General features: G+C 41.5%; 159 protein-coding genes and 7 tRNA genes (1 of these 166 cut by a window edge). 84 read left to right on the forward strand and 82 right to left on the reverse strand.

Annotation, left to right across the window (positions count from 1 at the left end; translation table 11 throughout):
• The 3 genes from FTU35_RS00855 to FTU35_RS00865 all read left to right on the forward strand — a co-directional run.
• Window positions 1–509 carry the 3' portion of a DUF808 domain-containing protein gene (locus FTU35_RS00855; RefSeq protein ID WP_004972181.1) on the forward strand. Its footprint begins 418 nt before the window's first position, so the window shows 509 of its 927 coding nt (coding positions 419–927); its start codon lies beyond the left edge, outside the window; its stop codon occupies window positions 507–509.
• Window positions 510–543: 34 nt separating this feature from the next.
• Window positions 544–1,449, forward strand: a complete 906-nt coding sequence (locus FTU35_RS00860) for a neutral zinc metallopeptidase (RefSeq protein WP_180050627.1) — start codon at window positions 544–546, stop codon at window positions 1,447–1,449.
• A gap of 84 nt (window positions 1,450–1,533) precedes the next feature.
• Window positions 1,534–1,869, forward strand: a complete 336-nt coding sequence (locus FTU35_RS00865; RefSeq protein ID WP_004972177.1) for an MGMT family protein — start codon at window positions 1,534–1,536, stop codon at window positions 1,867–1,869.
• 155 nt (window positions 1,870–2,024) lie between these two features.
• Here the strand turns inward: FTU35_RS00865 and FTU35_RS00870 are convergent, their stop codons facing one another.
• The 6 genes from FTU35_RS00870 to carA form a co-directional block, all read right to left on the reverse strand.
• Window positions 2,025–2,465 (reverse strand): universal stress protein, encoded by a 441-nt coding sequence (locus FTU35_RS00870; RefSeq protein WP_004972175.1) that lies wholly within the window; start codon window positions 2,463–2,465, stop codon window positions 2,025–2,027.
• Between the two features lie 189 nt (window positions 2,466–2,654).
• The gene (locus tag FTU35_RS00875) at window positions 2,655–3,293 is read right to left on the reverse strand and encodes a CatB-related O-acetyltransferase (protein WP_180050630.1); all 639 of its coding nucleotides are present in this window, start codon (window positions 3,291–3,293) and stop codon (window positions 2,655–2,657) included.
• 135 nt (window positions 3,294–3,428) lie between these two features.
• Window positions 3,429–3,641: a hypothetical protein gene (locus tag FTU35_RS00880; RefSeq protein WP_004972171.1), complete on the reverse strand. Its 213-nt coding sequence runs from the start codon at window positions 3,639–3,641 to the stop codon at window positions 3,429–3,431.
• A 113-nt stretch (window positions 3,642–3,754) separates the two neighbouring features.
• The gene (greA, locus tag FTU35_RS00885) at window positions 3,755–4,231 is read right to left on the reverse strand and encodes a transcription elongation factor GreA (RefSeq protein WP_004972169.1); all 477 of its coding nucleotides are present in this window, start codon (window positions 4,229–4,231) and stop codon (window positions 3,755–3,757) included.
• Window positions 4,232–4,313: 82 nt separating this feature from the next.
• Complete coding sequence (gene carB / locus FTU35_RS00890; protein WP_004972166.1) at window positions 4,314–7,544, reverse strand: carbamoyl-phosphate synthase large subunit; 3,231 nt, start codon at window positions 7,542–7,544, stop codon at window positions 4,314–4,316.
• 15 nt (window positions 7,545–7,559) lie between these two features.
• Window positions 7,560–8,699, reverse strand: coding sequence for a glutamine-hydrolyzing carbamoyl-phosphate synthase small subunit (gene carA, locus FTU35_RS00895; protein WP_180050634.1), 1,140 nt, complete (start codon window positions 8,697–8,699; stop codon window positions 7,560–7,562).
• A 323-nt stretch (window positions 8,700–9,022) separates the two neighbouring features.
• On the opposite strand from carA, the gene FTU35_RS00900 reads away from it, so the two are divergent.
• Window positions 9,023–9,505 carry a hypothetical protein gene (locus FTU35_RS00900; RefSeq protein WP_004972162.1) on the forward strand — a complete coding sequence of 161 codons (483 nt, stop codon included), beginning with the start codon at window positions 9,023–9,025 and terminating at the stop codon, window positions 9,503–9,505.
• Between the two features lie 125 nt (window positions 9,506–9,630).
• Here the strand turns inward: FTU35_RS00900 and FTU35_RS00905 are convergent, their stop codons facing one another.
• Window positions 9,631–10,170: a DOMON-like domain-containing protein gene (locus FTU35_RS00905; protein ID WP_154320967.1), complete on the reverse strand. Its 540-nt coding sequence runs from the start codon at window positions 10,168–10,170 to the stop codon at window positions 9,631–9,633.
• Between the two features lie 6 nt (window positions 10,171–10,176).
• Window positions 10,177–10,500 (reverse strand): ribosome assembly RNA-binding protein YhbY, encoded by a 324-nt coding sequence (gene yhbY / locus FTU35_RS00910; RefSeq protein WP_004972158.1) that lies wholly within the window; start codon window positions 10,498–10,500, stop codon window positions 10,177–10,179.
• A gap of 297 nt (window positions 10,501–10,797) precedes the next feature.
• On the opposite strand from yhbY, the gene rlmE reads away from it, so the two are divergent.
• The 4 genes from rlmE to FTU35_RS00930 all read left to right on the forward strand — a co-directional run bounded on the left by rlmE (window position 10,798) and on the right by FTU35_RS00930 (window position 14,911).
• Entirely contained in the window at window positions 10,798–11,448 is a 651-nt protein-coding gene (rlmE, locus tag FTU35_RS00915) for a 23S rRNA (uridine(2552)-2'-O)-methyltransferase RlmE (RefSeq protein WP_004972157.1), read from the forward strand.
• Between the two features lie 136 nt (window positions 11,449–11,584).
• Entirely contained in the window at window positions 11,585–13,474 is a 1,890-nt protein-coding gene (gene ftsH / locus FTU35_RS00920) for an ATP-dependent zinc metalloprotease FtsH (protein WP_004972155.1), read from the forward strand.
• 177 nt (window positions 13,475–13,651) lie between these two features.
• Window positions 13,652–14,506 (forward strand): dihydropteroate synthase, encoded by an 855-nt coding sequence (gene folP / locus FTU35_RS00925; RefSeq protein WP_096900999.1) that lies wholly within the window; start codon window positions 13,652–13,654, stop codon window positions 14,504–14,506.
• Window positions 14,507–14,596: 90 nt separating this feature from the next.
• On the forward strand, window positions 14,597–14,911 hold the full coding sequence (locus FTU35_RS00930; RefSeq protein ID WP_131260668.1) for a DUF5713 family protein: 315 nt from the start codon (window positions 14,597–14,599) through the stop codon (window positions 14,909–14,911).
• Window positions 14,912–14,936: 25 nt separating this feature from the next.
• Here FTU35_RS00930 and FTU35_RS00935 read toward each other — a convergent pair whose 3' ends face one another.
• Both FTU35_RS00935 and FTU35_RS00940 read right to left on the reverse strand, forming a co-directional pair.
• Window positions 14,937–15,362 carry a hypothetical protein gene (locus tag FTU35_RS00935; protein ID WP_167845853.1) on the reverse strand — a complete coding sequence of 142 codons (426 nt, stop codon included), beginning with the start codon at window positions 15,360–15,362 and terminating at the stop codon, window positions 14,937–14,939.
• Window positions 15,363–15,481: 119 nt separating this feature from the next.
• Window positions 15,482–15,567: transfer RNA gene (locus tag FTU35_RS00940), tRNA-Leu, on the reverse strand.
• A gap of 209 nt (window positions 15,568–15,776) precedes the next feature.
• On the opposite strand from FTU35_RS00940, the gene FTU35_RS00945 reads away from it, so the two are divergent.
• Window positions 15,777–17,549, forward strand: a complete 1,773-nt coding sequence (locus FTU35_RS00945) for an alkaline phosphatase (RefSeq protein ID WP_180064426.1) — start codon at window positions 15,777–15,779, stop codon at window positions 17,547–17,549.
• Between the two features lie 79 nt (window positions 17,550–17,628).
• Here FTU35_RS00945 and FTU35_RS00950 read toward each other — a convergent pair whose 3' ends face one another.
• The 3 genes from FTU35_RS00950 to FTU35_RS00960 all read right to left on the reverse strand — a co-directional run bounded on the left by FTU35_RS00950 (window position 17,629) and on the right by FTU35_RS00960 (window position 18,644).
• Window positions 17,629–18,360 (reverse strand): hypothetical protein, encoded by a 732-nt coding sequence (locus FTU35_RS00950; RefSeq protein WP_096900995.1) that lies wholly within the window; start codon window positions 18,358–18,360, stop codon window positions 17,629–17,631.
• A 109-nt stretch (window positions 18,361–18,469) separates the two neighbouring features.
• Window positions 18,470–18,555 (reverse strand) — tRNA-Leu (locus FTU35_RS00955).
• A gap of 15 nt (window positions 18,556–18,570) precedes the next feature.
• Window positions 18,571–18,644: transfer RNA gene (locus tag FTU35_RS00960), tRNA-Cys, on the reverse strand.
• A gap of 152 nt (window positions 18,645–18,796) precedes the next feature.
• Between FTU35_RS00960 and folD the strand changes: the two genes are divergently transcribed.
• The 3 genes from folD to FTU35_RS00975 all read left to right on the forward strand — a co-directional run bounded on the left by folD (window position 18,797) and on the right by FTU35_RS00975 (window position 20,584).
• The gene (gene folD, locus FTU35_RS00965) at window positions 18,797–19,645 is read left to right on the forward strand and encodes a bifunctional methylenetetrahydrofolate dehydrogenase/methenyltetrahydrofolate cyclohydrolase FolD (protein ID WP_004972142.1); all 849 of its coding nucleotides are present in this window, start codon (window positions 18,797–18,799) and stop codon (window positions 19,643–19,645) included.
• A 91-nt stretch (window positions 19,646–19,736) separates the two neighbouring features.
• Complete coding sequence (locus tag FTU35_RS00970; protein WP_096900994.1) at window positions 19,737–19,919, forward strand: hypothetical protein; 183 nt, start codon at window positions 19,737–19,739, stop codon at window positions 19,917–19,919.
• Complete coding sequence (locus tag FTU35_RS00975) at window positions 19,916–20,584, forward strand: methyltransferase (protein ID WP_004972140.1); 669 nt, start codon at window positions 19,916–19,918, stop codon at window positions 20,582–20,584. Before FTU35_RS00970 ends, FTU35_RS00975 begins: the two co-directional genes overlap by 4 nt.
• A 39-nt stretch (window positions 20,585–20,623) precedes the next feature.
• On the opposite strand, the gene FTU35_RS00980 is transcribed toward FTU35_RS00975, so the two are convergent.
• Window positions 20,624–21,058, reverse strand: coding sequence for a hypothetical protein (locus tag FTU35_RS00980; protein ID WP_131260784.1), 435 nt, complete (start codon window positions 21,056–21,058; stop codon window positions 20,624–20,626).
• Between the two features lie 293 nt (window positions 21,059–21,351).
• On the reverse strand, window positions 21,352–23,181 hold the full coding sequence (locus FTU35_RS00985; RefSeq protein WP_179991142.1) for a phosphoenolpyruvate carboxykinase (GTP): 1,830 nt from the start codon (window positions 23,179–23,181) through the stop codon (window positions 21,352–21,354).
• A gap of 421 nt (window positions 23,182–23,602) precedes the next feature.
• On the opposite strand from FTU35_RS00985, the gene FTU35_RS00990 reads away from it, so the two are divergent.
• The 5 genes from FTU35_RS00990 to FTU35_RS01010 all read left to right on the forward strand — a co-directional run bounded on the left by FTU35_RS00990 (window position 23,603) and on the right by FTU35_RS01010 (window position 28,871).
• The gene (locus FTU35_RS00990) at window positions 23,603–24,535 is read left to right on the forward strand and encodes a diacylglycerol kinase family protein (RefSeq protein ID WP_257224272.1); all 933 of its coding nucleotides are present in this window, start codon (window positions 23,603–23,605) and stop codon (window positions 24,533–24,535) included.
• Entirely contained in the window at window positions 24,516–25,289 is a 774-nt protein-coding gene (locus FTU35_RS00995; protein WP_179991140.1) for a metallophosphoesterase, read from the forward strand. The genes FTU35_RS00990 and FTU35_RS00995 overlap by 20 nt, the downstream gene beginning before the upstream one ends.
• 185 nt (window positions 25,290–25,474) lie before the next feature.
• Window positions 25,475–25,765: a co-chaperone GroES gene (groES, locus tag FTU35_RS01000; RefSeq protein WP_004972131.1), complete on the forward strand. Its 291-nt coding sequence runs from the start codon at window positions 25,475–25,477 to the stop codon at window positions 25,763–25,765.
• Window positions 25,766–25,825: 60 nt separating this feature from the next.
• Window positions 25,826–27,460, forward strand: a complete 1,635-nt coding sequence (groL, locus tag FTU35_RS01005; RefSeq protein ID WP_168418833.1) for a chaperonin GroEL — start codon at window positions 25,826–25,828, stop codon at window positions 27,458–27,460.
• Window positions 27,461–27,719: 259 nt separating this feature from the next.
• Window positions 27,720–28,871: a LuxR C-terminal-related transcriptional regulator gene (locus FTU35_RS01010; protein ID WP_179991139.1), complete on the forward strand. Its 1,152-nt coding sequence runs from the start codon at window positions 27,720–27,722 to the stop codon at window positions 28,869–28,871.
• A gap of 35 nt (window positions 28,872–28,906) precedes the next feature.
• Here the strand turns inward: FTU35_RS01010 and FTU35_RS01015 are convergent, their stop codons facing one another.
• Window positions 28,907–30,100, reverse strand: coding sequence for a hypothetical protein (locus tag FTU35_RS01015; protein WP_179991138.1), 1,194 nt, complete (start codon window positions 30,098–30,100; stop codon window positions 28,907–28,909).
• Between the two features lie 282 nt (window positions 30,101–30,382).
• Here FTU35_RS01015 and FTU35_RS01020 point away from each other — a divergent pair, with 282 nt between their 5' ends.
• The 3 genes from FTU35_RS01020 (at window position 30,383) to FTU35_RS01030 (ending at window position 35,723) form a co-directional block, all read left to right on the forward strand.
• The gene (locus FTU35_RS01020) at window positions 30,383–33,487 is read left to right on the forward strand and encodes a multidrug efflux RND transporter permease subunit (RefSeq protein ID WP_180064428.1); all 3,105 of its coding nucleotides are present in this window, start codon (window positions 30,383–30,385) and stop codon (window positions 33,485–33,487) included.
• Window positions 33,488–33,652: 165 nt separating this feature from the next.
• A complete protein-coding gene (gene mgtE / locus FTU35_RS01025) occupies window positions 33,653–34,987 on the forward strand; it encodes a magnesium transporter (RefSeq protein ID WP_179993578.1) in 1,335 nt (444 codons plus the stop codon).
• Between the two features lie 145 nt (window positions 34,988–35,132).
• Window positions 35,133–35,723, forward strand: a complete 591-nt coding sequence (locus tag FTU35_RS01030; protein WP_004972119.1) for a DUF4112 domain-containing protein — start codon at window positions 35,133–35,135, stop codon at window positions 35,721–35,723.
• 111 nt (window positions 35,724–35,834) lie between these two features.
• Here the strand turns inward: FTU35_RS01030 and htpX are convergent, their stop codons facing one another.
• Window positions 35,835–36,740 (reverse strand): protease HtpX, encoded by a 906-nt coding sequence (gene htpX, locus FTU35_RS01035; RefSeq protein WP_004972117.1) that lies wholly within the window; start codon window positions 36,738–36,740, stop codon window positions 35,835–35,837.
• 188 nt (window positions 36,741–36,928) lie between these two features.
• A complete protein-coding gene (locus tag FTU35_RS01040) occupies window positions 36,929–37,816 on the reverse strand; it encodes a lytic transglycosylase domain-containing protein (protein WP_218947091.1) in 888 nt (295 codons plus the stop codon).
• A 500-nt stretch (window positions 37,817–38,316) separates the two neighbouring features.
• Between FTU35_RS01040 and ttcA the strand changes: the two genes are divergently transcribed.
• Both ttcA and FTU35_RS01050 read left to right on the forward strand, forming a co-directional pair.
• A complete protein-coding gene (gene ttcA / locus FTU35_RS01045; protein WP_104853169.1) occupies window positions 38,317–39,237 on the forward strand; it encodes a tRNA 2-thiocytidine(32) synthetase TtcA in 921 nt (306 codons plus the stop codon).
• A 248-nt stretch (window positions 39,238–39,485) separates the two neighbouring features.
• On the forward strand, window positions 39,486–39,869 hold the full coding sequence (locus FTU35_RS01050) for an SCP2 sterol-binding domain-containing protein (RefSeq protein ID WP_004972111.1): 384 nt from the start codon (window positions 39,486–39,488) through the stop codon (window positions 39,867–39,869).
• A gap of 163 nt (window positions 39,870–40,032) precedes the next feature.
• On the opposite strand, the gene FTU35_RS01055 is transcribed toward FTU35_RS01050, so the two are convergent.
• Window positions 40,033–41,148, reverse strand: a complete 1,116-nt coding sequence (locus FTU35_RS01055; protein WP_004972108.1) for a transglycosylase SLT domain-containing protein — start codon at window positions 41,146–41,148, stop codon at window positions 40,033–40,035.
• A gap of 363 nt (window positions 41,149–41,511) precedes the next feature.
• Between FTU35_RS01055 and greB the strand changes: the two genes are divergently transcribed.
• The 3 genes from greB (at window position 41,512) to FTU35_RS01070 (ending at window position 43,587) form a co-directional block, all read left to right on the forward strand.
• Complete coding sequence (greB, locus tag FTU35_RS01060; protein ID WP_004972106.1) at window positions 41,512–42,009, forward strand: transcription elongation factor GreB; 498 nt, start codon at window positions 41,512–41,514, stop codon at window positions 42,007–42,009.
• 86 nt (window positions 42,010–42,095) lie between these two features.
• Window positions 42,096–42,185 (forward strand) — tRNA-Ser (locus FTU35_RS01065).
• A gap of 268 nt (window positions 42,186–42,453) precedes the next feature.
• Window positions 42,454–43,587, forward strand: coding sequence for a hypothetical protein (locus tag FTU35_RS01070; protein ID WP_180064429.1), 1,134 nt, complete (start codon window positions 42,454–42,456; stop codon window positions 43,585–43,587).
• Window positions 43,588–43,906: 319 nt separating this feature from the next.
• Here the strand turns inward: FTU35_RS01070 and metH are convergent, their stop codons facing one another.
• Window positions 43,907–47,596 (reverse strand): methionine synthase, encoded by a 3,690-nt coding sequence (gene metH / locus FTU35_RS01075; RefSeq protein ID WP_180064430.1) that lies wholly within the window; start codon window positions 47,594–47,596, stop codon window positions 43,907–43,909.
• Between the two features lie 497 nt (window positions 47,597–48,093).
• Here metH and FTU35_RS01080 point away from each other — a divergent pair, with 497 nt between their 5' ends.
• Window positions 48,094–49,710, forward strand: coding sequence for an inorganic phosphate transporter (locus FTU35_RS01080; RefSeq protein ID WP_179991133.1), 1,617 nt, complete (start codon window positions 48,094–48,096; stop codon window positions 49,708–49,710).
• A gap of 128 nt (window positions 49,711–49,838) precedes the next feature.
• On the opposite strand, the gene FTU35_RS01085 is transcribed toward FTU35_RS01080, so the two are convergent.
• The 3 genes from FTU35_RS01085 to FTU35_RS01095 form a co-directional block, all read right to left on the reverse strand.
• Window positions 49,839–51,386 carry a hypothetical protein gene (locus FTU35_RS01085; protein WP_179991132.1) on the reverse strand — a complete coding sequence of 516 codons (1,548 nt, stop codon included), beginning with the start codon at window positions 51,384–51,386 and terminating at the stop codon, window positions 49,839–49,841.
• 252 nt (window positions 51,387–51,638) lie between these two features.
• Window positions 51,639–51,833, reverse strand: a complete 195-nt coding sequence (locus FTU35_RS01090; protein WP_004972042.1) for a hypothetical protein — start codon at window positions 51,831–51,833, stop codon at window positions 51,639–51,641.
• A gap of 317 nt (window positions 51,834–52,150) precedes the next feature.
• Complete coding sequence (locus tag FTU35_RS01095; protein ID WP_004972041.1) at window positions 52,151–52,768, reverse strand: rhomboid family intramembrane serine protease; 618 nt, start codon at window positions 52,766–52,768, stop codon at window positions 52,151–52,153.
• A gap of 157 nt (window positions 52,769–52,925) precedes the next feature.
• On the opposite strand from FTU35_RS01095, the gene nfuA reads away from it, so the two are divergent.
• Complete coding sequence (nfuA, locus tag FTU35_RS01100) at window positions 52,926–53,564, forward strand: Fe-S biogenesis protein NfuA (protein WP_096900978.1); 639 nt, start codon at window positions 52,926–52,928, stop codon at window positions 53,562–53,564.
• Window positions 53,565–53,636: 72 nt separating this feature from the next.
• Here nfuA and FTU35_RS01105 read toward each other — a convergent pair whose 3' ends face one another.
• The gene (locus tag FTU35_RS01105; RefSeq protein WP_180064431.1) at window positions 53,637–54,650 is read right to left on the reverse strand and encodes a hypothetical protein; all 1,014 of its coding nucleotides are present in this window, start codon (window positions 54,648–54,650) and stop codon (window positions 53,637–53,639) included.
• A gap of 18 nt (window positions 54,651–54,668) precedes the next feature.
• On the reverse strand, window positions 54,669–55,730 hold the full coding sequence (locus FTU35_RS01110) for an alpha/beta fold hydrolase (protein WP_180064432.1): 1,062 nt from the start codon (window positions 55,728–55,730) through the stop codon (window positions 54,669–54,671).
• A gap of 299 nt (window positions 55,731–56,029) precedes the next feature.
• Between FTU35_RS01110 and FTU35_RS01115 the strand changes: the two genes are divergently transcribed.
• Window positions 56,030–56,644 (forward strand): carbonic anhydrase, encoded by a 615-nt coding sequence (locus FTU35_RS01115; protein ID WP_004972031.1) that lies wholly within the window; start codon window positions 56,030–56,032, stop codon window positions 56,642–56,644.
• 39 nt (window positions 56,645–56,683) lie between these two features.
• Here the strand turns inward: FTU35_RS01115 and FTU35_RS01120 are convergent, their stop codons facing one another.
• A complete protein-coding gene (locus FTU35_RS01120; RefSeq protein ID WP_004972029.1) occupies window positions 56,684–57,313 on the reverse strand; it encodes an arylesterase in 630 nt (209 codons plus the stop codon).
• A 12-nt stretch (window positions 57,314–57,325) separates the two neighbouring features.
• Here FTU35_RS01120 and FTU35_RS01125 point away from each other — a divergent pair, with 12 nt between their 5' ends.
• Together FTU35_RS01125 and FTU35_RS01130 are read left to right on the forward strand one after the other, a co-directional pair.
• Window positions 57,326–58,075 carry an ABC transporter ATP-binding protein gene (locus FTU35_RS01125; RefSeq protein ID WP_004972026.1) on the forward strand — a complete coding sequence of 250 codons (750 nt, stop codon included), beginning with the start codon at window positions 57,326–57,328 and terminating at the stop codon, window positions 58,073–58,075.
• Window position 58,076: 1 nt separating this feature from the next.
• A complete protein-coding gene (locus tag FTU35_RS01130) occupies window positions 58,077–60,566 on the forward strand; it encodes an ABC transporter permease (RefSeq protein WP_004972024.1) in 2,490 nt (829 codons plus the stop codon).
• A gap of 46 nt (window positions 60,567–60,612) precedes the next feature.
• Here the strand turns inward: FTU35_RS01130 and FTU35_RS01135 are convergent, their stop codons facing one another.
• Window positions 60,613–61,428 (reverse strand): rhomboid family intramembrane serine protease, encoded by an 816-nt coding sequence (locus FTU35_RS01135; protein WP_179991130.1) that lies wholly within the window; start codon window positions 61,426–61,428, stop codon window positions 60,613–60,615.
• Window positions 61,429–61,504: 76 nt separating this feature from the next.
• Between FTU35_RS01135 and mtgA the strand changes: the two genes are divergently transcribed.
• Together mtgA and ppk1 are read left to right on the forward strand one after the other, a co-directional pair.
• A complete protein-coding gene (gene mtgA / locus FTU35_RS01140) occupies window positions 61,505–62,179 on the forward strand; it encodes a monofunctional biosynthetic peptidoglycan transglycosylase (RefSeq protein WP_004972019.1) in 675 nt (224 codons plus the stop codon).
• Window positions 62,180–62,312: 133 nt separating this feature from the next.
• Entirely contained in the window at window positions 62,313–64,394 is a 2,082-nt protein-coding gene (ppk1, locus tag FTU35_RS01145; RefSeq protein WP_179988962.1) for a polyphosphate kinase 1, read from the forward strand.
• 121 nt (window positions 64,395–64,515) lie between these two features.
• Here the strand turns inward: ppk1 and FTU35_RS01150 are convergent, their stop codons facing one another.
• The 5 genes from FTU35_RS01150 to rubA form a co-directional block, all read right to left on the reverse strand.
• Window positions 64,516–65,151, reverse strand: coding sequence for a LuxR C-terminal-related transcriptional regulator (locus FTU35_RS01150; RefSeq protein ID WP_179991129.1), 636 nt, complete (start codon window positions 65,149–65,151; stop codon window positions 64,516–64,518).
• 365 nt (window positions 65,152–65,516) lie between these two features.
• Window positions 65,517–66,422: a LysR family transcriptional regulator OxyR gene (gene oxyR / locus FTU35_RS01155; RefSeq protein ID WP_154320943.1), complete on the reverse strand. Its 906-nt coding sequence runs from the start codon at window positions 66,420–66,422 to the stop codon at window positions 65,517–65,519.
• A 13-nt stretch (window positions 66,423–66,435) separates the two neighbouring features.
• The gene (locus FTU35_RS01160) at window positions 66,436–67,374 is read right to left on the reverse strand and encodes an alpha/beta fold hydrolase (RefSeq protein ID WP_154320942.1); all 939 of its coding nucleotides are present in this window, start codon (window positions 67,372–67,374) and stop codon (window positions 66,436–66,438) included.
• Between the two features lie 56 nt (window positions 67,375–67,430).
• A complete protein-coding gene (locus FTU35_RS01165) occupies window positions 67,431–68,609 on the reverse strand; it encodes an FAD-dependent oxidoreductase (RefSeq protein ID WP_154320941.1) in 1,179 nt (392 codons plus the stop codon).
• A gap of 72 nt (window positions 68,610–68,681) precedes the next feature.
• Window positions 68,682–68,846, reverse strand: a complete 165-nt coding sequence (gene rubA / locus FTU35_RS01170) for a rubredoxin RubA (protein WP_004972007.1) — start codon at window positions 68,844–68,846, stop codon at window positions 68,682–68,684.
• Window positions 68,847–69,330: 484 nt separating this feature from the next.
• Between rubA and FTU35_RS01175 the strand changes: the two genes are divergently transcribed.
• A complete protein-coding gene (locus FTU35_RS01175; RefSeq protein ID WP_004972003.1) occupies window positions 69,331–69,873 on the forward strand; it encodes an adenine phosphoribosyltransferase in 543 nt (180 codons plus the stop codon).
• Window positions 69,874–69,983: 110 nt separating this feature from the next.
• Here the strand turns inward: FTU35_RS01175 and FTU35_RS01180 are convergent, their stop codons facing one another.
• Window positions 69,984–70,490 carry a YqiA/YcfP family alpha/beta fold hydrolase gene (locus FTU35_RS01180; protein ID WP_026438299.1) on the reverse strand — a complete coding sequence of 169 codons (507 nt, stop codon included), beginning with the start codon at window positions 70,488–70,490 and terminating at the stop codon, window positions 69,984–69,986.
• Window positions 70,491–70,806: 316 nt separating this feature from the next.
• Between FTU35_RS01180 and lysS the strand changes: the two genes are divergently transcribed.
• The gene (gene lysS, locus FTU35_RS01185; protein WP_096900968.1) at window positions 70,807–72,333 is read left to right on the forward strand and encodes a lysine--tRNA ligase; all 1,527 of its coding nucleotides are present in this window, start codon (window positions 70,807–70,809) and stop codon (window positions 72,331–72,333) included.
• Between the two features lie 73 nt (window positions 72,334–72,406).
• On the opposite strand, the gene FTU35_RS01190 is transcribed toward lysS, so the two are convergent.
• From FTU35_RS01190 to FTU35_RS01200, 3 genes are all read right to left on the reverse strand, one after another.
• Window positions 72,407–72,688, reverse strand: coding sequence for a HigA family addiction module antitoxin (locus FTU35_RS01190; RefSeq protein ID WP_004971994.1), 282 nt, complete (start codon window positions 72,686–72,688; stop codon window positions 72,407–72,409).
• Complete coding sequence (locus tag FTU35_RS01195; RefSeq protein WP_104853185.1) at window positions 72,685–72,993, reverse strand: type II toxin-antitoxin system RelE/ParE family toxin; 309 nt, start codon at window positions 72,991–72,993, stop codon at window positions 72,685–72,687. The genes FTU35_RS01190 and FTU35_RS01195 overlap by 4 nt, the downstream gene beginning before the upstream one ends.
• A gap of 125 nt (window positions 72,994–73,118) precedes the next feature.
• Window positions 73,119–73,649 carry a hypothetical protein gene (locus FTU35_RS01200; protein ID WP_154320940.1) on the reverse strand — a complete coding sequence of 177 codons (531 nt, stop codon included), beginning with the start codon at window positions 73,647–73,649 and terminating at the stop codon, window positions 73,119–73,121.
• 352 nt (window positions 73,650–74,001) lie between these two features.
• On the opposite strand from FTU35_RS01200, the gene cysD reads away from it, so the two are divergent.
• Both cysD and cysN read left to right on the forward strand, forming a co-directional pair.
• A complete protein-coding gene (cysD, locus tag FTU35_RS01205; protein ID WP_171501131.1) occupies window positions 74,002–74,910 on the forward strand; it encodes a sulfate adenylyltransferase subunit CysD in 909 nt (302 codons plus the stop codon).
• Between the two features lie 144 nt (window positions 74,911–75,054).
• Window positions 75,055–76,671, forward strand: a complete 1,617-nt coding sequence (gene cysN / locus FTU35_RS01210; RefSeq protein WP_154320938.1) for a sulfate adenylyltransferase subunit CysN — start codon at window positions 75,055–75,057, stop codon at window positions 76,669–76,671.
• Window positions 76,672–76,772: 101 nt separating this feature from the next.
• On the opposite strand, the gene FTU35_RS01215 is transcribed toward cysN, so the two are convergent.
• Window positions 76,773–77,240, reverse strand: a complete 468-nt coding sequence (locus FTU35_RS01215) for a GNAT family N-acetyltransferase (protein ID WP_131261606.1) — start codon at window positions 77,238–77,240, stop codon at window positions 76,773–76,775.
• 281 nt (window positions 77,241–77,521) lie between these two features.
• Between FTU35_RS01215 and FTU35_RS01220 the strand changes: the two genes are divergently transcribed.
• From FTU35_RS01220 to FTU35_RS01240, 5 genes are all read left to right on the forward strand, one after another.
• Window positions 77,522–78,016 (forward strand): hypothetical protein, encoded by a 495-nt coding sequence (locus FTU35_RS01220; protein ID WP_180064433.1) that lies wholly within the window; start codon window positions 77,522–77,524, stop codon window positions 78,014–78,016.
• A 157-nt stretch (window positions 78,017–78,173) separates the two neighbouring features.
• Window positions 78,174–78,752 (forward strand): nicotinamide riboside transporter PnuC, encoded by a 579-nt coding sequence (gene pnuC, locus FTU35_RS01225; RefSeq protein WP_154320936.1) that lies wholly within the window; start codon window positions 78,174–78,176, stop codon window positions 78,750–78,752.
• A gap of 12 nt (window positions 78,753–78,764) precedes the next feature.
• The gene (locus FTU35_RS01230) at window positions 78,765–79,049 is read left to right on the forward strand and encodes a hypothetical protein (protein ID WP_096900962.1); all 285 of its coding nucleotides are present in this window, start codon (window positions 78,765–78,767) and stop codon (window positions 79,047–79,049) included.
• Between the two features lie 165 nt (window positions 79,050–79,214).
• Window positions 79,215–79,712 (forward strand): DUF2505 family protein, encoded by a 498-nt coding sequence (locus FTU35_RS01235; protein WP_004971978.1) that lies wholly within the window; start codon window positions 79,215–79,217, stop codon window positions 79,710–79,712.
• 258 nt (window positions 79,713–79,970) lie between these two features.
• Complete coding sequence (locus FTU35_RS01240) at window positions 79,971–80,390, forward strand: DsrE family protein (RefSeq protein ID WP_004971976.1); 420 nt, start codon at window positions 79,971–79,973, stop codon at window positions 80,388–80,390.
• Between the two features lie 46 nt (window positions 80,391–80,436).
• On the opposite strand, the gene mobR is transcribed toward FTU35_RS01240, so the two are convergent.
• Window positions 80,437–82,125, reverse strand: coding sequence for a phenol degradation transcriptional regulator MobR (gene mobR / locus FTU35_RS01245; protein WP_179991127.1), 1,689 nt, complete (start codon window positions 82,123–82,125; stop codon window positions 80,437–80,439).
• A gap of 417 nt (window positions 82,126–82,542) precedes the next feature.
• On the opposite strand from mobR, the gene FTU35_RS01250 reads away from it, so the two are divergent.
• The 9 genes from FTU35_RS01250 (at window position 82,543) to FTU35_RS01290 (ending at window position 90,812) form a co-directional block, all read left to right on the forward strand.
• Window positions 82,543–82,836: a phenol hydroxylase subunit gene (locus FTU35_RS01250; protein ID WP_004971972.1), complete on the forward strand. Its 294-nt coding sequence runs from the start codon at window positions 82,543–82,545 to the stop codon at window positions 82,834–82,836.
• Window positions 82,837–82,855: 19 nt separating this feature from the next.
• The gene (locus FTU35_RS01255; protein WP_004971970.1) at window positions 82,856–83,860 is read left to right on the forward strand and encodes an aromatic/alkene monooxygenase hydroxylase subunit beta; all 1,005 of its coding nucleotides are present in this window, start codon (window positions 82,856–82,858) and stop codon (window positions 83,858–83,860) included.
• A gap of 11 nt (window positions 83,861–83,871) precedes the next feature.
• Window positions 83,872–84,138 (forward strand): MmoB/DmpM family protein, encoded by a 267-nt coding sequence (locus FTU35_RS01260; RefSeq protein ID WP_004971969.1) that lies wholly within the window; start codon window positions 83,872–83,874, stop codon window positions 84,136–84,138.
• Window positions 84,139–84,230: 92 nt separating this feature from the next.
• Window positions 84,231–85,757 carry an aromatic/alkene/methane monooxygenase hydroxylase/oxygenase subunit alpha gene (locus FTU35_RS01265; protein ID WP_004971966.1) on the forward strand — a complete coding sequence of 509 codons (1,527 nt, stop codon included), beginning with the start codon at window positions 84,231–84,233 and terminating at the stop codon, window positions 85,755–85,757.
• Window positions 85,758–85,874: 117 nt separating this feature from the next.
• Window positions 85,875–86,237 (forward strand): phenol hydroxylase subunit P4, encoded by a 363-nt coding sequence (locus FTU35_RS01270; RefSeq protein WP_179991126.1) that lies wholly within the window; start codon window positions 85,875–85,877, stop codon window positions 86,235–86,237.
• A 68-nt stretch (window positions 86,238–86,305) separates the two neighbouring features.
• Window positions 86,306–87,367, forward strand: a complete 1,062-nt coding sequence (locus tag FTU35_RS01275) for an NADH:ubiquinone reductase (Na(+)-transporting) subunit F (protein ID WP_004971960.1) — start codon at window positions 86,306–86,308, stop codon at window positions 87,365–87,367.
• Between the two features lie 200 nt (window positions 87,368–87,567).
• Window positions 87,568–88,488: a catechol 1,2-dioxygenase gene (gene catA, locus FTU35_RS01280; protein ID WP_004971957.1), complete on the forward strand. Its 921-nt coding sequence runs from the start codon at window positions 87,568–87,570 to the stop codon at window positions 88,486–88,488.
• Between the two features lie 155 nt (window positions 88,489–88,643).
• Window positions 88,644–89,516 carry a transporter gene (locus FTU35_RS01285; RefSeq protein ID WP_180064434.1) on the forward strand — a complete coding sequence of 291 codons (873 nt, stop codon included), beginning with the start codon at window positions 88,644–88,646 and terminating at the stop codon, window positions 89,514–89,516.
• A gap of 240 nt (window positions 89,517–89,756) precedes the next feature.
• Window positions 89,757–90,812, forward strand: a complete 1,056-nt coding sequence (locus FTU35_RS01290; RefSeq protein ID WP_373424807.1) for an ArsO family NAD(P)H-dependent flavin-containing monooxygenase — start codon at window positions 89,757–89,759, stop codon at window positions 90,810–90,812.
• Window positions 90,813–90,950: 138 nt separating this feature from the next.
• Here FTU35_RS01290 and FTU35_RS01295 read toward each other — a convergent pair whose 3' ends face one another.
• Window positions 90,951–91,643 (reverse strand): pirin family protein, encoded by a 693-nt coding sequence (locus FTU35_RS01295; RefSeq protein ID WP_004971950.1) that lies wholly within the window; start codon window positions 91,641–91,643, stop codon window positions 90,951–90,953.
• 202 nt (window positions 91,644–91,845) lie between these two features.
• Window positions 91,846–93,090 carry a L,D-transpeptidase family protein gene (locus FTU35_RS01300; RefSeq protein WP_004971948.1) on the reverse strand — a complete coding sequence of 415 codons (1,245 nt, stop codon included), beginning with the start codon at window positions 93,088–93,090 and terminating at the stop codon, window positions 91,846–91,848.
• A gap of 271 nt (window positions 93,091–93,361) precedes the next feature.
• Between FTU35_RS01300 and hemE the strand changes: the two genes are divergently transcribed.
• The 5 genes from hemE (at window position 93,362) to FTU35_RS01325 (ending at window position 99,538) form a co-directional block, all read left to right on the forward strand.
• The gene (hemE, locus tag FTU35_RS01305) at window positions 93,362–94,432 is read left to right on the forward strand and encodes a uroporphyrinogen decarboxylase (RefSeq protein WP_004971944.1); all 1,071 of its coding nucleotides are present in this window, start codon (window positions 93,362–93,364) and stop codon (window positions 94,430–94,432) included.
• Between the two features lie 72 nt (window positions 94,433–94,504).
• Window positions 94,505–95,326, forward strand: coding sequence for a DUF817 family protein (locus FTU35_RS01310; protein ID WP_179991124.1), 822 nt, complete (start codon window positions 94,505–94,507; stop codon window positions 95,324–95,326).
• A 237-nt stretch (window positions 95,327–95,563) separates the two neighbouring features.
• Entirely contained in the window at window positions 95,564–96,034 is a 471-nt protein-coding gene (locus FTU35_RS01315; RefSeq protein WP_104853198.1) for a DUF3015 family protein, read from the forward strand.
• A gap of 93 nt (window positions 96,035–96,127) precedes the next feature.
• Window positions 96,128–98,077 carry a DUF4105 domain-containing protein gene (locus tag FTU35_RS01320; RefSeq protein ID WP_179990135.1) on the forward strand — a complete coding sequence of 650 codons (1,950 nt, stop codon included), beginning with the start codon at window positions 96,128–96,130 and terminating at the stop codon, window positions 98,075–98,077.
• 105 nt (window positions 98,078–98,182) lie between these two features.
• Complete coding sequence (locus FTU35_RS01325; protein ID WP_104853199.1) at window positions 98,183–99,538, forward strand: diguanylate cyclase; 1,356 nt, start codon at window positions 98,183–98,185, stop codon at window positions 99,536–99,538.
• A gap of 98 nt (window positions 99,539–99,636) precedes the next feature.
• Here the strand turns inward: FTU35_RS01325 and folE are convergent, their stop codons facing one another.
• The 5 genes from folE to FTU35_RS01350 form a co-directional block, all read right to left on the reverse strand.
• Window positions 99,637–100,185, reverse strand: coding sequence for a GTP cyclohydrolase I FolE (gene folE, locus FTU35_RS01330; protein ID WP_171062567.1), 549 nt, complete (start codon window positions 100,183–100,185; stop codon window positions 99,637–99,639).
• A 93-nt stretch (window positions 100,186–100,278) separates the two neighbouring features.
• Window positions 100,279–100,968, reverse strand: a complete 690-nt coding sequence (locus FTU35_RS01335) for a Smr/MutS family protein (protein WP_104853200.1) — start codon at window positions 100,966–100,968, stop codon at window positions 100,279–100,281.
• Window positions 100,969–100,984: 16 nt separating this feature from the next.
• Window positions 100,985–101,791: an indole-3-glycerol phosphate synthase TrpC gene (gene trpC / locus FTU35_RS01340; RefSeq protein WP_104853201.1), complete on the reverse strand. Its 807-nt coding sequence runs from the start codon at window positions 101,789–101,791 to the stop codon at window positions 100,985–100,987.
• 21 nt (window positions 101,792–101,812) lie between these two features.
• Complete coding sequence (gene trpD, locus FTU35_RS01345) at window positions 101,813–102,859, reverse strand: anthranilate phosphoribosyltransferase (protein WP_004971918.1); 1,047 nt, start codon at window positions 102,857–102,859, stop codon at window positions 101,813–101,815.
• 17 nt (window positions 102,860–102,876) lie between these two features.
• On the reverse strand, window positions 102,877–103,461 hold the full coding sequence (locus FTU35_RS01350; protein WP_004971915.1) for an aminodeoxychorismate/anthranilate synthase component II: 585 nt from the start codon (window positions 103,459–103,461) through the stop codon (window positions 102,877–102,879).
• An 874-nt stretch (window positions 103,462–104,335) separates the two neighbouring features.
• Between FTU35_RS01350 and glnA the strand changes: the two genes are divergently transcribed.
• The 4 genes from glnA to FTU35_RS01370 all read left to right on the forward strand — a co-directional run bounded on the left by glnA (window position 104,336) and on the right by FTU35_RS01370 (window position 107,796).
• On the forward strand, window positions 104,336–105,751 hold the full coding sequence (gene glnA, locus FTU35_RS01355; protein ID WP_171287402.1) for a type I glutamate--ammonia ligase: 1,416 nt from the start codon (window positions 104,336–104,338) through the stop codon (window positions 105,749–105,751).
• Window positions 105,752–105,958: 207 nt separating this feature from the next.
• Window positions 105,959–106,447: a chorismate lyase gene (locus tag FTU35_RS01360; RefSeq protein WP_004971911.1), complete on the forward strand. Its 489-nt coding sequence runs from the start codon at window positions 105,959–105,961 to the stop codon at window positions 106,445–106,447.
• 14 nt (window positions 106,448–106,461) lie between these two features.
• On the forward strand, window positions 106,462–107,340 hold the full coding sequence (ubiA, locus tag FTU35_RS01365; RefSeq protein ID WP_131261595.1) for a 4-hydroxybenzoate octaprenyltransferase: 879 nt from the start codon (window positions 106,462–106,464) through the stop codon (window positions 107,338–107,340).
• Window positions 107,341–107,538: 198 nt separating this feature from the next.
• Window positions 107,539–107,796: a hypothetical protein gene (locus tag FTU35_RS01370; protein ID WP_096900950.1), complete on the forward strand. Its 258-nt coding sequence runs from the start codon at window positions 107,539–107,541 to the stop codon at window positions 107,794–107,796.
• Between the two features lie 16 nt (window positions 107,797–107,812).
• Here the strand turns inward: FTU35_RS01370 and FTU35_RS01375 are convergent, their stop codons facing one another.
• From FTU35_RS01375 to FTU35_RS01405, 7 genes are all read right to left on the reverse strand, one after another.
• Window positions 107,813–108,256 (reverse strand): DUF2726 domain-containing protein, encoded by a 444-nt coding sequence (locus FTU35_RS01375; protein ID WP_004971902.1) that lies wholly within the window; start codon window positions 108,254–108,256, stop codon window positions 107,813–107,815.
• A gap of 78 nt (window positions 108,257–108,334) precedes the next feature.
• Window positions 108,335–108,410 (reverse strand) — tRNA-Asn (locus tag FTU35_RS01380).
• 117 nt (window positions 108,411–108,527) lie between these two features.
• Window positions 108,528–108,830 (reverse strand): hypothetical protein, encoded by a 303-nt coding sequence (locus tag FTU35_RS01385; RefSeq protein ID WP_004971899.1) that lies wholly within the window; start codon window positions 108,828–108,830, stop codon window positions 108,528–108,530.
• A 217-nt stretch (window positions 108,831–109,047) separates the two neighbouring features.
• A tRNA-Asn gene (locus FTU35_RS01390) sits at window positions 109,048–109,123 on the reverse strand.
• Between the two features lie 6 nt (window positions 109,124–109,129).
• A tRNA-Asn gene (locus FTU35_RS01395) sits at window positions 109,130–109,205 on the reverse strand.
• Between the two features lie 146 nt (window positions 109,206–109,351).
• Window positions 109,352–109,978: a superoxide dismutase gene (locus tag FTU35_RS01400; protein ID WP_026438302.1), complete on the reverse strand. Its 627-nt coding sequence runs from the start codon at window positions 109,976–109,978 to the stop codon at window positions 109,352–109,354.
• Window positions 109,979–110,159: 181 nt separating this feature from the next.
• Window positions 110,160–110,918 (reverse strand): Nif3-like dinuclear metal center hexameric protein, encoded by a 759-nt coding sequence (locus FTU35_RS01405; protein ID WP_180064435.1) that lies wholly within the window; start codon window positions 110,916–110,918, stop codon window positions 110,160–110,162.
• Between the two features lie 167 nt (window positions 110,919–111,085).
• Between FTU35_RS01405 and FTU35_RS01410 the strand changes: the two genes are divergently transcribed.
• Window positions 111,086–112,264, forward strand: a complete 1,179-nt coding sequence (locus tag FTU35_RS01410; RefSeq protein WP_179991123.1) for a trypsin-like peptidase domain-containing protein — start codon at window positions 111,086–111,088, stop codon at window positions 112,262–112,264.
• Window positions 112,265–112,614: 350 nt separating this feature from the next.
• On the opposite strand, the gene FTU35_RS01415 is transcribed toward FTU35_RS01410, so the two are convergent.
• The 3 genes from FTU35_RS01415 to FTU35_RS01425 form a co-directional block, all read right to left on the reverse strand.
• Window positions 112,615–113,601: a Tim44 domain-containing protein gene (locus FTU35_RS01415; RefSeq protein WP_179988952.1), complete on the reverse strand. Its 987-nt coding sequence runs from the start codon at window positions 113,599–113,601 to the stop codon at window positions 112,615–112,617.
• 115 nt (window positions 113,602–113,716) lie between these two features.
• Entirely contained in the window at window positions 113,717–115,108 is a 1,392-nt protein-coding gene (gene radA / locus FTU35_RS01420; RefSeq protein ID WP_104853204.1) for a DNA repair protein RadA, read from the reverse strand.
• 156 nt (window positions 115,109–115,264) lie between these two features.
• Entirely contained in the window at window positions 115,265–116,620 is a 1,356-nt protein-coding gene (locus FTU35_RS01425; protein WP_179993870.1) for a sodium:alanine symporter family protein, read from the reverse strand.
• A gap of 359 nt (window positions 116,621–116,979) precedes the next feature.
• Here FTU35_RS01425 and FTU35_RS01430 point away from each other — a divergent pair, with 359 nt between their 5' ends.
• The 10 genes from FTU35_RS01430 (at window position 116,980) to FTU35_RS01475 (ending at window position 127,805) form a co-directional block, all read left to right on the forward strand.
• Window positions 116,980–117,219, forward strand: a complete 240-nt coding sequence (locus tag FTU35_RS01430; RefSeq protein ID WP_004971884.1) for a lipoprotein — start codon at window positions 116,980–116,982, stop codon at window positions 117,217–117,219.
• A gap of 25 nt (window positions 117,220–117,244) precedes the next feature.
• Entirely contained in the window at window positions 117,245–118,489 is a 1,245-nt protein-coding gene (lysA, locus tag FTU35_RS01435) for a diaminopimelate decarboxylase (protein ID WP_004971882.1), read from the forward strand.
• A 12-nt stretch (window positions 118,490–118,501) separates the two neighbouring features.
• Window positions 118,502–119,347 carry a diaminopimelate epimerase gene (dapF, locus tag FTU35_RS01440; RefSeq protein WP_004971880.1) on the forward strand — a complete coding sequence of 282 codons (846 nt, stop codon included), beginning with the start codon at window positions 118,502–118,504 and terminating at the stop codon, window positions 119,345–119,347.
• 131 nt (window positions 119,348–119,478) lie between these two features.
• Complete coding sequence (locus FTU35_RS01445; protein WP_096900946.1) at window positions 119,479–120,117, forward strand: alpha/beta fold hydrolase; 639 nt, start codon at window positions 119,479–119,481, stop codon at window positions 120,115–120,117.
• Complete coding sequence (gene xerA / locus FTU35_RS01450) at window positions 120,117–121,031, forward strand: site-specific tyrosine recombinase/integron integrase (RefSeq protein ID WP_004971874.1); 915 nt, start codon at window positions 120,117–120,119, stop codon at window positions 121,029–121,031. Before FTU35_RS01445 ends, xerA begins: the two co-directional genes overlap by 1 nt.
• 282 nt (window positions 121,032–121,313) lie before the next feature.
• The gene (locus FTU35_RS01455) at window positions 121,314–121,685 is read left to right on the forward strand and encodes a hypothetical protein (protein WP_168460177.1); all 372 of its coding nucleotides are present in this window, start codon (window positions 121,314–121,316) and stop codon (window positions 121,683–121,685) included.
• A 546-nt stretch (window positions 121,686–122,231) separates the two neighbouring features.
• Window positions 122,232–122,981, forward strand: coding sequence for an electron transfer flavoprotein subunit beta/FixA family protein (locus tag FTU35_RS01460; protein ID WP_004971869.1), 750 nt, complete (start codon window positions 122,232–122,234; stop codon window positions 122,979–122,981).
• A gap of 18 nt (window positions 122,982–122,999) precedes the next feature.
• Window positions 123,000–123,932, forward strand: coding sequence for an electron transfer flavoprotein subunit alpha/FixB family protein (locus tag FTU35_RS01465; RefSeq protein ID WP_004971866.1), 933 nt, complete (start codon window positions 123,000–123,002; stop codon window positions 123,930–123,932).
• A gap of 403 nt (window positions 123,933–124,335) precedes the next feature.
• Entirely contained in the window at window positions 124,336–127,311 is a 2,976-nt protein-coding gene (gene gyrA / locus FTU35_RS01470; RefSeq protein ID WP_154320915.1) for a DNA gyrase subunit A, read from the forward strand.
• Window positions 127,312–127,379: 68 nt separating this feature from the next.
• Window positions 127,380–127,805 (forward strand): DUF3887 domain-containing protein, encoded by a 426-nt coding sequence (locus tag FTU35_RS01475; protein WP_096901142.1) that lies wholly within the window; start codon window positions 127,380–127,382, stop codon window positions 127,803–127,805.
• A gap of 27 nt (window positions 127,806–127,832) precedes the next feature.
• Here FTU35_RS01475 and FTU35_RS01480 read toward each other — a convergent pair whose 3' ends face one another.
• From FTU35_RS01480 to FTU35_RS01510, 7 genes are all read right to left on the reverse strand, one after another.
• Window positions 127,833–128,933, reverse strand: a complete 1,101-nt coding sequence (locus FTU35_RS01480; RefSeq protein ID WP_180064436.1) for an ABC transporter permease — start codon at window positions 128,931–128,933, stop codon at window positions 127,833–127,835.
• The gene (locus tag FTU35_RS01485) at window positions 128,930–130,060 is read right to left on the reverse strand and encodes an ABC transporter permease (RefSeq protein WP_004971855.1); all 1,131 of its coding nucleotides are present in this window, start codon (window positions 130,058–130,060) and stop codon (window positions 128,930–128,932) included. The genes FTU35_RS01480 and FTU35_RS01485 overlap by 4 nt, the downstream gene beginning before the upstream one ends.
• Window positions 130,060–131,190 carry an HlyD family secretion protein gene (locus FTU35_RS01490; RefSeq protein WP_180064437.1) on the reverse strand — a complete coding sequence of 377 codons (1,131 nt, stop codon included), beginning with the start codon at window positions 131,188–131,190 and terminating at the stop codon, window positions 130,060–130,062. Before FTU35_RS01490 ends, FTU35_RS01485 begins: the two co-directional genes overlap by 1 nt.
• A gap of 11 nt (window positions 131,191–131,201) precedes the next feature.
• Window positions 131,202–132,683: a TolC family protein gene (locus FTU35_RS01495; protein WP_168370507.1), complete on the reverse strand. Its 1,482-nt coding sequence runs from the start codon at window positions 132,681–132,683 to the stop codon at window positions 131,202–131,204.
• Between the two features lie 398 nt (window positions 132,684–133,081).
• Window positions 133,082–133,895, reverse strand: a protein-coding gene (locus FTU35_RS01500) for an IS5 family transposase (RefSeq protein WP_180064438.1) whose coding sequence is annotated in 2 segments (ribosomal slippage) — window positions 133,082–133,507 and window positions 133,509–133,895 — 813 coding nt in all. Because the reading frame shifts where the segments join, the coding sequence is not laid out codon by codon here.
• The gene (locus FTU35_RS01505; protein ID WP_035310653.1) at window positions 133,885–134,199 is read right to left on the reverse strand and encodes a hypothetical protein; all 315 of its coding nucleotides are present in this window, start codon (window positions 134,197–134,199) and stop codon (window positions 133,885–133,887) included. Before FTU35_RS01505 ends, FTU35_RS01500 begins: the two co-directional genes overlap by 11 nt.
• Window positions 134,200–134,442: 243 nt before the next feature.
• Window positions 134,443–134,886 (reverse strand): hypothetical protein, encoded by a 444-nt coding sequence (locus FTU35_RS01510; RefSeq protein ID WP_180008359.1) that lies wholly within the window; start codon window positions 134,884–134,886, stop codon window positions 134,443–134,445.
• A 255-nt stretch (window positions 134,887–135,141) separates the two neighbouring features.
• Between FTU35_RS01510 and serC the strand changes: the two genes are divergently transcribed.
• Window positions 135,142–136,221, forward strand: a complete 1,080-nt coding sequence (gene serC, locus FTU35_RS01515) for a 3-phosphoserine/phosphohydroxythreonine transaminase (RefSeq protein ID WP_004971842.1) — start codon at window positions 135,142–135,144, stop codon at window positions 136,219–136,221.
• 95 nt (window positions 136,222–136,316) lie between these two features.
• Here the strand turns inward: serC and FTU35_RS01520 are convergent, their stop codons facing one another.
• A complete protein-coding gene (locus tag FTU35_RS01520) occupies window positions 136,317–136,457 on the reverse strand; it encodes a hypothetical protein (RefSeq protein WP_004971840.1) in 141 nt (46 codons plus the stop codon).
• 489 nt (window positions 136,458–136,946) lie between these two features.
• Window positions 136,947–137,879 (reverse strand): hypothetical protein, encoded by a 933-nt coding sequence (locus tag FTU35_RS01525; RefSeq protein ID WP_019837949.1) that lies wholly within the window; start codon window positions 137,877–137,879, stop codon window positions 136,947–136,949.
• A 239-nt stretch (window positions 137,880–138,118) separates the two neighbouring features.
• Between FTU35_RS01525 and FTU35_RS01530 the strand changes: the two genes are divergently transcribed.
• Complete coding sequence (locus FTU35_RS01530; RefSeq protein ID WP_004971836.1) at window positions 138,119–138,586, forward strand: YaiI/YqxD family protein; 468 nt, start codon at window positions 138,119–138,121, stop codon at window positions 138,584–138,586.
• A 12-nt stretch (window positions 138,587–138,598) separates the two neighbouring features.
• Window positions 138,599–139,510 carry a DMT family transporter gene (locus FTU35_RS01535; RefSeq protein WP_178865716.1) on the forward strand — a complete coding sequence of 304 codons (912 nt, stop codon included), beginning with the start codon at window positions 138,599–138,601 and terminating at the stop codon, window positions 139,508–139,510.
• 76 nt (window positions 139,511–139,586) lie between these two features.
• Here the strand turns inward: FTU35_RS01535 and FTU35_RS01540 are convergent, their stop codons facing one another.
• Complete coding sequence (locus FTU35_RS01540; RefSeq protein WP_004971830.1) at window positions 139,587–140,150, reverse strand: PilZ domain-containing protein; 564 nt, start codon at window positions 140,148–140,150, stop codon at window positions 139,587–139,589.
• A 25-nt stretch (window positions 140,151–140,175) separates the two neighbouring features.
• Between FTU35_RS01540 and FTU35_RS01545 the strand changes: the two genes are divergently transcribed.
• The 3 genes from FTU35_RS01545 (at window position 140,176) to FTU35_RS01555 (ending at window position 144,656) form a co-directional block, all read left to right on the forward strand.
• Complete coding sequence (locus FTU35_RS01545) at window positions 140,176–141,411, forward strand: lipoprotein-releasing ABC transporter permease subunit (protein ID WP_104853304.1); 1,236 nt, start codon at window positions 140,176–140,178, stop codon at window positions 141,409–141,411.
• Window positions 141,404–142,087, forward strand: coding sequence for a lipoprotein-releasing ABC transporter ATP-binding protein LolD (gene lolD, locus FTU35_RS01550; protein ID WP_179991114.1), 684 nt, complete (start codon window positions 141,404–141,406; stop codon window positions 142,085–142,087). Before FTU35_RS01545 ends, lolD begins: the two co-directional genes overlap by 8 nt.
• 133 nt (window positions 142,088–142,220) lie before the next feature.
• Window positions 142,221–144,656, forward strand: a complete 2,436-nt coding sequence (locus FTU35_RS01555) for a DNA internalization-related competence protein ComEC/Rec2 (protein WP_179991113.1) — start codon at window positions 142,221–142,223, stop codon at window positions 144,654–144,656.
• Here FTU35_RS01555 and FTU35_RS01560 read toward each other — a convergent pair.
• Window positions 144,613–145,602 (reverse strand): lysophospholipid acyltransferase family protein, encoded by a 990-nt coding sequence (locus FTU35_RS01560; RefSeq protein WP_004971822.1) that lies wholly within the window; start codon window positions 145,600–145,602, stop codon window positions 144,613–144,615. The genes FTU35_RS01555 and FTU35_RS01560 overlap by 44 nt on opposite strands.
• A gap of 127 nt (window positions 145,603–145,729) precedes the next feature.
• Here FTU35_RS01560 and sppA point away from each other — a divergent pair, with 127 nt between their 5' ends.
• Both sppA and FTU35_RS01570 read left to right on the forward strand, forming a co-directional pair.
• Complete coding sequence (gene sppA, locus FTU35_RS01565) at window positions 145,730–146,752, forward strand: signal peptide peptidase SppA (protein WP_179991111.1); 1,023 nt, start codon at window positions 145,730–145,732, stop codon at window positions 146,750–146,752.
• On the forward strand, window positions 146,749–147,567 hold the full coding sequence (locus FTU35_RS01570) for an alpha/beta fold hydrolase (RefSeq protein ID WP_004971819.1): 819 nt from the start codon (window positions 146,749–146,751) through the stop codon (window positions 147,565–147,567). The genes sppA and FTU35_RS01570 overlap by 4 nt, the downstream gene beginning before the upstream one ends.
• An 89-nt stretch (window positions 147,568–147,656) precedes the next feature.
• Here FTU35_RS01570 and purN read toward each other — a convergent pair whose 3' ends face one another.
• Entirely contained in the window at window positions 147,657–148,286 is a 630-nt protein-coding gene (gene purN, locus FTU35_RS01575) for a phosphoribosylglycinamide formyltransferase (protein ID WP_104853305.1), read from the reverse strand.
• Between the two features lie 10 nt (window positions 148,287–148,296).
• Complete coding sequence (gene purM / locus FTU35_RS01580; RefSeq protein ID WP_004971815.1) at window positions 148,297–149,367, reverse strand: phosphoribosylformylglycinamidine cyclo-ligase; 1,071 nt, start codon at window positions 149,365–149,367, stop codon at window positions 148,297–148,299.
• Window positions 149,368–149,501: 134 nt separating this feature from the next.
• Here purM and cxpE point away from each other — a divergent pair, with 134 nt between their 5' ends.
• From cxpE to FTU35_RS01600, 4 genes are all read left to right on the forward strand, one after another.
• On the forward strand, window positions 149,502–150,722 hold the full coding sequence (gene cxpE / locus FTU35_RS01585; RefSeq protein WP_167845886.1) for a chloramphenicol efflux transporter CxpE: 1,221 nt from the start codon (window positions 149,502–149,504) through the stop codon (window positions 150,720–150,722).
• A gap of 14 nt (window positions 150,723–150,736) precedes the next feature.
• A complete protein-coding gene (hda, locus tag FTU35_RS01590) occupies window positions 150,737–151,441 on the forward strand; it encodes a DnaA regulatory inactivator Hda (RefSeq protein WP_004971812.1) in 705 nt (234 codons plus the stop codon).
• 122 nt (window positions 151,442–151,563) lie between these two features.
• A complete protein-coding gene (gene rbtA / locus FTU35_RS01595) occupies window positions 151,564–153,381 on the forward strand; it encodes a rhombotarget A (RefSeq protein ID WP_179991110.1) in 1,818 nt (605 codons plus the stop codon).
• A 57-nt stretch (window positions 153,382–153,438) separates the two neighbouring features.
• A complete protein-coding gene (locus FTU35_RS01600) occupies window positions 153,439–155,853 on the forward strand; it encodes a CSLREA domain-containing protein (RefSeq protein ID WP_257220005.1) in 2,415 nt (804 codons plus the stop codon).
• A gap of 100 nt (window positions 155,854–155,953) precedes the next feature.
• Here FTU35_RS01600 and FTU35_RS01605 read toward each other — a convergent pair whose 3' ends face one another.
• The 5 genes from FTU35_RS01605 to FTU35_RS01625 all read right to left on the reverse strand — a co-directional run bounded on the left by FTU35_RS01605 (window position 155,954) and on the right by FTU35_RS01625 (window position 159,234).
• On the reverse strand, window positions 155,954–156,355 hold the full coding sequence (locus tag FTU35_RS01605; protein ID WP_004971806.1) for a DUF3106 domain-containing protein: 402 nt from the start codon (window positions 156,353–156,355) through the stop codon (window positions 155,954–155,956).
• Window positions 156,345–156,665, reverse strand: coding sequence for a hypothetical protein (locus FTU35_RS01610; protein ID WP_004971804.1), 321 nt, complete (start codon window positions 156,663–156,665; stop codon window positions 156,345–156,347). The genes FTU35_RS01605 and FTU35_RS01610 overlap by 11 nt, the downstream gene beginning before the upstream one ends.
• Complete coding sequence (locus tag FTU35_RS01615; RefSeq protein ID WP_004971803.1) at window positions 156,662–157,276, reverse strand: RNA polymerase sigma factor; 615 nt, start codon at window positions 157,274–157,276, stop codon at window positions 156,662–156,664. The genes FTU35_RS01610 and FTU35_RS01615 overlap by 4 nt, the downstream gene beginning before the upstream one ends.
• Before the next feature lie 156 nt (window positions 157,277–157,432).
• The gene (locus tag FTU35_RS01620; protein WP_004971802.1) at window positions 157,433–158,209 is read right to left on the reverse strand and encodes an RNA methyltransferase; all 777 of its coding nucleotides are present in this window, start codon (window positions 158,207–158,209) and stop codon (window positions 157,433–157,435) included.
• Window positions 158,210–158,259: 50 nt separating this feature from the next.
• A complete protein-coding gene (locus FTU35_RS01625) occupies window positions 158,260–159,234 on the reverse strand; it encodes a class 1 fructose-bisphosphatase (RefSeq protein ID WP_179991108.1) in 975 nt (324 codons plus the stop codon).
• 177 nt (window positions 159,235–159,411) lie between these two features.
• Between FTU35_RS01625 and FTU35_RS01630 the strand changes: the two genes are divergently transcribed.
• Window positions 159,412–159,597 carry an NF038105 family protein gene (locus FTU35_RS01630; protein ID WP_004971800.1) on the forward strand — a complete coding sequence of 62 codons (186 nt, stop codon included), beginning with the start codon at window positions 159,412–159,414 and terminating at the stop codon, window positions 159,595–159,597.
• Between the two features lie 156 nt (window positions 159,598–159,753).
• On the opposite strand, the gene pal is transcribed toward FTU35_RS01630, so the two are convergent.
• The 6 genes from pal to ybgC form a co-directional block, all read right to left on the reverse strand.
• Window positions 159,754–160,323, reverse strand: a complete 570-nt coding sequence (gene pal, locus FTU35_RS01635) for a peptidoglycan-associated lipoprotein Pal (RefSeq protein ID WP_131261174.1) — start codon at window positions 160,321–160,323, stop codon at window positions 159,754–159,756.
• Between the two features lie 71 nt (window positions 160,324–160,394).
• Window positions 160,395–161,678 (reverse strand): Tol-Pal system beta propeller repeat protein TolB, encoded by a 1,284-nt coding sequence (gene tolB, locus FTU35_RS01640; RefSeq protein ID WP_026438303.1) that lies wholly within the window; start codon window positions 161,676–161,678, stop codon window positions 160,395–160,397.
• Between the two features lie 193 nt (window positions 161,679–161,871).
• The gene (tolA, locus tag FTU35_RS01645; RefSeq protein WP_179991107.1) at window positions 161,872–163,059 is read right to left on the reverse strand and encodes a cell envelope integrity protein TolA; all 1,188 of its coding nucleotides are present in this window, start codon (window positions 163,057–163,059) and stop codon (window positions 161,872–161,874) included.
• 3 nt (window positions 163,060–163,062) lie between these two features.
• Window positions 163,063–163,512: a protein TolR gene (gene tolR / locus FTU35_RS01650; RefSeq protein WP_180064439.1), complete on the reverse strand. Its 450-nt coding sequence runs from the start codon at window positions 163,510–163,512 to the stop codon at window positions 163,063–163,065.
• On the reverse strand, window positions 163,512–164,210 hold the full coding sequence (gene tolQ, locus FTU35_RS01655) for a protein TolQ (protein WP_096901122.1): 699 nt from the start codon (window positions 164,208–164,210) through the stop codon (window positions 163,512–163,514). Before tolQ ends, tolR begins: the two co-directional genes overlap by 1 nt.
• Window positions 164,211–164,237: 27 nt before the next feature.
• Window positions 164,238–164,645: a tol-pal system-associated acyl-CoA thioesterase gene (gene ybgC / locus FTU35_RS01660; RefSeq protein WP_179991106.1), complete on the reverse strand. Its 408-nt coding sequence runs from the start codon at window positions 164,643–164,645 to the stop codon at window positions 164,238–164,240.
• Between the two features lie 228 nt (window positions 164,646–164,873).
• Here ybgC and FTU35_RS01665 point away from each other — a divergent pair, with 228 nt between their 5' ends.
• Window positions 164,874–165,452, forward strand: coding sequence for a hypothetical protein (locus FTU35_RS01665; protein ID WP_179991105.1), 579 nt, complete (start codon window positions 164,874–164,876; stop codon window positions 165,450–165,452).
• Between the two features lie 82 nt (window positions 165,453–165,534).
• Here the strand turns inward: FTU35_RS01665 and ruvB are convergent, their stop codons facing one another.
• The 3 genes from ruvB to FTU35_RS01680 all read right to left on the reverse strand — a co-directional run bounded on the left by ruvB (window position 165,535) and on the right by FTU35_RS01680 (window position 168,857).
• Window positions 165,535–166,542, reverse strand: coding sequence for a Holliday junction branch migration DNA helicase RuvB (gene ruvB / locus FTU35_RS01670; protein ID WP_004971787.1), 1,008 nt, complete (start codon window positions 166,540–166,542; stop codon window positions 165,535–165,537).
• A 242-nt stretch (window positions 166,543–166,784) separates the two neighbouring features.
• Window positions 166,785–167,387 carry a Holliday junction branch migration protein RuvA gene (gene ruvA / locus FTU35_RS01675; RefSeq protein WP_154320901.1) on the reverse strand — a complete coding sequence of 201 codons (603 nt, stop codon included), beginning with the start codon at window positions 167,385–167,387 and terminating at the stop codon, window positions 166,785–166,787.
• 129 nt (window positions 167,388–167,516) lie between these two features.
• Complete coding sequence (locus FTU35_RS01680; RefSeq protein ID WP_104851741.1) at window positions 167,517–168,857, reverse strand: deoxyguanosinetriphosphate triphosphohydrolase; 1,341 nt, start codon at window positions 168,855–168,857, stop codon at window positions 167,517–167,519.
• Window positions 168,858–169,246: the final 389 nt, after the last annotated feature.

Here is a 169,246-nt window from a genome sequence, read left to right on the forward strand (position 1 = left end):
AAGGTGCTGTGCGTACTGACTTTATTTTATCGGCGGAAATTGTGGTGATTTCTTTGGGGACTGTAGCTGCGGCAGGCTTTCTAACCAAAGTGACAGTATTAAGTTTAATTGCGATTGCCATGACGGTGGGTGTCTATGGGTTCGTTGCGTTAATTGTCAAAATTGATGACATTGGTTTATACCTCACAGAACAAGCTGCCAATTTTAAACAACGTATTGGGAGTGGTTTACTGGCATTTGCTCCAATTTTAATGAAGACTTTATCTGTGGTGGGTACTGCAGCGATGTTCTTGGTTGGTGGAGGAATTATCAATCATGCTATTCCTTTTGTGCACCATTTCACAGAAGATACGGTAGAGTATGTACAAGACATCCCAACGATGGGCAGTATTGTAGGTTCAGTCACGCCAATGTTGATGAACCTTGTCGTGGGTATTTTGGCAGGCATCTTGGTGGTGATTGTGGTCGCACTTGTTCAAAAAGTGTGGTCAAAGTCTAAATCGGCTTAATCTATTATCAGAGTTTAAGAGAAGGATAAGAATAATGCGTTGGAAAGGTCGTCGAGTTAGCACGAATGTAGAAGACCGCCGTGGTGGCGGTGGAGCAAAAGCGGGCGGTATCAGTATTTTGGGCTTAGTGGTGGCCTTTGTTGCATGGAAGTTCTTTGGCATCGATCCGCAATCGGCTTATCAAGCGACCAAGCAAGTCACCTCACATGCGCAAAGTGCTGAAACTAAAGGTTTAGATAATCCAACTCCTGAACAACAAGAGGCGATGGAGTTTGTGGGCACTGTTTTGGCCGATACAGAAGATACGTGGTCACAAGTGTTTCAGCAGCAGTTAAATAGCCAATATATACCACCTAAACTGGTGTTATTTACAGGTGTGGTCAATTCTGGCTGTGGTACGGCACAATCGGCAATGGGGCCATTTTATTGTCCTGCCGATCAAAAAGTATATATTGATACTTCATTCTTCCAAGCCATGCGTCAGCAAATGGGCATTGGTGGTGAACAAAATCAGACTGAATTAAGCCGAAATGATCAGGCGGGCGATTTTGCTCAAGCCTACGTGGTGGCACATGAAGTTGGGCATCATATTCAGACCGTTTTAGGAATTTCAGAGCAAGTTCATAAAGCACGTCAGCAAGTCAGTGAAGTACAGGGCAACCAGCTTTCGGTGCGTCAGGAATTGCAAGCGGACTGTTTATCGGGAGTGTGGGCGCATCATAACCATCAACGTACTCAATTCCTCGAACAAGGTGATATTGAAGAAGCAATGGATGCGGCACATAAAATTGGCGATGACTATTTACAAAAACGTGCACGTGGGCAAGTCGTGCCTGATAGCTTTACGCATGGTACCAGTGCACAGCGCGTACAATGGTTCCAGACTGGCTTAAAATCAGGCTTGATCAGTGATTGTGATACATTCAATGCCGCAATTTAACTGACTTAAAAATCAAGTTTTATAAACAAAAGGAGTGCTGCCAGTCGCTCCTTTTTTATAGGCTAAATGAATGCGAGTGGATAGATGCAAACAACGTTAAGCCGTAAACCGAGTGATGAATTAGCACACATGATTTTGAACGTGGTGTGTTTGATTCCAGCAGGTCAGGTTGCGACCTATGGGCAAGTGGCACGCCTAGCGGGTCTGCCCAAACATGCACGTTTGGTCGGTTATGTCCTCAGGCATTTATCGGCAGAACATACTGTGCCGTGGCATCGGGTGATTAATGCGCAAGGAAAAATTAGCCTAAGCAAACTAAACGCCCAAGGAGAAAATATACAAACTTTAAAATTACAGGAAGAAGGGATTGTGGTAATTGCAGAGAAGGTGAATTTAAAACAATACCAATGGCAGAATTAAACTGAGCTGCTAAATCGAGCGTTTAATATTGAGATATGGTGATACTGAGAAAATTTGCTGAATAGAGTGCTGCAAATAAAAATTTTAGAACAAACAAAGAAATTTAAATGAGAGGGGAAGTTCCTCACTTCCGTAGAAATGAGGAACACGCAATCTTATTGACGTACAACCAATACAGGTGTTGTACCTTCACTTAGGATGCTTTGCGCAACGCTACCTAAGAATAATTTTTTCAAGCCAGTGCGGCCATGTGAACCAATCACGATAAGGTCAGCATTTAAGTCTTTTGCAGCATTGGTAATTTCGCGTGCAATTACTTGACCTTCAAGTAGTTTAGTTTCAGCTTCAACACCTTGTTCAGTGAATTTTTGCTTTGCTTCTTCTAAAGTTTTTACGATAGAAGCGCGAGCGCGTTCAATCAAGTCATTGGTTTGGTTTGCAGTGATGTATTCTGCAGCAATATAAGGGTCAAGTGTAAGTACTTGTACCACAGTGATTTTACTACCAAATGCTTTTGCAAGTTCAGCAGCTTTTGCAACAGCGGCAAAAGAAGTTTCAGAACCGTCCACTGGTACGAGGATGTTTTGGTAAGCCATGAGTGTTTCTCCTTATTGTAATTTCAATACTTTAATAAAATATTCGCTCTGAGTCCTGTCTTATCTTACGCTGAATTCATATAGAATAAAACCCAGTAATTTCATAAAGATAATTGAGTGCTGTAAGTCCTTATTTCACCTTAATTTAGCATGAAATTATGAAGCTGTGCTTTCAATTCAACTAAAGTTTTAGTCATTTTTTGTTTGCGTGTTTGTCAAAAAATCGATCAGTTGATTGACATCATTACTCTGCAATTGTTCGCGGATTTTCAGTAAATATTTTTCATCAAAATCATACAGTTTTAGCGTCAAAAGTTGAGCAATCTCTGTTTCACTAAAGCGGTATTTAATTACTTTGGCAGGCACACCTGCCACAATAGCGTAAGGCGGTACATCTTGCGTAACCACTGCACCTGTCGCCACAATTGCACCTTCGCCTAGTTCAACACCTTGCATAATCATGGCGCGACTGCCAATCCAGCAGCCATCGCCAATTGTGGTATCACCTGCCGCAACAAAACTGCGAGTATCAAACGGAAAAGCCGAAACCCAGTCACTGCGATGCAATTGATTGCCACCCATCATAATCACGCATTCCGCACCAAAACAGACAAAATTGCCAATATGTAATTGATCAATTGGCTTGTCTGCTGTTGCAGGTTTGTCATGTAAATAACGCACCACACAACGTTCAAAACCCTGATCCCAATAGGCTGAATAATAAGAGTAATTGCCTTTGATGTGGATGTTGGGGTTTTTCACAGTTTTGGAGATGAACTCAAATTCGCACCAGTGTTTAACAGGGGAATTAATCAGCGTTTCGGACATGGTTTTTTCGTGTGGAGAGATGAGGGGATTATATCTGAAATTTTGAACCTCTCCCTAGCCCTTTCCTAGAAGGAGAGGGAATGTTCAAAATATTAGTTGACCACTACACTTTAGTGATTTGAAAGCTTAAAGTATCTATCTTAAAAAATTCCACAAATACATAAAAACATTTTTAACACTGTTTGGAAATAAGAATCCCCAAATAGCAAAAAAGAGTGATGATGCCAATACGATACTGACAGGACTGGTTTGTGTATTGATAAAGAGTCCCCAGACTGGAATTAAAATCAGTCCTAACACAGCCCCAGAAAGCGCATAAACAAATGCATGAATGATGCGATTTTCCATCTTATTTTCCTCTATTTTTATCGCAGTATAATCTATAAGCTCGGCTGTATGATTTATAGGCAATAAAAAACCCCTCAAAGAGGGGCATCGCGTGTAGTCATCTTTATTAAAACTTAAAGATATTCTACATTCACAATTTCATATTCCACTTCGCCTTGCGGAGTGACAATTTTGGCTTCATCGCCTTCATTTTTGCCCAACAAACCGCGTGCAATAGGCGAATTCACTGAAATTTTATTGATTTTAAAATCAGCTTCATCATCACCTACAATTTTGTAGGTTTTTTGCTCTTCGGTGTCTAGGTTTTCAATGGTCACAGTCACACCAAAAACCACACGTCCGTTTTGTTCCAATTCTTTAACATCAATTACTTGGCAAGCGCCTAATTTACCTTCGATGTCTTGGATACGACCTTCGCAGAAACCTTGCTGTTCACGTGCGGCATGGTATTCAGCATTTTCTTTTAAATCGCCATGTTCACGCGCTTCTGCAATCGCTGCAGTAATACGTGGACGTTCAACCGATTTAAGTTGTTGTAATTCTTGCTCTAAAGCGTGTTTACCTTCAGGCGTCATAGGATAACGTTGCATGTTGTCCCTCTTTAAAAATATTGAAGTCTATAAATGAAAAAAGCCCGCCACCCGAAAGGTGACGGGACTTTATTGAAATGTATTAACCTACAGTAAGATCTTGCAGGCGATATACATCCATTGGTAATTTAATCGCTAAGGCTTGGCATACAGCATCTGCGCCATTCAAGGTCGTGGTGTAATACACTTTACCTTGCAATGCAGAACGACGGATTGAGAATGAATCCTGCTGAGCTTGTTTGCCTTCAGAAGTATTGATGATGAGGTGAATCTCACCATTTTTCAAGCGGTCTACAATGTGTGGGCGACCTTCAGTCACTTTATTCACACGTTCACACTCAATACCTGCATCGGTGATGACTTTATGCGTACCACCCGTTGCAACAAGTTTGAAGCCAAAATCAGCCAATTGTTTTGCAATACGCGCCACATGCGGTTTATCTGACTCACGTACAGATAAGAATGCATGTTTTACTTCGCCTTCAGTTGGGATTCCTGGTAAGCGATCATTCGAGCCTAACACAGCTTTATAGAATGCTTCACCAAAAGTTTTGCCCACACCCATCACTTCACCTGTAGATTTCATCTCAGGCCCAAGCACAGGGTCTACACCAGGGAACTTGTTGAATGGGAACACAGCTTCTTTCACAGAGAAGTGTTGCGGAATAATTTCTTTAGTAAAGCCTTGTGCTTCTAAAGATTGACCTGCCATACAACGTGCTGCAACTTTAGCCAATGATTCGCCAATACACTTAGAAACGAACGGAACAGTACGTGATGCACGTGGGTTCACTTCCAAGATATAAACGTCATTGCCTTTCACTGCAAACTGTACGTTCATTAGACCAATAACGCCCAACTCTTTTGCCATTGCAACAGTTTGACGACGCATTTCGTCCTGTACTTCATCTGACAATGAATAAGGTGGAATTGAACATGCTGAGTCGCCAGAGTGAATACCTGCTTGTTCGATGTGCTGCATAATACCGCCAATCACCACATCTTTACCGTCAGATACGCAGTCTACGTCAACTTCAATCGCATCATCCAAGAAACGGTCTAACAGTACAGGTGCATCGTTAGATGCTTGAACTGCATCACGCAAGTAGCGTTTCAATTCTTCTTCGTTATACACGATTTCCATTGCACGACCACCCAATACATAAGATGGACGAACAACGAGCGGGTAACCCACTTTCGCTGCTTCTGCGATACCTTCTTCAGCAGATTTTACAATGCTGTTGTTAGGCTGACGCAATTGCAGACGTTGAATCATTTGCTGGAAACGCTCACGGTCTTCTGCACGGTCAATTGCATCTGGTGATGTACCAATAATTGGCGCACCTGCCTCTTCTAAAGCGCGTGCCAATTTCAATGGAGTTTGACCACCGTACTGTACGATAATGCCTTTTGGCTTTTCAGTACGTACGATTTCAAGTACATCTTCCAAAGTAATTGGTTCAAAGTACAAACGGTCTGAAGTGTCGTAATCGGTAGATACTGTTTCAGGGTTACAGTTCACCATGATGGTCTCAAAACCATCTTCACGCATTGCAAGCGCAGCGTGTACACAGCAGTAATCGAATTCGATACCTTGACCAATACGGTTTGGACCACCGCCAATCACCATGATCTTGTCTTTCGCTGAAGGATTTGATTCACACTCTTCATCGTAAGTTGAATACATATATGCTGTGTCAGATTCAAACTCTGCAGCACAGGTATCCACACGTTTGTAAACTGGGGTTACGCCCAAGTTCCAACGGTGTTTACGGAATTGCTTTTGTGAAATTCCCATCAAGTTCGCAATACGCAAGTCAGATAAACCTTTACGTTTGAACGAACGGATGTTGTCAGCGTTTAGATCGCCAAAACCTAAAGTTTTGATTTCATTTTCAGTGTTAACGATGTCTTGAATTTGAATTAAAAACCAACGGTCAATTTTGGTCGCTTCAAAAACTTCGTCCAAGCTAAAGCCGTGACGGAATGCGTCTGCCACGTACCAAATACGCTCAGGACCTGGAACTTTCAATTCAACTAAAATCTTGTCGCGTGCGCCTTCAGCACCCACTTCAATTTGTTCGTCAAAACCACAAGCGCCAGTTTCTAAACCACGAAGGGCTTTGTTTACAGATTCTTGGAAATTACGGCCAATTGCCATGACTTCACCTACAGATTTCATCTGCGTGGTTAAAGTCGCGTCTGCTTGAGGGAACTTTTCAAAGTTGAAACGTGGAACTTTAGTGACAACGTAGTCAATTGATGGTTCAAATGCCGCAGGAGTGGTACCGCCTGTGATGTCATTTTTCAGTTCATCAAGGGTATAACCCACAGCCAATTTCGCTGCAACTTTTGCAATTGGGAAACCAGTGGCTTTAGATGCAAGTGCAGATGAACGAGATACACGTGGGTTCATCTCAATCACAACCATACGACCAGTATTCGGGCAAATACCGAACTGAACGTTAGAACCACCTGTTTCTACACCAATTTCACGAAGTACCGCTAAAGATGCATTACGCATCAATTGGTATTCTTTGTCCGTCAAAGTTTGCGCAGGAGCAACGGTGATTGAGTCACCAGTGTGCACGCCCATTGGGTCAAAGTTTTCGATTGAACATACGATGATACAGTTGTCGTTTTTATCACGTACAACTTCCATCTCATATTCTTTCCAACCAATAAGTGATTCATCAATCAATAATTGTTTGGTTGGAGAAAGATCGAAACCGCGTTCACAGATTTCAAGGAATTCTTCTTTGTTATATGCGATACCGCCACCAGAACCACCCATGGTGAATGATGGACGAATAATCACAGGGAAGCCAAAGCGAGATTGAATCTCAAGTGCTTCTTCCATAGATTCAGCAATTGCTGCTTTTGGACACTCAAGACCAATTTTGCGCATTGCTTCATCAAACAATTTACGGTCTTCGGCTTTTTCAATCGCGTCTTTGGTTGCACCAATTAATTCAACATTGTATTTGGCTAAAATACCGTTGGCATCTAATGCAAGCGCACAGTTCAATGCAGTTTGACCACCCATGGTCGGAAGTACTGCATCTGGACGTTCTTTTTCAATGATTGCTGCAACAGTCTGCCAAGTGATTGGCTCGATATAAGTTGCATCTGCCATTGCAGGGTCAGTCATGATGGTCGCAGGGTTCGAGTTTACCAAAATAACGCGGTAACCTTCTTCACGCAGCGCTTTACATGCTTGAGCACCAGAATAGTCAAACTCACAAGCCTGACCAATAACAATAGGACCAGCACCAATAATTAAGATGCTTTTAATATCCGTACGTTTAGGCATTATTTCGCTCCTTAATTACTTCTTAGCGGCTTCAATAAGTTCGATGAAATGATCGAACAAGAGTGCGCAGTCATGTGGACCTGAACTTGCTTCTGGGTGACCTTGGAAGCTAAATGCAGGCTTGTCTGTACGATGAATACCTTGGTTTGTGCCATCGAACAATGAACGATGCGTTGAACATACATTGCTTGGTAAGGTGCTTTCATCTACCGCGAAGCCGTGGTTCTGAGAAGTAATCATCACTGTACCAGTTTCTAAGTTCTGTACAGGATGGTTTGCGCCGTGGTGACCGTGCGGCATTTTCATTGTTTTTGCACCTGATGCAAGTGCAAGAATTTGGTGACCTAAACAGATACCAAATACAGGAATATTCGTGGTTTCTACAATTGTTTTTACAGCTTCAATTGCGTAGTCACATGCAGCAGGATCGCCAGGGCCATTTGACAAGAAAATGCCATCTGGGTTTAACGCAAGGACTTTTTCAGCAGGGGTTTGTGCAGGAACAACGGTTAATTTGCAACCGCGGTCTGCGAGCATACGCAGGATGTTGGTTTTGACACCGTAATCGTATGCAACCACATGATATTTAAGTTCAGGTTGAGTAAAGCCTTTGCCAAGTTCCCATGAACCTTCAGTCCATTCAAAACCTTCAGGGTCGCAGCATACTTTTGCAAGATCCAAGCCGTTTAAGCCGCCAAATGCACGTGCTTTTGCAATTGCTTCTTCTTCAGTGATATTTTCACCAGCAAGAATACAACCGTTTTGCGCACCTTTGGAACGTAAAATACGGGTCAATTTACGGGTATCAATATCGGCAATTGCAACAACATTGTGTTGTTGTAAGTATTCGCCTAAAGATTGAGTAGAACGGAAGTTACTGTGTAATAAAGGCAAATCACGGATAATTAAACCGTTTGCCCATACTTTATGAATTCGACCTGACTCAACATCTTCATCATTGCAACCAGTGTTCCCAATATGTGGGTAAGTTAAAGTCACAAGTTGTTGTGCATAACTCGGGTCGGTCAAAATTTCTTGATAGCCAGTCATGGCAGTGTTAAAAACGACTTCACCAGTCGTGCTTCCCATTGCACCGATAGACGTACCTTTAAAGATTGTACCGTCGGCGAGGGCTAAAATGGCGGGGGTGCTCAAACCAAAGCTCCTGAACTAAAACCACAAAAATAGGGCTGTAAAAAAGCGAGTAGACGAAAAAAAAGGAAGGTCAATATTTAAACCTACCCTCCTATGTCTGCTCGCTTGAACTTAACATTGCATTATACGCATGAGCTCGCCAAAAGTCCATTGTGAATCTAACGAATATGTAAGATAAAAGACTTGCTTTTTTTGCTAGGTTTATGTTTTAGCGTGTAGTCCAAATGTAAGCAATCTACGATTGTTAGACAATCCAAAACCCATTTGAGTCTAAATTGCCTTATGCTTAATTTATAAACAACAACGACCTTGGGTAAAAGCGAATGACTGAACAAGATAAATCAGCCACTGAACCACAAAACAGTGCAATCAAAGCAGTAAGTGAAGGCGCTGAAAAGCTTGAAAAAGTAACGCATGATGCCAAAGAGCAGGTGCTTGATGTGGTTGCAGAAACGCAAGAAAAACTTCAAGCCGAAGCAAAACAACTCAATGCCAGCGTGCAAGAGCAATTGGGTCAGTTAAAGCAAGATGTGTTGCAAAAAATTGAAGCTTTAAAAGCACAATTTGGCAGTTCACCTAAAGATTTGGGTGAATTAAAAGACTTTGTAAAAACTGAATTTAGCGCAATTATTGAAGATCTTTCTAAACTTGGTAAAGAGTTGAAAGAAGATGTCAGCAGCATTTCAGTAAAACACAAAGATCAATTGGCTGAAACTTTTAAGCGTTCTAAAGAGCACACACTAGAAGCGTGGAAAAAAGTAAATCCATCAAAAACTGAAACTAATGATGAAACTGATCAAGCATAATCCAGTTTAATCTGTTGCTGATTCAGCCATAAAAAAAAGTGAGGTCATGCGCCTCACTTTTTTATTTAAATTTCTTGCTCAAACCAAAAACTAGTTGTTTCAATCTAAACTACTATTAATCACAGTTAGAACTGATGTAGCCAATCGCGCTTATTGTGAAAATCGGCGGCAGGGCTGCTGTGTTGCATGGCATAAAACTGCTCGCCCTGACTGGTTTTTAATACAGCTGTGAGCCCAATAAACAAATCTGTCCATTTCAGTTTATGTTTCAGTATAAATTCGGTTAAATCCAAACTGACATTTAAACCGTAATGCGTACGTTTTAGCTGATTCAACTCAATATCATAAGCGGCCACAGGTGGCATTTGCTCAGGATAACGATATTCTTCAAAGGCATAGGCTTGCCAAGCTTGAGAAGGGGAGAGATTGATTTCACGATAAAAATCTTCGCCCTGAACGCCAATGAAAATTTCAAAGCAGGTCTGTTTCCACAAAAAGTCCTGACGTGGATGTGAAGCTACCAATGCAGGCCATTCGACCCATTGATTCGGATCACGCAGCCAATAACCTACATTTAAGCTAAACGGACTTTGTTGTTCAATTGCACCGACCAAAGAAATCGCTTGAAACTGACGATCAAAGGCGCTGAGTTCGTAACTTGCCATATAAGCTTAGTTAGACAAATGAGCGTGACGAACTAAATTTGACAACTTGGCATTTTGTTTTGCTGCTTTTTTATAAAGTAAAGCAATTTTACCAATTGTTTGTACCACTTCAGAACCTGTTGCTGCAGCAATTTCAGTAATTACAGCTGCACGTACTTCACGGTCTTCACCACCAATTTTAACTTTAATCAATTCGTGATCGTTTAAAGCACGGTTGGTTTCTTCAATTACATTTTCAGTCAAACCTTGACCGCCAACCATCACTACAGGGTTAAGTGCATGACCAATTTGACGTAAACGCTTGCGTTCCTGAATAGAGAGAGCCGCCATAAAGATAACCTAATTTTAAAAACGGCTTAGTATAACAAAAGCCAATTTGAAACGCTGTAAATTCTATGCAAATAATCCGCGATCTTGCAGCAGTACAAAAATATCAAAATTGAACATTTGCTTAGGTTTATCCATTAGTGATGAGTGTGGTTTTTTATGCCACAGTACAGAAATAAGCGATGGATTTAATAGAAAAAACTTGTCAGTTATTGGCATTTAGATACAGATGTCTACTGCAAGCTTGCTAATTTTCACGTACAATCGCAATTTAGATGGCTATTCGTTACTAAGAGAGTTATGGCAACACGCATTACCAACCAAAAGTTATCCAAAAGTAGTCGTGCGTGGATGAGAGAGCACCTAGATGATCCCTTTGTGAAAAGAGCGCAAAAAGAAGGGTATCGTGCACGTGCTGCATACAAACTACTTGAGATTCAAGAAAAATATAAACTGATCAAACCTGGCATGACGGTGGTGGACTTGGGAGCAGCACCAGGCAGTTGGTCGCAAATCGCAGGGAAACTTGTCGGCGACAAAGGTTTGGTGATCGCTTCCGATATTTTGGAAATGGACGCATTACCAGATGTGACCTTTTTACAAGGTGACTTCCGCGAAGAAGAAGTGTTCGAAAAATTGTTAAATATTTTAAACGGACGCACGGTAGACGTTGTAATTTCCGATATGGCCCCCAATACATCAGGTAATAAAGCTGTAGATCAACCGCGTCAAATTTACTTATGCGAGTTGGCGCTCGATTTTGCCAACCGTGTATTGGGACCCAATGGCCAGTTTGTGGTCAAAGTGTTCCAAGGTTCGGGGTTTGACGAATTTCGTAAACAGGTCGTGGACAGTTTTGATGTTCTAAAGACAGCAAAACCCGCTGCTTCACGGGCGCGTTCCAAAGAAGTATTCCTTATTGGACAAGGACGTAAAAAAGCGTCTAAATAAAGTTTACTTGCCAAGCCGTTAAAAATTGTGCATTTTGTACGTTTTTAATGAATTGTCTAGCTGATCTTCAGCTTTTTGAATGAAAGGTCACCCAGTAACGGGCATGATCAAATTAGATTGATATGGGAATAAAGCTTTGAGCGATCTCTTCAAGAATGCCGTATTGTGGCTGATTATACTTGGTGTGCTGATTCTAATTTTCAGCAACATCAATAACAGTGAAAAGCCAACTGCAATGAACTATTCAGAGTTCGTTACAGCGGTGAATGCTGGTCAAATTAAGCAAGTCACAATTGATGGCGAAAGAATTAGTGGCGAAAAAGTCAACGGCTCGTCCTTTGAAAGCATTCGTCCAGCAGTTCAAGATCCTGAACTGATGCCGAATCTGATTAAAAACAACGTTGTTGTTGAAGGTACTGCACCTCAACGTCAAGGTTTGTTAATGCAACTATTGATCGCAAGTTTCCCTGTACTTTTAATCATTTTGTTATTCATGTTCTTTATGCGCAACATGGGTGGCGGTGCAGGTGGTAAAAACGGCCCGATGAGCTTTGGTAAATCTAAAGCCAAAATGTTGTCTGAAGACCAAATTAAAGTCACATTTGCCGATGTAGCAGGTTGTGACGAAGCAAAACAAGAAGTGGTTGAAATTGTAGATTTCTTAAAAGACCCTGCTAAATTCAAGCGTTTAGGTGCAACTATTCCTAAAGGTGTGTTGATGGTAGGTCCACCGGGTACAGGTAAAACCTTATTGGCCAAAGCCATTGCAGGCGAAGCCAAAGTTCCATTCTTCAGCATTTCTGGTTCTGACTTCGTTGAAATGTTCGTGGGTGTAGGTGCTTCTCGTGTTCGTGATATGTTTGAGCAAGCTAAACGCCATGCACCATGTATCATCTTTATTGATGAGATTGATGCGGTAGGTCGTCACCGTGGTTCAGGTACAGGTGGTGGTCACGATGAACGTGAGCAAACACTTAACCAAATGCTTGTTGAAATGGATGGTTTTGAAGGCAATGAAGGCATTATTGTTATCGCTGCGACAAACCGTGCCGATGTACTGGATAAAGCTTTATTGCGTCCAGGTCGTTTTGACCGTCAAGTAATGGTTGGCTTGCCAGACATTAAAGGTCGTGAGCAAATTCTGAATGTTCACTTGAAAAAACTGCCTTCAGTTACAGGTGTAGATGTCAAAGTCTTGGCACGTGGTACACCAGGCTTCTCTGGTGCGCAATTGGCGAACCTTGTGAATGAAGCTGCATTGTTTGCTGCCCGTCGTAATAAAAATACGGTGGATATGCACGACTTTGAAGATGCTAAAGATAAGTTGTATATGGGCCCTGAACGTAAGTCGATGGTGCTGCGTGAAGAAGAACGTCGTGCAACGGCTTATCATGAAGCAGGTCATGCGATTGTTGCTGAAATGCTGCCGGGTACAGACCCTGTGCATAAAGTAACGATTATGCCGCGTGGCTGGGCATTGGGTGTGACATGGCAATTGCCTGAACATGACCAAACTAGCCATTATAAAGACAAAATGCTGAACGACTTGTCTATCTTGTTTGGTGGTCGTATTGCAGAAGAAGTCTTTATTAATCAAATGTCGACAGGTGCATCGAATGACTTTGAGCGTGCGACTAAATTAGCACGTGCGATGGTGACCAAATACGGTATGTCTGACAAGTTAGGCGTAATGGTCTATGAAGACGATACACAACAATCATTCATGGGTAGTTTAGGCAGCCGTACGATTTCTGAAGCCACCCAGCAACAAGTGGATGCTGAAGTTCGTCGTATTATTGATGAGCAATATAAAGTTGCCCGCGATATTTTGGAAAATAACCAAGACATTGCCCACGCAATGGTAAAAGCATTGTTGGAATGGGAAACCATTGATCGTGACCAAATCCGTGACATTATGGAAGGTCGTGAGCCACAGCCACCGAAGGTGTATATTGCAGACAATCCTGTGATTGATGTAACACCAACCGATGGTCCAAGCACACCGCCACCATTACCAGCGAGCTAATCAGCTCACATGATGTTAAAAAAGAGTCTTTGTATAAAGGCTCTTTTTTTTATTCGTGTGGTTTATGTGCAGTTGTGACCGGAATATTGAGGTCTGTTGACGCTCATCGAAAAGAATTCCACATCTTTAAAATTAGCCTTGTTAAAATAAGCTTTTCAAATTGAAAGGAAGACCAGCATGCAGCTAATGCCATTACCCAAACGTGTATTGCAATGTGGACGTTTGCGTTTAGATTTATCTCAGCCGCATGTGATGGGAATTCTAAATGTGACACCAGACTCGTTTAGTGATGGTGGGCGACATAATGAAAAAGATGCTGCTGTGGCGCGTGCTTTGGAAATGATAGCCGAAGGTGCAACCGTGATTGATATTGGCGGTGAGTCTACACGTCCGGGGGCAAGTCCTGTGAGTGTAGAAGAAGAAATTCGTCGTGTGGTTCCTGTGGCGGAAGCCTTATCTACTTATGATGTAGTGCTTTCGATTGATACGTCACAGCCTGAAGTGATTCGTGCTGCCGTAGCTGCGGGGGCGCATATCTGGAATGATGTACGTGCGCTGACCCGTCCAAATGCGTTGCAAACAGCTGCTGAGTTAAATATCCCCGTGATTATTATGCACATGCGTGGTGAACCGACCACCATGAACAATTTAGATCAATATGATGATGTCACTGCAGATGTGATTGCAGAATTGCAGCAACGTGTCGCTGATGCTTTGGCGGTAGGGGTCAAGCCTGAAAATATCATGATTGATCCAGGTTTTGGTTTTGCGAAAAATGCACAACAGAATCTGAAATTGTTAAATGAGTTGCATCAACTTAATGGTATGGGGTATCCAATTTTATCGGCATTGTCCCGTAAACGCTTTATTGGTGAAGCTTTGGGTGGGGCAGAGCCAACACAGCGTGCAGTTGGTTCTGTAGCGGCACATTTACTCAGTATTCAGCAAGGTGCTTGTATGGTGCGTGCGCATGATGTGAAAGCCATGTCTGACGCCATTAAAGTCTGGCAAGCAATGCAGTTGGCAAATTAATCGCAGTATGCAAATTGGGGCGAAGCTAGAATTAAAGCCTTGCTTATGCTATATAGGCACGCTTGAATCTCTGTATTTTTGAGTGCCTGTATGTTTGCAGATTTACTTCTCCCGATGTTTGATGATGAATTTTATCCTGATATTTTAGTTGCTGAGTTAAAACAACTGATTCAACAGTTTGCAAAACACGTGTCTAAATCCAATTTATCTGAAACGGATATTTATCATTTTGCTGATCAGACCGTGCAAGCCATCAATAAAATGAAACCACAATTTGAAGATCTGGATTCAGATTTGGACGATACCGCAGCAGATTATATTGCTGAGGCGATGATGATGGTGCTGCAAGATCAAGGCTATTTCGAGATTGAAATGGAAGAGTTGATTGCAACGAGAGAGTGGTGATAGGTCACTCTCTTTCAGCTTTAATTTATGGGTGATTCAATAAATCATCTAAAACATCATCCAAATGGCAACTTTGCTGTGTATGTAGTTCTGCAATTTCCCGAACATTCAACGTATATAGCCCATTATGTTCATTCGGCTGTGCAATTAAATTGACCCAAAACTTTGTATTTTGTTGCAGCAAAGTTTTGAGTTGCTTTTCTTCTTCAGGATTTTGGAAATTTAATAAATATAAATTGTTGCCTAAGCTGCAACGACGTAATTGTAATTCTTGATTTTTATATTGCAATGTTCCTGCAAAAACATCATAAAATTCTGCATCAGTTTCAATTGGGTTTACGGATTCGGTTGCTGACTCAAGGCTGGGATTTTGTGCATGGCTTGCAAAACTGAGCAAGCAGCATAAACAGATCACCCATTTGAAAGAGAAGATAAAGCGTTGTAGAGACATTTCAAATCATCGGCACATAAGTGTTATCGTTTTCAATATTATATTTTTTAGGCATAAAAAAACCAGCTTAATGCTGGAGTTCTTTATTTGCACCATTTGAATGATTTGATTCATTAAAATGGTGCCCGAGGCCAGACTCGAACTGGCACGCTTTGAGGGCGGGGGATTTTAAATCCCCTGTGTCTACCGATTTCACCACTCGGGCATGTGCGCAATAATAGAGGACGAAATAAATCTTGGCAAGTAAATTTATTTACAATTGCTTTCTTTTCAATCAATTCAACTTATTAGCTTGAAAAAAGTTCGGTTTGCAGTATATTTCTGCTGTTTGTCATCAATATTTCATGAATTTGAGATCAAAGCGAAATCATAAATTTCTATGTTGAGCGCTCAAGAAAAATAAAAGGAATATTCATGAACATTCGCTTAACTCGCCGAGAGTTGATTCAAAAAAGTTTGGCTGGTTTTGGGGCGTTGTCATTGCCAGTCGCATTAACTGCATGTGGTGATGACAATGAAAATACAGCAGAAAATGCATTAAAGGTGCAGTTTTTGCATGGTGTCGCCAGTGGTGATCCGCTGCATGACCGTATCATTTTATGGACACGTGTAACGCCAAGTGATACAGCAGCGCGCATTGAAGTGGTTTGGGAAATTGCTAGCGATGAGGTGTTTAAGCAATTAGTAAACACAGGCAAAGTACAAACCAGTGCAGCGCAAGATTTTACTGTAAAGGTCGATGCAGATCGTTTGCAGACAGGGACTAAATATTATTACCGTTTCCGCTTTGGTAATACGGTTTCTGCTATAGGACAGACCAAAACCTTGCCACAACGCAGCGATCAAGTGAAATTTGCGGTCTGTTCTTGCTCGAACTATCCCGCAGGTTATTTTCATGTGTATAAAGAAATTGCACAGGAAAACAATCTGGATGTGATTATTCACTTGGGTGATTATATTTATGAATATGGACAAGGTGGCTACGCGACTGACGATGCAAAACAGTTAGGACGTACCTTTGCTGCAGACAATGATAAAGAAATTATCAAGTTAGATGATTATCGTAAACGTTATGCTTTATATCGTACCGATGCTGATTTGCAGACTGCTCACCAACGCCATCCATTTATTGTCATTTGGGATGACCATGAACTCAGTAATGATACTTGGGAAGCGGGTGCAGATAATCATCAAGAAGGTGAAGGCAGCTTTATAGAACGTAAAATTGCCGCATTACAGGCTTATTTCGAGTGGATGCCAATTCGTCCAGTTGCAGAAAATGATCATTTGAATATTTATCGCCAGTTTGATTTTGGTGGTTTGGTGAATTTGATGATGCTGGATACGCGTATTTTGGCGCGTCATAAGCAATTAGATTATGCTAACTATATGACGGCAGAAGGTATTGATGCTGCTAAATTTCAGGCAGATTTATTTAGTGATCAACGCACATTGATGGGTGGAGTTCAACGAGAGTGGTTGCAAAAGCAGTTGGGGCAGTCTAAGGCTACTTGGAATGTTTTGGCTCAACAAGTGTTGACGGCGAAAATGCTGATTCCACAAGAACTGTTATTGCCTTTAGCGAAAATCACCAATGGTGATCAGCAACCTGAAACACTTGCACAAATGAAGCAGAAAATTACAGAATTGGTCACGCTGAAATTGCGTTTAAAAGCGAATGATCCAACTTTGACAGCAGTAGATAAGGCACGTTTGTATGCGGTTGCACCTTATAACCTCGATGCTTGGGATGGTTATGCCTACGAGCGAGAAGTTGTGTATGGGACATTGCAGCAACTTGGGAAAAAAGCAGTGGTGTTGGCAGGTGATACTCACAATGCTTGGGCTGCAACCTTGCATACACATGAAACAAATCATGAGGTTGGGTTGGAATTCGCGACCAGCTCGGTATCATCGCCCGGAATTGAGTATTACTTAAACGTGCCTGCAGACGAAATGGCAGCGTTGGAATATGCCTTTCAAGAACTGATTGATGAACTGGATTATTGCAACTTAAATCAACGTGGTTATTTAACGGTGACTTTTGATCGTGCGCAAGTGGTTGCAGATTGGAAGTTTATAGATACGGTTAAGGCACGTGAATACAAACTCGATGATACGCGTGGTCATCAACAGAAGTATGGTGTAGACTTAAAACCAATCAGTGATGTCGCTAAAACTGCTTAAAATCAGTCTGATATTTACAGAAAACCGAGCCTAAGTTGCTCGGTTTTTTGATAATCTTTCTGATGTTTGGCGTGATGTTTTAATCGAGTTTATCTTGAATATAACTGTCTAAATCTATGTATTTAATGCTTTTACATAAATTGTGTTCAACCTGCATCAGTTGTTGATGTAACTGAATTGCATGTTGATATTGCTGATTCAATTGGGCAAAACGAGGGCTATTTTTATTGGAAAAATACATCCGATATTGAATTTTAGCAGCTTGACGATATGACCAATACGCAGCACGGCGAAATTGCGTTAAGCAATATTTTTGTTCAAGGCTTATGTGGTCACGGAACATATTCTCTTTATAGAAACGTACAAAACCAAAACTGATGCAGAAAAAGAATAAAATCCCTTGCAGAATTGCACTCTGAAAATAGGCGAAATTTACCGCTTGTAGCAGAATCAATACTGCTATTTTTATGGTGGCATGTTGCTGTAGTTGATACCACGATGCCGAACTGTGTTTAATTTGATACAACACATAAGGTAGAAGCAGCATAAAACCTAACATGATGGCTAAAATCGCCAATGCCTTGGCTTGAAAGGCATCGTACTGCGGTGCAAAGTTTTGAATCCCGTGCGCCAGACTGATTGAAATAGGAATAAAAATCAGGCAGGCCAAGACCCATGGAATCATTTCTTTCCAATCATCCAGCATGCCTTTGCTTTGAATAAAACCATAAAACAAAATATTTCTTTTAAATGCAGCAGGGTATTGTTGTTGCAATTGCTGCAAATCAAGAAGCGCTTGTTTAGGGTTCATAGAGGCATCATTGAATATTGAATAAAGAGGGGAAAACCTAAAATTTAGGCATAAAAAAACCAGCTTAATGCTGGGTTCTTTATTTGCACCATTTTAATCTATTTTAAAATGGTGCCCGAGGCCAGACTCGAACTGGCACGCTTTGAGGGCGGGGGATTTTAAATCCCCTGTGTCTACCGATTTCACCACTCGGGCATAGTTTTACAAGATTGGAGGCGGAGGTCGGAATCGAACCGGCGTCCACGGAGTTGCAGTCCGCTGCATGACCACTCTGCCACCCCGCCGCGTCTTGTGATGCGTATATTAGCAAGCTCTGAAAAAAAAACAATACTATTAAATGAGCAGATGCACATTAATTCGACATATAGAATAAAATAGTCTAAATAATCATGTATTATTTGCAAAATTGATTCATATCAACATTTGGAGATGTGCCGTGGCATTAATTTTAGACGGTCGTGCATTGGCAAAACAAATTGAAGCTGATCTGTTAACACGTGTAGAAGCGTTAAAAGCAAAATCAGGTCGTACCCCAATTCTAGCGACTATTTTGGTCGGTGATGACGGTGCATCTGCAACTTATGTACGCATGAAGGGCAATGCTTGCCGTCGTGTGGGCATGGATTCTTTAAAAGTAGAATTGCCAACAGAAACCACCACAGAACAATTATTGGCAGAAATTGAAAAATTGAATGCCAATCCTGATGTGCATGGTATTTTGTTGCAACACCCAGTTCCTGCGCAAATTGATGAGCGTGCTTGTTTTGATGCGATTTCACTTGCAAAAGACGTAGATGGTGTGACCTGTTTAGGTTATGGTCGTATGGCAATGGGCGAAGCTGCATATGGTTCTGCAACACCTGCAGGCATTATGACCATTCTTAAAGAAAAAAACATTGAAATTGCAGGCAAACATGCCGTTGTTGTGGGGCGTTCGGCAATTTTAGGTAAACCAATGGCTGCGATGCTTCTTGAAGCCAATGCAACAGTAACCATTTGCCATTCACGTACCCAAGATCTTGCAAGTTTTGTGAAACAAGCGGACATTATTGTTGGTGCGGTTGGTAAAGCTGAATTGATTCAAAAAGACTGGATCAAACCAGGCGCTGTGGTTGTTGATGCAGGCTTCCATCCACGTGATGGCGGTGGTGTTGGTGATATCCAATTGCAAGGCATTGAAGAGATTGCTTCTGCATATACGCCTGTACCAGGTGGCGTTGGCCCAATGACGATTACAACTTTGATTCGTCAAACGGTTGAAGCGGCTGAGAAAGCGTTAGGTTGATGAAGACCTCTCCCTAACCCTCTCTTGCGCTTCAATTTAAAAGCAGTGCTTTAAATTTTGCTCAGGAGAGGGGAAATTCATTGTGAAAATAATGGATGCTCCTTCTCTTGCGCCGTATACGGCTCAGGGAGAAGGCTGGGATGAGGGCTTAAAAATTCTCTCCCTAACTCTCCTAAAAAAGAGTGGGGAATTCATTGTAAAAATAATGAATGCCCCCTCTCCTTTAAAAAAGCAGAGGGAACTTTTTAAATTAGAACGAATAAAAATCCAATGAGCTGTACCTTTCAATTTCCTAAAGCCCCTGAACATCTTTTAGATGCTTTACATGATGTAATTCCAAATTGTGAATTACTGGCACAGCAATTGCCTGAAACGCCTATTTCACTTTGGCTTATTCCACCAGTATTTCCTACCGACAAGCTAGATGATGAAGTGATTCGTCGTATTTGGAATGATACGCCGTACTGGATTTTCTGTTGGGCTTCAGGACTTGCAATGGCGCAATGGTTATTGGCAGAACCGCAGCAAGTAAAAAATAAAGTCGTTTTAGACTTTGGTGCAGGTTCGGGCGTGGTGGCGATTGCTGCAAAAATGGCAGGTGCCAAACGGGTAATTTGTTGTGATATTGACCCCATTAGCCTTGCAGCCTGTCGAGCCAATGCTGAATTGAATGATGTGGTGCTTGAATATTTAGATGATCTATACAAAGCAGAACAAGTGGATGTATTGTTGGCTGCCGATGTACTTTATGATCAATGCAATCGCTTTTTTTTAGATGAGTTCTTAAAGTTCGCCCCAGAAGTTTGGGTGGCAGACAGCCGAGTGAAAAACTTTAGTCATCCACAATATATAAAAATAGATGAACGCAGCGCGACCACATGGCCAGATTTGGATGAAGCCAAAGAGTTCCGTAATGTGAGTTTTTATAAGACGCGATAACTCATCACGTCTTATAGGAAGCCAGTTTTGTGGCGCGAATTAATTGCAGCTATAACGCACAATGCGCAGTGTGCTTGGGCGAGCATCTAAGGCCTGACGTGTAGCATAGTTTTCACTGCTATGTAGCTCAGGTGTGTTCGATAAGCCAATAGAGGTGCGGCTTTGCCCAAGTTGGCGACCATACGGGTCTTGTTGGTTGGCTGCAGGATTCACCACTTCATTAATACTTAAAATCCGCAATTGATAAGTTTTATGCGCACCAAGTTCTTTTTGGCAGGCACGCTGTAATTTACTTTCATCGCGCTGTTGGTTTTGACGTCCTGCAAGAGTGTAGGCTAATACTGCGTTGCGATCAGTTTTGCTTTCGACTTTATAGCCAATAAAACTATTCTCGTTTTGCTCAGGCAAACTTTGACAAGCGGATAAACCTAACCCAAGTCCCGTCATAGCCAAAATAATCATTGTATTCTTCATGGTTTTATTCATGATCATGTCTCATGTTTTGATGTCATTTCATTCTTGTTTTAAGTATGCCATAGCTGAGTGGACAAAGCATGGCTTTGTTGGTGATGTGGTAGGCTGTCTATATTGGGGGTGATAAGTGTGTTTTGATGATGTCATGTTTTTACCTTGAATCTTCGTATTATTTAGTATTTACACATCAGCGGGGGATGTTGAAGCTGGAATGTTGATGTTTTTAGCAACTAAAATATTAGGGCAATAAAAAAGGTCACCGAAGTGACCTTTTCTTAGCAATCAGCGTTGAATTACGCAGATTTAACCGCTTCAAGTAAAGCAGCTTGACGTGCTTTCAATGCAGCAGGTAGGCGCTCACCAAGTTTGTTGAATAACTCAGTGTGGCTTTCTAACTCTTTGATCCACTGTTCTTTGTCTTGCGCTGTAACAGTTTCAAATTGTTCTTTAGTGAAATCTAAACCAGTCCAGTTCAATTGTTCATAAGTCGGAACGCGACCAATTGGTGTTTCAACTGCATCTGCACGACCTTCGCAACGATCAATGATCCACTCAAGAACACGCATGTTTTGACCAAAACCAGGCCATACGAAGTTGCCTTCTGCATCACGACGGAACCAGTTTACGTTGTAAATACCTGGTAATTTGTTGCCTGCAGCTTTTGCTTTTTCGCCAACTTTCTCACCCATTTCTAACCAGTGAGAGAAGTAGTCTGCCATGTTGTAACCAGCAAATGGAAGCATTGCAAATGGGTCGCGGCGTACAATACCTTGTTGACCAACGGCTGCTGCAGTAGTTTCAGAACCCATCGTTGCTGCTTTATATACGCCATCTACCCAGTCAAATGCTTCTGAAATTAGAGGCACTGTGTCTGCACGACGACCACCGAAGATGAACGCTGAAATTGGAACACCTGCTGGATTTTCCCAGTCAGCATCGATAGAAGGGCATTGACCTGCTGCAACAGTGAAGCGCGCATTTGGATGAGCTGCTTTTTCTGCGCCAGTGTGTGGTTGACCTTTCCAGTTGGTTAGGTTTGTAGGAACTTCTTTAGATAGACCTTCCCACCATACTTCGCCGTTGTCAGTCACAGCAACGTTGGTATAAATCACGTCTTTGTGCAGAGTTGCCATACAGTTCGGGTTAGTCTTGGTGTTTGTACCAGGAGCAACACCGAAGAAACCAGCTTCTGGGTTAATTGCATATAAGCGACCATCTTCACCTGGTTTGATCCAAGCAATATCGTCACCTACAGTTTCAATTTTCCAGCCTTCGTAACCTGCAGGTGGAATTAACATCGCAAAGTTGGTTTTACCACATGCAGAAGGGAATGCTGCAGCGATGTAGTGTTTTTCGCCTTGTGGATTGGTCACGCCTAAAATAAGCATGTGTTCTGCTAACCAGCCTTGTTCACGGCCCATTGCAGAAGCAATACGAAGCGCTAAGCATTTTTTACCCAATAATGCGTTACCGCCGTAACCAGAACCATACGACCAGATTTCACGAGTTTCTGGATAATGTACGATGTATTTTTCTTTGTTACATGGCCAAGCAACGTCTTTTTCGCCTTCAGCCAATGGTGCGCCCACAGTGTGTACGCAAGGAACAAATTCGCCATCTGTGCCCAATACGTCATAAACAGCTTTACCCATACGAGCCATTTTAGACATGCTGACAGCAACATAAGGAGAGTCAGTTAATTCAATACCGATGTGCGCAATGTGGCTACCTAATGGGCCCATAGAGAATGGAACCACATACATGGTACGACCAGCCATTGAACCGTCGAATAAACCGTTTAATTTAGCGCGCATTTCAGCTGGCGCTTCCCAGTTGTTCGTCGCACCAGCATCTTCTTTGTTTTCAGAGCAGATGTAAGTACGGTCTTCAACACGAGCAACGTCAGAAGGATCTGAATTTGCAAGGTACGAACCAGGGTGTTTTTCTTGGTTTAATGCTTGCATGGTGCCGTTAGCGATCATCAAGTCGATTAGACGTTGATATTCTTCTGCGCTACCGTCACACCATTCAATTTTTGCTGGTTTCGTTAACTTTGCAATTTCTTCAACCCATGCAATAAGCTTAGGGTGACGAACGAATTCTGGTGCGTTCACTTGGGTCATGGTGAGGCCTATCTTAAATGTGTACAAGTCGTGTACAAAGTACAATCTGAACGATGGGGTACATGGTTCAGATGAAATATGAAAAAAAAGTGGCTGTATTAAAGCACAAAATCATAAAAAAAATAAGACTTAGGCATGATTTGGCTTTCTGATAAAAAAGTTTGGATAAATTAATAATACTGTATATTAAACATATGCTTACATTTTTTGGTTGCTGCATTTTTTATTATTTAAATATTTGATGGACATTATTTATTTAAATTATTTTTATATAATTCAATGTGTTGAGTTGGGATTTTTTGATCGGTTTGTCATTGATTTAATGAATGGTCATCATTTGAATTTTACATAAAGCTGCTTTTCATTCCGTATCAATTGACTGAAATTAGAACAAAAGCTTTAAAAAATGGCACAGAGGTTTATGCAGCTACAGCCCTTATCGATTGTTTATAATCAAAAATCTGGATTTCATGCTAATCATAAAGACGATATTTATGAAGAGTTGTTGCACGTTTTATCGCAGCATGGCTTCGAAATTCAATCTTTTGATATTGGGGCGAGTACGGGCTTTGATGCGTTAATGCAACAGGTGTTAGCACGGCATCAAGCAGCGCAGTTAAGCGGTGTTGTGGTTGCAGCGGGTGGAGATGGTACTTTAAATGCGGTTGCTGCAAAGTTAAAAGGGACATCTATCCCCATGGGTATTTTGCCTTTGGGCACGTTTAATTATGTAGCGCGCTTACTGAATATTCCGCTAGATTTAATTGAAGCAGCGCATGTCATCGCAACTGGCAGTACGCGTGCTGTGCATGTGGCACAAATCAATCAACACATCTATTTAAATAATGCCAGTTTGGGTTTATACCCTTTATTTATTCAAAAACGTGAGCGTTATAACCGTTATTTAGGACGCTTTCCTTTACATGCCTATACCTCGGCTTTAGATGTACTGCTGCGTGACCGTAAAGAATTAAAATTAGAAATAGAGGTCGATACAAAGCGCTATCCGCTGAAAACGCCGCTCATTTTCTTTGGGAATAATCAATTACAACTGTCTGAAATGAATTTACGTATTGCCAAAGCTGCTGCAGCAGGCAAAGTCGCAGGTGTTGCAGTGGCAAAGTCCGATAAATTGACTTTATTTAAAATTCTGTGGCAATTAATTCAGGGGAAGGCTGAGCAAGCCAATGATATGTACAGTTTTGCAGCAGAGCAGGTGGTCATTCATAGTAAACGCCAACAACTGACCGTGGCGCTTGATGGAGAAATTGTCAAAATGCGCCCACCACTGCGTATTTCTGTATTGAAAAATGCATTGAAGATTAAGGTGCCGCATGCTGCTGCATCTGTCTGATTTGCACTTTGGCACTGAAAATGTGGCTTGTATGCAGGCAGTACAACAACTGTGTGCAAGTATGCGACCGGAAGCGGTTGTGGTCAGTGGTGATTTAACCCAACGTGCACGCTATGCACAGTTTTATGCTTGTAAGCATTTTTTAGACAGTTTGAATTTACCGTATTTGGTTGTGCCAGGAAATCACGATATTCCGCTATATCATCTTTGGAATCGTTTTTTTAGTCCGTTTGCGCGGTATCAGTTGTTTTTTGGGCGTATGGAAACAATTTTGGAAACCGCCCATTTTTATGTGATAGGGGTGAACAGTATTCGGCGACGTTTTCATACTCGTGGGCATATTTCTTTGAATCAAATTCAGGAGATCGACGCCTTATTGCAAATTGCGCCCAGCAATAAGTTAAAAATTTTGGTGGCGCATCAGCCGTTCTATACACCGCCCGATAATGTGCACGGTATTAAAGATTGTCCTGTGTTGGGACGTATTGCGTTGGAGCAATGGAGTAAAAACGGCTTGCATGCCTTGCTACATGGTCATTTACACCAGCCTGCTGTATATGACCTCAATCAAATCTATGCACTTGGTGCAGCACATCCTGTACTCGATATTCATGCAGGAACTGCAATTTCACAGCGTTTGCATCAAGGTATGCCGAATAGCTTAAATATAGTCTGCAATAATGGTGATGTGCAGCATTACATCTATGATGTAGAACAAAAACAATTCGTGTTGTGGCTGCAAAACACAGAATAAAAGGTTGATCCACTCAACTTGTCTAAAAAAACAACAAAAACTGAAATATTTTTAGCGTTTCCCCTTGAAGCGAATTTTTCCATCCCCACAACTGTGTCATCTAAAATTTATTTTGATGATGACACATGGAATAAATAAGTCGTCATCAGGAATCTATACATAGACTTAGTCTGATGGAGTTATTTATGAGCAACATTCGTCCATTACATGACCGCGTAGTTATTCGTCGTGTTGAAGAAGAAACAAAAACAGCTGGCGGTATTTTGCTTCCAGGTTCTGCTGCAGAAAAACCAGCTCAAGGTGAAGTGATTGCAGTAGGTAATGGTCAAATCACAGACAATGGCGTGCGCGCTTTAGACGTTAAAGTGGGCGACAAAGTCTTGTTTGGTACGTATGCAGGCACCACAGTTAAAGTAGACGGTGAAGAACTTCTTATTATGAAAGAGTCTGACATTTTAGCGGTACTTGAAGGCTAATTTCAGCGCTCATTATTCAAAGTCAATTTGAACATTATTTAAAAATATTTGGAGTCAAACATGTCAGCAAAAGACGTAAAATTTGGTGATTCAGCCCGCACAAAAATGATTGCAGGCGTAAACATCCTTGCAGATGCAGTGAAAGTAACGTTAGGTCCTAAAGGCCGTAACGTAGTGATTGACCGTTCTTTCGGTGCACCGCACATCACTAAAGATGGTGTATCTGTTGCTAAAGAAATCACCCTAAAAGATAAATTTGAAAACATGGGTGCACAGTTGGTTCGTGAAGTGTCGAGTAAAACCAACGACATCGCAGGTGACGGTACAACAACTGCAACTGTACTTGCACAAGCGATTTTGAATGAAGGCATCAAATCTGTAACTGCGGGCATGAACCCAATGGATTTGAAACGTGGTATCGACATTGCTGTAAAAGCAGTGGTTGAAAACATTAAAGCGACGGCTAAACCTGCATCAGATACTAAAGCAATTGAACAAGTCGGTTCGATTTCTGCAAACTCTGATACGACTGTAGGTAAGTTAATTGCAGAAGCAATGGAGCGTGTGGGCAAAGAAGGCGTGATTACCGTTGAAGAAGGTTCAGGCTTTGAAGACTCACTAGACGTTGTAGAAGGTATGCAGTTTGATCGTGGTTATATCTCACCATACTTTGCCAACAAACAAGATACTTTAACTGCTGAACTTGAAAACCCATTCATTTTGTTGGTAGACAAAAAAGTGGGCAACATTCGTGAATTAATCACAGTGCTAGAAGCGGTTGCGAAAACAGGTAAGCCATTATTGATTATCGCTGAAGATGTAGAAGGCGAAGCGTTGGCAACACTTGTTGTAAACAACATGCGCGGCATTATTAAAGTATGTGCGGTGAAAGCGCCTGGTTTTGGTGATCGTCGTAAAGCAATGCTTCAAGATATCGCAATCTTGACAGGTGCAACTGTGATTTCTGAAGAAATTGGTATGTCTTTGGAGCAAACTTCACTAGAGCATTTGGGAACTGCACACAAAGTCACAGTATCTAAAGAAAACACCGTGATTGTGGATGGTGCAGGCAATGCAGGTCAAATTGCTGAGCGCGTACAACAAATCCGTGCGCAAATTGAAGAATCAACTTCAGAATACGACAAAGAAAAACTTCAGGAACGTGTTGCTAAATTAGCGGGCGGTGTTGCAGTGATCAAAATTGGTGCGGCAACTGAAGTTGAAATGAAAGAGAAAAAAGACCGTGTAGATGACGCACTTCACGCAACTCGTGCTGCGGTTGAAGAAGGTGTTGTTGCAGGTGGTGGTGTTGCGTTAGTACGCGCAGCGAAAGCACTTGACGGTGTAACTGGTGCAAATGACGATCAAAATGTCGGAATTAACATTTTACGTCGTGCAATTGAAGCGCCTCTTCGTCAAATTGTGGCAAACGCAGGCGATGAGCCATCTGTAGTGATCAATGCAGTGAAGAGCGGTGAAGGTAACTACGGTTATAACGCTGCAACTTCTGAATATGGCGATATGCTTGAAATGGGTATTCTTGACCCTGCAAAAGTAACACGTTCTGCGCTTGAGCATGCTGCATCTGTTGCGGGCTTAATGTTGACGACTGAATGTATGATCACTGAAATCCCAGAAGAAAAACCAGCAATGCCTGACATGGGCGGAATGGGTGGTATGGGCGGCATGATGTAATTATCAGCGTACCCAAACTTCAAAAACCTCGTATCGTCAGATACGGGGTTTTTTTATGACGTGGTTTTTATAATTCAGAGTTTGCACGCATGAAAAAGCAAAACTGCCTAGCCATTTTCCATTTATTTATTAAATGCGTGATATGTATTTAAACTGCTTTTTTTTGTGAATAAAACCCACTATGCTACTTGGAATAATAAGAAAAACAAATGATTAAATAAGTGTAATGCAGGCTGGAGTAGGCATAAAGGGGATAAAAATGGATAACCGAGAACACGAAATTATAGGCAGTATTTATGATGCCGCTGTAGATGTGAATTTATGGCCGCAAGTAATTGAAAAAATTGTTCAATATACAGACAGTAAAACCGCCATTTTTACTGCCTTAGATCAATTTAGCCCAAGTTACGATTTTTTATTTAGTCACAATATTCCAGATGAAGCTTTGCATGCCTATCGTGATGAGCGGATTCGCGTGATTGACATGCAGTTACACCGAGTATTGTGGGAAAATTCGGGTGTGGGGCAAGTAGCGAGCTCGGATTTATCGCATTATGGGGAAAACCCTGAAAGTGATGAATATATCTTTTATGAACGCTGTTTGAATCCGACGGGAATTAGTTATATCTCGGCTGTTTTGCTCGATCAGGGTTCACACCGCTGGGCGGTATTAGGTTTACACCGAGCACCTGATGCAGCGCCGTATCAACAAAAAGAATTAGATTTTTTAAAATATTTAGGGGTGCATTTGCGCCGTGCATTGCAGATTCACCGTCAAATCAGTTTAGTGCAACAAGATAATCTCGGCTTATATCATTTATTGGATCATTTAAAAACGGGCATTATTTTGCTTGATCACAACCTCAGATTAAATTATTGCAATCCTTTGGCACAGCGCATGATGGAGCAAGGTTCTTGTCTAGATTTGGACTTGCATAACCGTTTAAAGACCAATATTGGTGATCAAAGCCGTTTAGATCAGTTATTAAGCTCGGCTTTGTTGGGAAGGTCTGTAACCAATACCGATGTGGGTGGTGTTTTGGCATTGTCGGATCAAAAAGGGCGGCAATTGATGCTGACCGTAGTACCATTTTCACACTTAAAAAATGTACAACAGCAGGACGTAGGACAACACCATGTTGCAGTACTAATGACCGATAAAAACCAGCATTACACTTTATCTAAAGCGTATTTACAGCAATCTTATCAGTTATCTAAACGTGAATTTGAGTTGTGTGAGTTGTTGGTCAATGGCTATAAATTGGAAGAAATAGCAGAACATTGTGGAGTTACGCTCAGTTCCGTGCGCACTTATTTTAAAAATATTTATGAAAAAACCCAATGCAACTCGCAAATTGAACTCATGCATTTATTAATGGGCTGTACCATTCATTTTGAGCATATCGGTTAAAGCTGCCTAAATTTGATTAGGCAGCTTTATCGTGTTTAATTGCTACGTTGTAGAGTGACAGGGTCTTCACCTTGAGGATGTAAGGTCAAGCTTGTACCTGAAATACTATAAGTTGCATTCACTTTACTGCCATCCGAAGAGTCTTGTAAGCCACCGCAATCGTTGGTGTCATATAACACTTCTGTTGCGGCAAGTGTATTGGCTGTCATTGAATATTTGCCATATTCAATACCTGGGTTAGCGCAATCATCATCGCCTTCAGTGTCTAACAAGAAATAGAATCCTGTGTCAAAGAAAGCAAATAAATGAGTTTGATTAAATTGCCAAGTGCCGACTAATCCTGATGATTGTTTGACTTTAGTTAAAATATAGGTGCTATTACTTCCTACATCGGTCAGCACTAAATCTGTACCGTTATAACTTAGGCGGTAATGACCATCATTGTCTGGATGTGAAAGCCCGTAGTCTCCATTAGTATCTACTGAGATCACAGGGCTCAGCGCTGAAGTTAAAGCATTCCAATTTAGTCGTCCTGTTTCGATACCAGACTTCCCTGTTTCATCAGCTACATCTGCTTCACCTAGCGCATAACGTCCGTCTGGTAAAATATGTAATATAACAGCAGTGCTTTCAGTACGCCCAATTTCCCAAGTGCCTGCAATATCTTTATAGAAAGTGGCTTGGAAGTTTTCTGCAGCTTTTTCAGGTGTCACGATTCGATCTAGTGGGATATCGGTTTTAGGGATCACTTCATTGACAAACGTAGTTGAAAACTCTGCGGGTGTTTGCTCGAAATTCATATTCACAGCGGTTAAGGCTGTTTGAGTGTCTGCAGTAATTTCAATTCCATTGCTATGGTCGCCATCGCTATCTAAAGATTGTAAAAATACCATTAAGTTGGTACGGGCATTTTCACTTTCAGCCAAATCTAGTGGGGTAATACGTGCTTTAGCTTCAATGGCTTCACCAAGTTGCACATCACCAATAAAGAAGCGAACAGTATCACCCTCAGCATATTCAAACTCACCTTTATCATTGGTGATACCTTCAATACTTTCACCTGAACTCGAAGCTCTGAGATATTTAACCCCAGTTACAGGCCCATCGGTCAGTACGCCAGTTTTTGTGGTGTTTGATGGTGGGGGAGCAGAACTACCAGAATCATTGTCTGAACCACCACATGCACTGAGTAAGCCTGCTAAAGTTAAGCATAATAAGGTTTTTTTCATCATGAATTCCTTGTCATCCAAATTGTTATGTCAGAAGTATAGAAATAAGATGAATCTAGGAGCTATCCCAAAATTGGGAGGTCAAATACAAAATCTGTGAGAAAAAATGAAGACCAATCAATATTTTTGTGACAAAACTAGATTTTTTGATATGCAGTCATCGAAGTTCTATTTTGCTGTGTTAATTTGAAAAACGGTTTCAAGTTTTTTTGATGATCTTCATCCACTTGATTCATTTCATATTTAAATATCAACATTGCCATCTATAAGTGATCCAGTTTTATGTTGTCTAAATTTTTTATTGAACGTCCTATTTTTGCAGGTGTGCTCGCCATTGTGGTGATGGCACTCGGGATTTTTTCAGTATTAAATTTACCTGTAGAACGCTACCCAGACATTGCACCACCTCGTATCACCGTCAGCGCAACGTATACAGGAGCTTCGGCAGAAACTGTTGAAGAAAGCGTCACACAGGTTTTGGAACAGCAAATTAAAGGCTTAGATCACTTATTGTATTTCAGTTCTAGCAGTGATTCTTCAGGACGAAGTCGCATCAGCATTAGCTTTGAAAATGGTACCAACCCCGATACCGCACAAGTCCAGGTACAAAATGCGATTAATGGCGCAATTAACCGCTTACCTGAAGATGTGCAGCGTCAGGGGGTAAATGTCTTTAAATCATTGGGTGATACCCACATGGTCATTGGGCTGTACGATGCCACAGCCAAAAGCAGCAATATTGCCTTGTCTGACTATATGATGAGTCATTTAGAGCAAGAGTTGGCACGCATTGAAGGTGTGGGTGAGGTCGATGTTTTTGGTGCGCAATATGCAATGCGGATTTGGCTGAATCCGATAAAGTTAAAACAATACGCACTCATGCCAAGTGATGTACGTGCTGCAGTATTGGCACAAAATACCCAAGTCGCAGCAGGCGCAATTGGTGAATTACCCATAGCACAAGAACAATATCTCAATGCCAAAGTCACCTCAGGTTCACGCTTAAAAACGGTAGAAGAATTTGAAAATATTATTTTAAAAGCAGATCAGGCAGGTGGCTTTGTTTATTTAAAAGATGTGGCACGTATTGAACTTGGTGCAGAAAATTATCAAAGCTTTAATACCATTAATGGTTTTCCATCGGCAGGGATGGGTATTTCCTTATCGTCTGGTGCCAATGCGTTACAAACTTCAGCCTTAATTCAAAAACAAATTGAGCATTTAAAACAACAATTGCCCGAAGGTTACCAAATTGTCTATCCACGAGATAACACGCCTTTCGTGCAGGAATCAATTAATGAAGTGGTGAAAACTTTAATTGAAGCGGTGATTTTAGTTGTCATCGTGATGTTCTTGTTTTTACAAAACTGGCGCGCGACGCTCATTCCTACCGTAACCGTGCCTGTGGTGATTTTAGGCACTATGGCCGTGTTGCAACTCTTTGGCCTAAGTATTAACACGCTGACCTTATTCGCTTTGGTTTTAGCGATTGGTTTGTTGGTGGATGATGCGATTGTCGTGGTCGAAAACGTCGAGCGTTTAATGCACGAACAGCAGCTCTCGGCTAAACAGGCATCTATCGCATCTATGCAGGAAATTAGCGGTGCTTTGGTCGGCATTACCTTAGTTTTGACCGCAGTATTTATTCCTATGGCATTTTTTGGTGGTTCGACTGGGGTGATTTATCGCCAGTTTTCCATCACCTTAGTCACTGCGATGGTGCTGTCTTTAGGTGTGGCCTTAATTTTAACGCCTGCCTTGTGTGCCTTGATTTTAAAACCCAATCCACAACCAGCCCAATGGGCCATCTGGTTTAATCAAAAACTGGAACGCTTAAAACAACACTATCTCAAATTATCAGGCTGGACGATTCAGCATAAAGCGGTGTGTCTGGTTATTTTTGCAGGTTTACTGACGGTGTTTGCCTTGTTTTACCGTGCCTTACCTACCAGTTTTATCCCGAATGAAGATCAGGGCATGTTGTCGGTGCAATTTAAATTACAGGAAGGTGCGCCGTTGTCTAAAAGTCGTGAAGTGGGCGAAAGCATACGCGAATACTTTATGCAGCATGAAGCCCATAATGTCGATTTGGTGATGATTCGTTATGGACGTAATTTTTCAGGAACAGGGCAGAATTTAGGTCAGGGTTTTATTGCGCTAAAACATTGGGATGAGCGTCAAGGGCAGCAACATACTGCACAAGCCATTCGTGAACGTGCCATGCAGCATTTTCGACAGCATCCCAATGCACAAATTACCATTGGCATGCCCGCAGCAGTTCGTGGTTTGGGGCAAACCGATGGCTTAGAGTTCTGGATGCGCGATGTGAATGGTACAGGACGCGATTTTTTAATTCAGCAATTTCAAAATTTACAGCAGCAAGCCGCTCAATATCAAAGCTTTAAAAATTTAGATCAACGTGCCAATCCTGAAAAAGCGGAGTTAAACGTCACGATTGATCAGAAACAGGCGATGGCAGCAGGTTTAAATCAAACGGCTATTAACAGTACCTTAGCGGCAGCTTGGGGCGGTAGTTATATCAACGACTTTATTGACCGGGGGCGAATTAAACGTGTGATTATGCAGGGTGATGCCGAGTTTCGTAGCAAACCTGAAGATTTGAATCAATGGTCGGTACGCAGTCAGCAAAATCAAATGGTGCCTTTTAGCCAGTTTGCTCAACTCAGTTGGAGCGGTGGGCCAGAAGTTGTTAATCGTTTTATGGGCTATAGCGCATTGCAAATGGAAGCCGATACTGCCGAAGGATATAGCTCAGGGCAGGCGATGCGTGATTTAGAACAGATGGTGGCACAGCAGCAGGGCATTGACTTGGCATGGAGTGGGTTGTCTTTTGAAGAAAATCAGTCTAGCAATCAGGCTTTGTTACTGTATTTGGTTTCCATCGGGTTTATTTTCTTGTGCCTTGCGGCCTTGTATGAAAGTTGGAGTATTCCAACAGCCGTGATGAGCGCCATTCCTTTAGGGATTGGTGGAAATATTATTTTTAGTTATTTGGCAGGTTTCCCGAACGACATTTATTTCCAAATTGCCTTGCTTACCACCATTGGTTTGTCATGTAAAAATGCCATTTTAATTGTGGAGTTTGCTTCGGCTGCGCAGCAACAAGGCAAACAGGTGATTCAAGCCGCTTTAGAAGGTGCAAGCTTACGGCTCAGACCTATTTTAATGACCTCATTGGCATTTGGTGCAGGTATTTTGCCGCTAGTATTTGCCTTTGGTGCAGGTGCAGCAAGCCGTCAGGAAATTGGGGTGAGTGTTTTAGGTGGAGTTATTTTTGGCACAATTTTAGTGCTTGTTTTTATTCCGTTTATGTATGTGCTGGTTCGTTCTATATTTCAAGTGAATCGTTCATCACCCATAAACTAAAGATGTTTTTTATTAGGCACTTAGCAAAATTATAGGCTATGATATGAAACGCTAAAAATCTTGCATAAATCTACAGATTTTCGGTTTTTTAAGGGTTGGTTTGGGCCGAGACACTGCGCCCATTCTTCATTTTACGTTTTTGGAATGATGGAGTGGGTGAGAGCAATGACCAATCTGCACGCTGAACAGTTAGAACAAGCCTTACAATTGCATCAGCCAAGCACAGTACACAGCCTGATCGACAGTATCAATCCTGCCGATTTAGCCGACTTGATGCAGTATTTAAGCCTGAAAGCACAGCTGAGTTTAATTGAACAAATTGACAGTGCTGCCTTGGTGATGGAGTTTTTACCACTGCATTCGCAACATCAAATTGCAGAGGCGATGGCACCGCAGCAATTGGTCAAACTGATTTCAGCCATGCATTCAGATGACCGCACCGACTTATTTAAGTTACTTTCTCCGCATTTACAGCGTTTTGTCAGCTTACACATTACGGAAGAAAAACGCGCACAGATTCAGACTTTAGCGCGCTATCCTGAAGAATCTGCGGGCGCGATTATGAGTTCGGATTTCGTGGTGCTCTCGCCAGAACTGAACATGCAGCAAGCTATAGATGAATTGCGCAGAATGACCACAGACCGGGAAACTTTGTACCTGATTTATATTGTCGATGAACTAATGAAACTATTGGGGGTTATTTCTTTAAGGGAAATTATTCAAAACCCGCCTGAACAAAAAATTAAAAATGTGATGTGCACCGATTTGGTCACAGGTTTGGTGACTGAAGATCAGGAAAGTATCGCGCAAAAACTCAGCCATTATGATTTTTTGGCCTTACCGATTGTAGATGATGCACAGCATTTACTGGGGATTGTCACCTATGATGATGCGATGGACGTGGTACAGGCAGAAACTACAGAAGACTTTTTAAAATCCAGTGCGGTAGCGTCTTCACCTGGCATGAGTATAAAAACTGCGCCAATTTTATTTTTATATCGCAAACGTGTGTTTTGGTTGGTGATTTTGGTATTTGGCAGTTTATTGTCTGGAATTGGCATTGCGCATTATGAAGACATTATTGCAGCACATATTGTACTGGTTTTTTTCTTGCCGCTTTTGGTCGGTAGTGGTGGTAATGCGGGTTCTCAGTCTGCGACTTTAATGGTACGGGCACTGGCTACAGGTGATGTGCAATTTAAAGATTGGCTGCATTTACTCGGACGTGAAAGTTTGGTGGCGCTATGTTTGGGTGGAACTATGGCTTTTGCGGTTTCAATTTTAGGCTATTACCGTGGCGATATGATGGTGTCTGTGGTATTGGCACTGAGTATGCTGGGCATTGTGCTGATGGGCTGTTTAATTGGCATGAGTTTGCCTTTTATTTTGCATCGCCTGAAACTAGACCCTGCCAGTGCCTCTGCGCCTTTGGTAACCTCGATTTGTGATGCAACGGGCGTGGTGGTGTACTTATTTATTGCTTCACAGTTGTTACTTTAAACACTGTCGGTGATGATGACTTATTCAAGACCTCATCTTAAACTTTTTGCATTGATCAAAATTCTGTTTATAAAATCATAACAGACCTGAGTAAAAAACTGCTTTATTCTCAAGTAGATTGCATTTACCCAACGATACGTTTTCTATGCCAGAACCTGCATCTTCAAAAAAACTTAGCCAGCAAGAGGTGATTCGCTTAGAGCGCGATTTAGCCAAGTTTGCCAATATGATGGATTCTGTGGTGCGTATTCCATTTACCAAGCAGGGCGTGGGAGCAGATGCCGCATTAGGCACTGTACCTGTCGCGGGGGATGTCGCAGGTTTTGCACTGACCTGTTATGCGATTTATAAAGCCAAACAAATTGGTGTACCACAAACCAAACTCACTCCCGTGATTAAACTTGCTGTGATGGATGCAGTAGTTGGTTTTGTGCCAATTGTCGGCACAGTATTTGATGTATTTATTCGTCCAAGCCGTAAAGCTTTAGATGTAGTGCATACGCATATCCGTGAAGAATATCAGATTCACAGTGAGCATCATGTGGTACATCCTTTTTTACATGAGCGATTGGAACGTAAACAGCAGCAGTCAGCATTTTGGCGTAATCCTGTAGTGGCATGGCTGTGGCTACATTTGCCTGATTTGCTTGGTGTGATTTTTCTTATTTTCTTTATTTGGGCAGCATGGCTCGGTGCAAGTTGGTTGTGGCACTGGTCACAAAGTTTTGCTGTTTAAATGAACCTGTTTAAAGTACAAAACCATCTGGCAGATCTAATTTACAGACATGAAAAAAGCTTCCCTGAGGAAGCTTTTTGGTGTCGCTGTTACAATATCTTGCTAGCAGTATTAAGGTAAATTTAATTGCTGTAAAGCTGCAACACGTTGTTCAATGCTTGGGTGAGTTTGGAATAACGCTGCCAAGCTAAAACCTTCTTCTTTACCTGCAGAAATCGCAAAAGCTTTCATTTCTTTTGGCATTGCATCAGGCATTTCAGATTCTGCCTGTAAACGTAATAATGCAGAAATCATGGCTTGCTTACCTGCCAAACGTGCACCTGCTTCATCGGCACGGTATTCACGTTGACGCGAGAACCACATCACGATTGAAGAGGCCAAAATACCAAATACGATATCCAGTACAATGGTAATTGCAAAATAAGCCAAGCCTGGTGCTTCGCCATCTTCACGACCAAATACGTTACGGTCAATGAAGTCACCTGCAACACGGGCAAAGAACATGACGAATGCGTTGACCACACCTTGAATCAGTGCCAAGGTCACCATGTCACCATTGGCAACGTGACCAATTTCGTGTGCCAAAACTGCACGTAATTCATCTTTGTTCATACGCTCAAGCAGCCCTGTAGATACAGCCACTAAAGCATCGTTTTTATTCCAACCTGTTGCAAAAGCATTCGATTGGTAAGAAGGGAAAATACCCACTTCTGGCATTTTGATACCAGCACGTTGCGACAATTGCGCAACTTCATTTAATAACCACGCTTCAGCTTGGTTACGAGGGGCATTCGGGTCAATTAATTCAGTCCCAGTTGTTTTTTTCGCCATCCATTTAGACATGAATAGTGAAATTAAAGAGCCAACCATACCAAAGACAAAACAGATGACCAACAGGTTGCCTAGGTTTAAGCCACCCGCGCCATGGTAACTACCGACACCGAAGAGTGACAAAATTATGCCAGCTACAACCAGTACCGCGAGGTTGGTTAGCAAGAACAAACCAATCCGCATCATTGAGTAAATCCTCTTATATTAAAAATGTAATCTGATTTATTAATAAACCATGCCGTAAATATGCGGTGTATGTATTAAAAATTCAAGAAAAATAATAAAACTGTACTAAAAATATTTTGAGCTGATACTGCAATCGGCACTTCATTTGAGCTTGCGGCAACGCAAGCTCAAATGAAGTGCTGTAGCTTTTATTCTGAAATAAAAATACGTGCCGAAGCCGTGGCATTCCCTGTCGCGTAAGAACCTGCAGGTGCATCGGTAAAGCGACCATCGGCAGCCATAATAATTTGACGTTGTGGACGTTTGTTTGCCGCCACTTGATGATTACTGGCAGTGTAACTCTCTGACTGCGCAATCACTTGAGCATTTTGACTCTGAGTATTGCTATTGTTATTTGCCGTAATCGCATTGTTATTAGCACTTGCACTAACACCGTTGGCATACAGGTTGCTATAACGACTGGTCACACGACGTACATAGTCCTGAGTTTCACGAAAAGGTGGTACACCGCCGTATTTTGCAACATTGCCTTCGCCCGCGTTATAACCCGCCAAAGCTAAAGTGGTGTTGCCATTAAAGCGTTTGAGTAACCAAGCCAAGTATTTTGCACCCGCCATAATGTTTTCATGCGGGTCATAAGCGTTGCTGACATTAAAACGTCGTGCTGTCGCAGGCATGAGCTGCATTAGACCTTGTGCACCGACAGGCGAGCGGGCGTTGACATTAAAACCTGATTCGGTATGCATCACTGCTTTAATTAGACCTTCTGAAACACCGTGTTGTTGTGCTGCTTGCTGAATAATATGGTCAAAGGCATTTTTATTGCGGCTATAACTTGGCAATACCGATGCTTCGGAATTGCCCCAGTTGCGATAACTGTGAATATTGCTGTCTGGATAATAGGTGACTTTTACTTTTGTCAGCGAACGATCTGCACTTTTACGGTTGGTCAGCAAGGTACTGCCATTGCTGTCCTTATACATATAAATTTGACCTGCGTGCGTTGTCGTTGCCAAAGGCATGATGCTGGCAGTCCCCAAAATATACAGTAAAAAGGCATTAATTTTATTGTTCATGCTGTGAATACACTAAAAGCTGTCCCCAAACAGTTGTTACGAGTTTAACAAAAATCTCACAGATGAAAAGACTTTGTACAAATTCATTTACAGGAGTAGCGAAAAAAATCAAGCGAAATTGCTGACAGAGTAATCAAAAAAAATATTTATTTTTTTTTAATTGGCTTAGCTTGACACACTTAAGCCATTGATTTTTATTTAAAATAAAAATGATCAAAAAATGATCAATTTAAAGAGAAGCCTTAGAATATCGGCAAGAGGCCTTGTCAAGTTGTTTTAAATCCACAAAGTTATCCACAGGATTTGTGGAAAACTGTGGAAAAGTCCAAAAGATAAGCATCTTGCCGAAAAACTGAACGCGAAGGTTCAAAATAACATGCGGTTCAATACAGCCCGATGACAAAAATTTTGATTCCGATGAATTTGCATTCTTTTGATGCTATGTTGGTCTGAATCGGCTAAAATTGCGCGGTAATTTTTTTCATGGGTTAATCTCGTCTATGTTCTCACCCGTTGAGTCCGATCAAGGATTTAATTTCAAGCCAGAACTCCCAACCAGCTCTGCGTATTATCGTTTGTTGAAAAAGCTGCGTCGCCAAGTCGGGCATGCGATTCGTGACTTCAATATGATTGAAGATGGCGATAAAGTCATGGTGTGTATTTCTGGCGGGAAAGACAGTTATACCTTGCTGGACATTATGTTGCAGTTTAAACGTATTGCGCCAATCAATTTTGATGTGGTGGCAGTCAACCTAGACCAAAAGCAACCAGGCTTCCCTGAAGATGTATTGCCGCGTTATTTAGAAGAAAATAACATCCCATATTACATATTAGAAAAAGACACCTATAGCATCACCAAGCGTTTAACGCCTGAAGGTAAAACTTACTGTGCAGTGTGTTCGCGTTTGCGTCGTGGTTCTTTGTATGGCTTTGCGCAGGAAATAGGGGCAACCAAAGTGGCGCTTGGGCATCACCGTGATGATATTTTGGCGACTTTTTTCTTAAACTTGTTCCATGGCGGTAGCTTAAAAGCCATGCCACCGAAGTTGTTGTCATCAGACAAGAAAAATATGCTGATTCGTCCACTGGCTTATGTGGAAGAAAAAGACATCATTAAATATGCAGAAATGCGTAAATTCCCAATTATTCCGTGTAACTTGTGTGGTTCACAGGAAAACTTACAGCGTGCCATTATTAACGACATGTTACGTGAGTGGGATAAAGCACATCCTAAGCGTTTGCACAGTATTTTTGGCGCATTACAGAATGTATCGCCATCGCAGTTGGCAGACCGTGAATTATTCGACTTTGAAGCGTTAGACAGCCAGCGCGTATTTGATTTTGCCGATCAGGCCGAACAAAACGCAGCAGAGCAAAACAAACGCATCAATATGGTCAATTTAGGCTACGCTGCAGACTAAGCGATAACAGCCTGTCAATCCCTTTAAAATGTAATCAACACCAAGCCAGAGCTTGGTGTTTTTTTATGAATTTGATTTATTTGAGAAAGTCGTCATTTCGACTAAAAATACAAAAACTGAACGTCCCGTACAAAATTTCTTAGCCTTTCACGAAAGGTTCATGCTATAACAATCAGCAAGCAAAACAGCTTAATAATGATGGTGTCTGGATAGACAACACACATGCACAAATATATTGAGGAAAAATCATGCCTGCTTTTTTAACTGATGATTGGTTTGCAACTGTAGAAAATCTAACGGCTCAAGCTGGTGATTTAAACCTACCTCCAGCACTTGCAAATCTGGCAATTAACTTAGTGGTGACTGATGCTGCAGGCAACACAGAATTGTCTTTAGATGGCGGTAAAATCCAAAAAGGTTTGGCGGACAACGCCAAAACAACATTAAATATGGATGCGGAAACTTTACGTAAAGTATTCCTAGAGTTTGACATGGCGGCTGCTATGCAAGCCTTTATGACAGGTAAAATCAAAGTACAGGGCGATATGTCACAATTAATGGCATTACAAACTGCAAAACCAAGCCAAGAACAAAAAGACTTATTTAAGAAGATTCTTGAGCAATCTGCTTAATTCAAGCGATTTACGCTGTAGCAGGCGAATTTCCCGCTATAGTACAAAAAAGCCTAGCTGAAGTATCAACTAGGCTTTTTTATGCACTGCAGCTTTAACAGCGCATTATTCATGTTTGAATTGCAGCTGATATACACTGCAACTCAATCACGCGAGGTAAATTTTAGATATTCACCAATTGCGGTGTGGTCTTAATATGCTCAAGGTAGGCGCGAATACGAGTCACATATTGCACTGCTTGACGATAACGACCGTTGCTCGCTTTGTTACGGTCTAAATACGCATATAGGTTAACCCAATTGTTCGGGTTTTTGCCTTGTGAGCGAATACGCTTCTGAATTTGACTGACTGCACCAGGACCCATGTTATAAGCGACTAGGGCATACCAGTTACGATCAGGAAATGGAATATGCTCATAACGGCTCAGCATTTGGTCATAATACTTAGCACCACCCTGAATACTTTGTGCAGGATCGGTACGGTTGCTTACGCCCATCGCTTTGGCTGTATTATTGGTCAGCATCATAATACCGCGCACACCTGTTGGCGAAACCGAGTTGGGTTTGAGGTAAGATTCCTGATAACCAATTGCCGCCAAAAGATGCCAGTCTAAATCGTACTGCGTGGCAGTCTTTTTAAAGTTGGCCTTATATAAAGGTAAACGATTACGCAAATCCCGCTGGATCACATCCCACGATTCTTGTTTGACCACATTACGATTATAAAATGAAGCCAATTGGGTAATTGAGCCGTTTTGCTTGCCACGACAAACAAAGTTGCTTGCGGTTTGGCTAAGAGGATCATCTGCGTGTTTAAACACCCAGTTCAGCTCACTATTTAAACCATTACGCTTTAAAGTATTTAAATCGCCACAACTGGCAGAAAATGCCGTGAGTTGCTGCTTTTCGATGCTTTGGATACTCGACGTGGTCATGGCAAAGTTCGCTTTACCAGAAGACACCCATTTTAAAGCGGTCGCATTGTCGCTTACCGTTTTAAATTCGAGTTTCACATTCATGCTGTCGGCATAGTTACGCACAAGGTCATAACCAAAGCCATGTAAATGTTGTCCATCTTTAAACACTGTGGTTGGATTTTCCACAGACACAACGGTCAATTTGTTCTGATTGACGACGCTGTCAAATTGATGAACGGCTTTGCCTGCGTTAATACTGTGGAATGGGAGAAGAACAGTACTGAAAGCGAGGACTTTGAATGGGAGGCGATTAAAAAATGAGTGAAGGCTAAGCCTAGACCCAGACGTTGAACTACTGTGCATGTTGGCTCCGCTACAAGTAATTTATGCCCTAAAAAGCAAAGGCAACACACCTTAAACTTTTTCAAGTTTGATAAATTCAATAAGGGTTGGGCAGTCATGACGTCATTCAAAATGACTTGGGATTAAAGGGAAAATGTGTAAAATTTATACACAGGTTAAAAAGTGATCAAAACTAAAAGATGTGCGAATAATAAAGATGAAAATTTTGGATGTCAAATTTTGTACATAAATTTTTTGAAAAATGTAACATAAGATATTCATTTCATTGAGAAATAAATTTTATAAATTTTTATTGTGTATAAAAATGCAATAAAATATAGGATTGATGTTAACCAAATGTAAAAAACCGGCTGCAAAAACACCATGAAATCTAACTTAATTACACGTTCTGGACACGATAAACTCGTGGCAGAGTTACAGCATCTGTGGCATGAAGAACGCCCTGAAATCACCAAAAAAGTAAACTGGGCGGCAAGTCTCGGCGATCGCTCTGAAAACGCAGATTACCAATATAACAAACAGCTTTTGCGTAAAATTGACCGTCGGGTACGTTATTTGGGCAAGCGTTTAGAAGAGCTGCGTATTGTCGATTTTGCACCAGAACAAGAGGGTAAAGTATATTTTGGCGCATGGGTCGAAATTGAAAATGAACAAGGCGAGCAAAAGACCTTGAGAATTGTGGGCGTGGATGAAATTTATGATCATCATCCACAACATATTTCGATTGATTCACCTATGGCTCGGGCTTTGTTGTCTAAACAGGTAGATGATGAGGTGGAAGTGCAGACGCCGTTAGGCAAAAAGAGCTGGTTTATTAATTCGATACGCTATGAAAAGCCTGAAATTGCAGAAAATGACTGATTTTTGATTTTATTTTGAACATTTGGATCATAATTTTTAGAAAATATTTGCCAAGCTGAATTTTTCTTTATATGATAGCCGCCATTGGAAGCGTGGCAGAGCGGTTTAATGCACCGGTCTTGAAAACCGACGAGGGTGTGAGTCCTCCGTGAGTTCGAATCTCACCGCTTCCGCCAAATTTAAAAAGACCCTTGATTTTCAAGGGTCTTTTTTTTGAGCTAAAGTTTTCTAGTTTTAATTACTATAATATGAGCTTGACTTTCCCAATAATTATAATATTTGTGTAGATAATTTTGATTAGGTCTAAAAAAGACTAGGTTTTTGTTAGAATCTCAACTTGGAAAATTAATGATTTTTAGATTGATAATTAATCAATAAGCGAACTTTAAAATGGTATAGATATATGAAATACAATAAAATAATAAAAAACATTTATTTTTACTTATGACCTTCTCAAAAAAAGATGTAACTCGCGCAGGCGAAGCTTTAATTAATGATAGTTTATTAGATGACCACCAATTGCTAGAACGTACTATGCAAATACTAACATATTGGAGAGATAGTCATATTCAGCCTTTGAATGAAGCACACAATTTATTAAATCGCTTTATCTATCGAATTGATAAGAAAGCATTTACTGCTAAAAGATTAAAACGATTTGAGTCAATTAAGAAAAAACTTAAACGTTTTGATGGCATGCAACTCAAAAATATGCAGGATATAGGTGGTATAAGAGTAGTTGTTGAAAATTTAAAACAAGTAAATGCTATTTTTAAAGTTTTAGCAAATGAACATTGTTTTTATAATGATGGAAAATTTATAAAAATGGACAACTACATACTTAACCCCAAAAATGATGGGTATAGATGCATACACATAGTTGGTAAGTTTAACAATAAGTTAAATGAAGAAAGAAAAATTGAATTTCAAATTCGTACTAAACTTCAGCATAGTTGGGCAACAACATTAGAAATTGTTGATATTTTTACAGGGCAAGATCTAAAAAGTAATGATGGTCTTTATGATTATAAAAAATTTTTTAAAGATGTAAGTGATCAATTTCAAATTATTGAAAATTTGAAAGGTTTTCTTGAGAATGATAAAGGTCAGTTAACAAAAGAATATTTAACTAAAGTTGTTCAGACCCAACACCTTATAAATCAATGTATTGATATAAAAAATTTTATGGATCGCTCTGTAGGTGGAATCACTATAGAAAACCATTTAAAAACCTATTGTGTTACTTTAAATGATTTGAATATTGTATTGACTGCAAAAAACAGCAGGGATGGATTTATACTAATTCGACTTAATGTGCAGACAAGAAAGATTGAACATGAATTTTTTGCAAACTCAGAGCAAACATTGGCTTCTCAAAGATATAGTCAATATGAGCAATTATTATCAAAAGATGAAAAATGGATAGTTGCACTTCTTTCAACGAATGCTATTGGGGGATTAAAAGAAGCTTATCCAAACTATTTTGCCGATTCAGAGATTTTTTTATCTTATATCGGTTTGATTAAAATTGCAGCAGTTCTTGGTGGTGCAAAGAAAGTCACTTCAATAGCTGTTTAGGAGTAAGCTATAACCTCTACTGATGATTGTTGATGAATAGTAATTACTCTCCATTCATCACAAGGCAAAATAGGTGGAAAAGCGGCTACTAACTTAATAGTAGTCGCTTTGTTCTCTCTGTGGGGTTCGTTTAGCTGAATGCCTTACCCATTGTGTAAAGGTGAAAAACACCTCTAACAGACTAATCACTCAATAACCTCAGACTAAATAACGAACTGTCCCATTAAACAAAAAACCAGTGAATTTTACAATTCACTGGCTTTTGAAATGACATTATATAGCGCATGGGCAGATGAACCACCCATGCAGCGCAATGCACTTAATTAATCGAATCATCCAAGTTTGGAGCTAACCAACGCTTCGCTTCATCTAAACTCCAGCCTTTACGCTGTGCATAATCTTCAAGCTGATCTAACGAGATTTTACCCGCGTTAAAGTACTCAGAAGCAGGGTTGGCATAGTAGAAGCCGCTCACAGATGAAGGCGGCCACATTGCAAAGCTGCTCGTAAGCTGTGTGCCAATCTTTTCAGTTGAACCTAACCAGTTAAACAGTGTGGCTTTTTCAGAGTGCTCAGGGCACGCAGGATAGCCCGGTGCAGGACGAATCCCTACATATTTCTCTTTAATCAGCTCTTCATTGCTTAGCTGCTCATTCGGCTGATAGCCCCAGAATTCTTTACGAATACGCTCATGCAAATGCTCTGCAAATGCTTCTGCAAAACGGTCACCCAAAGACTGCACCAAAATGGCAGAATAGTCATCGCCTTTGGCTTTAAACTCATTGGCCATTTCTTCCGCACCAAAAATCGACACGGTAAAGCCGCCCAAGTAATCTTGCCCTTGCTCTGTAGTTGCGACAAAGTCTGCCAAAGACAAGTTTGGTTTACCTGTGACTTTGTCTGACTGTTGACGAATATGATGGAAGGTATGCGTTACTTGATTACGTGCTGCATCATATACTTGTACTGAATCTGCCGCAGAACGGTTGGCAGGGTAAATCCCAAAGACTGCACGTGCATCAAAGCGATTATTTGCAATAATATCTTTGAGCATGGCTTGCGCTTGGTTATATAAGTCGGTTGCAGCTTCGCCCACCACTTCATCTTCCAGAATTTTCGGGAATTTGCCCGCCAAACTCCAAGAAATAAAGAATGGTGTCCAGTCAAAGTATGGCAACAAGGTTTCAAGCGGGTAATTGGTCAGCACTTGTGTACCAATTAATTTTGGTACTGCAGGCGTGTAGTTGTCCCAATCAATTTTTAAACCATTGTCGATGGCTTCTGCATACGACAATTTCGCAGCTTTTGGTTGCTTATTGGCAATACGTTCACGAATTTTAGCGTATTCCGCACGATGCTCTGCAACAAAAGCAGGTTTCATTTCAGGGGAGAGTAAGGTTGTCGCAACACCAACGGCACGCGAAGCATCGGCAACATAAATCACTGCATCATTTGAGAACTGTGGATCAATTTTAACTGCAGTATGTGCTTTAGATGTGGTTGCGCCACCAATCAACAATGGAATGTTAAAGCCTTTACGCTGCATTTCTTTGGCAACAAAAACCATTTCATCTAAAGATGGGGTAATCAGACCAGACAAGCCAATGATATCGACTTTTTCGTCAATGGCAGTTTGCAGGATTTTTTCTGCAGGTACCATCACGCCTAAATCGACAATATCGTATCCATTACAGCCCAAGACTACGCCCACAATATTTTTACCAATGTCGTGAACGTCGCCTTTTACCGTTGCCATCAAAACTTTACCTTTAGACTGACCTTCGGTTTTTTCAGCTTCGATGTACGGGTTGAGCCATGCAACGGCTTGTTTCATCACACGGGCAGATTTCACCACTTGTGGCAGGAACATTTTACCTGCACCAAACAAGTCACCCACCACGTTCATGCCGTCCATTAATGGGCCTTCAATTACATCTAAAGGACGTTTGGCTTTTAGGCGTGCTTCTTCGGTATCTTCATTAATAAAGGTAGTGATCCCTTTGACTAAAGCATATTCGAGACGTTTTTCGACAGATTCATTACGCCACTCTAAGTTTTCTTCGGCTTTTTGCGCACCTGCCTGACCACGATATTTTTCGGCCACTTCCAGCAGTTTTTCTGTGGCGTCCTGACCAGTTTCACCTTGGTTTTGGTTCAAAATAACGGCTTCAACTGCTTCTTTCAGTTCTTTCGGGATGTCATCGTAAATGGCCAACTGACCTGCGTTGACAATCCCCATGGTCATGCCTTGCTGAATAGCGTGATATAGGAATACCGCGTGAATGGCTTCACGTACAGGTTCGTTACCACGGAATGAGAAAGATACGTTCGATACACCGCCTGAAATCATGGCATGCGGCAGGTTTTCTTTAATCCAGCCTGTGGCTTCAATAAAATCGACTGCGTAGTTGTTGTGTTCTTCAATACCTGTCGCAACTGCAAACACGTTCGGGTCAAAAATAATGTCTTCGGCAGGGAAGCCAACATCATTGACCAAAACATCATAAGAGCGTTTACAAATTTCGCGTTTACGTGCTGCAGTATCGGCTTGTCCGACTTCGTCAAAGGCCATAACAATGACAGCTGCGCCGTATTGGCGGCAGAGGCGGGCTTTTTCGACAAACTCGTCATAACCTTCTTTTAGGGAAATAGAGTTGACAACGGCTTTACCTTGTACGCATTTTAAGCCTGCTTCAATGATTTCCCATTTAGAGGAGTCAATCATGATAGGTACGCGAGAAATATCAGGCTCAGATGCCACCAAGTTCAGGAAGTGCACCATTGCACCCTCTGAATCGAGCATGCCTTCATCCATGTTGATGTCGATGATTTGTGCACCGCTTTCTACCTGTTGACGTGCAACATCTAAGGCTTCGGCAAAGTTTTCTTCACGAATTAAACGCAGGAATTTTTTAGAACCTGTGACGTTGGTACGTTCGCCCACGTTTACAAATAAAGAGTCATCATAAATGTTAAATGGTTCTAAACCACTTAAACGGCATGCAGGTTTAATCTCTGGAATTTTACGCGGTGGAATGTCTTTTACCACATTGTAAATCGCGCGGATATGATCAGGCGTTGTACCACAGCAACCGCCTGTAATATTGATCAAGCCGCTTTCAGCAAATTCTTTGAGGAAAGCTGCGGTTTCTTCAGGCGTTTCATCATAACCACCAAATGCGTTGGGTAAGCCCGCGTTCGGGTGTGCAGAAACAAACACATCGGCAACGTCTGAAACGGTTTTAACGTGTGGACGCATGGCATCTGCGCCCAAAGCACAGTTAAAACCAATTGAAAGTAAATCGCCATGACGTACCGAGTTCCAGAAAGCTTCTGCAGTTTGACCCGTTAAGGTACGTCCTGAAGCATCGGTAATGGTACCTGAAATCATCAACGGCAATTCACGCCCGAGCTGTTTAAACACTTCTTTGACCGCAAAAATCGCAGCTTTACAGTTTAAGGTGTCAAATACAGTTTCAATGAGCAGGATATCTGCACCACCTTCAATTAAGGCATGCGCAGCTTCAATATAGTTTTCTTTGAGTGCATCAAAGCTAATGTTACGAAATGCAGGGTCGTTTACATTTGGTGAAATTGAACAGGTACGCGATGTTGGCCCAAGTACACCTGCCACAAAACGTGGTTTGTCTGGTGTTGAATATTTTTCACAGGCAGCTTTGGCTAAACGCGCTGCTTCGCGGTTAATTTCTGGAACCAAATCTTCCATGTGATAGTCAGACATAGAAACGCGTGTGCCGTTAAAGCTGTTGGTTTCAATAATGTCTGCACCCGCATCTAAGTAGGCTTCGTGAATACCCTGAATAATGTGCGGTTGGGTCAGTACCAATAAATCATTGTTGCCTTTGAGGTCATGTGCCCAATCTGCAAAACGCTCACCACGATAATCGGCTTCTTCCAATTGATGGCGTTGAATCATAGTACCCATAGCACCATCGATAATTAAAATTCTTTGGGCAAGAAGCGCTTTCAGGGTGGTAAGCGTGGACATAAAAAACCCTTTATGACTGAATTCGAAATGAGCGCTATTTTAGCAGAGTTCGCACGGCTTTCGTGCACTTGAAGCGACCAGAGAGAGTGGAAGTCGTAAAAATAGTGCATAAAGCAGTATTTTTAGGATTTTGCTGTAGCTTTTGAACCTAAATAAAAGTTGTGATGAGGAACATTCTAATTTTGATTTTACTTTGATGCGTCATCGCTTTGTCATATTGCTCAGGCAAAATTGGCTCACGGTGAATTTTGTCTGACACTTTAGGCAAATATGACAAAGGTGTAACAATCTAAATTTGAGAGAATGGCATAAGAAAAGTAGGTTTATTTATTCTAAGTGTTTAAATTTAAAAGTTAATTTTAATTTTATGCACAAAAAATACAGCTTAAAGTGTGAAAATAAAGTATGAAAGTTGCTTTATATAACAGCTCTTTGTCATATAATTGTCACAATTTAATTGAACAATAAGGGGATTTTAAATCCTCTTTTCTGCTTGCATGAATTCTAATCCAACTCCTGTAGATTCAGCACACAAGTCGACCACTAAATCGACCAATGTTCATGTGCCTACACCGAAATTTTTTATGCCGGTGTTTTTAACGATCATCGTTTCTACCCTTATTTATATTGGTTTCCAATTGTCTGCGGACTTATCCCACGTGCCTGCGCTGAGTATGTACTCGGTGATTTTATTGGCGACCGCTTTATTCATTGCCTTAGGCTTTGAATTTGTGAATGGTTTCCACGACACAGCCAACGCAGTGGCAACGGTCATTTATACTAATGCCTTGTCTGCACCTGTGGCAGTAATGTGGGCGGGTTTCTGTAACTTCCTTGGGGTGATGGTCGCCAGTGGTGCAGTTGCCTACGGTATTATTGCCTTACTTCCAGTCGAACTAATTATGAATGTCGGTTCAGGCGCAGGCTTTGCCATGGTTTTTGCCATGTTGATTGCCGCGATTGTCTGGAACTTGGGAACGTGGTACTTCGGTATTCCTGCTTCAAGTTCGCACACTTTAATCGGTTCGATTTTAGGTGTGGGGATTATGAACTACTTGATTAACTCAGGTGCGGGTGCAAGTGGTGTAGATATGGAACAAGTCATGAAAGTGGGCAAGGCTTTATTGTTCTCGCCACTGATTGGTTTTGCTTTTGCTGCGATTTTGTTCTTCTTGGTGAAAAAAATCTTCAAGAAACAAATGGAGTTGTTCCAGCCGCCTGAAGGCAATAAGCCACCACCACCACTGATTCGTGCCATTCTAATTTTTACTTGTACTGGGGTAAGTTTTGCGCATGGTTCAAACGATGGTCAAAAAGGCATGGGTTTAATCATGTTGATTTTGATCGGGATTGTGCCGTTGGCGTACTCATTAAATAAAGAGTTAGGCCAAAACCACATTCAATCGTTCCAGCAGCTTTCAACGCAAACGGCTGATGTGATTTATCCACAACATGCCGATATGCCAGATGAAAAAGCGCGTCAGATTATTACTAGTTATATTCAGACCAAAGAAATTACTCCTGAAGTCGTGCCTGCTTTGGCAAGCTTAACGGATCATTTGGGTGAGCGTGTGGGTCAATATGGCAACTTGAAAGATGTGCCTGAAGCTGAAGTAGCAGAAATGCGTAATGATATGTATTTAAGCACGACTTCATTCAAGCGTTTAGACAAAGCCAATACCTTGCCTGAAATGTCGGAAGAACAGAAAAAAGTGGTTAAAAGCTACCGCAGCCATTTAGATTCATTCTTACAATACATTCCAACTTGGGTCAAAGTTGCCGTTGCCTTAGCACTAGGCTTGGGTACGATGGTCGGCTGGAAACGTATTGTGGTGACTGTTGGTGAACGTATCGGTAAGCAGCACATGACTTATGGTCAAGGTATGTCTGCCGAGCTTGTGGCCATGTCAACTATTGCTGCTGCAGATGGTTTGGGGATGCCAGTTTCAACTACACACGTACTGAACAGTGCGGTGGCAGGTACCATGGTGGCAAATAAATCGGGTCTGAATTTCCAAATGGTGCGTACAATTCTTTCGGCTTGGATTTTCACTTTACCTGCGACAATTTGTTTATCGGGTAGCTTGTTCTGGTTGTTCTTAAAAGTGTTTTAATCCATTCTCAACTTTTTTGAGTGGTTGAAAAAAGCGCTGTAATGATACAGCGCTTTTTTTATACCTGCAGATCAGTCTAGAGAAATATTTGCAGGCAAGTTTTTGAATAGATAGATTAGCGGTTTACATTACTTTTTAAATTTTTGGATGACTTTGTCCAGCGGTAATTTATCTGCAGCAAAGCCATAGAGCGCAGCGAAAGGTAGGGCCGTTCGTGCCAAATACGCCACGCGCCACAATCCACCATGGTTCGCACCTTCCATCATCAATTCGAGCGGATGCTCAAGTTTCACTTCAGGATTGGCTGCCGAGTTTGGATTGCGTAAGTCATGAATCCACAATGCCGCCATAATCGCATTGGTGGTTTCAGGGCTAAATGCTTCAACATCAAACAAACTTGCGCCACTAAATGCTGCTTTGAGTAATGGATTTTTGGTCACAGAGTGTGTGGTGGTCGAAGGTGCAATATTGATGCTGACATGCTGTCCTTGATGACGCGCTAAAATTGCACGCCATTGCTGGATGCGTTTTGCTAAAGCATAGTTTGGCCCTTGTTCAACCACCAAACAGTCGGCAATACCATAATGTTGACCATTGTCTGAAGCAATTAAATTATGCAGATTCTTTTGGAAGAAATGACTGCGTGAAATGGTTTCAATACTTTTGGTGAGTAGCTTTTGCCCTTGTGAACGCTGCTGAAACTTCTCTGCCGATGCGCTAATCACTTCTTCAGGAACGGCATAAACATCGGTTGGGGTACACATAAACATAAGGCTGCTATCAGCTTTGTGTTCGCTGACATATTGCATAATGGCATCCATCGCCATCGCAACACGCACGTGTTTTTCACCATCTAAATAGGCAATGGCTGCTAAATCTAGCGTTTCAGGTTTTTGGGCTAACCAATGTGCAATTTCTGGGGTTTGCGTGAGCAGATTTGCACCCAATTGCTCTGTTAAAACGTCAAATGGAGTATCTGCCGCGAGTTGTGTTGTACTTGGTGCGTATAAGGTAGCATTGCCTTGTTGCACAGTGCTTAAAATTTTATTCCACACACGGCTGTTTGGTAAATCGACTGCAATAATATTGGCTTTCCATTTGGCTAACCATGTGAGTGGCCCTGCTTCTGAAGCTGCACCAAATAGCACCATGTTACGGTCAGACAAATCAAACCATTCAGGATGCGCGATTGCAGCATTTAACGCTTCGGCATGACTTGGTTCAATAATGCCTGCTGCTAGCCAAATTGCAATTTGATCTAGTAGAGCTTGACCTTGTAACTTTTGCCCACGATACGGCACATACCATTCGGGTGCTGCTTGGCTGCTGCCTTGTAATTTAAAGGTATGTAAAGTTTCAGTAGGCAAGAGCATGACATCTTTCAGCACATATTTTTGCTCATGACGATAAAACTCAAAACTTTGATGAGCTTTTCTTAAACCATCTTCTGCAATTTGAATTGCGTTAGCTTGTTCACGAATACCATTGGTCACGAGGGCTTTAAAGTATTTTGGATAGTGTTTACGCCAGTTTTTTTCTGCCAAAGCATCGACTGAGCTTTGATGATCGACTGTGGCTAAGGCTTCGGCAATAATTTGTTTGCCCGTGCTTGAGGTGCTGGGTTTATGATTTTCTGGATGAATTGGAAACTGTAAGCCATCGTAAGAAGTGGACATGCAAAAACTCGCAAACTAAATTGAAATTAATATACAGATGTATACATTATCTATGCCAAGTTGCGATATGGGGTAGCAAAAACTACCAAAATTGAGTGAAATTTGAATAAAAAAACCTTCACGAAGTGTAAAGGTTTTTAATGTGAATGAAATGTTGTTGAGATTTAAAGGTTAGTGTTTAAATGTCTAGGTTCGAATCATAAATGAGTCTGATGCTGTATCAACAATGTTTTATTCACTCAGACCAACAGCTTAACAACGTCCTTTTTTCGCCTGACCTGGAGGACAAAAATCACCATCACCATGCGGATGTTGGTGTGGATAATAGCCTTTCGGGTAGATCGTGCGGTCAGGATCAATCACCACACTGCCTTCAGGGGTATGTACGGCACAGGCGCTTAATCCTAGACTGAGTAACAGGGCGCTTAGAAGTGCAAACTTTTTCATGGCTGACTCCTGATTGCTTGATAGTTTTAGTCTTTATATTCTTAGTATAAGTGCTTGTCGAGTAACTGCATGTTATTTGTTGTGTGCTTTATGCTGTATTGGATCATTCAGATGCTTTCATCAATCAAAAATACTTATCAGCAGTTCATAAAATGACGATTGAAAGTCGTTTTTCCCAATGAGAGAGGCTGAAGATGAGAGGCAATAAATGATGGTGTTAAGCGGATTTATGAAAGCAGTCTATTGACGGATTTGAAAATTCTTTAAAGTAGCAACGACTCAGTGGTAGATGTACCGAGTCGTTATAGTTTCAAAAGTTAAAACGGCAGTTGCGCCAGTTTATTCAGGAAGTGAGGCAAGATGCGTGGTTCAATTAAAATAGTCACAATCACACCATAGGCCGCACCCCATAAATGCGCACTGTGATTAATATTGGAATTGCCGCGTTTACCCGACCAAATGCTATACGCTACATACAGTATTGCAAAAATAATGGCAGGCACTGGAATAAAGAACACGAAAATCAACTTCCACGGCTCAAACAAAATATAGGCAAACAACACCGCAGATACAGCACCAGATGCGCCTAAGCTGGCCCAACGATGGTCATTTTTATGCTTTAAATAACTTGGAATAATCGCGGCGATTAAACCACCCAAATAGAATAAAACAAAGCCTAAATCATAGACGTATTGGCGATAAAAACTTTCAATAATGCTGCCAAAGAAAAACAGGGTAATCATATTGAACAGCAAATGCGCACCATCGGCATGCACAAAACCATGGGTAATGAAGCGGTCATATTGACCACGTTGCATAGCAGGCGGCCAAAAAATCAGACGATTCATTAATTCTTGTTTGGAAAACGCCAACATAGACACAATGACCGTAATAATGATAATGGTCACGGTATGATTAAAAGGTAAATCGAGCATAAACGCCTATTCTTTTACTTGAATTCTGCTGTAATAATGCATCAAAACTGAGTTTGAGTCGAACTTTAGGAATAAATCCGACAATTTTGGTTGATTTTTTTTTATTCCCCCGCATCTTCAGTTAAAATAGCCACTTCAGCTTGAGGAAATTATTGTTATGTCGACTGAGAACAGCAGCACAGCAGTTGTAGATGAAATTCCAAACTTATTGATTACGCCAACTGCTCAAGAGTATTTGAAGGATTTATTGGCAAAGCAAAATACACCGGGTATTGGTGTGCGTGTTTTTGTGGAAAATCCTGGTACACCGCGTGCTGAATGTTGCATGGCTTATAGTGCGCCCGATGAAGTTGTACCTACAGACTACAAACAGGAATATCCAGACTTTCCTGCATTTATTGATACGCCGTCTATTCCGTATTTATTGGATGCCGTAATTGACTACAACAAAGACCGTTTTGGTGGTCAATTGACTTTCCGTGCACCGAACTCAAAAGTGCCACGCGTAGGCCCAGATGCTTCAGTAGAAGAACGCATTACTTATGTTTTACAGTCTGAAATTAACCCAGGTTTAGCAGGGCATGGTGGTAACTGTGCTTTGGTTGAAGTGGTTGAAGATGAAGAACACGGCTTAACTGCAGTATTGAAATTTGGTGGCGGTTGCCAAGGATGTTCAGCGATTGATGTGACTTTAAAGCAAGGTGTTGAAACAACCTTGAAACAACACGTACCTGAATTGATGCGTGTGGTGGATCAGACTGACCACAGTCAATCTGAAGGTGCTTATTTTAAATAAGCTCTAAGCCTCGCTTAAAAATAACCTCCTAAATTTTAGGAGGTTATTTTTATCTGAAATTGTCAACAGACCCTATTCATTCGTTTGTAGATTTAAAATTTGTTGTGTTTTTTCAGAATAATAAAATTTCTCTAAATAATGGCGCGCACGTTGCTTTAAATAGCCTTCAGCGATCATTTTTTGAATGACTGGATTTAACAGTTGTTGTAATTGTTGTTGGACTAGCGCTTCATCAATGTTTAAGTCGTGCAATAACAAGTCAAAAGGGCGAGCCTGATTGCGGACATACCATGCATAAATGCCGTCATGTACTTGTTGTTTTAAGTAATCACTTTGACGTAAATGATCCCAGATTTCATGACCAAGATTCACGGTTTGGGGTAGGTCTTGAATCTCGATATAATTTTTTAAGGTCGAAAGTGGTAAATCTTTAATTTTATGCCATAAATTTGCCTGAAAATGATACAGCTTTTCATCATCAAAATGTTGATTAAGCACCGACTCGCTCATTTGAGTCAGCTTCTGCACATTTTTTTGCAAATAATGCTGAATGGTCTGGTCTAAATTGGTATCGGTAACACTTTCCAAAACCGATTTACCCATTTTCATAACACGCGATACGCCAGGCACGCTTTTGGCGATCACCGAATTATCCATATAATCCTGAATGGAGTGTTGAATGAGTTGGGTAATCATGGCGGCAAAGGCAGGATTATTCACCACGGCTTTAATCAAACGCTGACGATGTCCACTTTTACTTGCAACATATTGTGCAATTTTGTCGATGGTCAGCACAGGTATCACATCGGCAATTTTACTGCTGTCATTAACAGGGTGTACCAGTGCAAAACGAATATGCTCAGCAATTTGTTCCACTAAAAATGAACTGGCAGGTGTATTTAAAATTTGATGTTGAATCAGTTGATGAATGGCTTCAGATGTCCATAAATCTTGTAAGCTTTGTTTGCGAAACCATTGGTAAAACTGCATAAATTCAGTTTGTACCATTTCACTTTGGTTAAATTCTTGATCTAAAAAATCAAGCTGAGCTTCAATTAGTTGCTCAATGATGGGATGTTTCTGCATGAAGGTTTTATATAATAATTAATTTAGAGGAATCAGTTTATCAGCAAGTGGGTTTTTTAGGTTCTGAGTTTTAGCCAGAAACGGCAAATAATATTGTGCGACTTGTTTTTCAGCTTCCAATAACGGCATGTGTCCAACATTATTAAGAATCACAGGTGTTTCGGCGCGTTTGAGTAAAGATTGTAATTCCTTCGCCACTTCAACATTAATAATGCGATCTTGCTTACCCCATAAAATCAGGGTCGGTGCTTCAATTGATCCTGCTAAACGTGCAAATGAGTCTGGAGTATAAATACGGTTGAGTTTGACAATTTGCTCAATTGCTTTACGGGTTTGTTCTGAGCGAGAAATCAGGACTTCTTCTTGCGCATGTTGAATTTGTGAGGTCATGGCAGGCGGGCTTTGCATGATTTGTTTGGCGACGTCGGCTAAATCGCTATGTTTGCTCACAATTAAGTCATTTAAAGATAATGGATTTTTGGTGTAAGGCGTATTAGCAAGTTTATAAATGCCTGCACTATTGAGTAAAAATAAACTTTGCGTATCAAAAGGATATTGCGAGGCATACACGGTTGCAATTGAGCCGCCTAAAGAATGTCCTGCCACGTGTAAGTTTTCTTCACAGTCAATTGCTTCAATAAATTGACGCAGTTGTGAAGTTACATTCGGAACTGAATTATCAAAATTGCTTGGAGTTTTGGTGTCACCGCTATTGGGTAAATCTGGAATAATCACATGATAATGTGGGGTTAAAAATTGCGCGACACGGTTCCAATTATCACGTGTGCCTGCCAAACCATGAATCAATAAAATTGTGGGTTTGCTGTGCGAGCCACCTTCGTTATAGCTCCAGACGACATCTCCAACACGAATGCTTTTAGAGCTTAGTCCTGCTTGTTTGCGCTGTTGCTGAAAATGATTTTGTAATAGTTTAAGTTCAGTTGCGTTGCTGTTACTGGCGTTATTGTTTTTTGTGAAGGTATATGGATTGGGCGCAGCGCTTTGCACAAGGCAAGATGTACTTAGTCCCAAAGCCAATAAAGTCGTATGTAGATAACGTGATCGAATAAATTTCATCATGAAAACGTCTTCCCCTGACGAACCCAAAACAGGCTCCAATAATGATAGGCACTAGCTCTTAGGTCTAATTGCACAAGTGTATTCTGTCTATTGTAGGCGTTTAAAAATGAAAGTCATCCCTTGCTTTTTTGATCAAAGCTTTGAAATTGGTAGAAAATGTGACCTATCTCAATAAAAAGTGAAAAAATTTATAACAAAAATGAATAAAGAAAAGCGCAGCTGCATATTTTTTTGCAAGTGACATTCATAAAAACTGGCTTTAGAATATCGCAACTTCAAAGATCGGTGGTAAATCAAGAATGCTAACAGCTCAAGAAGCTTTAGAACGTCTTAAACAAGGAAACCAACGTTTTGTTTCTGGTGATACCAGACATCCGAAGCAATTGTCGCACCAACAGCGTGCAGAAATGGCAGAAGACCAAAATCCATTTGCCATTATTTTAGGATGTTCAGATTCACGTGTTCCTGCAGAAATGGTATTTGACCAAGGATTGGGTGATCTTTTTGTAATTCGTGTTGCGGGCAACGTGGTTGCGCCATCACAGGTAGGTAGTGTTGAATTTGCGGCAGAGCGTTATGACTGTGCTGTGGTTGTTGTCTTAGGACACAGTCACTGTGGTGCAATTCAAGCGACAATTGATACTTTAATGTGCCCAGACTGTCCACCATCGGCAAATTTAATGTCGATTGTGAACCGTGTTCGCCCTTCAGTTGAAACCTTAATGCAGACTGAACTGAAAAATGATTTGGCGAAATTGTCTAAGCATGCAGTACGTTCCAATGTATTTGCATCGGTAAATCAATTGCGTCATGGTTCAGCAGTTTTAGAAAACCTGATTGAACAAGGTCAGTTGAAAGTAGTCGGTGCAGAATATTCACTGGAAACAGGTGAAGTGGTTTTTTTTGATTTTTAATCCGAACCGCACAGCAATTAGATTTTCCTCAAAGGCGCTTTATAAAGCGCCTTTGATATATGGATAAGCATTATTTAGCAAAATAGGCTGAGCTTTGGCATTTGGATGAATTAAATCTTTTTGCATCAATTGCTTATTGCCCGCAATACCTTCCATAAAAAATGGCAGTAATTTGACTTTATATTGCTGACTCACCACTTTATAGTTATTTTCAAATGCTTTGCTATACGCCGAGCCGTAATTTGGCGGCATTTTCATCCCAAAAATCACCACTTTCGCTTTGGCTTTTTGGCTATGCTGAATTAAGTTCGCTAAATTTTTTTGAATCATTTGTGGCGGTTGTCCACGCAAGCCATCATTCCCGCCTAACTCAATGACTACAACGTCTGGACGATGGGTCTGCAGCAATTTAGGCAGACGCGCCAAAGCACCACTGGTGGTTTCGCCACTGACACTTGCATTGACCACTTTATGCTGTTTCGGATACTGTTGTTCTAAACGTTTTTGCAATAAGTGAACCCAACCTTGTTGTGGTTGTATGCCGTAACCTGCACTTAAGCTGTCACCTACAATCATAATGGTTTTTGCAGATACCACGAATGGGCTGAAACATAGTCCGAGCAGCAACACACGCGGGAAGACACGACTAGTTAGATTGCGATTTTGCATAATGGGAAACGTATGACTCAAAACACTAAAGAATCTAATATCATGCCACAAACGATTATTTCTGCCCAAAATTTGACACAAAAGATACAACTTGCACAAAAACAATTGACCATTTTTGAGAATTTAAACTTCGATATTCAGGAAGGTGAACAAGTGGCCATTACAGGTCGTTCGGGTTCAGGAAAATCGACCTTATTGGGTATTTTGGCAACATTAGATCAGGCCAGCAGTGGAAAATTGGTGGTATGTGGTGAGTCAATTGCAGAATTAAACGAAGAACAACGTGCAGAAGTTCGTTTAAAGCATATTGGTTTTGTGTTCCAGTCATTTCAGTTATTGCCGCATTTGACGGCACTGGAAAATGTGATGTTGCCACTACGTTTGCAGGAAAAATTTAAATATGCAGAGGCAGAACAAAAAGCCCTCAACTTGCTGAAACGTGTGGGTTTAGAACGACAAGCACAGCAAACGCCGAAAGTGCTTTCGGGAGGTGAGCAACAACGTGTCGCCATTGCACGCGCTTTAATTCGTGAACCTAAAATTATTTTTGCCGATGAACCGACAGGAAACTTGGATGGTGAAACTGCAACTGAAATTGAGCAATTGTTATTTGAATTGAACCGTGAGTTGGGCACAACTTTGGTGTTGGTCACGCATGACCCGAAACTGGCGGCACAATGTCAGCGCCATTACGCTTTAATTGATGGGCAATTGGTTGAGCAATTTGCAGCTAAGCCAACCGCTGCCATAACAGGAGGATGAAATGAACGCATTATTTCATCCACTGTTAAAGCAGAGTTTTAAAAGCAGTGGTGTCTATTTACTGATTATTGCGCTGACTTTAGCGATTAGCGCGACCACAGCCTTAAAGTTTAGCAATGAGCAAATTCAAAATGCTGTAGCGTTGCAAGCGGCAGAAATGTTGGCGGGTGATTTAGTCCTGAGCGACAATGAACCCATTGCACAAGACTGGCAGGATCAGGCGACTGCACATCAGTTACAACAGTCGCATGTGACTGTATTTAGTTCGATGGCACATACTCAAGCGCAATTTGTGATGGTGAATGTCAAAGCGATTGAGCACAATTTTCCGTTACGTGGTGAATTGAGGGTGAGTCCTGCAGCGGACAAGATTCAATCTGGTGAAATTTGGCTCAGCCAACGTGCCATGGATTTGCTTCACGTTAAACTTGGTGAAACGGTGAATATTGCCGATGCAGCATTTACCGTGACTGCCAAAATTGAACATGATTCTAATCAGGAACTCGGTTTTTCAGGTTTTTCGCCGACAGTAATTATTTCACAGGCCGATGTGGCACGTACCCACGCGATTCAAGTGGGTAGCCGCATAGATTACCGTTTGTTGTTGGCAGGCAGCGCCAAAGATACACAAAATTTTGAGCAGTATTTTAAAACACATACACAACAGCCTGCACAGGCACAGCAAACGGCCAGCCCTGAACAAAACTTTGAAGAACAAAGTAGTTTAAGACTACGCAATGCCAGTGAAGGCAATACTCGCTTAATGCGCCCAATTGCCAATTTAGATACCTTTTTACAGTTAGCGAATATCCTGACCATTTTATTGTGTGGGATTGCGATTGGTTTGACCAGTCAGCGCTATGTGCAACAAAATCAGGATCATATCGCCTTATTACGTTGTATTGGTGCAAGTAAACGACAAATTTTAGCCGCTTATTTGGCTTTGCTTGCTTTGGTCTTAATTATCGCTATGGGCATTGGCAGTATTTTGGGCGTGACGTTGGGCTATGCTTTGTTGCAAATCATGCTGCAACTGATTCCGCACCTGGAAATTCAATTTTCAGCCATGGCAATGTTGCTTGGGCCATTGCCAATCGCCATGCTCACCAGTGCTGTGGTGTTGTTGGGTTTTGTGCTGCCTAATTTATTGCAATTGCTGAATACCGCACCGATTCGCGTGATTCGCCAACAAGACAAAAGCATGCGCGCTTGGTGGTGGATGTTGCTTACAGGGACGCTAAGTCTAATCGTATTTTGTGTGGTCTTGACCGAAAGTTTAGTGCTTAGTACATGGGTGATTGGTGCGATTATTGCGCTGTGCGTATTGCTGTATGGAGTGGTGTGGAGTTTATTAAAATTATTGCGTCATTCTAAAGGCAGACTCGCAGCGTATATTCGTGCGCCTGCTGTCACGGCATTTCAAATTACTGCATTGGCTTTAGGATTAAGTTTAATTACGGTACTTGCAGTGTTGCGTACCGACCTGCTAGATCGTTGGCAGCAGCAATTGCCCGAAGGAACACCCAATCAGTTTGTTTACGGCTTGCCACCGTTTGATATGCCTGAGTTTCAACAACAATTAACGCAGCAGCAGTGGCACAGCACGCCACTTTATCCAAATATACGCGGGCGTTTGGTCGCCAAAAATGATCAACCTTTTGCCGACGCCTTAATTCAGCAAAGCAATACGTTAAGACGCGAACTCAACCTGACACAGTCTGACCGTTATCCTGCCGATAATATCATTGTAAATGGGCAAGCCAATTTCAGTGCAGTGGGACAAGTGTCAGTAGAAGCAGATACGGCTGCCGAGTTGGGCATTCAAATTGGTGATCGACTCAGTTTTAGTTTGCCTGAAGGCATACTTGAAGCCGAAGTGATTAATCTGCGTACGGTGGAGTGGGAAAGCTTTAGTCCAAATTTTTTCTTTATTTTTTCACCGCACACTATGGATGAAAATGCAGGCAGTTATTTGGGCAGTTTCTATGTGCCTGAAGCAGATAAACCGAAACTAATTCAATTGATTCAGCAATTTGCCAACACAGTGTTTATTGATGTCAGCCTAATTTTGGATGAAATTAAACGCATTGTGAATGTGTTGGTGCAGATCATCACCATTTTAGCCATTTTGGTGAGTGTGTCTGGGCTGTTGGTATTAATCGCGTGTTTAAACTTGCTGATGGATGAGCGCAAACGCGAAGTCGCATTACTGCGTTCTTTTGGTAGTTCTAAACAAAAACTCAAACGTATGTTGAGTCTGGAAATCGGTTTTATGGGCTTTATAGCGGGAATAGTGGCGTGTTTATTTGCCGAAGTCATTAGTGCTGTTGCCAGTTACCGCATGGATTTAATGCTGCAACCACATTGGGAAATCTGGCTGATTTTGCCTGTATTTATGACCGTGCTGTGTGCCTTGATTGGACGTTATCGTTTAAGTTATTTATGCGATATTCCGCCACTGCAAAGTTTAAGGGAGATGAATCAGTCCTGATTCATCTCTAGTTGATGTTGTTTTACTTGTTGTAAAGGTTGATTGTTTAACCCAGACTGCGTTGCATCATGCTAAGCAGTTCTTGCCAAAGGGGTTGAATTGGGGCAAGCAGTTGATGGCAATACCAGTAAAATGCAGCACAGCCCAATGGTGCAAGGAGCATCGCAAAACCGTTCACTAAGTTACTGTGTTTGCTGCGTTGTCCAATATACCAAATGAGTGTCATGGCTGCGCCCATGAGCATGCCGCCAATATGTGCAGCATTATTAATGCCACTGATCATAAAGCCCATACCTAAGTTTAGTGCCATTACCATCACTAAGGTTTTACCATCCAAGAGAAATTTTTGGCGAGGTAATTGGGGCAATAACGCCAATACCGTCAGTGCAGCTCCAAGTCCCATCACCGCACCTGAAGCACCTGCACCCACGCTAGGTAACAGCTTTGGATTAGCGACACCTTGTTCGAGCAGGGTATAGCTGTCCTGAATGCTGACATAGCCACTGAGCAGGCTACCCATCAAACCCGCGCAAACATATAACACTATAAAATAGACACGCCCAAACAATTGTTCATTGACGCTGCCAAAAATATACAAGGCCCACATATTTAACATTAAATGTACTAAACCAAAATGAAAAAACATGCTGCTGAACAGGCGAATGGGTTCCGCCAAAAAGGTTAAAGGTGCATAATCAGCACCCCAGCGTATTGCATCTTGCGGGCTAGGATTGCTAATGTTCATGCCGTTGAGCACTTGCCATGCAAACAAAGCCACATTGATTGCAATCAGGGCTGCGGTAATCCACCACAGGTGAATTTCAACTTTATTGTTGCGCAGGTTTGGGGGATGTTGGGACATATATTTAAATATTGTGTCGTAGTGATCAATCTAAGCTTAACACGAAAAAATAACGCTTCAGGAGCCATGCACCAAGATGAAAGCTTTTTTTATACGAACTTTGTTAATTCTTGTTAGTGTGGTGCTTTTGGTTCAATTATGGATTTTTAGCAGCTTGGTGTGGTGGCGTACGCAGCCTGTGCAATCGACCATGATGATGCGTTTGGATTATTGGGCTGAACCGAGCAAGCCTATTCAACACCAATGGCGCGACTATGACCAACTCAGTGACAACTTAAAACGTGCTGTAGTGACTGCCGAAGATGGCAAATTTATGCAGCATCATGGTTTTGACTGGGAAGGTATTCAAACTGCGCTGGAACGGAACAAAGATGAAGGCAAGGTTGTTGCAGGTGGTTCTACAATTTCTCAGCAGCTCGCCAAGAATTTGTTTTTATACAATAAGCGTTCTTTTTTGCGTAAAGGCCAAGAAGTTGTGGCGACATGGATGATGGAACGCATGTGGTCAAAGCAGCGTATTTTAGAGGTCTATCTCAACTCGGTAGAATTTGGCGATAATATTTATGGTGCCGAAGCTGCGGCACAGCATTATTTTGGCAAAAGTGCAAAAAGTTTAAGCCGTGATCAAGCAATTTTCTTGGCTGCGATTTTAACCAATCCAAAATATTTTCAGGAACATCGTAATGCGGGGGCATTAAAAGCCCGTAAACAGATGGTGCAGCGCTATATGCGTTATGCGGAAATTCCCTAAATTGAGCGAAAACAAACTATAAAATGTGAAAATATCCACAAAGCCTAATTTTTTAGGCTTTTTTTATGAAAATGTCACAAAATTGAAGCATACTTGTAGCAGTGCCAAACATTTTAAAAAAGCATAGGTGGGTATGAATACGGCAACAGGCGCGACTCCTGCGCAAACAGAATATACATATAATGATCGCTACATTAACCGCGAACTGTCTATTTTAGATTTCCATTTGCGCGTGCTTGAGCAAGCTGTCGATCCGTTGCATCCTTTGTTGGAACGCATGAACTTCCTGCTGATTTTTTCACGTAACTTGGATGAGTTTTTTGAAATTCGTGTTGCGGGCATGATGGAACAATTGGACTTGGGCAATGAAAGCCGTAGTCCAGATGGTTTAACCCCTAAGCAGGTGTTAGATCAAATTTCTAAAACAGCACATGCTGCTATTGAACGCCAGTACCGTATTTTAAATCAGGAAATTTTGCCAAAATTACGTGAAGAAGACATTTGTTTCTTACGTCGTGGTGAATTAACCCCTGCACAATCGGCATGGGTGAAAAAATATTTCCAAGAGCAAGTTGCCCCTGTATTAACCCCAATTAGCCTAGACCCTGCACATCCATTTCCACGTTTGGTCAATAAAAGTCTGAATTTTATTGTGACTTTAGAAGGGAAAGATGCTTTTGGTCGTCAAATTGATTTGGCGGTTGTTCCTGCACCACGTTCATTACCACGTGTAGTTCGTTTACCCGATGAACTTACAGGCGGTAAAGAGCACCACGTCATGCTTTCAGCAATTATTCATGAGCATGTGTCTGACTTATTCCCGGGCATGACTGCGACTGGATGCTATCAATTCCGTGTGACCCGTAATGCAGATTTGGCGTTAAATGAAGATGTAGAAGACTTGGCCAAAGCCCTAAAAGGCGAATTAAACTCACGCCGTTTTGGTCGTGCGGTACGTTTAGAAGTAACGCACAACTGCCCGAAAGCCATTTATGATTATTTGCTAGATGAGTTCGATCTTGAAGAAGAACAACTTTATAAAGTAGATGGCCCAGTGAACTTGGCGCGTTTATTGTCTAATTTTAAACGTCCACATTTACGTTATGATTCACATACACCCGCCATTCCAAAGGTGTTAAAAAAGTCTGAAAATATTTTTTCAGCGATGCAAAAGCAAGACATTTTATTACACCATCCGTTTGAATCTTTTGCACCCGTGATTAACTTGCTGCGTGAAGCTGCACGTGATCCACAAGTCTTGGCAATCAAACAAACTTTATATCGTAGTGGCGCAGATTCTGAAATTGTACAAGTGCTTGCAGAGGCTGCACGAAACGGTAAAGAAGTGACTGCGGTGATTGAACTGCGTGCACGTTTTGATGAAGAATCTAACATTGCTGTGGCTAACGTGTTGCAAGAAGCGGGCGCTGTGGTTGTGTACGGTATTGTGGGGTATAAAACCCACGCCAAAATGATTTTGGTGGTGCGCCGTGAAAATAATAAATTGGTGCGTTATGTACATTTAGGCACAGGTAACTACCACGCAGGCAATGCGCGTATTTATACCGACTATGGTTTACTGACCACAGACAAAGAGCTGTGTGAAGATGTGCATCGTATTTTCCAAGAGCTAACAGGCATGGGTAAAATGGCAAAACTGAAAAAGTTGTTGCATGCACCATTTACCCTGCACGTACAGTTGGTGAATTATATTGATGAAGAAATTGCCAATGCTAAAGCAGGTAAGCCCGCACAAATTATTGTGAAAGTGAATGCACTGACTGAAATGCAATTGATCAATAAATTGTACGAGGCGTCTCAGGCGGGTGTGCAAATTGATCTCATCATCCGTTCAATTTGCTGCTTGCGCCCAGGTTTGCCGGGCTTATCGGAAAATATCCGTGTGCGTTCGATTGTCGGACGTTTCCTTGAACATACCCGTGTCTATTATTTCTCTAATAATGGCAATCCACGTATTTATTGTTCAAGTGCTGACTGGATGGATCGTAACTTATTTAACCGTGTTGAAGCGTGTTTCCCAATTGAAGATCCTGCCTTGAAAAAGCGTATTTATGAGCAAGGTTTATTGACCTACATGCAAGACAATCAACAGGCGTGGTTGTTGCAGGGTGATGGAACTTGGGTGCGTGTAAAAGCAGCTGAGGGTGAAGAGCCACACAATGCGCAGCGTATACTGACCGATAGTATTGTTTAGTTTAAAGCATTTATAACAGGTAAAAAGAGCGATGCCAGACATCGCTCTTTTTTGTTTCTAATTAATTGTTTGATGCTTATTTAATACTTATGTTTTTGATTTATCTTTTATATTGATCAGCTTAAGAAAAACAGCACATCGCATCATCCGCATTCATAATTTTCCGATAAATACTTTTCACATAACCATGCACCAGTTGTTCCGAAGCATGCAAGTTGGCTGCGACTTGTTGTGAGGGCAAACCTTGTCCTGAAAGCGCCAATATTTCATGTTCAGTTTTAGAGAGTGCCAAAGAATGGCCATGTGCGACAATGGATTGTTCGCAGGCTAAAATTTCATTGGCCAAGTTGACATCTAGCGGTGAGCCACCACGTAAAATAGTGCGAATCTGGTTTTGCATGCCTGTAGCAGATTGGTCGCTAAAGACATAGGCTGAAATGCCTAAATGGATGGCTTGTAGCAATTGTTTGGGCATACTGGAAGGCAGCACTGCCACAATTAAGGTGTCTTTACGGAAATGTTTGAGATTTTGAATAAAATCAATTTGAGCTTTTGACCAAGACTGTAAATTGATAAATACCAAATTAGGTAAATGTTGCTGCACCATCAACACTGCATTTGCGAGCGATGAGCTACAAAGCAAAACCTCTTTAGGGTAGCCAAAATTTTGTAAAATGTGGCTTAAATTTTGTGATGCTTCTACCTGATCATCAATCAGCAGAACAGGCACAGGTAAAACGAGATCTCTGTGAATCATGACAAATACTCCTGTGCTGTTCTATAAATAATTTTGATAAATAGATTGTGCGTGATATTGCTGTAACTGAATATCCTTAAATATAGTGATTTTTATATAAAAAGGGTAAATATAAGTAATTGTTGCTGAATATGTTTTTTTGAAATGTGTTGAAAATGTGAGTAATGTAACTCGATCCTGTTCTTTCGTTCAGTGGTAAGAGTGAATTGTTGAATTTGTGATGAATCTCACATTTTAAAAACTTGTTCATATTTATAAGTCACTTAAATCATCCTGAACTGCAAAAACAATACACATTTTTGAACGAAAAATAAAAAAGGAGCCAGATTGGCTCCTTAATGAAATGTTGGATCATGTGTCTAAATTTAGACTGCGTTTTGAGTGATTTTCTGTAAAATCTGCAGCAAAACGTCAAATTCACTTTGTAATGGTGTGCTTTTACGCGTCACTAAAGCCAAAGTACGGCTTGGTGCAGCCTCAATACTTTTGATCTGTAAATCTGGATTCGATTTGATCATGGCATTATGAATTGCAATTTCAGGCAATAGGGTAAAGCCTAAATTTGCAAACACCATTTCAACCAAGGTTGGTAAAGAGCTGGCTTTTAAACGATGATCGTTTTTGCGTTCACCAATCGGGCAAGCACTTAAAGTGTGATCACGTAAGCAATGACCTTCTTCAAGCAGCATTAAACGCGATAAATCCAAATCATCTAAAGAATTGGCCTGCGCCGATTTTTGATCGCCCTTGTGATAAACCAAGAACAAATCTTCTTTAGAAATTTCAGCCACTTTCAAACCACGCGTATCGAATGGCAGGGCTAACACCACCATATCTAAATTGCCGTGTTCCAATTTTTCGACAATTTTTTCACTTTGCGCTTCGTGTAAATGCAATTGAATTTTAGGTAGCTGCTTATGTACTTCATCTAACAGTTGCGCCAAAATAAATGGGGCAATGGTTGGAATTACGCCTAAGTGTAAATCACCTGTGAGAGGCTCACTCATTTCACGGCTTAAACGCATTAAGTCCTGTGCATCTGCTAACAGAACACGGGCGCGTGCTACGACTTGTTCACCCAATGGGGTTAAACGTACATTCTGTCGATCACGTTCTACCAGTACGCCGCCAAGCAGGCGCTCCAGTTCCATGATACCGCCAGACAAAGTCGACTGAGTTACAAAAGAACGGCGAGCCGCTTCTGTAAAATGTAACGTTTCAGACAGTGTAACGAGGTATGACAGCTGTCTTAAAGATGGTAATGCAGCCATAGTGTCCTAATGATTATGATTTAAAGTGGTGAGCAAACAGTTCGCTAAGATGAGGAATAAAGTGTGGAGGAATATCATGCCCCATTCCTTTGATTAATTCAAACTTAGCGCCCGGAATCGCTTTCGCAACAGCCTTACCATGCCCTGGTGGGAGCAAACGATCTTGCGAACCATGTACCACAAGGGTAGGTTGCTGAATTTGTTTGTCCAGTTGTAGCAACGAGCCTGTACATAATATTGCTAAAAACTGTTGAAGTACACCCGCAGGGTAATAACTTCGCTGATATAATTTGCGTGCAGTTTGCATCGCTTCGAGTTGATTCACATAGCCTGGTGAGCCTATCACCTTAAAGAGTTTTAAACTATGATCAACAATGCCATTTTCATCTTGCGATTTTGGTCTTTCTAGCAAACTGAACAGTTGTTTCGGAAATGGTGGTGGTAAAAAAGGCTGGTTATTACTGGTAAATAATAAGCCTAAATTATTCACGCGATCTGCATATTTGGCAGCCAAAATTTGGGCAATCATGCCGCCCATAGAAGCACCAATCACTTCGGTCTTTTCAATGCCTAAGCGCTCTAATAGCAATGCAGCATCATCCGCCATATCAAATAAGTTATAAGGCGCACCGTGGTTTTGCAGACCTAAGCTAAAACGCCCCATCATTTTATAGGTGTTCAGACGTGGACCTTTGTGGCGAATTTTGGATGACAAACCAATATCGCGGTTGTCATAGCGAATGACACGATAGCCCTGATCAATCAGTGATTTACAAAAGAAATCGGGCCAGTACAACATTTGTGCGCCTAAACCCATAATCAGCAAAATAGGTGGATCTTCAGTTTTGCCGCCCACTTCGACATGCAGCTGAATTCCGTTGCCTAAATCGACTTTGGTTTCGTGCATAAATGCCGTATAGGGCGATGTGGTGAACTGAAGTGCACTATTCATGTTGTGATCCTCATGTCAGGCAAGGGCGAAATCAATCGCCCTTTATTGTTTTTATTTTATTCCGATACAGGCAATAAGTCTGGCACTAATTTGGTCAAACTCAAGCGTTGTTTGGCCGCTGTTGTGCCTAATAGGACAAAGCCACGTAAGGTATCGGTTTGGTCATAGGCTCTGGCAATCATGCCATCGTCAAATTCTTCGGTATGCCAGTTGACATCTACCCCTAGTGGCGCAGGTAAAACGGTCAGTGGTGCAGCAGGTGTTTTCACTGCAACAGGCATGGCAGGGTAGTGTACCTGAGTAGTTTCACCATTTAAGGTTTTGGCTAAGGCACGTGCTTGCTGCATGATTGGCATCACATACGGCAATAAAATACCATTCACTTCCGCACAGTCACCTACTGCATAGATATCAGCTTGGCTGGTTTCAAGTTGCGCATTGGTTAAGACCCCACGACTGGTTTCGATGCCTGCTGTTTTAGCCAAAGCAATGTTTGGTTGTAAACCAATGGCAGACAGTACCACATCGGCAATTAAAGACTGACCACTGGTAATGGTCACTAAATAGTCGTCATTTTTAATTTTCGAAACTTTTTCAACGGTTGTACCCAATACAAAATGGATACCCGTTTCTTCTAGGTTTTGTTTAAAAGCACTGGCTACATAATCCGGCAATAAACGACCTAGTGGTTGTGGTGCAAGGTCAATCACCGTGACTTGGTGTCCTGTTTGCTGCAAGTCATTGGCAAATTCACAACCAATTAAACCTGCACCTAAAATCACCACACGTTTGTCTTGACGTTGTTCAAGCTGTTGGCGAAATGCGGTGTAATCACTTAAATTATTTACCACATGAATGTCATCACTGCCATCGCCCGCAATGGCTAAACGTACAGGATTCGCACCCACTGCCAAAACCAATTTAGAATAAGGTTGTTGGCTGCTTACACCCTCTTTTTCTAATTCAAGTACATGCGCTTCTGCATCAATTGCTTTAACCCAAGTGTGGGTTTCAATACGCATATTGAGTTGGCTTGCCATTTTAGCTGCATCGCCCAATGCAATTTGAGCAGGGGCTTTATTGCCCGCCAATGCGTTAGATAAAGTTGGTTTGGCATAATTGGCAGCATCATCTGCACAAATCATGACTAACTCTTGTTCTGCATTTAGCTTACGAAACTCGCGTGCAACAGTATAACCTGCCATGCCTGAACCAATAATAACGATAGGATGCATAAGGTGTACTCCAAATGAGGGCATAGAAATTGGCGTTAAAAAAAGACCATCGGACATGGTCTTTTCGTGGTCTTAAACTTCAATCATTTCAAAATCAGCTTTTGAAACGCCGCAGTCTGGGCAAGTCCAGTCATCAGGAATATCTTCCCATAATGTACCTGCCACAATACCATCTTGAGGCCAGCCTTCTGCTTCGTCATAAATCCATCCACAAACGATGCATTGATACTTTTTCATTCAATTCTCCATAAACCGATCTTTAAATTTCCAGATCAGCAAAAAACTTATCTACGACTAGTTGTATGATATATCTATTTGATTAAATTTTTACGCAGTTATACGGCTAAAGTAAAGTAAATAAGCGATTTTAATCTGTGCTTTTATAGAATGAATAGCTGCATGGGACATAACCGCGCAGAAAAGACCTCTTTTGATATAGATACGGCATTGTAATGAGAGAATGGCTGCAGGAAAAATCACGTTTTTATGCGTTTAAATGCCATTTAAGACCTTGGTCGTACAGTAAAAGTCTTATATTTTTGCTATTTTATTATGGAATAAATATATATTAATATTTTTAAGTATATTAAAGTTTATATAAATCAAAACCTTGTAGTGTTTTGATGCGTGATTGATGGCAGTCTTGCCGATTCGATCACTAGCCTTATGTGAAAATAAACGGTAAAATTCAACCATTCTTTAGTCACATTTCTGATCTTCCATGAGCAATTTGTCTACTTTTTTGTGGTCGCATATTCGTACAGTTCCTCATTTTCCAAAACCAGGCGTAGATTTTTATGATTTAACGCCTTTGTTTATGAATAATTTGGATTCATTAACAGATGCTTTAATTGCCAGCATTCCTGCAGAAAAATTAGCTGAAGTTGAAAGCTTTATTGCAGTAGAAGCACGTGGTTTTGTATTGGCGAGCCTTTTGGCACAGCGTACAGGCAAAGGTTTGGTACTTGTGCGTAAAGCAGGTAAATTGCCACCACCAGTTGTGGGTGTGGGTTATAGCTTAGAATACGGTTTAGACCGTTTAGAAATGGCTGCCGATGTGCAAGCGCAAAAAGTCATTATTGTAGATGATGTATTGGCGACAGGTGGCACTTTAAAAGCAGTGAAACAATTGGCTGAAAAATGTAATCATCAAGTTTTAGGTGCAAGCATTTTCCTAGACTTACCAGATTTACACAAAAATTTAGGTTTAGATATTTGGTCCGTATTGGACAATAAATCTAAACCAGAACAAGCAGTGGCTTAATCCTTTTAAGTTATTGTAACTGCTGTAAAAAAGCCTGATCTCCATAGTTGTGATCAGGCTTTTTTAATGGGTGATGTTTAATTGATTATTTTTAATGGATAGCTTTGACTTTATTTGGCAAGATAAGCTTGTTCGATTTGCTGAATACAAGAATTAATATTTTCTGGATGCAATAAGCGATGATGCCCAGACTCAAAAGTAGAGGTCTGCATATAGTTTTCTAAAAATGCTTGCGCGGCATGCATATCCAAAATTTCATCGCCCAATTCTAAATAAGCCAATTGTGGAATATCGTGCTGCAAGTCATCATCTGAAATTGCAGGATAGTCATTGCGAAACGTGGGAGCTAAACTTGGATTTGCCACCACACACGGAATATGGTGCGACAAAGACATTTTGAGTGCCCAATAGCCGCCTAGACTATGTCCCACCAAAATTTCAGGCTTAATTTTTTGAATGATATTGTGATAAAAATCGGCAACAGTTTGATAATTTAAGTTGCGATAATCGACATTGATACAAAATTTTTGTTTTGCATCTATGGCATGGAATTTAGTCGACTCCCGCGAGGAATCTAATCCATGTAAAAACAAGACTTTTAAAGCACATGTATTCATTGTCAGATTCACAAAGTTAAACATCTTGAGTCAAACTGAGCCTAAAGATAAAGTGGATAGAAAATAAAATATTTAGACTGATACATCAGCAGGTTTAAAAACAGCAAAATACGGTCTTTTTCATCTATTTTCTGAACAATATTGTAGTGCGCTTAGCCTGAGAAAGAAGTTAGCTTTTGGTCTAAGTCTACAAAAAATCACAAAAGCAAGTGGCAATTTAAAAAATAAATTGCTCGAGTCAGAGAAGGCATACGAAATCGTGTCTAAATCTGCTATTCTATTGAACTTCTTTTTTTAGTAATTATTCGAGGCAGAGATGACGCAACATAACGCTCAATCGACTTCTGAACCCACTATTTCCGAAAACGATTTAATTGCGCAGCGTCATGCCAAGTTAAAGCAAATTCAAGAACAAGCGCAGGCGAAGGGAACTAGCCCTTGGCCAAATACGTTTAAGCGTGAAAACTACGCAGAAGATTTGCAGGCACAATTCGCAGAAGTTTCTAAAGAAGAAATTGAAGCAGGCGAAAAAGTGTATGTGTCTGTAGCAGGTCGTGTGATGTTGAACCGCGGTTCATTCATCGTAATTCAAGACATGACAGGTCGTATTCAGTTGTATGTGGCGCGTAAAGAACTTAGTGCTGAAACATTAGAGACGATCAAGAGCCTAGATTTGGGCGATATTATCGCAGTGAAAGGCTATATTGGTCGTTCAGGCAAAGGCGATTTATATGTTCATATTCAACATTTTGAATTGTTGACCAAATCTTTACGTCCATTACCAGACAAATATCATGGTTTAAGCGATACCGAAGCGAAATATCGTAAGCGTTATTTAGACTTAATCGTAAATGAAGACACCCGTAAAACCTTTGAAATTCGTGCCAAAGTGGTTTCGGGTATTCGTGCATTTTTAACTGAACAGCGTTTTATGGAAGTTGAAACGCCAATGATGCATGTGATTCCTGGCGGTGCATCGGCACGTCCATTTGAAACGCATCATAATGCTTTAGATATGCCGTTATTCTTGCGTATTGCGCCTGAATTATATTTAAAGCGTTTAGTGGTTGGCGGTTTTGAACGTGTGTTTGAAATTAACCGTAACTTCCGTAATGAAGGGGTGTCTACACGTCATAACCCTGAATTTACCATGATCGAATTCTACCAAGCTTATGCCGACTATAAAGATTTGATGGCATTGACTGAGCAAATGCTAGAAAAACTGGCTTTGGATATTTTGGGTACTACCGATGTGCCGTATGGCGATGAAGTGTATAGCTTCAAAGGCCCATTCAAGAAAATTTCTATGTTTGATGCCATTCTTGAGCATAATCCACAATTCACGCCAGAAAATGTTAATGACCGTGATTTCTTGGCTAAATTTGTGCAGGAAGAATTGAAAGAACAGGTGAAGCCTGGTTTTGGTTTGGGCAAACTACAAACCATCGTGTTTGAAGAAACCGTAGAAACTCAATTACGTCAGCCGACTTTCATTACAGAATATCCTGCAGAAACGTCGCCTTTGGCACGTCGTAATGACGATAACCCACACATTACTGACCGTTTTGAGTTCTTTATTGGTGGTCGTGAATTGGCGAATGGTTTCTCAGAATTAAATGACCCGATTGACCAAGCTGAGCGTTTCCAAGCACAGGTTGCAGAAAAAGACGCAGGCGATGATGAAGCGATGCATTACGATGCAGACTTTGTTGAAGCTTTGGAATACGGCTTACCACCAACTGCAGGTGAGGGCATCGGGATTGACCGTTTGGTAATGTTGTTTGCCAACGCTGCGAGTATCCGTGATGTGATTTTATTCCCACACATGCGTCATAAAAACTAAGTTTTAGCGCATCGTTGACGACATAAAAAACAACCTGCAGAAATGCAGGTTGTTTTTTTGTTGTAACTTAAAGTTAAACACTTGCCACCAATTTTTTGATCATAGGTCGCTGGCGTTGACTGGCAAGCCATAAATCATGCTGCATTTGTAAATTCAACCAAAACTCTGGTGAGGTTTCTAAGGCTTCACTCAAACGAATCGCCATATCTGCAGAAATTCCAGTATGACCATTCAAAATGCGAGATAGGTTTGCACGTGTCACTCCAAGTGCTTGAGCCACTTCAGTCACAGAAGTTTCACCAATATATTCGCGCAACATTTCGCCCGGATGAGGTGCATTAAACATCATATTCATCTTTGTACTCCTGCGCTAGAAGCTATGTGATAATCCAAATAATCTACAATGTAGACATCACCATCTTCAAATTTAAAAATTACACGCCAATTACCATTTACTGTTAGTGACCATTGATCTTGTAGATTTGCACTCAATTTATGTAAACGCCAATTGGGTGGAGTTCGCAAATCATTCACCGTAGATGCAGCATGTAGTGCTGCAAGTATTAAACGTAATTTTGTAGAATGCGCTGCTTGAATACCTGCTGTTGAACCAGTTTGGAAAAAAGCCTGAAGACCTTTATGTTTAAAACTCTTAATCAAGCCTTAGTATCCAAGTGTATTGTGTATATGCATAGTATACGTTAATTCCGAGTTTAATCAACCAACCTGTTCAGGGCGGTCTTGGTGTACTGTGAGTGATGTGCAGAATTTTAAAGTGAAGAGGCTTATAATAGTGCCGTCTGAATCCGTACTTTCATGTCTAAAGCTTGTTGCAAAATATGCGCTTTCATCCAAGCCACTTGTTCGCCCATGGGGTTGGTTTTCATGGCTGTGTTTAAAAAATCGAGTTTCTGCTGCGTAAATAATTGCGTTTCAATGGCTTGGTATAGCTCTGCTGTGGTTGCGTTTAAAGGCATTTCCACCAAAGAAAATCCCTTAGGGTAATTATAAAAAGCATAGATCAGGTTAAAGGCTTTTTGGTCGGCCTTTAAATTGCCTGCGCCAATTTCATAGCTGCGGTCTTGATTGCTATGCGTCACGCCTATTAAAAAGGAGAGTTGTTGATCACGGCAACGCAAACCAAATTGCAGCCCAATCTGATCTGCACTGAGTTCGTGTTGCACAAACACGTTGAGCATGGAGCCATCATCATTCAGTGGTTCTTGAAAAACCAAAAGCTCTGGGCTGTGCTGATAGAAAAAACCAGCCAATTTTGCCTGTTCAAGTTTGGATTTAATGGGTTCAATATGCGGCATGGGAGAATCTTAAAACTAAAAATATGGCTTTACTTTAAGCATTTTTTTAGCGGGGTAGAAGCGTTAGATTAGATGAATAATCTATTAACTTATTGGAAAAAGTGAGGCTAAAAAGTATAAAATTGACTGTGTTAATTCATTTCATTGGCATTAAAATTTGTGGCCATAAAAGAATAAATTACTGATTAAATAAAACTTATACTGCTTATTGGTTTTCTTTTATATGAGCTTTTTGCATATAAATATAATAAAACAAGCAATAGTTAGCATAACTAAATCACTATAATCAAGATCAAATTTTATCTGTGTTATTTGGACACAAGTTTAAGTATATCCGGTGTGATCAATGTCAATAAATCAGGAACGACTTACTCATCTTAAACAGCTTGAAGCTGAGAGTATTCATATTATCCGTGAGGTTGCAGCTGAATTTGAAAATCCAGTCATGCTGTATTCGATTGGTAAAGATTCTGCGGTAATGCTGCATTTGGCTTTAAAAGCATTCTACCCTGCAAAACTCCCATTTCCACTGTTGCATGTCGATACAGGCTGGAAATTCAAAGACATGATCACTTTCCGTGACAACATGGCAAAACAGCACGGTTTTGATTTAATTGTCCATCAAAACCAAGAAGGGGTAGATGCCAACATCAACCCATTCGATCATGGCAGTTCTAAATATACCGACATTATGAAAACCCAAGGCTTAAAACAGGCATTGGATAAATATGGTTTCGATGCCGCTTTTGGTGGTGCGCGTCGTGATGAAGAAAAATCACGTGCCAAAGAGCGTGTTTATTCATTCCGTGATGCCAAACACCGTTGGGACCCTAAAAACCAGCGTCCTGAGCTATGGAATTTGTATAACGGTAAAGTCAACAAAGGCGAGAGCATTCGTGTGTTCCCATTGTCTAACTGGACTGAATTAGACATCTGGCAATACATTTACCTAGAAAGCATTCCTTTAGTGCCATTGTACTTGGCTGCAGAACGCCCTGTGGTTGAGCGTAGTGGTACTTTAATTATGGTTGATGACGAACGCATGCCGTTGCTAGAAGGTGAAGTTCCACAAATGAAATCGGTACGCTTCCGTACTTTAGGTTGTTATCCACTTACGGGTGCAGTCGAATCAGAAGCGAATACCTTGCCTGAAATTATTCAGGAAATGCTATTGGCAACCAGTTCAGAGCGTCAGGGTCGTATGATTGACCACGATGAAGCTGGCTCGATGGAAAAGAAAAAGCAAGAAGGTTACTTCTAATCTCTCCTGAAAAATCTCCCCAAACCCCTCTTTATAAAGAGGGACTTATAAAAAGCGGAGCAAAGCCTCCCTTTATAAAAGGGAGATTTAGAGGGATTAAAGATTAAAAAACCGATTTCTAAAAAATATGTGGAGCTTTGAGCAATGTCTCATCAATCGAATTTAATTAGCCAAGATATTTTGGCGTATTTAAAACAGCACGAAAACAAAGATCTACTGCGCTTTTTAACTTGCGGTAACGTAGACGATGGTAAATCGACATTAATTGGTCGTTTGTTGTATGACTCAAAATTGATTTATGAAGATCAATTACAAGCCGTGACTCGTGACTCGAAAAAAGTCGGCACTACGGGCGATGCACCTGATTTAGCTTTATTGGTCGATGGTTTGCAAGCCGAGCGTGAGCAGGGCATTACCATTGATGTGGCTTATCGTTATTTTTCTACTGAAAAGCGTAAGTTCATCATTGCCGATACACCTGGGCATGAGCAATATACACGTAACATGGCAACAGGTGCATCGACTTGTGACTTGGCGATTATTTTGATTGATGCGCGTTATGGCGTACAAACTCAGACCCGTCGTCATACTTTTATTTCTAGTTTATTGGGCATTAACAATATTGTGGTTGCCATCAATAAAATGGATTTGGTGGATTATTCAGAAGCACGATTTAACGAAATTCAGACGGAATATGCGAACTTTGTGAATCAACTGGGTGATCGTAAACCATCGAATATTATTTTCACGCCAATTTCTGCCTTAAATGGCGATAACGTGGTGAACAAGTCTGAGCATACCCCTTGGTACACAGGCGATACTTTAATGGGAACATTGGAGTCGGTAGAAATTAACCGTAACTCGGCTCAAAATGATTTCCGTTTCCCTGTGCAGTATGTCAACCGTCCAAACCTTGACTTCCGTGGTTTCTGCGGCACGATTGCTTTGGGCGATATTCATGTGGGTGACCGCATTGTGGCATTGCCATCGGGCAAAAGCTCGACAGTAAAAGAGATTGTGACTTTTGATGGCAATCTTGAACATGCAATTGCAGGTCAAGCAGTTACCCTAACACTGAACGATGAAATTGATATTTCACGTGGTAATGTGTTGGTGCGTGAAGATCAAGTGCGTCCTGAAATTTCACGTGCTGTAAATGCCACTGTGGTGTGGATGGCTGATCAGCCACTATCTATTGGCAAGCTGTATAACTTAAAAGTGGGTACACAAACTGTGCCTGCAAAAGTCACAGCCATTCATTACCGTACCAATGTGAATACTTTGGAACAGGTGCAGGTTGAACAGCTTGAACTGAATGCAATTGCCAATGTCACCATCGAATTTGATGCGCCTGTGGTATTTGACCGTTATCAAGACAGTCGTTATACGGGTTCGTTTATTTTCATTGATCGTTTAAATAACGTGACCATTGGCGCAGGTATGGTTGAAGCTTGCGTAGAATGGACTGCACACAGTACACCTGTAACAGCCGAAGACCGTGCTGCACGTTTGGGTCAAAAACCTGCAGCGGTATGTGTACCAAGCCAAGCACTTGAACAGTCACAAGCACTTGAAAGCTTGCTGATTCAGCAGGGTATTGTTGCCATTGCCAAAGCAGGTTTAGATGCTGCGCAGGTTGCATTACTCCGCGAAACGGGCATTGTGGTCATTAGTGATGTAAACAGTGGTGCAGATGCAGAGTTGACTGCGACAGCTACAGAAGAACTGGCAGAAAAAATTATTGCCCTAGTTCGCTTATAAAATTAGATTCGTTTATAAAATCGAATCCACATCCCCAAAAAACCGCTTTCACCTGAAAGCGGTTTTTTTATGTGCGTTCACTATATTGGAAAGTTTGTTTTTTAAGTGTGCTCTAAGGGTTCGCCATTGAGATGTTTGAGCATGGGTGTGAAGTGCCCATAGCTAATTTTTTGAGGTTGTATTTCAAAGCCATTTTTTTCATAAAAACTTAAAGCAGTCTGTGTGCTAAATACACTCATGTGCGATACATTTTTGCGCTTTAAATCGCTTATTGCTTCAAATAACAAGGCTTGACCAATACCGCGTTGTTGTACTTCGGGGGCAATGGCATGTTGTAAAATTTGCCCGCGATCACTCATCATAATAAAGCCAACCACCACATGCTGTAAGACATAGACCCAACAATTGTTGTAATGCAGCAGCATTAAAATATTTTCATAGCTTTTATTTTCTAGCCATGCCTGAATTTTGGCTTCATTGCGTTGATGATCTTGAATACAAGAGCGAATACTGGCGTGTAATACCGCAACCAAATTGGCGACATCTTGAATTTGTGCAGCTCTAATCATCTAGGCTTAGGGTGATAGATAAAAACAAGGCTCTATTGGAAGCGAAAAGTGTTTAAAGAAATAGCAGAAAATTGTTGTGTTTTACTGCGTTATACTGCAGCACAAGTCCTATTTTTAAGGCAATCGGTATCATTGTGTAATTGAGCATTGCACTTTTTAGCGATGCATGGATGGAATCATCTGTTAAAGCATAAGCGTTGAAGCGTGCAGCAGCGAATAGACGCTAAGCCCTGAAATGGTTATACTTTATTGAAACGCCTGAAATAAGAGCGAAGACCAAGATGGCAAAACTATTGTTATGGATTTTGTTGTTGATTGCCGTATATGCAGTCTGGAAAGTCTGGTTCAAAATAAAAATTAATCGTACTTTTCAGCAAAGCTGTCAAGATATTGCCAATATTGCCAATATTGCCAATATTGTCCAAGACCCGATTACCCACAAAGCACCGCGCCCTGTAGAAGAGGTGGTGGAAGAAGTTGCCGAATACGAACAGCAATTATTTGATGATATCGCAGAAATATTTTTAAGCTTAAAAGTATCTAGTCGTGACCCTGAAGATGCCGAAACTATTCAACAAGAAGTGCTGAATAAAATGCCTGCCAAAGCACATACGCAAATTCGTCAGTTAGACTTGGGGGAGTGGTCAATTTACTGGAGTTTTTACGAGCAATCCCTTGAATATTTTGTCGGCAAATACGGAGTTTTTATTACCCATGTAGACCGCTTTGGGCAAGAGCATAAATACAATAATTCAGAGCAGTTTCAAACAGATTGATTTTCATGTCTGATTTTATGTTTATGATTTTACAGAGGTTTCTTGAAAATTAATTGCAGCATCTTCTTGTCAGTTAAGTGTTTGGTTAAATGTTGAGTTTTGCGCTATTTTCCCGAAAAGAGGTATCATGCCTTTTTCTTTTACATAGGCAGCATCAATGTCAGTTTTAGAAATCATTGCTGTGTTGATTAGTGTTTTAGGCGTGACCTTAACCATTAAGCGACATATAGCTTGCTGGGTGGTGAATTTTATTGCCTGTTTGCTGTATGCCTATTTGTTCTTTGAATATCAATTGTATGGCGAAACGGTATTACAAACCCTATTTATGGGCATGGCTGTTTATGGTTTTTTCCAGTGGAAAACTGCACAGCAGCAAAAACAACATATCATCATTCAAAGCTTGCCACTCTCTAAAATGTGGCTGCAAATTGCACTGAGTAGCATACTGGGTTTACTGTTTGGGCTAAGTTTAAAGTGGTGGACGCAGGCTTCACTGCCTTTATTGGATGCACAACTGGCAGTTATGAGTCTATTGGCAACCTATTGGACCAGTCGTAAATACTTGGCTACATGGGTGTTATGGATTGTGGTCGATCTGGTGTATATCGGCATGTTTATTTACAAAGAGTTGCTGTTAACGGCTGTGTTATATGCAGGTTTTGTGGTTCTTGCTTATTTGGGCTGGCGTGAATGGCATAAAATCCGACAACAACATGCGGCACATTCTGCGGTGTGATGGCGTGTAGCGATGAGCAATTTAATTGATTTTAAACAGGCGCAGCTTAAACAATTTGATTTATTGGCATTGGATATTTTAGCGTATCCTGAGCGTTATTTACAGTTTGATTCGATTGCAGATTTTTACCAAGCCCAGTGGTTAGATGATTTCCCCAAAGGGACGACATGGTGTTCCACAGGACTAGATGATGGCGCAGAACATTTTTATGCCAAAATTGAATTTTATGGGCATTATTTAACTATTTATAGCCATGAAACCTATGCCGCTGAATTTGGCATCATTCACACAGAATAGACAAAATAGAGTCAATGACAGCAGGCGGAAAAAACATTTTAATAGCCTGAAAATAAAGTTGTATTTAGGATATAAAACAGCTTATACCCGTTGAGCATCAGCCAAATTATATTGCACGATGATGCTAGACCTACTCCATCAATAAACAAAATAAAAGGAACTCAAATGGCTCATCAATTTACTGTAAACGCCACCATTCATGGCGTTTCAATTGACGAATTTAAGCGTTTAGTGGCAGATGTTGCTTTGCATGAAGCAGTCTGCAAGCGTATTCCTGGTGAAAATTTGGAAATTTTAGAATCTAAAAAGAACGGTGATATTTACACTTTACGCCGTGCTTATAATTTAGATGTGAATATTCCAGATATGGCTAAAAAATTATTAAAAGATGCATTTCGTTTAAAACGCAATGATGTGACCCATTTAACGGCGCTTACTTCTACCGTGGAGCTTGGTGCAAACTTGCCTTTAGAAGCTAAAGGCGAGCGTAGTGTGACAGGCAACCATGAAAAAATTGATATTCAATTAAACTGGACAATTAAGGTTAAAGTGCCATTGATTGGCGGCATGTTGGAAAAACATGCAGAAGGGGAAATCCGTCGTTTCAGTGAGTTGGAAATTGGTATTGTAGAAGATGAACTCAAGAAAAATTTAGCGGCTTAACCCTTCATTTCTACTAGAAAAGATTGCTCTTAAATACATGCTTGGCGCTGCCGTTTTCGGTGGCGCTTTGTTTTTTGGACGTATTGAATTGTGATTGTTGATGCTGGGGTCATTTTACAGTGATCAATTTTTGATTTTTGAAAAAGTTTAGTGCTTGGCTTTATTGCATACAGACTATCGTCTTAATTTATTATTTAAATATAGTATATTTATTATGCTAATATTTTGACCAGATTTAAATTGAGTGTGAGTTCTGCCATGAAATTGATTCAGTTGTTATGTTTATCGGTTTTGCTGACCTTTGCCAGTCTATCTCCAGCAATGGCAGAGAGCAAAAAAGATCCACTTTTTGTCTTGCTTACCAGCAGTGATGCGCACCGCACCAAAATGGCAATTGGCATGAGCAATAACCAATTTGGCAAAGGTCATCCACTGACGATTTATTTGGTCGATCAAGGCGTAATGTTGGCATCTAACCGCTTTGAACATAAATATGCAGAGCATCAGAACATGCTGAAAAGTATTATCGCCAAAGGTGGTGATGTGTATATCTGCAAAATGTGTATGGAGCAGTACGGTGTTGTTGAAGGTGACTTAATGAAAGGTCTGAAATATGCCAATCCAGATGCTATGGGTGAAGCAATTTTCCGTCCAGGCACTCAGACACTGAGCTGGTAATTCGGCTGCTTGAAATGCAAAAGCCTTGTTGAAAAACAGGGCTTTTTTATTGCGGAATTTCTAGCGCATGGCGTATTTTTTTTAAACGATAATCCAGTGCAGCGCGGGAAATTCCCAATAAGCGTGCCGCTTCAGATACATTGTGTTTGGCTTTTTGCATCGCGGTGATAATCAGTTGTTGCTCATGCTGTTCTAAATCAAAACCTTCGGTTAAAAGCGTGTCTAAATCTACGCTGTCTTGCTCATCTACAGTATGGTCGCTGTGCATTTGCGGAAACAGGGCATTCAGTTTAATCAGTTGTTGATCTTCCGTCAGTAGTACCGCACGTTCGAGCAGGTTTTCCAGTTCACGAATATTGCCAGGCCACGCATAGCTTTGCATAAAGTTAGTGGCTTTTTCACTGACGCCTTGAATTTGTTTGTCATACATTTTTTCAAAGCGTTTTAAGAAATGTGCAACCAATAATGGTAAATCTTCACGGCGTTCACGCAGCGGTGGAATCTGCACAGGAAAAATGTTTAAACGGTAATATAAATCGGCACGGAAACGACCTGCTTTAACCGCTTGTTCTAAATCTTCATTGGTTGCAGCAATCACGCGAACATCAATATGACGGGTTTGCGAATCTCCAACGCGTTCCACTTCACCTTCTTGTAGCACACGCAGCAAAGCCGCTTGAGCGCGTGGCGAAAGTTCAATCACTTCATCTAAAAAAATAGTACCGCCATGGGCGCGTTCAAATTTACCTAAGCGTGATTGATGTGCACCTGTAAATGCACCTTTTTCAACACCAAACAGTTCAGATTCAATCAGTTCAGGTGGAATTGCCGCGCAGTTGACCGCAACAAAAGCATGTTCTTTACGCTGACTCAGTTCATGCACACCACGGGCAAAGGCTTCTTTTCCGACCCCTGTTTCACCTTGCAGCAAAATCGACACTTTGGCACCTGCGGCTTTTTTGAGTAAGTCACACACCCGCTGATAAGCCGCCGATTGTCCGACTGAGCTGAACATGCTGTAGTCATTTTTACTGGTGGCATAAATCGACTTTTTCAGTTCATACAATTCGGCTTGCAGTGCAATGAGTTCCTGTTCCATCGGTTCAGGCGACATGAACTGAATCAGCTCATCGGCATTTTCCCATTCACTGAGTTGTTTACCAATAATACGGCAATGCTCACGCCCGCAGGCTTTACATTCCACTTCCTGATAAATAATGGTCATGCCTGTGGCAAAACTGCTGTAACCGCAAGCATAGCCCAGCAGCATCCAGCAGGAAGGTTCGTGACTCAGTCCAAATTGCTCAACATGCACATCGGCTTCAAAAGAGTTATGCCAGTTTAAGTCTGCATAAAACTGTTTTTTCTTTTGATTTAAAATCAATTGATTGGCAGAAACTTGCACCATGCCACGAATACCGTGCATTTGCGGCCCTGCCATAAAAGCCTGTTCTTCATTTAAACCTGGGCGCATTTTAGTAGTGACTTCTGCATCTTTCAGACCTGCCTGATAGCCCAAACGAATAAAAAAGCGTTTGGTGCGTTCCATCCCAATCATATTGGCAAGGTCTTTACGCAAATAGCCCATGATGCTGGTATGCATCAGCAACATGCGATATTCATCAAACCAGATTTGTCCACGCTCAGTGTCAAAATGTAGTTTGGAAAGCAGGTCGTGAATTTCCTGAGGATGACCTGCATATTTGCCGCTGCTGTCGTATTTTACTCGTACCATGCGCCGTGTTTAATCCATTAAATTCGAGGCTGTTTAGCCATCTTATGCAAATTCGTGAAAATTCAATAATACCTAAACAGCATCATGCCAAACCTTAAAGGTATTTAGTTGTATCTATATGTTTTTGTTGTTTTTATTCCGTCTTTATCATAAGCGAATTGCATAAAGCCTAAGGGTAAATTTTTGTATCTGTACGGGCTGTATTTCATCAAATCATGAAATCTTAAATTTTTTAAACATCAAAATTCATCAAATCATGAAATCCAAATTCTTATAAAAACACTCAGATTTTTTAAGTTGCTGTTTTTCAATGTTTTTATAAAGTTGGCACGCTTGTTGTAATAGTAAAAGTAAGCAACAGATGCATGAAGCAACTGAAGCAAGTTCTGAATGAATCAGATCTTGTAGGAGAACAATATGAAGGATGCAACAGGCGCATTGCCCTTAACCAAATATATTCGGGTAACGGGCGATATTAATGCCGCATTTGTCGAGTTCGACTTTGCCATTCACGATCCCACTTTATATGTGGAGTTGGTGTTACCGCAGCAAGCATTCCGCGAGTTCTGCGCAACCAATCAAGTGGTGGAAATGAGCGAACAACAGCAAGCCGTGAATGATGCTGAAGAAGACAAATGGCGTTACGGCATTGAACACGACACTTTAGTCGGTGCACAGCGATACAACATTGATCATGAAGATCAACACTGAATGCTTAAGGAGATAAGCGATGACTTTAGAAATTAAAACAGCGGGTATTGAGCCAATTCGTCAAAACTATGCCTATATTGAGCGCCGTTTTGGCAACAAGCCAGCCACCCGTTATCAGGAAGTCAGTTTTGATATTCAGGCGGAAACCAACTTTCACTATCGTCCGCTGTGGAAACCTGAAAAAACCTTAAATGATAAAACCCATACTGCAATTGAAATGCAGGATTGGTATGCATTTAAAGACCCGCGTCAGTTTTATTACGGAACTTATGTGCAGCATCGTGCGCGTTTGCAGGACATTGCCGAAAGTAACTTTAGCTTTTTTGAAAAGCGTCAGTTGGCAGAGCATATTTCTGAAGATGTCAAAGCCAAAGTGATTGCCTTGTTTTTGCCGTTTCGTCATATCGAACAGACTGCCAATTTACACATGATGTCGGGCAGTGCTTATGGTTATGGCACGGTGCTGACCCAAGCCTGTATTTATGCTGCGATGGATCGTTTAGGGATGGCGCAGTACATCTCACGGGTTGGTTTGGCACTCGATGGCAACACGGGCGAATCTTTAATTCCAGCCAAACAAGCATGGATGCAGGATGAAGCATGGCAAGGACTGCGCAAGTTGTGTGAAACCAGTTTGATCGAGCAGGACTATTTCAAACTGTTTTTATTACAAAACTTGGTGATTGACAGCTTTATGAGCGAATTGGTTTACACCCAATTTGATCAATGGCTGGCACAGCATCAAGCACGTGACTTGGCGATGCTGATGGAATTTATGCAGGAAGCCATGGCAGATTTACGCAAATGGTCAGACAGCGTATTTAAAACCGCAGCTGCAGAATCTGCACATAACAAACAATTGTTGAGCCAGTGGTTAGCCGAATATTTACCTGAAGTGAAAGCGGCATTTGCAGCGTGGGCAGCTGAGGCGTTGTCTGCAGATGCAGTCGACATTGCAGAACAAAAACTGCTGGAACGCAGTAAAAAAATTGGCATCGAACTCGAACAAATTTTGCAGGCTTAAGGAGAAGCAGCATGTCTAAGGTTTATCTCGCATTACAGGACAATGACACGTCGCGCTACATCATTGAAGCGATTGAAGAAGACAACCCAGATGCCACGATTCAATATCTGCCAGCCATGATTCGGGTAGAAAGCGAAACAGGTCTGATTGTTAAAGCAGAAACGGTATCTGAAAAACTTGGACAAGATTGGGATATTCAGTCTTTACAACTCAACATGATTACGTTGGGCGGCAACGTCGAAGAAGATGATGACAGTTTCCGTTTGCACTGGAACTAGGAATAAGGATGTGCACTGAGCCAATTTGAGTACAGTGCCGCCAGAACATATTGCTGCATAGATTGCCGCTAAAAAATTTAAGGATGATGAGCATGAATTCACAAGTTAAAACCCCAGCAAAAAAACTGAATGCCAAAGACCGTTATCGCGCACTTACTCGTGACTTGGATTGGGACTTTTCTTATGCAGACCGCAAAGAAGCCTTTCCATACGAAGAATTTGAAGGCATTAAAATTACAGACTGGTCTAAATGGGAAGATCCATTCCGTTTAACCATGGATGCTTACTGGAAGTATCAGGCAGAAAAAGAGAAAAAACTTTACGCCATTTTTGATGCTTTTGCACAAAACAACGGTCAAATGAACGTGACCAATGAGCGTTATTTGAATGCCATCAAACTGTTTTTAACTGCGGTAACTCCGCTTGAATATCAGGCATTCCAAGGTTATGCACATGTAGGGCGTCAGTTCAGTGGTGTAGGCGCACGTATCGCATCACAAATGCAGTCGATTGATGAATTACGTCACGTGCAGACGCAAATTCATGCCATGAGCCATTACAACAAATTCTTTGATGGTTTTCAGGATTGGTCGCACATGCATGACCGCGTTTGGTACTTGTCTGTACCAAAATCTTTCTTTGAAGATGCGCGTTCAGCAGGGCCGTTTGAGTTCTTGTTAGCCATTAGCTTTGCCTTTGAATATGTATTGACCAACTTGTTGTTCGTACCGTTCATGTCAGGTGCAGCACACAATGGCGATATGGCAACGGTCACCTTTGGTTTTAGTGCACAGTCCGATGAAGCACGTCACATGACTTTAGGTCTAGAAATCGTGAAATTCTTGTTAGAACAACACGAAGATAACGTGCCAATCGTACAGGAATGGATTGATAAGTGGTTCTGGCGTGGGACTCGTCTGTTATCTATAGTTGGCATGATGATGGACTACATGCTGCCAAACAAAGTGATGTCGTGGAAAGAAGCGTGGGAAACCTACTTTGAAGAAGCGGGCGGTGCGTTATTTAAAGACTTGAGCCGTTACGGTATTCGTATGCCGAAATATTCAGAAGTAATTACCAAAGAAAAAGAACACGTGTCGCATCAAGCGTGGTGGATTTTCTATAACTTCGGTCATGCAGCAGGTTTCCATACTTGGATTCCAACCGATCAGGAAATGGATTGGTTATCTGAAAAATATCCAGACACCTTTGACAAATACTACCGTCCAAAGTGGGAGTTAGCACGCAAGATGGAAGCAGAAGGCAAGCGTTTCTACAGCGCAGGCTTACCGCAATTGTGCCAAATTTGCCAAGTGCCAATGACTTTCACCGAAATGGATGGCGATCCGACCATGTTTACGTATCGTGAGTCTGTTTATAAAGGCGAGCGTTACCACACCTGTTCAGATGGTTGTCACGATATTTTTGAACGTGAACCTGAAAAATATGTGCAGGCATGGTTGCCAGTGAACCAAATTCTACAAGGCAACTGTGGTGGCTTAGATTTGGAAAACATGCTGCGCGAATATTATCGCTTCAATGTCGGTGCAGATAACTTGGATATTGAAGGTTCACCAGACCAGCAACGCTGGAAAAAATGGAAAGGTGATGCGGCTTAACGCTCATTCACTATCTAAAGTAAATATCTAAAATTTAAGTTATTTCAAGATTCAAATTTAAAAGGATTTCGGTTTGAGTCATTTGCGGCTCAAACCACCCCAATACGGAGAATGACCATGTCAGTACGCGCTATTCGCCCAGATTACGACTTTGAACCACGCGACCTACAAAAACACTATGGCGACAACATTTTGGTGTATGTGGGTTGGGATCATCACACTTTATATTGTTCTGCACATGCCATGTTGGTTTCGCCGCGGCAAACCTTTCAGGAATTTTTGGATCAGCAAATGCAGGCGGGTTTCCATCAACATCCTGACTTTGAAAACATTAAATGGGATGAAGTGCAATTTACTTTAAACAAACAGGTAATTCAGCCACGCCCTGAACAGACCTTGGCAGAAATTGGCTTCGATCAAAAATCACTACTGCGTTTTGTGACCCCAGGACTGAATGGGTACAAGGGCGCACACGTTTAAAACAGTAAGATCACAACAAAATAAAGACAGCAAAGCACAGTCAGTAAGTACAAGACAGGAGGTCGCAGATGAGCTATCAAGTCACAATTGAGCCAATTGGCACAACCATTGAGGTTGAAGAAGATCAAACCATTTTAGATGCCGCGTTACGTCAAGGCGTGTGGTTGCCATTTGCTTGTGGGCATGGCACTTGCGGCACTTGTAAAGTCCAAGTCACCGATGGTTATTATGATGTCGGCGAAGCGTCACCTTTCGCGCTGATGGATCTGGAACGTGAAGAACACAAAGTGTTGGCGTGCTGCTGTAAGCCTGAATCAGACATGACCATTGAAGCCGATGTTGATGAAGACCCAGATTTCTTGGGATATTTGGTTCAGGATTATCAGGCCAAAGTCCTTGAGGTAAAGGACTTATCTCCAACCATTAAAGGTGTGCGCTTGCAGTTAGACCGCCCGATGGAGTTTCAGGCAGGGCAATACATTAACGTGCAATTCCCGGGTATTGAAGGCACTCGTGCCTTCTCAATTGCCAATGCACCAAGCGAACTAGGCATTATTGAATTGCATATTCGTCATGTTGTGGGCGGCAGTGCTACGACCTATGTGCATGAGCAGCTTGCGGCAGGCGACGCACTGGAAATTTCAGGGCCATACGGACAATTCTTTGTACGTAAATCGGATGATCAGGATGCGATTTTTATTGCAGGTGGTTCAGGTTTATCTAGCCCGCAATCTATGATTTTAGACTTACTAGAGTCGGGTGATACCCGCACCATTTACCTATTCCAAGGTGCGCGTGATGTTGCGGAATTATATAACCGAGAACTGTTTGAGCAGTTAGTCAAAGACTATCCAAACTTCCGCTACATTCCTGCATTAAATGCACCTAAAGCAGAAGACCATTGGACAGGATTTACAGGCTATGTGCATGAAGCGGTTGCCGATTATTTTGAGCAGCGTTGCGGTGGACACAAAGCCTATTTATGCGGCCCACCAGTCATGATTGATGCAGCAATTTCGACCTTAATGCAAAGCCGTTTGTTTGAACGTGATATTCACACTGAACGCTTCTTGAGTGCTGCCGATGGTGCAAGTGGTCAGTCACGTTCAGCATTGTTTAAACATATTTAACACATATTTAAAAGTGGATAGGTGCTGCAATATTGTACTGAGCCTATCGAATTGCAATAGATAAAAAGTTTCCAAGGAAGTCGGTCAGTGTTGAGGCATTTAGCTCAGCACTGACACCATCATCAACACAGTAAGGCAGTGTCAAAAGCCAAAATAGCAATGCGACAACCAGCAAAGCCAAAATAGCCAAGGAGAGTTACATGGACCGTCAACAAATTGATACTTTAGTGAAGGAAATGAACGTAGACACCGCTACACGCCCTGTCGATCAGCGTGTGCAGCAAATAGTGGTGCGTTTAGTGGCAGATTTATTTCAAGCCATTGAAGATTTAGACATTCAGCCTTCAGAAGTGTGGAAAGGTCTGGAATATATTACCGATGCAGGCAAAGCCAATGAACTTGGTTTACTTGCAGCAGGTTTGGGTTTAGAACATTATCTAGATTTACGTGCCGATGAAGCCGATGCCAAAGCAGGCGTAACAGGCGGTACACCACGTACCATTGAAGGGCCACTTTATGTTGCAGGTGCGCCTGAATCAGTCGGTTTTGCGCGTATGGATGATGGTTCAGAATCAGACCATTTAGATACGTTAATTATTGAAGGTACAGTCACTGACACCAATGGCAATATCATTGAAAATGCCAAAGTCGAAGTTTGGCATGCCAACGGTTTAGGTAACTATTCATTCTTTGATAAATCTCAGTCTGACTTTAACTTACGCCGTACTATTTTCAGTGATGCCAATGGTAAATATGTGGCGCAAACGACCATGCCAGTCGGTTATGGCTGCCCACCAGACGGCACGACTCAAGCTTTATTAAACAAACTAGGTCGTCATGGCAACCGTCCATCTCACGTGCATTACTTCATTTCTGCACCAGGTTACCGCAAACTCACTACGCAATTTAACATTGAAGGTGATCAATACCTGTGGGATGACTTCGCATTTGCGACCCGTGAAGGTCTGGTTGCAACAGCGGTAGATGTGACCGATGCTGCAGAAATTCAGCGCCGTGGTTTAGACAAACCATTTAAGCACATCACCTTTAACTTTGAATTAGTCAAAGACACTGCAAATGCACCATCGACTGAAGTTGAACGTCGTCGTGCAAGTGCTTAATCCCACACCTTAAAACACAAAGTTTTAACACGTTCGCCAATACAGCATCAGCAAGTTCTTTGTTGATGCTGCCCTTAAAAGTCGGCTGTTCGCGCATGAATGATTCAGGCGCAGCAGGCAGACTTCATCAAAATTTCTATTGAATAGGATGTTCTATGAATAACAAAATTTGGGCACTCATGCTTTTGGGTGTCATGGCGACACACGTCAATGCAACAGAAAACGGTTTAGATACATTTGGATTAGGCGCAGAAGGCATTGCAGCAGGGGCTTTACCACCAGCTGGGGTATACTTACTCAACTACTATCAGAACTATCATGCCAGTGAGTTTAAAGACGGCCCAGACAATTTCCATGCCGATGTGAATGTCTATATTCCACGTTTGGTATGGATGATCCCCCAACACATTGCAGGCGGTCAGTTGGGTTTATATGCTGCACAGCCTTTGGTCGATTTGCGTTTAAATGTGATGGGCATGTCAGACTCTAACAGTGGTTTGGGCGATTTGATTATTGGCAGCATGTTGGGTTGGCATAAAGGCAATCATCACAGTGTAGCTGCTTTAGAAGGTGTGCTCGCAACAGGCGATTATGAAGATGCCAATCCACAACGTCCTGTAGTTGCCAACTTAGGTAAGAACTACAACACCATTCGTCCTATCTTTGCGTATTCTTATTTGCAGCCGCAAGGTTGGGAGTTTTCCACCAAAATGTCTTATAGCTTCAACAGTGAAAATGACGACACAAATTATCAGTCGGGGGATTATTTCGCTGGAGATTATGCAATCGGTTATCAATTGAATGATCAAGTCAAATTGGCACTCGAAGGTTATGTATTTAAACAAACCACAGATGATGAAGTGAATGGTGTCAGTATTGGCAATAAAGGACAGGCTCTATCTTTTGGTCCCGCGATTCAATACAAACGTGATAATTGGTCTTTGGAAGCAAAGTTTTTGAAAGAAACCGAAGTGGAACATCGTCCTGAAGGACACTCTTCGACTTTGAAATTGGTTTGGGCTTTTTAAAGCCCGAACCTGATTCTGCAGTGTTGCACATCAAGCTATCTTACAAAACAAAGTCAAGTTGAAAGACTTGGCTTTTTTGCAGCATCATTTTTCAAGATGGCTTGCTTCTAATTACGTGCTTCCATAAGTTGAGTTTGGTGGACTGAATTTTTAATCTCTCACGTGTTGCACTTATGCGCTAAGATTAGGCATAGCAACAGGGTGCGTATTGCGAGCAGGAGAGCCATTTTGAATCAAATAATGGATGCCGATGTAATTATTATTGGTGGCGGACAAGCAGCATTGGCCACGGCTTACTTTTTAAAACGGCAAAAAATCAATTTTCTGATCTTGGATAATCAAACGCAGTCGGGCGGTGCGTGGCAACATGCGTGGGATTCTTTACAGCTGTTCTCTCCAAATACATGGAGTTCTTTGTCCGGCTGGTTAATGCCAAAAACCGAACAGGAATATCCGAAACGATTAGAAGTGATTGACTATTTAACAGCGTATGAAACACGCTATCAATTTCCTGTGCTGCGTCCTGTGCAGGTCGAAAAAGTCCTGAAGGAAGGCAATGATTTAATTGTGTGTTCGGCACAGCAAAGCTGGCGAGCCAAAGCCGCTGTGAGTGCTACTGGAACGTGGAGTCAGCCTTTTATTCCTGCTTATACAGGACGCGAACGCTTTTTAGGCACACAAATTCATTCGGCTCATTACCGCAATGCCAATGCTTTTCAGGGCAAAAGAGTCATGATTGTCGGCGGGGGTAACTCAGGCGCACAAATTTTGGCAGAAGTGTCTAAAGTGGCCGAAACTTTTTGGGTTACACAGCAACCGCCAAGTTTTTTAGCCGATGATGTAGATGGACGGGTTTTATTTTTACGTGCCACGGAGCGCTTAAAAGCCCAGCAGGAAGGTCGCAGTATTGAACAACCGATCGGTGGTTTGGGCGATATTGTGATGATTCCAAGTGTCAAAGAAGCACGGCAACGTGATGTATTACATGGTCTGCCGCCATTTGACTATTTAACCGAACATAGTGCAGTTTGGGCAGATGGGCGCGAACAGGAAATTGATGCCATTATTTGGTGCACAGGTTTTAAGGCAGCATTGTCGCATTTACAAAGTTTGAATGTGGTTAATGCACAAGGCACAGTCGATGTGTTAGAAAATCGAGCGTTACAACAGCAAAATTTATGGTTGGTTGGTTATGGCGATTGGACAGGCGCAGCCTCGGCAACTTTAATTGGTGTTTCCCGAACCGCACGGAATGTGGCAGAGCAAATTGCTGCGTATTTGCAGACAACAGCGTAAAGTCATTAACGTGACAAAAACTGTGTTTAAAAAATGAATCATGCAATTTCAGCCATAAAAAAGCCCTCTGTAGAAGAGGGCAAGAGGGTAACTCAAAAAATTAAAGATGCTCAATCATAATAAGGTGACAGTCAGGACTTACTGTTTTGGTAAATCAAACCAAATGAACTGGCTGTCTTCTTTTGCTTCAATCACAGCATTATCAGCAAATAACAAAGCATCGCCCGCTTTAACTGTTTGCTCGCCAATGGTGATTTCACCACGAATTACATGCACATAGTTTACCGCTTGTGTTGCTGTAACTTCTAAACGATGTCCAGTTTCTAAAACAGCTGCTTTTACTTCTGCCTGTTGACGAATGTGCATTGGGGCATTGTCATTCGGGCCGACAATTAAATGCCACTGGTTGGGTGCTGTATTTGGGTCACGTTGAATTTGCTGATACGTCGGCTCTGCATCGCGTACATTCGGCTGAATCCAAATTTGCAGCATGTGTACTTCTTCATCACCATTGTTAATTTCGCTGTGCTGAACGCCTGTACCTGCGCTCATTAACTGCCATTCACCTGCAGTAATATGGCGTTCATTGCCCATGCTGTCGCGGTGGGAAATCGTACCACTTAATACACAAGTCAAAATTTCCATGTTGTCGTGTGGGTGAGTACCAAAACCATTATGTGCGGCAATACGGTCATCGTTAATGACACGTAAGGCACTAACACCCATATATTTCGGGTTATACCAATTACCAAAAGAGAAACTATGTTTGGTGTCTAACCACCCCATTTTCACATGACCACGATCTTCACTACGGTGTAAATAAGCATTCATGATAATGCTCCTATCATTTTTTTAACTTGAACTAATCTTAATCTTTTCACCGCAGCCGACCTAGAGGCGAACTGCAACATGCCGTTCTAAAATTGCAACATGTGTAGATTTTTTGCAGAACCTAGACATTTTAGAGTTTTATCGCGGCATTAAAAAACCCACGTAAAAACGTGGGTCTTTTGCGGTTTAAAGCGATCACTGATTATTCAAGGAATTTTACAGTCACGCCAGAACGTACTTTACGACCTAAATCGTTTGCATCCCAGTTGGTTAAACGGATACAACCATGCGACGCCGTTTTTGAAATGGTCGATGGGTTTGGTGTGCCGTGAATACCGAATGATTTTTTACTTAAACCAATCCAGATATTCCCCACAGGGCCGTTAGGGCCTGGTGGTAAAGACAGCGGTTTTAAGTTTTTGCCCTGAATAAAGTTACTTGGTGAATAGCTGTACCATGGGTTTGGTGCAACACCTGTCACTTTATAAGTACCTGTTGGCGATGGAGTATCTGCACTGCCAATGGTTGCTGGGAATGAGCCGACCATTTGGTTTTGTTTGTTGAACAAATACAGTTGTTTTGCACCTTTGTGCGCCACAATCAGGTGAATGTCTTCAGGTAAGTCATTGCGAACGTTGGTCACCAATAACTTTTCACCCACTTTATTAAATGTTGCATTCGGATTTAATTTCTTTAAGAAATTTTCATCCATGTGGAATTTTTCACCTAACATTTCACTTACGCGGGTGTAGTACAAGCCTTTCATTTTGGCTTGTTCTGCATAGTCATGCGGAATAGATTTCGCATAAGGACCTTTTAAGTCCGCTTCAGTAACCGTGTATTCTACAAATGCAGGACGTGAACCTTGACGTGCAACCAACGCATCCCAAGTTTCTTTGGTTAAAATACCCGTTGGGCTAATGCCATTCATTTGCTGGAATGATGCAATTGCTTTTAGGGTGTTCTTACCACTAGTGCCATCAATTGCACCTGGAGAAGCATGTGAATTGTTCAGCATCACGTGTGCACGTGCATACACAGGGAACTGACCTTTACCAATATTTTCATACCAAGTGGCATTATTTAAACCATCTAAAGTCCATGAAGCTTTTGGTGCTGCTGTGTTGGATGTAGCAGTTTGGCTTGCAGAGCTTTTTGTTGGTGCAGTGCCTACATCGGCAGTGGTATCTTCAGTTTTGTGTAGATCATCTAAGGTTTTTGAAGCCTTATTTAAATCATTTTGTTCTTGTTGCGTAATAGCAGTGTCTGTTGCATTTAGATTATTTTGTGCAGCCGATGCTTCTGTCGCTAAAGGATCAATCGGATCTTCAATAGCGGTATTGCTAATCACTTGTGGATTTAACGGTTGTTCAGCAGTAGATGCAGCAAAAGTAGTCCCTGCAAAAATGCAACTTAAACTCATTGCGAGTATTGTGCGAACCAACATGTAATTCAACCTTGAGAATTATTCATTTACATAGATAAAAACTAGCCAAGTATTGCAGAAAAACTAAGGAGATGCAGTAGTTGTTTTGTGTAAATATGCAAGATAACCCCAATTTTACAGTGACTTTTGTTTGTGTGATGTATTTCACATAAACGTAAGCTGAATTTGAACACTTAGAATAGGCTGAAAAGACGAGCAAGAAATGAAGTTATTAAAACTTCAACCTTTTTGATATGATGGCTGCAAGATTGAAAATGAGTTGGGAAAGTAAATGACGACCTTAAAAAATGATCGTTTTCTTCGTGCCTTATTACGTGAGCCAGTAGATTGCACGCCCGTATGGATGATGCGTCAGGCAGGACGTTATTTACCAGAATATCGTGCTACACGTGCGCAGGCAGGAGATTTTCTTTCTCTATGCAAAAATACTGAATTTGCCTGTGAAGTGACTTTACAGCCTTTGCGTCGTTATGAATTAGATGCTGCGATTTTATTTTCAGATATTTTAACTGTACCCGATGCATTAGGCTTAGGTCTGTATTTTGAAGTAGGCGAAGGGCCAAAGTTTCATAAAACGGTGCGTACCGAGCAAGACGTTGCCAATTTACCTAAATTTAATGCCAAGTCAGACTTAGACTATGTCATGAATGCAGTATCGACCATTCGTTCTGCTTTGGGCGGACAAGTGCCTTTAATTGGTTTTTCAGGTAGTCCATGGACTTTGGCAACGTATATGGTTGAAGGTGGTTCAAGCAAAGATTTCCGTTTCACCAAAAACATGATGTACGCACAGCCTGAAGTTTTACATGCACTATTAGACCGTTTGGCCGATGCAGTGACCGAATACTTAAATGCACAAATTGATGCAGGCGCACAGGCAGTCCAAATTTTTGACAGTTGGGGCGGTGCATTGGCCCATCGTGAATATCTTGAATTTTCACTCCACTATATGCAGAAAATTGTGTCAGGTCTGCAACGTGAAAAAGATGGACGTAAAATCCCTGTTATTTTATTTACCAAAGGTGGCGGTCAATGGCTGGAGCCAATGATTGCAACAGGTGCAGATGCTTTTGGTCTGGACTGGACAACACCGTTAAATGTCGCACGTCAAACGGTGAGTGGTCGTGCCGCATTGCAAGGTAACTTAGACCCAGCCACTTTGTACGGTTCACCTGAAGCAATTGCCAAAGCAACACGTGCGATGCTAGATGATGCCTATGCCAATGGTGAAAAAACAGGTTATGTAGCCAACTTAGGGCATGGTATTACCCAGTGGGTAGACCCTGAACGTCCTAAAGTATTTATCGACACGGTTCATGAATACAGTGCCAAATATCTATAATCGCACAATGATATAGATGGATCATTTGTAGATGTATCGGTGTAATCTCAGCTTCAGTCAGGTTGTCACATCATGTGGATAACATGGCTAAAGTCAGGACTTGAGTTTTCGACTAAGGCAGCTTCGGCTGCCTTATTTGGAATTTTATTGCTGATTGCATTTGCCCTGACTGCTTCAATGGGCAGTCAGGAATATTTCGGATTTTTCCGTTACGACTATTTATTATTCTATGCCTTAATTATTCAAGTTTGTCTTTTATATTTAAAACTGGAATCTTGGGCAGAAGCCAAAGTCATCGCTTTGTTTCATATTTTAGCGATGATCATGGAAATTTTTTTAACTCATCCACAAATTGCATCGTGGCAATATCCTCAACCTGCTGTCTTTAAAATTATGACCGTACCGCTTTTTGCAGGCTTTATGTATTCTGCAGTTGGCAGTTTCTTTGCGCGTTCTTTGCGTTTGTATCGGGTATCTTTACGGAATTTGCCGACTTTTAGCAATATGATGGCCTTGGCAGTGTTGTCGTACATCAACTTCATGAGCAAGTTTTTTATCCCCGATATTCGTTATGGCTTGTTTGCGTGGAGCGTTGTGATTTTCTGGAAAACCAAAATTCGTTTTCAATTACAACGGTCTCAATTACAACTGCCAATGTTGCCTGTATTGATGCTTTTGGCTTTTATTATTTGGGTCGCAGAAAACATTAGCACCTTTTATCAAATATGGTTGTATCCAAGTCAGGTCGATGCGTGGCACATGGTCGGCTGGGGCAAACTCGGTTCTTGGTATTTATTGCTGTTACTGAGTCTGGTTCTGGTCATGAAAATTTTGGGTTATCGCGATGCAGAAGGGCAGTGGACACTGAAAACTGAGGATCAACAGCAGCTGTAAATCTAAATGCTATCTTCAACACTAAAATCTATTTTCAAATTTAAGACCAATCTTTAAGCTAAAAACCAATCGACGCTACAAAAATGCACAAAAATAATGCCTGATTTTGTGATAAATGTTTTGCCTTCTGAGTGACATCTCGCTATCTTAAAATAGTGTAATAAAAATTACACATAGCAATAAAGAATAACGATTCGAAGCATAATTTTTCGAATAATAAATCTCTGGAGTAAGGCGATGATTAAAAAATTAGCATTGGCTGCTGTCTTGGCAGTGGGTTCTACAGCAGCATTTGCAGACCGTGATGCAGGTTGTGGTATCGGTTCTCAAGTTTGGGCAGGTCAGTCTGGCAAAGTTGCAAAAATTTTAGCAGCAACTACAAACGGTATTTTTGCAAACCAATTGTTTGGTATCACATTTGGTACTTTAGGTTGTAGCGGTACAGGTACAGTAACTGCACAAGTTGTGACATTTACCAATGAAAATGCTGAAACATTGGCACGCGATATGGCAGTTGGTGAAGGCGAAAGCTTGAACGTATTGGCTGAATTATTAAGCATTAAAGCAGAAGATAAAGCACATTTCTTTGCGGTTTCTAAGCAAAACTTTGCATCTATTTATTCTGCAGAAAACCAGACTTCTTTAGAAGTATTGGCATCTTTACAGAGCGTGATGGCGAATGATGACGTTTTAAAAGCATACGTTTAAGTTTGAATAAAGCCCTGCATTATTCGCAGGGCTTTTTTATAGCACAAGAATACGTTTAAGCCTGAATATGTATATAAAATTTATAAAATGTCCATGAAATCCATTATTTTAAGTAGTTTAGTTTTTTTATCTCCTACGGTTTTTGCGTTATCTCCTGAAATATCTCCAATACAGATTCAGCCACTTACAGCCACTTCTACAGTACAAAATACAAATAAATTAGCAATATCTTCCGCACATTATGTGCAAAAAGCCAAAGACCTACACTTGGCAGAACAGGTGACTTGGCAGCGTTTAATGTATGCGCAGCAAGGCAAAAGTGAAGTGCAATATGCAGGCTATTTTGTGTCGGAACAAGGCGGAAGCAATTTAAACCAAGAGTTACTTCGCAATGTGCAGGCATTATTTGAAACAGCGCCTGCCAATCAATCGGTGCAGTGTAAATTTCCTGCACGTAGCCGCTGGTTAATTGAACAATTACAAATTCCTCAACAAGATTTGGCACAGGTGCAATGTCCTGAATTGGACGAATGGATTGGACAAATTAAACCTTATAAAGCAGTGCTGATTTATGCCACAGACTTTATGGGCAATCCAAGTTCTATGTTTGGGCATACTTTATTGCGCTTAGACCCAAAAGATCAAAAACAACTGAATTTAATTTCTTATGCTGTCAATTATGCAGCAACGGTAACGGGCAGCGAAGGTTGGTCTTATGCATGGAAAGGACTTACAGGGCAATATCCGGGTGAATATTCACTGATGCCGTATTACCGCAAAGTAAAAGAATATGGCGATTTAGAAAGCCGAGATTTGTGGGAATATGAACTGGCACTGAATGAGCAGGAAACCACATTTTTAGTGCAGCACATTTGGGAAATGAAGCATGTGCAATTTCCGTATTATTTTATCAGTGATAATTGTGCCTATCGCTTATTGGGTTTAATGGATTTGGTGCGCCCTGAGCTGAATTTACAGCAGCAGTTTAGAGTCGCATCTATTCCAATTGAAACACTAAAAGCTGTAGAGCAGGAAAATTTAGTGGCAGATGTTGTCTATCGTCCTGCTTTGGAAACTCAGTTATTGGCGCAAGCTAGACAACATGGCACAGCGTTGGCAAAAACTGCCCATCAAGTGGCCGAAGCAGAACCTGAAAATGTGGCGGCAGTTTTGCAAAATCACAGCCAAATCGATCAAGCTAAAATTCTGGAAATGGCTTATGACGATTTGTATCTGAAACTGATTGGACGCAAAATTGAAGCCAAAATTGCACAACCGCGACTGAGACAAATTTTAAGTTTAAGAAGTCAGATCAATTTAGAAAAACAACGTCAGGATGTCGCACGCCCTCAGGTCGATCCTGTGCAGGGGCATCATGCACGAAGCTTTGCTGTGCGTACTGGCGAGGTGCAAGGCGAGCATTTTGTAGAGTTGAGTCATCGACAGGCTTACCATGACTTACTTGATCCGCAAGGTGGTTTTCGTACAGGGACGCAACTCAACTTTTTAGAAGCTTCTGTGCAATATCGTGAAGACCGCTTAAAACTGAATCAGTTAGATTTACTCTCGGTGAACTCTTATAACCCAATGACCGCATTTAAAACACCACTTAGTTGGGGCTTTAATTTGGGTTGGCAGCAAGAAGCCCTGAATTCGCACGGGGCTTTTAGCGAAACGGAACAGCATGGTGTTTTAAGTTTAAAAACACAGTTTGGTTATAGCGTGGCTAATCAAGCGCGTGAACATTTGTGTTATGTGCAAATTCAAAATCATGTGCAAGCGGGTAAGGCTTTAGACAAAGGCTGGCGTGTTGGAATTGGCCCAACACTGGGTTGTCAAAATATCTGGTCAGCACGCATGAATAGTTTGGTTCAGCTTGAATTACCGTATTGGGAAGATCGTCACCAATGGCAATTTAAGCTGAACAGCCAGTTGCAATATGTACTCAACCCGCAGCATGTGTTGCGATTGGGTTGGGAATATCAACAACAGGACAAACAGGACTGGAACAAGACCAGTTTAGGCTATGTGCATTTTTTTTAAAGAGCTGTTGAATTTATACTGAATTGTAAAAAACCAGCTAAACAAGTTGAGTTGCTGGTGAAACCCGTTAAAATTTAGCAGTTTCTTTTGGCTGGGTTGTTGTGGATGTATCAAGAGTGTACGCATGAGCTTGCAGAGCAATGGAAGTCAATTTGCGAGCAATTTAAGCCAGAAGATTTGCAAGCGACATTCCAGTTTATTCAAGCACATGCAGAAGATTTTGTGATCGAGTTCTATCAGCAAATGTTGCTTGAAGAACATGCGACAGAATTTTTGTCTGCAGAGATGGTGAAGAATCGCTTAAAAAACTCTTTATATCAGTGGCTAATTTCCAGTTTTGAAGTTCCGTTTCAACACAATTATAACGAGATTGTAGAAAAGCAATTTAAAGTGGGCGATGTGCATGCACGTGTACAAATTCCATCTTGGCTGATTATTCGTGGTGTGCGCGTTATTATAAAAAAGGCTTTTGAGTTTTTTGCAACAGAAGCCAATAGCAACTTAAATCAGTTTAATTATTTAAGCCAAATTTTATGCTTTGCCACAGAAATTATGTGCCGATCTTATGAAATGAAGGTCGAAGTACATAATGATATGAAACATACCTATCGCTTATTTTCTGCCATGCAAGATGTTGCCGTGCACAAAGATCGACAACGCGGAACTTTGCTGGATTGGGAAAATGAACTGATGTTTCAGGTGGTGTCCGATCACACCAAAATGACGCAACCGATTTTATCTAAAACAGAATTTGGTTTATGGTTTATTCATAAAGCGGCTTATGCATTTTCAAGTTCGGAACAAGTACAAACTATTACTGAATTTATTTATCAGGTGGATGAATTAATTCAGAAAATTGGTCAATGTGAAAGTCAGGCACAGGCAATTGAAATGATTCAATCCATTCGTGCCAAGAATCGTGAAATTTTGCATTTAGTCGATCAAATTTTTCAGGTGTCTGAATATATCAATTCAGGCAATGATGCCTTAACTCAACTGCTCAACCGCCGTTATTTAAATACCATCGTGTCCCGTGAAATTAATTTTTCACGAAAAAATAATTCGCCTTTAACATTGTTGGCGATAGATGCCGATCATTTTAAATCAATCAATGACCGTTATGGACATGCAGCAGGAGATGATGCATTACAGTTTTTAGCTGATGTGATTTTGCAATATGCAAAAGGCAGTGACTATGCCTTCCGAATTGGCGGCGAAGAATTTTTACTGTTACAGATTGATACCACCATTGATCGTGCCTTGGTAGTCGCTGAAAATATTCGTAAACGTGTCGAAAAAGCCACATTAAAAACATCAACAGGTGAAGAATTTAACTTTACCATTAGTATAGGTGTGCATGAATATGATGGGCATCCAGACTATCAACGTTTTTTTGAAGAAGTGGATAAAGCCTTGTATATGGCAAAAAATAATGGACGCAACAATGTGTCTGTAGGTTGAATCTGAAGATGTATCAAGCTAATTTTTTAATCTAAAACCCAAAAATCCCGAACATAAATTTCGGGATTTTTTATTTGATTGAGGAACTTAGCCACAATTTAAAAACTCTCAGGCACCGCACTTAAAAATTCACGACGGGCTTCTTTATCTGTTTTAAAGTCACCTACAAAAGATACGGTACGTGTGGTCGATTCCTGTTTGCCTACACCGCGCATCATCATGCACATATGGGCTGAATCAATCACCACAGCAACACCGCGTGCTTTGGTCACTTCAGCCACAGCTTCCGCAATTTGCTGAGTCAGATTTTCCTGAATTTGCAAACGACGTGCAAACATTTCGGTAATACGGGCAAATTTAGACAAGCCTAAAACATTACCTTCAGGTAAATAGGCGATATGCACGCGACCATAAAATGGCAATAAATGATGTTCACACAGTGAGTAGAACTCAATATTTTTCACCAAGACCATTTCACGGTTGTCGGATGGAAATACGGCATTATTGGTCACTTCGGCTAAGGTTTGGCTATAGCCCGAAGTTAAATACGAAAAAGCTTTAGCAGCACGCATCGGCGTATCTTTTAGACCTGGACGATTAAGATCTTCACCAACGGCGGTTAGGATGTTTGCGTAGGATTGCTGCATAGACATAAGACGTGTTCACTTACACTGATATTGAACAAGGTCGGCATTGTAACAGAAAACTATTGCAATGCCTTGTTTAAAAGATGAAACCGATTACTGTTTAAACTTTGGGTTCTTTTCGCTGCGTTTAAGCAACACTAAAACTGCACCAGTGCCACCTTGTTTTTCAGGCGCACTCACAAAAGCCAAAACATCACGATGCTGACGCAGCCAGCCATTTACATAAGTTTTTAAAATGGCTTCAGGGCCTTTGCCATGCACAATTTTAATCACGTTCTGGTTTTCATCTTTAGCCATTTGAATGATTTGCAAAACGGCTACCCGCGCTTCTTCTACCGTACAACCGTGCAAATCAACAGCTTCAAACCAGCGTAAGTTGCCTGCTTTTAAATCTTCAAAGACTTTATGTTGCAAAGTTGCAATGCGATAGCTCAGCGAAGCTTGGCTGCCCACAGGGTTAAGCATGGCTTGCGTATCGGACAGCAAGGTATCATCGGTTTCCATAGGGCCTATGGCTGCTGCACGTTTGGCCAGCGTTTGGGCATCTGGTTTTTTCTTGGCAGTGTGTTCGATTTTTGCAATATTGCCTGCGTCCATTTTTTGAACGCCTTGCATTTGCTGACGAAACAATGCGAGATCATCTTCCTGTTGTTGCTCAGGCGTCTGAACTTTGGGTTCAGACGGCTTGGCAATGCTTGAAGTATGAGGCTGAGTGATTTGCTTTTTAAAAGATTTTAGTAAATTGTACTGTTCTTTAGAAAGCGAAGAATCATGTTTACTCATGGTATTTCAAATTGGATTATAGATTTTCAGGCTGACCAAACAGTGCCGTAAAGGCATGGTCAGGACGTGCTTGTTTCATAAAACTTTCACCGACCAAGAAACTGTGAATCTCATGGTCTTGCATCATGCGGACATCTTCTGGTGTGGCGATACCACTTTCAGTGACCAATAAACGCGCAGGCGGCAACAAGTTTTTTAAACGCAATGAGGTGTTTAAATCGACTTCAAAGGTTTTTAAATTTCGGTTATTGACCCCTAAAATACAACGCTCTGAAAGATTCAAAGCACGTTCCAATTCATTTTCATCATGCACTTCAACCAACACATCTAAGTGATGTTCAAAAGCCGTTTCCGACATTTCTTCCAACTGTTGGTCAGATAGGCAAGACACAATCAATAACACACAGTCTGCGTGTAAGGCACGTGCTTCTACCACACCATACGGATCAATCAAGAAATCTTTACGCAGAGCAGGCAAGTTACAGTGTGAACGGGCAATCTGAATATTTTCATCTGCACCCTGAAAGAAATCGACATCAGTCAGCACAGATAAACAGGCTGCGCCTGCGGCTTCATATTGCTGTGCAATTTCGGCAGGGTCAAAGTTTTCACGAATAATGCCTTTAGATGGTGATGCTTTTTTAATTTCCGCAATCACCGCTGGGCGTTTGTTATGCAAGGCTTGTGCAAAGCCACGTGCAGGTGTTGCTGCACGTGCCAATTGTTCTAGGTCTGCATAACTGCGTTGTTTTAAACGCTCGGCAAACTCTTCTTTTTTACGTTCTACAATTTTACCTAAAATGGTATTGCTAATATCCACCATGATGCACCTTCCTGATTTGCTTTATGCTTCGTACTGTTTGAGCGTTTTGGTAAATTCAGACAACACGCCCATTTTTTCCAAAGCTTGTCCACCATAAATAATGTCATGTGCCAAAGCGACACCTTGTTTGTAGCTTGTAGTTAGACCCGAAACATAGATACCCGCACCCGCATTGAGTGCAATCATATTGGCCGCTTTTTCGCCTTTATCTGATTTGTTTTTGCCTAAAGCATCTTTAATCAAACTCAAGCTTTCAGCAGAGTTTTCTACAATCAGTCCTGTTAAAGTTTGAGATTCAATTCCCACGCTTTCAGGGGTAAGTTCCCATTCGGTAATTTCACCATCTTTGAGTTCTGCAACATAAGTGCTCGAAGCAAGGCTAATTTCATCTAAACCATCTTTAGAATGCACCACCATGACATGCTCAGCACCGAGCTGTTTCATCACTTCTGCAATCGGGCGGCATAATTCATTGCTAAACACCCCAATGACAAAACGCTTTACACCCGCAGGGTTAGTCAATGGCCCAAGCAAGTTGAAAATACTGCGAATACCCAACTCTTTACGCGGGGTAACCGCATATTTCATGGCTTTGTGATGATTCGGTGCAAACAAGAAACCTACGCCCATTTCACGAATACAGCGTTCAGTTTGTTGCATGTTTAAATCAAGATTAATGCCTGCTTGCTCAAGTAAGTCAGATGAGCCTGATTTGGTTGAAACCCCACGGTTACCGTGTTTGGCAATGGTTGCACCTGCAGCTGCAATGACAAAGGAAGAGGCGGTAGATACGTTAAATAGGTTTTGACCATCGCCACCTGTACCAACAATATCTACGAGGTAAGGAATATCGCTGACATCAATTTTGATGGCAAATTCACGCATTACACGTGCAGCAGCAGTAATTTCATCAATGCTTTCGCCTTTTAAGCGTAAGCCCATCATCAATGCACCAATTTGAGCGTCTGTTGCTTCGCCCGACATAATCGCGCGCATCACATCTTCCATTTGAGGCTGAGTCAGGTGAATTTGTTTTGTAATATGGTTGAGTGCTTGTTGAATATTCATGTGATTTGACTCGCTCATTATGCGTAAATTTCCAAAAAGTTTTTAAAGATTTGATGACCGTGTTGGCTCAGGATCGATTCGGGGTGAAATTGCACGCCTTCAACAGGCAAAGTTTTGTGCTTCACGCCCATAATTTCTTCCATCGAACCATCTGCTTCTTTGGTCCAGCATGTCACTTCCAGACAATCTGGCAAGGTTGCTTGATCAATCACCAAAGAGTGGTAACGGGTTGCAGAAAATGGTGAAGGCAGATTGCTAAAAATACCTGTGTTGCTGTGGTACATATCCGATAAACGACCATGCATCACGGTTTTAGCGCGCACAATGTTTCCACCAAAGGCTTGTCCGATACTTTGGTGTCCTAAACACACACCCAGTAACGGAATTTTGCCTGCAAAATGCTGAATTGCAGGAATAGAAATCCCTGCTTCAGATGGAGAACAAGGGCCTGGGCCAATCACCAAATACTTGGGTTGCCATCGCTCAATATCTTCTAATGTCACGGCATCATTACGAACGACTTTTACTTCCTGATTTAACTCGCCAAAATACTGGACGATGTTGTAGGTAAAAGAGTCATAGTTGTCGATCATTAAAAGCATGAGCTAACCTATTGAAAATTGAACACTTTAAGTGCTAAAGAGTCTGAGATAATTTGCTTTATTCCTGCGCCTATAACGAGAAAGGACTTTATTTTTCTTGTCGAAAAGAAGGTGGAATAAGGAAGCGCTTATCATCATAGCAAAAAATAAGCATTTTCTGCGGACTATTTATATGATAATCCCTGTTAAAGCTTATCAGCGCATTCACCAATTTATAGATTTTCAAAGCTTGCTGCGCAATGTTCAGGTTTGATCTGAAAGAAATGAACACATGATCAAACAGGGTCATTCACCAGTCATATTTTAGCTTCACACTTAAGACAGCATAAAAAATGCGCTAAAAAGTAGCATCATGGCGCATGTTATTAGCGGTTCACGTCAGGTAGTTTGAGTGCAGCGTTTCGATAGAAAATACAAATCTGCAGTATAGATATTTTCAATCAGCTTGATCGAAAATAATACAGGTTTAGGATTTTTAAACGATCTTATTATTTTTGCTCAATAAAAAATAAAGTGTTGTTTAAGATTGGTCGGACAATTTGCATTGCTCAATGCAAGCTTGGCACAGCAAAATGCTTGCATAGATACAGTTTGAGCTATTTTTTGATCTACAATTCAACAGAAATAAAACATAAATGCACTAAAATGGTGCTATGTTTTGCAGTTTTAAATCAAATCAAATGAACAGTGTTTGAATATGGTGCAAATCGTATTTCTGACAGTATAATAGAGACAAAGTAATTTTTTTAAATGATGTATTCTCATACGGAATTCATGGTTTTAGCTTTGCTTTTAAAAGTTGGTACGCTAATTGCTTAATAACTGCCAACTACTAACACGCACTTTCGGGTGCAACAAAAAACATCGGAGCAAAATGAGCATGGCGAACAAGGTCCTTCAACTCATCCAAGAAAGTGGTGCAAAATGGGTCGATTTCCGCTTTACAGATACTAAGGGTAAAGAGCAGCACGTAACTTATCCTGCAGACAGTATCGATGAAGATACTTTTGAAGACGGTAAAATGTTTGATGGTTCTTCTATTGAAGGCTGGAAAGGAATCGAAGCATCAGACATGATCTTACGCCCAGATGCCAACACAGGTTTCATTGACCCGTTCTTTGCAGAACCAACAGTGGTTGTAACGTGTGATGTTATCGAACCATCGACAGGTCAAGGCTATGACCGCGATCCACGCTCTATTGCTCGCCGTGCTGAAGAATATTTAAAATCGACAGGTATTGGTGATACTGCTTTCTTTGGTCCAGAACCAGAATTCTTCGTATTTGACGAAGTAAAATGGGACATCGATATGTCTGGCGCGCGCCACACATTAATCGCTGAAGAAGCTGCATGGTCTACAGGTAAAGACTACGAAGCTGGTAACTCAGGTCACCGTCCACGTGTGAAAGGCGGTTATTTCCCAGTACCACCAGTAGATTCTTCTCAAGATATGCGTGCAGATATGTGTGCAAAAATTGAAGAAATCATGGGGCCTGGTCGTGTAGAAGTACATCACCATGAAGTTGCATCTTGCCAGTTAGAAATTGGTGTGAGCTTCAATACTATGGTGCGTAAGGCTGACGAAGTGCAACAGTTCAAATATGCAGTTTGGAACGTTGCGCATCAATATGCAAAAACTGCAACCTTTATGCCTAAACCAATGGTAGGCGATAACGGTTCAGGTATGCACGTACACATGTCTATCTCTAAAGATGGCAAAAACTTATTCGCAGGCGATGAATACGCAGGTTTGTCAGAAATGGCGTTGTACTTCATTGGCGGTATTATCAAACATGCCCGCTCTTTGAACGCGTTGACTAACCCATCGACCAACTCATATAAGCGTTTAGTACCGCACTTTGAAGCACCAATTATGTTGGCTTACTCAGCGCGTAACCGTTCTGCATCTATTCGTATTCCTTACGTGTCTAGCCCGAAAGGCAAACGTATTGAAGCGCGTTTCCCTGATCCAATGATGAACCCGTACTTAGGTTTTGCGGCATTGTTGATGGCGGGTCTTGACGGTATTCAAAACAAGATTCACCCAGGTGAAGCTGCAGATAAAAACTTGTATGACCTTCCGCCTGAAGAAGAAGCAAAAATCCCAACTGTGGCACACAACCTAGAAATGGCGCTTGATGCTTTGAAAGAAGATCACGACTATTTATTAAAAGGTGGTGTATTCACCAAAGACATGCTTGATGCTTATATCGAATTGAAAACTGAAGATGTACGTCGTTTGAACACGACGACTCACCCAGTTGAATTTGATATGTACTACAGCTTGTAATACATCAAAAATCTTAAATTTGAAAAACCCGCTTCGGCGGGTTTTTTGTTTTAGATGGTGCAATCATGGTTTTGAATTGGCATGGATTTTATCAAAATATAAGAATTCGCTTAATTTTTTTGGATAATTGCAGGGAATTGCGCCATCGGTCACAAAACTTTGCCTAAATTTGGGCTACACTAGGCTATCTTGTTAAGGTGGCGGAACATGCGAACACAGCCTATTTTTCCCAAGCAGGCAAATCTGCCTTCTGAATTAAAAACATGGCTATATGCAGCAGGTTCTTTGACCCAACAACTGACTCAGCTCGCAGGCGGACAATTTAAAGTTGAACCACTGCAGCAATCTTTTCAGCGTTTAAATTTACAAGATGCCCAGTGGATGCAAATGCCACATTGGCACACTTCATGGGTGCGTGAAAGCTATTTATATGGGTGTGATGAACAGCCATGGGTCAAAGCCAAAAGTATTTTTCCGATTCTAAGTTTGCAAAGCAAAGCCCGTTTATTTCAGCATATTGGCAATAAACCCATTGGCTGGTTTTTATTTCAGCGTACCAATCCGTTGTGTCAAAGGCGTGTGGTTTTGCTCGATGAAGGCTGGACACGACAGAGTTGCTATACTTGGCATGGCTGTAAATTTATTGTGCAAGAAACTTTTTTACCGCGTTTTGAGCAATTTATTCAACAACATTAAGATACGAGATTGGTATGGCATTGGCACAGCAGATCACGTGGCGTGAGCGTTTAGAAGCATATTATTATTTGTGTCGTTTCGATAAACCGATTGGCACAGAACTGGTGTTTTGGCCAACCATGTGGGCCTTGTGGATTGCTAATCAGGGCATGCCGTCTATCGGGATATTAATCCCTATGATTCTGGGCACAATTTTTATGCGCGCTGCAGGCTGTGCCATTAATGACTTTGCTGACCGTAAGGTGGATGGTCATGTGGAGCGTACCAAAACACGTCCTTTAGCCACGGGTGTGATTAGTGCCAAAGAAGCCATTTATGTATTCTTGGGTTTGGTTGCACTTAGCGCAGCCATGTTGTTGTTCTTACCGATTGAAACTTTTTATTGGTCATTTGGGGCATTATTTTTAGCGTTTATTTATCCGTTTATGAAACGCTACACTCATTTGCCGCAAGTGTTCTTGGGAGCTGCATTTTCATGGTCTATCCCGATGGCTTATACCGCTGTAGGTGCAACGCCTGATCTTACTTGTTGGTTATTGTATTTTGGCAATTTGGCGTGGACTGTGGCTTATGACACCCAATATGCAATTACTGACCGTGAATATGATTTGAAAATTGGGGTGAAATCTACCGCAATTTTATTTGGTCGCTATGACATTCAGATTATTTCATTGTTGCAAGCGGGCAGTGTGCTTTTGATTGGTACGGCATTGTGGTTAGAAAATTTATTGATTCCGTTTGGTTTAGCGGCGTTATTGGTGGTGGTTGCAGACTTTATATATCAATGGAGTAAAACTAAAGATAAAGATCCGCAACGTTGTTTTTGGGCATTTCGTCATAACCGTTGGGTAGGGCTGATTATTTTTTCAGGAATCGTATTGGCTTTAATGTAAATATTTCTGTGCGATAAAAAACTGAGCAAAGCATCTGATGGTAGTTTGGTCAGGTGCTTTTTTATTCGATCGCTGATCAATTTTTGCTGTTAAAAATTAAACTGAGCATTAGAACGTGCGTACTTATGCACAAAGCACAATCAGCATTATTCTGATATATTGAGCTTCATTTTGATGCGTTTGAAATAGGAATATATGATGTCACAGTCTGAGCAGCAAAGTCCTGAAAAAAAGCCAAGTCTAAAAAAGATGATTATCTTGGCAAGCTTAGGTTTGTTGATTCCTATCTTTTTGGTCAGCATGGCATTTTTAGCAGTCAATAGTGATGCCAAAAATCAGGAAAAATATAAACAACAGCAGGCAGAAATTATTGCGCGTATTGAAGCGCGTGAAGCTGCAGCACAGCAAGCGAAGCAGGCGGGTCAGACACAAGCTGCTTCAGAAGCTACACCTTAATATCGAGTTGATGATCTCAACTCAAATCTGATTGTAGTTGTCTGATACTTGGAATCTCGGTGTATCGGACAACGCGATAACCTGCCTCGTGAAACATTGCATCCCGTTCTGCATCTTCCTGTTCTTTGCCAATATGTGAGGGGTCATCTAACTCTATAATTGCAATGACCTGCATTTCTGCATTTAAGATCACAAAATCAGTCACTTTACGATTAAACAGCGCACGAATTTTATAGTGGTTGTTGGTGATTAATGCGCTAAACGCCACTTGTGCCAAGATGTGATGCTCAGGAAAAGCTTGTTTTAAACGCATAAACATTCTGCGTTCAAAAGCAGTCATCATCGGTTTAGGATAAAAGTTTTTCTTGGGGAAAAATAATTGCTTAAAAATTAAGATAAACAGGGCAAGGCTAGCCAAGCTGCCAATAAGCAAGAAAGTCGATTGACTGGATTCAAACATAGATGATGCGGTGTCGTTAGACCCTAAACAGCAGGAATAAAAAACCCACGTCATAATGCGTGGGTTTTTTAAGAATTTTGGCTCTCCCACCTGGGCTCGAACCAGGGACCTGCGGATTAACAGTCCGTCGCTCTACCGACTGAGCTATGGGAGAATCTGACACGCATTCTATGTGGGTATCTGTTTTTGGTCAAGCTGGAATTGAAAAAAAACCGTAATTATAGATTAACTGCTTTAAAAATAATCATCTAGCTTTGTTTCAATGCAGTTTTTAGAGTGCTTGAATGGCTTTTATATAATCTTCGCGTGTCTGTGGTGGGTTGGTTTTACGACATAAGTTAATTAATTGCAGCATCTCTTGCTGAGTCATTTCTGTTTTCACTTGGCTTTGAATTTGTTTTAAGGTGGCTTGTTGTTGTGCGTTCAGATCACGACTGCATTGATACAGACGTTCATACATGAGTGTCGCAGCAGTTTTATTGCTTTCAGATTTTTGCGTACATTGAAAAATTGCAAAAATCACCACAATCAGAATTGTCCAAAAAATCAGGGATTTTAACCAAGGCGCTTGCATGGGCTTTCAAGTTTTATTGTTGTTGATGAACCTAAGTTAGCGAAAAAATAGAGTCATCACAAGAGGGGATAGCCCGATCTTCACTGTATGGTTTTAATTTTGATTTAAGGGGAGAGTGAGGCCTGTTCCATTCGTTTAGAACATCATATCCACTATAAAAACAATAAAAATTGCAAAAAAAAATCCCACGTCATACTGCGTGGGATTTTTAGAATCTTGGCTCTCCCACCTGGGCTCGAACCAGGGACCTGCGGATTAACAGTCCGTCGCTCTACCGACTGAGCTATGGGAGAATAGATTGGCTCTCCAACCTGGGCTCGAACCAGGGACCTGCGGATTAACAGTCCGTCGCTCTACCGACTGAGCTATTGGAGAATCTGTGGGGCATTTTAGGGATGAAAGTTTAAGTCGTCAACACGTTCATCATCAGAAATGTATTGTTTGCTTTATAAATATTCATTTCATCTGCAAAAATAAAAAAACTGCCCATAAAGAGCAGTTTTTCTACAGAAAAATAGAAATTATTTTTCTACACCAGCATCTTGACCTGCGTATTTCGCATTTGCGTAATCCCAGTTTACAAGGCTTTCTAAGAAAGTTTTGATGTAAACAGGACGTGCATTACGGAAGTCGATGTAGTAAGCGTGTTCCCAAACGTCAATCGTCAATACTGCAACTTTGCCGTGCGCCATTGGTGTGTCAGCATTTGAAGTTTTCATAATAGAAAGTTTGCCATTCACTTCGTCAGCTACTAACCAAGCCCAACCTGAACCGAATTGAGTTGTTGCAGCAGCAGCAAATTCTTCAGCAAATTTTTCGTAAGAACCGAAAGCTTCATCAATTTTAGCAGCCAAAGCACCAGTAGCTTTACCACCACCGTTTTTCGCCATACAGTTCCAGTAGAACGTGTGGTTCCAAACTTGCGCTGCGTTGTTGAATACACCAGCTTTAGCTGCATCGCCTGCAGTTGCTTTGATGATTTCGTCTAAAGTTTTACCTTCAAGCTCCGTACCCGCGATCAAGTTGTTCAGGTTCACAACATAAGTGTTGTGGTGTTTGTCGTGGTGGAATTCTAAAGTTTCTTTGCTGATGTGTGGAGCAAGATCTTCGTAACCGTATGGTAAAGCCGGTAAAGTAATGGTTGTCATGTTTTCAATTCCTTGCATTTTGCTGGGTTTTAACATTAAGTGGCTCTATTGTAATAGATTTCGAGATCAAATTGCGCATTAGGTATAAATAACCATACAGAATAAGACTCGAATGTATACATCTAAAGACTATGTTAAACACAGATGTCATTTGAGTGAAATCGTTGGGTGAAACGGTGTATTAAATTGGGTTATTTAATTCAAAATAACTATACTCAATATTAAACTGTTCTGAAATAGCTTTTGCGAGTCGTTGTACACCATAGAGCTCAGTCGCGTGATGTCCGCAGGCATAATAATGCACGCCTAGTTCTTTGGCTTCATAATAGGTGCGTTCACTGACTTCGCCCGAAATAAAGGCATCACAACCTTGTTCTGCCGCTTTGCCAATAAAATCTTGTGCTGCACCCGTGCAGAACCCTACTTTTTGAATCTGACTTTTTTCGGCAGGAAGATGAATGGTTTTAAAGCCTAAACGCGCTGTGAGATAGTCACGAAATTCGGTTGCGCTCATGGCTTGCTTTAAAAAACCAATATTACCAATAGGATGACGTTCACTCGGGTCTAGGGCTTGCAAATTTTCTAATGCCAAACATTCAGCAATGGCAGCATTATTGCCTAGACTTGGGTGTGAATCGAGCGGTAAGTGATAACCCACCAAAGAAATATCATGCTGGATTAAACTTTTGATGCGTTTACCGCGCATGCCTGTAATTGGGTAAGGTTCGCCTTTCCAAAAATAGCCATGATGTACCAACAGTAAGTCTGCATTTTGGGCAATAGCAGCATCAATAGCCTCTTGAGAGGCAGTCACTGCACATAAAATTTTTTGAACTTCAGACTTACCTTCAATTTGTAAACCGTTGGGCGCGTAATCTTTAAATTCATGTGTATTTAAAGTTTGATCACACCATTGAATAATTTCTTTTAGCTGCGCCATAACTTTCTCAAATTGCTCATATTTAGCCAATATCAAAACATATTTTGTATTGTAACTAAAGCAAGACAAAACTCTTGGGCTTTTTTATGTTTCTATTTGTGTTTCGTTTTACAATAGCTCATTCAATGACTTAATCATCAAAAAAAATTTACTTAGAGGTACAAAACGTGCGCCGGACCTTTACCTGGTTACCTTGGGTGTTACTCATTCTGGTTATTATTGGCTTTGTGACTTGGCAACAACTGCAAAAACCGAAAGCGCCTGTGGCTGCCGATGGGGTCAAAATGCCTGCCGAGAAAGTTGAACCATTAATTGATACAACACGGACAGGTGGGGTGGTGTCGTATAGCGCTGCGGTTAAAGTGGCAGCGCCTGCGGTGGTAAATATTTTTACCACACAAAAAGTGAAACAAATGGATCATCCATTGTTAAATGACCCTGCATTTCGTGAATTTTTTGGCAATCAGTTACCCGATCAATTTAAGCAAGGCCCAAATGAAAACAGTTTGGGGTCTGGGGTCATTGTTCGTCCAGATGGTTATATTTTAACGAATAATCATGTGATCGCGCAGGCTGAACAAATTGTCGTGGCTTTGCACGATGGACGCCGTGCGGTTGCAAAAGTTGTTGGAACTGACCCAGATACGGACTTGGCGGTAATTAAAATTGAGTTAGAAAAATTGCCAGTCTTGCCATTTAAACTCAGTGGTAATGAAGTTGGCGATGTAGTTCTTGCGATTGGTAACCCATTTGGTGTGGGACAAACCGTGACTCAAGGGATTATTTCTGCGACAGGACGTTCTGACTTGGGTATTAATACCTATGAAGATTTCATTCAAACCGATGCAGCAATTAATCCAGGTAACTCAGGTGGTGCATTGATTGATGTGGCAGGGAATTTGATTGGGGTAAATACGGCAATTTTCTCGCAATCAGGTGGTTCATTGGGCATCGGCTTTGCAATTCCTGCACAAGTCTGTCAGCAGGTTTTAAACTCGATTTTAAAAGATGGACGTGTGGTTCGTGGTTGGTTAGGTATTAGTTTGTTGCCTGTGCAACAAGACAACATTTTAGAACCTGCACAAGGCGGTGTAGTGGTTGCTGATGTACTGCGCGGTGGCCCTGCAGCAGAAGCAGGTTTAAAACGTGGTGACAAAATTTTAAAAGTGAATGATGAAGCGATTACTTCAACCTCGCATTTAATTAATTATGTTGCTGCACAAGCACCGCATACGACGGTGACTGTTTCAGTTGAACGTGGTGAAGAAGCCTTAGATTTGGAAGTCGCAGTCGGTGAGCGCAAAGTTCAAAATACCGATAAGCAATTTATTCCATTGCCTGAATAATAGATTTAACAGTAACAATTTAGCCTTGCCCGTTTGCAGGGCTTTTTTGTTGGCTAAGTAAATGAAGATCGACTGGAAATAACCAAAGTGATACGGATAACGTGATTTGATTTATCTCTGGGTAGATACAAAGAGAAGGTGGGCTAAATAAACTGTATTGATGAATGATGATACTTTTTGATAGATCTAATCAATCGAGGGTTTGGTTTTGTGTGGCAAGTGTGGATGTATTCGGTGTTGATGTCTTAGAAGATTTAAACGTGCTGTTTAAACATGATGGGTCTCAACTTAGATAAAGAAAGGCATAAAAAACAGCAACCGAAGTCGCTGTTTTTCTAGATCCATTGAAATTATTGCTCTTGCTGAATACCTGCCACTAACCAGTCTTGATTAGAGCCTGCAGGTTTTACAAAGTGCCAAATTTCTGTAAATGGTTGCGGTAAGCTGTTCAGGTCTTCGCTGACTGTACCTGTAAAGCGTACACTTATGACATATTGACCATTTTCAGTTGCAGAATCGACCACCATGGCATTCAAGTTAGAAAACTCTGCTACATCTTGGTCTTGGTTTGCCATAATGTCCTGATACATCGACTGATATAAATCAGGAGTTAAATAACGCTGAATTTCTGCGATATTACTGGCTGTGTTCATAGACTGAATATGGTTAAAACGCTGACGCGCTACACGTAAAAAGGTTGCAGGCTCTGAACCATCAGGCAATTGATTGCCACTGTTGGTATAAGCTGCACCAAATGGCGCGTTATTATTGGCAGCTTGACCAAAAGGCGCTTGGGTAGAAGCGGCAGCCCCCCCAACAGATTGACCAAAAATATTGGTATTGTCGTTACGTGGCGCTGCAGCAGGTGGTGTTTGCGCAAACGGTGCCTGATTGGCACCGCTATTTGGCGCATACGGATTAGGCGTTAGTTTTTTTTTTGCGCCCATCTTACGGAAAATGAAGAAGGCAACAGCAGCAGCGAGTAAAATCCAAATCCAGCTTGGAATACCGCCTTTTTCCTCTTGCGCTTCGGCAGCACTTGCAGCTTGATCATCGGCCAAGGCATTGGCAGCAACCGCACCAATTGCCGCACCTGCAACACCTGCAGCAACCATACCACCTACGCCTGGACCAGATTTTTGCTGTGCTGGTGCAGTTGTTGGTTGTTGTGCTGGCGTTGTTTGACGAGGTTGTTGGTAAGACTGAGTTGGAGCAGCCGAACGACTCATGCCATGGCTTTTACCGCCACCTGCACGTTTTGCTTCTGCTGCTAACGGAGCTACCAATAAAGTCGCTGTGAGCATTGCTGCGATCAAACCACGCTGTCGAACTTCCATCAAATTTTCCTATATTAAAATAAAGTTAAGCTGTGTATTTATGCAGGCATTTGCTGCGAATTTCAATATAAATATGATATTTTTTCTTGAAACTGAAAAAATATCATCCAAGGATTTAACCTAAGTTTTCACTTAAATTCATGGCTTCAGTTAAGGCTTCATGCAAACGCGCCACCGCAATAATTTGCACACCTGCAATGGCTTTTTGTGGGGCATTGCCACGCGGCACAATAATATATTTAAATCCGTGTTTAATAGCTTCTTTTAAGCGTTCCTGACCATTTGGTACTGGGCGGATTTCACCCGATAAACCGACCTCACCAAATACTGCCAATTGTTGTGGCAGGGCTTTGCCACGCAAGCTAGAAGCACAGGCAAGTAGTACAGCAAGGTCTGAACCTGTTTCGGTAATTTTTAAGCCGCCGACCACATTCACATACACATCTTGCCCTGAAGTTTGTACGCCGCCATGCCGATGCATCACCGCCAATAGCATATTCAGACGGTTTTGTTCCAGACCTAAAGCCACACGTCTAGGCTGACCATGTGCATCATCCACCAAAGCTTGTACTTCAACTAAAAGTGGTCGCGTTCCTTCGCGGCTAATCATGACAATAGAACCTGGAATTGCCTCATCATAACGGCTCAAAAATATCGCAGATGGATTGGCAACCTCGCGTAAGCCTTTATCGGTCATGCCAAAAACGCCCAGTTCATTCACTGCACCGAAACGGTTTTTGACTGCTCGAATCATACGGTAGCGTGAGTCTGACTGTCCTTCAAAATACAAGACGCAATCGACCATGTGTTCAAGGACGCGCGGCCCCGCTAAAGCCCCTTCTTTGGTCACATGACCGACAATAAACAGCGCAGTGCCACTATTTTTAGCAAAACGAGTCAGCAAGGCAGCTGATTCACGAATTTGTGAAACACCACCTGGAGCAGACTGCAACGTTTCGGTATATAAAGTTTGAATCGAGTCCAGAATGGCTACCGCAGGGCGTTCATGCGCCAAAACTTCACAAATCCGTTCGACACAGGTTTCTGCCATGACTTTCAGTTGATCGGTGGGTAAGTCTAAGCGTTGAGCGCGTAACGCCACTTGCGAAAGAGATTCCTCACCTGTGATATATAAAGCGGTGTTATTGGCAGCCGCCATGTGAGTCGCAGTTTGTAGCAAAATGGTCGATTTCCCGATACCAGGATCTCCACCAATCAGTACCACAGAGCCCGTAACCAAACCGCCACCCAAAACACGGTCAAATTCCCCAATGCCTGTTGTTAAACGGGTTTCGTGCGATACAGACACTTTATTAAGCGTGGTAATGGCGGCCGCTTGTCCTGCATAGCCACCGCCCATTTTAGGTTGGGCACGATGCGTCACCGCAGGGGCAATACTGACCTCATGAAGTGAGTTCCATTCCCCACATTCTGAACATTGACCTGCCCATTTAGGATGATCTGCACCACATTGTTCACAGCGATAGACACTTTTTACTTTTGCCATAACCCAGTCATTGCATCAATTAAAAACTGACTACAGCATACAGAGGAATGTTCGCGAAATGAATGTTATCTGGATTTTTCATGGAAAATCATACAACCACGTGGGTGATTGTATGATTTATGATTTGAACGGAATAATTCAATGAATTGGGCTTATTTAATACAACTCGCCAGATTTGCGCTTCGCAATAAAGTCTTTAGATTCTTTGGCAATCACACCAGACAGTAACAACAAGGCAATTAAGTTTGGTACAGCCATTAAACCATTAAAGGTATCGGCAAATAACCAGACTAAATCTAGGGTGGCGATGGTGCCAATGAACACTGAAGCAATATAAATTAAGCGGTAAATCAACACGTATTTTTCGCCGAATAAATAAGTACAGCATTTTTCACCATAATAGCTCCAACCGAGAATGGTGGAATAGGCGAAGAAGATGATCCCGAAAGTGACGACCCAACCACCAAAGCCTGGCAATAACTGGTCAAAAACCTGTGTGGTGAGTACAGCACCTGTTGCACCACCAAAGCTATTACCTGCCATAATGAAGCCCATTACCAAAACAATCCCCGTGATGCTACAGACAATAATGGTATCAATGAAGGTACCTGTCATAGACACTAAACCTTGACGCGCAGGGTGGTCGGTTTTTGCAGCCGCAGCAGCAATTGGGGCAGAACCCATCCCTGCTTCGTTGGAGAATACGCCACGTGCAACCCCGTAACGAATTACTGCACCAATTGCACCGCCCGCAACTGCTTCACCAGTAAAGGCATCACGGAAAATTAGCTCAAATGCAGGCACGACAAGGTGTAAATTATTCAGGATAATAATTAAACCGCCTGTAACATACAGAATGGCCATAATCGGAACAATCACCGAAGATGCTTTGGAAATCGAGCTAATTCCGCCCAAAATCACCAATGCAGAAAATACGGTAATTACCACGCCAGTAATCCAAGTTTCTACACCTAAGCTATTTTCAACTGCTAAAGCTACGGTGTTGGATTGTACTGAACTACCAATTCCAAACGAGGCGACTGTGCCAAAAAAGGCAAAGATAATCGCGAGCCATTTCCATTTTAGTCCGCGTTCAATGTAGTACATTGGGCCGCCTGACATTTGCCCTTTTTCGTTTTTAATACGGTATTTAACCGCCAAAACACCTTCACCATATTTGGTCGCCATACCAAACAGGGCAGTCATCCACATCCAAAACACTGCACCCGGGCCACCGAGGACGCAAGCCGTTGCAACACCTGCAATATTTCCCGTACCAATGGTGGCAGAGAGTGCAGTCATCAGTGATGCGAAATGTGAAATATCGCCCGGTTCTTTTTGCGCTTTGTCGTGTTTGCAAAAGACTTGTTTAAAAGCCAGTGGCAGCATGCGGAATTGCCAGAACAATAAGCGGAAGGTGAGGAAGACGCCCGTTCCCACAATGAGAACCAGCATGTATGGACCCCAGACCCAACCGCTTAGGGTTTCCATCATCAATTGTAAATTTTGCATAAATTTCTTCTTATAAACGCAGTGTATAAATGCTTAGTTTGTGACTGTAGTTGAACAGTTGTAAAAATTAAGCAAGTGATATGCCAGTCTTTAAAACTTCCTGTTAAAAGAACTTGGTTTTAAGCACGTTATATTTTTTGCATAGTTTTTAGATTTTGACAATTGATGCCTTGAAATAAAATTGACTTTATCTGTGTCAGAAGTCGCAATTTTTCAGACCTGATAAGGTCAATCTATGCCAGCAGAATAGTAAGTAAGCTAGAATTTTTACTAAGCTCAATATAATCTCTCTGCATTAGCACTTTGGTCGCGGCAGTGATCGCGTTATACTTCATCGAAAATATTTTATAGGTGGTCAGATGCGTACCGTCATTTGCTGCATGAGTGTTTTGCTTACAACAGTGGTTTTGGTCGGTTGTGGTCAGTCAGGTACATTACAGTTACCCAATGACCCAAATTACGACAAACGCGCAAAATATTTGTTATATCCAGATGCTGCGCCTAAACGTGCAACGCAATCGGCAACATCGTCAGACACAGCCGTACCTGTGCAACAGCAGTTTGCTGCACCTGCTGCATCTACATCGACTACACCTTAACGCTTTCTAGATAAAGGATACATTCATGAGTTTTACCCGCATTCAAGGGGTTTTGCACGCCGAGCAATGTTCGCTACAACAACTCGCACAGCAATTTGGCACACCACTCTATGTTTATTCAAAAGCGACTTTTGAAAAGCATTATTTAGATATGGATCGTGCTTTCCACTTTATCGATCATCAAATTTGTTTTGCGGTAAAGTCAAACTCGAATCTTGCGGTATTGAATGTATTGGCTAAGTTGGGTGCAGGTTTTGATATTGTGACAGGCGGTGAATTGGCGCGTGTTCTCAAAGCAGGTGGTGATGCATCGAAAATTGTTTTTTCAGGTTTAGGTAAAACTGAAGCCGATATTCAAAAAGCGTTGGAAGTTGGGATTGCCTGCTTTAACGTAGAATCGCATGCAGAATTAGACCGTATTCAAAAAGTTGCGGCAAGCATGAATGTCAAAGCACCAATTTCATTACGGGTTAACCCAGATGTCGATGCCAAAACCCATCCTTATATTTCTACAGGCTTAAAAGAAAACAAGTTCGGGATTCCGTCTGATTCGGTATATAGCACTTATGAATATGCGGCTTCTTTAGCAAACTTAGATATCGTTGGAATTGACTGTCACATCGGTTCACAATTGACCGAAACACAACCGTTTGTCGATGCTTTAGATCGCGTGATTGTGATGATTGATACCTTAAAAGAAATGGGTATTCAGCTAAAACACATTGATATTGGCGGTGGTTTAGGGGTGACTTATAAAGATGAAACTCCACCAACGGTTGAAGAATATGCCAATGCTTTACGTCCCGCTTTAGAAAAGTTAGGTCTTAAAGTGTATATGGAACCGGGTCGTAGTATCTCTGCCAATGCGGGCGTGCTGCTAACAAAAGTTGATTTACTCAAACCGACCAATCATCGTAACTTTGCGATTATTGACGCTGCCATGAATGACTTAATCCGTCCTGCGTTATATGAAGCATGGATGGACATTCAGCCCGTAACCCCACGTACTGATGTTGAAACGCTAGAGTGGGATGTGGTTGGTGCAATTTGTGAAACAGGTGATTTCTTGGGTAAAGAACGTCAGCTTGCGATCAAAGAAAATGATGTTTTAGCTGTAATGGGTGCGGGCGCATACGGTTTTGTGATGAGTTCTAACTACAACAGCCGTGGTCGTGCAGCTGAAGTCATGGTCGATGCAGATCAAGCACATTTAATTCGTGAACGTGAAAGCATTGAATCGCTGTGGGAAAGAGAGCGTTTATTGCCATAAGGGGAATTCGAGATGTTATTAGAATTTACCAAAATGCATGGTCTGGGCAATGACTTCATGGTGGTTGATCTCATCAGCCAGCGTGCGTATTTGGATGCGCTGACTATTCAACGCCTTGCAGACCGCCACTTCGGGATTGGCTTTGACCAACTCCTGATTGTGGAACCGCCCGATTTACCAAATGTCGATTTTAAATATCGCATTTTCAATGCCGATGGTTCTGAAGTGGAGCAGTGCGGCAATGGTGTGCGTTGTTTTGCACGTTTTGTGCATGAACGTCAGCTTACGACCAAAACCAAAATCAAGGTGCAAACCAAGGCAGGCATTGTAGAGCCTGAATTGGGGCAAAACGGTTGGGTGCGGGTGAATATGGGCTATCCAAAATTCTTGCCGCATGAGATTCCATTCATTGCCGATGAGCCTGATAACTTATATGACATTGCGCTGAAAGATGGTGCTGCATTGACCATTGATGTGGTGAACATAGGCAATCCTCATGCTGTGACCATTGTGCCTGATGTATTGACTGCCGATGTTGCAGGTATTGGCCCACAAGTGGAATCACACGAGCGTTTTCCACAGCGCGTCAATGCAGGTTTTATGCAAATCATTGACGAAAAACATGCGCGTTTGCGTGTGTTTGAACGTGGCGTAGGTGAAACCTTGGCTTGTGGTACAGGTGCATGTGCTGCAGCCGTTTCGGGTATGCGCCGTGGCTTATTGTCTAATTCAGTTGAAATTGAACTGGCAGGTGGTAAGTTGCAAATCGAATGGCGTGAAGGCGATGTGGTGTGGATGACAGGGCCAACTGCTAATGTCTATCACGGTCGTTTGGATTTAAATTATTTTCAGGGCTGATGTTTCGTTCTAACATGAACAGCTCTTATCTTACTTAAAAGCACTTTTCAAAACGAATGGTGCTTTTTTGTATCTTGCAGCACGGATTAGGTATGCTGTACTGAATGTCACTCTAAAAACTTCTACTCATTATGCCGCAACTGATTTTTTTACCTGGCGCTTCAGGCAATACCGCATTTTTTCATCCGCTAATCGAAAAAATTGAAAAATTGCCGTGGCAGAATGCTGTAAAAATTGTGGCTTATCCTGAATTTAATCATCAACCTGCACATTCACAGGTACATGATTTTGCAAGTTTGCAGGCTTATGTGTTGGCGAATATCCCAGATGATTGCATTATCATTGCACAGTCGATGGGTGGTATTTTTGCAGTTGCTGCCGCGTTGCAATATCCAGAAAAAGTCAAAGGATTAGTATTGGTTGCAACATCTGGTGGCATGGATTTAAGCAGTTTTCAGGTGCAAGATTGGCGACAAGACTATCAAGCAAGTGATTTAAATTATCCTGACTGGTTTGTAGAGGCAAAGGCCGATTACACGGTAGACTTTGCTAAAATCAACATGCCTATTTTGTTGTTATGGGGTGATCAAGACCCGATAAGTCCACTGGCGGTAGGTGAGTTTTTACAACAACAATTTCCACAAGCCGTATTAAAAATTGTGCATGATGGTGATCATTTGTTTTTAGAAACACATGCAGATCAGGCGGCTGAACACATTGCTGCTTATTTATCTCAGTTTGCCGCAGTTCAGCAATCGGAGCGTGACTAATGTACGATCCGCAGCAACTATTAAAGATGTGGCTCAAAGAACGAGAAATACAACAGCAGTCACCGCATACGTTAAAAGCCTACGCACGCGATTTAAACGATTTTTTTAGCTTTTGTGAGCAACAACAACTTGCCTTATATGATGTAGAGGCTGCAGATTTGCGCCATTATTTAGCGCAAAAAGTAGAACAGCAACAGTTAAATAGCAGCAGTTTACAGCGCATGTTGTCAGCGATTCGTCAGTTTATGAAATGGGCCGAGCAAGGGCAGTATTTACAATTTAATCCAATTGATAATTTTCAGCTAAAACGTCAGCCACGACCTTTGCCGGGTTTGATTGATATTGAAACGATTCATCAAATTTTGGATCAGCCTGAACCTGAAACTGAAGTACAACAACAAATGTGGCGACGCGATAAAGCGATTTTAGAATTGCTCTATTCGAGTGGTTTGCGCCTAGCAGAGGTACAAAGTTTACGTATCCGCGATTTAGATTTTAACCGTCAATTGCTGCGCATTACGGGTAAAGGCAATAAAACCCGTATAGTGCCTTTTGGTCGCAAAGCCAAAGATGCGGTGATGCAATGGCTGCAGATTTACCCTTTATGGCAGGGCGATTTTGTACCCGATGCAGCATTGTTTATTACTCAAAAAGGTGAACCTTTAAAAGCACGCCAAATTGAAAATCGGGTGAAGTTTCAGGCGCAGCGTGCGGGCGTTAATGTCGATTTGCATCCGCACTTATTGCGACATTGTTTTGCAAGTCACATGCTGTCGAATAGTGGGGATATACGTGCAGTCCAAGAAATGCTTGGGCATAGCAATTTAAGCACCACGCAAATTTATACCCATGTCGATTTTGATCAGTTAGCGCGAGTTTATGATCAGGCACATCCACGTGCGAGTAAAAAGTAAAGCTTTACCTAAAGTCGGCATTATTTTTGCAAGTTAAAATATAGCTATTTTATACTGCAAATATTTTTCTCACAGTCAGTTGTAAAGCCTTTGTGCTGTACTTAATACTTTAAGTAAAAGCGCTTTCACCAAGATGTCATTGCAACTATTGTAGAATAATAAAAAAGTGCGTTATGCAGTATAAAGAAGCAGAAAGAGTGGGTCACACGAATAATAGACATGGATGACATTATTTTTTGTTCCACTGCATAATACTTTGGATATCAAATGATAGGCAAAACCATGATTTCAAATCTTCAAGAAAAATATGACCAGCTCAGTCCGAGTCAAAAAGAAATTTTTGCTGGCTATGGCTTACGTCAGGTAAAACACTTTGTAGAGATTAGCTTGCCTATGATTGAGCAAGAATTGCCAGCGCATTGCCAAGTTCAGGGCATTAATGCAGAAGGTAAAATGCAAGCGATCAACCCACAGACTCAACAAAGCTATTTATGGATTTCAGATCAACAGTGGCAAGAACGTCCAAACAGTGCCAGTAAAATTGACCTGAAAGAAGACTTTTTGGCGGTTTGGGAAATTTTTAATTTACAGGCCTATGAGCTGATTGATTTAAGCCATATTCACCGTGATTTCCTAGAAACTCAGCAAGTTTAAGCTGAGTTTTTTTATGCCTTAAATCATGAAGGTAATGGGGTTGTAGTGCATTGATACTCATTAAAATACAAAAGATTGCTTCTTTCTTATCCAATAAAAGCTTCAATGTTGTGAAGTGAACTAACAGTCACATTTAAAAAGGGTGTTTTTATCAGGAAAAAATAAGCAAATAAGGGCAGTTTCTATCTTTAATGACAGTTTAGTTAACGGTTTTTATGTAAGGAATTTTGCATATTTTGTAGACATCTTTGTATTTAAACTATTTTTCAATCAATCTTGTTGATGTTATAAATCAATAAAAAACATAATATAAATCAAAGCTTAAAATTGCTTATATAGTCGTCGCTTGGTTTGTTAATTTTTAGAAATAAAAAAGTATGAACGCATCGTTCAGTTAATTTTGGTCATTTTTAGCCTTGTTTAGACAATTCTGACTTGACCGAAATGCCGATCACATAGCAAGATAGGACACCTAAAAAATTTAAAGCGAAGAGTTATTATTAACTTTTCTCAATATTTACTTTTGCTAAAACAGCCGAGGATTACATGAAGGCTCTTGTTGCTGTAAAACGTGTGGTAGATGCCAACGTTAAAGTTCGCGTTAAGCCGGATAATAGTGGAGTTGACCTAACTAACGTTAAGATGTCAATTAACCCATTCTGTGAAATCGCAGTGGAAGAAGCGGTTCGTTTAAAAGAAAAAGGAACTGTTTCAGAAATCGTAGTGGTATCCATTGGTCCTAAAGAAGCGCAGGAACAAATTCGTTCTGCAATGGCGCTTGGTGCAGACCGTGGTATTTTGGTTGAAACAGCCGATGAGATTGGTGCACTTGAAGTGGCTAAAATCTTAAAAGGTGTTGTTGAACAAGAACAACCACAACTTATTTTATTGGGTAAGCAAGCTATTGATGACGACTCTAACCAAGTTGGTCAAATGCTAGGCGCTTTACTTGGTGCAGGTCAGGGTACTTTTGCTTCAGAAGTAAAAGTAGATGGCGACAAAGTTCAGGTAACACGTGAAATTGACGGTGGTTTACAAACTGTTGAGCTTGCACTTCCTGCAATCATCACCACTGACTTACGTTTGAATGAGCCACGTTATGCGGCACTTCCAAACATCATGAAAGCACGTAAAAAACCGCTAGACACCAAATCTCCTGCAGATTATGGCGTTGCAACAGGTTCTAAGCTGAAAACTGTAAAAGTTGAAGCACCTGCTGAGCGTAAAGCGGGCGTACAAGTGAAATCTGTAGACGAACTTGTAGATAAATTGAAAAACGAAGCGAAAGTGATCTAATACAGAAGGATAAAAATCATGAGTATTTTAGTTATCGCTGAGCACGACAATAAAGCACTAAATGGTGCAACATTAAACGTTGTTGCTGCAGCTCAAAAAATCGGTGGTGATATCACTGTATTGGTTGCGGGTTCTGGTGCACAAGCAGTTGCAGACCAAGCAGCTAAAGTTGCAGGCGTAAGCAAAGTATTACTTGCTGACGATGCGGCTTATGCAAACCAATTGGCTGAAAACGTAGCAAAACTTGTTGCAGAATTAGGCAAAGGTTATAGCCATATCCTTGCTGCTTCTACAACAACAGGTAAAAACATTTTACCGCGTGCAGCTGCGCTTCTTGATGTTAGTATGATCACAGACATCGTCGCTGTAGATTCTGCAAAGACATTCAAGCGTCCAATTTATGCAGGTAACGCGATTGCAACTGTAGAATCTTCAGAGGCGATTGTGGTGGGTACTGTACGTGGTACAGCATTTGACCCAGTGGCTGCAGAAGGTGGTTCGGCTGCGGTTGAAGCTGCTACTGTGACAGGTGATGCTGGTATTTCTAAGTTCGTCTCTGAAGAAATTGTGAAATCAGAGCGTCCAGAATTAACTGCAGCACGTATTGTAGTTTCTGGTGGTCGTGGTGTAGGTTCTGGTGAGAACTATCACAAAGTACTTGATCCATTAGCAGACAAACTTGGTGCAGCACAAGGTGCTTCACGTGCAGCAGTAGATGCAGGCTTCGTACCAAACGACATGCAAGTAGGTCAAACAGGTAAAATCGTTGCACCTGATTTGTATATCGCTGTAGGTATCTCTGGTGCGATTCAGCACTTGGCAGGTATGAAAGACTCTAAAGTGATCGTTGCGATCAACAAAGACGAAGAAGCACCAATTAATGCAGTAGCAGACTACTGGTTAGTGGGTGATTTGAACACTGTTGTTCCAGAGTTAGTATCTAAAATCTAATTACTGAACACAGTCAAAAACGCCTCTATGTGAATAGCATAGGGGCGTTTTTTATTGTCTTTTTTAATTTAGATGCAGTGATTGGTTTTAAGTACATTATGTGAACTTAGCGTATATGTGGGTACATATCGAGCAAGTATATGTTGAAGATATTTTGACGTGACTCTTAAAAATATGAAGCACTTTTGTTTCTTGGGTGTGAATATTTTTTTGCCTAAAAAATCACCGTTAAATTTAAGTAAATTAACAAGATTAAGATCATCTCTAAAGCACAAAAACACAGGCGTATATGCTATAATTTTTCGCTAGTTTTTATTTTTAGCCTGCATTTCAGGCTAATCATTTGCAAGTTTTACGACATATAAAATGCAAGCAAAATTTGTTTGCAGAATAAGGAGTATGCATGAGCGTATCGGAAATTAGACCGATTGCCATTGAGGATGAACTCAAGCACTCGTATTTAGACTATGCGATGAGCGTGATTGTGTCACGTGCGCTGCCAGATGTACGAGATGGTCTAAAACCTGTGCATCGTCGTGTGCTATTCGCAATGCACGAATTGGGCAATGACTACAACAAAGCTTACAAAAAGTCTGCCCGTGTAGTCGGTGACGTCATCGGTAAATATCACCCTCACGGTGATTTTGCAGTTTACGAAACAATTGTTCGTATGGCGCAAGATTTCAGTTTGCGTTATCAATTGGTCGATGGTCAGGGTAACTTCGGTTCGATTGATGGCGATAGTGCCGCAGCCATGCGTTATACCGAAGTCCGTATGCGCAAACTTACTCATGAACTGTTGGCCGATTTAGAAAAGGACACTGTCGATTGGGAAGATAACTACGACGGCTCTGAGCGTATTCCTCAAGTGATGCCTACTCGTATTCCAAACCTATTGGTCAATGGTGCTGCAGGTATTGCTGTAGGTATGGCGACCAATATGGCACCGCACAACATGACTGAAGTGGTGCATGCATGTTTGGCTTATGCAGACAACCCAAATATTTCAATTGAAGGGTTGATGGAACATATCACAGGTCCAGACTTCCCTACAGGCGGTATTATTTACGGTAAATCAGGCATTGTTGATGCTTACCGTACAGGTAAAGGCCGTTTGCATATTCGTGGTAAGTACCATTTTGAAGAAGATCAAAAATCTGGTCGTACCACCATCGTCTTTACTGAAATCCCTTATCAGGTCAACAAAGCCAAAACCATTGAGCGTATTGCTGAACTGGTGAAAGAGAAGAAACTCGAAGGTATTTCAGAATTACGTGATGAGTCTGATAAAGAAGGGATGCGTATTGCAATTGATCTGAAGCGTGGTGAAAACGCTGAAGTGATTGTGAATAACCTGTTCTTAAATACGCAGTTAGAAAACTCATTCAGCATCAACATGGTCTGCCTAGACAATGGTCAGCCAAAATTGATGAACCTGAAAGATATTATTGCGGCATTTATTCGTCACCGCCAAGAAGTAGTGACCCGCCGTACCATGTTCGAGTTGCGTAAAGCGCGTGAACGTGGACACATCTTAGAAGGCTTAACCGTTGCGTTGGCCAATATTGATGCCATCATCGAAACGATTAAATCTTCTGCCAACCCAGCCGAAGCGCGTGAGCGTTTACAGGCAGGCGAGTGGGCAGCAGGTGGTGTAGTTGCGTTATTGGAAAAAGCAGGTTCAGTTTCTGTACGTCCAGATGAAATTGAAGGCGAAGACCCTAACCGCCCGTTTGGTTTAGATGGTCAGGTCTATCGTTTATCACCTGCGCAAGTGACCGCAATTTTAGAATTACGTTTGCATCGTTTAACAGGTCTAGAACAAGACAAGTTACATGCAGAATATTCTGAAATTTTGGCACAAATTGCTGAATTAACTGCAATTTTGAATGACTTTAATTTGTTGATGGGCGTGATTCGTGAAGAGTTGGCGCAAGTTTTACAGCAATATGGCGATGCACGTCGTACTGAAATTGTAGAATCTCGCATTGATTTCTCGCGTGAAGATTTAATCCCAGAAGAACAAGTGGTACTGACAGTATCACAAACAGGTTATGCAAAAACTCAACCATTGTCAGATTACGCAGCGCAGCGTCGTGGTGGTCGTGGTAAATCTGCAACGTCGATGAAAGAAGATGATTATGTGCAGCATTTAATCGTGACATCTAACCATGCAACGGTGCTGTGCTTTACCGATGTGGGTAAAGTTTACCGTCTGAAAGTGTTTGAAGTGCCACAGGCATCGCGTGGTGCGAAAGGTCGTCCAATGGTGAACTTATTGCCATTAGATGCCAATGAAACCATCACCGCGATTTTACCTGTCATTGATGCACCGAAGAAATTTACCGAGCGTTTGGCAGACTTCCGTAGCTATGTAAAAGCCAATGCTACACATATACAAACCAACGCAATCATTGCTGCACATTATGCAGAATTAGAAGCTGCCTTTGCTGAATTAGCAGATGGTGATGATTTATCTGATGCATTGCGTGTGCAATTGAAACAATTGGGTGTAGAGCTTTCTGCAACCGATTTAGACGATGAGATCATTGCAGAATTTGCATCACAAGCAGAAGCCTTGCGTAAAAACTTTTATGTCTTTATGGCAACGGCATCAGGTACAGTGAAACGTGTTGAATTGGAACAATTCAGTAACGTACGTTCGAATGGTTTACGTGCCATTGAATTGAATGAAGAAGACACTTTAATTGGTGTTGCAATTACCGATGGCGAACAGCAAATTATGTTGTTCTCCAATGAAGGTAAAGCGATTCGTTTTGCTGAAACCGATGTACGTTCAATGGGTCGTGCGGCCAAAGGCGTACGTGGTATGCGTGTCAGCTTCGGTTCAGCACAAGTTGAAGATGTCGAAGATGTAGAAGTCGATGGCGATGATGAAGACAGTTCAGATTCAGCACTCATCAGCCGTATCGTATCGCTAGTCGTAGTACCAGAAACAGGCGAAGTTTTGTGTGCTTCGGCGAATGGTTATGGTAAGCGTACACCTGTAGACGACTTCCCAACCAAAAAACGTGGTGGTAAAGGTGTGATTGCCATTAAGACCTCTGAACGTAATGGTGAATTGGTCGGTGCAGTTGCTATTGATGAAAGCAAAGAACTGATGCTGATTTCTGATGGCGGTACATTAGTGCGTACTCGCGCTTCTGAAGTGGCGCAAACAGGTCGTAATGCACAAGGTGTACGTTTAATCCGCTTGGGTGAAAACGAAACACTGGTGGGTGTAGAAGCGATTGAAGCTGTTGAAGAAGACGAGTTTGTTGAAGCGATTGAAGGTGCAGAATCTTTAGTGGCTGAAACGGATGCAGTTGCTGAAACTGAGCAAGTGGAAAAAGACGGTGAAAATTCAGTAGAAGAATAAGTTTTTTACTGATAAAAAGGGCGCTTCGGCGTCCTTTTTTATAAACGTTGACTGCATAAGGGTAAGCGATGAAAACCAAATTAATGTTGTTGGCAGCAGCGGTTGCATTGAGTGGCTGTAATTCAATGGACAATATTCCAGATCCGAGTCCTGAACAGGAAAAGGCGGCACAGCTAGCCTATGAGGATTTGCGTGATGGGAAGTATGACGAGTTTTTGGATCAGTTAGAGCCGCAGTTGCAAACCCAGTTTAAGGACAATGAAAAGCTGATGAAACGCTTTTCACGTTCAATTCCTCAAGGTGAATACAAGTCTAAGACTTTAATGACCAAAGAGATTGAAGAAGCAACCAATCAGCTTGGGCAATATAAGGTCAGCTATGAAATTGCCTATCCGGAAAATCTGGTTCAGTATGATGTTAGTTTTGACAAGCCGAATGGTAGCAACAAGATTCGTAATTTCAATATTCAAGTCTTTGGCGAATCGGGTAAATAAGTGGAATAGGAGCATTGCTATAATGCTCTATCTGCTTTGATGACCAGAAATTAAACGTCGATAAGCCAAAAAAAAGCACAAGCTACCGATCATTCCAAGATAGAGCAATTTAGGCAAGATCAGTGTTGTAGGCACACCCATCTGATTGAGTTGAATAAACATCTGCACAATTTGGGTAGAGGGCAGGATTTCGCCAACGACTTGCATCCAGGTGGGCATGGCAGCATGCGGCCAGGCCGCACCAGATAAAAAGAACAGTGGAATAGAAGTGAATACAATGACATGCCCCGCACGTTCCGGCAGATCCAGAAAACTAGCAAATAAGCAGGTCATGCCAATTATCGTGTAGATAAAAACCGCAACAGCCAGCAGCATCCCGAGCAGGTTGCCACCGCGCGGATAATCAAATAGCCAGAAGCTAAAGCCGAATAAATAGAAACATCCCAGACAACCAATGGTGAAGACCGCTAAACACATCCCAATCAATGCATTTGTGTTTAATTCTATTTTTCTTTCCCGATATACCAAAATCAGCATACTCAAACCCAAAAGAATGGTTTGGTGGATAATTAAAGGTGCAACCGCAGGAAAGACATAGCTGCCATAGCCGGACAGCGGATTAAATAAAGGAATTTGATGCACAGAAAGGGCAGGTGAAAAATCCGAGACCTTGCCAAAGCGTTCAGTATAATCTGCCAAAGTTTGCTCAACTGATGTGGCTAAGCCCAGACCAATTTGTTTGGTTACTAAAAAGTTGGCTGTACTTAAATACAGGCCAATGCCACCTGTTTCACCATGCCTTAAGCTTTGCGATAAATTGTCCGGCAGAAGTAAAATACCATCGGCTTTTTGTGATTCCACCCATTGTTTGGCCTCGGAAAAATTGCCGGTAATCGCCTCAATCTCCACATTGGGGCTTTGTGCCACTTGACCAATAATACGGGTGCTTAAGTTACTTTGTTCTTCATCGACAATAATAATCGGTAAGGCTTCAGCCTGCTGTGCCTGATAAGCGGTTGGATAAAAAAAGCTGTAAAACAAGACGGATAGAATAAGCATGGTAAAGATCGTGCCGTGACTGACAATATCCTTAAAGCTTTGCAGATAGTAAAACCAGAGGGATTTCATTGGACTGCTCCTTTAACTATTTTTTTAAGAAACAGATAAGCCAGCAGAGCGTAAACTAGGGCATAGATCAGCAGCATGAATCCAGCTTGCAGTGAAATATGCAATGGACTACCAATCACCCATTGTTCAGTTTGTAATTTGGCATAGGGCGTAAACGGAATAATATTGGACCAGAACTGGGTGAATAGGGGCGCATTATTTAAAGGTAAAGTCACACCGGCAAAACTTAAAGATGAACCACCATAGACCGCAATGATGCCAAAAGATTTACTTAAATCTTTGGTTGCCAGAACCACTGCACTGCTTAAAAATGCATAAGCGCTATATAGCAGAAATTGTGCCGATAGAATCAGAGCGAGCGAGCCGGCAACAAACCAGCCGCGAATTTCAATCAGCCAGAACATCCAGATCCAGGTCCATAGACTAAAAATAGCCACATAGATCAGGTTCTTAGACAGCAATGCCATCCAGATGGATGAGTTGCTAATCCAGCTTGTTAAGGTCTGCCGCTTCAGTTCCTGACCGACGGAAAATGCCACACAACAACACAGCAGTAAATGCAGAATTGCCGGAATGACATAGGGTTCCAGATAGAATTCATAATTCAGCTGCGGATTATACAGCGGAGATATTTTAATATGCGGTGACGGTGCTTCGAGAGAAGGCAGCCGGTTGCCCAGATATTGCTGTCCGCTAAATTCAGCGAGTGCTTGTAGGGTACTGACCAGCATGGCCGAGGAAATGGTATTTCCAATACTGAAATAACTCTGGTTAAAAGCAATACTGATGTCAGCATCCTGGGCACGAACCAGACGTTGCTCGGCACCGCTTGGAATATGGATATAACCCCAAATTTTATTTTGATTTAACAGGCGCTCAATTTCAGCTGTTTGTTCCGACACCGTAGCAATTTTAAGAGTATGATTCAGCGCCACATGTTGATAAATGCTTTGACTCAGCGCACTCTGGTCTTGATCAATAATCGCAATCGGTAAATGATCCGATTTCCCTTGAGCAAACATGCTGCTGAATAAAATAATCACCAGTGCAGGTGCCAGCGTGACCAGACACAGATCCCATTTTTCGCTGAGCAGATAGCGCAGTTCGCGCCATATACCCGTCCACATTATCGGGTCTCTTTCAGTTTAAATAACACGCTCATCCCGACTTTCAGTTCAGAAATCGCTGGTGTGGGTACAAGATGCAGCTTAAAACTTCGCACATCATAACCGCCGGTTTGGCGTGTGGTCTTAATGGTGGCAAATTCACCTTCAGCACTGATCTGCTTGATTTTAAAAGTGGCGGTTTTATCTAGGGCGGGAATATAACCTTCAATACTGCTCATTTTCTGAAACGGGGCATATTGGTCTTCACGAATATTCAGGCTCACCCACATTTGATCTTCAATCAGGCTGACCACAGGGACTGCGGTGGCTACCAGCTCCGAGACTTTGCCATAGGTTTTAGACACCGTTCCGTTTACAGGTGCTACTAATTGGGTTTCTGCCTCTAATGCATTGGCTTCATCCAGCGCAGCCTGGGCAATATCTACTTGTGCATCGGCAGAACTCTTTTGCTGCGAGGTGCTGCCACGTTTGGCACGTGCGTATTGCTGATACGCTGCTTCTGTCATTTGTGCCGCTGATTGACTGGCTGCATACAATTCATCACGGCGCTGGCGTGAAATCACACCTTCCTTAAATAAATTTGCACCACGCTCATAAGAAACTTTGGCTAAATTTTGCTGTGCTTTCAGCGATTGCCAGTTGGCATACAGGCTGGCGATATTTTCTTCTTGCGAGCCACGTTCAGCAGTCGATTGTAAGGCCAGCGCAGATTGTAAAGCCGCTGCGGCTTGCTGTTTTTTGGCCTGAATTTCCGGGCTGTTTAAGCGCACCAGCACATCGCCTTTTTTGACTCGCTGACCTTCTTCTACATAAATTTCTTCAATACGGCTTGGCACTTTGGTCGCCACCTGAACTGTTTCAGCTTCTACACGACCCTGCAATTCAAGCGGAGCCGGTTGGTAGCTTTTCCATAATCCAAATGCGATGACTGCCAGCAGAACTGGAATCAGGGCCAGCAATAAATATTTTTTCTTTTTAGCGATTTCAGGAGCTTGTTGTTGCTCGGTCGAAGTCGTCGCGTTGTTTTCTATTTCAGTTTTTGTTTCTACCTGTTGCGCAGGCGATTTTTCTGTATCGCTGGATGAAGCCGCTTCATTCACAGGATCATTGGGTTTTTGATCTTCGTTCATGTTCGGCTCCATTAGCGAATATAGTGAGTGTTGGTATGTTGGATGTAGTTCGGAAATTCTGCAATCGAGCCATGGCTTTGTAATAGTGTGGCCAGTGACATCACATATTTGTAAGCATTCAAGGCAGTTTCGGCTCGTAGTCCGCTCAGCATATTTTGTGCATCGATGACCTGTATGGCGGTGCCCATATCTTCTTTAAAGGACAATTCTTGGATGCGTAAATTTTCCTGTGCGGCTTTCAAATTTTGTGCCAGAAGTGCATCACTTTGCTGTGCGCTGAGTGCTTCGCTATAAGATTTATAAATCAGATTTTCAATTTCCTGCTGGGTGCGTGCAGTGAGCAGTTCTGTGGCAGAGCGTTTGAGTTCGGCAGCCTGAATATTTTTGTTTTTATCGATCCCAGAAAACAGGTTATAGCGTGCGGCAACTCCGACAATCCAGTTTTCATTTTGATCCAGACTATATTCGCCAAAAGCAAAAACATTCGGTTTTTTAGCTGCTTGCTGGGCTTTTACATTGGCTTGGGCCAATTGGGTATCCAGCTGCATTTTTTGAATCAGCGCAGAGTTCTGACTAAAAGTTTTTAGCAGATGATTTAAGGCCTGTGGCTCGGTTTTATTGACAAATAAAGGCGTCGAAAGCTCAGTGATGCTACTTTCCTGAAGCAGATTATTCAGCTGGAACAGCGCAGCATTCAAATTGGCCTGCGTATTTTGCTGGCTGCGCTCGGCATTATTACGTGCCACTTCAAATTGCATACGCTGGCCTTTACTGATAAAACCTTGCTGTTCCATTTTTAAGGCATTGCGATAATGCTGCTGCATGGCATTCAGATTAAACAGCGCAGCTGCATGCAATTGCTTTTGGAGCTGCACATTAAAATAACTTTGAATCAGTTCAAAACGCTGCGTATCTTGCTGCTGTTTGTTGCTGAGCTGACTACGACCGACCTGAATATTGGCAATTTCTTTGGCACTACGGGTGAGGCCTCCAGTATATATTGGCATAATCACGGAAACAGTGGGGCGAATCACCTGATCTTCAAGGATGACATTAGACGTATCCGGAATCAGACCAACTCCGCTATGAATAGTATTGTTAAGTCCATCACGCAGTGGATCGGTAATACCTGCAGGTAGATCCACGCCATTACTGGCCTCCCACTCATTAAGCCGGCCATTCACGCCTTGAGAGAGTGAATTCTCCAGATTATTTTTAAATTGCTTTAATGGAATATCGACTTCACTGTGAAAGGCATAGGCACGAACATTCAGGTCGACACGTGGCAGACCTACGCCTTTTACTGCTTCAGCTTCAAGTTTTGAAGCCTGTTCCAGACTTTGATAGGCTTGGCTGCTATAAGAATTTTGCAACAACTGACGTTCAGCATCCTGAAAGCTGATGCTCTGTGCATGAGCAAAGCTGCCATACATCATAGATGCAAGCAGATTTAAACCCCAGACAAGCTGTCTTTTATTTTTCTTTAAGTTCATAAAGTCGCTAAACTGATTTAAAGCCGGTAATGTTATCCCGCTAGTATAAATCAAAGGTTCGCAGATAGAACTAGTGTAAAGTTATAGTATTGTTTCTTGTACATTTGTCTATAAAAAGCACGCTTATGCGTCCTCTAATCTTCTTTTTTTACCTTTTCTTTTTAAATAGCGTTTTTTAGCTACTTTTTCTCTATATTCTTTTAAAAGTCTTGGATTTTTTTGCGATTAATTCATCCATATTGCTTTTTCCCCCCTCGAAATTCAGGATGTTGCTCTCGCATTTTTTTACATTCACTCTTTTCTCGCCAGATTTTAAAGAATAAATAAAGCTTGCTGAAGCATCTCTACGTAAAACTTCTTCTTTAAATAAAGGGGTGGCAATAGATCTCTTACGAAAGTTAATTTAAGAGCATCCAATTCACCATTCCAGCAATTAAATTCATTCTTAGACCAAATCGTTTCCGTCTATTTCTATGGCGTTCTGTTAATATCCGAAAATGTTTAAGTTTGCCGTTGATATGTTCAATTGTGATCCTACGCCGACTGATTTCTTGGTTGATCTGTTTTGCTATTTGGGGTAATGATAAATTGTTAGGTTTCTTGATTAGAATGAGTAACTTACTCTTAATCTGATGAAATCCTTTATAGGCTAAATCTGCCATGATATAAGGATAAATAATCATCTCCTTCAAATGCTTACGCGCAATGTTCAGATCGTGTTTTCTGCCATCTTCAATCTGTATACTTACAATTTGCTTTAATTGGGGGTTAAAAATGACCTGTGTTTTTAGCGTATGTTTCTTCTTTTTACCACTATAGAATTTTCTTTGTTTTTTTGGGACGCTCAATCTGTGACTCAGTAACATCAACGATTACATAATCCCCCTCATTAAACTTTTGATTCCTTTTCGGCAATGCGAAAATCCGTGATTGAATCAGAGCATTTTCAACTTTCTGAATCGTACGATTCACATTACTTTCAGCTAGGTTATAGTCGGCGGATAACTCAATTTGAGTTCTATAACAGCGTAAGTAATTTAAAGTTAACAACAATTGATCCTCTAAAAACAACGAATGAGGTCTTCCAGATTTTTTCTTGGCAAGTTCAGCATGTTGTAACACTGATACCATTTTTAAGAATAATGGACGAGGAACTCCAACAAGTCGTTTAAATTCTTCATCATTAAATCTTGTTAAATTTTCATATTTCATGAGATGAGTATAAACAATTTTTTACTTTCGCAAGAGGTCTAATATTAGTGAAAAAATAATTAGTTTTATAGCTAATCATAGATTCCAAGATATTTTGAGGTAACAAAATTACAGGTCCAACAACTTTATTAGGCCCCCAAGGAGCGTGAGGAAGTGAAAATTTTGATTTTTTCCATTCGTTATCGATTGCACAAAAGAAATGAATAGCCTCTTTTGTTTCAGTCGTTTCTATACCTAATTTTTCACATTGTTCTAATGTATATTCTGCAAAATGTTTAAAGCAAATATTAGGGTTTGTTGACAATTCGTCTATGTTTGCGGCAACGCATATTTTTTAGCTGCTATTAAAGGCATGGGACAGGAAATTTAGTCATTTTAAATGACTGGCACATAACGCAATAGCAGCAAAAAATATGCTCGCCCTGAAAGGCTGTGGCTAAAACTTTCTCAGATTGCGTTATGAAACTTAGCAATAATCTCGCTATTCCTTGCGTTTCATGCCAGATCTGCTCAGTTTTAGCCTACAGCGCAAGCCATTTATGAAATGTCAACAGACCCTAGTCGTTATATCTGAAATAGTGTCCGGACCTATACCATCTGCAACTAATATTAATTCTTCAAGATCTTCTAATAAGCCTGTCTGAGCTGCCTGAGAAGACTTTAAGCATGTGAGTATATATTCAACTTTAATATCGTGTGATCCTTTGCCATTTACTCCTTCTTTAGTTGCACCAATGCCAGTATATTTGGGCTCAGGAAAATGGGAGCATAATTTTCTTGCTTTAATTTCATCTTTTTCTTTAAGAGCTTCCATTAAACATTTCATAAAATTTTGCTGAGTAGTCAGAGCAGACTTGGAATGTATGTTCTCACAACGAGTTAAATAATAACTATCAATGTATAAGCGAGTATCTGTTTCCAGATTAGGGTCAAAGAAGTCAACTTCAAGTAAATTTTTATCTACCTTAAAGTGATTGAAGAATGTTGTCATTGTTTATTTCCCCTTTAATATTTATTTAAAATATCATTTAATTAGGAGTAGTGGGTGGTTTTTTTGATCAATTTGCGACAGATATTGTCGCACACATTTCAACCTCTTTTTTTGATTTAGTAAATTTATCCCTCGAATCTACATTGATTTTTTGACTCTATCTTGGCTCATAGATTGAAATAATTTTGTGCAAGACCCTGCCAGATATGGTTAAATGCCATCATTTTATTGTGTTTCACTCTGAAAGGAAAAATCATGCGCGCGTACAACTTCTGTGCTGGTCCTGCAGCATTACCGACTGCCGTACTTGAAAAAGCTCAAGCTGAAATGCTTGACTGGCATGGCAAAGGTCTTTCGATCATGGAAATGAGCCACCGTAGTGCCGACTATGTTGCCATGGCTGAAAAAGCGGAAGCAGACCTGCGCAAACTCATGAATATTCCTGAGAACTACAAAGTATTGTTCTTGCAGGGTGGTGCATCGCTACAATTCTCTGCGATTCCATTGAATTTGTTGGGTAAAAACAACAAGGCAGATTATATCCACACGGGTATTTGGTCTGAAAAAGCCTTAAAAGAAGCGCAGCGCTATGGCGATATTCATGTCGTTGAAGCGGGTATTCAGATTGAAGGTAAGCATGCCATTAGCGAACAAAGCCAATGGAACTTATCTGCCGATGCTGCCTATGTGCATTATGCAGATAACGAAACAATTGGTGGTTTGCAGTTTGCCAATATTCCAGAAACAGACAAACCGTTGGTATGTGATTTCTCATCAAGCATTTTATCTGCACCTTTAGATGTATCTAAATTTGGTCTGATTTATGCAGGTGCGCAAAAAAATATTGGCCCAGCAGGCTTAACCATTGTGATTGTACGTGAAGATTTGCTTGATCAAGCCAAGCCTGAAATTCCAAGCATTTTGAAATATTCAGCACAGGCAAAAAATGATTCCATGGTGAATACACCTGCAACTTATGCATGGTATTTGTCTGGTTTAGTGTTTGAGTGGTTATTGCAAAACGGTGGTGTAGATGCGATTCATCAAGCTAACCTAGAAAAAGCGAAATTATTATACGGTTATATCGATTCAAGCGATTTCTACGCGAATCCAATTTATAGCGCAAACCGTTCAATTATGAACGTTCCGTTTACTTTGGCTGATGCCGCACTGGAAAAACAATTCTTGCAAGAAGCTGAAGAAAACCGTTTGTTGAACTTGGCAGGTCACCGTTCTGTAGGTGGTATGCGCGCAAGTATTTATAATGCAGTGCCATTAGATGGCGTACAAGCTTTGGTTAACTTTATGGATGACTTTGCAAAACGTCACGGTTAATTGATAGTAGTAAAAAGCAAAAACCCAGCTGAATTAGCTGGGTTTTTTTTATAGAAATAGGTGAAAAGTCATAGAGGCTTGTTGATGAGTGAAACTCAGAACACAAAATAGTGTAAGCCGTAGGCGGAGAGCAGCATGCCTAATGCAAAAAATAGGCAAGACATCGGGTCGAGCTGATAGCGTTGCTCAAGTTGATGTTCTACATGCTGTAAGTTTTCTTCTTGCACGATTTTCATAGATATTATTTTCCGATGATCTATTTATCGTTAAATATTTAAATACGGCTATATTTTTAGCATAAAAAATTGATTAAATAAAGTACTAATTTTATTTTAAATATAATATCTGCCAATAATGAATTAATTCTGTGTTGATTTTTAAAATCCGCACCACTCAAGGCTTTCAGATTATCTACGGTGCTTGGTGCAGATGTTTGGGTTTTAAAATAACTTATCCACATATTCGATTTAAAATATGGCTGATTTTGAATTTATAATAAATTTAAAGCTGTGGATAACTGCGTTTTTTTGAATTTAAAATGCTTAAATAAGCATCAATATATTCATACTATCAATAGCACGCTTTTAACAATCAAAAATTGATTATAAGCCATCAGTGAAATAAGTATTGAAAGTTCCTTCTCCCTGAGGAGAAGGCGAGGATGGGGGGATGATGAATATGAATTTATTATTTAGACAGCTACTTTGAGGTTTATTTTTAATAAACTACTGTTTTATATTGTGAATATTGGCTTGAATCCAAATATTGCCACGAATGTATTGTCCAATTTCAAAGTTTTGGTGCGCAGGATTTTTAGTTGCAAGACGAATTAAAATCGCAGGCTGATTTTCATCATGAATTAGAGTGACATCATAAACAGTATAGGCTTGATTCATGAATTCAAAACTGGTTTTACCAACAACATTGCCCTGAAACCAAGCTTCATCTTCCTGACCGATATTTTCGCCATATAAATATGCGACCATTTTAGAAAAATCCACCGTTACAGGTGCTTTGTCATCTTCGGACTTAGGTTGCCATGCGTCAATTTGTTCTTGCAGATTGGCAGGTGCAACACCATCATTGGCTGCTAAAATATCATTCAGCGCACGATGGTGTTTAATTGACGCAGGATCATCGACCACCAATTGTTCGCCTTCAGCAACAGCTTCAAGTTCATACGCCCATGCGTTTAAATGCACCCAGTAGGTTTGATCTTTTTGGTATTGTTGATGGTTGACGCTGTATAAACTGTCAAAAGCATAGACAATACTGTTGTTGCCTAAATTGAGTCGAAGCACCGCTTGAGTGTTAGATTTGCAGCTAATGATACGTTCAATTTTAGCTTCAACTTTGTAAGGACTTTCAAAGCAAGGGAAAGCCGTTTTTACAGCTTGTGGTTTGTTATTTTCAACCGCAATCACTTGTGTCAATTGAATTGCCTCTTTGCTTGGGCCTTGAATCAGCCATGTGCTTTGATCCATTTCTGCTTCTTGGCGGCATAAACCCATTGGCATAATTGGTGCATCTAGAGCCAGTCCTAACCATTTTGGAACTTCGGTGCAGGGTTCATCCGTGAGTAAATTCCAATGTTCAACATGGCTGCCGAAGTTCTGATCTTCAATGCGGATGATTTCTGGTCTATTTTGATTGTTCATAAGCACTTTGAGATGTTGGGTTCTTTTCTTTACTCTTAGATCGAGGGTTATTTCGATTTTTCAAGTCTTTGGCTGAAATTTCATGTAATGCCACTGCATTTGTACAGATTGTGGACAGCGATGCAGCAGAAACAAAATCACATCCATCTACACTTTAGCATGCAATTCTGAGCATTTTAAACATACTGCAATGTAATGAGTTTGATACACTAGTCGCATATTATTATCAGGGTTGCACAGTGCTGCCATTTAAACTTTGGGTTGATGCAGATGCATTACCTAAAATTCTAAGAGAAGTCATTTTACGTGCTTCAGATCGTTACCAACTTGAAGTCACTTTTGTTGCCAATCAATCGGTCGGGATTACGCCTTCGGTACGGATTAACTCTATTCAAGTGATGCATGGTGCCGATGCCGCCGATCAGGAAATTGTAGATCGCATGAAGGAACACGACATTGTGATCACGCAGGATATTCCACTAGCGGCACAAGTGATTGAAAAGGGCGGAATAGCGATTCATCCACGTGGTGAAATTTATACTGTTGCCAATGTGAAAGCGCGTCTGCATTTGCGTGATTTTATGGATACTTTGCGTGGTGCAGGCGTACAAACAGGTGGGCCAGCACCTATTTCAGAACGTGATAAACGTGAGTTTTCAAGTAGTCTAGATCAAACCATCCAAAAGCAAAAACGTAAAACTGCTTAATACGAGTCACGCATGCCTTCTAAAACCAATATTATGATGACCTATGCCTTATTGGTTTTCATTTGGGCAACAACGCCTTTGGCAATTGTCTGGAGTGTGTCAGATTTACACATGCTTTGGGCTTTGGTGCTACGTTTTTTCATTGCTTTGCCCTTAGCTATTATTTTATTGCTGCTGTTAAAAGTGAAATTTCCACATCATCTACAAGCGTGGCATAGTTATTTGGCAGGTTCGTTTAGTCTGATCGGTTCACAAATTTTCACCTACATTGCCACCGCTTATTTAAGCTCAGGCATTATCGCCCTGATGTTTGGTCTGACCCCCATCATAGCAGGTTTGATTGGTCGTTTTGTGTTTCAGTTGCATTTGGCACGTATTCAATGGATCGGAATGACAGTGTCCATTTTAGGGCTTGGCATCATCTGCTTTGGCGGCGAAACACAGCATGTGCATCCTCTGGGTATTGTTTTAATGCTGTTTAGTGTATTGACCTACACCATGTCTATTTTCTGGGTGAAAAAAGTTAATGCGCAAGTTGAACCTGTAGCACAGGCAACTGGCTCGATTTTGGTATCAACCATTGCGGCTTTATGTATTGTGCCGTTTATTTGGCAATATGTACCGACTAGTTTGCCGAGTCTTAAATCTATCGCAGCTTTACTTTATACCGTGATCATGGCTTCTTTGATTGCAATGTTCTGTTATTTTAAATTGGTGCAGAATATTCAGGCGACCACCTTATCTTTAACCACCGTCATGACGCCAATGATTGCTTTGTTGATTGGTGCTTTATTCAATCAAGAAGCTTTATCGGTCATGGTATTTGTGGGCGCTTTGGTTTTATTGTCAGGCTTAGTGCTGTATTTTTATCGTGATCTTAAAGCAAGTCGGGCATTGGCTCAGAAAATCAAAACACCATCCTAACGATATGCAAAGATGGCGTTATCCACGTGATTTTATATACGCGAACATGCAGAAATGATTTATTTTATTTCTTAGATTATGCTTGTTTTAAAGCAACGGCTTCTGCAAGTTTGACGCGATCTTGAGGGTGTAAAGTAATAAAATACGCCCCAGTACGATATTGTCCATTTTCTTCTTCACGGCTGTAAACCACTTGCGCGGTTGCGGCTATATGGAAAAAGTTTTCAGGATGGCTGAGCGTGACATGAATATAACTGCCCGTGTTTAATTCACGTTCACTATAAAAACTGAAACCACTTTCTGAAAAATTGACCTGTTCAGGGATAGGTAACATGCTTTGTACAATTGCATCGTATAAAGACCCTGTAATAAGGTTTAATTTTTGGTTGAATAAGGATAAGATTCGAGCAATTTGTTGATCTTTTTCAGTTAATTGTTCTAATTCGTAGTTTAATGCATGATCAAATTGATCTAATTCTGCGAGTAGTAGAAAATAACGCGGTAAAACAAAATTAGCATCGTAAGGGTCGTTCAGCGCAACATCGTCAGAAATGATCTGGTAATTGATTCTCAGGGCAGCATCAATTCGTGACATGACACGACGTTCAGACGCGACGCTTTGATGCTGTAAATTTTCCATAATGTATTACCTCGGACTTGATGGTATGTTTAAACCAATCTCGCTATATATAGGGTTGAGATATACGCGCGCTCGGCGCAGTAACCACTTTATTTCTTTTATTGCCTTAGTTTCGATGATCGGTCTAACTTTGGGTGTTGCCGTCCTCATTACCGTACTTTCGGTGATGAATGGTTTTGATCGTGAATTAAAAAATCGTGTCTTGGGCATGATACCTCAAGCCACTGTTTCATCAACACAAATTTTAACAAATTGGCCAGAACTTGCAACGAAAGTTGAGCAACATAAGCATGTTGTTGGTGCTGCACCATTTACGCAATTGCAAGGCATGTTGACTGCACAAGGGCAAGTGTCGGGCATTATGGTCACGGGAATTGAACCCGAATACGAAAAGAAAGTATCCATCATTCAAAACCACATGGTTGCAGGCAGTATCGACAATCTGAAAAAGGGTGAGTTCGGTATTGTTTTGGGCAAACAAATGACTGATGCCTTGGGTTTGGGTTTAAACGACAGCATCACCTTGGTTTTACCTGAAGCAACGCCATCCCCTGCAGGGGTTGTACCGCGTTTTAAACGCTTCAAAGTGGTTGGTATTTTTAGTATTGGTGCAGAAGTCGATTCGATGATGGGATATATCGCCCTGAATGATGCTTCGACTTTGCTGCGTTTACCCGATGGTGCGCAAGGTGTACGTTTAAAACTGGATGATATTTTTGCTGCACCACAAGTATCTCGAGATATTGTGCAAGAGCTACCTGCCAATTTTTATGCTTCGGACTGGACTTATACGCACGGCAACTTGTTTAGCGCCATTCAAATGGAAAAGGCGATGGTGAGCCTATTGTTATTCCTAATTGTTTTGGTGGCTGCATTTAATATCGTGTCGTCTTTGGTGATGGTCGTGACCGATAAAAAATCGGATATTGCGATTTTAAGAACTTTGGGTGCATCACCAAGCACGATTACCAAAATTTTTATGGTGCAAGGTACGGTCATTGGGGTTATTGGCACGGTTTCAGGTGCAATCTTGGGGATTATTTTCGCGTCCAGTATCAGTGGCTTTATTGCATGGTTGAATAATGTATTAGGGCTAAACTTATTTGATGCCTACTTTATCAACTACTTACCTTCATATTTAAGATGGCAAGATGTGGTGGTGATTGTGAGCTTGTCATTAATTTTAAGTTTCTTGGCGACGATTTACCCTGCATTACGTGCCGCGAAAATTCAACCAGCAGAGGCATTGCGTTATGAGTAAGATTGTTCTGGAAGCCAAACAAGTTTCTAAACACTTTACCGATGGCAAAACCACTGTTGAAGTGATTCGTGGTCTAGATTTACAAGTTCAGCAGGGGCAATTTATGTCTATTGTTGGGGCGAGTGGTTCGGGTAAAAGTACCTTATTGCATGTTTTAGGTGGCTTAGACCGACCAAGTACAGGCGAAGTATTTTTAAATGGTCAGCGTTTTGACAATTTAGGCGAAGCTGAGCGCGGTTATTTGCGTAATCAATACCTCGGTTTTGTTTATCAATTTCATCACTTGCTGCCTGAGTTTAGTGCGCTTGAAAATGTGGCGATGCCGTTAATGTTACGCGCAGGCACGAACTATAAAGAGGTGAAGGCACAGGCAGAGTATCTGCTTGAGCGTGTCGGTTTGTCGCATCGTTTAACCCACAAACCAGGTGAGCTTTCTGGAGGGGAGCGTCAGCGTGTTGCGTTGGCACGTGCATTAGTAACAAAACCCGCACTCATGCTTGCCGATGAACCCACTGGAAATTTAGACCGCAAAACTGCAGTTAAAATTTTTGAATTGCTGCGTGAATTACGCAGAGAGTTTAATATGGCGATGTTGATTGTGACTCATGATGAAGAGTTGGCAAAATCTGCCGATACCATTTTGCACATGCAAGATGGTGTTTGGGTAGATGCTTAAGGGGCATAGTTCGTAAAGCCACTCAAAAGCGATTGCGTTTAAAACAGTAATTGCTGGAATAAGATTGTTTTGTTGAAGCCCACTTCGGTGGGCTTTATGATGCATGCCAATAAAAATAATAAGTTTAATATTCATGCTGCAATTGATGGGACTAGCTTGGGTGATTGGGATCGCCTGTGTCGGAATACGCTCTTCTTCTTTTTCAATACATACACTGACTGCCATGCCCAGCGCAATGGTTTTACTGATTCTATGCTGTGCCATCGTGCAGTATTTGTTGCAAGCTCGCTTATCTTCAATCTATTGGAAATGTTTGAATGTAGGCGTAGCAGGTGTTTTGAGTTTTGTTCTTGGTTTGATCTATGCCGATACGCAGATGCAGCAGCGTTTGCAATGGCGTGAATTACAACCTGAATTTGCCGAAGTCGTGGTTTATGTCAGACAGTTAAATCAACTGAATGACAACAGCATTTCACAAAGGGTTGAGGTGTTAAACCGACATCCTCAAACAGTGACGTGGTTGGCAACTTTGACCCAAGCTCAGGCAGATCAAGAGCAAAATTTAGAACTTGGACACTATTACAAATTAAGTGGAAAAATTCGCCCTGCACATAGTTATGCCACAGCAGGTGCATTTGATGTAGAGCGGTGGTATTTACAACAAAATATTATGAGTGGTTTTCGAGTAGAGCAGATTCAGCCTATCTCGGCTGAACAGATTTATGCCATGGGGTTTACACAACATTGGCGTGCTCAACAAACACTATGGGCAAAATTTCGTTTATGGATTGAACAGCAGCGTTATCACATTCGAGTGTTTATTCAGCGGCAACCTTTGCAGCATCAAGGTTTAATTCTTGCATTACTCACAGGAGATAAAAGCCTATTAGATGCAGAAACCGAAGCGCAGTTTCAGCGTTTTGGAATTAGCCACTTATTGGCTATTTCAGGGCCACATGTGCTGATTTTTGCAGGCATGCTATGTTGGGCATTACGTCAGCTGATTAGGTATTACCGTCCGCATTGGTATTTGTGGATGCCTAAACAATACTTGCTCATGTTGCCATTTTTAAGTTGTGTATTGCTGTACACCGCCTTTGTCGGTTTTGAAATTCCTGCATTAAGAACCTTGCTGATGTGCAGTCTAGTGACAGTAATGTTAGTGCTGAAGCAGAAGCTTCAAGGCTTTGCCTTGCTGATTTATAGTGCTGCCTTATTATTATGGTTTGATCCTTTAAGTGTACTGTCTGCTGCTTTTTGGCTGTCTTACGGGGCCTGTTTTATTCTACTGCGTATTTATCAGAGCTTGAGTGCGCAACCACGTATAGAGCTGAATCGTTGGCAGCAACTGAAACATGCCAGCAAAATTCTAATCGAGTCGCAATGGAAAATTTTTATTGCCTTATTTCCTTTGGTGATTGTGTTTTTTAAACAAGTGGCGTGGATTGCACCGCTTATTAATATCATCGCAATTCCATTGATTGGTATGCTGATCGTGCCTTTAGATGTTTTGGCAGGAATTTGCTTTTTTATTTTTGAACCCTTGGCGTCAATACTGTTTCAATTGAATGATCTAGCTATGGCTTTGTTGCGCTTGATTTTTCGGGGGATGGAAACCGTTTTTGTACCACGGTTACATACTTTGTCGATGTCTGCAGCGGTGTATGTCTGTCTATGTTTAGGCTTATTTCTGCTATTTTTACCACAATCGGTATTGCCTAAAACTTGGGCAATCTTATGTTTTGTTCCACTGATTATAGTCGATAGCCAACGACAACCATTTGAATTAACAGTACTCGATGTGGGGCAGGGACAAGCTTTATTTTTACGTTCAGGTCATTACAACATGATGATTGATGTGGGCGGTTCTTATGATGAAAGTAAGTTTAGTATTGGACAGCAAATTTTACGTCCATTTTTAGCGGTGCATGGTATTAAACAACTGGACTTGGTGGTTTTAAGTCATTTAGACCAAGACCATAGTGGTGCATTTCCTCATTTGCAAAATGAAGTCAATATTCAGCATGTCTTTGCCAATCAGACCGTAGATGTGGCAGTAAATAGCAAGTTTAATTTGTGTCAGCAAGGGCAACAGTGGTCTTTACCACATCAGGTACAGATACAAGTTTTATCTCCTAAACCGAGTCAATTACCCTATGCCGCACAGCAACAAAATGAGTTGTCATGTGTGTTGTATATTTCAGTGCCATCCGCACAGCCATATCAGCATTTTTTAGTGATGGGCGATGCAGGTTGGGCAACTGAATATCAATTGTTGCAGGAATATCCTGATTTAAAAGTAGATGTGTTAATTTTGGGTCATCATGGGAGTAAGCACAGTTCTGCCTATGATTTTTTAGCACATATTAAACCCAAATTGGCCGTGGCATCTGCAGGTTTTGATAATCGTTATGGACATCCTAGTTCTTTAGTTCAGCAACGCTTGGCTGCGCTCAATATTCCGTTCATGAACACCATACAACAGGGCAGCGTACGTTTTTCTGTAGATGCACAACAGCGTATGCTTATACAGCCGTATCGGCAGCAGAAATTGTGGTTGCAGCGTTAGTTTGGTTCTGTGTCTGGGCACGTACAGCCTGCACATCTGCCAAGGCTTCTTGCACAGGTTTATGATAGACCCCGCGTAAATCTGGATGGGCTTTATAGCGTTTATAACTCCAGTGATAATGTGTAGGATAACGACGGATCAAATCTTCAATTGCACGGTGAATAATAGCTGTCCCTGCATTGGCATCACACTGATAAATGTGCTCATCTATCGCTTCGATATACATATCAAAGCCTTGATCTGCATTTCTTAACGCATATAAGAACAAAGCTTTTGCTTTAGTTTTCTGAATCAATTTGGCGCTTAAATTACTCGATTCCAACGGAATACCAAAAAAAGGAATCATCTCACCACCTATATTTGGGGTATGGTCTGGCAAAATGACAGTGGTTCCGCCTTGTTTGAGTGCTTTAAAAATTTGACGTACCCCAGATTCATCTGTTGGGACTAAATGTGCCTGTTCACGGCTACGTGCTTGGCGCACAAAATCATCTGCCGCAGGGTTTTTGACAGGTTTATACATGATGGTCATTTGCGTATATTGAGCGATCCACGCATTCATAATTTCCCAAGTGCCAAAATGCGGCACAATTAAGACCAAACCCTTTTGTGCAGCCAGTGCATCTTGTAATAGTTCTAAACCATGTACCTGATGGATTCTTTGAATATTTTTTTGATTGCTTGATCCCCAAATATGAAAAAACTCAAAATAAGAGGTCAGTTCGTTACGAATTGCTTGCTGGGTAATCTGTTCGCGTTGTTGTGAGTTCAGCTCAGGAAGCGCAATTTGTAGATTGAGTTGAATGGTTTGAGAGGTTTTACTCAAACGCAGTGTATTGACCAAAAAAGCCAAAGATTTTGCAAAAAAACGCGCAACTGTTAAAGGTTGTCGACTGACAAAATCAAGCAGGCGCGATAAAGCCGTTGTCGGTGCAGGTTCGGTCATAACGACAGCATCAATTGATAGAAAGGATAAAGATGTAAAATATTATAGGAGAAAATACAGGCTTTAGACAGTTTTTGCCAATTCCGTGTATATAATGGAGCAAATTTACTATTTTTTGGATTGTTTCATGTCCGATTGGCCACCAAAACCACAAAATGAATCACAACAAATATCTCCACAAGCACAGCAGCCCACAGGCAAAGAGTGGAAACTATTAGAAAAAGCTGTTTTAGCTTCAGTTGAAGAACAACGTCGTGCACGTCGTTGGGGGATTTTCTTTAAGTTTTTAACTTTTGCTTATATATTTTTACTGTTGGTGATAATGGGCAAAGGGTGCAGTACCACGACCACGAATCCATCGGCAGCGAGTCCACATATCGCGGTGGTGGATATTGTTGGCACAATTGCATCTGATAAGCAAAGTGTGAACAGCAATGACACCATCAAGTCACTGAAAAAAGCCTATGAAAACAGCAACAGTCAGGCGGTGGTGCTAAATATTAATTCTCCGGGTGGTTCACCTGTGCAGTCAGATGAAATCTGGCAAGAAATTCAATATCTGAAAAAACAGCATCAAGGGAAAAAACTCTATGCCGTGATTGGCGATACTGGCGCTTCAGGTGCGTATTACATTGCTTCCGCTGCAGATGAAATTATTGTCAATCCATCAAGTTTGGTGGGTTCAATTGGCGTGATTATGCCAAATTATGGGCTGAGCGGTTTAATGCAGAAGATGGGTGTAGAAGATCGCACCATGACCTCAGGTGAAAATAAAGCCTTATTGTCGATGACACAACCTGTTGATCCTGAACAGAAAAAACATGTGCAAGCCGTATTAGATAATGTGCATGGCCACTTTATTCAAGCAGTGAAAGATGGACGCGGCGCGAAACTGAAATCACAAGATCCTGCGATTTTCTCAGGTCTGTTCTGGACAGGTGAGCAAGCCGTGACTTTAGGCATTGCCGATAAGATTGGCAGTTTAAATAGCCTGAAGCGTGATTTAAACCTAGATAAAACAGTGAACTATACCATTGAACACAGTCCTTTAGACTCTGTGTTGGGTCGTATGGGTGCAGCAGTGGGAGAGGGCTTTGCCACTTCTTTATCTCAACATATTCAGACTGAGCAAAACGCGAAATTACAATGAAACCACTGATTCATTTTGCGCATGCCAATGGCGTGCCATCGAAGGTTTATCAAAAACTGTTTGATTTACTTAAAGATGATTACGATGTGATTTACGTCCCTTTGTTGGGGCCAGATAAGCGTTATCCGATTGATAATCATTGGCAAAGCTTAACCCAACAAGTGATTGACAGTGTTGTACGTCAAGCTCAGGGACGTAAAGTGATTGCGTTGGGGCATTCTTTAGGTGCAGTGTTGTCGTTTCAAGCCTCTTTACAACGCCCTGAATTATTTGAACAAGTGATCATGCTTGATCCACCTTTAATTATGGGTAAAGCATCGGTGTTTTTACATTTTGCCAAAATGTTTAAGCTTAAAGCAGTAGATCAACTGTCGCCTGCATCTTTGTCTTTGCGCCGTCGTGATCATTGGGAAAGTCGTGAGCAAGCAGCAGACTTATTGCGTCCGAAAGGTTTTTATCAAGATTTCGATGCCGATTGTTTTCAGGCTTATATCGAGCATGCTTTGACTGATGACCATGTGCGAGGCGGAGTACAATTGACCATTCCAAAAATGGACGAAGTCAATATTTTTAGAACCAATCCCTCACTGTGGTGGTTGCCGCAAGCAAAACTGCAAGTGCCGACAGAATTGGTGATTGCAAAAAAAGGTCCGTTCTTAAAAGCAGGTTTCCCACAAATTACCGCCAAGAAATTCAACATTGCTTATCAGGTGGTTGAAGGTGGACATATGTTCCCTTTAGAAAAACCTGAAGCGACGGTGCAGTTGATTAAAGATTTGATTCAAGCACAGCAGAGTAAAGCTGCTTCTGTTTAATTCAGTCTGAACCAAATACGAACCATAAAAAACGCCTGATCAACAGGCGTTTTTTCGTATATATCAAAAGCTACATACTTAAAGAATATTTAAAAATTGCAAAACTGCACAGGTTGTTGTATCAGTTGTTGGCGATACATCACACCTTGCGCAGTGTGCTGAATGGTTCCGTTACAAATCCATTCAACCACTTGCGGATAAATCAAATGCTCCAACACATGCACACGGTTCGCCAAGCTTTCGGCATCATCGTGGATGTTTACTTGCAACACACCTTGTGCCAGTGCTTGACCTGCATCTAATTCAGCAGTGACATAATGCACGGTACAACCATGTAAAGTATCGCCTGTATTGAGTACACGTTGATGGGTGTGCATGCCTTTATAATGCGGCAAGAGTGAAGGATGAATGTTGAGCATTTTACCTTCCCAAGCGTGCACAAATTTGGCACTTAAAATACGCATAAAGCCCGCAAGCACCACCAAATCAACATCCCATGCAAGTAATTGTTGATGCATGACATCATCAAATAATTCACGACTCGGATATTGTTTGTGCTCAATCACTGCAGTTTGAATCCCTGCTTGTTGAGCGCGTTGTAAAGCATAGGCATCAGGCTTATTGGAAATAACCCCAACAATTTGCCCTGAAAGATTGGCATCTATCAGGGCTTGTAAGTTACTTCCGCTGCCTGAAACGAGGACAGCTATTTTGATCATCTGAGTCAAATCACGCAAAAATTACGCGAATTTTTTCATCTGCGCCTTCAACGGATTCGGCGTTGTCTTGAATACGACCCATCACCCAAGCTTTTTCGCCAAGGCTGTTGAGAAGCTCAACTGTTTTGTCTGCATCGTTGGCATCTACAACAACAACCATACCTACACCACAGTTAAAGGTGCGATACATTTCAAACTGTTCTACACCGCCTTCACGTTGTAACAATTTGAACAGTTCTGGCCATTCCCAAGATGATTCGTCAATCACTGCTTGCGCACCATTTGGCAATACACGTGGTAAGTTACCTGGTAAACCGCCACCCGTAATGTGCGCCATAGCATGCACATCAACTTGTTTGCACAGTTCAAGCATTGATTTGACATAAATGCGTGTTGGTTCCATGGCAACGTCAGCCAGTGGACGACCATCAACCAGTTGAGTTAAATCAACATTTTTTACGTCTAAAATTTTACGAAGTAAAGAGTAACCGTTTGAGTGTGCACCTGAAGAAGCGACACCAATCAGAACGTCACCAGCTTTTACTTTAGAGCCATCAATAATTTTGCTTTGCTCAACCACGCCCACACAGAAGCCTGCAAGATCGTAATCTTCACCTTCATACATGCCTGGCATTTCAGCAGTTTCACCACCTACAAGCGCACAGCCTGCAAGCTCACAGCCTTTACCAATTCCTGTAACAACATTGGCTGCAACGTCTACATTTAAGTGACCTGTTGCATAGTAGTCTAAGAAGAATAAAGGTTCAGCACCGCACACCAGTAAGTCATTTACACACATTGCCACCAAATCTTGACCAATTGTGTCATGGCGGTTTAGGTTCAACGCTAAACGTAATTTAGTTCCTACACCATCTGTGCCAGATACGAGCACAGGTTCTTCATAACCTTTCGGAATTTTACAAAGTGCGCCAAAGCCGCCTAATCCACCCATCACTTCAGGACGAGTCGTGCGCTTAGCGACAGATTTGATACGATCGACTAACGCGTCGCCCGCTTCAATATCGACACCAGCATCTTTATAGCTTAAACCAGTGGTTGGGTTAGAAGTTGAGTTGCTCATAATGAAGTCTCCGCATTCGCGGGGCGATTATACCTGAATATACGAAACTCTTATGTTATTTATGCGCTAAAATGCTATCTTTATTCAAATATTTTAACTTCTATAACGAATAAACTGAAAAAAGGCGAATTTCTATGGTCGATCGTACCTTGCGTCGCATTTTTATCCTGTCTGGGATAGTTCTGCTCCTTTGGGTGCTGTACTTATTAAAACCGGTTGTCATTCCTTTTGTTGTTGCATTTTTCATGGCTTATTTATTTAGCCCATTGGTTGAACAATTTTGCAAAGTCGGTTTGCCACGTTGGCTATCTATCAGTTTGGTTTTTATTGGGATTGGCATCGCGCTGACTTTGGCAGTTTGGTACATCATTCCTTTGGTTTGGAAGCAGTTGATGATTGCGCGTGACAGTATTCCTGTCGGTATTAACTGGATCAATTCGACCTTCTTGCCGTGGGTGTCTTCGACTTTTCATATTGAAGAAATGGAAATTGATACCTCGCACATGAGCAGCATCGTCATGGATTATGTGCAAACCAATTATAGTGCCGATAGTATTCAGGCCATGTTATTGAGTGTTGCACAGTCTGGTCTGAATTTTATTCAAATTGGTGGTACCGTAGTGCTGATTCCAATTATTGCTTTCTATTTTCTACTCGACTGGCAGCGTATGCTCGACAGCCTGCGTCGCTTAATTCCGCGTCCTTATGAGCAAAGCACTTTAGCTGTGGTGCAAGAATGTCACAGTGTATTAGGTGCTTTCGTTAAAGGTCAGTTTTTGGTGATGATCTTGTTGGGCGTCGTTTATGCGACTGGATTGCAACTGATTGGTTTAGAAGTCGGTTTGATTATTGGGATGGTTGCGGGACTTGCTAGTATTATTCCGTATTTAGGTTTCGCTGTAGGGATTGTTGCAGCCATTATTGCCACTTTCCTACAATTTGGCATTGACTGGATGCAATTGGTTTTAGTCCTTGTGGTCTTTATGATTGGACAGGCGGTGGAAGGCTATATTCTACAACCGTTTTTATTGGGTGATAAAATCGGGCTTTCGCCAGTCGCGGTGGTGTTTGCTGTTTTAGCAGGCGCACAACTGGCTGGATTCATGGGTATGTTGATTGCTTTACCAGTAGCAGCAGTGATTGTGGTTTTACTGCGTCATTTACGTGATTTTTACGAAAAAAGTTATTTGTATGGGCAACCTGTGGTGGTGTCGGAAGATGGTGCATCGGGTGACATCAGCATTGATACAGCACAAGTTCATATTGATATTGAGCTTGATCCTCAGTCAGCAAATTCACTGCAACAGACTGAAAAATCAAGTAAGATAAAGCCCTCAGATCAGCAAAACTCCTAGGTGATTACAATTCTATGCGTCAACTGCAGTTAGATATCGAGCCTCAATTAGATGCACGGATCAGTGATTTTTCTGGTCCGGGTTGGGGGCATGTGATTGATGCAGTTCGACAGCTTCATGCAGGATTGGTCAATCGCTTTTATGTCTATGGTGGTGCGGGTACAGGCAAAAGTCATTTATTGTCTGCAATTTGTGATTCCTATTTAGAAATTGGCAAATCAGCCATTAAAGTATCTTTACTTGAATTATTGGATGCCCCCACTGAAGCAATTACCTCTTTAGACCGTTATGATTTGGTTGCTTTAGACGATATTGAAGCGATTAGTGGTGTACCACATTGGCAACGTGCGGTGTTTCACTTAATCAATTACAGCAATGAGGTTGGTGGTCAGTTGGTGTTTTCATCACGTTTTGCACCGATTGAATTAAAGCTTGAATTGCCCGATTTGCAATCACGTTTGACGCAGGCAGTGAGTGTTAAAGTGCCTTCAGGCAGTTTGTATGCAGACCGACAAGCTTTAGTGAGTTCCGTGTTAGAGCGTCGCGGGATTATCATCGACCCACAAATTATTGATTACTTATTGTTACATGGCCCACAGCAGACCTCGATTTTGCTGCAAAGCCTTGAACAGTTGGTGCAATTACTTAAAGGAGAGAAAACGAAATTAAGTGGCGCAAACCTGCGTCAGATTTATGCTTTAATTGACGAATATCGGTAAAAATTAAAATTACTTGAGAATTTGCGCGAGCTATGCCAAATTATTCGGAAAATAATTCGAAGTTGCAGGGAATTTGCAACTAAAGAAGAAAAAAAACAAAGAAAATTACAAGGAGTACGCTTATGCTCAAGCAGAGCATCGGCATTGGTATGCTGTTTATCGCAGGTCATGCATATAGTAGTAATATCATTGTCACCACCACTGCTGACACCAAAGCAGATGATCAACAATGTTCTTTGCGTGAAGCCATTGAGTATATTAATTTAGGCATGCCTGAAGAAGGCTATTTGGGCTGTGGCGGAAAAAATGCCTCAAGTGTGATTTTATTAGAAAAGAAAGCCGTCTATCAAATTGATACTCAACTTAAAATTACAGAAAACCTTGAAATTAAAACCACCTATGACAGTAGTCTGAATGATAAAACTGCCCCAGGTTTGAATAATGCCACGATTCAGATGCGCGGCAATGAGCGAATTTTCCACATTGAAGATAGCAAGGATCGTTTCTTAAAAGTTTCTTTAAAAGAATTAACTTTACAGGGCTGCGGTGAGGAACGCTGTCGTCAGCAACAAGGTGGTCTGATTTATAATAATGAACATTTAATTTTAGACTATGTGAAACTGAGTCAGGGTGTAGCCAATCAAGGTGGGGCAATTTATAACCTCGCACAAATGACTGACGAGAAGATCCCTGCAGGTTTTATTGAGATCAAAAATAGCTTGCTTGAAGCTAACCAAGCGCAGGAAGGTGGCGTCATTTATACGCAATTCCCACGCTTTGTGATTACAACTTCAGTATTTAAAGGCAACAAAACCATATCAGTTGCTTCAGCCAATCTCTATTCTGCAGCAAGTTTGGCAGATGAAGAAATCAAAGCCTTTCCTAGTATGGGGAATATGATCGTGAGCAGTACTTTTACTGCAAATGAAGGCTATGTCATGAATGTGCTGGATGATATTGGTGTCAATAACATTAGCTTGATTGGTAACAGCCGTGGTGTGTATCTCAACGCACCTTTGGGTAAAGCCTATATTGCCAATAGTGTGATTTTGGGTAATCCACATCCTGTCAGTGTCAATACTGCAGCAAACTGTGTGCAAGCAGGTTCAGATGCAACAAGATTGCAAAATAATTTAGTCGGCGCAGGCTGTGGAGCAGGCGATAGCAACTATCCAAATACGCTATGGACTGCAAATTCGGTGCTTGCAGGTAATCTGCTTGAAGGTGCATGCCAAACCCTCAGTCAAGATAAAACGGCACTCTTTTGTCCATATCAAGTTCCTGAAAACTCATTCTTGGGCTTTATGCGCCCACGCGTATTGCTCAGTTATAACAGCCTGAAAGATTCTGTGGTGTTGAATCAGGGGCAATTACAACTGGGGGATAATACGGTAGTCGGTTGTGCTGCTTCAGATCAGCGCGGTAAAAACCGTCAGTCAGATATTACCTTATGTGACCGTGGTGCAATAGAGGTGATGGTTCCTGAAACTATGGGGCTTATAGGTCAAGATATTTTGGCGGGTCAAATTGCTAAAATGTCGGTGAGTGATTTGTTGGGTGATAGTGATTTGGTACCTAAAGAGTTTTGTGATCAGGTCTTTCCAAACAATCCGACAGGCCAAGCATGGCAAGCAGGTTGTGTGCAAATCGAGCAACTTGATACACGCTCTAAAGGAAAATTGACTGTAGATGAGTTAGGGAATTTGATATATACCCCAGATTCTGCTTGGCATGGTGCAGATGTTTTTAAAATTAAATTAGTCACCAGTACCACACGTTTTAACAGCACAACACCTTATATGGAAGTGAAAGTCCAAGTTATTCAAGAACATGAAAATCGTATGGAAAGCGATAAAATAAAAGTTTCTGGCGGTGCATGGAGCGCTTACGGATTAATGGCTTTATTGGGCTTGTTGGGTTTAAGCCGTAGAAAAGCATAAAGGATGAATATGAAAAATAATAAAAAAACACTATTAGGGATAATGGTGCTGTCTGCTATGTCGCTTATGGCAGCAGATAATCGTGTGATTCAGGTCACGACCTTTGAAGATCAAAATGGTGAAGACTTAAGCAAATGTTCATTACGTGAAGCGTTAGTTGCGGCCAAGCAGAATATTGCGTTCGGTGGATGTAGCGCAGGCAATACCAACCGTGGTGCAACCGATATGATTCAGTTGCAGGCTGGGGAATATATCTTAAACTCAGAATTACGCCCGCAATCTATGGTGCGTATTTATGGGGCGACAGCGGTCGACTATAACCAAGTAGATCCAATTACACATCGTTATCCTTCAATTGCACCGTTAAAAACCACTATTAATGCACATGGCAATAGCCGCATTATCAATACTTCAGATACCCAAGCCAGCGTGGCGCTATACGATGTCATTCTAAAAAATGGGAATGCCCATGGTGGTGGTAATGCAAACCCTGCAGATGCAGGCAAGGGTGGTGCATTATTTGTGGCAGGCCCATTAGCTGCGAACAATGTCGAAATTCAAAATTCGCATGCAGAACAAGGTGGTGCAATTTACGTTGTTGCTCATCAAGCGGAGCGTCAAGTCAATTTAGAGAATGCTTATATCCATGCGAACCAAGCCAAAGTAGGTAGTGTGTTGGCAATGGATTGTAGTGCCAACTTGGTCAATACACGCTCTATGGTGAAAATTGACCGCAGCAGTATTGTGAAAAATGGTGCTGCAAATAGTCTTAGTACTTTTGATCTTTGCGGCCAACCAGATCTTGCGTTGACTGCCAGTACGATTGCACAAAACCAAGCTGATACCAGCAAAGGTCATATCTTTAACTTAAGTAATGCAGAAAATCATCCGCTTAGCACTTTGTCACAGGTGTATTTGCAAAGTAATACCATTGTTGAAAATAAAGCATTGAGTACTTTGTTTTATGACAATTATCCACGTATTGTCCTCTCTTTTAATATGTTGGCCTTTAACCAAGGTAAATCTTGTCGTTATGCATTCCCTGCGAGCTTAGAGCAGGCGCGCAACATCAACACAATTCGCAATGCCTTATTCGCAATGGGATCAGCGACAGAGCAAGGCGAGTGTGATTTGCCTGAAACAGCAAATAGTTCTTATGATGGTGCTAAAAATTTGGATTTGACAGGGCTTAGCTTTGATCAAGTATTGCAGCCCTTGCAAGAACCATCTGCTTATAATTTATTCCTGCCGTTGTATTATCCAAAACTTGGTTCAGACCCTGCGAAAGATTTGATTGATGTAAACAGCATGGGGTGTAGTGATTATGAACAACGTGGTTTAGCGCGGGTGAGTAATGCAACTTTAACTTTAAATCCTGATGCAAAAAATACCTGTGAAATTGGCTCTGTAGAAGTGATGCGCTTAAATGCAGCCGATATTCAAAGCTTGCGTAATGTCTCTTATGAAAGTTTATTTGCCAATTATCAGCAACAAATTGACCGTATTCAGTCTGCGATAGATCAAAGTAAAGATGCTGCATCTTCGGTCGTTTCTCAATCGCGTACTGATTTGAAAACGATGCAGGATTTGTTGGCGAATACCAAAGCTAAGCAGCAATATCGTGCCATTTATGTTGATCCATTTGCGATGGCATTAAAGCAAGATGAACCAACTGCAGATGGGAAATTTGTTCAGTTAAGACAGCTTAATTCTGACAACTTTAGCATTAGCACTGAAGTATTGGGGATTGGTGCAATTTCGGGTTCAGGTACCACATTTAGTACCGATAAATTGACCCAAGATCCACTATTCAAATGTGAATGGGATGCACAGTTGCAACGGATTGTGATGTATCGACTGAATGATAAAGTCACAGAAGCAACCGATTCAGCGTATTGTAAATACACCATTACCTCAAAATTGGACAGTAATTTGCATTCTTCGGGCTTACTTGAAGGTAAATTTAGCAATATTGCCCCAATTGCAAAAGATGATCGTGTACGACTTGAATATGGTACAGACCTCAAAGTGAGTTTTAATCCATTGCTGAATGATAGCGATGCAGGCGATGGTTCTATCAGCACTTTGAAAGAAAATACCAATAAGCCTGCATTCTATAAAGATAGTACAGGACAAGAACTGGCAATTCGTTTTACACAAGTACCTTCAGGTGTGGTACTTACGGCAGATCGTGAAGCACATTGTCCTGGGGATTATGCACGTGAAATTTGTTATGGTGGCAATATTCAGGTTCAAGTACGAAATAGCTTTAGCCCATTTGATTATGAGCTGAAATACAGGATTTTCGATCATGAACTGGAATTATCGCCTGAAGCGACTATTACTTTAGAAAATACAGCGAAAAATACCAATTATGAAGCCAGTGGTGGCGGTGGGGGAAGCTTAGGTTTCTGGGGTATGTTTGGTTTAATCGGATTGGCGTTCTATCGTCAACGTCCAAGAAAATCGTAATCTACAGACTCTTTATTGCAAAAGCCTCATCTGTTTTACACGATGAGGCTTTTGTTATTGGTGACTTCAAGTACTTTCTATTATCCATGAACAGATAAAATTAGTGACTCATTGCAGGCTGCTGATATTTAAGAATGTATTCCTGACGAATTAAAGGTCGTTGTTCAGGTGTTGCTTGTTGCAAGCGTTGTCCTAATTCACGACGTTCTTGCGTGCTCATTTTTTGCCAAGTTTCACGCATTTTTTGTTTTTCGCTATCAGGCAGTTGAGTAAACCAATCCATCCGCTGCTGTAAAGCTACGCTTTTTTCTGCAGGAATTTCTTTTAAGTTTTGATAGCGCTTAATTAAGGCCAATTGTTCTTCTTCAGAAAGAGTTTCCCAGGTTTCTGAAATTTGCGTATCTGCATCTTTGGAAAAAATCCAAAAACGCTCAAACCCTGCAAAACTGGTTTGTAAAAAACTGAGCGCACAACACGCAATCACAATTCGTTTAGCTGCCATGTGGAACTTTGTCCTCACCCAACACCATTAACATTTCTAAATCTTCCACCATTTGTGGAGAAAGTTTAGGAACAGATACAGCTTGATTCTGCGGCTGTGTGGTCATTTCCATTGAATTTGGCAAGACCACAAAACCTGCAATTGCCGCAGCCAATGCAAAACCTGACATTTTCCAAAGCCCATAGCGCGATGTTTTCTTGTCTTGAATATTGTCCAAGACATGATTCATGACCGCGGCTTTGTCTTGATGGTGGCGAGCCAATCCATCAAGTTTAGATGTCACTTGTTTTAAGAAATCATCTTGTTTCATTCTGATGATCCTCCCAGATACGGATTCATATGTGCCAAACTGTTGCGTAAAGCTTGAATAGCACGGTGATAATGCGTTTTTACACTGCCTTCAGTGCAGTTCATAATTTGTGCGGTGGTTTGCGTATCAAAACCTTCCCAAGCACGTAACATAAAAGCTTGTTGTTGCCGCACAGGAAGCCCCGCAATTGCTGCCTGAATTTCTTCTACAGTCACAGCTTGATCTAAAAACTCTGCAGGATTGAGTGCTTGCTCATCGACAATATCAAGTTGTTCAACATCGTCATCATCTAAACTGATTTTTTTGAACCATGAAAACGGTTGAGCGCGGCGAGCTTCTTTACGACGCCAATCTTGTAATTTGTTATTTAAAATGGTGTAAAACAGGGGATACCATTCCTCTGTGGCTTTGTCAGCATAAGATTTATGCAAGGAAATAAAGGCTTCTTGCACCAAATCCATAGCAATGCCGTGCTGTCCTTGCGTTGCACTTTCCATCATCACTAAGGCACGCCCCGTTACGTCTTGCATGAAATTCTTCAGACGTTGCTCAGCCGTACTCTTAAGAGCACTCAAATTTTCCGAGTGTGACGACTTCGGGTTTAAATCCATAGAGATGGAAAATCCTGTCATTGGATACCCACCATTATTTTTAACATCATATTTTTATAACGCTAAAAACAATGGTTTGGTTGACATTGCAAGTTATTATTTTCAGTCTAATCTATTTTTTTTGCAGGGCTAGTCTTTTTAAAATAAATTAACCATTTACAGACGTTGGCGTACCATTTCAAAGAAACAGATTGAGCCTGCAATTGCCACATTCAAAGATTCCTGTCCACCTGGTTGTGGAATACTTACCGCTTCTGCATGCTGTAAGGCATAATCGGACACACCTTGACCTTCATTGCCTAGAATCCAGACGCAAGCCTTACGCAGATTTTTGGAATAGAGACTTTCTGCATGGTGTGAACTGGTCACATATACAGGAATCTGAAATTGTGCTAAGACATCTTCGAGTTCAATATTTTCAAAGGTATGCAAGCTAAAGTGTGCGCCCATGCCTGCACGTAACACCCGTGGCGACCAAAGTGAGGCAGAACCTTTGGTACAAATAATTTGTTCAATACCTGCTGCTGCTGCAGAGCGCAATAAGGTGCCGACATTACCCGGATCTTGCACATTTTCTAAAATCAGTGTGTCTGCTTTAAAGTCTAAAGCTTGGCTTGAACTTGGCACGTCGACAATGGCTAAACAGGCAAGGGAAGTGCCTAAAGTGCTTAAATCTTTATATAAAGATTCGCCAATGACAAAGACCACGCCTGTGTATTTAGCCAAAATACGCTCATAGTCAGGATGGCTTAGTGCATGTTCGGTGGTAAAAATCGAATTGATTTTTTTATTTTCATGTAACCACGCCAGACACAAATGTGTACCTTCAAGTACCGTTTGTCCCTGTTTTTTGCGATAGTTATTTTGTTCAATTAAACCACGTAAGTGTTTAATTTTCGGGTTATCTTTTGATTCTAAAAAAATCGTAGGCATGCGATAAAATCCACAGCAGTCAGCGAATGGCCGACTGCTGTTGTTAAAAATTATTGATGGTAGCTGCTGACCAAATCGACTTCATTTTTTGAGCCAATGATGACAGGCACACGTTGATGTAGGTCTGTGGGTTGGATGTCTAAAATACGCACACGACCTGTGGTTGCCGCACCGCCTGCTTGTTCCATGAGCATACTCATTGGATTGGCTTCATACATTAAACGTAAACGACCTGCTTTTTTCGGGTCTTTTAAGTCGTATGGATACATGAAAACCCCGCTACGGCAAAGGATACGGTGAATATCGCCCACCATACATGCAACCCAACGCATGTTAAAGTCTTTTTCGCGTGGCCCAGTTTTACCAGCCAAAAGTTCATCAATATAGCGTTTTACAGGTGCTTCCCAATGGCGTTGGTTTGAAGCATTGATCGCGTATTCTTTTGTATCGGCAGCAACTTGAATGTTGTCTGCAGTCACCAAAAACTCTTGGCTTTCTGGGTCAAAGGTAAAGAATACCACGCCTGCACCAACAGTGAGCGCCATCATGGTAGATGGGCCATACAGGACATAACCTGCAGCAACTTGTTGTGCACCTGCTTGCATAAAGTCTGCAGCTTGGGTCACGGCATTTTTTGCAGGTAAAATTGAGAAAATGGTACCCACACACATATTGATGTCGATGTTGCTTGAACCATCCAGTGGGTCAAATAACACTAAATATTGACCATTTTCCTGAGCAGGAGTGAATTCGTCTAATTCTTCCGACGCCAAACCACCCACATTAGGATGTTTTTGTAACGCTTCAATTAAATAATCATTTGAAATAACATCTAATTTCTTTTGTTCTTCGCCTTGTACGTTTTCATTTTGTGCACTGCCTAATACGCCCGCCAATGCACCTTTTTGTAATGTTTGGTCAATTGTTTTGCAAGTATTGGCTATAGTTTCAATCACTTGAGCAAGTTCGGGTGTTAAATTTCCAGTTTGTTGTTGTAGAAATTGGGAAAGGGTGCGGTATGACATGACTGGAAAACTCCGAATGACTGCAAAAATGAGGATAACAATATGCTGCAGTAGTTTAGATGAGAACGCGTTAAAAGAAAAATTAAACTCGACTATTTGCTGTGATTTTACCCTTGCAAGTCCTGCAGAAAGTGCTATGTTGATGTGAAGGATTTAATTTGAGATAGGAGCACAGATATGACAACGTTAAAGTTTGATGCGACTCCAACGCCAAGCGAAGGGATTAGTTTAGACGATATTTCTGAGGACAAGATGAAAGCCGCTTGGAAAGATTACGAGTCTAAACCTGAATATAAAAAGTTTAACAAGCATGATTTGATTGAATCTATGCAAACTGCAAAAGCTGATGCCGAGTCGGAATAACTGAAGCAAAGCTGTATTTCTGCACTTATCTGTTAGTTTTTAAAATATTCGTTTGCCCAGTTTTTTATGTCATAAAAAAGCGCCCTTGTAATAAAGAGCGCTTTTTTCGTATTGGGGAAACACGTTCTAAACGAGTTTTTCCCAAACAGCAAATTATTATTTCAATAATGGTGGAACAGCTTCGTAGTTAATTTCTACGCGACGGTTTTCTTTCCATGCATTTTCATCATGTCCAGGGTTGACTGGCATTTCTTTACCATAGCTCACTGCTTCAAGCTGACCTGCGTTAACGCCGCTGGTGATTAAGAAACTTTCAACTGCTTTGGCACGACGCTCGCCCAATGCCATGTTGTATTCACGTGTACCACGCTCATCGGTATGACCTGTAAGTGCCACTTTAGAATTGGCATTGGCCATTAAAAACTGTGCATGTGCTTGTAGAGTCTGGTAATCATCATTAGATAATTCGCTGCTGTCGTAGTCAAAATGCACCACGCGCTTTGCTAAGAAAGCTTTGTTGGCTTCGGTTACACCTTTAGCAGATGCACCTGCAAGGTTTTGTGCATTTAAAGCTGCATCTTCACTCAAACCTTGGGTGTTGACTGTGGTTGCGCCACTTGGTGTTTGACCTGCTTGTAAGTCAGTCGTTGGTTTGCGGTTTGCACAACCTGTCATCACTAAAGCCGATGCCAAAACAGGGAGTACCAATAATTTAACTGCGTTCATCCTCATCTCCATGAAGCTTGATTTTTGGTTTTAAAACAGAACTGAAAACGTATTTACTTTGCGGGTACTCATTATTTTGGTGCCCACGCAGGTTCACGCACTTCACCTTGTTCACTAGGTAAGTTCATGCGGAAGCGACCATCTAAAGACATAATCGATAATAAGCCACGAGCACCTTCGCGTGTCGCGTACACTACCATTTGCCCATTTGGTGAGAAGCTTGGCGACTCATCCAAACTGGTTGGGGTTAAAATATTGGTGATATTGGTGTTGATGTCTTGAATTGCGACTTTGTAGTTACTGCCACTTGGACGATGTACCAATGCCAGTTTACGACCGTCGGCACTGAGCGTACCACGTGCGTTAAATGCACCGCGGAAGGTTAGGCGTTTGCTGCTGCCTGTGGCAAAGTCATAACGATAAATTTGTGCGGAACCACCACGATCTGAAGTGTAAATAAATGATTTACCATCTGGTGCATAACGTGCTTCGGTATCAATCGCACTGTCATTGGTCATGCGTCGCAGTTCACGGGTGCTTAAATTCATTTGATAAATTTCTGGATTGCCATGCATGGATGCGGTAAACAACATACTTTGACCATCTGGTGAGAAGCTTGGAGCACCATTTAAACCACGGAAACTGGCTAATTTTTCACGCTGACCTGTCGCCAAATCTTGCACATAAATAGCAGGGCGTTTGGTTTCAAACGACACATAGGCAATTTTTTTGGCATCTGGTGTCCACGCAGGCGACAAAATAGGATCACGCGAAGTCAAAATGGTTTTAGGCTGTTCACCATCAGTATCGGCAATTTGCAGGGTATAGCGTTGTTCAGGTGTTGCAGGGTTGCGCAGTACATAAGCAATGCGTCCGCTAAAGTCACCTTTAATGCCCGTGAGTGCTTCATAAATGGCATCACTGATCATGTGTGCAGCAGAACGTACGCGTGACGCAGGCACGCTTAATAATTCATTCAATAAGTATTGCTGTTTTTGCACATCATAAAGTTGGTAATGAACTTCATAACCGCCTTCTGCAGTGGCTTTGACATTTCCCGTCACCACATAAGGTACACCTGCGGCTTGCCATGCAGCTGCATTTGGATTGTTCATGCTTGCAGTTGCAGCAAGGTTTTTAGATGAACTGGTGAATTTGCCTGAACGGTTTAAATCGTTTTCTACAATAGGATAAATACTTTGATCATTGCCAAACGGCACAATCGCAATTTTAGGTGCTTCTTCTGGTGCTTTGGCAATTTCTAAATGCAGTTGTGCAAAAGATTGTGTGCTTAAAACTGGGCTAAGCGCAGTTAAAATAGCAAGACAAAGTAGGTGTTTACGCGTTGTTTCCATCATTCGCTATTTTCTCAAATCAACATAACTTTTTTGGATGTAATTGTGGTACATAATGGCATGCTTTGGTAGGAATGAAAGCATGAATTTATAATAAAACTGTTATAACACTGTGAAAATTTAAATTTATTTATACTCGTAAATATTTTGAGAAGGAGTTAGCCAAATAGATGTTATTCGGCTAACTGGTAACTTATTGCGCTGTAAAGGTAGAGGTGAAGCTACGTGCTTCGCGTCGTGCATCTGGGTCTGATGGCATCGGATAAGGTGCGGCAGCACGAACAGCAGCTTCTACACTGGCTTTCATGTCAGGGTCGCTAGAATTAACCACGACAGACTGAACTGCGCCACTGTCACTTAAAGTCACGCGGGCAGTTGCACGTTGACCCGAAGAACCAGCTGGGGTATCCCACGCTCGTCTGATTTTATTTTCGAAATCGCGTTTAGCAGTGGATGCAATGCGTCGTACTTCAGCCTTTTTCTGAGCAGCTTCTTCTGCAGCTTGTTTGGCAGCTGAAGCTTTGGCTTCAGTATCGGCACGTGCCTTCGCTTCGGCATCAGCTTTGGCTTTTGCATCTGCGTCAGCCTTACGTTTTGCTTCGGCATCAGCTTTGGCTTTTGCATCTGCAGCAGCTTTACGTTTTGCGTCGGCATCAGCTTTGGCTTTTGCATCTGCTGCAGCTTTACGTTTTGCATCGGCATCTGCTTTGGTTTTTGCATCTGCGTCAGCTTTACGTTTTGCCTCAGCATCTGCCTTGGCTTTTGCATCTGCTTCAGCTTTGCGTTTTGCTGCTGCATTGGCTTCGAGTTGACGTCTTTCTGCCGCTTCTGCTTTTTTCAGGGCTTCGGCTTCTTTACGACGTACAGCATCTGCTTCAGCACGTGCTTTGGCATCGGCTTGAGCTTTTGCTTTGGCGTCAGCTTCTCGTTGAGCACGTTCTTCGGCGCGTGCTTGTTGAGCTTTTAAGCGTTCAGCTTCTAGTTTTTGTCGCTCTGCAATTTGTTTGGCTTCAGCAGCTTGTCGTTCTGCACGTGCTTGAGCCTCTGCTGCTTGTGCAGTTTTTTGTGTATCAACTTGAGGAGCGGGTGGCGTAGGAGCCGCTGCAGGTGTTGGAATGACAGGGGCAGGTTCAAGAGCAGGCTCGGCTGTTTGAGTAATTTGCTCTGCTACATTTTCATGTGTGGTTTCAGCAGATTTAGTTTCTAATAAGGGTTTTAAATCTTCTGGTTTTATTAATACCGTTTTAATGGGTTTAGGCGGCTCAGGTGCTTTACTCATGCCCAAATAAAGCAAGCCAACCACTGCGACAAGGTGGACACCTACAGTGAACCCAATCGCGATGGCTTTTTGTTGAAAAGGTGGCTTTTTAAAATCTTTCATAAATTACTTTAAAGGCTCGGTCAGCAATCCAACTTGGGTTAAACCCGCATCTTGTAAGTCAGACATTAACGCAATCACATCACCATAAGGGCGTGTATTATGACCGCGAATAACAACCTGAAACTCTTTGTTTTCAGCTTTGGCTTGAATTTGAACATCGGTCAAAATTTGTTTCAGTTGGGCTAATTCCAAAGGTTCGGCTTTGTGTTCTTTGTATTCTAAAAAATATTGCCCATCTTTATTTAAAGTCACCAAAGCAGGGGCATCTTTCGATTCAATTGGATTACCATTGGCTTGAGGTAAATCGACTTGAATCCCACTGGTAATCATTGGTGCAGTGACCATAAAAATCACCAATAACACCAACATGACATCAATATAAGGCACTACATTCATGTCACTTTTGAGTGGTTTTTTTATGCGCTCGAAGCGTCCTGAGCGTTGAATGGCCATTAGTCGTGATCCTGAGTATTGCCTAAAGATTGACGTTGTAATAAAGCCACCATTTCTTCGGCAAATAAAGCACGATCAGAATAAATCGCTTCGCCTTTGGCGGTGTAATGGTTAAAGGCAAGTACCGCAGGAATGGCGGCAAATAAACCAATGGCTGTGGCAATGAGGGCTTCGGCAATCCCTGGTGCGACTGTTGCTAATGTGACTTGATCGACATCTGCCAGTCCAATAAAGGCATTCATAATACCCCAGACGGTACCAAATAAACCCACGTATGGCGCAACCGAACCAATGCTGGCCAATGCACCTAAGCCTTGTTCAAGTTGGGCTTGGTCGCGACTTAAACCGACACGTAAGATACGCTCTGTGCCTTCAATGGTTTGTGAAGCATGCGCTTGGCGCTTTTTGAGTTTTAAAAACTCACCTAAGCCTTGATAAAAAATATCTTCCAAACCGACACGTTTTGAATTGAGCTGTGCATTGTTGTAAAGCGTATTTAATTCTGCACCAGACCAGAAGATTTTCTGGAAATGCTGATCATCTGCCTGTGCCTTTTTATAGCTCATGTGTAACTTGGCAATCAGATACCAACTGTATAATGATGCTAAAAGCAGCGAGAGCATTACCAGCTGAACAACAGGACTTGCTTGTAAAATAAGATCTGATACTTGAAGAGATGATTCGAGTTGTGTTGCCATAGTTACTACATGTGCCAATTCATTTTTTTAATCTTGTCCTAATTCTTTCAGAATAAGGCTACGAATTTCATCTGGCAGACGACGTGGTTTCATATCTGAACCCAGACAGGCCAATTCAACCTCGCCAGATGCAAGCATGATTTCACCACGATAAATATTTTGTTGCAATACAAATGATGACGCTTTACACGAAACTACACTTGCTGTAACAGTAATTAGGTCATCCATAAAGATTGGACGTGAATATTTCACGTTAATTTTATGTACGACAAAGTTATAGTCTTGTTGATGCCAATAATGATCAACACCCGACGCACGAAGCCACTCGGTACGGGTACGTTCCATAAAGCGAATATGGTTGGCGTGGTAAACAATGCCGCCTGCATCAGTATCTTCCATATAGATACGAATTTTAAATTCAAATTTATTCGCCATGATGATGTTCCGCTTCAATGTTGCAAAGTTGTTTGATAAGCAATACTTATAGCTTACGCCGTGTCTGTGAAATTGACGTGAATCGGTGCTATAAGTCAAGCTGTGTATAGCGTGGCAGTTTATCATTCTCAACGCTTCGTCCAATGGCACAAGATTTCAAACATGCTTTTAAGTTAAAATTAGCTGCCTGCCTGATACATGCAGATGATCCACCCCAATGAGCAGCACATGAGCCGTTTAGTTAAATTTTTTATGGTAATTGCCATATTGTATTTGTTGTGGATGACGCTGTTCCAGCCAGATGGAGGAATTGCGGATAGCACAACCTATCAGTCATCGCAGCAAGTGCATCAATTTAAAGACTATATCATTCAAGCTTTGGAAACCTATGAAGGTGAGTTTCGGGTATTGTCACGTGAAAATTATAATTTTGGACGTGAAGCCGAACTTAGCCCTGTCGATTTTGCTTTGGGATGGGGCGAAATGGCCAAGCCTGAAGTGTATAAACAGTTGTCTATTCGTCAAAGCAACCGTTGGTATCATTGGCGTTATGAACAAGCACCCCCGATTCCTGTGCAAGAGATTGCAAGTTTGAGCGCTAATACGCATTTAATTCCTGCCACACCCGCGATTGCGACACAGTTAAAACAGATTGATGAAGATGATTTGATTTATTTGAAAGGTAAATTGGTTGAAGTTACTGCCGCAGATGGGTGGCAGTGGCGCAGTTCTTTAAGCCGTCATGATACAGGGGCGGGCGCGTGTGAATTAATGCTTGTTGAAGATGTGCGTATTATTGAAAATTAGTGTCTATCTACAGACCCAATTGACCTAAATATTTAATAACTTAAAGGGAGATAGCTCCCTTCAAGCTATTTTTTCCTTTGAGCTATTTTTCTTTTGGCTCTGGCGGTGTCATCCCAAATTGTAAATACGCCATATTGGTCGCAATACGCCCGCGAGCGGTTCGCATTACATAACCTTGTTGAATTAGGTATGGTTCAATTACATCTTCCAAAGTGCCAGAGTCTTCAGCCATAGCAGCGGCCAAAGCTTCCACACCTGCAGGCCCACCATCAAAACGCTCTAATAACATTGATAAATAACGACGGTCTAAGGTATCTAAACCATCTTTATCGACATTCAGCATATCTAGCGCACGTTGTGCCATCTCTTGCGTGACTTCACCTGTGCCTTTGACCTGCGCATAGTCACGAACGCGACGCAATAATCGGTTGGCAATACGTGGTGTACCACGTGAACGACGAGCGACTTCATTGGCTCCTGCATCGGTCATTGGCACATCCATTAAACTCGCCGAGCGTTTGACAATATGGGTCAAATCTTCAACCGAATAAAATTCCAAACGCTGCACAATACCAAAACGGTCACGTAACGGTGAGGTGAGTAAGCCTGCACGTGTGGTAGCGGCGACAAGGGTAAATGGTGGCAAGTCCAGTTTAATGGAGCGTGCTGCAGGCCCTTCACCAATCATGATGTCCAGTTGATAATCTTCCATCGCTGGATACAAAATCTCTTCAATCACAGGTGAAAGACGATGGATTTCATCAATAAATAACACATCACCTTCTTCAAGATTGGTCAGCATGGCGGCTAAATCGCCTGCGCGTTCTAAGACAGGCCCTGAAGTAGATTTAAGATTGCCGCCCATTTCACGGGCAATAATATTGGCGAGTGTGGTTTTACCTAAACCTGGTGGTCCAAAAATCAGGGTGTGGTCCAGTGCTTCTGCGCGTCCACGGGCTGCACCAATGAAAATTTCCATTTGTTCACGCACTACAGGTTGCCCAATATAGTCATCGAGTGAAGTGGGGCGAATGGCGCGATCAATTTGATCTTCGGGTTTTTCAGAACCACTGATTAGACGGTCTTGCATATCGTGTTAACTAATCTCTTGAGCTGGGCATTTTGATGCTGCATGCACAGCCTCAAAGTATGAGTTGCGTTTAAATGCCTTTGCGAAGGCATGATTTTACTTTTGAAAGATCAAAAGTAACAAAAATCTTATGTTGAGTTGAGGGTATATCCCTATACCCCAACTCAACGGGCGACATCCATGTCGCCAGTCATGTATCCAATATTGGAAAGATGAACTTACGCTAGGTTTGTTGGCATCTTTTATTTATTCATCGACTTTAATGCTGCACGGATAATATCACTGGCTTCAGTAAAATCGGCCTTAACTGCATTAATCAGTTTTTGTGCTTCGGCAGGTTTATAACCTAAAGACTGTAAAGCGGCTTCGGCTTCGGCAACAGCAGAATTGCCCGTAAAATGGATTTGAGTCGCAGTGGAATTGCTGCTGCTCACTTCGTTGGACATGGCTTTAAAGCGATCACGCAATTCAATCATCAGGCGTTCAGCGGTTTTTTTGCCCACACCTGGCACTTTAATCAGGGTGTTAATATCTTCATGTTCTACGGTGTGAATCAGTAACTCGACACTCAAGGTCGATAAAATACCCAGTGCCATTTTCGGGCCGACACCATTGACTTTGAGTAAGGTACGGAAAATGGTTTTTTCTTGGGCTTCTAAAAAGCCATATAACAATTGAGCATCTTCACGCACAGCTAAATGCGTCCACAGGGTAATTTTATGCCCCTTTTGTAACTGGCAAAATGTGGTGAGTGGCGTGTCAATTTCATAGCCCACACCATTCACGTTCAGTAACACGGTTGGTGCTTCTAAAGCCAATACTTCGCCAATAAGACATCCGATCATATTTGTGGTTCACTGATTAATTTAAAATAAGTTGCTGTTCGCATAGTAGAGTGCATTTTCACAAAAGGCAAAATCTGCGCTTAAATCCTACTTCTATTTATATACAAGTATTGATATGCAAATTATTCATTACAGCAAGCCGACCTTATTGCCTTGTAATTCTTGCGACAAGTTATAGGCTTGGTGATCTGAAAACTTAGAGATAATATCCAAGACTTGCATAATATTGTCATAGTGATTATGCGCAAAATCTGCCCCTGAGCGTTGCAAGATTGACATTAAACGCTGCTCTTTAAAACTTAGGGTTTTATGTGGCGTGGTGAGTGGAATAAACGCATCCAAAATGTTTTGTAAACTTTGATGCGCAATAATTTCCAGCCCTGCCTTTTGTGGATGCTCGAAAATTTTCTCACGGGCTAAGTCTTTGGCGCGATTAATACCAATTTCAATATCTGCCGAGCAATATTGTAAAAGACTGCCTTTGAGCTGTCCCATTAGAATTTCCAAATGGTGTTTGGCAAACGCTGTGGTGACTTCATCGACCAAACGTTTCATGACCCGACCACGCAAAGCGGCAATTTTTTGTTGCCATGTGGTACGTGCCATCGCCAGTTCTGCTGGAATACCGTAGTCACCAATCAAGTTTAAAAAGATCGGTTCAACTTCTTCATAGCTGAGCATGTTTAAGATAATGCCATCTTCCAAATCAATTAAGGCATAGCAAATATCATCTGCTGCTTCCAATAAATATGTCAGTGGATGACGGCAATAGTGATAATCGCCCAATTGAATCAGACCAAGCTGTTCTGCAATTTGTTTGAGAATTTCTTTTTCGGCTTGGTAACAACCAAACTTATCACGTTGATTGGCAGGGCGGTTGCCTTGTTCGGCAATGGTTTTGGAGAGCCATGGATATTTTAAATAAGCGCCTAAAGTGGCATAGGTTAAACGCATGCCGCCATCATTTGGATGATAGTCAATTTTGGTGAGTAGCCGTAAACCTTGCGCATTGCCTTCAAACTGACGGACATCGGCTTCTTCTTCATCACTAAGTTTGGCGAGGAAATTGCCGTGTGAAGCATCATCAAACCATTCACGAATGGCGTATTCGCCTGCATGTCCGAAAGGTGGATTGCCAATATCATGTGCCAAGCATGCGGCTTGAATAATCGCACCGACATCGGCAGGGGAAATCCACATAGGCAAGTGGTCTTTAATTTTTTCTGCAGCCAACATCCCTAATGAACGTCCAATACAAGACACTTCTAAAGAATGGGTTAGGCGAGTGTGAATACCATCGTGTTGAGTCAATGGATGGACTTGGGTTTTACGGTTTAACTGTCTAAAACTTTGCGAAAAAATAATACGGTCATAATCTTTATGAAAAGGGCTGCGCGCCTGTTCTGTACTTTGTTTTTTACTACCAATTCGAACTGTGGAAAGCAGTTCTAACCAACGCATTTGAGTCATTTATCATTATTCACTATGTGCTTGTTTTGCATCATGCCAAAAAAATGACAAAAGCTCTAGGGGCGTGCGACATGGCTTGTCTTTTTAAATCTAAATTCATACAAAATGGGGGATAAGTTTGTGGCGAAGCGTACTTTAAATTTTTTTTTGGGGCTATATAAATCGAGGATTGGATGATGCGTATAGGTTGCCAAAATAGCAACAATGCTCAAATTTTTATGCTAATTTCTAATTAATTGTGAAATGGATAGCGAAGCTTAAATAACCCGAATTACGGATAAGAAAAGCCCTTGAAAAAAAGGTAGTTAGAGCCATTTAGAAAGTTACGACACAACCCAAAGGCTCTAACTACCATGTACGATTTTACAGAAATTTTTTGTATTGTTGAT

Origin of the sequence: Acinetobacter sp. YH12095 (assembly GCF_013419245.1) — a bacterium.
Taxonomy (GTDB): Bacteria; Pseudomonadota; Gammaproteobacteria; order Pseudomonadales; family Moraxellaceae; genus Acinetobacter; species Acinetobacter towneri.

Coding starts and splice junctions, on each gene's coding strand:
- dapF (WP_004971880.1), top strand. CDS start 118,502: ATGTTATTAGAATTTACCAAAATGCATGGTCTGGGCAATGACTTCATG.
- FTU35_RS01485 (WP_004971855.1), bottom strand. CDS start 130,060: ATGTGGACGGGTATATGGCGCGAACTGCGCTATCTGCTCAGCGAAAAA.
- FTU35_RS01295 (WP_004971950.1), bottom strand. CDS start 91,643: ATGAATGCTTATTTACACCGTAGTGAAGATCGTGGTCATGTGAAAATG.
- radA (WP_104853204.1), bottom strand. CDS start 115,108: ATGGCAAAAGTAAAAAGTGTCTATCGCTGTGAACAATGTGGTGCAGAT.
- FTU35_RS01460 (WP_004971869.1), top strand. CDS start 122,232: ATGAAGGCTCTTGTTGCTGTAAAACGTGTGGTAGATGCCAACGTTAAA.
- FTU35_RS01120 (WP_004972029.1), bottom strand. CDS start 57,313: ATGCAAAATCGCAATCTAACTAGTCGTGTCTTCCCGCGTGTGTTGCTG.
- FTU35_RS01290 (WP_373424807.1), top strand. CDS start 89,757: ATGGATGCCGATGTAATTATTATTGGTGGCGGACAAGCAGCATTGGCC.
- FTU35_RS01465 (WP_004971866.1), top strand. CDS start 123,000: ATGAGTATTTTAGTTATCGCTGAGCACGACAATAAAGCACTAAATGGT.
- FTU35_RS01400 (WP_026438302.1), bottom strand. CDS start 109,978: ATGACAACCATTACTTTACCGGCTTTACCATACGGTTACGAAGATCTT.
- FTU35_RS01560 (WP_004971822.1), bottom strand. CDS start 145,602: ATGACCGAACCTGCACCGACAACGGCTTTATCGCGCCTGCTTGATTTT.
- FTU35_RS01090 (WP_004972042.1), bottom strand. CDS start 51,833: ATGAAAAAGTTTGCACTTCTAAGCGCCCTGTTACTCAGTCTAGGATTA.
- FTU35_RS01480 (WP_180064436.1), bottom strand. CDS start 128,933: ATGAAATCCCTCTGGTTTTACTATCTGCAAAGCTTTAAGGATATTGTC.
- FTU35_RS01535 (WP_178865716.1), top strand. CDS start 138,599: ATGCCTTCTAAAACCAATATTATGATGACCTATGCCTTATTGGTTTTC.
- FTU35_RS01320 (WP_179990135.1), top strand. CDS start 96,128: ATGAAATCCATTATTTTAAGTAGTTTAGTTTTTTTATCTCCTACGGTT.
- folP (WP_096900999.1), top strand. CDS start 13,652: ATGCAGCTAATGCCATTACCCAAACGTGTATTGCAATGTGGACGTTTG.
- mobR (WP_179991127.1), bottom strand. CDS start 82,125: ATGGTACGAGTAAAATACGACAGCAGCGGCAAATATGCAGGTCATCCT.
- FTU35_RS01015 (WP_179991138.1), bottom strand. CDS start 30,100: ATGAAAAAAACCTTATTATGCTTAACTTTAGCAGGCTTACTCAGTGCA.
- lysA (WP_004971882.1), top strand. CDS start 117,245: ATGAGTTTTACCCGCATTCAAGGGGTTTTGCACGCCGAGCAATGTTCG.
- FTU35_RS01625 (WP_179991108.1), bottom strand. CDS start 159,234: ATGTCATACCGCACCCTTTCCCAATTTCTACAACAACAAACTGGAAAT.
- FTU35_RS01070 (WP_180064429.1), top strand. CDS start 42,454: ATGACCTTCTCAAAAAAAGATGTAACTCGCGCAGGCGAAGCTTTAATT.
- FTU35_RS00865 (WP_004972177.1), top strand. CDS start 1,534: ATGCAAACAACGTTAAGCCGTAAACCGAGTGATGAATTAGCACACATG.
- hemE (WP_004971944.1), top strand. CDS start 93,362: ATGACGACCTTAAAAAATGATCGTTTTCTTCGTGCCTTATTACGTGAG.
- FTU35_RS01255 (WP_004971970.1), top strand. CDS start 82,856: ATGACTTTAGAAATTAAAACAGCGGGTATTGAGCCAATTCGTCAAAAC.
- FTU35_RS01375 (WP_004971902.1), bottom strand. CDS start 108,256: ATGTTTGAATCCAGTCAATCGACTTTCTTGCTTATTGGCAGCTTGGCT.
- FTU35_RS01335 (WP_104853200.1), bottom strand. CDS start 100,968: ATGAGTAAACATGATTCTTCGCTTTCTAAAGAACAGTACAATTTACTA.
- FTU35_RS00900 (WP_004972162.1), top strand. CDS start 9,023: ATGACTGAACAAGATAAATCAGCCACTGAACCACAAAACAGTGCAATC.
- FTU35_RS01315 (WP_104853198.1), top strand. CDS start 95,564: ATGATTAAAAAATTAGCATTGGCTGCTGTCTTGGCAGTGGGTTCTACA.
- FTU35_RS01110 (WP_180064432.1), bottom strand. CDS start 55,730: ATGATGAAATTTATTCGATCACGTTATCTACATACGACTTTATTGGCT.
- FTU35_RS01130 (WP_004972024.1), top strand. CDS start 58,077: ATGAACGCATTATTTCATCCACTGTTAAAGCAGAGTTTTAAAAGCAGT.
- FTU35_RS01160 (WP_154320942.1), bottom strand. CDS start 67,374: ATGAATAGTGCACTTCAGTTCACCACATCGCCCTATACGGCATTTATG.
- FTU35_RS01215 (WP_131261606.1), bottom strand. CDS start 77,240: ATGATTAGAGCTGCACAAATTCAAGATGTCGCCAATTTGGTTGCGGTA.
- ruvA (WP_154320901.1), bottom strand. CDS start 167,387: ATGATCGGATGTCTTATTGGCGAAGTATTGGCTTTAGAAGCACCAACC.
- mgtE (WP_179993578.1), top strand. CDS start 33,653: ATGACCAATCTGCACGCTGAACAGTTAGAACAAGCCTTACAATTGCAT.
- FTU35_RS01300 (WP_004971948.1), bottom strand. CDS start 93,090: ATGTTGGTTCGCACAATACTCGCAATGAGTTTAAGTTGCATTTTTGCA.
- pal (WP_131261174.1), bottom strand. CDS start 160,323: ATGAACGCAGTTAAATTATTGGTACTCCCTGTTTTGGCATCGGCTTTA.
- purM (WP_004971815.1), bottom strand. CDS start 149,367: ATGAGCAACTCAACTTCTAACCCAACCACTGGTTTAAGCTATAAAGAT.
- FTU35_RS01325 (WP_104853199.1), top strand. CDS start 98,183: ATGTATCAAGAGTGTACGCATGAGCTTGCAGAGCAATGGAAGTCAATT.
- FTU35_RS01620 (WP_004971802.1), bottom strand. CDS start 158,209: ATGCCTACGATTTTTTTAGAATCAAAAGATAACCCGAAAATTAAACAC.
- FTU35_RS00970 (WP_096900994.1), top strand. CDS start 19,737: ATGGATGCTCCTTCTCTTGCGCCGTATACGGCTCAGGGAGAAGGCTGG.
- FTU35_RS01680 (WP_104851741.1), bottom strand. CDS start 168,857: ATGACTCAAATGCGTTGGTTAGAACTGCTTTCCACAGTTCGAATTGGT.
- FTU35_RS01540 (WP_004971830.1), bottom strand. CDS start 140,150: ATGGAAAATTTACAGCATCAAAGCGTCGCGTCTGAACGTCGTGTCATG.
- FTU35_RS01080 (WP_179991133.1), top strand. CDS start 48,094: ATGAATTCTAATCCAACTCCTGTAGATTCAGCACACAAGTCGACCACT.
- FTU35_RS01240 (WP_004971976.1), top strand. CDS start 79,971: ATGAAATTGATTCAGTTGTTATGTTTATCGGTTTTGCTGACCTTTGCC.
- FTU35_RS01190 (WP_004971994.1), bottom strand. CDS start 72,688: ATGAATATGATGTTTAATGCACCTCATCCGGGCGAAATGTTGCGCGAA.
- sppA (WP_179991111.1), top strand. CDS start 145,730: ATGTCCGATTGGCCACCAAAACCACAAAATGAATCACAACAAATATCT.
- rbtA (WP_179991110.1), top strand. CDS start 151,564: ATGCTCAAGCAGAGCATCGGCATTGGTATGCTGTTTATCGCAGGTCAT.
- FTU35_RS01455 (WP_168460177.1), top strand. CDS start 121,314: ATGATTTCAAATCTTCAAGAAAAATATGACCAGCTCAGTCCGAGTCAA.
- folE (WP_171062567.1), bottom strand. CDS start 100,185: ATGCAGCAATCCTACGCAAACATCCTAACCGCCGTTGGTGAAGATCTT.
- FTU35_RS00980 (WP_131260784.1), bottom strand. CDS start 21,058: ATGAAGAATACAATGATTATTTTGGCTATGACGGGACTTGGGTTAGGT.
- FTU35_RS01370 (WP_096900950.1), top strand. CDS start 107,539: ATGTCACAGTCTGAGCAGCAAAGTCCTGAAAAAAAGCCAAGTCTAAAA.
- FTU35_RS00975 (WP_004972140.1), top strand. CDS start 19,916: ATGAGCTGTACCTTTCAATTTCCTAAAGCCCCTGAACATCTTTTAGAT.
- FTU35_RS01150 (WP_179991129.1), bottom strand. CDS start 65,151: ATGATTCACAGAGATCTCGTTTTACCTGTGCCTGTTCTGCTGATTGAT.
- FTU35_RS01445 (WP_096900946.1), top strand. CDS start 119,479: ATGCCGCAACTGATTTTTTTACCTGGCGCTTCAGGCAATACCGCATTT.
- FTU35_RS00870 (WP_004972175.1), bottom strand. CDS start 2,465: ATGGCTTACCAAAACATCCTCGTACCAGTGGACGGTTCTGAAACTTCT.
- mtgA (WP_004972019.1), top strand. CDS start 61,505: ATGAAAGCTTTTTTTATACGAACTTTGTTAATTCTTGTTAGTGTGGTG.
- FTU35_RS01630 (WP_004971800.1), top strand. CDS start 159,412: ATGACAACGTTAAAGTTTGATGCGACTCCAACGCCAAGCGAAGGGATT.
- FTU35_RS01495 (WP_168370507.1), bottom strand. CDS start 132,683: ATGAACTTAAAGAAAAATAAAAGACAGCTTGTCTGGGGTTTAAATCTG.
- FTU35_RS01275 (WP_004971960.1), top strand. CDS start 86,306: ATGAGCTATCAAGTCACAATTGAGCCAATTGGCACAACCATTGAGGTT.
- FTU35_RS00985 (WP_179991142.1), bottom strand. CDS start 23,181: ATGACCCAAGTGAACGCACCAGAATTCGTTCGTCACCCTAAGCTTATT.
- gyrA (WP_154320915.1), top strand. CDS start 124,336: ATGAGCGTATCGGAAATTAGACCGATTGCCATTGAGGATGAACTCAAG.
- FTU35_RS01555 (WP_179991113.1), top strand. CDS start 142,221: ATGCTGCAATTGATGGGACTAGCTTGGGTGATTGGGATCGCCTGTGTC.
- FTU35_RS01260 (WP_004971969.1), top strand. CDS start 83,872: ATGTCTAAGGTTTATCTCGCATTACAGGACAATGACACGTCGCGCTAC.
- serC (WP_004971842.1), top strand. CDS start 135,142: ATGCGCGCGTACAACTTCTGTGCTGGTCCTGCAGCATTACCGACTGCC.
- FTU35_RS01605 (WP_004971806.1), bottom strand. CDS start 156,355: ATGGCAGCTAAACGAATTGTGATTGCGTGTTGTGCGCTCAGTTTTTTA.
- yhbY (WP_004972158.1), bottom strand. CDS start 10,500: ATGGCGGCTCTCTCTATTCAGGAACGCAAGCGTTTACGTCAAATTGGT.
- hda (WP_004971812.1), top strand. CDS start 150,737: ATGCGTCAACTGCAGTTAGATATCGAGCCTCAATTAGATGCACGGATC.
- purN (WP_104853305.1), bottom strand. CDS start 148,286: ATGATCAAAATAGCTGTCCTCGTTTCAGGCAGCGGAAGTAACTTACAA.
- FTU35_RS01570 (WP_004971819.1), top strand. CDS start 146,749: ATGAAACCACTGATTCATTTTGCGCATGCCAATGGCGTGCCATCGAAG.
- FTU35_RS01545 (WP_104853304.1), top strand. CDS start 140,176: ATGTTTAAACCAATCTCGCTATATATAGGGTTGAGATATACGCGCGCT.
- FTU35_RS01310 (WP_179991124.1), top strand. CDS start 94,505: ATGTGGATAACATGGCTAAAGTCAGGACTTGAGTTTTCGACTAAGGCA.
- FTU35_RS00905 (WP_154320967.1), bottom strand. CDS start 10,170: ATGGCAAGTTACGAACTCAGCGCCTTTGATCGTCAGTTTCAAGCGATT.
- FTU35_RS00995 (WP_179991140.1), top strand. CDS start 24,516: ATGCTGCTGCATCTGTCTGATTTGCACTTTGGCACTGAAAATGTGGCT.
- FTU35_RS01105 (WP_180064431.1), bottom strand. CDS start 54,650: ATGCAGAAACATCCCATCATTGAGCAACTAATTGAAGCTCAGCTTGAT.
- FTU35_RS01180 (WP_026438299.1), bottom strand. CDS start 70,490: ATGAATACATGTGCTTTAAAAGTCTTGTTTTTACATGGATTAGATTCC.
- greB (WP_004972106.1), top strand. CDS start 41,512: ATGAAATCTAACTTAATTACACGTTCTGGACACGATAAACTCGTGGCA.
- lolD (WP_179991114.1), top strand. CDS start 141,404: ATGAGTAAGATTGTTCTGGAAGCCAAACAAGTTTCTAAACACTTTACC.
- groES (WP_004972131.1), top strand. CDS start 25,475: ATGAGCAACATTCGTCCATTACATGACCGCGTAGTTATTCGTCGTGTT.
- FTU35_RS01520 (WP_004971840.1), bottom strand. CDS start 136,457: ATGAAAATCGTGCAAGAAGAAAACTTACAGCATGTAGAACATCAACTT.
- FTU35_RS01135 (WP_179991130.1), bottom strand. CDS start 61,428: ATGTCCCAACATCCCCCAAACCTGCGCAACAATAAAGTTGAAATTCAC.
- metH (WP_180064430.1), bottom strand. CDS start 47,596: ATGTCCACGCTTACCACCCTGAAAGCGCTTCTTGCCCAAAGAATTTTA.
- groL (WP_168418833.1), top strand. CDS start 25,826: ATGTCAGCAAAAGACGTAAAATTTGGTGATTCAGCCCGCACAAAAATG.
- FTU35_RS01490 (WP_180064437.1), bottom strand. CDS start 131,190: ATGAACGAAGATCAAAAACCCAATGATCCTGTGAATGAAGCGGCTTCA.
- FTU35_RS01425 (WP_179993870.1), bottom strand. CDS start 116,620: ATGCAAAATTTACAATTGATGATGGAAACCCTAAGCGGTTGGGTCTGG.
- FTU35_RS01285 (WP_180064434.1), top strand. CDS start 88,644: ATGAATAACAAAATTTGGGCACTCATGCTTTTGGGTGTCATGGCGACA.
- htpX (WP_004972117.1), bottom strand. CDS start 36,740: ATGATGCGGATTGGTTTGTTCTTGCTAACCAACCTCGCGGTACTGGTT.
- FTU35_RS01030 (WP_004972119.1), top strand. CDS start 35,133: ATGCCAGAACCTGCATCTTCAAAAAAACTTAGCCAGCAAGAGGTGATT.
- FTU35_RS01220 (WP_180064433.1), top strand. CDS start 77,522: ATGGCAAAACTATTGTTATGGATTTTGTTGTTGATTGCCGTATATGCA.
- FTU35_RS01385 (WP_004971899.1), bottom strand. CDS start 108,830: ATGCAAGCGCCTTGGTTAAAATCCCTGATTTTTTGGACAATTCTGATT.
- rlmE (WP_004972157.1), top strand. CDS start 10,798: ATGGCAACACGCATTACCAACCAAAAGTTATCCAAAAGTAGTCGTGCG.
- FTU35_RS01010 (WP_179991139.1), top strand. CDS start 27,720: ATGGATAACCGAGAACACGAAATTATAGGCAGTATTTATGATGCCGCT.
- lysS (WP_096900968.1), top strand. CDS start 70,807: ATGACGCAACATAACGCTCAATCGACTTCTGAACCCACTATTTCCGAA.
- FTU35_RS01525 (WP_019837949.1), bottom strand. CDS start 137,879: ATGAACAATCAAAATAGACCAGAAATCATCCGCATTGAAGATCAGAAC.
- ppk1 (WP_179988962.1), top strand. CDS start 62,313: ATGAATACGGCAACAGGCGCGACTCCTGCGCAAACAGAATATACATAT.
- FTU35_RS01270 (WP_179991126.1), top strand. CDS start 85,875: ATGTCAGTACGCGCTATTCGCCCAGATTACGACTTTGAACCACGCGAC.
- FTU35_RS01175 (WP_004972003.1), top strand. CDS start 69,331: ATGAGCAATTTGTCTACTTTTTTGTGGTCGCATATTCGTACAGTTCCT.
- FTU35_RS01360 (WP_004971911.1), top strand. CDS start 105,959: ATGCGAACACAGCCTATTTTTCCCAAGCAGGCAAATCTGCCTTCTGAA.
- tolR (WP_180064439.1), bottom strand. CDS start 163,512: ATGGCCATTCAACGCTCAGGACGCTTCGAGCGCATAAAAAAACCACTC.
- ttcA (WP_104853169.1), top strand. CDS start 38,317: ATGTTCTCACCCGTTGAGTCCGATCAAGGATTTAATTTCAAGCCAGAA.
- FTU35_RS01235 (WP_004971978.1), top strand. CDS start 79,215: ATGGCTCATCAATTTACTGTAAACGCCACCATTCATGGCGTTTCAATT.
- FTU35_RS00990 (WP_257224272.1), top strand. CDS start 23,603: ATGCAGCTACAGCCCTTATCGATTGTTTATAATCAAAAATCTGGATTT.
- FTU35_RS00930 (WP_131260668.1), top strand. CDS start 14,597: ATGTTTGCAGATTTACTTCTCCCGATGTTTGATGATGAATTTTATCCT.
- tolB (WP_026438303.1), bottom strand. CDS start 161,678: ATGGAAACAACGCGTAAACACCTACTTTGTCTTGCTATTTTAACTGCG.
- FTU35_RS01165 (WP_154320941.1), bottom strand. CDS start 68,609: ATGCATCCTATCGTTATTATTGGTTCAGGCATGGCAGGTTATACTGTT.
- FTU35_RS00935 (WP_167845853.1), bottom strand. CDS start 15,362: ATGTCTCTACAACGCTTTATCTTCTCTTTCAAATGGGTGATCTGTTTA.
- glnA (WP_171287402.1), top strand. CDS start 104,336: ATGAGCATGGCGAACAAGGTCCTTCAACTCATCCAAGAAAGTGGTGCA.
- FTU35_RS01050 (WP_004972111.1), top strand. CDS start 39,486: ATGCCTGCTTTTTTAACTGATGATTGGTTTGCAACTGTAGAAAATCTA.
- FTU35_RS01350 (WP_004971915.1), bottom strand. CDS start 103,461: ATGCTTTTAATGATCGACAACTATGACTCTTTTACCTACAACATCGTC.
- FTU35_RS01415 (WP_179988952.1), bottom strand. CDS start 113,601: ATGGAAGTTCGACAGCGTGGTTTGATCGCAGCAATGCTCACAGCGACT.
- FTU35_RS01430 (WP_004971884.1), top strand. CDS start 116,980: ATGCGTACCGTCATTTGCTGCATGAGTGTTTTGCTTACAACAGTGGTT.
- FTU35_RS00875 (WP_180050630.1), bottom strand. CDS start 3,293: ATGTCCGAAACGCTGATTAATTCCCCTGTTAAACACTGGTGCGAATTT.
- FTU35_RS00950 (WP_096900995.1), bottom strand. CDS start 18,360: ATGAACCCTAAACAAGCGCTTCTTGATTTGCAGCAATTGCAACAACAA.
- FTU35_RS00860 (WP_180050627.1), top strand. CDS start 544: ATGCGTTGGAAAGGTCGTCGAGTTAGCACGAATGTAGAAGACCGCCGT.
- cxpE (WP_167845886.1), top strand. CDS start 149,502: ATGGTCGATCGTACCTTGCGTCGCATTTTTATCCTGTCTGGGATAGTT.
- FTU35_RS01265 (WP_004971966.1), top strand. CDS start 84,231: ATGAATTCACAAGTTAAAACCCCAGCAAAAAAACTGAATGCCAAAGAC.
- FTU35_RS01115 (WP_004972031.1), top strand. CDS start 56,030: ATGCTAACAGCTCAAGAAGCTTTAGAACGTCTTAAACAAGGAAACCAA.
- FTU35_RS01405 (WP_180064435.1), bottom strand. CDS start 110,918: ATGGCGCAGCTAAAAGAAATTATTCAATGGTGTGATCAAACTTTAAAT.
- FTU35_RS01055 (WP_004972108.1), bottom strand. CDS start 41,148: ATGCACAGTAGTTCAACGTCTGGGTCTAGGCTTAGCCTTCACTCATTT.
- FTU35_RS01510 (WP_180008359.1), bottom strand. CDS start 134,886: ATGACAACATTCTTCAATCACTTTAAGGTAGATAAAAATTTACTTGAA.
- nfuA (WP_096900978.1), top strand. CDS start 52,926: ATGTCGACTGAGAACAGCAGCACAGCAGTTGTAGATGAAATTCCAAAC.
- FTU35_RS01600 (WP_257220005.1), top strand. CDS start 153,439: ATGTCGCTTATGGCAGCAGATAATCGTGTGATTCAGGTCACGACCTTT.
- FTU35_RS01020 (WP_180064428.1), top strand. CDS start 30,383: ATGTTGTCTAAATTTTTTATTGAACGTCCTATTTTTGCAGGTGTGCTC.
- oxyR (WP_154320943.1), bottom strand. CDS start 66,422: ATGGCTGCATTACCATCTTTAAGACAGCTGTCATACCTCGTTACACTG.
- FTU35_RS01615 (WP_004971803.1), bottom strand. CDS start 157,276: ATGGATTTAAACCCGAAGTCGTCACACTCGGAAAATTTGAGTGCTCTT.
- FTU35_RS00880 (WP_004972171.1), bottom strand. CDS start 3,641: ATGGAAAATCGCATCATTCATGCATTTGTTTATGCGCTTTCTGGGGCT.
- FTU35_RS01125 (WP_004972026.1), top strand. CDS start 57,326: ATGACTCAAAACACTAAAGAATCTAATATCATGCCACAAACGATTATT.
- FTU35_RS01230 (WP_096900962.1), top strand. CDS start 78,765: ATGAGCAATTTAATTGATTTTAAACAGGCGCAGCTTAAACAATTTGAT.
- FTU35_RS00945 (WP_180064426.1), top strand. CDS start 15,777: ATGAACATTCGCTTAACTCGCCGAGAGTTGATTCAAAAAAGTTTGGCT.
- pnuC (WP_154320936.1), top strand. CDS start 78,174: ATGTCAGTTTTAGAAATCATTGCTGTGTTGATTAGTGTTTTAGGCGTG.
- ybgC (WP_179991106.1), bottom strand. CDS start 164,645: ATGGCGAATAAATTTGAATTTAAAATTCGTATCTATATGGAAGATACT.
- FTU35_RS01610 (WP_004971804.1), bottom strand. CDS start 156,665: ATGAAACAAGATGATTTCTTAAAACAAGTGACATCTAAACTTGATGGA.
- FTU35_RS01250 (WP_004971972.1), top strand. CDS start 82,543: ATGAAGGATGCAACAGGCGCATTGCCCTTAACCAAATATATTCGGGTA.
- catA (WP_004971957.1), top strand. CDS start 87,568: ATGGACCGTCAACAAATTGATACTTTAGTGAAGGAAATGAACGTAGAC.
- tolA (WP_179991107.1), bottom strand. CDS start 163,059: ATGAAAGATTTTAAAAAGCCACCTTTTCAACAAAAAGCCATCGCGATT.
- rubA (WP_004972007.1), bottom strand. CDS start 68,846: ATGAAAAAGTATCAATGCATCGTTTGTGGATGGATTTATGACGAAGCA.
- tolQ (WP_096901122.1), bottom strand. CDS start 164,210: ATGGCAACACAACTCGAATCATCTCTTCAAGTATCAGATCTTATTTTA.
- FTU35_RS01200 (WP_154320940.1), bottom strand. CDS start 73,649: ATGCCGCATATTGAACCCATTAAATCCAAACTTGAACAGGCAAAATTG.
- xerA (WP_004971874.1), top strand. CDS start 120,117: ATGTACGATCCGCAGCAACTATTAAAGATGTGGCTCAAAGAACGAGAA.
- greA (WP_004972169.1), bottom strand. CDS start 4,231: ATGCAACGTTATCCTATGACGCCTGAAGGTAAACACGCTTTAGAGCAA.
- FTU35_RS01475 (WP_096901142.1), top strand. CDS start 127,380: ATGAAAACCAAATTAATGTTGTTGGCAGCAGCGGTTGCATTGAGTGGC.
- cysN (WP_154320938.1), top strand. CDS start 75,055: ATGTCTCATCAATCGAATTTAATTAGCCAAGATATTTTGGCGTATTTA.
- carB (WP_004972166.1), bottom strand. CDS start 7,544: ATGCCTAAACGTACGGATATTAAAAGCATCTTAATTATTGGTGCTGGT.
- FTU35_RS01665 (WP_179991105.1), top strand. CDS start 164,874: ATGAGCCGTTTAGTTAAATTTTTTATGGTAATTGCCATATTGTATTTG.
- trpD (WP_004971918.1), bottom strand. CDS start 102,859: ATGAATATTCAACAAGCACTCAACCATATTACAAAACAAATTCACCTG.
- trpC (WP_104853201.1), bottom strand. CDS start 101,791: ATGGTGGATATTAGCAATACCATTTTAGGTAAAATTGTAGAACGTAAA.
- ubiA (WP_131261595.1), top strand. CDS start 106,462: ATGGCATTGGCACAGCAGATCACGTGGCGTGAGCGTTTAGAAGCATAT.
- FTU35_RS01095 (WP_004972041.1), bottom strand. CDS start 52,768: ATGCTCGATTTACCTTTTAATCATACCGTGACCATTATCATTATTACG.
- FTU35_RS01085 (WP_179991132.1), bottom strand. CDS start 51,386: ATGTCCACTTCTTACGATGGCTTACAGTTTCCAATTCATCCAGAAAAT.
- ruvB (WP_004971787.1), bottom strand. CDS start 166,542: ATGCAAGACCGTCTAATCAGTGGTTCTGAAAAACCCGAAGATCAAATT.
- FTU35_RS01040 (WP_218947091.1), bottom strand. CDS start 37,816: ATGAACAATAAAATTAATGCCTTTTTACTGTATATTTTGGGGACTGCC.